Origin of the sequence: Haloarcula japonica DSM 6131 (assembly GCF_000336635.1) — an archaeon.
Taxonomy (GTDB): Archaea; Halobacteriota; Halobacteria; order Halobacteriales; family Haloarculaceae; genus Haloarcula; species Haloarcula japonica.
This window is the reverse complement of sequence record NZ_AOLY01000039.1, coordinates 223,355-447,131: the sequence shown is the minus strand read 5'-3', so window position 1 is coordinate 447,131 and position 223,777 is coordinate 223,355. Positions and strand designations below refer to the sequence as shown.

General features: G+C 62.1%; 231 protein-coding genes, 1 tRNA gene, 1 other RNA gene and 1 pseudogene (2 of these 234 cut by a window edge). 132 read left to right on the top strand and 102 right to left on the bottom strand.

Annotated features, from left to right (window positions below; all coding sequences use genetic code 11):
* Positions 1–13 carry the 5' portion of a TATA-box-binding protein gene (locus C444_RS21350; protein WP_004594181.1) on the bottom strand. The gene continues 536 nt to the left of window position 1, outside the view, so only the first 13 of its 549 coding nucleotides appear in the window; its start codon is at positions 11–13; the stop codon falls past the left edge of the window.
* A gap of 219 nt (positions 14–232) precedes the next feature.
* On the opposite strand from C444_RS21350, the gene pglX reads away from it, so the two are divergent.
* The 4 genes from pglX (at position 233) to brxL (ending at position 9,280) form a co-directional block, all read left to right on the top strand.
* On the top strand, positions 233–3,958 hold the full coding sequence (pglX, locus tag C444_RS16620; RefSeq protein WP_004594180.1) for a BREX-1 system adenine-specific DNA-methyltransferase PglX: 3,726 nt from the start codon (positions 233–235) through the stop codon (positions 3,956–3,958).
* A 66-nt stretch (positions 3,959–4,024) separates the two neighbouring features.
* Positions 4,025–4,573, top strand: coding sequence for a TATA-box-binding protein (locus tag C444_RS21345; RefSeq protein ID WP_004594179.1), 549 nt, complete (start codon positions 4,025–4,027; stop codon positions 4,571–4,573).
* Between the two features lie 131 nt (positions 4,574–4,704).
* Positions 4,705–7,131: a PglZ domain-containing protein gene (locus C444_RS16615; protein ID WP_004594178.1), complete on the top strand. Its 2,427-nt coding sequence runs from the start codon at positions 4,705–4,707 to the stop codon at positions 7,129–7,131.
* Between the two features lie 121 nt (positions 7,132–7,252).
* Positions 7,253–9,280, top strand: a complete 2,028-nt coding sequence (gene brxL / locus C444_RS16610) for a protease Lon-related BREX system protein BrxL (protein ID WP_004594177.1) — start codon at positions 7,253–7,255, stop codon at positions 9,278–9,280.
* Between the two features lie 10 nt (positions 9,281–9,290).
* On the opposite strand, the gene C444_RS16605 is transcribed toward brxL, so the two are convergent.
* Positions 9,291–9,527, bottom strand: a complete 237-nt coding sequence (locus C444_RS16605; protein WP_004594176.1) for a helix-turn-helix domain-containing protein — start codon at positions 9,525–9,527, stop codon at positions 9,291–9,293.
* Positions 9,528–10,216: 689 nt separating this feature from the next.
* On the opposite strand from C444_RS16605, the gene C444_RS16600 reads away from it, so the two are divergent.
* The 5 genes from C444_RS16600 (at position 10,217) to C444_RS16580 (ending at position 15,391) form a co-directional block, all read left to right on the top strand.
* Positions 10,217–11,212 (top strand): hypothetical protein, encoded by a 996-nt coding sequence (locus C444_RS16600; protein WP_004594174.1) that lies wholly within the window; start codon positions 10,217–10,219, stop codon positions 11,210–11,212.
* Positions 11,212–12,078 carry a hypothetical protein gene (locus C444_RS16595; RefSeq protein WP_004594173.1) on the top strand — a complete coding sequence of 289 codons (867 nt, stop codon included), beginning with the start codon at positions 11,212–11,214 and terminating at the stop codon, positions 12,076–12,078. Before C444_RS16600 ends, C444_RS16595 begins: the two co-directional genes overlap by 1 nt.
* 367 nt (positions 12,079–12,445) lie before the next feature.
* On the top strand, positions 12,446–13,474 hold the full coding sequence (locus tag C444_RS16590) for a hypothetical protein (RefSeq protein ID WP_004594172.1): 1,029 nt from the start codon (positions 12,446–12,448) through the stop codon (positions 13,472–13,474).
* Positions 13,474–14,166, top strand: a complete 693-nt coding sequence (locus tag C444_RS16585) for a 3'-5' exonuclease family protein (protein ID WP_004594171.1) — start codon at positions 13,474–13,476, stop codon at positions 14,164–14,166. Before C444_RS16590 ends, C444_RS16585 begins: the two co-directional genes overlap by 1 nt.
* Positions 14,167–14,299: 133 nt before the next feature.
* On the top strand, positions 14,300–15,391 hold the full coding sequence (locus C444_RS16580; RefSeq protein ID WP_004594170.1) for an HNH endonuclease: 1,092 nt from the start codon (positions 14,300–14,302) through the stop codon (positions 15,389–15,391).
* 121 nt (positions 15,392–15,512) lie between these two features.
* Here the strand turns inward: C444_RS16580 and C444_RS16575 are convergent, their stop codons facing one another.
* From C444_RS16575 to C444_RS16565, 4 genes are all read right to left on the bottom strand, one after another.
* Entirely contained in the window at positions 15,513–16,079 is a 567-nt protein-coding gene (locus C444_RS16575; protein WP_004594169.1) for a hypothetical protein, read from the bottom strand.
* Between the two features lie 442 nt (positions 16,080–16,521).
* Positions 16,522–16,656 carry a hypothetical protein gene (locus C444_RS23005; protein ID WP_275039452.1) on the bottom strand — a complete coding sequence of 45 codons (135 nt, stop codon included), beginning with the start codon at positions 16,654–16,656 and terminating at the stop codon, positions 16,522–16,524.
* A gap of 135 nt (positions 16,657–16,791) precedes the next feature.
* Positions 16,792–17,571 carry a CBS domain-containing protein gene (locus C444_RS16570; protein WP_004594166.1) on the bottom strand — a complete coding sequence of 260 codons (780 nt, stop codon included), beginning with the start codon at positions 17,569–17,571 and terminating at the stop codon, positions 16,792–16,794.
* A 611-nt stretch (positions 17,572–18,182) separates the two neighbouring features.
* Positions 18,183–18,563 (bottom strand): hypothetical protein, encoded by a 381-nt coding sequence (locus C444_RS16565; protein WP_004594165.1) that lies wholly within the window; start codon positions 18,561–18,563, stop codon positions 18,183–18,185.
* Positions 18,564–18,870: 307 nt separating this feature from the next.
* On the opposite strand from C444_RS16565, the gene C444_RS16560 reads away from it, so the two are divergent.
* Positions 18,871–19,401, top strand: coding sequence for a hypothetical protein (locus tag C444_RS16560; RefSeq protein ID WP_004594164.1), 531 nt, complete (start codon positions 18,871–18,873; stop codon positions 19,399–19,401).
* Positions 19,402–19,422: 21 nt separating this feature from the next.
* On the opposite strand, the gene C444_RS16555 is transcribed toward C444_RS16560, so the two are convergent.
* Positions 19,423–19,953: a hypothetical protein gene (locus tag C444_RS16555; protein WP_004594163.1), complete on the bottom strand. Its 531-nt coding sequence runs from the start codon at positions 19,951–19,953 to the stop codon at positions 19,423–19,425.
* Between the two features lie 76 nt (positions 19,954–20,029).
* On the opposite strand from C444_RS16555, the gene C444_RS16550 reads away from it, so the two are divergent.
* The 3 genes from C444_RS16550 to C444_RS16540 all read left to right on the top strand — a co-directional run bounded on the left by C444_RS16550 (position 20,030) and on the right by C444_RS16540 (position 23,960).
* On the top strand, positions 20,030–20,374 hold the full coding sequence (locus C444_RS16550; protein WP_004594162.1) for a hypothetical protein: 345 nt from the start codon (positions 20,030–20,032) through the stop codon (positions 20,372–20,374).
* A 109-nt stretch (positions 20,375–20,483) separates the two neighbouring features.
* Positions 20,484–22,787, top strand: coding sequence for a tyrosyl-DNA phosphodiesterase (locus C444_RS16545; RefSeq protein ID WP_239641318.1), 2,304 nt, complete (start codon positions 20,484–20,486; stop codon positions 22,785–22,787).
* Between the two features lie 174 nt (positions 22,788–22,961).
* A complete protein-coding gene (locus C444_RS16540; RefSeq protein WP_004594160.1) occupies positions 22,962–23,960 on the top strand; it encodes a tyrosine-type recombinase/integrase in 999 nt (332 codons plus the stop codon).
* Positions 23,961–23,991: 31 nt separating this feature from the next.
* Here the strand turns inward: C444_RS16540 and C444_RS16535 are convergent, their stop codons facing one another.
* Complete coding sequence (locus tag C444_RS16535) at positions 23,992–24,429, bottom strand: hypothetical protein (RefSeq protein ID WP_004594159.1); 438 nt, start codon at positions 24,427–24,429, stop codon at positions 23,992–23,994.
* The gene (locus C444_RS16530; protein WP_004594158.1) at positions 24,422–24,997 is read right to left on the bottom strand and encodes a DUF7342 family protein; all 576 of its coding nucleotides are present in this window, start codon (positions 24,995–24,997) and stop codon (positions 24,422–24,424) included. Before C444_RS16530 ends, C444_RS16535 begins: the two co-directional genes overlap by 8 nt.
* A gap of 156 nt (positions 24,998–25,153) precedes the next feature.
* Here C444_RS16530 and C444_RS16525 point away from each other — a divergent pair, with 156 nt between their 5' ends.
* On the top strand, positions 25,154–26,104 hold the full coding sequence (locus C444_RS16525; RefSeq protein ID WP_004594157.1) for a helix-turn-helix transcriptional regulator: 951 nt from the start codon (positions 25,154–25,156) through the stop codon (positions 26,102–26,104).
* Entirely contained in the window at positions 26,101–26,937 is an 837-nt protein-coding gene (locus C444_RS16520) for a DUF6036 family nucleotidyltransferase (protein WP_004594156.1), read from the top strand. The genes C444_RS16525 and C444_RS16520 overlap by 4 nt, the downstream gene beginning before the upstream one ends.
* A gap of 2 nt (positions 26,938–26,939) precedes the next feature.
* Here C444_RS16520 and C444_RS16515 read toward each other — a convergent pair whose 3' ends face one another.
* The 5 genes from C444_RS16515 to C444_RS16495 form a co-directional block, all read right to left on the bottom strand.
* Entirely contained in the window at positions 26,940–27,287 is a 348-nt protein-coding gene (locus C444_RS16515; protein WP_004594155.1) for a hypothetical protein, read from the bottom strand.
* 26 nt (positions 27,288–27,313) lie between these two features.
* Positions 27,314–27,931, bottom strand: coding sequence for a tyrosine-type recombinase/integrase (locus tag C444_RS16510; protein ID WP_004594154.1), 618 nt, complete (start codon positions 27,929–27,931; stop codon positions 27,314–27,316).
* A 633-nt stretch (positions 27,932–28,564) separates the two neighbouring features.
* A complete protein-coding gene (locus tag C444_RS16505; RefSeq protein ID WP_161607608.1) occupies positions 28,565–29,407 on the bottom strand; it encodes a GNAT family N-acetyltransferase in 843 nt (280 codons plus the stop codon).
* 212 nt (positions 29,408–29,619) lie between these two features.
* On the bottom strand, positions 29,620–30,363 hold the full coding sequence (locus tag C444_RS21340) for a site-specific integrase (RefSeq protein WP_161607607.1): 744 nt from the start codon (positions 30,361–30,363) through the stop codon (positions 29,620–29,622).
* Positions 30,364–30,410: 47 nt separating this feature from the next.
* Positions 30,411–30,617 carry a hypothetical protein gene (locus C444_RS16495; protein ID WP_004594151.1) on the bottom strand — a complete coding sequence of 69 codons (207 nt, stop codon included), beginning with the start codon at positions 30,615–30,617 and terminating at the stop codon, positions 30,411–30,413.
* Between the two features lie 237 nt (positions 30,618–30,854).
* Here C444_RS16495 and C444_RS21845 point away from each other — a divergent pair, with 237 nt between their 5' ends.
* The 5 genes from C444_RS21845 (at position 30,855) to C444_RS16470 (ending at position 34,534) form a co-directional block, all read left to right on the top strand.
* The gene (locus C444_RS21845; RefSeq protein ID WP_152420816.1) at positions 30,855–31,253 is read left to right on the top strand and encodes a hypothetical protein; all 399 of its coding nucleotides are present in this window, start codon (positions 30,855–30,857) and stop codon (positions 31,251–31,253) included.
* 135 nt (positions 31,254–31,388) lie between these two features.
* Complete coding sequence (locus C444_RS23135) at positions 31,389–32,087, top strand: site-specific integrase (protein ID WP_080509721.1); 699 nt, start codon at positions 31,389–31,391, stop codon at positions 32,085–32,087.
* A gap of 325 nt (positions 32,088–32,412) precedes the next feature.
* Entirely contained in the window at positions 32,413–33,057 is a 645-nt protein-coding gene (locus tag C444_RS16490) for a hypothetical protein (protein WP_004594150.1), read from the top strand.
* A gap of 907 nt (positions 33,058–33,964) precedes the next feature.
* Positions 33,965–34,267, top strand: a complete 303-nt coding sequence (locus tag C444_RS16475; RefSeq protein ID WP_004594148.1) for a hypothetical protein — start codon at positions 33,965–33,967, stop codon at positions 34,265–34,267.
* A 24-nt stretch (positions 34,268–34,291) separates the two neighbouring features.
* A complete protein-coding gene (locus tag C444_RS16470) occupies positions 34,292–34,534 on the top strand; it encodes a hypothetical protein (protein WP_004594147.1) in 243 nt (80 codons plus the stop codon).
* Between the two features lie 6 nt (positions 34,535–34,540).
* On the opposite strand, the gene C444_RS16465 is transcribed toward C444_RS16470, so the two are convergent.
* Positions 34,541–35,845: a tyrosine-type recombinase/integrase gene (locus tag C444_RS16465; protein ID WP_004594146.1), complete on the bottom strand. Its 1,305-nt coding sequence runs from the start codon at positions 35,843–35,845 to the stop codon at positions 34,541–34,543.
* 392 nt (positions 35,846–36,237) lie between these two features.
* On the opposite strand from C444_RS16465, the pseudogene C444_RS23270 reads away from it, so the two are divergent.
* Positions 36,238–36,804: pseudogene (locus C444_RS23270) on the top strand (DUF5305 domain-containing protein); the annotation flags it as partial.
* Positions 36,805–36,853: 49 nt separating this feature from the next.
* On the opposite strand, the gene C444_RS16455 reads toward C444_RS23270, so the two are convergent.
* Positions 36,854–37,267 (bottom strand): hypothetical protein, encoded by a 414-nt coding sequence (locus C444_RS16455; RefSeq protein WP_004594144.1) that lies wholly within the window; start codon positions 37,265–37,267, stop codon positions 36,854–36,856.
* Between the two features lie 79 nt (positions 37,268–37,346).
* On the opposite strand from C444_RS16455, the gene C444_RS16450 reads away from it, so the two are divergent.
* The 4 genes from C444_RS16450 (at position 37,347) to C444_RS16435 (ending at position 39,321) form a co-directional block, all read left to right on the top strand.
* On the top strand, positions 37,347–37,655 hold the full coding sequence (locus C444_RS16450) for a hypothetical protein (RefSeq protein WP_004594143.1): 309 nt from the start codon (positions 37,347–37,349) through the stop codon (positions 37,653–37,655).
* A gap of 111 nt (positions 37,656–37,766) precedes the next feature.
* Positions 37,767–37,946 carry a hypothetical protein gene (locus C444_RS16445; protein WP_004594142.1) on the top strand — a complete coding sequence of 60 codons (180 nt, stop codon included), beginning with the start codon at positions 37,767–37,769 and terminating at the stop codon, positions 37,944–37,946.
* Between the two features lie 61 nt (positions 37,947–38,007).
* Positions 38,008–38,340, top strand: a complete 333-nt coding sequence (locus C444_RS16440; RefSeq protein ID WP_004594141.1) for a hypothetical protein — start codon at positions 38,008–38,010, stop codon at positions 38,338–38,340.
* Between the two features lie 111 nt (positions 38,341–38,451).
* The gene (locus C444_RS16435; RefSeq protein ID WP_004594140.1) at positions 38,452–39,321 is read left to right on the top strand and encodes a hypothetical protein; all 870 of its coding nucleotides are present in this window, start codon (positions 38,452–38,454) and stop codon (positions 39,319–39,321) included.
* Between the two features lie 35 nt (positions 39,322–39,356).
* Here C444_RS16435 and C444_RS16430 read toward each other — a convergent pair whose 3' ends face one another.
* The 4 genes from C444_RS16430 to C444_RS22440 all read right to left on the bottom strand — a co-directional run bounded on the left by C444_RS16430 (position 39,357) and on the right by C444_RS22440 (position 40,879).
* Entirely contained in the window at positions 39,357–39,584 is a 228-nt protein-coding gene (locus tag C444_RS16430; protein ID WP_004594139.1) for a hypothetical protein, read from the bottom strand.
* A 199-nt stretch (positions 39,585–39,783) separates the two neighbouring features.
* Positions 39,784–39,857 (bottom strand) — tRNA-Lys (locus C444_RS16425).
* Positions 39,858–39,891: 34 nt separating this feature from the next.
* Positions 39,892–40,569 carry a DUF7119 family protein gene (locus C444_RS16420; protein ID WP_004594138.1) on the bottom strand — a complete coding sequence of 226 codons (678 nt, stop codon included), beginning with the start codon at positions 40,567–40,569 and terminating at the stop codon, positions 39,892–39,894.
* Positions 40,570–40,696: 127 nt separating this feature from the next.
* Positions 40,697–40,879 (bottom strand): hypothetical protein, encoded by a 183-nt coding sequence (locus C444_RS22440; protein ID WP_004594137.1) that lies wholly within the window; start codon positions 40,877–40,879, stop codon positions 40,697–40,699.
* A gap of 235 nt (positions 40,880–41,114) precedes the next feature.
* Between C444_RS22440 and C444_RS16410 the strand changes: the two genes are divergently transcribed.
* The 4 genes from C444_RS16410 to C444_RS16400 all read left to right on the top strand — a co-directional run bounded on the left by C444_RS16410 (position 41,115) and on the right by C444_RS16400 (position 44,734).
* Positions 41,115–41,456, top strand: a complete 342-nt coding sequence (locus C444_RS16410) for a hypothetical protein (RefSeq protein ID WP_004594136.1) — start codon at positions 41,115–41,117, stop codon at positions 41,454–41,456.
* Between the two features lie 92 nt (positions 41,457–41,548).
* Positions 41,549–43,312, top strand: coding sequence for a nitrite/sulfite reductase (locus C444_RS16405; RefSeq protein ID WP_004594135.1), 1,764 nt, complete (start codon positions 41,549–41,551; stop codon positions 43,310–43,312).
* 325 nt (positions 43,313–43,637) lie between these two features.
* Positions 43,638–44,061: RNase P RNA component (gene rnpB, locus C444_RS16765), an RNA gene on the top strand.
* Between the two features lie 61 nt (positions 44,062–44,122).
* A complete protein-coding gene (locus C444_RS16400) occupies positions 44,123–44,734 on the top strand; it encodes a hypothetical protein (RefSeq protein ID WP_004594134.1) in 612 nt (203 codons plus the stop codon).
* 44 nt (positions 44,735–44,778) lie between these two features.
* On the opposite strand, the gene C444_RS16395 is transcribed toward C444_RS16400, so the two are convergent.
* Positions 44,779–45,372, bottom strand: a complete 594-nt coding sequence (locus C444_RS16395) for a hypothetical protein (RefSeq protein ID WP_004594133.1) — start codon at positions 45,370–45,372, stop codon at positions 44,779–44,781.
* A gap of 205 nt (positions 45,373–45,577) precedes the next feature.
* Here C444_RS16395 and uvrB point away from each other — a divergent pair, with 205 nt between their 5' ends.
* From uvrB to C444_RS16365, 6 genes are all read left to right on the top strand, one after another.
* Positions 45,578–47,638 (top strand): excinuclease ABC subunit UvrB, encoded by a 2,061-nt coding sequence (uvrB, locus tag C444_RS16390; RefSeq protein WP_004594132.1) that lies wholly within the window; start codon positions 45,578–45,580, stop codon positions 47,636–47,638.
* Positions 47,639–47,796: 158 nt separating this feature from the next.
* Positions 47,797–48,402 carry a precorrin-6Y C5,15-methyltransferase (decarboxylating) subunit CbiT gene (gene cbiT, locus C444_RS16385; RefSeq protein ID WP_004594131.1) on the top strand — a complete coding sequence of 202 codons (606 nt, stop codon included), beginning with the start codon at positions 47,797–47,799 and terminating at the stop codon, positions 48,400–48,402.
* On the top strand, positions 48,399–49,190 hold the full coding sequence (locus tag C444_RS16380; protein WP_004594130.1) for a cobalt-factor II C(20)-methyltransferase: 792 nt from the start codon (positions 48,399–48,401) through the stop codon (positions 49,188–49,190). The genes cbiT and C444_RS16380 overlap by 4 nt, the downstream gene beginning before the upstream one ends.
* The gene (locus tag C444_RS16375) at positions 49,183–50,061 is read left to right on the top strand and encodes a cobalt-precorrin-4/precorrin-4 C(11)-methyltransferase (protein WP_004594129.1); all 879 of its coding nucleotides are present in this window, start codon (positions 49,183–49,185) and stop codon (positions 50,059–50,061) included. Before C444_RS16380 ends, C444_RS16375 begins: the two co-directional genes overlap by 8 nt.
* 377 nt (positions 50,062–50,438) lie before the next feature.
* The gene (cbiG, locus tag C444_RS16370; protein ID WP_004594128.1) at positions 50,439–51,410 is read left to right on the top strand and encodes a cobalt-precorrin 5A hydrolase; all 972 of its coding nucleotides are present in this window, start codon (positions 50,439–50,441) and stop codon (positions 51,408–51,410) included.
* Positions 51,411–51,566: 156 nt separating this feature from the next.
* Positions 51,567–52,331, top strand: coding sequence for an SDR family oxidoreductase (locus C444_RS16365; protein WP_004594127.1), 765 nt, complete (start codon positions 51,567–51,569; stop codon positions 52,329–52,331).
* A gap of 211 nt (positions 52,332–52,542) precedes the next feature.
* Here C444_RS16365 and C444_RS16360 read toward each other — a convergent pair whose 3' ends face one another.
* Positions 52,543–53,475 carry a phosphotransferase gene (locus tag C444_RS16360; protein ID WP_004594126.1) on the bottom strand — a complete coding sequence of 311 codons (933 nt, stop codon included), beginning with the start codon at positions 53,473–53,475 and terminating at the stop codon, positions 52,543–52,545.
* A gap of 342 nt (positions 53,476–53,817) precedes the next feature.
* On the opposite strand from C444_RS16360, the gene C444_RS16355 reads away from it, so the two are divergent.
* From C444_RS16355 to C444_RS16320, 8 genes are all read left to right on the top strand, one after another.
* A complete protein-coding gene (locus C444_RS16355; RefSeq protein WP_004594125.1) occupies positions 53,818–54,744 on the top strand; it encodes a precorrin-3B C(17)-methyltransferase in 927 nt (308 codons plus the stop codon).
* Between the two features lie 2 nt (positions 54,745–54,746).
* Positions 54,747–55,838 carry a precorrin-3B C(17)-methyltransferase gene (cobJ, locus tag C444_RS16350; protein ID WP_004594124.1) on the top strand — a complete coding sequence of 364 codons (1,092 nt, stop codon included), beginning with the start codon at positions 54,747–54,749 and terminating at the stop codon, positions 55,836–55,838.
* On the top strand, positions 55,838–56,134 hold the full coding sequence (locus C444_RS16345) for a ferredoxin (RefSeq protein ID WP_004594123.1): 297 nt from the start codon (positions 55,838–55,840) through the stop codon (positions 56,132–56,134). Before cobJ ends, C444_RS16345 begins: the two co-directional genes overlap by 1 nt.
* A complete protein-coding gene (locus C444_RS16340; protein WP_004594122.1) occupies positions 56,131–56,790 on the top strand; it encodes a hypothetical protein in 660 nt (219 codons plus the stop codon). The genes C444_RS16345 and C444_RS16340 overlap by 4 nt, the downstream gene beginning before the upstream one ends.
* Entirely contained in the window at positions 56,787–58,010 is a 1,224-nt protein-coding gene (locus C444_RS16335) for a CbiX/SirB N-terminal domain-containing protein (RefSeq protein ID WP_004594121.1), read from the top strand. Before C444_RS16340 ends, C444_RS16335 begins: the two co-directional genes overlap by 4 nt.
* Positions 58,011–58,036: 26 nt before the next feature.
* Positions 58,037–58,408, top strand: a complete 372-nt coding sequence (locus C444_RS16330; protein ID WP_004594120.1) for a DUF3209 family protein — start codon at positions 58,037–58,039, stop codon at positions 58,406–58,408.
* Complete coding sequence (locus C444_RS16325; RefSeq protein WP_004594119.1) at positions 58,401–59,672, top strand: outer membrane protein assembly factor BamB family protein; 1,272 nt, start codon at positions 58,401–58,403, stop codon at positions 59,670–59,672. The genes C444_RS16330 and C444_RS16325 overlap by 8 nt, the downstream gene beginning before the upstream one ends.
* A gap of 149 nt (positions 59,673–59,821) precedes the next feature.
* The gene (locus tag C444_RS16320) at positions 59,822–60,502 is read left to right on the top strand and encodes an Rnase Y domain-containing protein (protein WP_004594118.1); all 681 of its coding nucleotides are present in this window, start codon (positions 59,822–59,824) and stop codon (positions 60,500–60,502) included.
* Between the two features lie 12 nt (positions 60,503–60,514).
* Here the strand turns inward: C444_RS16320 and C444_RS16315 are convergent, their stop codons facing one another.
* From C444_RS16315 to C444_RS16305, 3 genes are read right to left on the bottom strand one after another with little or no spacing between them, the layout of a single operon-like run.
* On the bottom strand, positions 60,515–61,225 hold the full coding sequence (locus C444_RS16315; RefSeq protein ID WP_004594117.1) for a CbtA family protein: 711 nt from the start codon (positions 61,223–61,225) through the stop codon (positions 60,515–60,517).
* The gene (locus C444_RS16310) at positions 61,225–61,431 is read right to left on the bottom strand and encodes a CbtB domain-containing protein (RefSeq protein ID WP_004594116.1); all 207 of its coding nucleotides are present in this window, start codon (positions 61,429–61,431) and stop codon (positions 61,225–61,227) included. The genes C444_RS16315 and C444_RS16310 overlap by 1 nt, the downstream gene beginning before the upstream one ends.
* Before the next feature lie 53 nt (positions 61,432–61,484).
* Entirely contained in the window at positions 61,485–63,647 is a 2,163-nt protein-coding gene (locus tag C444_RS16305) for a VWA domain-containing protein (RefSeq protein WP_004594115.1), read from the bottom strand.
* Between the two features lie 35 nt (positions 63,648–63,682).
* On the opposite strand from C444_RS16305, the gene cobN reads away from it, so the two are divergent.
* The 3 genes from cobN to C444_RS16290 all read left to right on the top strand — a co-directional run bounded on the left by cobN (position 63,683) and on the right by C444_RS16290 (position 69,125).
* Positions 63,683–67,579, top strand: coding sequence for a cobaltochelatase subunit CobN (gene cobN, locus C444_RS16300; protein ID WP_004594114.1), 3,897 nt, complete (start codon positions 63,683–63,685; stop codon positions 67,577–67,579).
* Complete coding sequence (locus C444_RS16295; protein ID WP_004594113.1) at positions 67,569–68,294, top strand: precorrin-8X methylmutase; 726 nt, start codon at positions 67,569–67,571, stop codon at positions 68,292–68,294. Before cobN ends, C444_RS16295 begins: the two co-directional genes overlap by 11 nt.
* A gap of 66 nt (positions 68,295–68,360) precedes the next feature.
* Positions 68,361–69,125, top strand: a complete 765-nt coding sequence (locus C444_RS16290; RefSeq protein ID WP_004594112.1) for a cobalt-precorrin-7 (C(5))-methyltransferase — start codon at positions 68,361–68,363, stop codon at positions 69,123–69,125.
* 24 nt (positions 69,126–69,149) lie between these two features.
* Here the strand turns inward: C444_RS16290 and C444_RS16285 are convergent, their stop codons facing one another.
* The 3 genes from C444_RS16285 to C444_RS16275 form a co-directional block, all read right to left on the bottom strand.
* A complete protein-coding gene (locus tag C444_RS16285; RefSeq protein WP_004594111.1) occupies positions 69,150–69,617 on the bottom strand; it encodes a DUF2062 domain-containing protein in 468 nt (155 codons plus the stop codon).
* A gap of 78 nt (positions 69,618–69,695) precedes the next feature.
* Positions 69,696–70,469: a CbiX/SirB N-terminal domain-containing protein gene (locus C444_RS16280; RefSeq protein ID WP_004594110.1), complete on the bottom strand. Its 774-nt coding sequence runs from the start codon at positions 70,467–70,469 to the stop codon at positions 69,696–69,698.
* 370 nt (positions 70,470–70,839) lie between these two features.
* On the bottom strand, positions 70,840–71,880 hold the full coding sequence (locus C444_RS16275) for a zinc-binding dehydrogenase (RefSeq protein WP_004594109.1): 1,041 nt from the start codon (positions 71,878–71,880) through the stop codon (positions 70,840–70,842).
* Between the two features lie 468 nt (positions 71,881–72,348).
* Here C444_RS16275 and C444_RS16270 point away from each other — a divergent pair, with 468 nt between their 5' ends.
* Positions 72,349–72,543 carry a XapX domain-containing protein gene (locus tag C444_RS16270; protein ID WP_004594108.1) on the top strand — a complete coding sequence of 65 codons (195 nt, stop codon included), beginning with the start codon at positions 72,349–72,351 and terminating at the stop codon, positions 72,541–72,543.
* Positions 72,544–72,626: 83 nt separating this feature from the next.
* Here the strand turns inward: C444_RS16270 and C444_RS16265 are convergent, their stop codons facing one another.
* Positions 72,627–73,361: a hypothetical protein gene (locus tag C444_RS16265; protein WP_004594107.1), complete on the bottom strand. Its 735-nt coding sequence runs from the start codon at positions 73,359–73,361 to the stop codon at positions 72,627–72,629.
* 3 nt (positions 73,362–73,364) lie between these two features.
* Positions 73,365–76,817: a CehA/McbA family metallohydrolase gene (locus C444_RS16260; protein ID WP_049909561.1), complete on the bottom strand. Its 3,453-nt coding sequence runs from the start codon at positions 76,815–76,817 to the stop codon at positions 73,365–73,367.
* A 364-nt stretch (positions 76,818–77,181) separates the two neighbouring features.
* Between C444_RS16260 and C444_RS16255 the strand changes: the two genes are divergently transcribed.
* Positions 77,182–78,108, top strand: coding sequence for a nucleoside hydrolase (locus C444_RS16255; protein WP_004594105.1), 927 nt, complete (start codon positions 77,182–77,184; stop codon positions 78,106–78,108).
* A 35-nt stretch (positions 78,109–78,143) separates the two neighbouring features.
* Here the strand turns inward: C444_RS16255 and C444_RS16250 are convergent, their stop codons facing one another.
* The 5 genes from C444_RS16250 to C444_RS16230 form a co-directional block, all read right to left on the bottom strand.
* The gene (locus C444_RS16250) at positions 78,144–79,319 is read right to left on the bottom strand and encodes a mandelate racemase family protein (RefSeq protein WP_004594104.1); all 1,176 of its coding nucleotides are present in this window, start codon (positions 79,317–79,319) and stop codon (positions 78,144–78,146) included.
* Positions 79,320–79,448: 129 nt separating this feature from the next.
* A complete protein-coding gene (locus C444_RS16245; protein ID WP_004594103.1) occupies positions 79,449–80,315 on the bottom strand; it encodes an MBL fold metallo-hydrolase in 867 nt (288 codons plus the stop codon).
* A 45-nt stretch (positions 80,316–80,360) separates the two neighbouring features.
* Complete coding sequence (gene gfo6 / locus C444_RS16240; RefSeq protein ID WP_004594102.1) at positions 80,361–81,443, bottom strand: D-xylose 1-dehydrogenase Gfo6; 1,083 nt, start codon at positions 81,441–81,443, stop codon at positions 80,361–80,363.
* Between the two features lie 736 nt (positions 81,444–82,179).
* Positions 82,180–83,631 carry a 2,5-dioxovalerate dehydrogenase gene (xacF, locus tag C444_RS16235; RefSeq protein WP_004594101.1) on the bottom strand — a complete coding sequence of 484 codons (1,452 nt, stop codon included), beginning with the start codon at positions 83,629–83,631 and terminating at the stop codon, positions 82,180–82,182.
* 1,237 nt (positions 83,632–84,868) lie between these two features.
* Entirely contained in the window at positions 84,869–85,798 is a 930-nt protein-coding gene (locus tag C444_RS16230; RefSeq protein ID WP_049909560.1) for a M48 family metallopeptidase, read from the bottom strand.
* A 262-nt stretch (positions 85,799–86,060) separates the two neighbouring features.
* Between C444_RS16230 and C444_RS16225 the strand changes: the two genes are divergently transcribed.
* Positions 86,061–86,777, top strand: a complete 717-nt coding sequence (locus C444_RS16225; protein WP_004594099.1) for a fumarylacetoacetate hydrolase family protein — start codon at positions 86,061–86,063, stop codon at positions 86,775–86,777.
* Positions 86,778–86,884: 107 nt separating this feature from the next.
* Here C444_RS16225 and C444_RS16220 read toward each other — a convergent pair whose 3' ends face one another.
* Together C444_RS16220 and C444_RS16215 are read right to left on the bottom strand one after the other, a co-directional pair.
* The gene (locus C444_RS16220) at positions 86,885–88,630 is read right to left on the bottom strand and encodes an excinuclease ABC subunit C (RefSeq protein WP_004594098.1); all 1,746 of its coding nucleotides are present in this window, start codon (positions 88,628–88,630) and stop codon (positions 86,885–86,887) included.
* A 33-nt stretch (positions 88,631–88,663) separates the two neighbouring features.
* Positions 88,664–89,290: a hypothetical protein gene (locus C444_RS16215; RefSeq protein WP_004594097.1), complete on the bottom strand. Its 627-nt coding sequence runs from the start codon at positions 89,288–89,290 to the stop codon at positions 88,664–88,666.
* Between the two features lie 137 nt (positions 89,291–89,427).
* Here C444_RS16215 and C444_RS16210 point away from each other — a divergent pair, with 137 nt between their 5' ends.
* From C444_RS16210 to C444_RS16190, 5 genes are all read left to right on the top strand, one after another.
* Positions 89,428–89,907, top strand: coding sequence for a hypothetical protein (locus C444_RS16210; protein WP_004594096.1), 480 nt, complete (start codon positions 89,428–89,430; stop codon positions 89,905–89,907).
* 296 nt (positions 89,908–90,203) lie between these two features.
* Positions 90,204–91,307 (top strand): pyridoxal-phosphate-dependent aminotransferase family protein, encoded by a 1,104-nt coding sequence (locus tag C444_RS16205; RefSeq protein ID WP_004594095.1) that lies wholly within the window; start codon positions 90,204–90,206, stop codon positions 91,305–91,307.
* A 186-nt stretch (positions 91,308–91,493) separates the two neighbouring features.
* A complete protein-coding gene (locus C444_RS16200) occupies positions 91,494–91,763 on the top strand; it encodes a HalOD1 output domain-containing protein (protein ID WP_004594094.1) in 270 nt (89 codons plus the stop codon).
* A gap of 144 nt (positions 91,764–91,907) precedes the next feature.
* Complete coding sequence (gene ligA, locus C444_RS16195; RefSeq protein ID WP_004594093.1) at positions 91,908–93,986, top strand: NAD-dependent DNA ligase LigA; 2,079 nt, start codon at positions 91,908–91,910, stop codon at positions 93,984–93,986.
* Positions 93,987–94,144: 158 nt separating this feature from the next.
* Positions 94,145–96,340 (top strand): hybrid sensor histidine kinase/response regulator, encoded by a 2,196-nt coding sequence (locus C444_RS16190; protein WP_004594092.1) that lies wholly within the window; start codon positions 94,145–94,147, stop codon positions 96,338–96,340.
* A gap of 166 nt (positions 96,341–96,506) precedes the next feature.
* On the opposite strand, the gene C444_RS16185 is transcribed toward C444_RS16190, so the two are convergent.
* The 4 genes from C444_RS16185 to C444_RS16170 form a co-directional block, all read right to left on the bottom strand.
* A complete protein-coding gene (locus C444_RS16185) occupies positions 96,507–97,511 on the bottom strand; it encodes an ABC transporter permease (RefSeq protein ID WP_004594091.1) in 1,005 nt (334 codons plus the stop codon).
* Positions 97,508–98,446 carry an ABC transporter ATP-binding protein gene (locus C444_RS16180; protein ID WP_004594090.1) on the bottom strand — a complete coding sequence of 313 codons (939 nt, stop codon included), beginning with the start codon at positions 98,444–98,446 and terminating at the stop codon, positions 97,508–97,510. The genes C444_RS16185 and C444_RS16180 overlap by 4 nt, the downstream gene beginning before the upstream one ends.
* Positions 98,447–98,541: 95 nt before the next feature.
* A complete protein-coding gene (locus C444_RS16175; RefSeq protein WP_004594089.1) occupies positions 98,542–98,817 on the bottom strand; it encodes a hypothetical protein in 276 nt (91 codons plus the stop codon).
* A gap of 57 nt (positions 98,818–98,874) precedes the next feature.
* Positions 98,875–100,140, bottom strand: a complete 1,266-nt coding sequence (locus C444_RS16170) for a NosD domain-containing protein (RefSeq protein WP_004594088.1) — start codon at positions 100,138–100,140, stop codon at positions 98,875–98,877.
* 303 nt (positions 100,141–100,443) lie between these two features.
* Here C444_RS16170 and C444_RS16165 point away from each other — a divergent pair, with 303 nt between their 5' ends.
* From C444_RS16165 to C444_RS16150, 4 genes are read left to right on the top strand one after another with little or no spacing between them, the layout of a single operon-like run.
* Positions 100,444–103,221 (top strand): transglutaminase TgpA family protein, encoded by a 2,778-nt coding sequence (locus tag C444_RS16165; RefSeq protein ID WP_004594087.1) that lies wholly within the window; start codon positions 100,444–100,446, stop codon positions 103,219–103,221.
* The gene (locus C444_RS16160) at positions 103,221–103,808 is read left to right on the top strand and encodes a DUF7269 family protein (protein WP_004594086.1); all 588 of its coding nucleotides are present in this window, start codon (positions 103,221–103,223) and stop codon (positions 103,806–103,808) included. The genes C444_RS16165 and C444_RS16160 overlap by 1 nt, the downstream gene beginning before the upstream one ends.
* A 2-nt stretch (positions 103,809–103,810) precedes the next feature.
* Positions 103,811–105,199: a DUF58 domain-containing protein gene (locus tag C444_RS16155; RefSeq protein ID WP_004594085.1), complete on the top strand. Its 1,389-nt coding sequence runs from the start codon at positions 103,811–103,813 to the stop codon at positions 105,197–105,199.
* 2 nt (positions 105,200–105,201) lie between these two features.
* Positions 105,202–106,815 (top strand): DUF7519 family protein, encoded by a 1,614-nt coding sequence (locus C444_RS16150; protein ID WP_004594084.1) that lies wholly within the window; start codon positions 105,202–105,204, stop codon positions 106,813–106,815.
* A gap of 42 nt (positions 106,816–106,857) precedes the next feature.
* Here the strand turns inward: C444_RS16150 and C444_RS16145 are convergent, their stop codons facing one another.
* Positions 106,858–107,811 (bottom strand): AAA family ATPase, encoded by a 954-nt coding sequence (locus C444_RS16145; RefSeq protein ID WP_004594083.1) that lies wholly within the window; start codon positions 107,809–107,811, stop codon positions 106,858–106,860.
* Positions 107,812–107,954: 143 nt separating this feature from the next.
* Here C444_RS16145 and C444_RS16140 point away from each other — a divergent pair, with 143 nt between their 5' ends.
* The 3 genes from C444_RS16140 to C444_RS16130 all read left to right on the top strand — a co-directional run bounded on the left by C444_RS16140 (position 107,955) and on the right by C444_RS16130 (position 110,867).
* Positions 107,955–109,241, top strand: coding sequence for an O-acetylhomoserine aminocarboxypropyltransferase/cysteine synthase family protein (locus C444_RS16140; RefSeq protein WP_004594082.1), 1,287 nt, complete (start codon positions 107,955–107,957; stop codon positions 109,239–109,241).
* Entirely contained in the window at positions 109,238–110,446 is a 1,209-nt protein-coding gene (gene metX, locus C444_RS16135) for a homoserine O-acetyltransferase MetX (protein ID WP_004594081.1), read from the top strand. Before C444_RS16140 ends, metX begins: the two co-directional genes overlap by 4 nt.
* Before the next feature lie 118 nt (positions 110,447–110,564).
* The gene (locus C444_RS16130; RefSeq protein WP_004594080.1) at positions 110,565–110,867 is read left to right on the top strand and encodes a DUF7130 family rubredoxin-like protein; all 303 of its coding nucleotides are present in this window, start codon (positions 110,565–110,567) and stop codon (positions 110,865–110,867) included.
* 48 nt (positions 110,868–110,915) lie between these two features.
* Here the strand turns inward: C444_RS16130 and C444_RS16125 are convergent, their stop codons facing one another.
* Positions 110,916–111,473 carry a hypothetical protein gene (locus C444_RS16125; RefSeq protein ID WP_004594079.1) on the bottom strand — a complete coding sequence of 186 codons (558 nt, stop codon included), beginning with the start codon at positions 111,471–111,473 and terminating at the stop codon, positions 110,916–110,918.
* Positions 111,474–111,561: 88 nt separating this feature from the next.
* On the opposite strand from C444_RS16125, the gene C444_RS16120 reads away from it, so the two are divergent.
* From C444_RS16120 to C444_RS16110, 3 genes are all read left to right on the top strand, one after another.
* Complete coding sequence (locus C444_RS16120) at positions 111,562–112,446, top strand: ketopantoate reductase family protein (RefSeq protein WP_004594078.1); 885 nt, start codon at positions 111,562–111,564, stop codon at positions 112,444–112,446.
* Positions 112,447–112,639: 193 nt separating this feature from the next.
* Positions 112,640–113,815, top strand: a complete 1,176-nt coding sequence (gene dgoD / locus C444_RS16115; RefSeq protein ID WP_004594077.1) for a galactonate dehydratase — start codon at positions 112,640–112,642, stop codon at positions 113,813–113,815.
* Between the two features lie 103 nt (positions 113,816–113,918).
* On the top strand, positions 113,919–114,578 hold the full coding sequence (locus C444_RS16110; RefSeq protein ID WP_004594076.1) for a DUF502 domain-containing protein: 660 nt from the start codon (positions 113,919–113,921) through the stop codon (positions 114,576–114,578).
* Positions 114,579–114,597: 19 nt separating this feature from the next.
* Here the strand turns inward: C444_RS16110 and C444_RS16105 are convergent, their stop codons facing one another.
* A complete protein-coding gene (locus tag C444_RS16105; protein ID WP_004594075.1) occupies positions 114,598–115,530 on the bottom strand; it encodes a branched-chain amino acid transaminase in 933 nt (310 codons plus the stop codon).
* Positions 115,531–115,743: 213 nt separating this feature from the next.
* Here C444_RS16105 and C444_RS16100 point away from each other — a divergent pair, with 213 nt between their 5' ends.
* Positions 115,744–115,974, top strand: coding sequence for a hypothetical protein (locus C444_RS16100; protein ID WP_004594074.1), 231 nt, complete (start codon positions 115,744–115,746; stop codon positions 115,972–115,974).
* Between the two features lie 138 nt (positions 115,975–116,112).
* Here the strand turns inward: C444_RS16100 and ribB are convergent, their stop codons facing one another.
* The 4 genes from ribB to C444_RS22435 all read right to left on the bottom strand — a co-directional run bounded on the left by ribB (position 116,113) and on the right by C444_RS22435 (position 118,867).
* The gene (gene ribB, locus C444_RS16095) at positions 116,113–116,787 is read right to left on the bottom strand and encodes a 3,4-dihydroxy-2-butanone-4-phosphate synthase (protein WP_004594073.1); all 675 of its coding nucleotides are present in this window, start codon (positions 116,785–116,787) and stop codon (positions 116,113–116,115) included.
* Positions 116,774–117,472, bottom strand: coding sequence for a DUF120 domain-containing protein (locus C444_RS16090; RefSeq protein WP_004594072.1), 699 nt, complete (start codon positions 117,470–117,472; stop codon positions 116,774–116,776). The genes ribB and C444_RS16090 overlap by 14 nt, the downstream gene beginning before the upstream one ends.
* A gap of 197 nt (positions 117,473–117,669) precedes the next feature.
* On the bottom strand, positions 117,670–118,650 hold the full coding sequence (twy1, locus tag C444_RS16085; protein WP_004594071.1) for a 4-demethylwyosine synthase TYW1: 981 nt from the start codon (positions 118,648–118,650) through the stop codon (positions 117,670–117,672).
* A gap of 79 nt (positions 118,651–118,729) precedes the next feature.
* Complete coding sequence (locus C444_RS22435) at positions 118,730–118,867, bottom strand: hypothetical protein (protein WP_004594070.1); 138 nt, start codon at positions 118,865–118,867, stop codon at positions 118,730–118,732.
* Between the two features lie 143 nt (positions 118,868–119,010).
* On the opposite strand from C444_RS22435, the gene C444_RS16080 reads away from it, so the two are divergent.
* Entirely contained in the window at positions 119,011–119,178 is a 168-nt protein-coding gene (locus tag C444_RS16080; RefSeq protein ID WP_004594069.1) for an FmdB family zinc ribbon protein, read from the top strand.
* Positions 119,179–119,202: 24 nt separating this feature from the next.
* On the opposite strand, the gene C444_RS16075 is transcribed toward C444_RS16080, so the two are convergent.
* Positions 119,203–119,775: a peroxidase-related enzyme gene (locus C444_RS16075; protein WP_004594068.1), complete on the bottom strand. Its 573-nt coding sequence runs from the start codon at positions 119,773–119,775 to the stop codon at positions 119,203–119,205.
* A gap of 147 nt (positions 119,776–119,922) precedes the next feature.
* On the opposite strand from C444_RS16075, the gene C444_RS16070 reads away from it, so the two are divergent.
* Positions 119,923–120,396, top strand: coding sequence for a DUF6789 family protein (locus tag C444_RS16070; RefSeq protein ID WP_004594067.1), 474 nt, complete (start codon positions 119,923–119,925; stop codon positions 120,394–120,396).
* Between the two features lie 7 nt (positions 120,397–120,403).
* Here the strand turns inward: C444_RS16070 and C444_RS16065 are convergent, their stop codons facing one another.
* Positions 120,404–120,928, bottom strand: coding sequence for a helix-turn-helix domain-containing protein (locus C444_RS16065; RefSeq protein ID WP_004594066.1), 525 nt, complete (start codon positions 120,926–120,928; stop codon positions 120,404–120,406).
* A gap of 145 nt (positions 120,929–121,073) precedes the next feature.
* Here C444_RS16065 and C444_RS16060 point away from each other — a divergent pair, with 145 nt between their 5' ends.
* From C444_RS16060 to C444_RS16035, 6 genes are all read left to right on the top strand, one after another.
* Positions 121,074–121,448 (top strand): NifU family protein, encoded by a 375-nt coding sequence (locus C444_RS16060; RefSeq protein ID WP_004594065.1) that lies wholly within the window; start codon positions 121,074–121,076, stop codon positions 121,446–121,448.
* A gap of 217 nt (positions 121,449–121,665) precedes the next feature.
* A complete protein-coding gene (locus tag C444_RS16055) occupies positions 121,666–122,211 on the top strand; it encodes a CDP-2,3-bis-(O-geranylgeranyl)-sn-glycerol synthase (RefSeq protein ID WP_004594064.1) in 546 nt (181 codons plus the stop codon).
* 64 nt (positions 122,212–122,275) lie between these two features.
* Positions 122,276–122,548, top strand: coding sequence for a hypothetical protein (locus C444_RS16050; protein WP_004594063.1), 273 nt, complete (start codon positions 122,276–122,278; stop codon positions 122,546–122,548).
* A gap of 56 nt (positions 122,549–122,604) precedes the next feature.
* Positions 122,605–123,759, top strand: coding sequence for a hydroxymethylbilane synthase (gene hemC, locus C444_RS16045; RefSeq protein WP_004594061.1), 1,155 nt, complete (start codon positions 122,605–122,607; stop codon positions 123,757–123,759).
* Positions 123,756–124,517: a uroporphyrinogen-III C-methyltransferase gene (gene cobA / locus C444_RS16040; protein ID WP_004594059.1), complete on the top strand. Its 762-nt coding sequence runs from the start codon at positions 123,756–123,758 to the stop codon at positions 124,515–124,517. The genes hemC and cobA overlap by 4 nt, the downstream gene beginning before the upstream one ends.
* The gene (locus C444_RS16035; RefSeq protein WP_004594057.1) at positions 124,517–125,314 is read left to right on the top strand and encodes a uroporphyrinogen-III synthase; all 798 of its coding nucleotides are present in this window, start codon (positions 124,517–124,519) and stop codon (positions 125,312–125,314) included. Before cobA ends, C444_RS16035 begins: the two co-directional genes overlap by 1 nt.
* 31 nt (positions 125,315–125,345) lie before the next feature.
* Here the strand turns inward: C444_RS16035 and C444_RS16030 are convergent, their stop codons facing one another.
* On the bottom strand, positions 125,346–126,071 hold the full coding sequence (locus C444_RS16030; protein ID WP_004594055.1) for a PspA/IM30 family protein: 726 nt from the start codon (positions 126,069–126,071) through the stop codon (positions 125,346–125,348).
* Between the two features lie 215 nt (positions 126,072–126,286).
* Between C444_RS16030 and C444_RS16025 the strand changes: the two genes are divergently transcribed.
* From C444_RS16025 to C444_RS16005, 5 genes are all read left to right on the top strand, one after another.
* Complete coding sequence (locus C444_RS16025; RefSeq protein WP_004594054.1) at positions 126,287–126,541, top strand: hypothetical protein; 255 nt, start codon at positions 126,287–126,289, stop codon at positions 126,539–126,541.
* Between the two features lie 4 nt (positions 126,542–126,545).
* On the top strand, positions 126,546–127,082 hold the full coding sequence (locus tag C444_RS16020) for a hypothetical protein (RefSeq protein WP_004594053.1): 537 nt from the start codon (positions 126,546–126,548) through the stop codon (positions 127,080–127,082).
* Positions 127,083–127,157: 75 nt separating this feature from the next.
* Positions 127,158–128,621 carry a single-stranded-DNA-specific exonuclease RecJ gene (locus C444_RS16015; RefSeq protein WP_004594052.1) on the top strand — a complete coding sequence of 488 codons (1,464 nt, stop codon included), beginning with the start codon at positions 127,158–127,160 and terminating at the stop codon, positions 128,619–128,621.
* Between the two features lie 96 nt (positions 128,622–128,717).
* Positions 128,718–128,951 (top strand): hypothetical protein, encoded by a 234-nt coding sequence (locus C444_RS16010; protein WP_004594051.1) that lies wholly within the window; start codon positions 128,718–128,720, stop codon positions 128,949–128,951.
* Positions 128,952–128,993: 42 nt separating this feature from the next.
* Entirely contained in the window at positions 128,994–129,311 is a 318-nt protein-coding gene (locus C444_RS16005; RefSeq protein ID WP_004594050.1) for a DUF5783 family protein, read from the top strand.
* Positions 129,312–129,383: 72 nt separating this feature from the next.
* Here C444_RS16005 and C444_RS16000 read toward each other — a convergent pair whose 3' ends face one another.
* Positions 129,384–130,484 (bottom strand): DUF4350 domain-containing protein, encoded by a 1,101-nt coding sequence (locus C444_RS16000; protein WP_004594049.1) that lies wholly within the window; start codon positions 130,482–130,484, stop codon positions 129,384–129,386.
* 1 nt (position 130,485) lies between these two features.
* Positions 130,486–131,412 carry a S49 family peptidase gene (locus C444_RS15995; RefSeq protein ID WP_004594048.1) on the bottom strand — a complete coding sequence of 309 codons (927 nt, stop codon included), beginning with the start codon at positions 131,410–131,412 and terminating at the stop codon, positions 130,486–130,488.
* A gap of 123 nt (positions 131,413–131,535) precedes the next feature.
* Between C444_RS15995 and C444_RS15990 the strand changes: the two genes are divergently transcribed.
* The gene (locus C444_RS15990; RefSeq protein WP_004594047.1) at positions 131,536–133,545 is read left to right on the top strand and encodes a heme-binding protein; all 2,010 of its coding nucleotides are present in this window, start codon (positions 131,536–131,538) and stop codon (positions 133,543–133,545) included.
* Between the two features lie 26 nt (positions 133,546–133,571).
* Here the strand turns inward: C444_RS15990 and C444_RS15985 are convergent, their stop codons facing one another.
* Positions 133,572–134,333: a class I SAM-dependent methyltransferase gene (locus tag C444_RS15985; RefSeq protein ID WP_004594046.1), complete on the bottom strand. Its 762-nt coding sequence runs from the start codon at positions 134,331–134,333 to the stop codon at positions 133,572–133,574.
* An 85-nt stretch (positions 134,334–134,418) separates the two neighbouring features.
* Positions 134,419–134,847: a Fe-S cluster assembly sulfur transfer protein SufU gene (gene sufU / locus C444_RS15980; RefSeq protein ID WP_004594045.1), complete on the bottom strand. Its 429-nt coding sequence runs from the start codon at positions 134,845–134,847 to the stop codon at positions 134,419–134,421.
* Between the two features lie 159 nt (positions 134,848–135,006).
* On the opposite strand from sufU, the gene C444_RS15975 reads away from it, so the two are divergent.
* Positions 135,007–135,483 carry a protein-tyrosine phosphatase family protein gene (locus C444_RS15975; protein WP_004594044.1) on the top strand — a complete coding sequence of 159 codons (477 nt, stop codon included), beginning with the start codon at positions 135,007–135,009 and terminating at the stop codon, positions 135,481–135,483.
* Positions 135,484–135,598: 115 nt separating this feature from the next.
* On the opposite strand, the gene C444_RS15970 is transcribed toward C444_RS15975, so the two are convergent.
* From C444_RS15970 to C444_RS15955, 4 genes are all read right to left on the bottom strand, one after another.
* On the bottom strand, positions 135,599–136,846 hold the full coding sequence (locus tag C444_RS15970) for an aminotransferase class V-fold PLP-dependent enzyme (RefSeq protein ID WP_004594043.1): 1,248 nt from the start codon (positions 136,844–136,846) through the stop codon (positions 135,599–135,601).
* A gap of 69 nt (positions 136,847–136,915) precedes the next feature.
* Complete coding sequence (locus C444_RS15965) at positions 136,916–137,383, bottom strand: hypothetical protein (RefSeq protein ID WP_004594042.1); 468 nt, start codon at positions 137,381–137,383, stop codon at positions 136,916–136,918.
* Positions 137,384–137,446: 63 nt separating this feature from the next.
* Positions 137,447–137,737 (bottom strand): DUF424 domain-containing protein, encoded by a 291-nt coding sequence (locus C444_RS15960; protein ID WP_004594041.1) that lies wholly within the window; start codon positions 137,735–137,737, stop codon positions 137,447–137,449.
* Positions 137,734–138,462 (bottom strand): tetratricopeptide repeat protein, encoded by a 729-nt coding sequence (locus tag C444_RS15955; protein WP_004594040.1) that lies wholly within the window; start codon positions 138,460–138,462, stop codon positions 137,734–137,736. The genes C444_RS15960 and C444_RS15955 overlap by 4 nt, the downstream gene beginning before the upstream one ends.
* Before the next feature lie 84 nt (positions 138,463–138,546).
* On the opposite strand from C444_RS15955, the gene C444_RS15950 reads away from it, so the two are divergent.
* From C444_RS15950 to C444_RS15940, 3 genes are all read left to right on the top strand, one after another.
* On the top strand, positions 138,547–138,945 hold the full coding sequence (locus C444_RS15950; protein WP_004594039.1) for a hypothetical protein: 399 nt from the start codon (positions 138,547–138,549) through the stop codon (positions 138,943–138,945).
* Positions 138,946–138,988: 43 nt separating this feature from the next.
* Positions 138,989–139,552 (top strand): RNA 2',3'-cyclic phosphodiesterase, encoded by a 564-nt coding sequence (gene thpR / locus C444_RS15945; protein WP_004594038.1) that lies wholly within the window; start codon positions 138,989–138,991, stop codon positions 139,550–139,552.
* Between the two features lie 253 nt (positions 139,553–139,805).
* The gene (locus tag C444_RS15940; protein WP_004594037.1) at positions 139,806–140,618 is read left to right on the top strand and encodes a ZIP family metal transporter; all 813 of its coding nucleotides are present in this window, start codon (positions 139,806–139,808) and stop codon (positions 140,616–140,618) included.
* Here the strand turns inward: C444_RS15940 and C444_RS15935 are convergent.
* Positions 140,615–141,067 carry a hypothetical protein gene (locus tag C444_RS15935; RefSeq protein WP_049909570.1) on the bottom strand — a complete coding sequence of 151 codons (453 nt, stop codon included), beginning with the start codon at positions 141,065–141,067 and terminating at the stop codon, positions 140,615–140,617. The two genes, C444_RS15940 and C444_RS15935, sit on opposite strands and share 4 nt — an antisense overlap.
* A 186-nt stretch (positions 141,068–141,253) precedes the next feature.
* On the opposite strand from C444_RS15935, the gene C444_RS15930 reads away from it, so the two are divergent.
* From C444_RS15930 to C444_RS15920, 3 genes are read left to right on the top strand one after another with little or no spacing between them, the layout of a single operon-like run.
* The gene (locus tag C444_RS15930; protein WP_004518346.1) at positions 141,254–141,406 is read left to right on the top strand and encodes a 50S ribosomal protein L39e; all 153 of its coding nucleotides are present in this window, start codon (positions 141,254–141,256) and stop codon (positions 141,404–141,406) included.
* The gene (locus C444_RS15925; RefSeq protein ID WP_004518347.1) at positions 141,406–141,684 is read left to right on the top strand and encodes a 50S ribosomal protein L31e; all 279 of its coding nucleotides are present in this window, start codon (positions 141,406–141,408) and stop codon (positions 141,682–141,684) included. The genes C444_RS15930 and C444_RS15925 overlap by 1 nt, the downstream gene beginning before the upstream one ends.
* Before the next feature lie 2 nt (positions 141,685–141,686).
* Complete coding sequence (locus C444_RS15920; RefSeq protein WP_004594035.1) at positions 141,687–142,352, top strand: translation initiation factor IF-6; 666 nt, start codon at positions 141,687–141,689, stop codon at positions 142,350–142,352.
* Between the two features lie 20 nt (positions 142,353–142,372).
* On the opposite strand, the gene C444_RS22430 is transcribed toward C444_RS15920, so the two are convergent.
* Positions 142,373–142,537, bottom strand: a complete 165-nt coding sequence (locus tag C444_RS22430; RefSeq protein ID WP_004594034.1) for a hypothetical protein — start codon at positions 142,535–142,537, stop codon at positions 142,373–142,375.
* Between the two features lie 383 nt (positions 142,538–142,920).
* Here C444_RS22430 and rpl18a point away from each other — a divergent pair, with 383 nt between their 5' ends.
* From rpl18a to C444_RS15890, 6 genes are all read left to right on the top strand, one after another.
* The gene (gene rpl18a, locus C444_RS15915) at positions 142,921–143,094 is read left to right on the top strand and encodes a 50S ribosomal protein L18Ae (protein WP_004594032.1); all 174 of its coding nucleotides are present in this window, start codon (positions 142,921–142,923) and stop codon (positions 143,092–143,094) included.
* Positions 143,094–143,555, top strand: a complete 462-nt coding sequence (gene pfdA, locus C444_RS15910) for a prefoldin subunit alpha (RefSeq protein ID WP_004594031.1) — start codon at positions 143,094–143,096, stop codon at positions 143,553–143,555. The genes rpl18a and pfdA overlap by 1 nt, the downstream gene beginning before the upstream one ends.
* Before the next feature lie 6 nt (positions 143,556–143,561).
* Entirely contained in the window at positions 143,562–144,848 is a 1,287-nt protein-coding gene (ftsY, locus tag C444_RS15905) for a signal recognition particle-docking protein FtsY (RefSeq protein WP_004594030.1), read from the top strand.
* Between the two features lie 230 nt (positions 144,849–145,078).
* Complete coding sequence (locus C444_RS15900; RefSeq protein ID WP_004594029.1) at positions 145,079–146,818, top strand: nitrite/sulfite reductase; 1,740 nt, start codon at positions 145,079–145,081, stop codon at positions 146,816–146,818.
* A complete protein-coding gene (locus C444_RS15895; RefSeq protein ID WP_193363358.1) occupies positions 146,811–148,409 on the top strand; it encodes a Coenzyme F420 hydrogenase/dehydrogenase, beta subunit C-terminal domain in 1,599 nt (532 codons plus the stop codon). Before C444_RS15900 ends, C444_RS15895 begins: the two co-directional genes overlap by 8 nt.
* A 549-nt stretch (positions 148,410–148,958) precedes the next feature.
* Positions 148,959–149,435, top strand: coding sequence for a hypothetical protein (locus C444_RS15890; RefSeq protein WP_004594027.1), 477 nt, complete (start codon positions 148,959–148,961; stop codon positions 149,433–149,435).
* Positions 149,436–149,486: 51 nt separating this feature from the next.
* On the opposite strand, the gene C444_RS15885 is transcribed toward C444_RS15890, so the two are convergent.
* The 3 genes from C444_RS15885 to C444_RS15875 are packed head-to-tail and all read right to left on the bottom strand — an operon-like array spanning position 149,487 to position 151,524.
* Positions 149,487–150,137 (bottom strand): bifunctional 4-hydroxy-2-oxoglutarate aldolase/2-dehydro-3-deoxy-phosphogluconate aldolase, encoded by a 651-nt coding sequence (locus tag C444_RS15885; protein ID WP_004594026.1) that lies wholly within the window; start codon positions 150,135–150,137, stop codon positions 149,487–149,489.
* Positions 150,138–150,192: 55 nt separating this feature from the next.
* Positions 150,193–150,567: a cupin domain-containing protein gene (locus C444_RS15880; protein WP_004594025.1), complete on the bottom strand. Its 375-nt coding sequence runs from the start codon at positions 150,565–150,567 to the stop codon at positions 150,193–150,195.
* Positions 150,568–150,615: 48 nt separating this feature from the next.
* Positions 150,616–151,524: an AEC family transporter gene (locus C444_RS15875; RefSeq protein ID WP_004594024.1), complete on the bottom strand. Its 909-nt coding sequence runs from the start codon at positions 151,522–151,524 to the stop codon at positions 150,616–150,618.
* 261 nt (positions 151,525–151,785) lie between these two features.
* Between C444_RS15875 and C444_RS15870 the strand changes: the two genes are divergently transcribed.
* The gene (locus C444_RS15870) at positions 151,786–153,198 is read left to right on the top strand and encodes a signal recognition particle protein Srp54 (protein ID WP_004594023.1); all 1,413 of its coding nucleotides are present in this window, start codon (positions 151,786–151,788) and stop codon (positions 153,196–153,198) included.
* 108 nt (positions 153,199–153,306) lie between these two features.
* Positions 153,307–153,705, top strand: coding sequence for a universal stress protein (locus C444_RS15865; protein ID WP_004594022.1), 399 nt, complete (start codon positions 153,307–153,309; stop codon positions 153,703–153,705).
* Between the two features lie 8 nt (positions 153,706–153,713).
* Here C444_RS15865 and C444_RS15860 read toward each other — a convergent pair whose 3' ends face one another.
* The 6 genes from C444_RS15860 to C444_RS15835 all read right to left on the bottom strand — a co-directional run bounded on the left by C444_RS15860 (position 153,714) and on the right by C444_RS15835 (position 159,443).
* Positions 153,714–154,397: a thioredoxin family protein gene (locus tag C444_RS15860; protein WP_004594021.1), complete on the bottom strand. Its 684-nt coding sequence runs from the start codon at positions 154,395–154,397 to the stop codon at positions 153,714–153,716.
* The gene (locus C444_RS15855; RefSeq protein ID WP_004594020.1) at positions 154,398–155,141 is read right to left on the bottom strand and encodes an ABC transporter ATP-binding protein; all 744 of its coding nucleotides are present in this window, start codon (positions 155,139–155,141) and stop codon (positions 154,398–154,400) included.
* Entirely contained in the window at positions 155,138–155,896 is a 759-nt protein-coding gene (locus C444_RS15850; protein ID WP_004594019.1) for an ABC transporter ATP-binding protein, read from the bottom strand. Before C444_RS15850 ends, C444_RS15855 begins: the two co-directional genes overlap by 4 nt.
* On the bottom strand, positions 155,893–156,984 hold the full coding sequence (locus C444_RS15845) for a branched-chain amino acid ABC transporter permease (RefSeq protein WP_004594018.1): 1,092 nt from the start codon (positions 156,982–156,984) through the stop codon (positions 155,893–155,895). The genes C444_RS15850 and C444_RS15845 overlap by 4 nt, the downstream gene beginning before the upstream one ends.
* Positions 156,981–157,919, bottom strand: coding sequence for a branched-chain amino acid ABC transporter permease (locus C444_RS15840; RefSeq protein ID WP_049909568.1), 939 nt, complete (start codon positions 157,917–157,919; stop codon positions 156,981–156,983). The genes C444_RS15845 and C444_RS15840 overlap by 4 nt, the downstream gene beginning before the upstream one ends.
* 132 nt (positions 157,920–158,051) lie before the next feature.
* Entirely contained in the window at positions 158,052–159,443 is a 1,392-nt protein-coding gene (locus C444_RS15835) for a substrate-binding protein (RefSeq protein ID WP_004594016.1), read from the bottom strand.
* A 131-nt stretch (positions 159,444–159,574) separates the two neighbouring features.
* On the opposite strand from C444_RS15835, the gene C444_RS15830 reads away from it, so the two are divergent.
* The 4 genes from C444_RS15830 (at position 159,575) to C444_RS15815 (ending at position 162,794) form a co-directional block, all read left to right on the top strand.
* Complete coding sequence (locus C444_RS15830; protein ID WP_004594015.1) at positions 159,575–160,426, top strand: DUF7537 family lipoprotein; 852 nt, start codon at positions 159,575–159,577, stop codon at positions 160,424–160,426.
* A 55-nt stretch (positions 160,427–160,481) separates the two neighbouring features.
* Positions 160,482–161,060: a magnesium transporter gene (locus C444_RS15825; protein WP_004594014.1), complete on the top strand. Its 579-nt coding sequence runs from the start codon at positions 160,482–160,484 to the stop codon at positions 161,058–161,060.
* On the top strand, positions 161,061–161,627 hold the full coding sequence (locus C444_RS15820; protein WP_004594013.1) for a magnesium transporter: 567 nt from the start codon (positions 161,061–161,063) through the stop codon (positions 161,625–161,627).
* Between the two features lie 120 nt (positions 161,628–161,747).
* Positions 161,748–162,794 carry a hypothetical protein gene (locus C444_RS15815; protein WP_004594012.1) on the top strand — a complete coding sequence of 349 codons (1,047 nt, stop codon included), beginning with the start codon at positions 161,748–161,750 and terminating at the stop codon, positions 162,792–162,794.
* Positions 162,795–162,815: 21 nt separating this feature from the next.
* Here the strand turns inward: C444_RS15815 and C444_RS15810 are convergent, their stop codons facing one another.
* Positions 162,816–163,550, bottom strand: a complete 735-nt coding sequence (locus C444_RS15810) for a GNAT family N-acetyltransferase (protein WP_004594011.1) — start codon at positions 163,548–163,550, stop codon at positions 162,816–162,818.
* A gap of 123 nt (positions 163,551–163,673) precedes the next feature.
* On the bottom strand, positions 163,674–164,567 hold the full coding sequence (locus tag C444_RS15805) for a CBS domain-containing protein (protein WP_049909559.1): 894 nt from the start codon (positions 164,565–164,567) through the stop codon (positions 163,674–163,676).
* A gap of 87 nt (positions 164,568–164,654) precedes the next feature.
* On the opposite strand from C444_RS15805, the gene C444_RS15800 reads away from it, so the two are divergent.
* The 3 genes from C444_RS15800 to C444_RS15790 all read left to right on the top strand — a co-directional run bounded on the left by C444_RS15800 (position 164,655) and on the right by C444_RS15790 (position 167,298).
* Positions 164,655–165,605, top strand: coding sequence for a lamin tail domain-containing protein (locus tag C444_RS15800; RefSeq protein WP_004594009.1), 951 nt, complete (start codon positions 164,655–164,657; stop codon positions 165,603–165,605).
* Between the two features lie 51 nt (positions 165,606–165,656).
* Positions 165,657–166,712: a molybdopterin-dependent oxidoreductase gene (locus tag C444_RS15795; protein ID WP_004594008.1), complete on the top strand. Its 1,056-nt coding sequence runs from the start codon at positions 165,657–165,659 to the stop codon at positions 166,710–166,712.
* Between the two features lie 241 nt (positions 166,713–166,953).
* Positions 166,954–167,298 carry a hypothetical protein gene (locus tag C444_RS15790; RefSeq protein ID WP_004594007.1) on the top strand — a complete coding sequence of 115 codons (345 nt, stop codon included), beginning with the start codon at positions 166,954–166,956 and terminating at the stop codon, positions 167,296–167,298.
* Positions 167,299–167,326: 28 nt separating this feature from the next.
* On the opposite strand, the gene C444_RS15785 is transcribed toward C444_RS15790, so the two are convergent.
* The 8 genes from C444_RS15785 to C444_RS15750 all read right to left on the bottom strand — a co-directional run bounded on the left by C444_RS15785 (position 167,327) and on the right by C444_RS15750 (position 173,862).
* Complete coding sequence (locus C444_RS15785) at positions 167,327–168,241, bottom strand: hypothetical protein (protein ID WP_004594006.1); 915 nt, start codon at positions 168,239–168,241, stop codon at positions 167,327–167,329.
* A gap of 144 nt (positions 168,242–168,385) precedes the next feature.
* Positions 168,386–169,009 (bottom strand): HAD family hydrolase, encoded by a 624-nt coding sequence (locus C444_RS15780; protein WP_004594005.1) that lies wholly within the window; start codon positions 169,007–169,009, stop codon positions 168,386–168,388.
* Positions 169,006–169,428 (bottom strand): RNA-binding domain-containing protein, encoded by a 423-nt coding sequence (locus C444_RS15775; protein WP_004594004.1) that lies wholly within the window; start codon positions 169,426–169,428, stop codon positions 169,006–169,008. The genes C444_RS15780 and C444_RS15775 overlap by 4 nt, the downstream gene beginning before the upstream one ends.
* Positions 169,425–169,988, bottom strand: a complete 564-nt coding sequence (locus C444_RS15770) for an AAA family ATPase (protein ID WP_004594003.1) — start codon at positions 169,986–169,988, stop codon at positions 169,425–169,427. The genes C444_RS15775 and C444_RS15770 overlap by 4 nt, the downstream gene beginning before the upstream one ends.
* A gap of 45 nt (positions 169,989–170,033) precedes the next feature.
* Complete coding sequence (locus C444_RS15765) at positions 170,034–170,876, bottom strand: polyprenyl synthetase family protein (protein WP_004594002.1); 843 nt, start codon at positions 170,874–170,876, stop codon at positions 170,034–170,036.
* A gap of 61 nt (positions 170,877–170,937) precedes the next feature.
* Positions 170,938–171,888, bottom strand: a complete 951-nt coding sequence (locus C444_RS15760) for an electron transfer flavoprotein subunit alpha/FixB family protein (protein ID WP_004594001.1) — start codon at positions 171,886–171,888, stop codon at positions 170,938–170,940.
* Entirely contained in the window at positions 171,888–172,679 is a 792-nt protein-coding gene (locus C444_RS15755) for an electron transfer flavoprotein subunit beta/FixA family protein (protein ID WP_004594000.1), read from the bottom strand. Before C444_RS15755 ends, C444_RS15760 begins: the two co-directional genes overlap by 1 nt.
* Before the next feature lie 85 nt (positions 172,680–172,764).
* On the bottom strand, positions 172,765–173,862 hold the full coding sequence (locus C444_RS15750; protein ID WP_004593999.1) for a helix-turn-helix transcriptional regulator: 1,098 nt from the start codon (positions 173,860–173,862) through the stop codon (positions 172,765–172,767).
* Between the two features lie 154 nt (positions 173,863–174,016).
* Between C444_RS15750 and C444_RS15745 the strand changes: the two genes are divergently transcribed.
* Entirely contained in the window at positions 174,017–175,249 is a 1,233-nt protein-coding gene (locus tag C444_RS15745; RefSeq protein WP_049909558.1) for a DUF7096 domain-containing protein, read from the top strand.
* Positions 175,250–175,430: 181 nt separating this feature from the next.
* On the opposite strand, the gene C444_RS15740 is transcribed toward C444_RS15745, so the two are convergent.
* On the bottom strand, positions 175,431–176,051 hold the full coding sequence (locus C444_RS15740) for a methyltransferase domain-containing protein (RefSeq protein ID WP_004593997.1): 621 nt from the start codon (positions 176,049–176,051) through the stop codon (positions 175,431–175,433).
* 115 nt (positions 176,052–176,166) lie between these two features.
* Here C444_RS15740 and ahaH point away from each other — a divergent pair, with 115 nt between their 5' ends.
* From ahaH to C444_RS15685, 11 genes are all read left to right on the top strand, one after another.
* A complete protein-coding gene (ahaH, locus tag C444_RS15735; protein WP_004593996.1) occupies positions 176,167–176,499 on the top strand; it encodes an ATP synthase archaeal subunit H in 333 nt (110 codons plus the stop codon).
* The gene (locus C444_RS15730; RefSeq protein WP_049909557.1) at positions 176,486–178,711 is read left to right on the top strand and encodes a V-type ATP synthase subunit I; all 2,226 of its coding nucleotides are present in this window, start codon (positions 176,486–176,488) and stop codon (positions 178,709–178,711) included. The genes ahaH and C444_RS15730 overlap by 14 nt, the downstream gene beginning before the upstream one ends.
* A 219-nt stretch (positions 178,712–178,930) precedes the next feature.
* The gene (locus C444_RS15725; protein ID WP_004518385.1) at positions 178,931–179,191 is read left to right on the top strand and encodes a F0F1 ATP synthase subunit C; all 261 of its coding nucleotides are present in this window, start codon (positions 178,931–178,933) and stop codon (positions 179,189–179,191) included.
* A 22-nt stretch (positions 179,192–179,213) separates the two neighbouring features.
* Positions 179,214–179,798: a V-type ATP synthase subunit E gene (locus C444_RS15720; RefSeq protein WP_004593994.1), complete on the top strand. Its 585-nt coding sequence runs from the start codon at positions 179,214–179,216 to the stop codon at positions 179,796–179,798.
* On the top strand, positions 179,795–180,868 hold the full coding sequence (locus C444_RS15715) for a V-type ATP synthase subunit C (protein ID WP_004593992.1): 1,074 nt from the start codon (positions 179,795–179,797) through the stop codon (positions 180,866–180,868). The genes C444_RS15720 and C444_RS15715 overlap by 4 nt, the downstream gene beginning before the upstream one ends.
* A complete protein-coding gene (locus C444_RS15710; RefSeq protein WP_004593990.1) occupies positions 180,865–181,188 on the top strand; it encodes a V-type ATP synthase subunit F in 324 nt (107 codons plus the stop codon). The genes C444_RS15715 and C444_RS15710 overlap by 4 nt, the downstream gene beginning before the upstream one ends.
* A 2-nt stretch (positions 181,189–181,190) precedes the next feature.
* Complete coding sequence (locus C444_RS15705) at positions 181,191–182,951, top strand: ATP synthase subunit A (protein ID WP_004593988.1); 1,761 nt, start codon at positions 181,191–181,193, stop codon at positions 182,949–182,951.
* Positions 182,952–182,953: 2 nt separating this feature from the next.
* Entirely contained in the window at positions 182,954–184,375 is a 1,422-nt protein-coding gene (locus C444_RS15700) for an ATP synthase subunit B (RefSeq protein ID WP_004593986.1), read from the top strand.
* A 93-nt stretch (positions 184,376–184,468) separates the two neighbouring features.
* Positions 184,469–185,221 carry a cruxrhodopsin Cop3 gene (gene cop3 / locus C444_RS15695; RefSeq protein WP_080509720.1) on the top strand — a complete coding sequence of 251 codons (753 nt, stop codon included), beginning with the start codon at positions 184,469–184,471 and terminating at the stop codon, positions 185,219–185,221.
* Positions 185,222–185,332: 111 nt separating this feature from the next.
* Entirely contained in the window at positions 185,333–186,025 is a 693-nt protein-coding gene (locus C444_RS15690; protein WP_004593983.1) for a V-type ATP synthase subunit D, read from the top strand.
* Positions 186,026–186,081: 56 nt separating this feature from the next.
* On the top strand, positions 186,082–186,474 hold the full coding sequence (locus C444_RS15685; RefSeq protein ID WP_004593982.1) for a DUF6276 family protein: 393 nt from the start codon (positions 186,082–186,084) through the stop codon (positions 186,472–186,474).
* Between the two features lie 117 nt (positions 186,475–186,591).
* Here the strand turns inward: C444_RS15685 and prf1 are convergent, their stop codons facing one another.
* Entirely contained in the window at positions 186,592–187,848 is a 1,257-nt protein-coding gene (prf1, locus tag C444_RS15680) for a peptide chain release factor aRF-1 (protein WP_004593981.1), read from the bottom strand.
* A gap of 313 nt (positions 187,849–188,161) precedes the next feature.
* Here prf1 and C444_RS15675 point away from each other — a divergent pair, with 313 nt between their 5' ends.
* Entirely contained in the window at positions 188,162–188,977 is an 816-nt protein-coding gene (locus C444_RS15675) for a MinD/ParA family ATP-binding protein (protein WP_004593980.1), read from the top strand.
* A 52-nt stretch (positions 188,978–189,029) separates the two neighbouring features.
* Here C444_RS15675 and C444_RS15670 read toward each other — a convergent pair whose 3' ends face one another.
* The gene (locus C444_RS15670) at positions 189,030–189,728 is read right to left on the bottom strand and encodes a helix-turn-helix domain-containing protein (protein WP_004593979.1); all 699 of its coding nucleotides are present in this window, start codon (positions 189,726–189,728) and stop codon (positions 189,030–189,032) included.
* Between the two features lie 144 nt (positions 189,729–189,872).
* Here C444_RS15670 and C444_RS15665 point away from each other — a divergent pair, with 144 nt between their 5' ends.
* Positions 189,873–190,664: an alpha/beta fold hydrolase gene (locus C444_RS15665; protein ID WP_004593978.1), complete on the top strand. Its 792-nt coding sequence runs from the start codon at positions 189,873–189,875 to the stop codon at positions 190,662–190,664.
* 63 nt (positions 190,665–190,727) lie between these two features.
* Here the strand turns inward: C444_RS15665 and argS are convergent, their stop codons facing one another.
* Both argS and C444_RS15655 read right to left on the bottom strand, forming a co-directional pair.
* The gene (gene argS / locus C444_RS15660; protein ID WP_004593977.1) at positions 190,728–192,467 is read right to left on the bottom strand and encodes an arginine--tRNA ligase; all 1,740 of its coding nucleotides are present in this window, start codon (positions 192,465–192,467) and stop codon (positions 190,728–190,730) included.
* Positions 192,468–192,515: 48 nt separating this feature from the next.
* A complete protein-coding gene (locus C444_RS15655) occupies positions 192,516–194,282 on the bottom strand; it encodes a site-2 protease family protein (protein ID WP_004593976.1) in 1,767 nt (588 codons plus the stop codon).
* Between the two features lie 196 nt (positions 194,283–194,478).
* Between C444_RS15655 and C444_RS22425 the strand changes: the two genes are divergently transcribed.
* Positions 194,479–194,655, top strand: coding sequence for a hypothetical protein (locus tag C444_RS22425; protein WP_004593975.1), 177 nt, complete (start codon positions 194,479–194,481; stop codon positions 194,653–194,655).
* Positions 194,656–194,706: 51 nt separating this feature from the next.
* On the opposite strand, the gene lysS is transcribed toward C444_RS22425, so the two are convergent.
* On the bottom strand, positions 194,707–196,344 hold the full coding sequence (gene lysS / locus C444_RS15650) for a lysine--tRNA ligase (RefSeq protein WP_004593974.1): 1,638 nt from the start codon (positions 196,342–196,344) through the stop codon (positions 194,707–194,709).
* Positions 196,345–197,031, bottom strand: a complete 687-nt coding sequence (pyrH, locus tag C444_RS15645; protein ID WP_004593973.1) for a UMP kinase — start codon at positions 197,029–197,031, stop codon at positions 196,345–196,347.
* 418 nt (positions 197,032–197,449) lie between these two features.
* Between pyrH and C444_RS15640 the strand changes: the two genes are divergently transcribed.
* Positions 197,450–197,698: a DUF7123 family protein gene (locus C444_RS15640; RefSeq protein ID WP_004518404.1), complete on the top strand. Its 249-nt coding sequence runs from the start codon at positions 197,450–197,452 to the stop codon at positions 197,696–197,698.
* A 95-nt stretch (positions 197,699–197,793) separates the two neighbouring features.
* Complete coding sequence (locus C444_RS15635) at positions 197,794–199,038, top strand: site-2 protease family protein (RefSeq protein WP_004593972.1); 1,245 nt, start codon at positions 197,794–197,796, stop codon at positions 199,036–199,038.
* Between the two features lie 30 nt (positions 199,039–199,068).
* Here C444_RS15635 and thiL read toward each other — a convergent pair whose 3' ends face one another.
* Positions 199,069–199,935: a thiamine-phosphate kinase gene (thiL, locus tag C444_RS15630; RefSeq protein ID WP_004593971.1), complete on the bottom strand. Its 867-nt coding sequence runs from the start codon at positions 199,933–199,935 to the stop codon at positions 199,069–199,071.
* 96 nt (positions 199,936–200,031) lie between these two features.
* On the opposite strand from thiL, the gene C444_RS15625 reads away from it, so the two are divergent.
* The 6 genes from C444_RS15625 to C444_RS15600 all read left to right on the top strand — a co-directional run bounded on the left by C444_RS15625 (position 200,032) and on the right by C444_RS15600 (position 205,597).
* Complete coding sequence (locus C444_RS15625; RefSeq protein ID WP_004593970.1) at positions 200,032–201,066, top strand: lysylphosphatidylglycerol synthase transmembrane domain-containing protein; 1,035 nt, start codon at positions 200,032–200,034, stop codon at positions 201,064–201,066.
* A 115-nt stretch (positions 201,067–201,181) separates the two neighbouring features.
* Positions 201,182–201,643 carry a 30S ribosomal protein S19e gene (locus C444_RS15620; protein WP_004593969.1) on the top strand — a complete coding sequence of 154 codons (462 nt, stop codon included), beginning with the start codon at positions 201,182–201,184 and terminating at the stop codon, positions 201,641–201,643.
* Between the two features lie 87 nt (positions 201,644–201,730).
* The gene (locus C444_RS15615) at positions 201,731–202,075 is read left to right on the top strand and encodes a DNA-binding protein (RefSeq protein ID WP_004593968.1); all 345 of its coding nucleotides are present in this window, start codon (positions 201,731–201,733) and stop codon (positions 202,073–202,075) included.
* Positions 202,076–202,693: a DUF7411 family protein gene (locus C444_RS15610; RefSeq protein ID WP_004593967.1), complete on the top strand. Its 618-nt coding sequence runs from the start codon at positions 202,076–202,078 to the stop codon at positions 202,691–202,693.
* A gap of 159 nt (positions 202,694–202,852) precedes the next feature.
* Complete coding sequence (gene hisS / locus C444_RS15605) at positions 202,853–204,160, top strand: histidine--tRNA ligase (protein WP_004593966.1); 1,308 nt, start codon at positions 202,853–202,855, stop codon at positions 204,158–204,160.
* A 1,014-nt stretch (positions 204,161–205,174) separates the two neighbouring features.
* Positions 205,175–205,597, top strand: a complete 423-nt coding sequence (locus tag C444_RS15600) for an SHOCT domain-containing protein (RefSeq protein ID WP_004593965.1) — start codon at positions 205,175–205,177, stop codon at positions 205,595–205,597.
* 68 nt (positions 205,598–205,665) lie between these two features.
* Here C444_RS15600 and C444_RS15595 read toward each other — a convergent pair whose 3' ends face one another.
* Positions 205,666–206,172, bottom strand: a complete 507-nt coding sequence (locus C444_RS15595) for a GNAT family N-acetyltransferase (protein WP_004593964.1) — start codon at positions 206,170–206,172, stop codon at positions 205,666–205,668.
* 95 nt (positions 206,173–206,267) lie between these two features.
* Between C444_RS15595 and truA the strand changes: the two genes are divergently transcribed.
* The 3 genes from truA (at position 206,268) to pan2 (ending at position 210,300) form a co-directional block, all read left to right on the top strand.
* Positions 206,268–207,095 carry a tRNA pseudouridine(38-40) synthase TruA gene (gene truA, locus C444_RS15590; protein WP_004593963.1) on the top strand — a complete coding sequence of 276 codons (828 nt, stop codon included), beginning with the start codon at positions 206,268–206,270 and terminating at the stop codon, positions 207,093–207,095.
* Between the two features lie 45 nt (positions 207,096–207,140).
* Positions 207,141–208,931: an oligoendopeptidase F gene (pepF, locus tag C444_RS15585; protein WP_004593962.1), complete on the top strand. Its 1,791-nt coding sequence runs from the start codon at positions 207,141–207,143 to the stop codon at positions 208,929–208,931.
* Between the two features lie 148 nt (positions 208,932–209,079).
* Positions 209,080–210,300, top strand: a complete 1,221-nt coding sequence (gene pan2 / locus C444_RS15580; protein ID WP_049909556.1) for a proteasome-activating nucleotidase Pan2 — start codon at positions 209,080–209,082, stop codon at positions 210,298–210,300.
* A 34-nt stretch (positions 210,301–210,334) separates the two neighbouring features.
* On the opposite strand, the gene glpR is transcribed toward pan2, so the two are convergent.
* The 6 genes from glpR to C444_RS15555 all read right to left on the bottom strand — a co-directional run bounded on the left by glpR (position 210,335) and on the right by C444_RS15555 (position 215,841).
* Complete coding sequence (glpR, locus tag C444_RS15575) at positions 210,335–211,108, bottom strand: HTH-type transcriptional regulator GlpR (protein ID WP_004593960.1); 774 nt, start codon at positions 211,106–211,108, stop codon at positions 210,335–210,337.
* A 199-nt stretch (positions 211,109–211,307) separates the two neighbouring features.
* Positions 211,308–211,481, bottom strand: a complete 174-nt coding sequence (locus C444_RS22420) for a hypothetical protein (protein ID WP_004593959.1) — start codon at positions 211,479–211,481, stop codon at positions 211,308–211,310.
* 2 nt (positions 211,482–211,483) lie between these two features.
* A complete protein-coding gene (locus tag C444_RS15570; protein ID WP_004593958.1) occupies positions 211,484–212,614 on the bottom strand; it encodes an ABC transporter ATP-binding protein in 1,131 nt (376 codons plus the stop codon).
* 6 nt (positions 212,615–212,620) lie between these two features.
* Positions 212,621–213,541 (bottom strand): carbohydrate ABC transporter permease, encoded by a 921-nt coding sequence (locus C444_RS15565; protein ID WP_004593957.1) that lies wholly within the window; start codon positions 213,539–213,541, stop codon positions 212,621–212,623.
* Positions 213,538–214,476 carry a carbohydrate ABC transporter permease gene (locus C444_RS15560; RefSeq protein WP_004593956.1) on the bottom strand — a complete coding sequence of 313 codons (939 nt, stop codon included), beginning with the start codon at positions 214,474–214,476 and terminating at the stop codon, positions 213,538–213,540. The genes C444_RS15565 and C444_RS15560 overlap by 4 nt, the downstream gene beginning before the upstream one ends.
* Before the next feature lie 24 nt (positions 214,477–214,500).
* Positions 214,501–215,841 carry an extracellular solute-binding protein gene (locus tag C444_RS15555; RefSeq protein ID WP_004593955.1) on the bottom strand — a complete coding sequence of 447 codons (1,341 nt, stop codon included), beginning with the start codon at positions 215,839–215,841 and terminating at the stop codon, positions 214,501–214,503.
* Positions 215,842–216,204: 363 nt separating this feature from the next.
* Here C444_RS15555 and C444_RS15550 point away from each other — a divergent pair, with 363 nt between their 5' ends.
* The 3 genes from C444_RS15550 (at position 216,205) to C444_RS15540 (ending at position 218,369) form a co-directional block, all read left to right on the top strand.
* Entirely contained in the window at positions 216,205–217,419 is a 1,215-nt protein-coding gene (locus tag C444_RS15550; protein WP_004593954.1) for an outer membrane protein assembly factor BamB family protein, read from the top strand.
* 42 nt (positions 217,420–217,461) lie between these two features.
* Positions 217,462–217,932: a pyruvoyl-dependent arginine decarboxylase gene (locus C444_RS15545; protein ID WP_004593953.1), complete on the top strand. Its 471-nt coding sequence runs from the start codon at positions 217,462–217,464 to the stop codon at positions 217,930–217,932.
* An 83-nt stretch (positions 217,933–218,015) separates the two neighbouring features.
* Complete coding sequence (locus C444_RS15540) at positions 218,016–218,369, top strand: DUF5811 family protein (RefSeq protein ID WP_004593952.1); 354 nt, start codon at positions 218,016–218,018, stop codon at positions 218,367–218,369.
* Positions 218,370–218,425: 56 nt separating this feature from the next.
* Here C444_RS15540 and C444_RS15535 read toward each other — a convergent pair whose 3' ends face one another.
* The 4 genes from C444_RS15535 to C444_RS15520 all read right to left on the bottom strand — a co-directional run bounded on the left by C444_RS15535 (position 218,426) and on the right by C444_RS15520 (position 221,351).
* On the bottom strand, positions 218,426–218,620 hold the full coding sequence (locus C444_RS15535) for a hypothetical protein (protein ID WP_004593951.1): 195 nt from the start codon (positions 218,618–218,620) through the stop codon (positions 218,426–218,428).
* A 61-nt stretch (positions 218,621–218,681) separates the two neighbouring features.
* Positions 218,682–218,861 carry a hypothetical protein gene (locus C444_RS15530; protein WP_049909555.1) on the bottom strand — a complete coding sequence of 60 codons (180 nt, stop codon included), beginning with the start codon at positions 218,859–218,861 and terminating at the stop codon, positions 218,682–218,684.
* Positions 218,862–218,911: 50 nt separating this feature from the next.
* Positions 218,912–220,717, bottom strand: a complete 1,806-nt coding sequence (gene infB / locus C444_RS15525; RefSeq protein ID WP_004593950.1) for a translation initiation factor IF-2 — start codon at positions 220,715–220,717, stop codon at positions 218,912–218,914.
* Positions 220,718–220,811: 94 nt separating this feature from the next.
* Entirely contained in the window at positions 220,812–221,351 is a 540-nt protein-coding gene (locus C444_RS15520) for a plastocyanin/azurin family copper-binding protein (RefSeq protein WP_004593949.1), read from the bottom strand.
* A 205-nt stretch (positions 221,352–221,556) separates the two neighbouring features.
* Here C444_RS15520 and C444_RS15515 point away from each other — a divergent pair, with 205 nt between their 5' ends.
* Positions 221,557–221,796 (top strand): PRC-barrel domain-containing protein, encoded by a 240-nt coding sequence (locus C444_RS15515; RefSeq protein WP_004518435.1) that lies wholly within the window; start codon positions 221,557–221,559, stop codon positions 221,794–221,796.
* Positions 221,797–222,255, top strand: a complete 459-nt coding sequence (locus C444_RS15510; protein WP_004518436.1) for an NOB1 family endonuclease — start codon at positions 221,797–221,799, stop codon at positions 222,253–222,255.
* Here the strand turns inward: C444_RS15510 and C444_RS15505 are convergent.
* The 3 genes in view from C444_RS15505 to C444_RS15495 are tightly spaced (at most 56 nt apart) and all read right to left on the bottom strand, a layout consistent with a single transcriptional unit that may run on beyond the window.
* Positions 222,252–222,398, bottom strand: coding sequence for a CopG family transcriptional regulator (locus C444_RS15505; protein WP_049909554.1), 147 nt, complete (start codon positions 222,396–222,398; stop codon positions 222,252–222,254). The genes C444_RS15510 and C444_RS15505 overlap by 4 nt on opposite strands.
* Positions 222,399–222,454: 56 nt before the next feature.
* Positions 222,455–223,597 (bottom strand): CPBP family intramembrane glutamic endopeptidase, encoded by a 1,143-nt coding sequence (locus tag C444_RS15500; RefSeq protein ID WP_004593947.1) that lies wholly within the window; start codon positions 223,595–223,597, stop codon positions 222,455–222,457.
* Positions 223,598–223,620: 23 nt separating this feature from the next.
* Positions 223,621–223,777: the 3' end of a hypothetical protein gene (locus tag C444_RS15495; protein WP_004593946.1), read on the bottom strand. Its footprint extends 1,154 nt past the window's final position; only the last 157 of its 1,311 coding nucleotides appear in the window; its start codon lies beyond the right edge, outside the window; the stop codon is at positions 223,621–223,623.

Sequence of the window (223,777 nt, the reverse complement as noted above, 5' to 3'; positions counted from 1 at the left end):
TAATTCGAATCATTACTTAGACATATATTCAGGTTCCCTATTACTTACTCCGTTGATCTTGACGTAGTCAATCTCCCGTGATTGGTGTCGATTAACTACGGAACGAACAATAACCCCAACAATATAAGACCTGCCGAGCGCTTGCTGGTTGTATGTCCTCACGGGTGGGATCTATGACAAAGTACGCCGCCATCCCATCCGTTTCGCGGCGGCGTGTCATCCTTTAGAATCCATGTCCACAACACACGGTCAACCCGGTCTTTCGTCGGATCAGCGCTCGAACATTCGAAGTGCGATTCTTAGTACGCGCCATACGCTCGAAGATGAGCTTCGACGCCAGCTCGAAAAGTACGGCATCTACGAGGACAAGAAACTCCCACTTGAGAATCTGACACACCTCTCCGTTGAGGAGATTCACACCCGACGTACTCTTAATGCGGCTATCCAACGAGAGCTCGAATCGACTGAGGGCGACTTGGAGCGGTCGATAACCAACTACGTCCACGAAGCGACGAAGACCTACCTAAATCGATTCGTTGCGCTGAAAATTATCGAAGTTCGTGGCCTCGTCGAGGAAACAATCACCGAGCGACCCGAGTACGGTAACCGATCATATATGCATCACACCGTCGCTGAAATCGCCGGCGAGCTAACTAACGCACCCGACGACGGCTTCGGTGCCACACTCGATCTCGCGTATCAGGAGATCGGTGCAGAGATTCGGATGATTTTCGAGGAATCTGAACACACCGCTATCGACCTTGATGCGCAGGTACGCGAGGAAGTCCTTGATGATCTAGATCTAATCGACGACGAAGCATGGGAGAGCGACGAAGCACTGGGTTGGGTATACCAGTATTTCGGTGAGGAAGAACGCGAAGACATTGATGAGCGTATCGATGAAGAGAACTACAAGATTGCTGGGACGGATATAGCCACGAAGACTCAGTTGTTCACTCCACGGTACATCGTTGAGTGGATGGTTGACAACTCATTGGGTCGAACGTGGCTCGAAATGCAGGGCGAACGAACAAATATTGACGATGAGAAGAATTGCTTCTATCTCTCCCCGCTGCAAGACTCTTTGATTGAACGAGAGACCAAAGCAGTTGAGGACATTACTGTGCTTGACCCTGCTTGTGGCAGCGGTCATATGCTATTCTACGCCTTTGATGTGCTCTACCAGATGTATTTAGAGGAAGGAGAGATCCCCGAAAAATACATTCCACGTGAGATTCTCCGCAACAACCTCTACGGAATCGATATTGACTCTGGTGCAGCACAAATCGCGGCCCTGTCACTATATCTTAAAGCGAAAGCACGGGCTCCAAATATCGATGTTGACCAAATTAATATTGTCTCGGCAGATGCAGTCTTGATAAATGGTGAAAAAAAGCAGGAAGTCCTTAACCGATCACAATCGGAGCTCGAAAAGGAAATTCTGGAACAGATTTGGACTAGTTTTGAACATATTCGTGAGTGGGGGAGTCTTGTCCGAGTAGAAGAGCGTATCGAGGGGATTATCGATGAATACCGGGACGAACTCGAAGCAGCAGGTCAATCCAAGTTTACGCAAAGTGGGGGACTTGAAAAACAGGCTTCCGTTGTTTCGTTCTCGGATAATGAATCGGAATCATGGGACGCTGTGAAAGAGCGGTTACTTGAGAACACCCGTGAAATAGCTCGAATCGCCCTTAACGAGGATAACCCAATTGACGAAATGTTTGCCTCAGAGGTATCGAAGACAGTTGAACTTCTTGACGTTCTAATTCGTGATTACGACGTGGTGGTCGCTAATCCACCTTATATGGGTAGCGCGAAAATGGGGGATAATTTAAAACAATATGTGAAAGACGGATATGTTGGAACCCGCGATTTGTATGCTGCCTTCATTCAGCGATCTTGGGAGTTCGCTAAGGATGATGGATATGCTTCACTAGTCACCCCAGAGAACTATATGTTTTCGTACAGCTATCGGAAGCTTCGTCGGATTCTACTTCAGAATCATCAATTTGTCGAAGGGGTCCATCTCTCCCGTTATGGATTTGATCAACAAAAAGACGCCTACACTATCCCATTCCTTCTTCGAAATAGTGAGCCGGGGGAGCTTACTGAAACACGCTTCTACCGTATGACTCACGAACAAGATCAATACGAGAACTACGAAAAGAAAATACAGGGCTTGAACTACTTAGTCAAACAAATCAGAAAAGGTGATGACCCAGACGACATTTATATAATCAATTCGAATGATTTTCTATCGATTGGTCGACAGCCATTCTTATACTGGTTTGGTGATTCCCTTCTCAACCTCTTCTCCCAATATCCCGCGATAGAAGAGTCAGTAGAAGTGAAACAGGGACTAGCCACCGGGGATGATGACCGATTTGTTAGAAAACATTGGGAAGTACCCTCTGAGGAATTAAAAAGCTATTATGTTCCATATCAGAAAAGTGGATCTTCTTCTCCTTACTATGATACTCAACGTGATTATCTTGACTGGGAAAATGATGGTAAAGAGGTGAAAGAATATAGCGGAAGCCGCCCTCAAAATCCAGATTACTACTTCCGAGAGGGCATCTCATTCCGAGGTTTCGGAAATTATGCAGTTGCTCGCCAAAAGCCAGATGACACTATCTTCTATCACAAATCGCACTTCGTTTACTCACCGGAAATAAGTGACAAGTATCTACTTGGCTATGGTAATTCCACGTTGGTTCGGTTCCTTTTGAACGGAATCAATCCGTCGTTGAATTTCGAAGTCGGTGACGTGAAGCGACTACCAATTGATCCGGAACCGGCGGAACAAGAAAAAGTAGAGGATCTCGTTAACCAGGCATTGGAACGCAGGGAGCGATTAGTATCGCTAGATGAAACTAGTGATCAGTTTGACCCGGAACTCTTCACCGACTGCGTCCAAGGTGGAGTGAGAGAACTACTGTATCATAAAGACCAGCTCAATGCAGAAGTGGGTTTGATCCACGGGCTTATAGACCCAGTTATCTATGACGAATACTCAATCCCAACAGAAGAAAGGGACCGACTATACAATAATTTGCCCAATAATCTCTCAACATATCCTATCGTAGAAAACTTAGAAACGAATTATGGAACCTTCGGTGATGAGGTTCCCAAGAAGACCCTAACACTGGATGAATATGAGAATTTGCTCTCAGACATTTCGGAAGGCCCAGAAGACATTCGTGACGCAGCGGAAGATTTGGAAATATCGCCTCTAACAATCGCAGATGCCCGGTACATTAAGAATCTCTATGATGACGAAAGACTCGAACAATCTGTCGGTTATGTTCTGTCATTCTGTCTAGGGTTACTCTTCGGGCGGTGGGATGTCAATAAAGATATAGAAACTGTTGATGATGGAATAATAAGTTTCAACGAGAGCGCCAATCAAAATGTAAGTGAGCAAATTTCGAGCTGTTTGGAAACGGTTTTTGACGATGGTTCGAGTGTGCAGTCGTCTCTTGAAGATTCCCTAGGAACTTCATTGGAAGATTGGCTACGTGAATCCTTCTTCCGATACCATCATTGCAAGGAATACCGTCGTCGAGGTCAGCGCATTCCGATTTACTGGCAACTCGAAAGTCCGGATGGTGCATTCAGTTGCTTCGTTTACTATCACGCAATAGACTCGAACACACTTCCAAAACTTCGCGGCCAGTATCTTGATCAACGTATTGACGAACTCGAAAACGAACTTGAAACCCTAAATGCCCAGACTAGTGGCAATAACCCAGACAAGGATCTTCTAAACCGGAAAGAGAAAGTCCAAAAAGATCTCAATGATACCAAAGAATTCCGAGATACGATCGACAAAATGATTGACGACGGCGTTACCGTTGATGTGGAGAAAGGGATTTGGGAGAATATCAAAGAATGGGACCAATACGAAATTCTTGAAACTGGACTCCCAAAACTGAAATCAAGCTACTCCAGGTAGATCAGATGCACTTCCCTGAATAGAATAGCCTGTTAAAGATATTGTGACTATGATATGTGAAGTGTAATGAGTGAACTTACTATCCAGAATGTTGTTGGTGGGGGAACCATCGGCACAGAAATTGATCTATATTCGATAGCCAAAACAGAGTTTGAATCGTTTAGAACTCAATATGAGCCAGAATCATTTCCTGGCGTCGTGTTTCGCCATAATAATTTGGAACCCACGGTGATTTTACACCGCTCTGGCAAATTTAATATTGCAGGCGGCAAGTCGATTTCTAACACGAGAGAGCTATTTAACAAATTCTGTTCCAGTCTTACAACTGAAACAGGACTTGAGATACATCCAGAATTGGAAATACGATACTTCGTTACAACTGGCGATCTCGGACGGCAAATCGATCTCTCTGCTGCTGCACTAGCCTTTGGAATTGATGAGACAGAGTACGAACCTGAGCAATTCCCAGGGCTATTTTACCGGCCAGACGATCGGGATTGGTTTTCAATCTTGTTTGCGACTGGTTCAATTATTATTGATGGGACTCCAGACATAGACCTGCTTGAAAATGCTTATCAAAATATAGATGAGAAATTATCTACAACTGGTGTATAGCAATTGACTGAATCATCACGTCCGCTAACGCTGGGGAGTGCTCTTAGAATATATCTTGACCAGCCAGCTATTTCATCTCCCAGCATAACTTCCCAAAACAACAATCAGTCCTCGCTTGAAAGGAGAACATAATGGGAGATCTCGCGGACAGCATCATCACGGAACTTCGACAAAAATTCGACCGACACCCGGTCTGGGTGTGGTACGACGCCCAGGAGAAGTACAAGGGCGTCCTCAACCAGGTCGAAGCTGAACTCGACGATGTCACATTGGCTCGCTACGACGGCAGTTACTTCGAGCTAAAGCTCCGTCTCCGAAACGAGGATCCGGACTACGAGAAGAATTGGTTGTTCTATATCCCCGAGTCTCGAAACGACGCCGAGTGGTTCCGCGATGTCCACGCGCTTGGCCGACAGTACCGCGTCGGCCAGGACATCGACGACACACCGGTAACACAGTTCCTCGTCGAACACGACGAAGAGATCCCGGACGCTTACGAGGACTGGGGACAGAACCGCGAATACCAACGACTGGCGTTCTTTTGCGTGCTCTTCGAGACTGTAGGCCCAGCAATCGACGAGTGGGTCCGTGACTATCTCACTGATCCTGAGGAATACCGCGAAGACATCGAAGATAACGCGATGGCTGATGCCTGGGATGCACAGCTCCGCGAGGAGTACGGCATCGATGCTGGACTGGACCCGAAAGAACTGGCGACCCAACTCCTCTTCGGTGAGGTGACGAGTCGTGCTCCAGCGGCACAGTACGATAATCTCGCCGCGAATGACGCCCAAGCAGCGGCGAAGTTCTGCGACGATTGGCAGCAGTACGCTCCCGCCGATTTCACTCGCTATTCACGGGAGATCGAAGCTGACTACGATCTCACAGAGGCTGTGATCGAATCCGATCAAACCCGATGGAACGCTACTGCGTTCAAGGGTATCGACACTGGTCTGATTCGGCTCGTGATGGATCGACTTGCTGAGGAAACGTATGCCGATCTTCCGGAGATCGCGGCGGAACTCAATCGGACAGTTACGAAACGTCGGGACAGCTTCTGGAGCAACGAGGATCTCGTTGATTGGTCGGTGCCTGCTTTGGCAGTAGAGACGCTTCGTCAGATCGGTACCGTCGATGTCGACGACGCGAAAGCGATGGGTTCGATGGAACTCGCAGGACAGTACACGAGTGACGATGGCTGGTGGCAGGTTGACGCAGCCTATCGGCGTTACATCAACGCGACCCAGAAAGCCACATTCCCGTACCCAAAGGAAGCCACGGTGAAACGCCAGGTCACTAACCACTACATGGCCTTCCTTCAGGGCGTCAACCGGCCTCTGGCAGAGATTTTGAGCGACGATCCGACACTCGGAACGCCACAGACCTCGTTCTACGAGGAATTCGCTGAGGTCGAAGACGGAACGGCGATCATTATCTGTGACGGGCTCCGCTACGAACTTGCTGAAGCCATCCGTGAAAATCTTGGACGAAGAACCGACTTCGAACAGGATCTCTCCGCAGTGAGTGCTGCACTTCCGTCGATCACCGAGGTTGGGATGGCTGCACATCTACCGGGTGAACTCGGACTCTCGCTCGACGACGACGAACTCGTCGTCACCAGCGGTGGTGAGGAAATGGCTGGAAAGGCCGAGCGCGTCGAACGACTCAGTGCTGCGGGCTTCGATGTCGTCGATATGGACGAGGTGGGCGACATTTCACTGGAAGAGCTGACCGAGTCCGACCCCGTTCCGCGTGTCGTCTACTCCGGTACGATAGACAAACTCGGCGAGAGTCTTGACGACGATGCTGCATTCAGCCAGGTTGCGTCTCACGTCGACGATGTTGAACGGACTGTCCAGCGTCTCAAACAGGCCGGCTATACTCGCTTCGTGATCACCAGCGATCACGGGTTCCTGTATACGGACCGGCTGAATGACGATCACAAAGTCGAGGCCCCTGACCTTGCTCCGGTCGTCAAACGCCGGTTCGCTGCTACCGACCGTGAAACGCCACTTGTCGATACTGATGAGTTCGTCGAAATCGGTCACGAGGCACTGTCGAAACTCGGCATTGATGGCTCCGAGATCAAGTTGCTATTCCCCCGTAGTGTCGCGTGCTTCAAGTCACGAGGTGGGAATATGCGCTACTTCCACGGTGGGATTTCGCTTCAAGAACTCCTAGTCCCGTGTCTCACTGTAACCACGGGCGAAATCGAAGAGAGCGCGTCGATCAGCTACGATGTCTCGATCCCTGATCCGATTACAAACTCCATACTCACCGTGGAGATTGAGGCCAAGAGTGGGCAAGTCGCCTTCGACCCCGCACCAATATTAGAGGTTCGTGCAACCATCGATGGTGAGCCAGTCGCAGATCCTGTTACGATGGAGATCTCCCCTGGCGACAATAGCACCCGTGTTCGGCTCAAACAGGGAGCCATCTCGGGTGAAGATATGGTCCAATTCGAAGTCGTCGATACTGACACCAGAGAGACGATCACGAGACAGACTGTGAGCCTAGATTTACTCTTCGGAGATGACGATATGGGATTTGACGTGTGAGTGATCTCGGATACAACAACGGGCTGACGTAGTCGAATCCGAGCAGGACTCATTCACTATCTTGAGTTCTCACTCCTGATGACCGACACCAATATGCCCCCGGCAACATTGCCGTTATATAATGACGACTGAGGACGTAGATCGGAAGGCCCTGGATGTCTTCTCCGGGCGCGTCGTCCGGAAAGACCTTGTTCAGGACATCAAATCCGGGGTAAACGTCCCTACCTACGTTCTCGAATATCTGATTGGACAGTACTGTGCGACTGATGACGAGGAATCTCTGGAAGAGGGCCTCGAAAAGGTCAAAGAGATCCTGTCGAAGCACTACGTTCGTCCCGACGAAGCCGAATTCGTCAAGAGCGAGGTTCGAGAACGAGGACGCTATCGCGTCATTGATAAGGTCACCGTCAGGCTCGATGAGCAACAGGATGCCTACATCGGTTCGTTCGTCAATCTCGGTTTGAGCGATGTCGAGATTAACGAACATCTCGTCAGCAAGCATCCAAAGCTCCTCGGTGGTGGCGTCTGGGCTATCATCGACTTGGAATATCTCCCCGATAATGCGAACAGTCCAAAGAGCCTCTTCGGCATCGACTCGTTCAAACCCATTCAGGTATCGAATCTTGACCTTGACCAACTGAAAGATCGACGTAAAGATTTCACGCGCGACGAATGGATGGACCTTCTCCTTCAGACTGTCGGCTACGACCCCTCTTCATTTAGCGACCGCGAGAAATTCCTCTTCTTGGCTCGGTGTATCCCACTCGTCGAGTCGAATTACAACTACGTCGAATTGGGACCACGTGGGACGGGAAAGAGCTATCTCTACCGCGAAATCAGTCCCCATTCAATCCTCATCTCTGGCGGTAAAACCACCGTAGCAAAGCTCTTCTTGAACCTGAATACGGGACGAATCGGCCTCGTCGGTCGCTGGGATGTCGTTGCATTCGACGAGGTCGGGGGACTCCAGTTCAGCGATTCGGAAGCCGTCCAGATGCTCAAAGACTACATGGAGTCCGGAAGCTTCTCTCGTGGGACTGAAGAGCTGACTGCCCAAGCCTCGATGGTCTACGTCGGAAACATTGACCTCGACGTTGAAGGCGTTCTCAAGAGTTCACACCTCTTTGAACCGTTCCCCGAGGATATGCAGGATCTCGCGCTCATCGACCGATTCCACTACTACCTTCCAGGGTGGGAAGTCCCGAAGATGCGGTCCGAGTTCTTTGGCGACCAGTTTGGATTCATCGTCGACTACTTCGCTGAATTCGTCCGCGAACTTCGCAAGGAGTCGTACGGTGACGCGATTAACGAGGAGTTCGCGTTTGGTGACCATCTGAACCAACGAGACGAAAAGGCAGTACGAAAGACAGTCTCTGGTCTACTCAAGCTACTTCACCCACATGGCCACTACACGAAAGAAGAGCTCCGAGAGTATCTCGAATTCGCTATGGAAGGTCGTCGTCGAGTCAAGGAGCAATTGAAGCGGATTGGCGGTATGGAATATCGCGCCGTCGAATTCTCCTACCTTGACCTGGAGACGAAAGAGGAGATCTATGTCTCAGTACCCGAAGAAGCAGACGAGTCACTCATTCCCCCAGGAACACAGCAGGCAGGAACGGTCTACACAATAGGTGAGAGCGAAGGACGCCACGCACCCTTCCGAATCGAGACACAGACGCTCCCGGGGTCAGGCAAGACGAACATTTCTGGCACACCCGGAAAACGGATGAAAGAGTCGTTCGAAACCGCCTGTGACTATCTCCAGGCGAATATGCGGGAACTCAGTCGTGAAGAGACCCTAGATGAATACGACATCAATGTCCAGGTTCTCAACCCCTCTGATGCAAATGAGGGTGGTGAAACGAGCGTCGGGCTACTCGTAGGTATTGTTTCGGGAATTCTTGACCGGCCAGTTCGGCCACAAACGGTTGTACTGGGATCGATGAGTTTGATGGGCGAATTAGTCTCCGTGAGTTCGTTGATCGATAAACTCCAGCTGTCTGCGGATTCTGGAGCCAAAACGGTGCTCCTTCCAGCGAAGAACAAAGAAGACTTGCCGAAAATCCCCGACGAACTCCTCGACCAGCTCCAACTCGTGTTCTACACTAATCCCCTTGATGCGGCTAGTAAGGCGATTGAACTAGAGTGATTCATACTCCCTAAGATTCGTCCACTAATTCCCACAGCAGAGCGTTTCCGACCTTTCGACTCTCGACATCGCCTTCCTCTTCGAGACTTTGGAGCTTCAGATAAGCAGTTCTTCGGTCGCACCCCACGTGTTCAGCAACGTCGGTCGTCCCGACTGCACCGAGTTCCTCAAGGACCCGGAGAAAATCATCCCGAGGATACTCCTCGCTAAACCGACCACTGTTTTCGTCACGCTTCCGATCGCCCATATCTCCGATATTGACCCCGGTTCACTAATGAGTGCTGGGACGGCATCCATTAGTCGAACGTCCAAAGGTTTATGCCATTAGCGGCATGACTATTGGATGGAAGCTCAGCCATCGGGCGTTAATCAGGAAACGCCCGGGTGTGGTAGCACCCAGGCTGGGTTCAGAATAACCAATCTCGAACCCATGACGAAATCAACACCACCAAATCAAGAAAGTATCGACAGCGAGCTTATTGAAGACATAAACAAACTGAAACTGTCAGATTTGGCGGAAGGGGCCGTTATCTGTCAAGTTTGCAACTCTCGAATTCGTGAAGGCGGACGCATTACTGTGTCCGCTTTTCTATCGGAGTCTAGTTCGAAATTTAAGATTGACGATGTGTTTTGCCGTGGTCACGGAGATGAGTATAGTCGCTCGTGGGATCGGTCACTCCGGGAGCTGGTTGTTCGGGGGCGTGTTGGATCTGTGTCCGATACGGCGACGCAGTCGTCGTGGCCGGTATTGCTTGACCCTGAGCCGGTTGTCGTCAGTCCGGTAAACTCGATAGAGGCGTACACGCCGGATGGTACTGATCTGGATTCCGGTGCCGATGGTGAGGGTGCCGGAGTTGATGTGACTCATTCGGGTGTGGTGACGGAGTCATCTGGCCGTGAGCAGCCGTCGTCGTGGTGTGACGGTGGTGGTTCGCAATGACGGGGGGATCGGAGTCCCCGTCATTCTCGGTGGGGCACCTTGACGGTGAGTTCGAGCTTCCACCTGTCGATGAGTCAACGCTCCCAGATCTCTACTTGGATTTTGAGGTTGATCTGCTTGCGCCGGGTGACGGTGTCGTGACTGATCGGCATCATGCGTCTGCGGATCGGTACGAGGCGGATGATGCGATGAATCAGATTCGCGGGCAGATTTCGCCGTTCACGCTGTCGGGCTGGTTACGGCACGGCTGTGAACGCGTGTTGCAGATTGCTGGGATGACGGCGTGCCATCCGGGTGAACCGAATGCGGATTATATGCGTGCGGATGTGTATGATCGTGACCTGAGCCAGGGGTACCACGAGAAAGGAGCCTGCGTTGAGGCAGGCGATACCGACGCTGGCTGTGTTGTCTACGAGTTGTTCGGTGGATTTGGTGACAAGCCGGGCGAGTTGTTGCGTCGGCCGATTCGGTTCTCGCCGGTTCGCTCCCAAGTTGACGTGCTGCGTGGTGAAGCCGAGGCGCATTTCCGGCAACTGCACACGCAGGTTCGGTCGCGGAACGATGAAGACGGTGGGCAGCCGTTGCGGCACGCGACTCGGGACGTGGTTGGCAACGTCGAAGGGACGTGGCTGTTGTCGCTGCGGTCGTTGAATCCGGAGTTCGTCGGGCTGCTGCTGGAAGCGGTTTCGTTGCTCAATTCGAAGAGTGATACGTTCGAGTTCCAGCTGGGTGGTGCGCGGAATTTCGGTGCAGGGATTGCAGATGTGGGTGTGGTGAATCCGTTGTACACCGAGCGAGAGATCCGTCGCGTGTACAACCGGGCGCAGAACGCGACGACAGCGATGCAGGAGAAAGACGATGAGTGGCGGGAGACGTACCGCGAAGAGTTCACGCGGGCGCTGCAGGAGCGTGTAAGCGGTGCTGATGGTAAGTTGGATGCTCCGATTGATCGGCCAGAGGGTGCCGATGAGGGAGAGCGAGGTGATCTCTGATGGCTGATGCTCGTGAGATGGTGGATGCTGATGCAGTCGGTGAGACAGTTGCTGATCCGATGGTAGCCGTGTATCGCCACGATGTACACAAAATGAATGGTCGGCGGCACGGGTCGGGTGCTGAGGTGTACCACGGTGTGCCGGTGAACGAGGCCGTACCGCGTGGTGCGGATAGTGATGCGGCGTTGCTCAGTCGGCCGTCGGGCGAGCCGGAACAGATGGTGGCAAATCACTCGTCTCCATACCGATTGTCGCTGTTGACGGGTGAGTCTGCGACTGAATCTGACCGGATCGAGGCGGCAGCGGATGGCGGGTTCCGATCGTTGGTGGTATCTGATGATGCGCATCGACTACACGCAACGTGGCTGACGAGCGACGTGGCGGCGGCGTTCAACGAATCCGTGTATTATCCGTACACGTCGCTGAAGTACCACGTGCTGTTGACGGCGGCGCTGTTGTCCGAGTACCGAACAGGCCGGACCTTCGACGAGCTTTATTTGGCGGTGCATCCAGGTGAGTCGTCGGCCGCTGATGCCGGTGTCGAAGCGGCGTTAGAGAGTGATGTGGTGTCGCCGCATCGAACCGTGTTGTGGTCGCCGTTGGTGACGCTGGCTGTGACGAGTGATCCGGGCGATCGGCCGGCGGCGAGGCTCGGGCCGGAACCAGCCCGATCGTTTGCGGATGTCTGGTCACGGTTGTCGCAGGAACCGTTCGATGTGGACGAGGCGCGAGAATGGATGGTGTTGGATGCGCAGCTTCGCCGGCTTCGGTCGTGGTCGACGGCGCTACAGTACATTGAGGAGTTCGTTGCGTGGCGTGGTATGCCTGATGCTGGTGCTGCCGATGTAAACCGGGGGTGGCCGTGACGATGAGACGCTTCGAATCTCTTCGTCGCAGGGTTGTGTCGATGCCGGAATACGACGGTATAGACGGGTCTCCTGCCCGGGGCACTGGAAATGGGGTGTGTGCCTCGTGGTGTAGGTGTTCCTGTGAAGACACTGGAAACGGGGTGTGTGGTTGTCGAGACAGAGGGGCGGCATCACTGCTGCGAGATGCGGTGCCGCTTCGAGATTGGCGGACGATAGGTGTCCCCGTTGACCCCTGTATTGCGCCGGTAGCGGCGCTGTACGGCTCGTGGCACTGGAAACAGGGTGTGTCTGGACCGCAGTCCGTGGCGCTTCAGTCTCGGAGATTACTCGGGATCTGGAGTGGAAACGCAGGGGGTGAGTCAGCGTGACACGAATTCAGCAGGTACTGTTCGAGCTGGAGACAGGGTATCTGGGGCACCCGTACTTCGTGACAGGGAATGCGCTCTATCAGGCACTAGCACAGCGTGTCGATGAGTCGATGCGGCGAGGGCTGTGTGTCAGCAACGGTGTGTTCCTGCCGAAGGCGTACGGGACGCCGCCATCGTGGTACTCTCAGGAATCGTTAGGGAAGGTTGGATTGTCACTACCCCCGGTCGAGGCGTATGATGATCTGTTCTTGCTGCGAAATTCGGCGCAGCGCTGGTTGAAGTCGTCGCGGCCGCGGGACGCGCATAACGCCCATCCTGTCCAGTCGCACGGTGGGCGGCTTGCGTTCGATTCGGTCGCGTGGTTTGGTCGCCCGCCAGAGATGCAGACTTCGAAACGATCGGTTCGGTGGTTCGTCCAGTGTTACCTGTCTACGACTGGTTCGCACTCGAAGTCGGTGCTTCCCGTCGCAGACGAGACGCTGGATGGCCTGCAGGTCGGCGGCGCGCGGAACTACGGGTTCGGTCAGTTGTCGATCGTCGATTCACAACTGATCGATCTTGAGGCGTTGGACTACGACCGGATCGCAGCAGCTGATGAGCACACCATTGAGTTGGTGTCGCCGTTCGTCATAGCGACTGACTACCCCGGTGCTGATGATCAGTCCGTGCCGTGGTGGTGGGATGTGTCCCGCCCAGCTGCGCCGTCGAGTGCGGCTGACTGTGACCGTAACAATGAGGGTGAGGTGAGTGAAGCGAGAGGATCCGGGCTACGGCGACGGACGGAACGGCTCGTCGACGATGGAGACGTGTATGACCTAGCGACGATTGACCACGGACAGATTGTCGGGTACGACGGATCGGACCCGGTCAAGACGGCGAAGAACGGGGTGTCACGGGTTGGAACGCATTCCCGGTTCGGATTCGGTGAGCTTCGAGTCCGCCCGGCGAGCGATGATCGCATCCCGGATCGTGCCGAGCTGATACACGACGTTGAGAAGGCAGATGTCTCAGGGGGTGAAGCGTAGTGGTGCTGGAACTGGTCGCGTTCGATATTGAGACGACTGGGTTCGGTGTCGACGACGAGGTTACTGTAATCGGATTCGCGGTGCCGATGGGCGTCCGCGTGTTCGTCCAGACTGGTAGTCGGGATGCCGACGGTGTGGAGAGACATGTTAGTGATCGCGTGCCTGTACACGTGCAGGTAACGACGCATCCGACGGAGCGAGCGCTGTTTGAAGCAGTGGGATCGTTCACTGCGGACCGGCTCCAGGATGATGACGTGTTGCTGGTGGCGTTCAACGGAGAACGATGGAAGGGCGGGTTCGATCTCCCGTTCCTTCGGACGCGCTTGGCACGGTTGGAGATTGAGTGGCCGTTCCGTGAGCTCCCGTACGCGGATCTTCTGCCGGTCTTAACGCGGCGATTCAATACGACCGTCACATCCTGTGATGGTGGTGACGGTGATGTCGTGTCTGATGATCAGAGTGACTTAGCAGGCGTCTATGACGTGCTGTGTGATGGCCGGTACAGCGACGTGGATCCGTTCGTCGAGAGTGGTGAAGCAGTCACAGCGTTCAATGAGGGACGGTTCGCTGACCTAGTGACTCATAACGTCGCTGATGTGCTTCGGACCCGTGATCTCGGACGGCTTGCTCAGTGGTATTGCTCGAAATCAGAGTTCTCGGTGAAGTCACTGTCACCGACGGTGCAGAGGTGATGCTCGCGTAACTGTGCAACACCGAGTCTGACGGGGAGCGATGGAAGCGGTCGATCTGATTGAAGCGATCATCCATATGCTGGCCGGAACCGCGCGAACCAATCGAGCAAGCGACCGAAGCTAACAGAAACTGATGACACGAGCTGACGGACACCACGAGTTCAGCAACGAACCGAACGAGCAATTGACGACAGGCGAGGCAGACGACGCGGAGACGCGTACGTCTGACTCAGCGGCGAGCCACGACTACGAGCAGAGCCGTGAGAATGAGTCGGTGACTCCCGAGACGCGGGCCGACGTGTTGGCACGAGACGGTCATCGCTGCCAAGTATGCGGGCGAGAAGGTCCGGAGCGAGGTGGTCTGGCGACGTTACACGTCCACCATATCGAGCGTGACCCTGACGAAGTCGGTGAAAACGATCTGGAGAATCTAACGACGCTGTGCCGATCCTGCCACAGTTGGATTCACCAGCAATCGACGCGCGCAGACGCTCCAGTGACACTCACAGAAGCCGATCTCAGTGTGCTGCTTCCGCAGGACATCGAGATCTTACGGTACTTGGCTGACGAGGGGCCAGCGCAGACTGGTAAGATCGCGGACTCGTTAACGGCGGAGTTGTCGCCAACGACGGTCCGTGAACGCCTTGCAGTCCTGATGGGGCTTGACAACCAGGTCGAGACGCGTGACCGGCAGATCGTTGATCAGGATGTCCAGACGGGTGCGTGGGGCTTGACAGGCCAAATCGAGCATTCTGCGCGTGGTCACATCCCGTCGGATCCGCAAGCGTTGATTCAGCGGGTTGAAGACGAGCAGGTCCGGCAAGCCTTAGAACGCGGTTGTAACCGGCAGACGGTTATGGACGTGCTTGACATTTCTAGGCGGACGACGTTCCACAAAGAGAAGCGAGCGTGTGCGTATGATTTCCCCCTGGATGCGTTTCGCCGCGGTGGTCGCGGTGGGCAGCATCCAGGTGGTGACACCACGAGTGAGACAGCCGACGAGGCAGACGTGAATTCGAGTAGTTCCGATGAGCAACAACGGCTGGATTCCGTTGGCCACGGTGTCGGAGACAGTACTCCGTCTGACCCTACAGGACTAGGAGAGTCCGTTCAGGGCGATCAAGAAGATAGGGATGAGTCGACACCGGACGAGGGAAACGCAATGGTCCGCGAGCAGTTACAGACAGCTATTGCGGCGCTACAGCGGATCAACGCAGAGCTGTAGTCGTCTAAGAACGGACGATACGCGGTCAAATTCCTGTTTTCAACGTTGTTTCTATCACCCTGGGATTTGAATCCAATCTTGAGTTCGCTGAAACAGGTTCCACTGGGAGTGCGAATTCCGGTTAGAGTGGTGTTCCGGTGAGTTCGACTTTAGCGCTGTACTCGAAGTCTCCAGGTGATGCGCTTCGGGCAGCGTTGAAGAGTTTCCACTGTATTTCTCGATCAGGAAGTTCTGTTATCGCGGCGATACGGGTGATTAGGTCTTCGAATTCAAACTCCCAGCCGAGAAGTGGTTCTTCCACATCTGTAGAGATGATCTTGTAATCGGCTTTGGATAGGATTCGGTCTCCGCTAAAATCATCCATCCAGTGGCTGACTACTTCATGGCCTTGTTCTTGGTAGTATGTAGCGATGTGCTCAGCTTCTTCGTCTGTGAGCGTGAGGTTGAGTTCTGCGTTGACGAATCTCTTGAGTTCGTCAATATCAACCTCAACTTCACTGATCGTGTAGTCTGTCCCAATCTCTGATGTTTCTACCCAGCGGCTGTCTTTCGTGCCGTGAGTATACACGATCGCTCTAATGATGAGGTTTCGAGCCTCATCAAGGTAATAGTAGCCATATTTATCGAGTTCATCAAGGTCGACTTCGATTTCTGTGCCGTTTGTTTCGATGGTTGTTGTTAGCGTCATAGCTGTTGGGTTGTTGTCTTGTTAGCAACGTGCGAGGGGTGCCCTGTGGGTGTACTGAAACGTGTGCGTATCCAGACAGTCTCACGACTACCTACAAGTGGTAGTCTACTGGCTACGCAGGGTTACTGCGGGCTTCCATCGCCAAAGGGAGCTCTGAAACAATAGTAACTATCGGATCGTGACTTAAATACCCTTGGGGAAAGGGGATAATCCACGGTGGACTGCTTCCGCTTTCGATATTCTATTTCGTCTGCGAAGTCCCCCCGCAGTGAGAAATGAATTATACTTAACATTAACACAGGCCGTCTCACTTAGACTATTACCACTAATGTAAACAGTTTCATCCTCTGCCGCGAGCATTTCTCCGATGCTTTCGAATTCTCTCATTGATTCTAGTAACCGATCGTGTTCGTAGAACCAACTTCGCCTATCAGGGATACTGCTACTCGTCGGCAGAGTCGCCCGACATCTTCGCCGCAGCCTCACGATCCTTGAGAAGCTGCTCTTTGGACTGGCCAGTCGTTTCGACCAGTTCATCAACGGTTGGGATGGCTTTCAGGGCCATTCTTTCACTCATAGATTTGCCGGTCGAACAATTATTTCGCACAGTCGTACGCAGGGGCGCCTCTTCTTAGAGCCAGGCGAAGCCATCGAACAAATGGTTTCTCGTCGACGTAGTCTCCGACGCGGGCCGTGTATGACTCTCGCCGTGTCATTCGTTGTGGGTGGCAAGTAGTTCCTCAATAAGTTGGTACTGGTCGAGGAGATGGGTTATTGTTCGCCCGGATTCTGTGAGGCCGCGGTCTGTGTTCTGTATGACCGGTGTTGAATGGGCGACATCGTTCCGGAGATCCGTGATTGGGTCGAGTTGGCTGCTTGCTTGATGCCCGGCATCGAAGTCGAGTGCTTGTGATGCAGCGTCGCTGTTTCCGATGATAGTCACGAGTGTTGAGAATTGGGCGTAGTGAATCGGGTCAAGTGCGACGCCGGCGTCTTTCGCATCAGCGAGGCGTTCGTCGATGGCGTCCAATATGTCTGGGTGAAGCGGCGTGGTGTCGCGCCAATCTGGCACGTGTTCCTGGATTGTCTTTCGGAAGGCTTGTTCAAGTTGTGAGAGTTTGGTGTAGAGGTGTTGGTAGACTGGCTCGGTGTTGAGGTCTGCACGGGTGAGTATACCCGTGACTTGGTTTCGGTCCGCGAGATAGTAGAACGGGCGGTCATAGAGTGCTTCGAGAACTGTGTCGAGTGGGGAGTCGCTGGCGATGAGGACATCGACTGTGAGCGGTTCTGTAATCTCTGCGAGTGACGTGTCTGGCGAGGCTGTCTCTGCGGCGTCTCGTGTCACGTAGCCAATTGGGCGGCCATCCTCGAACACCGGTGCTGAGTCGTAGTCGCGTTCTGAAAGCCAGTCTGCTGCCGTCGGAACGTCGTCTGCCGGGCATATTTCTGGGTTTGCGGTAGCAATATTGTCCGCGGTGCAACCGTTGGTCATGGTTTGTCGTGTGAGGGGAGTGCTGTAATACCGACGTTAGATTTATTACCTTCAAAAATTAATAGGACTGTATAGATGCGTAACAAGCATCCATACCTCGTATATGATAGTATTCCATACGACGAGGCATCCGATCTGTTTCCCGTCTCTTCACTCCCGACCGATGCAGTTGTCCGTAATGCGAATGCTGAAGAACTGATTGAGGCAACGCCTGACGAGGCGATCGTCGCTGTCGCACCGGTGAGTATGGCAACAGGGTACGCACTGGCCCAAGAACCGCTCACTGCCGTGAAACTCTCTCAGCTATCTGGGACGGGGGCACTGCCAGTGCCGATGGGGGAATATGAGCTGTTGGTACGAGGCCGTCCACAAACGCGCCACAATCACTCACTTAGTGAATACGCCTGATATTCCCGGGATATGTATGATACAGGCGTGCTGTGAGTCTGGCTGCCCGAATGTGACTCTGCTATCGGCCCTTCTGTATTCTCAGATCCTGCGCCGAAATACCCGGGTGTTCGATTCACTTTCCATAGAGAACTCTCCGTTTCGCTATCCAGTTAAACTTCATATGGAAACGGGCACTCGTTTATAATATCCTACCGGTGCAACTACGCTATCGCACCGGTATCCTCAGCGACGAATGTCCCTTCTCCGCAGACCGGGCATTGTTCGTCAACAAGTTCATCGATGGTCTTGACCGCGTTTGATCGACACTCCGGACACGCCTTCTCATCCCGGTCGAGATCTAAATCCACCTGCGCTTCGCAGTGGATACAGAAGCAGTAGGTATTGAACCCGGTGCGACGGTCGATCTCTTCCTGGGACGCGTCCTCGCCGATCACGTCTCGCGCTCGTCCCATCTCTCCAGGGTGTGGACAATGGATGCGTTCGCCGTCGTCAGCGATTGCGTACATATAGTATCCCCAGCCGGACGGCATCTCGAACTCACAGTCCGGGTTCGTACAATGGAACTCGAATATCTGGGGCATCGGGACGAGGTATACTGGGACGACAGTAATCAGTTTCCCTGACACGAGGCGACTTCGGTTAGACTTCGTTCTGTAGAACCGGACACCCGTCTCTATGTGGGATTACTATTTGATGTAGAGCGTCTTGATCCTCAACCCGCGTCTATTAGTGAGCTATATTCGGCTCTGTTGAAAGCCCCACGAACGGATAGAGGTGGTGTGGGAAATACAAGGATATATCCAGCACAGCCAACATCGGCGTGAGCTGCCAATCTCACTCTATCATCACTGCCCAACAATAATGCATCTATGAGAGAGATCAGCAAATATGCTGATTGACGCGCTTACTAGGGTGTTCGGGGCTAATCTCCCGATATTCGCCTTGCTGTTCGTTGGGATCGTGGTCGAGAAATACTACGTGTCCAGAGTAACGACATTCACGAACGTTCTTGCGTTGAATATGTCGTTTCTGGGCTTAGAGACAGCACCAAGATTCCTCGTTTGGTACGGTGACCTCGGATTGATTCTTGGAGTGTACGGGATGCTTGCGTATCTTGTAAATGCTGAGATCGGGAAGCTGTACCGCGTACCGGCGTTCACGATGTACGCGTCGCTCCCGGTCGCGGTCGTTATCCTCGCGGCACCAACGGATTGGTGGCTCGCGTTGCTCGTCGCAGGGACAGTGAACTTCGTCGGGGGAGTAGTGCTCGAATCAGAGCTCGGGATTGATGTCGCTCACTGGGGACCTAGGCACGGCGAAGTAAGTCGGTTCATCGACACCAGGAAAATGGAATTCATCGATCCGTACGGAGTACATCAGCACGTGGATCTCGAACTCGGGAAATTCGAACGACGCTGACCGTCGCGTTCCAACCGGCGTCTACCCCACGATCCCTATGGCTAGTAGCACCTGAACAACCGCGAATAAGATTAGCAGCACCGAAGTGCCGAACATAGCTAACTGCAGCCGCTTCGGCTGCCGGATCGACGCGTCGTAATGCGAATTGTCCCACACGTGGAAACTGTACGCTGGGTCAGCTGATTTTGCACGTCCGGATTTTAATTCTCGGCGGTCGGAACCACTCTTTCCTGACGCCCCACCGGTAGCAATACCGAAAACCCCGTGGCCTTCGTACGCTAGAACTTTCCCACCGACAGTAACCGTCGTTTCCTCTCCACGGCCCAAGGGGCCGAACTCGACTTCGTTGGTATGCACTACTTGCATCGGGTTCGTTTCAATTGTCCATGTGAACGCGCTTTCTTCACTGAAATCGTATTTTGAGTCCTTGTTCCGGATGTGTACGTCGAATTCGGGTTTGTCGCTCGTATAGTAGACCGGGTCCGGTGCTTTGGCGGGTTCGACATAAAATTCTAACCCGTCAAACACGTCGATTGTTTGTGTTGCTGGCATACGAGCCGTGAGGAGAGCAATCGGGTTATATGTACTGTGGCCCGCTCGTTTTGTAGATCAGATGTCTGATAAAGTGATGAACGACCTTGACTCGGAATGGACCGTTGAGTGGGCGACGCCGAAGCCGCACGATGATGGGGTTCTCGATACCTTGGTTTTGAGCCGAGAGAAAGCCAGTGAGTATGGTGACAAGCTTGTCCAATCGTTGCGGGTCGACGGGGAGATACTCCGACGGTGGGGCCTTGATCCGAACGAACCGTTCGCTTGGATGGTTAAGGATGGTGAGATCGTCACGAAGCAGATTTCGCGGCAATTGTTTGAGCGAGTTGCGGAAAGAGAGCGGGATGACGCGTACTATGCCCGCGAGACTCTGAAATATCGGGCGGAACAATGCCTTCGCCAGTCGTCTTCGTACAGGTAGAGGCGGATACCGAGTAGTTCACGGAACCCGGCTTCCTGGATTGAGAGTGTTTTGGCTCCGATCATTTGTTCCACTCTGAGGTGAACGGTTATCAGACCAAGTTGTGTAAGTGGTAACGAACATTATGGCGGAGCAGTTTGATCTCCCGCTGGGCGGCAGGTCTGAAACAACGGGACACGTTGAACTCTTCAGGAGCTACGGGCGGTTCGAAACGTACTTTGAGGACGCTGTCCGGATGCGTGTCGTCACGTACTGTGATTCCCCGGAGTTCATCCTTGAACTGTTTGACCGCGTTGAGTCGCTTGAACAATTGGAAGTAGTCGTGGGTGACGTTGCGGATTATCGGGAGCGACTCATCGATAAACCAGAACTTGCAGATCGGCTTGAACAGCTCAAACGAGACGATAAGTTAGTGATCTATCTTTGCGAGACGAAAGAAGTACACAGCAAACTCTACCTGATCGAATACAGCGCTGAAAGTGACGACTCGGACGGGAGTGACGAGACTGATGCATCCCAGCAAACTTTCGAGTGGACCGATTCGGACTCGACTGCAAGTGGCGGTGGAACTGATATAGACGAGTCAGAGGATGCTGCGGAGACAGAGACGGTGCGGCCAGCGACGGCGATCGTTGGGTCCCCGAACTTGTCGAGTAACGCGTGGACGCGGCAGGCGAATACCGGGGTCGTATTCGAAACGGCGACGGACACATCGCTGTGGGGCGAGCTCGTCGATTTCTATGAAGAGCACCGGTCCTACAATAACGACGGCCCGTTTCTCGATGATCTTACGGAGCGGTTGGAACGGACATCTGATGACCGGGCAGAGGTGGTCTCGCTGTACACTGAGGGGAAGGTGAAGACCCGTGATGAAGTAGGCGAGCTTCACGGACGGCTTGATGAGCGGATTGAGTCAGAGGTGGATGAAGTCGATCTGGTACTGGGCGATGAGACGGAGCTGAGTGAGGGTGCTGAAGAGAAAGTCGACGAGCAGCAACACGAGTCAGATGACGGTGTGAGTGAGGGATCAGCAGAGGATTTAGATCCGGGTGAGGAGAGTGAGACGCGAATCAACCTCTCATTGCTGGGGCATAGCGAGGATGCGATTGAGGCGTTGTCTCGAATGACTGATTACGACGCGTCTCTCTCCGGTGATTCACTGACGACGACGCCACAGGCGGTCCAGCAGTACAAGCGCGATGTCTATGAGGTGCCGACAATGCGTGTCCAGCGTGCGCAAACAGGTGATAATGCTCCGGTTGAATTCGGGCGTGCACTGAGCTTCCATACTGATGGGCGGGTCTACCGGGTAGGACAGCCGCTGCCTGACGATCCAGATGTCGTTGATACCGCCCTGTCCGATTTAGAGGGGTATTTTGAGACGGTCGACAAGTACGGGAATTGCAACGATGAAGACGCCGTGAAAGCGCACATGACCGAGGCGTTGCTGTGGATGTTTTGGGCTCCGTTTGCGAACCGTGATGCAGCATTCTACGATCAGTACGGGATTGACCTTGACAAGGCGCTTCCGAACCTCTACATCTACGGTGAGTCGGACGCCGGGAAAGGAACATTCGCACAGTTCGTGCTGTCGATGATTAGCGGGGGGCGAGTCGTGAATCCGGTTGATGCCGACGAGGTCGGGAAGCGGAAAGTACGGGGAATGCGGTCTGCGAATACTGCGTTCCCTGTCGTCGTCGACGACATCACGAAAGATACCGTGAACCGGTTGGATACGTTCCGAAACTACTGGGGGAACTGGACGCCGGAAGCGAGCTTCCCGCTGTTCGCATTCATTAGTAACGACAAACGGCCGGATGAGTGGTTCCGAAATCGCTCGAAGATTTTGCATTTCAACGTGAATTTCGACACAAGCTACAAGGGTGAGGCCGAGGTCAACCGGCTGATCGAGCAGGATAATCCGCTGTTCCTCTGGTTCACCCACGAAATGCTGACCCGAGAGCTGACGCTTTCGAATGATGACGATGCGTTACGGACGGCACGTGCCGTGATGCTGGAGTTCTACGAGTATGCTGGTCGTGACGTACCGGAGTGGTTCCCACGACGCCCCGCCGAACAAGAGCATGATGCGGGTCGTGACCGCTGGTTCGATCTGCTTAAGCGAGAGGATATTACGACGGAAGACCAAGGCGATCGGCTTCGTGTATCGTTCCCTGAAGAGATGTCGACGGATACCTACACGTATGCGCGGGATCCGCCCACCGTTGCGCGTGTTGAACGCCGTGGACGCGATCTGCTGATCAAATCACCTGCCGAGTTCCTCGACTGGTTGGGAGAGCCGCCAGCTGGCGCTGAATTGGATGGACGGGTGAGTGAAGAAACAGGAGCGGAAACAAGTGAGTCAGAGAGTAGTGGCGGGGTGATTGGCCGCGTCCGAGGATTGTTCAGCTGATACTCCTACAATGACGGATTGCTCCCTCTTTGAGACGGTTATCGCTGTAGGTCGACGTTGAGAATCAGTTTCGCCTATATCTGGGGAAGAATTCGATTGTAGCGCCCTGAACTGTCGAACACGAGAAAGGTATTCACCGCGCGCGTTATCTCCATAGATACCTTCACGAGCGGTATGCCTACGATGGATTATGAGGCAGCGGTGAATCGAACATTAGCGTATATCGAGTCGGCCACCCACATCCACCCCGAAAATAAGCAGCTCATAGCCGAGTATCACCGGGATATGGTTCTTGCAGATATTAGTTCGGCGCAACAGCAGAAGGTGCTTGCCCATTTCAAGATCATCACAGATCACGTGGGGCAAACACGGTTCGTGGATCTGGACAAAGAGGCGATCGTTGATTTAGTCGCGTGGTTGTACACACGCGGAACGTCTTCCTCTACTGTCGTTGATTACAAGCAAGCGATCAAGCAGTTCTGGAAGTGGTTGAATGATGGAGAAGACCCTGAGGAGACGAAGTGGATTCGACGGGGCCCCGTAGAACAAAAACGGATTTTACCCCAGAGTCTGCTCACTCCAGCAGATGTTCAAGCCCTATTGGAAGCGTGTCATAACGACCGTGATCGTGCATTTGTAGCCGTCTTATGGGAAACCGGAGCGCGGATCGGAGAACTCATCGACCTAGAAGTTGGGCATATCGAACAGACGGCACTCGGAAAACAGATGGTTGTCTCGGGGAAAACCGGGTCGCGCCGACTCTTGCTCCTCGAATCTGAATCGTATCTTGAGTCATGGCTAACAGCACACCCGAACCAACGCCCTGACGCACCACTCTGGTGTAAAATCGACACGAAGCAAGGGTCTCCAGATGAGACAATCAGTTACCAGTACATTCGTTTGCGGATTTTAGATCGTGCTAGCGAACAAGCCGGGATTCAGAAACCGGTGAATCCGCATCACTTCAGACATAGCCGAGCGACGTACCTGGCGAATTACCTCACTGAAGCGCAGATGTGCGCGTGGTTCGGATGGGTTCCAGGCTCCCGAGTCCCAGGACGATATGTACACCTGTCTGGCCGGGATATTGACCAGGCGTATGTATCGATGCTTGAGAACCCTGGCTATACGCGTCTCCCAGAAGCAGACGGGTCAATAGCGCCGAGTGCTTGATGCGCTGTAGGCGTTTTCCCCCGTCGGATCGTCACTCGTCCCAGAAGGCTTTGATTCGGTCATCGAGATCGGTAAGAACGGTTGCGAGTATGTCTCGCCAGTCGTCGGGATAGTCGGCATCCTCTCCGGGTGTCGACGCATCTGGGGGTTGATGGAAGTGCTCGCGGGTGTTATGGTCATTGGGGTGCCGATCCCATCGGCACTCCCACTCGTTACCGGTCTGGTATTGCTCCGAATAATGGATGCTGAAGTCGTCGGTCTCGAACCAGCGGATCCGTAGATACGCACGGGTGACGCCGCCTGGAAAGTATCCGAGATCGTAGTCAGCGACGACTGCGTTCGGCGCGTATTCCGGTCGTGTCTGGATGTCGTCGAACCGATCACTACGGGCGAGGTGGGCAGCAATCCGATCGAGGATTTCTGCATCGATGGGGCCGCGACTGGGTGGGTCTGCCGTGTCCTCAGGCATCGACTGGACCGGGCTTGCTACCGGCGACTGGATTGTTTCCGCGTGCTTCGTCGAGGAGCGCGGCTCGCTGTTCGAGTGTCTCCCACTCGGAGAGCGCTTCCCAAGCTGCTTCGGTGGATAGATTCTGCTCCTGGGTGGCGTCCACGAGGGACACATCGTCCGGGTGCGTTGCATCGAACTGCGCTCTGTAGTCTTCGATCTGGGTGAGCGTGTCGTCGAGGGCGTCAACGATCTCCTGCTCGGAGTATTCCTCGCGGATCCGGTCGATGCGTCGCCACTGGAAGTACGCGTCGTTGCGTTCGTACCGGACTGGACGACCGTCGTGTCGCTGTACCATCCCCATCTCGTCGAACCACTCTAGGTAGTCCCGGGCTGTCTCGGTGTCACAATCGGCACGATCGGCGATCGTCGAGACCTTCGTCGGCGTCCGCAGTCCGATGACAACGTCGAGGAGCCGCTCTCGGATTGATCCACCTTTGAGGAGCGAGTCAGGCGATTCTAATGCGTCGAGATCAGGCGGTGACTCCTCGCCGTCGTATGCATCACCGGGGATGTCTGTGAGATCCATGTGTGGGGGTCCGTTGCTGTAGCTACTTGCTCTGACGATATATATCTATGGGGCGCTGAATTATTTCTGCTTTAGCTGGGTTCACGACATCGCTGGATAGACTGTATCTCAAAACAAGCAAGATATTTATATATAAGTTGCGTTATTTGAGACAAGATGATCTCTGAACCGGAACTCACCGTCCTCTCATACCTCAGTACCGAGGGAGTGGATGGCGTGGTACAGCGGGAGTTAGCTGATGCGCTTGAGTGGGATCCGAGTCACACGTCTCGCGTGGTCTCGACCCTTGCCGAGCTCGGGCTGATTACCAGAGAGCAGCAACACGGTCGATACCGCGTTTCGTTGTCGAACGCTGAACCGGCTGAACGGTTTGCAGACCTCGCACGTGAATTCCCGCACGTCGATTTCGCTGGCCTGATTGCTGGGTCGACCATCCAACTCCTGTACCATTTGGATACTGAACGAACGGCTGCGGAACTCACGGATTGGACTGATGTGAGTCGTGCAACGGTCTACCGGCGACTCAAACAGTTACGAAACGTCGGTATTGTCACGAAACGCGATAGCCGATTTGCACTGACGAGTCAGTTCCAGGGATTGGCTGCGTTTGCACGGTCGCTGGTACGCCATATGCATCGACAGGAAGCACGCGACCACGCTACTGGCGTCCGTCTCATCTGGATGGGTGTTGATGAGTACCTGTTCAGTTGCCGGACGGATGTGACTGCGTCACTCTTTCATCGGACTGGTCCGGATGTACTCGAACAATACGGGATACCGCTGTTAACGCGTGAAGAGCAGTACTATTTCCGCTCCAAGGATCGAACTGAACTCACTCCAGAAGACCTCGTGTGCCACTTGCTCCTCATCGATGATGGCGCACGGTACCGATCGTACTGTCTATTACTGATCACAGCCTGTGAGATTGGTGCAGAGGCACTCACGGAGACTGCAGGCCGGTACGATCAAGAATCCGACCTCAACCTCACTGAAACCGTTCAGGCTCTCTGTACGTACCTCGAAACCAGCGGTGATGTGGCTGGGGAGAAGCTTCCTGAATGGGACACGTTCAAATCGACCGCGGCTGATTACGACATATCTGTATGACGCCTCGCCCCCAGTTCGATGCCGCGTATATCGAGGCCGAACTGCAGGAACTTGGAGCGGCGCTGAACACCGAGGTTACAGCCTTTCTCATCGGTGGCGGGGCGATGGCATTCCGAGGACTGAAGGACACGACCAAGGACATCGACTTGGTCGTCACGACCGAGGTGGAGTTCGACCGATTACTCGCCGCATTAGATAACCAGGGATACGAGGAAGTCTCAGACCTTGACGAGACGTACCAGCAGTTGGGGGCGAGGTTATGTGTCGAGAACGACGATGGGTGTCGGATAGATGTGTTCAATCGGCAGGTTGCCAACAAACTCATCTTTAGCGATGGGATGCAACACCGGAGTGAGGACCATCTCTCATCTGGGCAGTTGTCCGTCCGGTTAACGGCGCTGGAAGACATCATCCTATTCAAAGCAGTCGCAAAGCGCCCTGACGACATCGATGACATGAATACACTGGTACAAACGAATCTCGACTTCGACGCCATCGAGCATGAAACCGCAGCACAGATCGAGTTGCTGAATGGGAAGCAATTTACGACCCACATCCGAGAATCGCTGGATGAATTATACGACCAGTACGAGGTTCAAACACCGCTTGAAGAGGTCATTGATGAGTACTACGCGCAGTATATGGATGAGTTAGAAGTCAGACTCGTGTTGAGTGAAGACGAGCCGATGTCCGTTGAGGCGATTGCAGAGGAACGTGGCCTCGATCTGGAGCACGTCGTCGAGCAGTTGGATCAACTCGAAGCGTACGGGTATGTCGAGCAGAGTGATTCAGGCTTTGTTGATACGGGCAAGCGAGATGCGTTCACCGAATGACGTTATGAATTGTCAGATGACCCTTTCTCTTGGTGGAGTTCTCTGAGATAGGCGATTGCGGCGACACCGACGTTGATCCCCCAGACATAGTCATCCTCACCGAAGGCGGCCGTCCCGGCCATGCGGTGCGTGTAGCCGTCGACGAGGGTATGCCGGATACAGCTCGCCACGTCGTCCTCTCCGAATTGGGTGATGGCGTTGGAGATGTACTGGTCGAAATGAGCGTCTGGATGGTTGCGGGGCCGTGGATCAGCAGCTCGTTCGACCGCGAGGTCGATGACTGCGTCAATCGATGGATGCGATGTCTTTCCGGTGTTTTCTCGAACCCGGTATTCCCCGTCTGTACACATATGTCTACGTTGATTTCGCAGGTGAATCAGACTTTCAGTAGGTGGTCGTAGATTCGCTCAGTCGTTTGAATGCTTCCGTGGCGCAGTCGGTTCCGAACATCATAGAGCGTGTTCCCCTTTTCCTCGTTCATCATTCGATATGCCACGCTGTGTCGCAGAGCGTGTGGGGTTACGTCACTGGCGTCGCCCCGACTACCATCGACCTTGTAGGGTTGGACACCGGCCTCGTCAGCAATCTTGTGTAGCATATTCCGCACGCCTTGCTCGGAGATCCGATCTGCAGAACGAGACGGGAAGAGTGCCGGTGAATCCTTCCACCGAGTATTGAGGTACGCTGAGAGGAGTCTCGTGGTATCGTTTGAGAGGGTGAGTGTTACTGGTGGGGGCGAGTTCTCGTTCGGGTAGTCTTTCTGAATCTCCGTAGGAAGATAGAGATCCGTATTTCCGTTCCGTAGCAGGCTCACGTCGACTTGAACGAGTTCCCCGACCCGCAGCCCAGTATCGTACATAAACGCGATGATGGCTTCGTTCCGTTGCTGTAGGTATTCTGTTCCAGTCCGATAGGATGCCGAGCGGAGTGTCTCGACTTGATCTGGTGTCATCCAGACTTTCGCCCGAACTTTGGAGTTTGCAGATTCACTCATTCTGGTAGCACCTCTTTATATACTGTTATGCGTCTCGACCACCTTAACTTTGGAGTCCATAAATAAACTCCAAAGTTGATATGACTGGTGTGAACTGAACGGTGTCTCCCACCCTTTACGAATGACTATTTCACCGGTCGACTGTGGAATTGACCGGCCGTCCATCCAGCGCAATCCGTAGCGCTTTGGACGATTCGGAATAGATAATCAGCACTCAATCTATCTGCTGGTGGCCTATCATTAGACCAATAAACTATACAAAACCCTTCTTCGAATATATGTTGGTTATTTTATTCATCCCGTGTTGTCTACAAGAGAGAAAAATGAATAATTTGGGAGATAGCGCCCCTATTGTTGTTTATAATTCGATAATATAGGAGAATACAAAACTGATTTGGGTCGGCCTCTTCGGGCAGTTTTTGCATTTCTCTATATTATGAGTGACCACGTAAACACGTCATTCGGCCGGTTGCAATATATGACAGAATGTCCTAATGTATTCTTATTTTAACTTCCGCTAATCCATTCGTATTAAACTCTGAGCGTTCCTGATGATGACCCACTTTCTCTGCTACTGGACAGCCTGATGGTGAGGGTGCCATAGAGATCTTTCAACGGTTTGGGTTCAATAGTTCAGTCTGTACTAGGTGACTGATTTTTCCATTCATCAGGCACATCAAACCAGTGGCCTGTAATGTCGCATCTATGGAACTCCATTCCTTCCTCGGTGACCTCAATTGCGCCGATGCTTCGTAGCAGCCGGAACATATTGGCATTCGGATTATTGACGTTGAACCGTGCATCCGAATTGGCGATGTCGTCCAGCCACGCTTCAACGAATGCAGATCCGATACCCTGTCCACGGAACTCCGGTAAGATGTATAACTGCCCGAGTTCCGGTTGGTCGCTATCGTAGTTCCATGTGATGTAGCCGATACAGTATTCCCCATTGAAACACAAATGTGCGTTTGTCTCCCCAGGGACGTAGGCGTGAAAGCTGGAATCGTTCGCCTTCGCTTCGGCATTCAGGACTTTCGTTGCAAATTCCTCTCGTGCAGTTCGGGGGCGCGTCATCCACACCCCGTAGGTGACATCTGTTCCTGGATCATCCGGCAGCTGGCCAGTCAACACCCAGTCTGTTTGTAATAATTTCTCTGGTGGCTGTGGCCCGTTGTCGGTGTCGATGGCGATGTTTTTCGTACAGTGGTGGCAATGATACGCGTCCCACTCGCCAATGGTGCATCGATGTTCTTGGATAAACGAGATTACTTCCCCGCAATCTGCACACTCTACCGCTGAGCACGTTTCCGAACGATGATCGGTGGCATAGAACGCGGCGTCACAGGCATCGCACGTCACATCGCCGACCGTTTGCGCAAAGACGGTTTCGCCACAGTTTGAGCAGGTGACGGCAGCATCCTGAACAGTTGTCGGTTCGCCAGAGCCCCAGCGCGTCGCTCCTTCCAGTATAGTCATCATTCTAGAGGCCTGCGGGACCGGCGGTAAACCTTCCGCCCACACGGTTTCTAACGCCAGATCGCGGTGTTGAGTAGTTCCTAACCTGGTAACAAGATCCGGTCGTTCTGTTCCCACTTCTGTGCGGTCATTCTGAGTTTGATCTACGGAGACAAGTCTGTCGGGGTTTTGTTGGGAGTAGATTCCCGGTGACGTTACTCAGGAAAAGGACATCAGAGGAACTCTTCCAACGAGTGGTCCCCATCGCTTTCTTCCGTCTCCAGCTCTTCAGATCCGACCTCTATAGTGTCTGCTGCTAAGGTTCGGTCAAGAGTATCAATTCGATTTTCCAGCTCGTTCATCTTGCTGAGTACTTTTTCGAAGTCAGACTGATGGTCAGTCTCGATGTCGAGCACTCCTTTCTGGGCCAGGTGTCGTTCGATAACGTCATCGAAGTAGGGGTCCAGATACTCTTCTTTCATATAATCTGGATCTTCCCACCCGCCGAGTGCTGCGATGAATTCGATATTGATCCCCTTTCTGTAGAAAAGGTTGGTTGCAAAGTATCGCCGGAAGTCATGGAACGTCACTTCGAGGAAATCATCATCACCGGTTTTGTTGGCTGCCAGTTCCCGTGCATCCACCATATCGTTTTGAAGAGTTCCTTTGGAGTTCGGATAGAGAGGAGATGACGGTCTAATGTTTTTCCGTTTGCTGTACCGTTCGATGTCCCCACGTAATGAGTTGGGGACCCAGGGTTTCCGTGGCTTCTTGCTATTTTCTTTCCGTGTTTCCTTTCCCCATACGCGCATAAAGAAAATCTCTACACCGGGGCTTCGGGATTTCTGAATCTTATCAAGCGTTACCTCAAGAACCTCTTTCTTTCTCAGGGAGCATTCTCCACCTAGTCGAAAGGCGATCTCCGCTCGATCACGGGATGCGCATTCGATGATTGTCTCATATTCATGCGGCTCCATAAAGACTCGATAGCCGTCTGAGTTGGAGTGGGGGGCCAACCTCATCTTTACTGAACCTCTTCCAACTCTTTGATTCGCTCCAAATCTTTCGTGATGGACTCTACTGATGCATCCTCTCCGTATTCGACGAATGCCGCTATCGCTAACGCCCGAACGAAATCGTTGTTACTGTGTTTGATCAACCGTTCGAGTTGTTCTTTGTTTTCTCGTACGTATTCACCCGGTGAGAGGCTGCTGTCCTCGTATTCGGTCATACTCTAATTAGGAGAGGTGTAGTATTCTGAGTTATCAGAAAGAAGTGACTTCACCAAAGTAATGTATTTATGTTTGAGATAAAAACATGACAGAGAACCTCTCTAACCACAGAATATGCCCCGGTGAATTTATGATATTCCCAAGTATTTCTAGGGGCCGTACAGGATCGTCTTCGGACTCACCAATCCCACATCTGGCTAGCTTATTTACGTATAGACTTGATAAATTGAATTATAATGGACAATAGTGGGTTCGAGAAAGTAATGGAGTACAAATACGCACAGGTCGTGCTGAAAGTATTGCTGAATGCAGAAGATCACAGTTGCGCGTTTAATCAACTACGAGACGAAGTCAATGCGATCACTGCAGATGACTCATACGGTGCCGAGGAAATAATTGAAGGCGGAGAGTATTCTACTGCATCCTTGAGTTCGCTACTTTCAGCAGCAGAAGATGCAGGCATCGTTAATCACAAACTCGATAATGAGGGAAATAAACGATGGGAACTGTGTACTTCATCGCTGTCTCAATTTCAGAAAAATAGAATCCGAGACAGAAACAGTCCAGATGTATCACATGCCGATACAGCAAATGTTGACCATTACGTGCCAAATACCGATTCTAAGTCCTCATAATGTCCATTACCTGGCGAATGACTCGTATATTGATGCTTTTTATCACTGAAAGATGACACGGCGACCCGTGTGTTTTTAAATGTTTTGTTGCTGAAGTGATTTCACTCACGAATTGGGAATTATCCCCCGGGTCGAATGATAGGGTGCGTTATGACAGAACCGAATGACGACCAGGGGACTATGGTCCGCTGGGAAGACCACATCGCACCGATCCTCGAACATCCGGACATCCACATCCGGAATAAAGCGCTCGTAGCAGTCGCGTGGGAGTCGCACGCACGACCATCTGAGCTTCACCGGCTCACCTTCGGTGACGTGGAAGACAGAGGCGACCACGTTGCCATATTGATTACTCGTCGAGATGGTCAGAAACGATTACTCACTCTCGACGAATCGATGCCGTACTTCAAACAGTGGGTACAAGCAGAACATCCAGTAACTGAATGGCTTGCTCCGGATGCCGACCCACTAGAGGATGCTTCCTCGGAGATGCCAATCTGGACACAAATCGATTCAAACAAACGTATTCCCTATATGATGTTATATGACATTACGAATCGTGCCTGTGAACGCTCTGATGTCCCGACAAAGTTCACGTTGCATGATATTCGTCGATCACGAGCGAAACTGCTGATCGCCCAATCGGGTCTGAGAGCTCACCGCCTTCGGGAGCTATTCGGATGGGGACTCCAGGTGCCAAAGGAGTTCATAGAAACAGCCGAAGATGGTGACCTCGATGAAGACAGTAGACCCCAACTCTGTATCAGGTGTCCAAATTGTGGAGTATGGACTCTACGAAACCGACCCTGTATCTGGTGTGGGCTTAGTCGCTGATAAGCCGTTTTCTGCAGCGAACTGGCGAACCAAGTTTCATTTTCTCTATATTTCGATGCCTAACAGCAAGCAGTAGTCAATCGCGTTCCGGACCAGAGTGATCGTTGTTGATTACTCAGTCGCTTCTACAACAGGGCCAATTTCTCCAAGACCCTCGAATCACAAGCATCTGTGATAGAGTAGATGATTAACAGCCCTTCTGCAGTCCTGAAGTCCTTGCAAGGTAGCTAACCGGTTGAAGCACTCAAATATACCATTTATATAATAGCTATGGCCAAAATTAAGCTGACTGCCTTAGTTCCCAACAGAAAGTACGGAAATTCCGATGACTCGTGAACGTGTACAGGCTAATGAACAGACGAGCGAGACTGACCAAGAGATCGATGAAAAACCGGAGATGGTTCCGTCAGCACAGCAACTGCGTGACCATCAACCCGATGCCTACACGACTGGATATGACCCCTTTGGTGAAACACGAGTCGGGATCGGAACAGCGAACGGGAATATTGAACGCCTCGTCAGACTGAACGAGGGTCGACACCACAGTGACGGTGACCACAGTGCGCGTGAAGCCGCACGCGATAAGAAACGCATTACTGAGTCGTTCTGTTCGACCCTTGATGTTCCGAGTTATCAGAAACGTCGGGCTGTCTCTGCGATGAGCCAGATGAATCTTGACCGCTTCGGCCAGCAGAAGCAGATTGAGAAGGTGGCCCTCTGTACAATTGGGATCGTCGTTGATCGTGAGCGAAGGCGCTACTTCTTGCAAGGAAACGACCCAACCGAAGTCGATCTCTCCAAGGTGGACCAGCAGGAGTTTCCGAAAAGATTCAGCCAGGAGAAAGACTTCCAAGACCTTTGCACACAGTACGGGGTCTCCGGTGACGACCACTACAGTGTGACCCAACTTGTGAAAGCGGAACTCAAGCGAATCGGGTATTTCGACCGGGAGAACCAGCCCCTTCGGTAGTTCTCATATGATTGTTCGACCTGTCCTTTTCGAGGGGGTGTTGGTATTTCTTTAAGTATTTCTTGCGACAATATGCGTGATTGAGGCGGTTCGGTCAGAGTGGTTCCCCGATAGGGGAAGTCTCTGGCCGGCCTTTATCGCGGCCGAAATGGCCAACCCCTTTGAAGCCTTACGGCTTCAAGAAATTCACCTTTTGAGTCTACCACTTAACACGGTTGAATACGCCCGCACGAAAGTCCTGTTCAAGGGGGTTCGGCGAGTCAGCAACTATCCGCGAATTGTACTTGTGAACACGCGCGCCTGATTCCCGCGCGATGTACCCCGTAAGTGTTCAACAGTCGGTACTCAGCACCGTCCTCATCCCGAAGAGCCGTGACTAAGCTGACGACCAACAGTCGTCGATAGCGATTGTTCTCTCCGACTTTAGTCTTCACGCCCAGTGGCGACGCTGTCCAGCGATCCCGTGATAACTGGCTGAGTGCCCCCGTTGAAGCACAGGGAATCTTCATCCACCGATGTTTGACCCAAACCACTACGTACACGATCAGTCGTACGTACCGCCTATCAATCGCCCGCACGCCATCGACCAGTGGAACGACCGTACGCCCGCTGAGCTCCCGTTCGTGGAAGCCTGGAAGTCGGCTGTCCCGGTCCATGCTCCCGAGTGCGACGCCGATAGCACACGTCTGTATGTCCCTTACGATGCGCTCCTCGTTGAACGAGCAGGTGTCCTTCGAACAGTACTGCACAATGACGGCCGTATCGATCGGAACGGCCTCTCGACCTGCCCAAGCTGTGAGGGACTCTACGACCCGCTCCGTTCAGACGGCACCTGCCGATGGTGCGACGCACCGCTCCCAACCCGACAGACAACGAGCGGGGTGACGCTGGTGAGAGGTGGAGAGCGATGAGCGGGCCACCTTTCGTAGAACTCGGAGATCTCGATGGCACGAACGGGTGGGTGACGACGAAAGGGTTCGTCAACTGGGTCGAAGATGTCGCGTCCCATCAGCCGCGCCAGCGTGTGAGGCTTAGTGACGACACAACACGGGAACCTGTTGTCTGCACGGTCTGGACTGCAGACATCGAGCTTGAGAAGGGTGTCGGCTACTACCTCGGTGGGGTTGACGGGACCTACGAGAAGCGTGAGGAGATCCAGCTCAAACTGGTCGAAAAGTCTTGGGCGAACGAGTTTTGGCGGCCAGAGTAAGCGACCAACATCAACTTAGACACTATGCATCACGACAACACGGACGCGAACGGCTGGGGATACCGAGGCGGCGACGGACATATCATCGGTGAGTCGATGCCCGGAACGTTCGGGGATGCCGAACGGGCCTTGCACGACCGACAGGGGCAGACACCTGTCGTGAACGAAGATGTCGAGGTTCCGGGAACAGAAAGAGAAGAAGGGACTGAGTCGGTCGACGCCGGCGATGTTGAGGTGGGGGACCTCGTGAAGCGACTGAAAGAGTAGATTGACTTAGCTTCCCTCAGTTGCTTCGACGAATTGTCTGGCAGTATCGATGACTTGTGCATCTCCGCCTAAGGATTCTATCAGGGGCTCAAGCTCCTCTACTGCCTCTAACAGCTCAGGGTTCTCCTTGGCAATTCGGAGTAACTCACGGCGTTGCTCGGATTCTTCCTTTTCGAGTTCATCTACGGCCTCGGGTTCCATCGCTTGGTGGCACCAGACGCAGAACGGCTCATCGCGGGGAGTCTCCTTGTCGCACCGGGGGCAGGTGATCGGTGTCCGGTCTTCCGTCTTTTCCGTCTCGACATCAAGCCCTTGGAGCTCCGCGTACTGGTTGTTCTCGTTTTCGGGGCCGAACTCTGCAATGTATCGTCGCGCGTGGTCTGAGGTCGGCTTCCTGCCCTGGCGCTCGTTGATGAACGACTCGTTCGCTCCTTGCTTGGCGAGCCAATACGTATTCGACTTCCGGAAGTTTGTGGGGGTGACAGGTTTGTCTATGTCCGCCCGTCGTCCCGCTTCTTTGAACCGTTCCAGAAACGTCTGATAACTCGCGTTATCGTGCGGATCGTTGAGGTTGCACCAGAGGTAGGCTTCGTCGTCATCTGGAGCAGGATGATCGTTGAGCCACTGTTGCAGGTAGGGGACGCTGTTGATTAGGGTAACCGAGTGTTCACCTTGTTTCCCGTTGAGACTGATTTGTATCCCATGGTCGGCATCGGTCACTTGCCCAATCCGGACCCCGTGCATCTCTTCCCCTCTGGGGCCGAGTTCGTGGGAAACCGTTATGAGTGCCTTGTCCCGCGAGTTCTCTGTGCCCTCAATAGACATCTCCTTTGCTTCATCCCAGTCAAGCATATCCGCTCGACTGGGTGATGGATCGTACGAACTGCTCGTGCCTGTCGGGACCCACCCTAACGAGTCCGGTACCTCGTCGTCGGCCATCTTGAGGGTTCGCTTCCCGAAGATCCGTAGTGCGACACGGTAATCTTGATTTGTCTCTTCGCTGTATTCCGGAACCCCTCGTTCTGTGTTGATCCACACGACGATGTCTTCGGCAGCGTCTCGACTTTCTAATGCGTCTGCCAGTCCGCCCACTTGTTCCGCCATAATGACGCTGTGGCGGAGAAGTTTGAGGTGTCTGTAATCACCGTACTTCGAACTGAGTAGGTCAAGCTGGCGGCTGAACTCAAGAAGTGCTTCTGCATCGTCTTCGGAGATTGTTGGTGCATCCTCGTCTTCCGGCGGCTCATCAGTCAGACTTGACCGTTTCTTGACTCGTTCTTTCAGATTCTCGATTTGGTCTCTTGTTCCCATCTGTGCTTATATGTTTTATACGCAGGGCTTTAGGGCTTAGCCTTAAAGCCGGCCCTTGGCTTCTTAGCCTCTTAACCCTCCAAGAAGTGCCGGTAAGTGACTGCTACCTGCCCTTCTTTGTAGGCTCAGCGTTGTGAACTGTTGCTCGAAAGCGGCTGAGCACAGGACAAGACTCTATCGAAGAATACAGTACGATCAGGCCGCTCATGAAATCCGTTTCCAACGGGGCAACGACTGCTGTAGCGGGATCGCACGAACTAATGATACGGTCACAAACTGGTTCCCGGGACATTCGAAGTTGGAGTTAGCGGAGATGGGGCGGCGAAGAAAGATGGATGCCGCCGCTAACCCGGTATCAAATCTCATCTGTCGGCACTAGTATTACAGTTGCAATGGGGTTGTTGGGACGGGAAACACGACGAAAAGTCGTCGACAACTACGAACTGCTACTTATTTGTCTAGTCGCCATCGTTGCGGTTGGCGGATATCTCAGGTATAGAGGCCACGTTGCCCGGGGAACGGACACAACTACGCGGCAGGTGTCGTCGTGGCAGTCGTCCGGATCACTCTCCCACAATGCGACAGTGCGCAACGGACCTCAGCGTTTTCAGAGGGGAAAGACTCGAACACCAACCTGTGTATCTCCGGAAGGTCGCCCCCGTATTGGACGGTGCGTTCACGTATACGTACACCACCAGCAACGAAAGCGATCTTACTGCCTCGGCTGACGTGTTCGTTCAGTACCGGTCCGTCGAATCAACCCAGAACGGAGAGCTCGTCTGCTGGGAGGTCAAGCGACCACTGACACAAGGCACTGTGCAGTCGCTGCAGGTGAGCGTCTGACCGTTCCGTTCTCGCTGAATGTCAGTCGCGCAGCCGAAACCGTTCGACGTATCGATTCGGAACACGGCCAGACGTCCGGTCGACTTGAGATGGCAGTGGTCTCTCAGGTGTGTGTCGACCACGCGGCAGGCCAGTTCTGGTCGGTTATCCCACTGACCGTCTCGATTACTCTGTTTCGACAGATATCGTATGGACCTGTCGGAGCGGTTCGATGTGTGTTTTCGCCGCCTCGTCCAGCGGAAAGGTCCCGTGGATGTCGGCCGGAACCTGGCCGTGGACGAGACGCCCGAACGGCGCAGCGGCGGTTGGATACACCTGCTCGGCCAATCGGGCGACAGGGGCCGAGATATCGAGTCCTTCCAGCGCTTCCTTCACAGCCGCTTCGCCGACGTGGACGGACTCACCTTCGATCAGCATGAACGCGAACGGTGGGTCGTCGAACTGCGCCCGGAGAAACGCCTGAATCGCGTCGGATTCCCAGGGGACTGGCGTGATATCCCTGGCACAGCGGGTAATCGTCTCGGCAGCGCGCCGGAACAGGTCGGTACTGCCGTCGTAGACGAGAAGCGACTGAGTCACATCTACTGTACGGGTTTGGGCCGTTTGAACGTTGTGTCGTGTCATAACTGCTTATACCTCTCCGCTTCGACGGTTCTGTATGGGCGCACAGGACGAACCGATGGCCAGACTCGCCCGACGACTCGAAACGGCACTGGAAAGCACGCTCGCTGATACCGTGTCGTGGACGGTTGCCACTGATGGCCCGGTCGTCGCTCGACTACCCGACCGCGAGTTCGTGTTCGAACAGCGCGATGACCCGGATGGATGCCGATGGACAGTCGTGTTACGCGCGGATGGTGCGGTCGTCAGCAAGTTCGGGCAGTTCGAGACCATCGATAGCGCTGTCGAGAGGGCCGAATCGCTTGTCCGGACTGACGTTCGGTATACGGTCTGCTGTGACGGCTAACTGTCCCAGCGCCGGGGCCACCCTCAACCGAATTCAGTGACTCAGTTTCAACTAACGGATACACCGCCCGTGGGTAATCTCTATACGAATCCCACACCAACAATGAATCGTATGAGTCTGCTCAAGAACAAGCACCTCCTCAACGGAATTGTCTCGCTGGTCGTCAGTGTTGCTATTACTGTCTGGCTGGCTGATGACGAAGACGCGCCCTGGAGCCTGACTGATATGGCAATGGCCGTCGCTGTTTCGTCGTTCCTCTCCGGCTTTTTCACCAGCTACTTCGCCGACTGACGGTCAGGCGAGGCTGTGAATGGGGGGAACACCGATACCAGTCCGCCCCGTCCTACTTGACATGGACAAACCAGAACCCGTCGAAGACTGGCCACACCGGCCGTTCTCGCCGGCCGAAGCCAGTGCCCTGCTGGATGACATTGACGGCGCTGTCGCGGTCTGGGTGATGCACCACGACAACGACGTTCGGTCGGCTGTTGTTCTCGACGACGCCCCCGAGGACGCAGTCATCGACATCGTCGTCGAGACCGACGCCGGCTTCGAGATGTACAGTTACACGAGCGGCGTGTGGATGGATTACGGTACACAGCGGAAAGACGATCCGGATGCCCCGTCGATGGCAGGAACGCTCGACAGCTACGACGTCCTCGCTGGCGAGTCTGAGACAGCCTGACCGATGCGATACATCGACACCGCCGTTGCCGGGACAAGAGGCCCGTGCCACCAGCGTACCGATACACTCGAAAAGTAATCATTAAACGGCGCGGCGACTGACCCTCCTGATATGCAACGACGAGCCGCGGCGGCGTACTTCGCGTTCTTCCTCGTTATCAGTGTTGCTGCGTACGCCTACATCGGCGTCGCGGAGAGTCAGCGGCCGGCGGTGTCGCTCGACGCTGACGCCGAACTGACCAACGAGAGTACGTTCACTGTCGACGGAACGGAATACACAGCCACAAACATCCACATGTCCGGCGGCGGCGGTGGCGGCCACGGCGGTGGTGGCGGTGGCAGTATGGCAGCTGACCTCTCGTGGACAAACGAATCGTCACAGTATACTGCGACGTTAGAGCACAACGCCACGACGACCTACCAGAACGACACCTACCGCGTGCACACTGACAGCAACGAGAGTTCGGTGACCCTCGAAGAAGAAATCAATGTCAGTGCGCTCCTCGCCGAGGACTCTTCGGTCAAGAACACGCTGGCAACCCAGAACGGGACTGAGTACGTGGTCTACCGGTCGAACAACACGCAAGTCCCGCTAAGTGAGTGGCTCCCAGAGCCGGAGACAGTGTCGTTCACCACCGGCGATACCTACCCGTACGCGACCGACAGCGGCACCCAGGAGACCACGGTCTCTGAAGTGACCGACAGCGGCGCGACGCTCGAATGGTTTGCCGCGCGCGAAAACACGGTCGAACTTTCGGAGGGTGGGAACGTCACGCTGAACGAGCGGCGGTTCTTCACTCACTTCCCCGACCACCACACCGTCCAGATCGTCCCGATTCAGCAGTACGGTCAGTACCAGGAGACACTCGACCAGCAGGACTACTTCCACGAGCGCAAGAACGGCATCTGGGGCATCTCGATCCTTTCAGGCATCGCTGCCGTACTGATGCTAGGGATGGCGTATATGCCCGTTCGCGGATAACAACGGCGTCTGTTTTCGGCTTTTTGACAACCGGATTACGCGTCAGCTGCCCAGGTGATGTACGCCAGTCCGATACCGATTACACTCATCAGGACCGCCGCAACCATCTGTACAATCGCCGCTGCCATTGAGGCGTGTGTCTGCCACGGCGTGCCGGCAACCGCTGCGAGTGTTGCGACGACGAGCAATACACCGACAGTGACACCTAGCGGGCGCAACGGCTGCGTAAGTACGCGCTGAACCGTACCGGTAGTTCCGTCCATACTGGTGACATTCGCTGTCTCGGTGGTAAATTAACCGGTCTCGGGCTATGCACTGTCGCGCCGCTTTTATCGATAAAACAGCAGGCTCGGAGGGAGTTGAACCGGAGGAAGACATGCTCACTCACATTCGTTCATTGCGCGCGACTGGCAGGGTTCAATTCCTTCCTGCCCGATTCGCGTCGCTCATCGGTTCACTGTACGGGCCGGGAGGGAGTTGAACCCCCGACCATCTGGTTAAAAGCCAGACGCTCTGCCTAACTGAGCTACCGGCCCTCGCTATTCGCTCGGGGGAGCGGCGATTAAGACCTTACGGTCCGTCGTCGAAGTACGATTCGATAGCCTCGCTGATGACTTCCCCTGGGGACGCCCCATCGAGTGCAGCCTGCCGGCGGAGTCGGCAGTAGGCGTCGCGGTCGAGTTGTGTCCGCAACTCGCCCAGCGCGTACCCGTTTCTGGCGAGTGCCGCATCTACGGACGCGCCGTCGTTGACACTGCTGGCAACGGATCGGATCTGACGGACGGTGAGATCGTGATCGAGGGCAGCCCACGCTAGGAGGAGGCGGGATTCGCCGGAGACTCTGGCTATGTGTTTGGCCGCTGTCGGCGCGATTTCTCCCTTGGCGACGTGAATACGGACGGATCGCGGGAGATCGTGCACGCGGGACCACTTGCGGATGAACGAGACCGACGCCTCCCCGCCGGCCCGTTCGGCAGCGGCCTTGTAGGACCCCTCACCACGGACTAGGGCTGCACACGCGGCCGCGCCGCGCAGAATAAACACATTGTCGTCGGCGCCGGCGGTGTTCTCGGAGAACTTCTCGACCGTTCTGGCGGCGAGCTCGAGGCTCTCGGGGTCGTCGGGATCGAACTCGATAGCCTCCTCGGGTCGCTGGCCAGTGAGTGCCGGGTCCCCGCGGATGACCGGTTTACCGACCGGTGATTCACGGTCGGTCGATGGAACGTAATTGTCGGGCCCCTCAGGCATCGGTACGTGTTTGGGGAGCGCCGCACAAAAGTATCCCGTACAGGGATGTCATACAGGCTATTGTAAGTCATGCCGGGATTTCGCCGACCCGGGCCGGCGCATTAATACGCAGTCACAACAGTCTGTATCAGTCGTCAGAGGCGCTCTCGCGCTCTTCGCTCATGTGCTCCCAGATTTCTGTGCAACCGCAGCCATCCTCGACGTTGTCGAGGTGGTCTGTGGTCGGCTCTTCGCGTTCGGCGTCGTCGTCGTGGGTCTGTTGTGCGTTCGTCATCGTTTCTGTCACAGCAGCGACCTGCGTGGCCGCCACGTGGTGTCGTACTCCTTTGTAACAGCCCCACTATCTTAAACACGGACTCTCCTGTAAGCTTGGCCCGCACTGCGACTTACAGGCAACATATGTTTGTATCTCGTACAGAACCCAACAAATGGTGGGTCATTAAGATCTGACGTACTCACCGCATGAATGTGGCGAATTCGACCCGACCCGGTGATACTTGCGACCGCCGATGCCCTCAGGTGTCTCTGGAATCTAATGAGATGTAATGACGACCGACGTTCACCAGCTCGACGACGGGGCCTGGATTTCCGTCAACGACTCGCGGGAAGTGAACGTCTCAGACCTGTGGTTGTTAGCTCGAAGCGACTTCTGTGGGTGTGAGACGACGGATTTCCTTGCTGAAGGGTTCGTGAAAGTGGGTGTGGATTACCCGGATATTCAGGCGCGAATAGCCGGACAGTGCATCGCCTGCGGTGAAAGCGGCGTTACCGACTGGCTAACCGTCGGGCGTGTCGTAGACCCCGATTCCGGCGAGTTCTACGGTGTTGTCCACGAGAGCGTCCATTTTCCGGAGAAGCGAACCCGGCTTTCCCATTCTCGGGAATAGGCAACAATTTCTTGTTTCGGGGAGTGGGGGAGACGGTTGACGGCAAAGTGTGGTGTATAAGTCTGTAAGACTTGTTGAAGAATACATTAGCTATGCCCAGTAAAGTCGAAGGATGGAAAGACGAGGTTTACGGCAACGAGATACGGGAGCATCTGATGGAGTTCGCGGAGCAGGGCTGGGAGTCCATTCCGGAGGACGAACAGGACGCCTGGTTCGAGCGCTTCAAGTGGTGGGGCCTGTACCACCAGCGCTCCGGCCAGGAGTCGTATTTCATGATGCGTATCGGGACGCCGAACGGCGTCATCAAGCCCGGTCAGCTCGAAGTCATCGGCGAAGTCGCGAAGGAGTACGCGACCGGTCCCGTCGACAACCCCGAGTTCGGCGAGGCCTACTGTGACTGGACGACTCGCCAAAGCATCCAGCTCCACTGGATCAAGATTGAGGACATCCCGGAGATCTTCGAGAAGCTCGAAGCCGTCGGTCTGGGCACCCAGCAGGCCTGTGGTGACTCCTGGCGAAACATCGTCGGCTGTCCCGTCGCCGGCAAGGACAAACACGAGCACGTCGACGCCTGGTCCGTCGCCGAGGACCTCCACGAGACGTTCAAGGGCAACGACGACTACGCGAACCTCCCGCGCAAGTGGAAGGTCGCCATCGCCGGCTGTGACGAGGGCTGTGGCCAGGGCGACATCAACGACCTCGCCTTCGAGCCGGCCGAGAAGGACGGCGAAATCGGTTTCAACGTCCGTATCGGCGGCGGCCTCTCCCGTAAGGAACCGCGCCTCGCTCGCGATATCGACGTGTGGGTCCCGCCGGAGCAGGCCGCCGACGTCGCTCACGGCATGTCCGCGCTCTTCCGCGACCACGGCGACCGCGAGGACCGCTTCAACGCCCGCATCAAGTTCCTCATGGACGAGTGGGGCCCGGAAAAGATGCGCTCGGTCCTTCAAGAGGACTACGTCGACTTCGAGCTGGCGACTGCCGGCGAGGACATGCGCGACCAGTACAGCTACAACACCGGCTCTCAGGACGGGCACAACGACCACGTCGGGATCCACGAGCAGAAGGACGGCAACTACTACGTCGGCCTGAACGTGCTGGTCGGCCGTATGGGTGCCGACGACGTGCTCGAACTCGCCGAACTCGCCGATGAGTACGGCTCCGGCGAGGTCCGACTGACCCAGCGCCAGAACATCATCGTCACCGACGTGCCCGAGGAGAACCTCGACGAGTTCACCAGCGAACCACTGCTCGAGAACTACTCCCCCGAGCCGTCGCCGTTCATGCGCGGCTCCATCGCCTGTACGGGCACGGAGTACTGCTCGCTCTCTATCGTCGAGACGAAGAACCGTCAGGTCCGCTACGCCCGCTGGCTCAAGGACAACGTCGAACTGCCCGAAGACCACGAGGACTTCCACATCCACCTCTCGGGCTGTACGGCCTCCTGCGCCCAGCCCCAGATCGCCGACGTGTCCCTGCGCGGGATGAAGACCCGCAAGGACGGCGAACCAGTCGAGGCGCTCGACATCGGTCTCGGCGGCGGCCTCGGCGACGACCCACGCTTCGCCGACTGGGTGGAGATGCGCGTCCCGGCCGACGAAGTCCCCGGCGCGATCAAGAACCTCGTCAACAACTTCAAGGACGCCCGTGAGGGCGGCGAGACCTTCCGTGACTTCGTCGAGGACCGCGACGAGGAGACGCTGGCTGAGATGGTCGAACCCGAAGAGACGGACTACGACGATCCGTACATGCACAACACGAAGATGACGTGGTACCCGTACGCAGAGGACGACGACATGCAGTCCTCGCCCGCGCCGACCAACGCTGCCGGCGAGTCGCTGCCGTCCGACGACTGAGCCGCACTGCTGGGATCTCGTCTAGATCTTCGACGAATCGTGCGGTCGTCCGCGTTTTGATTCAGTTTCGTATCTGCCTGTGGCCGGGAGTGCGCTCCGTCGCACGACTCGGGGAAGGGCAGGTCTGTCCGAGAATCAGACACAAGTTTTGTAGTCGCCGTCGCTGAGCATACCGCGAGCGCAGCGAGCGGTTTCACGCGAATCGCGTTGCGATTCGCGCTTTTTTCATCGACGTTTTTCAAGGAGCGGTTCGCGCAAAGCGCGAACCCGACGCCGAAAAAGGTCGTTGGTAAGCCTTATTCGCCGCACTAGTGTAGGGTTGAGTGGCAGCGGGAGGCCGGCTCCCGTGGCGCAAGCCATGAGGAAAGTCCCCCCACCTGTCGGACAGGTGACCGGGCGCAAGCCCGGGGCGGGAGACCGTCGGCGCTGGAACAGCAACGACACGTCGTCGCCGGACCGATGAGGTGTGCGAATCCCGAGCGAGGTGACCCGTGCTCCACCAGACGGTGTGGCACGCCGCCAAAGCGAGGGAGAGGTAACCCACCGAGGGCAGTCGCGACCCGGTGACTCCGGGGCGCTTTGTGGGCCATCTTCGATGCCCCACGCCTCCGGCGACGGACCGATGGAACGGCGAAACCTCACCGGTGCAAGGCCGCGTCGACAGGTAGTCCGACGCCGCGCGCAAGCGCTGGACGTGGCCGCTCAGCCGAATGCTGGCCCGAACAGAAGGGGGCTTACTCCCCGCAGCCACATGTGCCTTCTAGCGGCGGGTCCGATGGTTACAAGCCCGCGCCGGCCACAGGCCAGAGTATGACCGCAGCCGACCTTATCGACGCAGTTCGTGACGACCAGCAGACGGAACTCTCTCGACTGGGCTCCTCGAAGACGCTCTATGCCGACACCCGCGGCGAGATGGAACCGGACGTAGTGCTGGCGGCAGCGGCCGCCCGCGAGCAGGCGGCCCACGAAACCTTCGATGCCTGGAGCGCCGACGCGAACGACGACGCGGCCGCGCTGTTTGCCGACGCGGCGGCCGAAACGGCCGAGCGGCGTGACAGCATCGACGCCGACCCCGCCGACCGGACACCGGCGATGCACGACGTGCTTGACGACCTTGACGGGACGGTCGAGCGACTCGGTGGCTTCGTCGGCTGGACGCTCGTCGATAAGAAGGTCAAAGAGCAGTACACTGGCTTCTTCACCGGTCAGGCGGACCCACAGACTGCGAGTACGTTCCGCAGCGCCGGCAGCGACGTGGTGGACCTCCGCGACGAAGCCGCCGAACTGCTCGATGCCGTGTGCGAGAGCGACGACGACTGGGACGCCGCGGAGGCAGCCGCTATCGACGTCATCTCGACGGCCTACGATGAGTACTTCGAGACGCTTGAGGACCTCGGCGTGAACCCGAAGCCGGTCTGTTGACCCCGCTTTCCACTCATGTATCCAGAACCCGATATGACGGCGCGTCAGTCGTTCCTGCCGACGGATTCACCGGAGTCCGGTCGCTGATCCGTGGACCCACTGCCGGTCTCGCGTGACGATGTCCACGCCTCTCTGTTCGGGTGCCGGCCGAGCAGGCGGTCGGCCAGTCCGCCGAGCCACTCGTACGCGACATTGACGTAGAGTCCGACGAGGAACGGAATCCCAGTGGCCAACTGCGTCGATTCCAGTGCTGACGAGCCGATTGCGAGACTCCCGAACTGATACACCCCGGCGGCCAGAAGCCACGCCGCGGGAATCCGCATCCCCATCTCGGCGAGGTTCTCGAAATCGCTCCATTTGTCGTACTCCTGCAGCGACGTCATCAGCTTGGTGAACACGTAGCCCAGCGCACCGAGGGTCGCGTACAGGAAGACGGCCAGCGGAACGATGACATCTGGCCCGTCCCCGCCAACTGCTTCCGTCGTGAGGCTCCGGCCGAACAAGCCGGCAGTCATTGCGACGCCGACGACGGTGAGGAGAAAGAACACGCCGATAACTGCCCAGTTCCCGACCGACCAGCGGCCAGTGTTGAGTACGGCCTCTCTCCCAGTCGAGGATTCGGTGTCTGTCTTACCCATACCAGATATCTAATCATAAAACAGAATAAAACAGGCTGACCGTTCACTTACTTCCCGGCCCGAATGATTTGCTTACTTTCGGTCCTGTTCGGCTGAAACAGACCCCGTTTTCGGGAGCGTTTTATCAGCTTTACAATGTATGATTGTGGGACTCACTGCCACGTGAACCACGCGGCTCAAGTCCGTCCAGCCCGATGTGTGGGTAATGAGCGACACCGGCGGCCCCCTCTCTATCGACCGACCAGATGTCGACCGCGCGTTCCGTGTCGACGCCCCGTTCGACCCCGCGGGCGACCAGCCCGAGGCTATCGAACAACTCGCATCGGGCTATCGCCAGGGGATGGACCGACAGACCCTGCTCGGTGTGACTGGCTCCGGGAAGACAAACACCGTCTCGTGGGTCGTCGAGGAGATCCAGCGACCCACGCTCGTCATCGCCCACAACAAGACGCTCGCGGCCCAGTTGTACGAAGAGTTCCGCGAGCTGTTCCCGGACAACGCCGTCGAGTACTTCGTCTCGTACTACGACTACTACCAGCCCGAGGCCTACGTCGAGCAGACGGACACGTTCATCGACAAGGACGCCTCGATTAACGACGAGATCGACCGGTTGCGCCACTCCGCGACGCGCTCGCTACTCACCCGCGACGACGTGATCGTCGTCGCGTCGGTGTCGGCCATCTACGGCCTCGGTGACCCGCGCAACTACATCGACATGTCCCTCTCGCTTGAGGTGGGGCAAGAGATCGAACGCGACGAACTGCTCGGCCGACTGGTCGACCTGAACTACGAGCGCAACGACGTGGACTTCACGCAGGGGACCTTCCGCGTGCGAGGGGATACACTGGAAATATACCCGATGTACGCCCGCTACGCCCTCCGCGTGGAGTTCTGGGGCGACGAGATCGACCGGATGCTGAAGGTCGACCCGCTGGAGGGCGAGGTCAAAAGCGAGGAGCCAGCCGCGCTGTTGCACCCGGCGGAGCACTACTCGATTCCGGAACAGCGCCTCCAGCGAGCTATTGACGAGATCGAGAAACTGCTGGACCAGCGAATCAGCTACTTCGAGCGGCAGGGTGACCACGTCGCCGCCCAGCGCATCGAGGAGCGGACCACGTTCGACATCGAAATGATGCAGGAGACGGGCTACTGCTCGGGCATCGAGAACTACTCGGTCCACCTCTCGGACCGCGAGACGGGCGAGGCCCCCTACACGCTGCTGGATTACTTCCCCGATGACTTCCTCACCGTCGTCGACGAGTCCCACCAGACGCTCCCCCAGATCCGCGGCCAGTTCGAGGGCGACAAGAGCCGCAAGGAGAGCCTCGTCGAGAACGGCTTCCGCCTGCCGACGGCGTTCGACAACCGCCCGCTCACCTTCGAGGAGTTCGAGGAGAAAACCGACCAGACGCTGTACGTGAGCGCCACGCCGGGCGACTACGAGCGCGAACACAGCGACCAAGTCGTCGAGCAGATCGTTCGACCGACCCATCTCGTAGACCCGGCCGTCGAAATCGCGTCGGCGACAGGGCAGGTCGAGGACCTGCTCGGACGGATCGACGACCGCGTCGAGCGCGACGAGCGCGTGCTGGTCACCACACTCACGAAACGGATGGCCGAGGACCTCACGGAGTACCTGGAGGAGTCCGGCGTGAACGTCGCCTACATGCACGACGAGACGGACACGCTGGAACGGCACGAACTCATCCGCTCGCTCCGACTGGGCGATATTGACGTTCTAGTCGGCATCAATCTCCTCAGAGAGGGGCTCGACATTCCGGAGGTATCGCTCGTGGCAATTCTCGACGCCGATCAGGAGGGGTTCCTGCGGTCGGAGACGACGCTCGTCCAGACGATGGGGCGGGCTGCTCGGAACGTCAACGGCGAAGTGGTGCTGTACGCCGACGAGCGGAGCAACGCCATGCAGTCGGCCATCCAAGAGACCCAGCGCCGCCGGCGCATCCAGCAGCAGTACAACGAGGAACACGGCTTCGAGCCGACCACTATCGAGAAGGAGGTCGGTGAGACGAACCTGCCCGGCAGCAAGACCGACACCGGCGGCATCTCCAGTGACGGCGCGAGCGACGCCGACGAGGCCGCCCGGCAGATCGAGCAACTGGAGGAGCGGATGCAGGAAGCCGCGGATAACCTGGAGTTCGAACTGGCCGCGGACATCCGTGACCGCATCCGCGAACTGCGCGAGGAGTTCGACTTAGACGGTGGCGACGACGGCGACGGCGTGCCGGCTCCCGGGCCGGAGTTCTGACCCGGCTCCTGGTTCTCGTTCCGTACTATTTCTTGTTCACTTTGCCGTCCAGTCAGCCCGCCGACTCGCTTCTGCACCTGTCTCCAACCCCGTTGTAATCTCGACTTGGACTAATACAACCAAAATTGTTTTACGCGCTACTGTAGTTGTATAGCGTGATGACACGCGTCTCGCTCCCACACGACGCGAAGGCCGGTCCCACCAAGCCGGAGGTCCGGGCCGTCCTCGCCAGCAAACTCGCTCTCACCGGGGCCGACCACTTCGCGGAGGTCGGGTCCTGTACCGGTGCCGTCACCATCACGGCGGCGCGCCGGGCCGGGCGGGTCACTGCGCTCGAACGGAAAGCCAGTCGACTCGACGTGACTCGCAAGAACCTCGCCGCCAACGACATCAACGCCGATGTCGAACTGCGCGAGGCCGAGGCCCCGGAGGGCTTGCCTGATGACGCCGATGCCCTCTTCCTCGGTGGGTCGCGAAACTACGAGGCTATCCTCGACCACGCGGTCGAGACCGGCGTCGACCGAATCGTGATGAACGTCTCGCGGCTCGAAGTCGCCGGCGCGGCGACGGAGGCCTTCCGCGACCGCGATATTCTGGAGGAGGTCGTCCAGTTCCAGGTGAGCCACGGCTACGAACTCGCCGGCGCGACGAGCTTCAATTCGGAGAACCCCGTCTACATGCTCGTCGGCAGCGCCAGCGAGGACGTTGCCGCCGACGGCGGGTCGCCGACCGAGACTGAGTCGACGAACGGAGGTGACCGATGACGCTCTACGGCATCGGTCTCGGTCCCGGGCAGCCCGATCTGGTGACTGTCCGCGGGAAGCGCGCACTCGAATCGGCCGATGTGGTGTACTCGCCGGGGCGGCTCTCGCGGTCGGTCGCGACTGAGCATGTCCCCGAGGAGCGCATCGGCGACCTCGACTTCCCGATGACACGTGACGAGGAGAAGCTCCGGACGGCCTGGAAAGAAGCCGCCGCCGAAATCGCGCCGACCGCCCGCGACGGCGACGCCGCTTTCGTCACGCTCGGGGACCCGAACGTCTACTCGACCTTCGGCCACCTCCGGCGGACCCTCGCCGCGTTCCACCCTGAAGTCGACCTCGAAGTGGTGCCCGGTGTCAGCGCCATGTCCGCGTTCGCGACGGCGCTGGGCGTCGAAATCACTGCGGGGTCGAGCCTGGCCCTGCGAGAGGCCGACCGCGGCGCGTCGCCGACCGGCCCCGACCGGATGATCCTGTTCAAGGTGACCGACGCGCCGGCCACCCACGAGGGACTGGTCGAGGCCGGCTACGATGTGGTGTACGGCCGCCGGCTGTTCATGGAACAGGGCGAGACGGTCGTGACCCTGTCTCTTATACACATCNGAGACTACTACACGCTGGCCTACGCCGAGAAGCCCGAGACACGCGTCGAGCAGGCGACCGATGCCTTCCTCGAAGCGGCCGACGAGAGCGGCGTCGTGACCGACGGCGGCGAGCAGTCTATCGGTGAACTGGCGAGACAAGAACGCTCCGAAGCCGCCCTCTGCGGCGACGAGGTGAAGCATGACTGAGCAACCGAGCGAGACGGACCCACAGACGGCCATCGACTCCGTTGCCGGGAACCGAGACGACCGCGTGTACGAGTACAGCGCCGGCGACGAGCAGGAGGGCATTCCCTTCGTCGGAGCCGGGCCGGGCAACCCCCGGCTGCTGACCGTCGCTGGCCGGGAATTGCTGGCTGACGCCGACCTCGTGGTCCACGCCGGGTCGCTCGTCAACAGCGAGCTCTTAGACGAGTACTGCGCCGACGCCGAGACGGTCTCTTCTATCGGCAAGGACCTGGAAGAGCTGATTCCGCTGATGCGGGATGTATACGAGGCCGGCGACACAGTCGTCCGACTTCACAGCGGCGACCCCGCCATCTACGGCGCGGCCTTGGAGCAGATGGACGCGCTCGAACACGAGGGCGTCCCGACCTACATCGTCCCCGGCGTCACCTCCGCGTTCGCCGCCAGCGCGACGATGCGGACCCAACTGACGCTGAACGAAGTCGCCAATCACGTTGCCTTCACTCGCCCGCAGGGCAAGACGCTGGACGAGGACGAGGACCACATCTCCGAGTTCGTCGGCATGGGCGACGTGACGACCTGTATCTACCTCGGGACCCACGCCGTGAGCGAGACGATGGATCGGCTACTCGAAGACGGCCACGACCCCGAAACCCCAGTAGCGGCTATCTACCACGCGTCCTGGCCCGACGAGGACGTCATCGAGGGAACGATTGCGACCATCGGTGAGAAACTGGAAGACGCGGGCTACCGCGCCTCCGCGATGGTCGTGATTGGGGATGCTGTTGGTGGTGAGGACTATGAGCGCTCGTTCCTCTACGGTGACTGGGCGAACCGGGGAAGTTCCGATGAGACGCAGGAAGCCGACGACTAGGATGAATCGCCTATTTTGCCGAGTACAACTCGAAAGCCCCCGGATGCTCCGGTCGAGGACCTCGCTGCGCGCGCTCGCTTCACTCGCGTGCTTGCGTCGGTCGTCGTCCCGGAGCGCCCGGCCCCTTTCAGTCCACCCGACAGCACCGCACGCCACCACGAGCCACAGGCCTCCCCAACCGACTGCGCTACTCGCTCGTTTCACTCGCTGTGCTGCTCATCCCTCGCACAGATTTGGCGCGCCATCGGAGCGCGCCAGCGCGCGCCGACAGCAGGTAAGCGTCGTCTCGCGGTCGAGCATCGACTTACAGACACCACCCACGCGGCTGCCCGGCCGGTCGCATGGGGCAGTTCAGTTTCACCGGCCGGAGCTAACTCATGAGTACTGACACCGACAACGAATCCAGTTCGAACAGTTGCAAAGCGCCCGACTCGGACGGCGAAGTAGCCGAGGACATCGCCATCGTGGCCTTCGAGCGGAAGATGGACACGGCTGAGGACATCGTCGACGGTATCGGCGACCGCTACGAATCCATCGACATCCTCGAATACCACGGCGACGTGTTCGAGGAGTACTGGGGCGAATACGACTGCTTCATCGGGCTGATGGCGAGTGGCATCGCGATGCGCAAGACCGCCCACCTGCTCGACGACAAATGGGACGACCCCGCTATCTGTGTCGTCGACGAGGAACTCACGTGGGCCATCCCAATCACCGGCGGCCACCACGGCGCGAATCAGGTCGCCGATGACCTCGCAAGCATGGGTGCGGTGCCGGCGATGACCACAGCCTCGGAGGCCGCGGACAAGCAGGGCGTCGAGAAGCAGGCCAAGGCGCTGGACGCCCACGTCGTCAACGGCGACTCGACCGTGGCGACGAACCTCGCCGTGCTGGACGATGAACTCGGCCCCATCGAGCGCCTCGATGGCCCGAAGGCCGTGCTGGTAGACGACGACGTAACGGTGCTCAAACGCAACACGGACGACGGCGTCGTGCTCGGTTGTGGAAGCGTCGCCGGCGCGGATGTCGAGCAGTTCCACGCGGCTTGGGACCAAGCGCTGGACGAGGCCGACCGTGATCGCGACGACGTGGAGTTCATCGCGACGGGTACCCGGAAAGCCGACGAGGAAGGGATGCTCGCCGCCGCCGAAGAGTGGGGACTGGGCGTCATCGCCTTCGAGAAGGAAACCTTGGAAGAGTTCGAGGGACCGACCCCCTCGCGGTCGAAGGAACTCATCGGCTGGCCGGGCATCGCCGAGGCGTCAGCCATCGCCGCCGGCAGCGAGCACGACCTGCTGGCCGAGAAGACCCGCTACGACGAGGCCGTGACCGTCGCTATTGGACGTTAACCTCGCTTTTTGCCAGCCATTGGGTTTTCGTTCCGTCTTTTCGTCACTGAGCAACTGCTGAATTATTCTTTACAGCGTTGGATAACTGTCTTGAGTTCATATCACTGTACAACTCTGAACTTATTTATTATGTGAGCTTATGGTGACAAATGGCGCATGACAACACTACTCGAAGACAAGGTGGCGGTCGTTACGGGCGGCGCGAGCGGGTTCGGCCGGGCCATCTGCCGGCGGTACGCGGAGCACGGCGCAGACGTTATCGTTGCGGACCGACAGCAGGACCCTCGCGAGGGCGGCGAACCGACCCACGAACTGGTCGAAGCTGAGACCGACCGGACGGCACATTTCGTCGAGTGTGACGTGACCAACCCCGACGATCTGGAGGTGGCCGTCACCGCGGCCGAGGAACTGGGCGGTATCGACATCATGGTCAACAACGCCGGCATCTCCGAGATAGCGGACTTCTACGAGACCACAGAGGAAGACTACGACCGGCTGATGGACGTGAACACGAAGGGCGTGTTCTTCGGTGCGCAGGTCGCGACCGAGGCGATGCGGGAGAACGGCGGCGGCACCGTCATTAACATGTCCAGTTCCGGTGGCATCCGCGGGACTGGCCTGCTGGTCAACTACTGCACCTCGAAAGGCGCAGTCCGGTTGTTCACCTACGCGCTCGCAGACCGCCTGAGCAACTACGATATCCGGGTCAACGCCATCCACCCGGGATACAGCAAGACCCAGATGTTCGAGGACGAGCGCATCGATGACACGACCAAGATGATGCTGAAAGAACTCATCCCCTCGGGCCGCTTCGGCGAACCCGAGGAGATCGCCGACGTGGCGACGTTCCTCGCCAGCGATATGGCTTCCTACGTCAACGGCGAGAGCGTTGTGGTCGACGGCGGGCTGACGAACACCTGACCAGCAGAGCAGGTACAGACGACTTCAGCTACGTGATTACGCGGCAGAGTAGGCTAACTACCGCGTATAAAGAGAAACTATTAGCTCATACGATCTCTCTGCGCGTCCTTTGTCTAACTCGCTGAGCCGACGGTCTGGAGCCTTCGTTGCCCAGGCCACCCCGAAGCTTGCGGAACGGTCGGGTCAGAGACGGCGAAGCCATCGAAAATACCTATTCGACTATTCTTTCCACCTCGCTAAGCGTCTCTGCCGCGTGCTCTCGTATCCGTTCGCCCACCTGTTCGCGCTTTTCTGGTTCGACTCGTTGCTGGAGATAGAGTGATTCTAAGAACGCAATATCGTTCATGAGTTGGTAAAGCGGCCGTCGCTCTTCGAAATCACCGGGAAGTGGCTTGACAGATTCGTATCCAGCTTGGAATGCCCGTGGTACGGCTTCACCGATATCATCATTGGCTTCAAAATACGGCATCACGGTCCGCCAGTAGTCGTATTCCGCTGGAGCAACGAGTGCGTGTTCGAAATCAATGGCGGTAATGCCCCCGTGACTGGTCTGAACGTGGTGTTCGGGGTGCACATCACCGTGGCAGAGAACCGGCTCACCAACCCCATCGAACACGGCTGGATTGTCCTTGAAGAAGGCCTCAACCGTGTCTGTGATACCGGTGTACCCATACCCTGCGAGAAGCGACCGGTGGTATCCCACACGCTCGATTACGCCGTCGACCCAGCGCTTGTGGCTCGTGAGTTCGAGGGTTCCGTCTTGACTTCGGGGCTTTCCGAACCCGTCGAATGCTCCTCTGGTATCAGCATGGAGCGTGCCCAGCCAGACGCCTGCAGCGCGGGCCCACGTTCTATCGACCTGTGGTGACGCCTCCGCAATCTCGCCGTCCCATGTCGTAATATAGTAGTCAGTCCCAACAGCGAGTACGTCGGGCACTCTGGCCGTGGTTTCTGTAGCGATATACTCGTGAACTCGCCCTTCGTCGGCTGCATGCCCCCGCCGGTGGTCATCAATTTTCAAGACGGCGCGTTGGCTACCGAACTGAATCTCGTACACCCGGTAGGGAGGGACGTTGTGTAGTTCACCGATAATTCGACTCTCAACGCTATGCTCTTCTATCGCTTGTTTGACTGCTTCTTTCATAGTTGAAAACCGCTGGCGGGCGGCGACCGACCGGAAGCACAGTGCTGTAGCTCCGGCCAGAAAAGTACATTCAACGCGTAGTATAGGTTACACTAAAAACATTCGAACCTTGATAGAGGTCGTCCAGTAAGCCCGTACCAGTTTGGGCCCCTTTGACAATTTCGCTGGAACAGGACTGGTAGCAGCTCGGTCCGAGCGTTGGAGCGGACGCAGTTCCCTGCTGCTAACATTCTGCGCCTTCGCTTGGACTAGTACAAGCACAATTGTTTTATGCGAAAGCGGCGTTGTACTCACCATGCGCCACAGTATCGAGATTCGACCGGCGGCTCTCGGAGACCCAGGATGAGCAGCGACGGACGCCAGTCGACAGCGGCCGCGGCCGAGGCGACGCGTCCAGCCGACTATGGGACGCTATACGTGGTCGGCATCGGCCCGGGGCTGCCCCACGACATGACCCAGCGGGCCAAAGACGTCATCCAGACCGCCGACTGCATCATCGCCTCGAACCTCTATCAGGAGTTCCTCCGGAAAGACGGGACGCTCCCGCCCCAGTCGGCTGAACTCGACGGCGAGACCGACGACGGCGAAATCGCCGACGAGGAAGGGGCTGTGCTGGAACGACCCGACGGCAGCCGGCAGACCCTCATCCGCTCGTCGATGGGCAAGCAGGTCGAACTGGCCCGCGAGGCCTTCGAGCGCGTGCGGGCCGGCGAAGACATCGCCCACGTCTCCGGCGGCGACCCGAACGTCTACGGGAAGTCCGACCTGCTGTTCACGATGGCCGACGCCGACGACGCCGACGACGTCCCCATCGAGATCGTCCCGGGTGTGACCGCGGCGCTGTCGGGCGCGGCGAACCTCGGCGCGCCGTTGTCGAACGATTTCTGTACGATTTCGCTGTCTGACAAGTGGCGCGGCTGGGACGAGATCGAGGAGAAGCTCCGGGCGGCCGCGATCAGCGGCTTCGTCGTCGTCCTCTACAACTGCTGGCGCGACTACGAGCGGGCGGTCGACGTGTTGCGGGAGGAGCGGGCCGACGACGTGCCCGCCGCCATCGTCAACGACTCCGGCCGCGGGGAAGCCGGCCGGAACCTCGACGACGAGACGGAGACCATCACGACGCTCGGTGAACTGCCCGAGCACGACGACAAGGTCGGCGGCATGGGCTCGTCCATCGTCGTCGGCACCCACGAGACCGAAGTCTGGCGCAACGACTACCAGGAGTTCCTCGTCACCCCGCGCGGCGGGCGTGACGTCGACGATTTCTGACAATGAGCACTGACAACACTACCGACGCAAGTACCGAGACAGAATCGAAGTGCGGCGCGAGCGAGGCGCGTAGCGCCTCGGAAAGCGCGAGCGGCACCGCCGCGAGCGAAGCAGAGACCGATACCGCCTCCAAGTGCGGTGCGAGTTCTGCGAGTTCGTCGACGGAAACAACGCCGGACACAGGTGACGACAGCGCCTCGAAGTGTGGCGCGTCATCATCGTCCTCGTCGTCTTCGTCCAGCAGTAGCTCCTGTGGGGCGTCCTCATCTAGTGAATCGGACGAGGAGGAGGTCGGCTCGACCGTCGACGACTTCGACGCCGAACCGGGCCGGCTCATCGCCGTCGGCCTCGGTCCCGGGCAGCCGGAGGGAATGACCGCCCGCGCCCGCTCCGCGCTGCTGGACGCCGAACACATCGTGGGCTACACGACCTACGTCGAACTGCTCCCCGACGAGATCACCGACGGAGCCGACGATATCTACAACACGCCGATGTGCGGTGAAGTGTCCCGAACCGAGGAGGCTATCGACCGCGCGCTGGCGGGCAACGACGTGGCCATCATCGGCAGCGGCGACCCGAACGTGTACGCGCTGGCCGGCCTCGCACTGGAAATCATAGAGTCGAAGGGCGCAACGGCGACGATGCTCGACTTCGACGTCGTTCCGGGCGTCCCGGCGGCCCAGTCCTGTGCGGCCCGCGTCGGCGCGCCGCTGGTCAACGACACCGTCTCCATCTCGCTGTCGGACCACCTCACCGACATGCCGACCATCGAGTCCCGACTCCACGCCGCCGCCAAGGAGGGCTTTACCATCACTATCTACAACCCGTGGAGCCGCAAGCGCCGGGACAACTACGAGAAGTGCTGTGAGATCCTGCTGGAACACCGCGACCCCGAGACGCCCGTCGGCGTCGTCCACGCCGCCGGCCGCGAGGACGAACAGGTCGAGATCGTCGAACTCGGCGAACTGCCCGAACTCGGCGAGACAGACCTCGTCGACATGACCACCACCCTGCTCGTGGGCAACGAGGACACCTACGTCTGGGACGACCGGATGGTGACCCCGCGGGGCTACGAGACCAAGTACGACTACTAATGTACCGAATCACTATCGACCGCGACGCCTGCGACGGGGTCTTCGCCTGTCTCGTCCGCGACGGGCGGTTCGCCGAGGACGGCGAGGGGCTGGCGACGCTCGACACAGAGGGGCCGACCGAACTGGAAGTCGACAACGCCCACGCCGTCGCGGCGGCGTTCGACGACGACCGGCGGGACGACGCCGAGCAGGCCGCCGCGGCCTGTCCGCTGGACGCGATTCACGTCGAATCCGTCGAGGATGACGCGGGAGCCGTCGACGCGCCGGCGAGTGACACTGAGGAGGTCCAGCCATGAGCGTCGAGACCGGCGCGCCGACGGACATGCTCGCGGCCCACCCCGAGACGGCGTACTTCTGGGGGCGGGTCGCCGGCGACGGCGAGTGCGAGGACGGCTGTGTCACCGTCCGGACCAACGACGAAACGGCCGCCCGGCGGCTCGCGTCCGTCGCCGGGGCGGAGCGGGCCGACCGCCGCATCGTCGAGCGAGCCTACGCCCACGACACCTCGATTACGCGCACAGAAGAGGAGTTCACGGTGCAGGTAGTCGGCGGCCTCGCCGACCGCGCCAGCGCCGCGCTCGGCCTGCCGTTCGACGGCGATTCGGGCGGCTACCGATTCGACGCGCTGGCCGATTACGACCGCCAGCTCCTCCGCGGGCTACTTGAAGGCTGTGGCACGGTGTGTTTCAAGTCCGACGACGAGGCGGTCGGCATCTCCTTCGTCCACAGCGACGAGCGACTCCTCCGGACGATCCAGACGCTGCTCGACCGCTGCCCGGTCGACGCGCCCTACGACGACCTCTCGGAGACGTCTTCGGGCTACTGGTTCGGCGTGGACGACGACGCGGCACCTGTCCTCGGCGACTGGCTATACGAGGGCAGCGAGGAGACGGGGCTGTTCGCCCCGAGCCGCCGGCGCAAGCTTCGGAAAAGCATCGAACGAGTCCGATGAGCGAAGCCATTTCCGCACCCGAGACGCTGGACGACGAAGCGGTGCTGCTGGTCGGCCACGGCTCCCGGCGCGAGAAGTCCAACGAACAGGTCCGCGACCTTGCGGTCGAACTGGAGGGCCGACTCGGCATCCCGGTTGACGCGGCCTTTCTCGAACTGGCTGAGCCGGCCATCGACGAGGCCATCTCCGGGCTAGCCAGAGCCGTTTCGGAGGTGTCGGTGGTTCACCTCTCCCTGTTTGCCGCCAGTCACGTCAAAAACGACGTACCGCTGGCTGTTGAGCAGGCCCGCGAGGCCCACCCTGAACTGACCATCAACAACGGCGCGCACCTCGGCGTCCACCCGGCGCTGCTGGACCTGCTGGATGACCGCGCGGCGGCCGTTGAGACCGAACTCGGCGTCGACCGGGAGGAGGATGAAGTAGCCGCCGTCGTCTGCGCCCGCGGGTCCAGCGACCCGGACGCCAACGCCGACGTGCACAAGCTCGCCCGGCTGCTGTACGAGGGGCGCGAGTTCTCGCGGGTCGAGGCGTCGTTCATCGGCGTCACCGAGCCGCTGCTTGACGATACGCTGCACGATATCGCCAAGACGCGACCCGATGCCGTCGTCGTCATCCCGTACATGCTCGGGGACGGCGTGTTGACCGGCCGCATCAAGGACGGCGCACGCGAGTTCGACGAGGAGTACCCCTACGTCGACGCCGCACCGGGCGAACCGCTCGGGACCGACACGCGCCTGCTGGACGTGCTGGGCGACCGCTGGCAAGAAGCACGGACCGGGAGCGTCGAGATGTCCTGTGATACCTGCAAGTACAAGGTCGAGCTCGACGGCTACGAGGAGGACCAGGGCGGCGCTCGCGCCATGCTGCGAGCGTTGACCCACCAGGCCGAACACGCCGACCGTGAGAACGTCGACGACGACCCGCACGTCCACGACGCCCCAGAGAAACACGTCGCGGTCTGTACGAACCAGACCTGCGCCCAGGACGGCGCGCCGGCGGTCCTCGAACGACTGCGTCAGGCCGCCCGCGACAGCGACCAGTGTGACGCCCGCATCACGCGGTCGTCGTGTCTCGGCCGCTGTGGCGAGGGCCCGATGGTCGCCGTCTACCCCGACGGCGTCTGGTACGGCGGCGTCGAAGACGAGGACGCCGCCGAAATCGTCTCCACACATCTGGACCGTGACCGCATCGTAAGCGAACTCGTCGATCAGACCCTTTGAAAATACACACCCGATTTAATACACACATGAGCTGCTACGAAATCGAGGCCCTCCGACTGGGCCTCATGAACGTTCTCGGTACCGAAGACGACCACGCGCGCCAGCACGCGGAACAGGAGCTGGAGGGCCACATGACCGGCCCGATAGAGGCCCTCGCCGGCGCGGAAACCCTCGCCGCCATCGAGCGCCACCTCGATGCCGCGCTCGTAGATCTCGAAGAGGAGATCGCCGCAACCCCCGAAGACGATCCGGAGTATGACTACCTCCGGGGGCGACTTGTCGCGGTCCGCGACGCCGAGCGGGCGGTATCGCGCATCACCATGCAGGGCGAGGATGTCCTCGCCGGACTCGGTGAGGCCCACAACGTGCTCCACGAGGCCTTCCCGGTCGATGAGTAGCCAGTGCGCTCCGACCGCCGACCTCGGGGATGTAGCGCCGGCCCGCTCGCGCCATCAGGGCCGCCGCTCGGCGGTCACGCTGACCGACGGGCTCGCGGTCGTCGGCACTGCTGACGGGGATCTACAGGCGTTCGACGTGTCGGCTGACTCCGGCCCGCCACACCGACGCTGGCAGTACGACACGGACGGCGAGCCGAGCGTCGTTGTGGCGGTGTCCTTCGACGGCGGCGTCGTCGTTGGCGAACGCAGTGCTCGCGGCGAAATTCGCTGCCACGATGCCGATGGCGACCTGCGATGGCGGTACGAAACAAGGACGGATCTGGGCGAGGCTCAGCAGGATACCAGATTTCTGCTTCCCTTCGTCGCCAGCCTCGCCACCGACGGTGACCGCTGCTACGCCGCCGCCCGGCGGTACGAACGTCGGACAGACGAGGCTGGGACCGACCTCCGCCACTTCGAGAGCGTCGTCTACGCCTTCGGACCTGACGGCACTGTCGACTGGACCTATCAGACCGACGGCTCGCCGATCTCGCTCGACGCTGACGAAAACCGCGTCGCAGTCGCGTACAACCGGTGTCCCGGCGACCACCAGCACGGCCTCGTCGTCCTCGACGCCGACGGCGGCGACCCGCGCTGGATGTGGGACCCAGGGACCGACGGCCAGCGGCGCGTCGGCGACGTGGCCCTGCTGGCCGACGGCGCTGTCGCCTCCAGCCACGGCGACTACTGCGGCTACCGGCTCGACAGCGGCGGCCGGGAGCGCTGGCGGGTCCCGCTGGCGACCCCGACCGACGTGGACGGGGATACCGTCTACGCGTACCCGAATCACGTCCACGCGACCGAGGCGGGTGCGGTGTTCGTCACCGGGAATACGTATCCAGAGGAGGGCCGCGAGACCGACGCTCGCCACCCGGACGAGCATACCGCAATCGGCGTCTCGCTCGATGGCGACTGCCGCTGGGACGCGCCTGTGGGCGGCTTCGCTAGCGGGCTGGGCACCGACGGCTCGCTGCTTGCCGTTCCCGGCGCACAGAACTTCCGGGACCGCGACGCCGACGACCACGCCCTGCGGTTGTTCGACGTCGCAGACGGGCCCGTCGACACGCTGGACACCGACGGCGTCGTGACGGCGGCCGCAGTCGACGACGGAACCGCTGTTGCCGTCGAAGAACCGGTCGTCTACCACGACGAGGGCCACGAGCGTGGCGCGTACCGGTTGCATCGAGTCGGGACAAGAAGTAGCACGACCCAGTCCCGTCGTTGACGCATTGATATGGCGATCTGGACCGGTAGGGGTCCGAAATGCCGATTTTTCACTCGGACATAGTGCCCTCAGTTTGGCTCTGGTTACTGTGTTATGTGGTGTCAAACTAACCGTCCGTTAGCCGTAGCGTCCCGGTATGGGTGCCTACTATGGCCAATGACACAGATGTGGACCATGAGGAGGAACCAGCGGACGCTGACTCTGTGGCCGACGACGAGAGCGCCGTCGACGACCATCCGACCGAGCGCGAGCGGGAGTTCGCACAGATGCAGCGCCGACTCGACGAGCGGGAGATGGGCCTCGACCAGCGGAGCGCGGAACTCGACCGCCGCGGGGAGCAGATTGACGCCCGCGAGGAGGAGCTCGACCGGCGAGAGACGGAACTGGACGAGCGGGAGTACCGGCTCGACGAACGCGAAGCTGCCCTCGATGACCGGGAGACCGATCTCGACGAGCGCGAGGCCGAACTGACGGAGTACGACGCGCAACTGTCCGAGCGCGCCGAGGAACTCGACGAGCACGAGGAGACGCTGAACACCTATCTCTCGGGACAGATGTCGGACCTGGAGGAGTCGATCACTGGGACGATGCACGACGCGCTGGACCGGTACGAGGCGGACCGAGCCGGTCGGTTCGGCCCGACTGGCACGATGCTCGTCGGACTGGCCGGCGTGGCGCTCGTCGTCGCCGGCATCGGATTCGGCGCGCTGGCATCGGCCGGCACGGCCCCGTTCAGCGTCGGCGGGACGACGGCGAACCTCGTTCTCGCCGCTGTTGTCGGTATCGTCGGGCTGGCGCTGAATCTCGGGACGGTCGCCGGAAAAATCTGAGCCGCGTCGTCGTCAGTCTGCTGTCGCGGGATAGTCCAAGTCGTCCGTGGCTGGGACATCACTGCCCCCGAGCCACGCGTGAACCCCTGCGATGGTGGCCCACAGCACTAGCTGGCCGAACACGACCGTCCAGCGGTAGGCCGCGACGAGCGCGGCGGGCACGTCGCCGTGGACCGGGTTTGCGGGTGCGAGCGCGACTGGAACCGCAAGCAGTGCGAGCGGTAGCGCTGTCGCCCCGAGCCGAACGGCGGTGTGGTGATGCTCCGTCCGCTGATACGCAAGCCCGGCGAGCACTGCGACCAGCGCGCCCAGCGCCATCAGGCCGGCGTACCAGGCGAGGCGCGTCTCTGTCCCGAGCGCCTGCTCGACGCCCGGCGGCTGTGGCGGCAGGACGAGCCACGGCGCGCCGGAGACGGTGAGAAACCCGGCTCCCGCGAGCGCCAGCCGCTTCGTCGCCCCCGAGCCGGGGATCGCCGGTTCGAGGAAGAAGTATGCCAGCCCGAAGGCCGCGATGCCGAACAGCAGGCCCCAGAGGACGCCGCCGCCGATGCTCGCGACGGTCGTCGTGAGTTCGGAGACGACGGGGCCGCCCCCGCCGTGGCTGTGTTCGAACGTCTCTAGCCCGGCGGTGAAGGCGTTCCCGACCGTCGCGACGAACAGGCCGTAGACAAGCCCGCCCGCCACGCCGGCCACCGCGCCGCGTTCGAGGTAATCAGTCGCCATCAGTGGCAGGTGATGCCTGCGCTGTGCCGGAAGTTGTGCAGCGAGTCGTGCAACATCGGGTCCTGCACGAACAGTAGCGTGAAGCCAAGCGCAGCCACTAGCGCGACGGCGATGGCGATCTGCGGTCCGGTCAGCGACGCTCTAGCGCGCTCGATACGGTCGTACACGCTGTCCGTGGCGCGTGCGGTGTCTGTGTCGTCCTGCATTGAAATCTCATTTGTCTTAAGAACAAGTAAGATTGTAAAACTTCCGCCTCACACTATCGTTCGCCCGCCACCGCGTCGACGCGTTCGGCGGTCAGCGCGTCCAGCGGGACGACCGACGCGTCCGTTTCGTCTGCGACGAGGTCGAGTAATCCGGCACGACTCCCCTCCCCGGCGTCCACGACGACGGTCCTGTCGACCGCTTCGCCGAGCGTTCGCGCCGCGCTTCTGGTCGCCGCGACCGGGCTCCCGTCGGCGGTGTTTGCCCGGCCGTCAGTCACGACAACGACGACGCCGGCGTCCGGGTTGGCCCGGTCGAGCACTTCGGAGGCGGCTGTCAGCCCGTCCGGCAGCGGCGTCCGGTCGCCGGTCGGGAGGTCCTTCAGATGGCGTGCCGCAAGCGAAACGCTGTCGGTCGGCGGCAAGACTACGTCCGCGCCCTCGCCGGCGAAGGTGACGAAGGCGACCTGATCGCGGGCCTGATAGGCGTCTTTCAGCAGCTCCAGTACGGTACCCTTCGCGGCTTTCATCGCCGGGCGCATCGACGCGCTCGCGTCGACGGCGAACACTACCAGCGTCTCCGCGTCGCCTGCACGAACGGACTTCCGGAGATCCCGTGATTCGACGCGACCGCTCCCGCGACTAGCCGCCGCTCGGACCGACGCCGCGGCGTCAACCTCGTCGCCGCGGCCGGCGCGCTCGGTGCGGACCGTTGCGCCGCGTTTCGTCCCCGTCGCGCTCGCGCGGCCGCTCGCCGTTCTGCCGTCCGTGTCGACCGTCGGGGCGTCCACGTCAGGTGCGCCGCTGTCGCCGACTGCGGCGCGGGATTGGCCCGGTAGCAGCGGGGTGGCGCTTTCGGGGTCCTCGGACTGGTCGGTGTCCCCCTCCTCACCGCCGTCTTCAGCCGCTCCCTCGTCGTCGCCGGCTTCGGCCTCCTGCCGCTCGCCGTCGCTGTCGGCCGATGCGGGCGTCGGCTGGTCGCCGTGCTCGCCCGCCTCGTCGTCGCCATCCTCGCCGGATTGTTCCCCGTCGTCCGGCCGCTGCTCTTGCTGGTCGTCCCCCTCGCTGGCCTCTCCGTCACTGCCGTCGTCCGCCGACTCGCCGCCAGTCTCGTCCCCGCCGTCGCCGTCCGCTTCGCTTTCCTCATCACTGCTCTCCCCGTCTTCGGCGGACTCCTCCTCCGACTCGTCCTCCTCATCCTCGAAGTGGTCGTCGAGCACGTCGTCCACATCCGGTGCGTCCTCGAACGGCTGAGAGGTAAGCCGGTGGGGGAGCGCGAACTCGGCGGCGCGCTCGATGTCCGATTCGAGGACTGTCGTCCGCCCGTCCAGCGCGGCAAACGTCCGGGCCGCCCGCGCCGTGGCGATGTCGCCACGGTGGCCGTCGAGGCCGGCGTCCCGGCAGAGTTCGGCGATCTGCTCGCGGAACTCGCGGGCGAGGTCCACTTCCGGAAAGAGTTCGCGGGCGGTCCGCAGTCGCTCGCCCGGGTCGCGCTTGTCGGACTCGGGGTCGGTCTGTGTCTCCGCGTCGCCCTCCCCGAGCGCCTGGTCGATGATGGCGACGCGGTCGTCTATGTCTTCACAGGCGCTGACCTCGGTCTGGAGGGCGAAGCGGTCACGCAACTGCGGGCGCAGGTCGCCCTCCTCGGGGTTCATCGTCCCGACGAGCGTGAACTCGGCGGGGTGGGTGACAGTGACGCCGTCGCGCTCGACGCGGTTCCGGCCGCTCGCGGCGGCGTCGAGTAGTACGTCCACGAGGTGGTCGTCCAGCAGATTCACCTCGTCCACGTAGAGAATACCGCGGTTCGCACGGGCGAGCAGGCCGGGATCGAACTCGTGGTCGCCGTCGAGCGCGTCGGCCACCGACAGCGTGCCGACGACGCGGTCCCGGGTCGCGCCGAGCGGGAGCGTCACGAGCGGAACCGAACGGGTTTCGACCGGCGGGTCTGAGCGTGTCCGGCAGTCCTCGCACTGCTCGTCGGGGCGGTCGGGCAGACAGCCGTAGGGGCAGTCCGCGACGGCGCGCTGCTGGGGGAGCAGGTCGGCGAGGCCGCGCACGGCCGTCGATTTCGCCGTCCCCTTTTCGCCGCGGACCAGCAGGCCGTCGAGGTCATCGTCCGTCGCGACCGCCAGCAGGCCGTCCTTGAGGTCGCGCTGGCCCACCACGGCCGTGAACGAGGCCCCCTGCGAAGCTTTTTTGCCCGCGCCGAATACAACCATACTTGTATTAGTGCAAACGGAGATTTAATAACGTTATGCCACAGCTAGGACTCTACACCGCGACGGAGAACGAACTCGGGGCCGTCCAGCGGGCCGCGGGCGAGGTCGACGCCGACCTCGTCGTGCGCTCGGAGAGCGACCTCGACGACGAGCCAGCGGTCGAGGCGTTCGTCGATGAACTGACCGACGCCGACGCCGTCATCCTCTGGCTCCACGGGGCCGAGGACAGCATGCCCGGCTACGACCTCGCCGTCGAGCGGCTGCGCGAGGCCGGCGTCCCGCTCGTGGTGAAAGCGACGGGTGACGCCTTCGCCTTCGAGGACACGTCGGTCCCAGACGAGCACCGCGACACCGTCTACGACTACCTCGACAAGGGCGGGGCGAGCAACGTCGCCAACTGCGTCCGCTACCTCGTCGCGCAGTACGGCGACGCCGACCCCTCGTACGACGACCCGGTGACACTGCCGACAGAGGGCGTCTACCATCCTGCTCATCCCGGCGCGAGCATAGAGGACCTGCGGGCGACGTTCGACTCGACGAAACCGACGGTCGCCGTGTGGTTCTACGAATCGCACTGGACCCACGAGAACACCCGGTACGTCGACGCGCAGGTCCGCGCCATCGAGGCGCAGGGCGCGAACGCGCTCCCGATTTTCTGTGAGCCAGCAACCGACGCCGAGGGCCAGTGGAACGCCGAGCAGGTCACAGAGGAGTGGTTGCTGGATGCTGAGGGCAATCCACTCGTCGATGCGGTCTGCTCGTCGTTCATGTTCTCGCTGTCGATGGACGAACGCGGCCGCAGCGCCGACGACGAGGGCCAGGACGCGGAGGACGTGTTCCTCGATAAACTCGGTGTTCCAGTCATCCAGACCGTGACGACAATGCGCTCGCGCTCGCGCTACGACAGCAGCGACACCGGCGTGATGGGCTTCGAACTCGCGCTCTCGGTCGCGCTACCGGAGTTCGACGGCAACGTCATCACCCACCCCATCTCTGGCAAGGAGCGTACCGACGACGACGCCGGCATCGGAAGCGCACCGAAGCAGCACTTCCCCATAGACGACCGCATCGACCACGTCGCGCGCCTCGCTGTCAACTGGGCCGAACTGCGCCACACACCGAACGACGAGAAGCAGGTCGCCGTCGTCCTGCACAACTATCCGCCCAGCGACGACGGCATCGGGACGGCGTTCGGGCTGGACTCGCCCGAGAGCACGGTGAATCTCTTGGAGGAACTTGACGCTCGTGGCTACGACCTCGGTGACACGATGCCCGATAGCGGCCAGTCGCTCGTCGAACGCCTCACTGCTCAGCTAACACTGGACGACCGCTGGGTCGCCCCCGAGGACGTGCGCGAGCTGAGCGCCGACACTGTCTCACCGGATCAATACGGCGATTGGTTCGAGACGCTCGACGCGGACTTCCGCGAGAACGTCGTCGAGGAGTGGGGCGACCCACCTGACCGCCCGTTTGCGATTCCCGGTGTGGAGTTCGGCAACGTCCTCGTGACGGTCCAGCCCCCGCGCGGGTTCGGCATGGACCCATCGAAGGTGTACCACGACTCGGACCTCCAGCCGCCCCACGACTACGTCGCGTTCTACCGCTGGCTCCGCAACAGCTACGAGACGGATGCCGTCGTCCACCTCGGGACTCACGGCAGTCTGGAGTGGCTTCCGGGCAAGACCGTCGGGCTGGACGGCGAGAGCGCGCCGGACCAGCTCATCGACGACATCCCGAACGTCTACCCCTACATCGTCAACAACCCCGGCGAAGGGACCCAGGCGAAACGCCGCTCCTACGCCGCCATCGTCGACTACCTGACGCCGGTGATGGCCAACGCCGGGACCTACGACGACCTCGCCGACCTGGAGGAACTGGCCGACCGCTACCGCGAGGCCGGCATGGAGGACGCCCGGACCGACGACGGCGAACACCTCGCCGAGCAGATCCGCCAGACCGTTGATGAACTCGACCTCGCCGTGGAACTCGGCATCGCTGGCGAGATCGACGAGAAAGCCGACGTACGCGGTCCCGACGAGGCCGGGTCGACGCTCGCGGAGGGCGACGTGGACGGCGACGACCTCGACATCGACGCCCTCGTCGAGCGCGTCCACGAGTACCTCACCGACGTGAAGACGACCCAGATCCGCAAGGGCCTGCACACGATGGGCGAACCGCCGGCCGACGACCGGCTTATCGACTACCTGGTCGCGCTGACTCGGCTCGAAAACCCCGGCGCGCCCTCGCTCCGCGAGAGCGTCGCGGGCGTGCTCGGCGTCGACTACGACAAACTCCGGAACGCCCCCGGCGAGTACGACGAGACGCTGGGGATGACCTACGCCGAGGCCGCCGACCACGTCCACGAGACCAGCAAAGACCTCGTCCGGACGCTGGCCGAGCACGACTTCGACGTGCCCGAGAGCGAACTCGAAGACAGCAGTTCGGAGGTGAACATGAATCTCCTCGTCGTGGATATCGAACCGCTCGGCGATGCGCGCGTGCGGTCGGGCGCACACGACGACCTCCGCGAGGCGCTGGCCTACATCTGCGAGGAGGCCGCTCCGCGGGTAGCCGGCGCGGCCGACGAAATCCCGCGGACCGCTGACGCGCTGGCCGGCGAGTACGTCCCGCCGGGCGGCTCCGGCGCGCCGACCCGCGGCGGCGTCGACCTGCTCCCCACAGCCAGGAACTTCTACACGCTGGACCCGCGGAAGGTCCCGGCCAAGACGGCCTGGGACGTGGGCAGCGAGGTCGCCGACGGCGTGCTGGAGCGTCACGAAACCGACGAGGGCGAGTACCCCGAGGAGATCGGCGTCGTCGTCTGGGGCACGCCGACAGTCCGGACCCGCGGTGAGACCATCGCGCAGGTGCTCGCGCTGATGGGCGTCGAACCGGTCTGGTCTGACGCCGGCCGCGTTGAGGACGTGGAACCGATTCCGCTGGACGAACTCGGTCGCCCGCGCATCGACGTGACGACCCGAGTCTCCGGGCTGTTCCGCGACGCCTTCCCGGCGGCCGCGGGGGTCGTCCACGACGCGGTCGACGCCGTTGTCGACCTCGACGAACCCCACGAGATGAACTACGTGAAGAAACACGTCGAGGAGGAGACCGAGGACCTCGTCGCCGACGGGATGGACGAGGGTGACGCCGAGAGTGCGGCAAAACACCGCGTCTTTACCACTCGCCCCGGCGGGTACGGGGCTGGGACGAACAAAGCCGTCGACGAGGGCAACTGGGACGACCGTTCGGACCTCGCCGACGTGTATGTCCAGTGGGGCGGCTACGCAATGGGCTCGCGGGGCCGCGTCAGCGATGCTCACGACGCCTTCGAGCGCCGCCTCTCCTCCGTCGACGCGACGGTCAAAATCGAGGACACCGCCGAGCAGGACGAGTTCGACTCCTCGGACTGGTACGCCTTCCACGGCGGCTTCATCTCCGCGGTCACGGAAATCGCCGGCGAGGAGCCGAATTCCTACGTAGGTGATTCATCGGACCCGGACAACGTCGACGTGTACACCAACGAGGAGAAGGTCCGGAAGGCGATGCGTGCCCGCGTCCTCAACCCTTCGTGGCTCGACTCGATGGAGGAACACGGCTACAAGGGTGCTGGCGACCTCTCGACGACGGTCGACGTGGTGCTTGGCTGGGACGCGACGACCGACGTGGTCAGCGACACCCTCTGGGACGACGTGGCCGAGCGCTACGCCTTCGATGAGGACCGACAGGACTGGCTCCGGGACGTGAACCCCTGGGCGCTGGATTCGATCACCGACACGCTGCTGGAAGCTATCGACCGCGGGCTCTGGGACGCCGACGACGAGACCCGCGACCGCCTGCGAGACCTGAACCTGGAGGTCGACGGTGACCTGGAAGCCCGCGCCGGTACTGGTCCCGGCAGCGACTCGACGGAGGTGACCTCAGATGACGACTAACACAGACGATGCGACAGACGGCAAGGCGAACAGCGAGGACGACTTCGAGGAGTACGCCGACCTCGGCGCGACCACCTCGAACGCGATGGACATCGCGGAGACGTCGATGGACCGCGTGCGCAAACTCGTGCCGGACGAGACGCTTGCCGACCGGATTCGCCAGAAGTCCGTCCACGCGACCGGCGACCCCGAGTTCCAATATCTGATGCGGTTTACTGGGGCGGACGATGATGAACCGATTCGTGCGGGGGCGCGGGCCGTCCTCGACGAACAGCCCATCGTCACCGACATCACGATGGTCAAGGCCGGCATCACCGGCCGCGGCCACGACTGTCCGGTCCAGAAGGCCATCGGCAACGGCGCGGAGCTGGCCGCCGAAACCGGGATGACCCGAACGGCTGCATCGGTGCTCGAACTCGACAAGCAGGGCGTCTACGACGGCGCTATCGCAGTCGTCGGGAACGCACCAACGGCCGCACTCGCTCTGGCAGACTGTATCGAGGACGGGACACGTCCGGCGGTCGTCGTCGCCACGCCGGTCGGCTTCGTCAAGGCCGCTGAGAGCCGAAAGCGGCTCCGGGGGGTAGCCGCCGAGCACGGCGTTCCGACCATCACGAACGTCGGCCGCCGCGGCGGGAGCGGGCTGGCCGCCGGGCTGACGAACGAACTGGTGCACGTTGCGTCGGACGTGCGCGAGGGTGTGGTCGATCTATGACCACACCCTCGGAACGAGCGAGCGGGGAGGAACGACCCGCGAGCCGCGAGGGAGGAGTTTCGCTGGATGGCTGAAGGCGACGACTACGACCTCGATTCCGGACCGGACCCAGCCGATATTGCGGCGAGTACGCCCGAGGACCCCGACGCAGACCGGCCGGTCCACGCCGTCGGGATCGGACCGGGGAACCTCGATTTCCTGACGCCCCGGGGCGAGCAGGCGATCCGCGAAGCCGACGTGGTCGTCGGTTTCGAGACGGTCGTCGATTTCGTCGCCGACCGGACCGATGCGGACCTGCTGACTTGTGGCTACCGGGACGAACTCGACACGCTGGACGCCTTCGCCGAGCGCGTGGCTGCGGGCGAGCGCGGGACTGCGGTCGCGATGGGCGACCCGAACCACTCGGGCTATCAGTTCGTGGGGAAGGTCCAGCGTGCCGTCGACCGTCCGGTTCGTATCGTACCGGGCATCTCCTCGCTTCAGATCGCTGCCAGTCGCGCCCGGACACCGATGGAGGACACGACCTTTGTCACGTTGCACAAGAGCGGCGACCTCTCATCCGATCTCGACCGGCTTCGGAGCGATGTCGGCGACCGTCACCTGCTCGTCCTCCCGCGCCCGTTCGACCTGATGCCCGAGGACATCGCGGCCGAGCTGTTGGCTGCTGGTGGCGACCCCGACCTGCCGGCACTGGCCTACGAGCGGCTCACCCACGACGATGAGGCCCGGACCGCGACGACGCTTGGTGACCTCGCAGAAGATGCCGGCGGTGACAGCAAGGACGACACGCGGTTCTCGGACCTGTCGGTGTTCGTCGTGCGACGAGAGTGACGCGAGTCCCTGCTCCAGTCTTGTTTAGCTAACTCCGGCCGTCTGTCCCTGCCGTCGCCTGTACTCGTTGATCAACCGGAACGCGAGCACGTACCCGATAGCGGCAAACACGACGGCCAGGATGATGTTCCCCGCCCACAGTCGGACCAGCACGTCACCGCCCATCGACATTGACACACCGTCGAAGGACAGCCCGGGTACCGGCCCCAGAATCCGGTTGCCGAGCCAGAAGCTCGTCGCGTACACGCCCCACTTGACCGGCGGATTGAGTATCAGCACCGAGGCAAACAGCGCGACCTTGCTGAGTTGTCTAAACAGGTACGCGAGGACGAGGAAGGCGAGAAACCCAGTGCCAAGCGTCGGTAGTGCGGTGAGAAATACGCCCACGCTGAAGCTCATAGCAACCTCTCGCGGAGAGTGGTCTTCTATCAGCGCGGCCACTAGCTTCTCTTTGATCTGGTCCCGCGTCTGCGCTACTCGTCGGCGAACCATCTACGTGCCAGAATGTACCGTGGGTACAAATCGCTTCCTCTCGTCCGGCAGGTGGTCGGCACTGACGCTGCGACAGCCCTAATCGCCTTCGCCGTCGGTCGCCATCGGTCGGTTTGTCGCGGCCAGCGTCTCCTCGAAGGTCTGCGGTGTGCGTGTGTCGGCCATCGTCCGTGCCGTCTCGACGGCGGTTGCGACGGCTTCGGTGACGAGCGGGTGGTCGTCCAGCGTGTCGGTGTAGGCGAGCCCGCCCCTGTCGAGATCGAGTTTGGTGGGAATCTGTGTCTCGGTCGCGTCGCACGGCGCGAGAAAGAGCGGTACGGCGACGGCGTGGTCGTGGGTGAGGTTGTACCTGACACATTCGACGGCGGGGTTCTGGAGCAGATAGCACGGTTCGACCTCGCCGAAGGCCGAGCGCTCGCGCAGGCGCTCGGCGTGGTATTCCGTCACCTGGCGCTGATACGGCTTGCCGCTGGAGCCGAAGGCGACGAGTGCGACGGAGGAATCGGCGGCCTCCGGGACCGAAGCGGCGGCGCGGTCCCGGAGCGCTTCGGTCAGCAGCGGGCTTCGCCCGACTGGTTCACAGTAGTGCGTCTCGGCGTCGATTTCGTCGAGTGCCGCCGGCACGTCGGTCACCGTGGTGTGGTCGTGTGCGACGGTCATCGGCAGCGCGAACACGCGGTCGGCATCGATGGCTACCAGTTCGTCGCGTAACTCCCGACGGGGTTCGTGGTCGTAGGTCAGGACCGCCACGTCGGTGGCTACTCCGCGCTCGCGCAGACGGCGAGCGTGTGTCTCGTAGGGCGTAGCGCGTGACGTGTCCCGACCGATGAGCAGGAGTGTGTCGTGTGGCATTGGTAGCTCCCAACGCTAAAACAAGCTGAATTGTTTTAGCGAAAGTTGGCTTGCCTGAAGGTTGGCAGGAACCCACTAATACCTTTGGGTCCCCCGTCGTATCGGCTATCGACGACCGTCTGTCAGCGGATTGAAAATCGGATCGTAACGCCGCTCGACTGCAATCCCAGTCGCTCTACGTCGGTCGATGTGTGTCGGCCTCGTAGCCCGTCTCCTCACGGCGAGTTCGATCTAATTATCGCCGGCGTTACCCTGACCGGTGCAGTCGTGATACTTCTCGGAACAATGCTGCGGTAGCACTCGTCTCTCTTCGACCGGTTCGCAACGGCTCTGTTCGGGGCGGAGTAACAACAAAAACGCGAGGGTAGACCTACAGCTCGCTGTCGGGAACGACCACGACCTTCCCGAAGCCCTCGCGATCCTCGATTATTTCGTGTGCCCGCGCGATTTCGCTCATCGGCAGCGTCTCGCGGACTCGTGGCTCCAGCTCCCCTTGCCAGACCAGGTCCAGAACCTCGTCGGCCTGCCCCGGGGTAGCCATCGTCGAGCCGATGACCTGCAACTGGTTCCAGAAGATGCGGTTGATGTCCGTCTCCGGGTTGCCACCGGTCGTCGCACCGCAAGTGACGACGCGGCCGCCCTTGACGAGGCTCTTCAGCGAGTCCTGCCAGGTCTGTGCGCCGATGTGGTCGACGACCATGTCGACCCCGCGGCCGTCGGTCAGGTCCCGAATCTCGTTCGCGAAGTCCGCCTCCTCGTAGTTGATGGTGTGGTCCGCGCCCAGTTCTTCGGCGTAGTCGAGCTTCTCCTGGCTGCTGGCGGTGGCGAACACCTCAGCACCGGCGTGATCGGCGATCTGGACGGCCGCGTGGCCGACGCCGCCGGACGCACCGAGCACCAGTACCGATTCGCCGGCCTTCAGGTCGCCGCGGTCGCGGAGCATCCGCCAGGCGGTCTGGAACACCAGCGGTGACGCGGCGGCCGTCTCCCAGTCGACGCCCTCAGGAACCGGTGTGAGGTTCTCGGCCGGCACGGCGGCGTACTCGCTGTGGACGCCCCGGACGTGCTCGCCGATGATGTGGTAGTCCGGCGCGAGCGTCGGGTCGCCCTTTCGCGTGAACTCGTCGCCCCCGCCGCTCTTGCCGGCGAGGACGGCTACCCGATCGCCCGGTTCGAACCGCGAGACGCCGTCGCCGACCTCGTCGACGACGCCGGCGGCGTCGCTCCCTGGGATGTGTGGCATATCGAGGTCGACGCCGGGGAGGCCGCGCCGGGTCCAGATGTCGAGGTGGTTCAGCGCGGCCGCCTTCACGTCGATGACTACTTCGTCGCGGCCCGGTTCGGGATCGGGAAACTCGCCATACTCGAGCACGTCACGGTCTCCGTGGCTGTCGAACTGAACGGCTTGCATCGTCATCACTTGCCGTGGCTCGGTTATAAACGCCAGCCTCCCGGAGGCTATTCTGGTCGTGATTGATTCAATGAGGGCATTCAATCTGCGCGTGGATTTTCTATACTCTCTCTATCCATCAGATATCCACCTTTATAATATTCGAAATGCACACACTTGGTGAATATATGATTACACTCGCATTTTATGTGCCTAGACATACTGAGTCTGGATATAGAATACGAAAATATCAATATAAAACAGAGATAAACCTCTCATATGGGTGTACTTCTCGGTATTATAGGCTCGTCCGGGGTTGGCGTGTGCTACTCTCAACCATTGCTGGCCCGATGAGGAGCATACTTACCGCTTGAATCCGTTCTCTATGCCACCAATGGCACACACCTCAAACACACCAATCGGCCGCTCTCGGGTCGCTCCGACACGGGACTGTGTGGGTCTTCGCTGCAGGGCAGTGGTGACCGACCGATGAATCTCTCACTTGTTATCGTCGCGACGATGACCGGCATCGCGACCGGCGTCGTGTTCGGACTGCTCGATGTCCCCATTCCGGCCCCGCCGAACCTCGCCGGTGTCATGGGAATCCTCGGAATCCTCGTCGGTTATCGCCTCATCGAGTACTTCGACGTTGGCGTCAGCCTGCTGTCGCTGCTGAAGGTCTGAGCAACAACACGGTCCTTTTCTACCGAATCGCAACACTTCCCGTTCCCAAAACGACGGCGACGGCAGTGACGACACCGCCGCCGTCAGTGGTCTGTGTGCTCGGTCCCGTTGTGGTGGTGAGTGCTTTCGTTCCCGCTGTGGTCGGTCTCGGCTCCCCCGTGGTCGTGGTCACGAGTACGGCGCCCGTGGTACGTGTCGAGCGTCCGTTCGAGCAGCGCGGTTCGCGTCTCGTGGCCCTCGACGACCGGTTCGACCCACCGCGATTCGGTTCGCCAGTAGCCCATCACGTCGCCGGACGGCTCGATTACTTCCGCATCGAGGCCCTCGACCTCCCAGTCGTCCGTGTACGCCTGGATGAACGAGACGACGACCGTCTCGATGCCGGCCGCGAGTTCGTGACTACGCGTGCTCTTCGTGACATATGTCAGCCTGACGCGGCTGTCTTCGACGGTGAGCGAGTCGATATCGACGAACCATTCGCGCAGGTGGGACTCGAATGCGGCGAGTTCGGTGTCGGCAGCACCGCCGGCTTCGTCGTCGCTACCTGCGTGTTCGCCGTCGTGGCTATGTCCCTCGCCGTGGTCGTGACCGTCGTCTGCATGCGTGTGGCCATCCGCCTCGTCGTGATGTGCTCCATCGTCTGCCTCTGCGGGGGTGTCACTTGCCTCGGGTGTTGCCGTCGAGCCGCCGGCTCCGGTGTCGCCTGACTGGCTGTTCTGGGTCCCGCTGAGACTGCTACAGCCGGCGCTGGTCACCGCAGCCAGCGCGAGGGTTCCGAGGAACCCACGCCGACTCCGTCGCTGGCTGGTGCCTGACATGACTCAGGACCTCCGTCGCGTTGCGAGCAGCGCTGCACCGATGAGTGCAAGCAGCGTGACAACGGCAGTGAACCCGGGTCCGGACGCGGCGGTCGTCTCCGACTCCGCGGTTGCAGTGTCATCTGCCGCCGTTGCCGCTGACTCGTCCTCGGTGTCTGGCGCGGCAGTCGCCGTGGCATCGCCGGATTCGCCGTTGCCGTCAGTCCCAGATTCGGCTTGCTGGGCGGCCGAAATCCAGACCGGGCTGGTCAGCGCTCGGTCGCCGTCCTCGTCGACGACGCGGAAGGCGACCCAGGCGTTCCCGTCGATGTCCACGTTGGTGCTCATGGTGTCGTTCGTGCCGTCGAGCGTGACGTTCGAGACGGTCGTGCCGTTCCGGATGACCTCGGCGTAGGCCAGTTCGTCGAGGTTCCGGACTGTTGCCGACGCCTCCACGGACGACCCGGCGGTCGTGTTCACGGTCTCGCCGGGCATCCTATCGTCGACGGTGAACTCGACGGCCGGACCGTACGTCGCGTACGTGTGCCCGTCTTTCACGGACTGGGCCCACTTCTCGGGCGTGACGGGTCCCTCGACGTATGCCCGGGTGCGGGCGCTCCCGTATTTCGCCGGGAAGCACTGCGAACAGTGATCGTCGCTGACACCGGTCGCCGTTATCTCGTAGCCGTTGTTCCAGAGCGTAAACAGCCCCTGAACGCTGGCGGCGTCGGACTCGCCGTACGGGCCGTTGTACGCCTCGATGGCGTCGACCATCGGGAGGTACTCCTCGTGCTGGCCGGGCGCGCTGTCGAGGCTGACAAAGCGGTCACCCGGATGGTTGATCTGGAACACCGTCGCGTTGTGTCGGCTGCGGGACTCCTCGATGAACTCCACGAGAGTCCCGTCGGAATCGACCATCTCCTCGCCGTGCATCGGATAGGGGTTGAAGTGCCCGAGGTCACCGGTGGTGATCTCCTCGCTCCGGACGAACATGATGTCGCGCTCTTGGGCCTGTGACTCCATCGACCCCCAGCCGCCGATAGCGTTGTGGTCAGAAATAAACACCGCGTCGACGCCAGCTGATTTCTGGATAGCGACGAAGTTGTCGATGGGCGTCTTGCCATCGAAGCTGACGCTGCTGTGGGCGTGGGGGTCGATGCCGACCCAGTTGCGTTCGCTGGGATCCAGTTCCTCGGTGAACGTCGCGGTGACGCTGACTGCCTCGCCGGGCGTCACCGAGATGTTCTTCTCGACCGGTTCGGCGATGTAGCCGGTCCCGTGGTTGAACACCAGCGTGTAGTTACCGGGCGGGAGCTGGAACGAGGCCGTGCCGGCCGGCGTTGTTCGGGTGTAGACGGTCTGGACTGCGGTGCCGCCGTCGAGCACCGTAATCCGGGCGTCGGCGGGCTTGACCTCGCCCTCGTCGTCTATCGTCGCGGTGACGTTGACGGGGGCCGGCCCCTCCAGCGAGTCGAAATCGGCGGTGACCGTTTCGCCGCTGCTTACGGTGACGGATTTAGGATTTGACGCCGCGAACCCGCTGGCATCGGCCGTCAGCGTGTACTCGCCGGCGGGGAGTTCGAGTTCGTACGTTCCGGTCTCCGACCCGACAGTGTAGGTGAACGCACGGTCGCCTTTCGAGGCGGTGATTGTGGCCTGTGAGACGGACTCGTCGTCCGTGCTTTCGATGCTGCCGGTCACCGTCCCCGTCTCGGTTCCCTGCTGCTTGTTGTAGTACTCGCTGGTTCCGCTACTTGCGCCGTCCTCGCCGACGAAGAAGGCGAACTCTGCTGACCGCGTTTCGCCGGAATCGAGGCGGTGTTCGAGCCACGGATCAATCCAGGTTGTGGAACCCGTGTACGAGGTAAAGGAGCCGTTCCCGCCCCAGACGCCGTAGCTCACGCGGTCCCCGGTGAGCGCAGCCCAGGGCTGGTCAAGTGTGTCGGCACTCACTGGTGGCGAGCGTGTCTCCTCGATTGCCCCCGAGCCGGGAAGCCAAGTTGACTGCCCCTCGGAACTCAGTGCGGCCCCGCTCTGGAGCCGCTCGGAATCGTTGACCGGGAGGCGCTGGTCACCGCCGTTCTCCATCGTGGTGTTGATCCAGATGTGGCTGGAGTTGGCCGGCAGCGTGTACGTCGTCGTGATAGAGACGTTCGGATTCGTACTGACGTGACCGGTCGCGGTGACGACTGCTGCGCCGCTCGGCCCGGTTGCGTTCTGGCGCTCGAAGGACTCGTAAACGGGCCACGTCCCGAAGTTGTTGAACGCGAACTCGGCGACGCCGATCTGGTCGGTCGTCAGCCCATACGCGTTAGCGTCGTAGATACCGCCCGGCAAGGTACCGAAGGGACCGTTCGTTTCGGTGCCGATGGCGGCGGCGACTTCGCTGTTTTTCAGGACGATCGTCTCGTTCGCCGGCGTCTCACCGCCCTTGACTCGCTCGCCGGTGACGGCGACCGGCCTGTCCGGTCGCTCGACGTGGCCCGACGAGGCCAGCCACTTCACCGTCCGGAAGAGGAACGGCCGCGTATCGGTCTGTTGGTGCTCGGCCTGCCACTCATCGGTGAGATACGTCGTGAGCGACTTCTGACTGCCGAAGGCGACGACGCGGCCGTTGTCACCGATATCCCACGTCGCGGCTGCACCGACGATGCGCTCGCCACGAGGGTACTCTTTCTCTGTCGTGGAGTAGGTGTACTCGTAGGTGTCGCTGTCACCGTACAGCAACGGGGCCTGCGTCCCGTTTTCGGTATCGGTCACGTTGAGACTGACGCCGTCGTACTCAACGGTGTCCACGTTGTTCATTATCGGATGCTGGCCCGTGTTGTGGAGCACAACTCGCCACTCGTAGTCTTCGACTGTCTTGTTGGTCGGGTCCTGAATGTTCCGGAGCCACGTGTCGCTCTCGCCGTTGAAGTGGAGCCCGTACGGGTCGGTGATGTCGTTGAGCTTGCCGGCGTGACCCTGCAGCGGCGAGGTCCAGTCCCCGACGACGAACAGGCTGCCGCCGTTTCTGACGTAGTCGTCGATTGCCTCCTGTTCGGCCTCGCTATAGGCCGTCTGGGGAACGGGAATAACGACAACGTCGTAGTCCGACAGCCCGTTCGCGGCTGAACCGTTCCACGAAGTCAGCCCGCCGGTCGTCGACCGTTTTGTATCGACGTCGTACCCGCGTTCGCTGAGTCGGTTTGCGAACTTCGTAAACGTCGAGCCCTGATGGCTCCCGTCGATCAACACGTCGACGCCGGCACCACTGTTGTTGAGATCGACCGAATCGTCAGGAACTGGACAACTACTGTCCAGCTGACAGGTCGCCCCACCAGCCGAGGCCGTCTGTGTTGCTGTCTGACTGTTCGTCGTTGCCAGCTCGTTTCGCTCGTTCGGTGCAGCAGCGGCGCTTCCGAGGAAGCCGGTACTGACAACCGACAAAACGAGTAGTACGCTGAGTAGTACTGGTCGTATATGATTTCTACCCATCACTTTCTGGACGGTATTGTGACTATATAGTTAACATTTATGATGGACACACTGTGTCCGGATACTGACTGTTGTCTGTAACGAATGCCCGACTTCGCCCCGTCTCTGCGAACCGTGGCCCGACCCTCGACTCTGGGGCTGGGCCTACTCTTAGCTGTCCCCTGCAATCATACCACTTGGCCGGTATAAGACGACGCTGACGGACACACCTGATCTGTCGGCCACACATTCCGACACACTGATTGTGATTGGATGATGTCCCGACAGATTGCCCACAGAACACTGCCGGTCTGTCTACAGCGATGTTCGTGTCACAACCGGTACGTACCAGCTTTTAAGACCCGATGGGCGGAACTTCGGAGGTATGTCACGCAAAGTCTTCTTCGATACGGATCCTGGCTGCGACGATGCGGTCATGCTGGCGATGGCGCTCGGTCACGATACGGTCGACGTTGTCGGTCTCTCGACTGTCTGCGGGAACACGACTATCGAGAACACGACGCGAAACGCCCACGCGATACTGGGTCTCGGTGGCTACGACGTTCCGGTGTTCCGGGGCTGTGGTCGCCCGCTCGTCGACGATCTCACCACCGCCGAGTGGATCCACGGCGAGAACGGGCTCCACGGCGACATCCCCGACGCCGACGGCGACACGCGGGACATCCACGGGGCCGACGCAATCGTCGAAGCCGCCCACGAGTACGGGGACGAACTGACGATTGCGGCCGTCGGTCCGCTTCCGAACTTGGCACTCGCACTGGCAAAGGAACCCCGTCTGCCCGATCTCGTTGACGATATCTATCTCATGGGTGGTGCGGCGATGACGACTGGGAACGTGACGCCGATGGCCGAGGCCAACTTCCACAACGACCCTGCGGCGGCCAGCCGCGTCCTGCAGGACGCCAGCACGCGGATGGTCGGTCTGGATGTGACCAACCGCGCCACCGTTTCCAGTGAGTTCATCGAGGAATTTCGCACAGCTGGTGGCGCCCGTGGGACCGTCGCCGAGTGGCTCGACTACCGGCCCGACTCCGGAACCTACCCGCTGGCCGACGCGCCAGCTATCCACGACGCTGCTGTCGTCGCCGATATCATCGACGACTCGGTGCTCACCTTCGAGGAGTACTACCTCGAGGTCGACACGACCGGCGGCCCCTGCCACGGGGCCGTCATCTGCGACGAGCACGGCACGACCGACAACGAGCCAAACAGCGAGGTGGCCGTCGATATCGACGTGGACCGCTACCGCGAGGTTCTCGAAACCGGCGTCAGAGCGTACGTGGCAGAATGATTCGAACCCTCACTCTTTGACAGGTACTTGCGGCGCTATTCGTAGACGTGGACGCTCCCGGTAGTGTTGTCCTCGATGTAGTCCCAGTCGTACTCCACACCCAGGCCGGGACCGTCGGGAACGCCGACCGTTCCATCGTCATCGACCGCGTCCATCAGATCGGAGTAGCCGCCCTCGTACACTGGCGGCTGGGTGTTCTGGCAGTCCGGGTGGACCAGCGCCATCTCGTAGTAGTTGGAGTTGCGGCAGGCGGCGATACAGTGCCGCTGAGCGGGACCGGGCGCGTGGAACTCTACGTCCAGTCCGAACGCCTCGGCCATGCGGGCCACCTTGATCGCGCCGGTGATGCCCGCGTCGTACTCGGGGTCGGCCCGCAGGAAGTCGGTTGCCTCGCTGGCGGCGAAGTCTGACTTGATTTCCAGTCCGCGGATGTGCTCGGTCTGGAGAATCGGCGTGTCGAGCTTCTGTGCCAGCTTCTTGTGGGCGTGCTGTGAGATACCGCCGTCGCGGAACGGGTCCTCGTACCAGAAGAAGCCCTGCTCGTCGAGCGCTCGGCCCAGTTCCAGCGCGTCAGCGAACGTCTCCAGTTCGCAGGCCGGATCGTGCATCAGGTCCATCTCGTCGCCGACTGCTTCGCCGACAGCGTGGACTGCCTCGACCTCGCGGTCGAGACTCCGGGCGTCGTCGCCGCCGCCCCAGCCGTGAATCTTGAAGCCGCCGAAGCCTTCATCGCGGCACTCCTCGGCGAAGTCGGCGAAGGCCTCGGGCGAGTCCAGCCCGCCCGCGTCGTCGCCGTGATAGGTCGACGCATAGGCGGGGATGCGCTCGCGATAGGTCCCCAGTAGTTCGTGAATCGGCGCGTCGTAGTACTTGCCGGCGAAGTCCCACAGCGCGATGTCGATGGGGCCGATGCCCATCCGGTCGTACTTCCGGAGCGCACGCTTGCATTCGGACCAGTGCTTCTCGCGTTTCAGCGGGTCCTTGCCGATGAGGTACTGTGAGACGATGTTGTACTGTGCGGCTGCCGGCGAGTTGCCGCCCACGTACTCGCCCGTGATTCCCTCGTCAGTATGGATCTGGACGCCGAATAGTTTCCGCGTGGTTGTCTCGCCCGGCGCATAGACCAGATTGAAGCCGTGCTTGTCGGTCCCCACGTCCTCTAAGGGATATTCGAACTCCCGGCTTTCGATCTTTGTTATCGTTGGCGACATTTGTCTGACGTTCTGAGGTTGGGATATTAAAGCTATCCCGCGGCAAACGAACGACAGCAAACGCCGGGTGGCTGTTTGAACCCCTATCCGCTTCATCAAACAAAAGGCAGGGCGGAAACGGCGACGGTATCAGCCGTCGCCGAGCGCGCCGATACGCCGAACCCCAGGTTCGCCCAGCCGAACCGAACAGCCGATATACAGCGGTTCGATTACTCGCGGATACTCGAAAGACACCGCGTGCTCGTGAAGCACCTTCGGGTCGCCGGCTTCGCCCTGCCACATGTCGTGATGCGAGGGGAGCAACCGGGATAGCTGGAGCTGGTTCGCGGCCTCGATGATCTCGTTTTCGTCCATATACCACTTCGTTCTGACACCGGAGTCGGGGTCTGGCTCGTAGATGGAGCCGACGGTGCCGAACGCTAGCGCGCCTACATCGATGTCGAACCGTTCGCCGACATCGACAAACGCGTCGGCGGGCCGGCTGTCGCCGGCGTGGAAGAACGTCCCGGCGTCGTGCTCGATGACGTACCCAACCGGTTCGATAGCGTCGGGGTCGTTCGTCCCAGTAACGTGGACGGTGAAATCGCCGACAGTGAACTCGTCACCGACAGCGATTTGATTGCGCTGCCCGTCGGGCACCCGTATCTCACCGTCGTAGTCCGGGGAGTCATACGATGCTGACGGGGCATACAGGTCCGCGCCGAGGTCCTCGACCAGCGGGCCGTACGACGGCGGATGCATATGGTCGATGTGCTCGTGTGTGACGAGCGTGGCATCGCACTCGGTCGCGTCGGCGGGGTCCATCGGTACCGGAATCATCCGGATGAGGTTCGGCGGGTCGCCAGTCCCGAAGTACGGGTCGATGTACAGCGTCGTCGACTGCGAGCGGAGCACGAAACCGTTACAGCCGAGATACCAGATGACGACCCCGTCACCAGGGTCTGTCGCTTCTATCTCGTCGCGGACGAACCAGTCGTCCCATGTTGATTGAACCATGCGCCGAACTACGTCCGGCCCGATCAAAAAGGCCCGTGGCGACACTCACTCTAGCGTGACCGTCGACTCCGTCTCGGAGGCCTCGTAGACGGCCTTGATCGTCTTGATGTCGACCAGGCCGTGTTCGCCGTCGGCGTAGAGCTCAGTGTCGGTCAGCAGGCAGTGGGCGAAGTACTCGAACTCCTCTTCCATCTGGTCGATCTGTTCGAAGTCGATGTCGACCGTCGTCCCCTCGTGAGACAGCTGGAGTGCGCGGTCGTCCCAGGGGTAGAAAGCCGGTTCGACGCGGACCTTGCCCTCCGTTCCGAGTACGGATATGTGGCTGTCGAGATGCGCGTTCTGGCTGGCAGTACACACTGCGTACATGTGCCCGGGGAAATCTAGCTGGAACGCGCCGTGTTCGTCGGGCACGTCGGCGAACTCCTCCTGCACCGATGCGACGGTTCCACGCACGGCCACGGGGTCGGCATCCAGCAGGAATCGGCTCGTGTTCAGCGGATAGATACCGATATCCATGACGGCACACCCGCCGGACAGCTCCCCGTCCAGCCGCCACTGGTCGGGGTCGGGAACGAGTTCGAGGATGGGTTCGGTCATGTTGCCGTGGACGAACAGCGGCTCGCCGATGTACCCCTCCTCGATGAGGTCCTTCGCTCGCCGGACGGCTGGCTCGGTGTGCATCCGGTAGGCGATCATCAACGTCGCGTCGTGCTCGTCACAGACCTCGACCATCCGCTCGGCGCGCTCGATGGTGGCCTCCATCGGTTTCTCACAGAGGATCGCCTTGTCCAGCTCCGCTGCCGTCTCGACGTACGGGAGGTGGCGCGCGTTCGGGGTAACGATGTAGACGGCGTCGTACGCGTCGCCTGCGACCCCGTCGTGGAACTCCTCGTACGTAATCGCGTGTTCGACTGTCTCCGAACCAGCTGCCACGTCCGCCGCTTTCTCGCGATCGCTACTGACCAGCACAGTCGTTTCACAGAGGTCCCCCGCGTCGACGGCGGGCATCGCCTGTTCGGTGGTCCACCAGCCGACGCCGATCATCGCGAACCGAACTGGGTCATCGGTCTCTGTCTGTTCCTGCCAGTCTCGACGGTCGAATCCTCCAGTGAGCGCGTCAACGTTCATGCCGCTGTCATCGACTGGCTGAATGTTATTTTTTGTGTTGGAACGCCCGTGTCGGCCTGTACTGTTCCAGTGGAGCGAATGGTAGTTCAACCGCTAAGCAAGCTAGTCCCGGAAGAAGAGATAGACGTTTTGTATTGTGGAATGACTTGACAGTCTCACCTGCAGATATCGTACACCGATCGGTCGACAATTCGAGTGGGAAATGCTGTTACACGGGCCGTCTGTGGTCTGTCTTCGTTTCCGATCTCCGGTTTCCGTACCGAGAATAACGACAGTACAATCGTTACGATAGCTGTTCCATCATTATGAACGGGCGGTCGTGAGTGGGGTGCCACGGTTCGTTTGCCAGCGGATCGATTCGAATCGCTGTTCCACTCGTTGTGTTCAGACGGGGTGTCTGCAATGACTGCTACCGATAGAACGGCGATGAGTCCAATCGAACACTGGTCTCGATCTCGTTTCTCGCCGTACTCAGATCGACCCGGTTAGTGACATTTCGCGGTAGTGAAGCTTGCACTGGATGCTGGTGCGCTAATAACGAGAGTGGAACGTCTGTACGGGACAGACAGTGTCGGTGCTGGGACCGTTCCACCATCGTCGGTCGGTTGGGCTACGACCATGACTTTGCACGCTCGCTCTTGCGGTGGACAAGAGCACCAGAATATAAAGAATAATAGTATATAAAATTTTTGCAACAGAAAATAAACTCCGTAGTCGACGACGGTGGCCGCCTCGATTAGCTGTTGCGGTACACCGTCTTGATGTAGCTGAAGAACTCCAGTCCAGCGTCACCCTGCTCGCGGTAGGTATTGGTCGAGGAGCGCTTGAGGCCGCCGAAGGGCACGTGCAGCTCCAGCCCGGTGGTCTTCTCGTTGACCTTGACCACGCCGGACTCGGAGCGCTCGATGAACTCGTTTTCCTCCTCGATCCGGTCGGTCACGACGCTGGCCGAGAGGCCGTAGTCGATGTCGTTGGCGACCTCGACGCCCTCGTCGAAGTCGGAGACCGGAATCACGGCCAGCACCGGGCCGAACACCTCTTCCTGTGCGATGCGCATGTCCGGCTCGACGTCGGAGAAGACGGCCGGCGAAATGAAGTTCCCGGCGTCGTACTGGCCGCCGGTGAGCTCCTCGCCGCCGGTCTCCAGCGTCGCTCCTTCCGACTGTGCGATGTCGATATACTCCAGGCTCCCTGCGAGTTCGTCCTCGCTGACGTGGGGGCCCATGTCGGCCCGGTCGAGACCGTCGCCGATCTCGAGGGACTCGGCGTAGTCGACGATTGCGTCGAGGAACTCGTCGTACACGTCTTCGTGGACGATAGCTCGGGAGGTCGCCGTACAGGCCTGGCCCGTACCGCCGAAGGCCCCTGCTCCGACGATGTCGGCCGCCTTGTCCACGTCGGCGCTCGGCATGACGACGGTCGGGTTCTTCCCGCCCATCTCCGCCTGCGCGCGCTTCCCGTTGTTCGTCGCCTGGTCGTAGACGTGCTCGCCGACCGAGGCACTGCCGGTGAACGACACCACGTCCACGTCGTCGTGGGTGGTCAGCCGCTCACCGACCTCGCTACCGGGGCCACAGACTAGGTTGATAGCGCCGTCCGGAATGCCGGCCTCGTCCAGCGCCTCGACGATCATTGTGCCGACGGTCGGCGCCTGCATCGCGGGCTTGATGACGACGGTGTTGCCGACCGCAAGCGCCGGCGCGATCTTCCAGGCCGGGATCGCGATGGGGTAGTTCCACGGCGTGATGAGCGCCGCGACGCCCATCGGCTCCTTCTTCGTCTGCAGACCGGCGCGGCCGCCGCTTGGCTGTTTGACGGTCCCGCCGAAGTCGCGGGCCTTCTCCGCGTAGTAATAGAAGATATCAATCGCACGCTGTACCTCGCCTTCGGCTTCGCCGAGCGGTTTCCCCTCTTCTCGGGTCAGCGTCTCCGCAAGCTCGTCTTTCCGGGACTTCAGGATTTCACCGGTCTCACGCAGGATCGCACCGCGCTCCGGGCCAGGCATCCCGCTCCATTCGTCCGTTGCTTCTGCCGCGGCTGCGACTGCTTCGTCCGTCTCCTCGGTCGAGGACACCGGAACCGTGCTGACGACATCGCTCTCGTCCGCCGGGTTCGCGATATCCTGTGTCTCCCCGGAATTGCTTCCGGTCCACTCGCCACCGATATAGTTCTCGTACGTCTGCGTCATACGTTTGATTCATCTCATTCCCAATACTTACGCGTTTCCCATCCTTCGCTGTACCCGTCGTTCGACGGTGTGGAACGACCGGCTGGTGCCGGTGGGTCACGGCAATGCTGGATAACCGGCACCGTAGCCAGTGTACCCAGTATCGACGGTCCAACACCGAATTCGCGATGACAGACTTACAGCTGAATCGCAATTGCAGACCACTAAAATAGCTACCGCTGTCAAACAGCACGACAACACGGAATCTGTGTGTTGCCAGATCTGTCACAACATGGGTTTGGCCGCGTTCGGTATTTGCGTTGCTACGACTGATCGCTGCTGCGCCCTCTCCTAGTATATAACTCTATTTCATAGCATAACACGTGTATGTATGTTATCGATCCACACCGGTAGTTGCTGGATTGGCTGTTGTTGGTGAGCCGAACTCCCACTATTTAATATAGCGATATTTGATTGATAGCGATAAACAGTACCGACGACAAAATACCAATCAATGCGCTGTAGTACGGCCCAATTCTCTCGAACTAGGTCGGATCTACCATGTAACTGTTGCAGCGATATCCCTCGATCTCAGAGTATGGGTTACAAGCCGACAAGCACGAGTACAAATACTATATTAATAGTTCCAAAACCCACTATTTGGTACTATAAGGTGATACTGCTGCCCGTATCGAAATCAAACCCGGGATAAATCGTCGCTATCCACTCTTTCGAGAAGGGCGTCAGCAAGTGCGCTCTTCCGGTGTGAAACCAGCAGATGGCAGTAAATGTCCTCTTCACTGTCCGCACCACAGTTACACAGCGGGCATCCATATGTGTGGCTTTTTGCCCCCTCGGTCGCTCGCTGTGGGATGCTGGCTTGCATATGCGGATGTAGCGCCTTGCCGAACATAGCGGTTTCTAGGACCGCTATGTTGCTCTCAATGTGTATATAGAGACTTTCACCACGTCGGCCTCGGATGCAAAGTATCCGGCTACTTATGTCGTCCAGCGTCGCGACAAACCACACAGTCGTGTTCTATTCTCGCCTCAACAAGACGTTCGCCGGTCAGACAAGCTTGCTGAAACCGACGTATTACGAGTAGTCCCTATCACGGACTTGGCCGATTTTTGACTATATCCCTCCAATGTGGTTGTCGAATCTGGTTGTACATACCTGAAGGCGCTGATTGAATATGTTACTACGTTTTCGCCATCACTGAACGACGCAGCTACCGACGGCTCCCCGATGATTTGCTCACCCTCGCGGAACTACCGTGCGCGCTCGCTCCTGTAACCGCTGTATTCGTTCGTCCATCGGCGGATGCGTCGACAAGAGGCGTGAAAGCTCGCTGTCCGCTTCGCTGTGTACGTATAATTGCCGCAGGTGACCGGGGTCTGGCTTCGACGCCCGCTCGATTTTCGCGAGGGCACGTGCAAGCCCAACTGGATTCCCTGTTATCTCGATTGCGCGGTCGTCGGCTGCCAACTCGCGACGTCTGGAGTAGCCGAGTATCAGCAGTGTTACCGCGAATCCGAGACCGGCAACGACCTGTAGCGCGTACCGCTGTGCCCGCCCAAGCCAGGAGCGCGACCACGACGACGGGTCGCCACGTAGCAACGCGAGCGAACGGGCGATACCGCCGGTTAGCACTACGATGGGGAATACCACGAGACTGATGAGCCCGATAACCGTCTGGACGAGACTATACGCGACAGTCTGAATGAGCGCATCACGGGTCTCCAGATGCGCGAGTTCGTGGGCCAGCAGCGCCTCGAACTCCGACACGGACAGCAGTCGGAACAGCTGTCGGTCGACGACGATAACCCCAGCGCCGCCGCCGATGGCGAACGCGTTCGGGACTGGCAACTCTGCCAGTAGCAACGTCGGCGTCTCGACGTCCATCTGATCGACAAGCGTGTCGAGGCGGCGGTAGACCTCCGGCACACGCGCCCGTGAGAGTTCGACTGCATCGAGAGACCGCTTGAGCTGCGCCGTTGCAGCCCAGTAGTTCAGGATGCCAAGAGCAATCGCCGTCCCGATAATGACCAGAGCGGCTGTCAGTGGCGACGGACGGCTGTCCCACACTGGCAGAAGCAGCATATACCCGACGTATGCCGCCGCGAGATAGACCAGCAGCGATAGCAGTCCGACGACGGCCATGAGTAGCCGTCGGGTCACAGACATGTCTGCCGGTACGCCGTTGTACGAAAAAATCGCTTCGGTGGTGTCACCGCCGTTCCGTTGTTCGAATGCTTTGATGCCAGTTTCGCGGTCGTTGGACTATTTGATATAGCGGTAGTGGGTTTACTCCGGATACAGAAAAGGAACAACTACTTCGACGGACCGGCGACAGAACAGCGTTTCAGGCCTTGCTGCGGGTGATAGATTCGGAGCGGCGCACACCGTAGTCGACACGCCTTTTTCACCGCCGCACAGACCATTCAGTATGCGAACTGCACGCCTTCTGACCGAGGATGGACCAGTAACCGGCGAATATGTTGACGGCGTCATCGACGCTGATGACGGCCAGTACGTGGTTGGCCGCGATGGCCGACTGCTTCCGCCGTGTGAACCGACCGCGCTGTACTGCGTCGGTCGGAACTACGCCGCTACGAACGACCAGATGGATTACGACCGGCCCGAGGAGCCGGATTTCTTCATCAAGCCCCCGACGGCGCTGCTCGCACACGAGCAGGACATTCCCTACCCGACGTTCACCGACGAACTCACCTACGCCGGTGAGTTAGCTGCGGTCATCGGTGAGCGGTGTCACGACCTCGACCCGGCTGACGTCCAGGACGTTGTTCGGGGGTACACGATACTGAACGACGTCGACGCGCTGGACCAGCAGGGCCGAACCGCACGCAAGGCCTTCGACGGCTCCGGACCCCTGGGGCCATGGATCGAGACTGACGTCGACCCCACCGGGATCGATATGTACACCGACATCAACGACGAGCGCCGACAGTCTGCCAATACCAGCGAGATGCTGTTCGGACCGCACGAGGTAGTCGCGTACCTCTCGGAGCGGTTCACGTTCCGGCCCGGCGATGTCATCGCGTTCGGTAGCCCGGCCAACCCGGGTACGGTCGTGCCCGGTGACACAATCGAGATCACCTACGAGGGCGTCGGAACACTCCGCAACTCGGTTGTTGAATCGTAACGTAGCGGATAGCTGAAATCGTGACGTAGCGGCTTTTACGACGGCGATACGGCAGAGCAGCGGGTTTGGACAGCTCGCGGTGATAAACTGCTATCTGCTATATGAAATCACTGTAGCCGGGTCCGAATCGTCTCCGCGGTTTGCTCACCGATACCGTCGATAGCCGTCAGTTCCTCGTCGGAGGCCGCTCTGACGCTGTCCACGCTACCGAAGCGCCGGAGCAGTCGCTTCCGCGTTTCGGGGCCGACGCCGGGCACGTCATCGAGCGTCGTCGACACTTCGTCCCGTAGCGTCTGGTGGTACTGCACGGCAAAGCGGTGGGCCTCGTCGCGAATCCGCTGGAGCAGGTGGAGCTGTGGGGCGTCGTCGTCCCAGTCGTACACGCGGTCGGGCGTGATGACCAGCTCCTCGTCCTTCGCCAACGCGATGGCCGGCACGTCCCAGCCGGTCTCGGCGAGGGCGTCGCGGGCCGCGCCGAGCTGGCCGTCGCCGCCGTCGATCAGCAGCAGGTCCGGGTCCGGCCGGTCATCCCGTCCCTCGACGGCGCGCGTGGCCCGCCAGCGAAGGAGTTCCCGCATGTTCGCGTAGTCGTCGTTTTGCTCGGTGAGCTTCTTCCGCCGGTAGTCGCTCTTCTCCGGCGTCTCGTCGACGAAGGTGACGTTCGAGCCGACGGCCGACCGGCCCTGGGCGTGGCTCACGTCGAACCCCTCGATGCGGCTCGGGCGGTCGATGCCCAGCGCGTCGGCCAGACGGCCGCTCTCGTCGTCGGTCCCGCCGCGCTGGCGGGCGTTTTTCAGTGCAAGGTCGACCAGCGTCGCCTCCCGTCCGGCCCCGGGCACGCCGAGGGTGACGCCCTCGCTCTCCAGCCAGGCCTCGATGTCCGGGTCGGCGGGGTCCTCGGCACAGAGAATCCGGTCGGGTAGCTCCCGCTCGGCGTAGTACTGCGGGATGAACGCCCGGTACACGCCGGCAGTCCCCTCGCCGTCCGGGGCCTCCAGCGTGTGCCGGTCCCGTTCGACGAGCTTGCCGCCCTCGGCGTGGAGCCGGGCGACGATGGCGCGCTCGCCTTCGACGGCGGCCCCGAGTACGTCCGTCGTCTGGTAGCCCGCGGAGTCGCTGACGGCGGTGTCGCCCTCGCCGTGGAGCGCCTCGACGGCTCCGAGCTTGTCCCGGAGGTTCGCCGCGCGCTCGAACTCCTGGTTCTGTGCGGCGGCTTCCATCTCGCGGCGTAGCGGATCGGCGAGAACGCCCGTTTCGCCTTCGAAGTACCGCGTGACCGATTCCACGTCCTCGGCGTAGTTGGCTTCGCCGATTTCGCCGGTACAGGGCGCGGTACAGATGCCCATCTCGTAGTCGAGACAGGGCCGGTCCCGGTTGCTGTACTTGTGGTCGGAACAGCCCCGCAGGCCGTACGTCTCCCGCAGTGCCTTCACCACCGTCTCGACCCGCCCCTTGTCGGTGAACGGGCCGTAGACGGTCGCGCCGTCCTCGGGGTCGCGCGTCACCTCGATTCGGGGGACAGGATGGTCGGTCAACTGGACCAGTGGGTAGGACTTGTCGTCTTTCAGCCGGACGTTGTACGGCGGCCGGTGGCGCTTGATGAGGTTCGCTTCCAGTAGCAGCGCCTGCGTCTCGGTGTCGGTGACGGCGAAGTCGATGGTCTCGGCTCGCTCGACCATTTTGGCGATGCGCTCGCTCCGCGGGTCAGCATACGAGCGCACGCGGTCGCGCAGGTCGACGGCCTTTCCGACGTAGAGGACCCGGCGTTTGTCGTCCCGGTCCTGCTCGAACAGGTACACGCCGGGTTCCCGCGGCAGCGACCCCGCGCGCTCTCGAACCTCGTCGGCGTCCATTACTCTAGGGTTGGCGCTCGGCGGGGTTGAACGTCACGGGAGCGGGTCGTCGGGCGATGGCTGGTCCGCGCTCCCGGCGTCGTCGGGTGCCGAACCCGGAACGATGGCGGCCTCGATTCGCTCGACGATGCTCTCGTCGTCCGGTGCGGTCAGTTCGATGTCGTCGTCGCCGGCGACGCGCACGATGAGCAGTCGGTCGCGGCTCCAGAGATAGACCCCGAGGACGACGGCGGCAAAGGCCAGTGTGAGGCCACCGAACAGGCGCATGAGGTCGTCGAGTTGCGCCATCAGTGTCAGCATCGTCTGAAGCATTCCAAGCATTCCGCCGATGCCGACGGCGCTGGCTGCACCGCCGCTGTCGAGCGAGACGTTGCCGACGAGGCCGTCGAGGCTAACTGTCATTCCGGCCCCAACCAGCACAATACCGACGACCAGTGCCTTCACACCGAGTTCGAGAAACGACCAGTCGCCGCTCGTGGTGACGCCGATGCCCTCGACGTTCGGCCGGTCGACCTGCCGGTAGTTCGACCCCTCGCGGTCCGGTGTGAACACGAGCACGCGATGGCTCGTCACAACGACGCCGCCGCGGTCCAGCCGAACGTCCGCTTCGATCACCTCGCCGTCGTACAGGAGGCTCTCGGCCCGTGCGACCCAATCCATACACCCCGTTTACTGCGGAGACGTGTATATTCTCCCCCCGTAACCGCTAACTGTGCGCCCTCGAACATGACAGTATGACCGCCGATCCCCGCTGCCCCCACTGCTCGGAGAAAGTCAGCGCGACCGCGACGTGGTGTATGCACTGCGGCCGGGACTTCGATAGCCCGGTCGACGCCGGGACCGGATCAACGATCCTCGACGCCGGCGGCGGCAGTCAAACCACCTCGGACCTCGAAGCGGCGCTCAACGCCGGCGATCTGGACGGGATCCAGAACGCGCTTACCCAGAGCGACAGCGGACCGCGACTCGTCGGCTTTGCCCTCGGTGCAGTCGCGCTGTTTACGCTTCCCATCGTCTCACCGCCGGGCGTCCCGCTGTCGTATATCCTCGTTGTCGCCGGCGTTGCAGGGATTGGGGCCACACAGTCGACGGTCGACGCGGCGCTCAGAACCGGCGGGAAGGCCCTCGCGCTCGCTCCCTTTCTTCTGGTCTTTATCGACGTGTTCCTCAGCTACTTGTTCAGCGGACTGGTAACGACTAGTGCCACAACTCTGGTTGGCCCGGCAATCTATGCCGGACTGGTCATGTACGGTATCCGCTGGTATCGTCGTCGCTGAGCGGTTTGCATTGAGCTGATTGCGAGCCGGCATGCATCTCGACCAGCGTGTCAGCGACTTGCTTGACCGCTCTATCGGCGACGGCTGCTCGCTGGGCGTCTGTGAGCGGGGTGTGGCAACCCATGGTTGAAGATTATTGTTCAATTGATAAATACTTCGTGGAGGCTATAACTGCCATCTGTGTCTTCTCCCCGTGAGCGATCCGCGCTCTTCAGGCCGCGCGCCGGTTCGCTTCGCCCGGTATCAAAACTACCATGGCCCCTGGATTCGAGCACTCACCTACTACAGGTGGTTCTGTGACCGAAAAACGCGAATACAAAGACGATTATCAGGACAAGACGCTGTATCTCCCGGGGCCGACAGAGGTGCGTGAGGACGTTATCGAGGCGATGGCCGAACCGATGTTCGGCCACCGGATGGACCGGATGACCGACCTCTATACCACCATCGTCGAGGATACGAAGGAGTTCCTCGGGACCGACAACGACGTCATCGTGCTCACGGCGTCGGGCACGGAGTTCTGGGAGTCGACGACGCTCAATCTGGTCGAGGATAGCATGCTCGTACCGACATCCGGCGCGTTTAGCGAGCGCCAGGCCAACGTCGCCGAGCGGCTCGGCAAGGACGTCGACCGCATCGAGTACGACTGGGGTACGGCGGTCAAGTCCGACGACATCCGCGACGCGCTCGAAGCCGGCGACTACGACGCCGTCGGGGCCGTGATGAACGAGACCTCGACCGGCGTCCGGAACCCTATCGAGGAGATCGGCGACGTGGTCGCGGAGTACCCGGACACCTACTTCATCGTCGACGCCATCTCCTGTCTCGGCGGCGACCAGATCGACATCGAAGCACACGGCATCGACGCTATCTTCACGTCCACGCAGAAGGCCTTCGCCATGCCACCGGGGCTTGCGGTCTGTGCCGTCAGCGACGCGGCCTACGAGCGGGAACTGGAGAAAGAGTCGGCGTCTTGGTACGGCGGCTTCCAGCGCACGCTCGACTACTACGACCGGAAGGGCCAGACCCACTCGACGCCGGCGATTCCGCTCATGCTCGCCTACCGCAAGCAGATGAAGCACATGCTCGATGAGGGCCACGACGCCCGCGATCAGCGCCATCAGGAGATGGCCGAGTACACACGCGAGTGGGCCCGCGAGCACTTCGACCTCTATCCCGAGGACGGCTACGAATCCCAGACGGTGACCTGCATCGAGAACACGCGGGACATCAACGTCGCCGAGACGGTCGAGCAGGTCTCCGAGGAGTACGACATGGTGTTCTCCAGCGGCTACGGCGACATCAGCGAGGAGAGTTTCCGCATCGGGCACATGGGCGAACACACCGTCGAGAGTATCAAGGAACTAACTGACGCAATCGAAGACGTCGCCGATCTGTAGACAGACGATAACCGACGAAGACCGGAGCTATGGATGGATTTGGAGGGTTTCGATGCAACCACTTGGCGTTTTCACAGTTTGATAATGCTGGGAAGACTATATTACTGCTTGCTACTTTGATGTAGATAGACAAACCGTATGAGTAAAAGTAACAGGCGGAGTACGGACAGCGATTCTTCAACACAAATGAACGTGACCAGAAAACAGTTCGACTGGACCGAGACGCGACCGAGCGCGGCAGTGACTGAGTACATCTCTGCCATGACCGGCCGAGAACAGACTGACTTCGCACCGCTGTACGAGACTGTCGACCCCGAAGCGCTCGACTCACTCATCGGCTCCTCGAAGCGCTCGACACCCGTCAGTATCTCGTTTGAATATGCCGGTCACTCGGTCACTGTCCGAAGCGACGGGGAACTCGTAATCAAGGCACCAAGTGCTAGTATCGGCCGATAACTTCGTCGCTGCACTATCTCTGCCTACCGTCTAACGGACGGCAGCGAGGTGGGTAAACCTATTCTCCGTTTCTGACTGTTTCTTCCATGATCCGAGGGCCGGAGCAGAGCCGTTTTTGTATCCGAGACGCAACACTCCGTCAGCATGACCACTGCCGAGGACGTCGCCGGGAACCCCTATCTCTCCGATCCGCGGACTGAGTTCGAGCCCGTCGAGGACGTCGACGCTGAGACCGCCCGCGAGCAAGCCGATCAGTTGCGCGAGGCTATCCGCTATCACGACTACCGGTACTACGTCGAGAACGACCCGGTCATCGGCGACCGGGCCTACGATGCGCTGTTTGCCCGGCTGCAGACGCTCGAATCGGCGTTCGACCTCGACACCGACGGCAGTCCGACCCAGCGCGTCGGCGGCGAACCGCTGGACGAACTCCCCGACGTCGAACACGTCGCGCGGATGGGCTCTATCGACCAGGGCGGCGAGGAGGCGGACGTGCGGGAGTTCGACGAGCGGGTCCGGAACGGACTCGACACCGACGACGTGCAGTACTTCTGCGAGCCGAAGTTCGACGGCCTCTCCGTTGAGGTCGTCTACGAAGACGGCATCTACCAGCGGGCCGCGACGCGTGGTGACGGCGAGGTCGGCGAGGACGTGACCGAGAACGTCCGGACTATCGCCAGCGTCCCCCAGCGGCTGCGCGGTGACTACCCCGACTTTCTGGCTGTCCGTGGCGAGGTGTACATCCCGCGGGACGCCTTCACTGCGTTCAACCGCGAGCGCGTCGAGCGCGGCGAGGACCCCTTCGCGAACCCGCGCAATGCCGCTGCCGGGACGCTCCGCCAGCTCGACCCGTCGGTGACCGCCGAGCGCCCCCTCTCTGTCTTCTTCTTCGGCGTCCTCGACGCCTCGGTCAGCTTCGAGAGCCACAGTGAAATGCACGAGCGGTTCCCCGAGTGGGGACTTCGGGTCTGTGATCGAACCGCTGTCGTCAACGATATCGACGCCGCCATCGACTACCGGAACGACCAGCAGCAGGCCCGTGACGACCTCGATTACGAGATCGACGGTGTCGTCATCAAGGTCGACGACATGGACGCCTGCGACGAACTCGGCTCGACCTCGCGCGCCCCGCGCTGGGCGTTCGCCTACAAGTTCCCGGCCCGCAAGGAGGAGACGACGGTGCGGGACATCGTGGTACAGGTCGGCCGGACCGGGCGGCTCACTCCCGTCGCACTCATGGACCCCGTCGAGGTCGGCGGCGTCACCGTCTCCCGCGCCTCGCTACATAATCCGTCGCTCATCGCCGACCTCGGTGTTGACGTTGGTGATCGCGTCCGTATCAAGCGAGCCGGCGATGTCATCCCGGACGTCGTCGAAGTGCTGGACGACGACGGCGACGGCCACTTCGAGTTCCCGGAGACCTGCCCGGCCTGTGACAGCCCAGTTGAACGTGACGGCCCGATGGCGTTCTGTACCGGCGGGCTGACCTGCCCTGCCCAACGCGAGCGCAGCGTCGAGCACTACGCCAGCCGCGACGCGCTGGATATCGAGGGTGTCGGCGAGAAGGCCGTCCAGCAACTCCTCGGTGCTGACCTCGTCTCGGACCCTGCAGACCTGTACGACCTCACCGTCGAGGATCTCACCGACTTGGAGGGCTGGGGCGAGACCAGCGCCCGGAACCTCGTCGAAGGGATGGACGGCGCTCGGGAGCCACCGCTCGCGGACTTCCTCGTCGCGCTGGGTATCCCCGAAGTCGGGACTGTCACGGCGCGAAACCTCGCTCAGGAGTTCGGCACGTTCGAGGCGATACTCGACGCGGCCGACGACGGGGATACCGACGCGTTCGAGGCCGTCCCCGACGTGGGGCCGACCGTCGCCCGCTCCATCGTGGAGTTCTTCGAGGGCGAGGGGAACCGGGCTGTCATCGACCGCCTACTTGAGTACGTCGAGCCACAGGCCGCCGAGGAGACAGGCGGCGACGCGCTGGCGGGGCAGACGTTCGTCTTCACTGGTTCCCTCGACGGCTACACCCGCAGTGACGCCCAGGAACTGGTCGAACGACACGGCGGGTCAGCGACCAGCAGCGTCTCCGGTAACACGGACTATCTGGTGCTCGGCGACAACCCCGGCCAGCGGAAACAGGACGACGCTGCAGAAAACGACGTGACGACGCTTACCGAAGCAGAGTTCGAAGACCTGCTGGACGACGCGGGTGTGCTGTGAGAGGCGGGTCGAACGGTCCCGAGTGAGCCGCCCTCGGCGGTAGCGATAGTGGTCGGACACGCTCGAACCAACCGGTCACGCTATCATCCGTTTCGTGTCTATGTCTGTTCTTGACCCTACCTATTTTGTTCGCGTATGCCTATAGTAATTGGAAGACTATGGACTTCGCCGGTGAGACAGTCCGCGTTCTTCATGTCGACGACAATTCGGACCTCGTGGACGTGACGGCGACGGTACTCGAACACGAGGACGACCGATTGTGTATCGAGACCGCGACGAGTGTCGATTCGGCGATAGAGCGACTCTCCGTGGAGCGATTCGACTGTATCGTCTCGGACTACGACATGCCGGGCCAGAACGGAATCGAGTTCCTCGAAACCGTTCGTGAGGACCACGGTGACCTCCCATTCATCCTCTACACCGGGAAAGGCTCCGAGGAGATCGCGAGCGACGCGATCTCTGCTGGCGTGACCGACTACCTCCAGAAGGGCTCGGGCACCGAGCAGTACAAACTGCTCGCGAACCGGATCTGCAACGCCGTCGGCGCACGCAGGTCCCGGCGAGAACTCGACGAGCGAACCCGGCGATTGGAGTCGCTCATCAGCAGCCTTCCGGGGATGGTCTATCGCCGCCTCAACGCACCTGATTGGCCGATGGAAACCGTCGAGGGCGAGATCGAACCGCTCACCGGCTACACGGCTGCAGACTTCGAAACCGGGGAGGTTGCCTGGGGTGACGTGCTCCATCCGGAGGAGCGCGACCGGATCTGGGAGACAGTCCAGGACGCGCTCGCGGCTCAGGACGAGTTCGAGGTGACCTATCGGATTATCACTAACAATGGCACCGAGAAGTGGATGTGGGAACACGGACACCGAGTACCGGGGGAAGCGGACGAACCGGACGCACTAGAGGGCTTCATCATGGATATCACCGACCTCCGGGAGCGAGAGCGTAAACTGGAGCGATACAAGCGGATGGTAAACACGATGCCGGAATCGGCCTGCATCTACGACACGGAGGGGCGGTTCGACCTCGTCAATGAGTATCTAGCGTCGTTCTACGGATCGACGAGAGAGGAACTGGAAGGGGAACCGAGCAGCCTCCTGCCGAAAATCCGGAGCGAGTACGAAGGAGACCCCTACCAGGACCTAATCGACGGTGAACGCGACGAACTCCGCGGGGAGGTGAGCGGCGAGTTCCCCGGACACGGATACGAGGTGCTGGAGTACCGGCTCACGCCGCTTGTGATCGATGGGACGGTCGAGGGCGTGGTCGGTGTCACCCGCGAAGTGACCGAGCAGCGGGAACACGAGATGGAAATCGCCAGGCAGCGGTCGGTTCTCAAAGCACAGCAGGAGGCGGTGATCGACGGGATACTCGTCGTCGACGAAGACGATACCATCGTCTCTTACAACGAACGGTTCGTCGATATGTGGGACATCCCGCGGGACATTGTCGAACGTGGCGACGAGGAAGTCGCTCTGGGGTGGGCAATGGAGCAAGTCGCCGAACCGGAGGCGTTTCGCGTGGATGTCGAGGCACTGTATGAACACCCCGAGATGACTGCCAGAGACGAACTCGAACTCGCCGACGGTCGCGTGTTCGACCGCTATACGGCACCCGTCATTGCCGAGGACGGGACGCGGTTCGGTCGGCTGTGGACCTTTCGAGACATCACGGACCTGACGGAGCAAAAACGGGAGTTGGCCCGGCAAAACGAGCGCCTCGAAGAGTTTGCTGGTGTCGTCTCTCATGATCTTCAAAATCCGCTACAGGTGGCTCGCAGCCGACTAATGCTCGCTCGCGAGGAGTGTGACAGTGTGCATCTGGACTCGCTCGATAACGCGCTCCAGCGGATGAACGACATCGCCGACAATGTCCTCAGGCTGGCCCGCGAGGGAGTCGATATCGAGGTGACAGAGCCCGTCGATTTCCGGGAGACGACCGACGCCGCCTGGAAGATCGTCGCGGACGGCGACGAAGCCGCCGAGCTACGGTATGCGGCCGACGGGAACCGGGAGTGGATCGTCGAGGCCGACAGCGACCGACTGTCGGGCCTGTTCGAGAACCTCTTCGGGAATGCGATTGAACACGGCGGCCCGGGGGTAACCGTTACGGTCGGCCTCCTCGACGACGGGACGGGGTTCTACGTGTCCGACGACGGCCCGGGTATCCCCGCCGACGAGCGCGAGAAGGTGTTCGAGGCGGGCTACTCGACCGCCGAGGACGGGACCGGCTTCGGGCTCCGGATCGCCAGACAGATCGCCGAAATCCACGGCTGGGAGATCCGCGTCACCGACAGCGAGGACGGGGGCGCTCGGTTCGAAATCACCGGTGTCGAGTTTCCCGAGTGACGCATCCGTTGTGACGCTATGGCACTCCCTGTCGGAACCGTTGTGAACCAACACGCGTCCGGTCGCCGTCGGCAGGCAATCGGTTTGGTACCCGTTCCGACTGTTGCTATCGCCGTTTGTTCCGGCTGCAAAGCGTCGCCAGAACGAGGCAGCCGACAGCGACGCGTTACAGGTCCTTGTTCTCGAAGACGTAGTAGCCGGCGACCAGCGGGACGACCAGCCATAGCAGGAGGTAGCCGATAACTGCGACAGTGCTGTACTGGGGCGGCAAGGCGGCGTTGGTACACTCGGCACCGGTCTGTGTCACCTCGAGTGTTCCACCCAGCATCTCCTCACACGTCACCTGCGGACTCGACGTGAGCAGGAGTCGCGACCGGATCGGCGTCCCCTGCAAGACCTCCTGAACGAGTGTGCGGTACGCTGCGATAGGGCTCAGGAGCGAAACGAACAGTTCGACGTGGAGCTGGGTCACTTCACCGATGTTCGCGTGGTCCGATAGCAGATTTCCGAGGCCTGCCCCGAGGTTCGACCAGAACACTTGCAGGTAGACGTAAATCCCGAGCGACGCTGCCATCGCCCGGCGTGCGGTTTTCAGCGCCGCCGAGAGGCCGATTGCGAACGCCGTGAACACGACCCCATATACCATCGTCGCGAGTGCGAACAGCAGGAACGACTCCCACGCGATTTCGATCTCCGAGGGGAGTATCACTAGTAGCGTCGTCAGGAGCCCGACTGTGACCGGAATGAGCGTGATCGCGCTCCGGCCGACAAACTTGCCGGCGAGCAGTTCGCCGCGCGTGTACGGGAGCGACAGCAGTATCTTCAGTGAGCCGCGCTCGCTCTCCCGGGCGATTGCGGCGTAGCCGATGACGATGGCGACCGCGGGGAGCAGCGGCGCTGCGATCGGGAGTGCGAACCGGACGTAGGCATCCGTCGTCAGCGATGCGCCGGCCTCAGCGAACTGTTGGCCGATGTTGAAATACAGGCCCAGCAGTGCCGGGAGCGCGAAGAGGACGATGAAAATAAACGAGAGCACCCAGATCCACGGCGAACGGACCGTGTCGCGGAACTCCTTTTTGGAGATCGGGTACCAGTCGGCGAACTCGGAGTTCTTGATACTCGTATCTACGTCGCCGAGGAACCGCTTGATGGGGTTCTGTTCGGCGCTCATGCGTCGACCTCCGCCTGTTCTTGTTCCTGTTGCTCGGTGTAGGCGGCGAACACTTCATCGAGCGAGGTCTCCTCGGTCTCGAAGTTGGCGACCTCGCTCCCGCTTTCCTCGACAGCGTTGAGCACGGCCATCTTCGCGTCGCTGTCACAGCCGACGGTGAGCGTCGTTCCGTCTGCGGTCACCGTCGACACCTCGTCGAGCCCCTCGATAGCCGCGACCGCGGCGTCGGTGCCGTCGCCGTCGGCAAGCGTCACGCGGAGGACGGTGTCCCCGGCGGCGGCCTCGCGCAGCCCGGCGACGCTGTCTTTCGCGATGAGGCGGCCGTCCTGGAGGATGCCGACCGTGTCACAGACGGCCTCGACCTGGCCGAGGATGTGACTGGAGAAGAAGACGGTCGCGCCGCGCTCGTTCTCCTCGCGGATGAGTTCCCGCATCAGGCGGGCTCCGTTGGGGTCCAGCCCGGTCGTTGGCTCGTCGAGGATGAGTAGGTCGGGCTCGCCAACGAGCGCCATTGCCAAGACGAGGCGCTGTTGCATCCCCTTGGAGTAGCCGCCGGCCTTGCGGTCGATAGCGTCGGCGATGCCGACTCGTTCAGCCAGTTCGTCGGCGTCCTCGTCGGCGTCTTTCGACTCGATGACAAAGGAGAGGTGCTGCCGACCGGTGAGCCGGTCGTACACGTCGTAGCCTTCGGGGAGGACTCCAGTGCGGGCACGGATTCGCTTCGGTTCTTCGTGGATGTCGTGGCCGAGCACCGTCGCCGACCCGTCGGTCGCGCGGACGAAATCCAGGAGGATGTTGATCGTCGTCGACTTCCCGGCCCCGTTCGGGCCGAGGAAGCCGAAGATTTCGCCCTCCTCGACGGTGAGGTCGACCCCTTGCAGCGCGGTGAGGCTTCCGAACTGCTTGGTGACGCCATCCAGTTCTATCGCTGCCATACCGCGCGTTTGTGACGGCCGCGTGTATAGTCTTTCGTGTTCCAGTTATCAATCAAAAAACTCGATAGACGGGCCGTAGCTGTCGAAACGCTCGCTTACACTTCGGCGTCGGGGTCGTGGCGCTCGGCCATCCGCTGGGCCTCTGTGGCGTATCGTTCCCGCGTCTCCTCGTCGTTGACGGGTTCGAGCCGCTCGGGTTCGACGTCGGTGGCTGCCGTGATCCGCTTGCGCCTGAGCAGGTTCGGCGAGAGTTGCTTGGTCAGGTGGCGGTCGCCCTCCGGGGGCGCGTAGATGAGCGTCACCATCCGCTCGTCGCCGAAACTGGAGCGTTCGACCAGCCAGCACTGGACCGTCTCCTCGTCGTCAGTCATTGCTGTGTCGTTTGCGTGCCGGCGGTTTATATCTTACAACCCCCGCTCGAACCGCCGTTACCGGGTTACGTTCAACCCTTGCTCAATGCTTGCGGTGAACTCCTCGTCGATGTCGACTGCAGTCCCGGCGTTCCGAACCGTGTTCGTCGCCACTACGCCCGCGTCGCCCGACCGGAGCCGGATGCCGGCCGCCGACGCGTCGCTGACGGTGTTGCCAGTAATCGTGAAACTGAACGGTCGCTCCTCGGCCCGTGCGTCAGTGTTGTCCGCATCTGCCGGTACTGTTCGAGCGAGGATGCCGACCGGGCAGTTGTCGACCTGATTGCCCGAGATGGTGATGTCGGACGACCGGGCTTCGGGGGTCCCGGCCACCTCGTCTCGGAGGTGGGTCTCCTTGTACTCGATTTCGATGCCCGCCTCGCCGCCGGGGTCGGGTGCGAACTCGGTCAGGTCCCGACAGACGTTTCCGACGATAGTTCCGCGCTGGGCCGGCGAGCAGGCGATGAGGCTGTGGCCGCCGTCGACGGCGACGTTGCCCACGACGGCGAAGTTCGAGACGTTGTACGGGGCGATGTTGTTGAACTTCACGCCGACGACGCGGTTTCCGGCGATGACAACGTCGCTGGACTGCCGGAGGTCCCGGTCGCTGCCGGTCGGGGCGGCCCGGCTGGTGATGCCGTACCAGTTCGGGTTGATGACCTCGTTGTGCTCGACCGTCACGCCGGTACACCGCGTGAACGACAGCGCCATCTGGAAGCCGTTCACCGTTCGGTTGCGGGCGATGTAAACGCCGTCGCACTCGTCAGCCTGAACGGCCTGGTTGTCCAGTTGCGTTCCGTTGGCGTCGAATTCGATGCCAGTGACGGCAGTATTGTCACCACGCACGCGAACGATGTCGTGGCCGGCCGGCAGCGGGTTCGACTGGGACTCCGACGGCGCGGGGTCCTCGCCCGTTCCCGTCTGTGACGCGACGAAGCGGGTCCCCTGCTGGCCGGTCAGCGCGGTGTTGTCGCCCATCGTCGCTGGCCCACCAAAGCGGAAGGTGTCGGCGCTAGCGATAACGGCCCCGCCGCTGTCCGGGACGTTGTCGAAGGCATACTGGAATGCCTCATCGGCAGTACCGCCGGTCGAGAACGCGACGCTGCCGCCGGCAGCAAGGACACGATACTCCGTCCCGTTTCCGCTGCCGTTCCCGTTTGATTGGCCCGCTCCCGTCGTGACGAGGTACAGCGCTCCCGCCCCTGACAGTCCAGCCCCCGTCTGTGCCTGCCCGTCGCCGCTGAATAGTCCGATACCTGCTGCAGCACCGATACTCGACAGCACGGACCGACGTGACGCCTGCCAGCCCGACTGTCGTGACCCAGTACCGGTGCCGCTCCTGTCAATGGTCATGCATGCATGGCTGCCCGGTCGCTCGCAATAACCGCTTATAATAGCTGTCTGAACCGTACGTATTCGTCAATACCTGAACTGTACGGCCTAGCTAACGCCGATTAGTGAATCTCTGGATGTCTATTTGCTGTCGATGTGGCGCTCCAGACGATAGAACGAGACGCCAGGTCTCACCGTCCCCGCCGCTGACAGCAGATTTATGCCGACAGCGCCGGGACGATACGGTAATCCGACGTGGGCTCCGACGACTCGCCGTTCGACGACGTATCGGCAGACCGGGATTACCTCCGTGTCCTCCTCACCGCCGTGTGTGTCGTGGCCGTGGTGCTGGCAGCGGCGACGCTCCCGATTCTGGCACCTGGTGGGACACAGAGCCCGCTAGAGTCTCTTGTCCCGCTCCCGCAGGAGAACCCGTTCGGGGAGGCTGGCGGGACCGCAGCCGGCGGCAGCGGCGGCCAACTCGGCGCGCTGAACCCGGGGAGCCAGACCGATGTCGGGGGCTCGATTGGCGGCGACGGCAGCCCGTATCAGTCACAGGAGACAGACCCGCATTTCACCGTCACGAGTTCTGAGCCGGCGTATTGGCGGACCGGCGCGTACGAGACGTACACCGGTACGGGGTGGGACGGACGCGCGGACCCGCAGGCCTACGAGGGGCCGATGGCGGTCGACGGGATGGCCGACACGACGGTCGACTACGAGGTGCGACTGGCCAAGTCCGCCACGTCACTGCCGACCGTCTGGCGGCCGAAATCGGTGTCCCGTGACGACGTAATGGTCACCGAGTACGGCGCGGTCACGTCCGAGCGACCGCTCCCTGCCGGAACGACATACAGCGCGACAAGCGTGACACCTCCCGACGACCCGGAAGTGCTGCGGACGAGCGGCCGGGACTACCCCGATACCGTGGAATCGCGATACACGGGCGTCCCGGCGTCGACCTCGGCACAGGTGGGGCCGTTCACCGACCGGCTGACCGAGGACAGCGACTCGCCGTACGAGACGGCGGCGACCATCGAGCGGTGGCTAGAGGCGAACAAGAACTACTCGCTGAACGTCAGTCAGCCGCCCGAGGACGACGTGGCCTCGGAGTTCATTTTCCAGATGGACGAGGGGTACTGCGAGTACTTCGCTACGTCGATGGTGGTGATGCTGCGGAGTCAGGACATCCCGGCGCGCTACGTCGTCGGCTACTCGACCGGCGAGCGGACCGGCCAGAACCAGTACACCGTTCGCGGCATGAACGCCCACGCGTGGGTCGAGGTGTACTTCGAGGATGTCGGCTGGGTGAAGTTTGACCCGACGCCGGGGCAGGAGCGCCTGGCGTCCGAACAGCAGGCGATGCAAAACAGTAGCCAGGACTACAGCGCTGCCGAGTCCGGAAGCCCTGACGAGGAGTTCGCCGTCGGGACGCCGACGGACGAGCCACAGACCGAAGCCCCGACTGGCGGGGCTGGGCAGGAATCTGACAGCGGCGGAACCGAGGGCACTGAGACGGGTACAGACGGGACCGGTGAGAACGACGGCACCGGCGACTCGGGCGACGGACAGACGGTCTCGCAGTCCGGCGAGTTCGTCATCGAACTCAACCGGACGGCGACGCCGGGCGCGGCGGTTGCTGCGACGGTGACCCGTGACGGCGCACCGGTCGAGGGAGCCAACGTGTACTTCAACGGTGAGCGGGTGGGCACGACGGGGCCGGACGGCACCGTTTCCGGGACGGTTCCCTACGAAGCCGAACTGACGATCACTGTCGATGCATCCGGTGACACGGATTCGCTCGTCGCTCCGTCGGTCCCGCGTGACAGCACTCGCGCCTTCGCTGTGACCGGCCCGCAGGCCCAGCAGTCGACGAATGCGAGCTACGAACTGAACACGACCGCGTCGGTGAGCATCACCGGCGAACAGGTCACCGGCGGCGAGGTAACTGTCACCGCGACCGTCGACGGTGTGCCGGTGCGGGACGGCGATGTCTTGCTCAATGGCGAGCAGACGGCGACGACGGACCGGCAGGGGCGGGCAACGGTCGTACTCCCGACCGAACCCGGCAACGTCTCGGTTGCCGTCGAGCGCGACGCCGTCAGCGGTAACACGACTGTCGTACTCGAACGGCTTTCCGTAGCAACGTCGCCGTCGCTCCCACTGGCCTTCCCCGTCGCTGGCCAGACGGTGAACGCGACGATGGGCGGGGACCCGGTCACGAACGCCACAGTTACACTCGGCGGCGAGCCGACGGCACGGACCGGCGCGGCCGGTCAGGTGACGGTCAGGATGCCGCTCGCGGCCAGTGCCACGATTACGGTCTCGAAGTACGGCCAGACGGCCACGACGACCGTCAGCGGCCTGTTCGTCAACGCCGCGGGCGTCGTGCTGGGTTTCGGCGTTCTCCTCGCCGGGACGGTTGTCGGCGCTCGACGGCAGAACGTCACGCCGGGGACGATATGGGAATGGATACGGGCCGCACGCGAACTCGCCGTCGGGGCGCTTGTCGGCGTTGCGGTGGTTACCGATGATCTGCTGGGTCGTTTCCGAACGCGACTCGGACTCACTGCCACGGCGCTCCGTGACCTGCTTACCGGGCACCGGTCGCCGGCGGCGCTGCTCGAAGCGTTGCGAGCGTGGCTCACTGACCGCCTTGCAGCAGCCGAAGACGCAGCCAGCGATGCGGCAGCAGCGGTCTCCACAACTGAATCAAACGGTGGCAACGGAACGCCTGCGGCTCGCGTCACCATCCGCGAGGCGTGGACGCGCTTCCTGACCCACGTTTCCCTTCGGCGGTACTGGACGCGGACGCCCGGCGAAATCGCGACCCACGCCATCGAACGCGACGGCCTCCCGCCGGCCGCGGTTCGGACGGTCCGGGACGCCTTCCGGGCGGTCGAGTACGGCCAGCGGGACCCACAGGAGCACGTCGCGGCCGTTGAGGACGCCATCCGGCACATCGAGGCGGCCGCCGGGCAACAGTCCAGCGCGACCAACGATACTGACGATGCGACGGAGAGGCGGGCCTGATGCGCCTACGAACGGTCGTTTTCGGGACTGTGGGGCTGCTGGCAACCGCGGTCGCGGCCTCCCTTGTTTTCGCACCGACGGCCGCTGGCGAGTCGCTGGTCGCCGTGTTCGGTAACGTTGCCCCGACGACCGCCCTCCTCGCCGGAAGTCTGACCGTTGGGCTCTATGCGGTCCTCGCCGGCTGGCTCGGTGGTGGCTCATCGACCGCCTTCGACGTGGCCGTCGACAGTCCGCCGGAAGACGTGACAGCGACGGAGAGACGGATATTCGCTGCTGACATCGATACGGCCATCGACGACGCCGTCGCTGGCGACGACGCGGCGATGGACACGGTTACCGAACGCCTCACCGCGGCAGCGACGACGGCCTATGCTATCGGAGCCGGTGTCTCGCAGGCGTCCGCCCACCAGGCAGTGCGTGCTGGGACGTGGACCGACGACGCCGTCGCGGCGGCGCTGCTCGCTCCGGACGAACCGCAGTCGCTGCTGGCCCGGCTCCGTCTATGGCTTGACCCGGAGAGCGAGCGCCGCCGCCGCATCCGCCGGACGGTCGATGCTATCGAGCAGGTGTCCGGAGGTGAGCGCTGACGATGCACCGCCGCGTGCGGCGCTGGAGCGGCGGCCTCGCGGCCGCGCTGTTTCTCGTTAGCGTCTCGCTGTTGACTGCCGAGCCGCTGTTGCTCGCGGCGACCGCAATCCCGCTCATATACGTGGCTTACGGTGCGCTCTCGCGGCTACCGGCGGGAACCGACTTGCAAGCAGCTCGGTCCGTTTCTGACGCACAGCCGACGCCGGGCGAGCCGGTCGCGGTTGAACTCACCCTCACAAACACTGGTAGCAGTTCGCTGACCGATGTACGGGTCATCGACGGCGTGCCCGAGGAACTGGCCGTCGTTGAGGGGTCGCCGCGGCTCTGTACGTCGCTACGGCCCGACGAGAGCGCGACGCTATCTTACGCCGTGATGGCAAAGCGCGGGACCTACACGTTCGACACCGCCGCGGTGCGGGTGCGGACGCTGTCGGCCAGCGACGAGGTGACCGTCGACCTGCCCGTGGCCGGCGACGGGTCCCTGACCTGCTCGAACACCGTCTCCGAGGTGCCGATGGCCGACGCGACGCTCCCGCGGGCGGGCACACTTCCGACCGACACCGGCGGAAGCGGGCTTGAGTTCCACTCGACGCGGAGCTACCAGCCCGGTGACCCGGTCAACCGCATCGATTGGCGGCGCTACGCCAAGACCGACGAACTGACGACTATCGACTATCGGGAGGAACAGGCCGTCAGAACGGTGTTGGTCGTGGATGCGCGGCCGCCGGCCCACGTGACGCCGGAGCCGGGATTCCCGACTGGAGCCGAACTATCGGCTTACGCCGCCGAGCGTCTGTTCGATGCGCTCTCCCGGACCAGCGTCGTCGCGAGCGTCTGTGCCGTCGGATTGGCCGAAGCGGATGTCCCCGGCGGCCTCGGTCCCGACGGGCTGGCGTGGGTCGACGCTTCGGGCGGTCACGCGGCCGCCCACGCGAGGCAGGTGTTCGACAGCGTGGGCCGCGCCGCGGCCCGGCAGTCAGACACCGACACGGCCGATGACGCTGATGCGTCTGAGGACGAGTCCCCACAGCAGCCTCGGGGCGAAGCTGCGAGGGTGACGACGGCCGACGGCGGCACCATCGAGGACCCGGACCTGCTCGCCGTGCTCGCTCGGCTCCCGCCGACCGCGCAGGTAGTCGTGTTCTCGCCGGCCGCCGACGACTGGCCCGTCTCGCTGGTGTCGTCACTCGCGGTCCGCGATTACCCGACGACGCTCGTGAGTCCGTCGCTGGCCCGCGGGGATTCGCTCGGTGCGGCTGTCGCGAGCACCGAACGCGCCGCTCGCCTCCAGCGGGCCGAACTGTCCGGCGCGACCGTCATCGACTGGGACCTCGACAGCCCCATCGACGTGGCGCTGCGGGCCTCGCTCGCGGACCTGTTCAGCGTGTAACCATGGACGACCACACCACACTCTCGACCCGGATGCCCCGGACCAGCCTCGCTATCGTCGTCGGCGTGACAGCGCTGCTGGTCGCGGGACTGCTGGGAACCGTCTCCGCCAACCGGGCAGCCCTCGTCGGTACGGCGACCGGCGTCGTGCTGGCGCTATCGCTGTGGCTGAGCGGCTGGGACCGCTGGCAGGCGGTCGGGACCGTACTGGCCAGTGTCCTCGCACTCCCAGTCGCCGTCGGGCTTTCCGTCGCCACCGGTGGGACGGTCGTCTCGCTCGGTGCCGAACTGTTCCCTGCAGCCTCGCAGGCCGCCATCCGACCGGCGGTCGTCACGCTGCTGTCGCAGGTGTTCGTCGTCCTGGGCTGTTTGACCGCTGTCTTCGGCGCGACCGCGGCCACCCGCGGCGTCGTCGACACTGAGCGGGTCGAGACCTACGGCGGCGTCGTCGTGCGGACGACCGTTGTTCCGTTCGCCGTTGCCCTCGTGCTGTTCACGCGGGGTGCCGTCGACTTCTTGCAGTCAAACGCCGGGACTCCGGGTGTCCAGCAACTGACCGGCGAGGCCCTCACTCGGGTGCTGGGGCCGGTGTTCGACCCGGTCCCTGGGCGAACGCATATCGCTATCTTCAGCCTGTTGCTCGCCCTCGCCGCCGCGGCGCTGGCCCGGGGCGTCGATTCTCTACCGCTGGCCGAACTCGTCCCGGAGACGAGCGACGCGCCCGACCTCGGCGGGACCGTCGACGCCGTCGAGCGGACGCTGCGGTGGACGGGGCGGCTCGCCCTGCTGGTCGCTCCGGTCGCCGGCCTGTTCGAACTCGGCCTCGGCCAGGAGTCTATGGCCGCGTTGCTCCCGCGTGTCCTGTACGACTTCATCGTCGCAGTCACGGCCGCCCCGGGCCTCCGTGGCCTCCTCTGGTGGCTGTTCCTCAGCGGGACGGCCGTTTCGGTCGCTGTCTGGTTCCTCCGGCGGACGGTTCAGAGTTCGGCCGACCGTGTCGGGACCGTCCTCGCGCCCTACGTTGGCGGCGGTGTCATCACGCTCGGCGTGGTTGCAGTCGCGGGGCCGGCAGTCGATGCCATCGAGACGGCGCTTCGGACGACGCCGGCCGCCGCGGCCGTCGAACAGCTCTTCGTTCCGATACTGGACGTGTACGGCCCAGAGACAGTCACGCTGGCACTGGCCGTCGTAGCGCTGTTTTTCGTCGTCGGCGCAGTTGGACAGCTCTGGGTGGCGCTGGCGACAAGCTACCTCCGCGAACGGACGGCGGGCGTCACGCTCGCCGCCGCCGGGTTGTTCGGTGCGAGCGCTTTTGCTGCGACGCTCGACCCTCCGACGTGGCTGGTGCTCGTGGGGCTGATCGGTGCGGTCGTCGTCTGGGACGCCGGTTCCTTCGGGATGACGCTGGGACACGAAGTCGGTACCGGGGCCGCGACGCGCCGCACCGAGATCGTCCACACCGGTGGAACCGTCGCGGTCGGCGGCGTCGGCGCGGCGGCGACACTGGGCTTCTCCAGCGTCGCTCGTGGTTCTATTGCTGTCGAGCCGTCAGTCGCCGTGGCAGGCCTCGTAGTCTGTATCGTCGCCGTGCTGGCGCTGGTGGCTGCGATACGGTAGCGACCGCTGGAGCGCCTGTGCCACCGGGCGGCCCCGAAACGCTCAGGGGCTGACGGCCGGCACCTCGACGCGGTCCAGCACGTCGTCGACGACGGTCACCGGGTCGACGCCGCGGACGCCCGCGTCGGCGGTCAGCACGAGTCGGTGGGCGAACGCCTCCTCGACGACGCTCTTCACGTCGTCCGGGACGGCGTAGTCGCGGCCGTCGAGGACCGCGGCGGCGCGGGTCGCCTCGAACAGCCGCTGGATGCCACGGGGCGAGACGCCGACGTCCACGCGGTCGTCCTCGCGGGTGGCGCGGCCGAGTTCGACGACGTAGTCCCGCAGCGTGCCGTCGACGGTAACCGATTCGACGGTCCGCTGCAGCGCCGGCAGCCGCTCTCCGTCGATGACGTTGGTGACGCTCGGGGCCTGGGCCGTACGGTCGGCCCGCCGGTCGATGAGTTCGCGCTCGCCGCCGAAGTCGGGGTAGCCCATCGACGTTTTGACGATGAAGCGGTCCCGCTGGGCCTCGGGCAGGCCGAAGGTACCCTCCTGCTCAACGGGGTTCTGTGTGGCGATGACGAAGAACGGTTCGGGCAGGTCGTGGGTCACGCCGTCGACGGTCACCTGTTTCTCGCCCATCGCCTCCAGCAGCGCGGCCTGGGTCTTGGGTGGGGCGCGGTTGATCTCATCGGCCAGCACGACGTTGGCGAAGACGGGGCCGGGCTGGAAGTCGAACTCGCCGGTGGCCTCGTTGAACACGTTCGAGCCGGTGATGTCGGACGGGAGCAGATCCGGCGTGAACTGCACCCGCTTGAACGAGAGGTCGAGCGCCGTCGCGAACGACTGGGCGGTGAGCGTCTTGCCCGTGCCCGGCACGTCCTCCAGCAGGACGTGCCCCCGAGCGAGGATCCCGGTCATAACGGTTTCGAGGAAGTGGTCGTCAGCGATGACGGCACTGCCGACGGCGTCGAGGATCTGTCGGCTGGTTCGTCCGGCAGTGTCGTGGTCCATACCGGCGTGTAGACAGCCACCGACAAATACCCTCTCCCTCGGTTCCGCCGGCAGGCGAACTGATTCCGTGTCATACCACCACAATAAGAGAGTATTGCCGTAACTCTGAGTTATAGATAGCTAGAGATATATGCATACCACACATGACTGACGACTACGGATTCGGGACGCGCTGTGTCCACGCCGGCCAGGAGGAGCCGGACCCGGCGACGGGGGCACGCGCGCCGCCCATCTATCAGACCTCGTCGTACGTCTTCGAGGACGCCGACACCGCGGCCGACCGGTACGCCCTAGATGACGACGGCAACGTCTACTCGCGGTTCGACAACCCGACAGTGCGGATGCTCGAAAACCGCATCGCGTCGCTGGAAAACGCCGTCGACGCCGTCGCGACGGGGTCGGGGATGGCTGCGCTCGACGCCGGGACGTTCGTCCTCGCGGCCAACGGCGACAACATCGTGACGGCCTCCTCTATCTACGGCGGAACGCACTCGTACTTCTCGAAGACCGCCAGCCGGCGGGGCATCGAGACGCGGTTCGTCGACACGCTCGACCCGGACGCCTACGCCGAGGCCATCGACGAGGACACGGCCTACGTCCACTTCGAGACCATCGGCAACCCCTCGCTGGTCACCCCGCCGATGGAGGAAATCGCAGAGGTGGCCCACGACCACGGCGTGCCCGTCTTCGTCGACAATACGTTCGGAACGCCGGCGCTCTGTAACCCGCTGGACCACGGTGTCGACCTCCTCTGGGAGTCGACGACGAAGTGGATCCACGGCTCCGGGACGACCGTCGGCGGCGTCCTCGTCGACGGCGGCTCCTTCCCCTGGGACGAGTATCCCAAGAAGTTCCCGGAGCTGGGCGGCGAGAACGAGGCCTTCGGCAAGAACTTCACCGATGCCTTCGGGGACCGCGCCTTCTCCGTCGCCGCCCGCCAGCGCGCGCTCCGCTCGCTTGGCGATGGTCAGAAGCCCTTCGACGCCTGGGCAACCCTCCAAGGTGCCGAGACGCTCTCCCTGCGGATGGACCGCCACTGCGAGAATGCGATGACCGTCGCACGGCACCTCGAAGACCACCCCGAGGTCGCCTGGGTCACCTATCCCGGACTGGAGAGCCACGAGACCCACGACCTGGCACAGCAGTACCTCTCCGGCGGATTTGGCGGCATCGTTACGTTCGGACTGGAAGCCGGCTACGACGCCGGCCGACGGTTCTGCGAGGAGACGGAGCTCGCCCAGTTCCTCGCCAACATCGGCGACGCCAAGACGCTGGTCATCCATCCGGCCTCGACCACTCACGCCCAACTCAGCGAGGAAGAACAGCGCGCCAGCGGCGTCACGCCGGACCTCCTCAGATTCAGCGTCGGCATCGAGGACCCCGAGGACATCATCGCAGACATCGACGCTACAATCGACCGCGTGACATGAACGTCGACCACGACACCGTCTCGCTCGGTGAGTTCGAGTTCGACTGCGGGGAGACGATTCCGGATCTGGAAATTACCTATGAGGCCTACGGGGAGTTCGACGGCGACAACGCGGTGCTGGTCTGTCACGCCCTGACCGGCAGCGCCCACGTCGCCGGCCGCGACCGGGTCGACAGTGCCGATCAGGCCCGCGCCTGGTGGGACGACATCGTCGGGCCGGGCAAGGCCATCGACACCACGGAGTACTACGTCGTCTGTGCGAACGTCCCGGGCTCCTGTTACGGCTCGACGGGACCGAAAAGCGAGAACCCGGAGACGGGTGAGCCCTACGGCACTGACTTCCCGCCGGTCACCGTCACAGACTGGACTGAAGCCCAGCGAGCACTCCTTGACGAACTCGGGATTCCGCACCTCCACGCCGTCGTCGGCGGCAGCGTCGGCGGCATGAACGTCTTGGAGTGGGCTAAGCGCCACCCGGACCACGTCGACCGTATCGTTCCCATCGCCGCGGCCGCGCGACTGGACACACAGTGCCTCTCGCTCGATGCCATCGCCCGGCGAGCCATCACGACCGACCCGAACTGGAACCAGGGCCACTACTACGGCGAGGACCAGGACCCGCCCAGCGACGGCCTGGCGCTGGCCCGCCAACTGGGCCACGTGATGTACCTCTCGAAGGCGTCGATGGAGCGGCGGTTCGGCCGCCGCGCCGCCGGCCGGGATGCCGTTCGCACGTTCCCGACTGACGCCGCGGGCGCGTTCTTCCCGTACCGCGACGTGGAGTCGTACCTCGATTACAACGCCGAGAAGTTCACCGAGCGCTTCGACGCCAACAGCTACCTCTACCTGACCCGTGCGATGGACAACTACGACCTCGCCGCCGGGTTCGAGTCCGACGCGAACGCACTGGCGGCCTTCGATGGCGACGCGCTGGTGATGTCCTTTACCGCCGACTGGCACTTCACCACCCAGCAGGCCGAGGCACTGGCCGACTCGCTTCGGGAGGCTGAGGCGAACGTCGCCCACCACGTCATCGACTCCGACCACGGCCACGACGCGTTTCTGGTCGAACCGGACAACGTCGGGCCACCGCTCGCGGACTTCCTCGATGCCGGCGTCGACGGCAACGCCGTCACCGACTCGGTTGTCGAGGACTCCCAGGAGAGCGACTTCGCGCCGGTCCACAACAGCCTGTTCTCGCGGTAGCGACGCAGGCGTCTCAGGGGCTGACTGGGCGATCTTCTCTCCCTCGGTCGGCTCGTTGATCATGCAATTCTCGGCTCACGCTAGCATTTAACACATCTCGGACCGACTAGCTCTATGTATGGCTGACATGACAACGAACATCGAAAGCGAGGAGTATTCGTTCGGACAGACGGTGTACGACGAGGACGGTAACGAACTCGGAACCATCCGCGGGTTCGACGAACACGGGTTCTACGTCACGGTCGAGGACGGCATCGAAGCGATGTCGAGCGAGCATCTCAGCGCCGGGGCCGCGGGCGAGGCCGAACTGATGTGGCGCTGCTGGGAATGCGGCGAAATGGGACAGATAGAGGACATCCCCGACGAATGCCCGTCCTGCAACGCGCCAAAAGAGGACATCTACTACTGGCAGGAAGATTGAGACGGCTCGGTGGCTGTCTGGAACCACCGACCGTATACGTGGCAGTGATTACGTCTGCTCGAATCGCTCTGCGACGGCCAGTCCGACTGTCTCCTGTACTGTCTCGGCGGCCGACGGCGGGAGCGAGAACCGGAGCGTCGTCCAGTCGAGTTCGAGAATCGCCCGTCCGTCCTCGTCACCGATGACGACGTACACCAGTGTCCCCCCATAGACTCGCGCCAGCGCGTCGAACGTCTCTGCCGTCATCGGCACCGTCCCAGTCGTGTGTGTATCGGTAGCCGAAACGTCGGTGTGGCCCGCGAGTGTCTCGACAGCAAACCGTTCGTGCTGGGGGGTGTCTCGCCGTCCGACACCGAGGTGGACGAACGCTTTTGCGGGGGATCGCGGTGACGCGTCCAGCACCGCTGCGAGCACGTCCAGCCCGACCGCCTCGTCGGGGTCGGCCAGTTCGAACCCACGCCTGGTTTCGTCTTCCGGCCAGGTCGGCCCCGGTTTGACGCCGCCACCGATGCCCTCCCACGCCGTGACGATTGTCTCGGTCAGTCGGTCGATACCGATTTCGTCGATGGCCCGAACTACTGCCTCGGCGTCGTCGGAGTCGCCCATACTCGTTGGTTCACCACTCACAGCCAAGTGCGTGCTGATTTCGCCTGCCGGTGATGGGTTTTTGTCCGGGCCGTCCCTGCTCGTCGGTATGGATATCGCCGTCGTCGGAGCCGGGAGCCTCGGCAGCCTCGTCGGTGGCCTGCTCGCCCGCGAACACGACGTGACGCTCGTGGGCCGCGAGCCACACGTGAGCGCCGTTACCGAGCGTGGCCTTTCCGTCGTCGGGACCGAGGAGTTTCGGGTCCACCCGAACGCACAGACGGTGGTGCCGGACCGTGCCGACCTCGCACTGGTGACGGTCAAGGCCTACGACACCGCCGCCGTTGCGACGGACCTCGCGGACTGCGCCCTCGACGCCTGTCTCTCGCTGCAGAACGGAATGGGCAACGAGTCGCAGTTGGCCGCCGAACTCGACTGTCCGGTGCTGGCAGGGACGTGCTCCTACGGCGCGCGACTTCGAGAGCCGGGTACCGTCGCGTTCACCGGCCGCGGCGAAATCGTGCTGGGGGACCGCAACGGCGGCCGGTCCGCAGTCGCCGACGATGTCGGAGCGGCGTTCCGTGCAGCGGGCATCGAGACGACCGTCGCGGCGGACATGCCGACCCGCCTTTGGGAGAAACTCGCGGTCAATGCCGGCATCAACGCGGTGACGGCGCTCGCCCGGGTGGAGAACGGCGCGCTGGCCGACCCGCCGGCCGACGCTATCGCCGCGGACGCCGCCCGTGAGACAGCTGCTGTTGCCCGCGAACAGGACATCGACCTCCCCGACGAGCGTGCGGTGTCGCTCGTCGAGCGTGTCGTCGATGACACCGCCGCCAATCACTCGTCGATGTATCAGGATATCTCGGCCGGTCAGCAAACCGAGATAGACGCCATCAACGGCTACGTCGTCGATACCGCGACGGAACCGGTGCCCGTGAACGAGACGCTTGCCGGGCTCGTCCGCACGTGGGAGCGCCATCGTGAGCGGTAGGGTCATCGGCACTCAATTCGAGGGCTGAGCGGGATATTGGCGGCTGAGGACGCTTTGGGAATGACACAACGACTAAATAAGTGTCACCTATGGTCTGTCACATGAGCGGAAAAATCGCCGTAGAGCGTCTTGAACCGCCACGTAGCGCTTTCCGTGAGACTAAGTCACATGACACAGTCTGGGGGACGTTGAAATGACAGCCGAGGACGCGAGCGGCAACCGCATCGTCGACTACGAACTGTTCGAGGTGCCGCCCCGCTGGCTCTTCCTCCGACTGGAGACGGCCGACGGCACCGTCGGCTGGGGCGAGCCCGTTGTTGAGGGACGGGCGCATACGGTGCGTGCGGGCGTCGAGGAACTGCTGGACAGCTATCTCGTTGGGAAGAACCCTGAGAACATTCAGGACCACTGGCAGGCGATGTATCGCGGTGGCTTCTACCGCGGCGGCCCGGTCTTGATGTCCGCTATCGCCGGCATCGACCAGGCGCTGTGGGACATCAAGGGCAAGCAACTCGGCGCGCCGGTCCACCAGCTACTTGGCGGCCAGGCCCGGGACCGGATTCGGGTGTACCAGTGGATCGGCGGCGACGAGCCATCCGACGTGGCCAGCGCCGCACAGGAGCAGGTCGACGCCGGGTTCACGGCGCTGAAGATGAACGCGACGCCCGAAATCGAGCGCGTCGACAACCCGGCGGCGGTCGAGGCCGCCGCGACTCGCCTCCGGGAGGTCAGAGAGGCCGTCGGTCCCGAGGTCGACATCGGCGTCGACTTCCACGGCCGCGTCACGAAGCCGATGGTCAAGCGCCTGGCGTCCGCGCTAGAGCCCCACGAGCCGATGTTCATCGAGGAGCCGGTGCTGCCAGAGCACAACGACGCGCTGCCGGCGCTCGCGGCCCACACCGACATTCCCATCGCGACCGGCGAGCGGATGTACTCGCGGTGGGACTACAAGGAGGTGTTCGAGGACGGCGCCGTCGACGTGATCCAGCCGGACCTCTCCCACGCCGGCGGCATCACCGAGGTGTACAAGATCGCGTCGATGGCCGAGGCCTACGACGTAGCGATGGCCCCCCATTGTCCGCTCGGTCCGGTCGCGCTGGCCTCGTGTGTGCAGGTCGATGCCTGCTCGCCCAACGCACTCATCCAGGAGCAGAGCATCAACATCCACTACAACGAGACGACGGACGTGCTGGACTACCTCGAAGACCCGTCCGTGTTCGACTACGAGGACGGGTTCGTCACCGTGCCCACCGACCCTGGCCTCGGAATCGACATCGACGAGGCGTTCCTCCGGGAACAGTCCCAACAGGAGGTCGACTGGCACAACCCGGTCTGGCGACACGACGACGGCAGCGTCGCCGAGTGGTAGCCGCAGCGGTGGTTCCCGTCACACTCCTCCGTCAGAAACCGTGTGAGTAGTAGTTCACACAGTAAAGGAAAGCGCTCATATCCCGCGCCCGATAGATATCTGTATGGCCTCCTCAACGTCGTGGAAGCGCGATTTCGCGAGCGGCCTTATTATCCTGTTGCCGCTTCTGGTGACAGCGTACGTCATTCTCTATCTCTACTCGATTCTCGCGTCCGCAGCGGTCATCGACGCCATCGACAGCCAGTTGCTGTCGGCGCTTGGACTCCCTTCGGGAGAGCCGTCTGTCGAACTCGCACGGGTGTTCACGACGCTGATCATTTTCGTCCTCATCGTGTTCTCCATCGGCTATCTGATGCGGACGGCCTTCGGGGACATCGTCGAACGGGCCATCGACGACGCGATGAACCACGTCCCCGGGCTCCGGGTGGTGTACAACGCCTCGAAGATGGCGGTCGAGACGGCTGTCGGGGGAACCGAAGACCTCCAAGCGCCGGTGAAACTCGAAGTGTGGGACGGGATGCGGATGACGGCGTTCAAAACGGGGCAGACGACTGACGACGGCCGTGACGTGCTCTTCCTGCCAACAGCGCCGAACATCACGACCGGCTACGTCGTTGAGGTCGAACCGCACCGCTACGAGGAAATCGATGAACGCGTCGAGGAAGCCCTGACACGCATCCTCAGTGCCGGCTTCGGCGACACCGACCGCAGCAACGCCACGCCGATACCGGTCGCGGACGAGGAAGAGATCGCGGACGATTAACAGCGCCGCTCAGCGACCGTCAGACGTAGTGGAACCATTCTTCGCGGTCGCCGCTCTCGATCACGTCGAAGAAGGCCGACTGGAGTTCGTCGGTGACCGGCCCCTTCGTCCCTTCGCCGATCTCGTTGTCGTCGACGCTCCGGATGGGCGTGACCTCCGCCGCTGTCCCGGTGAAGAACAGTTCGTCAGCGGTGTATAGCTCACCGCGGGAGATAGTCGCCTCCTCGTGGACGGTGTACCCCATCTCTTCGGCAAGCGTGATTGCGGTGTTGCGGGTGATGCCTTCGAGGATACTCTCGGCCAATCCGGGGGTGTAGATCTCGCCGTCCCGGACCATGAAGATGTTCTCGCCCGGGCCTTCGGCGACGTTACCCTCCTTGTTCAGGACGATGGCCTCGGTGTAGCCGTTGCGGCGGGCCTCCTCGCCGGCGAGCATGCTGTTGACGTACAGCCCCGTGGTCTTGATGTTGGTCGGAATCTGGCTGGAGGCGTGCTTACGCCACGACGACACCATCACGTCGACGCCCTCCTCCAGCGCTTCCTCGCCTAGATACGCGCCCCACGGCCACGCTGCGATGGTGGTCTTCGTCGGACAGTCTTTCGGGCTCACGCCGAGCGAGTCGAAGCCGTAGTAGACGATGGGGCGGATGTAACACGACTCGAACCCTTCCGACGCGATGAGTTCTGTCGTCGCCTCAGTGAGTTCGTCCTTGGTGAACTCGATGTCGAGGTCGTAGGGCTTTGCGGACTTGTACAGGCGGTCGAGGTGTTCTTCCCAGCGGAAGATGGCCGGCCCCTGTTCAGTGTCGTAACAGCGGACACCCTCGAAGACGCCGGTGCCGTAGTGCAGCGCGTGCGTGAGAACGTGGGTCTGTGCGTCCTCGAAGTCGACGAACTCGCCGTCCATCCAGATACGCTCGGTCCCCTCGAACATCTCCGGACGGTCGCTCATCGCACGACCCCTCCGGTACGTCGACAGTCTCGATGCCAGCGAGTGATGCCTCCTGCTGTCTCGTCGTGTGTCATATCTACCCCATTGATTCCCGTGGTTAAGAGTGTTGACGATACCCCGTGGGTCAGGATCGCATTGCCTCGGATGTCCAGTATAGGGGACTGCCCCGCCGACCACAAACGCTTTAGTGAAATCTGGCCCTCCGCACTGTACATGTCCTCGCTGAAGCGGTCGCTCCACCGTAGCGTCGCTGTCCTGTTGCTGCCGCTGGGCCTGCTCCTGATTCAGGCCGAGGTCATCACGCGCAATCTCTCCGGTGTCGTCGAATCACCGGTCCCCGGGCTCTCTCGGGCCATGGGTATCGCGTTGCTCACTGGAGCGGCGCTGTACCTCGTCGCCAGCGGTCTCAGACAACTTGCAGCGGCGGCGGATACACCCTTCTGACTTGCAACCTCGGTCCGGTTCCGTGACTATCGGCGATAAACAGTAGCTGCCCACTTCTCATACTGTTGGATGCCGGTCTCTCAACAATCCTGGCGCTACGGAGTGGCGACTATTATGTCTCAGCTACAGCCGCCAGTTTCAGTCGAACCGTTCTAGCAGGCTTGCGCCTTCGACGTACACCAGTCCCTCACGCTCGGCGTAGGCCCGCGCCGCCGCCGGGGGCAGCGCCGCGCCGGTCTCGTCGTCCAGCATCTCACAGACGACGGCGGCCTCGGGCAGGTCGGCCGCGGCCGCGAGCGCGAGCGCGAGTTCAGTGTGACCTTCGCGGTCGGAAAGGCCGTCCGGGGCCGCCCGGAGGAGGTGGACGTGGCCTGGCGACCGGAAGGCGTCGCTGAACACGTCCGGGTCCGGGTCCGCCGCGACGGCAGCCAGTTCCCGAATCGTCAGCGAGCGGTCGTCGTCGGTGATGCCGGTGAACGTGTCGCGGTGGTTCACCGTCAGCGAGAACGAGGAGCGCTCGTCGTAGGCGAGGTCGTGGTCGGCCGCCGTCGGGTGGTCGAGGACCTCTTGCATGAACGGTAGCTCCAGCGCCTCGGCAACGCGGTCCGAGAGCGCAACGCAGATGAGGCCGCCGGCGTCGTTGCGCATCCGGGCGACGGCTTCGGAGGAGACAGCGCCGGCCGGATAGATAAGGTCGGTCTCGCCTTCGCGGTCGGCGGCGTCGTGGATCAGCACCGGTTCGCCGCGGGCGAAGGCGGCGACGGCGTCGGCCACACTGTCGGCATCAACGGCGGTTTCCTCACTCCGAGACATGCACGATCACCTCGTCACCGTCGGCCAGTTCCAGCACGCCACGGAGCTTCTCGGGTGCGATCACTTCGAGTTGCTCCTCGCCGTGGTGGGTCCGTTCGGGCGCGATAACGTGGGCCGGCTCGTACTCGCCGTCGCTGCCCTCTATCGAGGCGGGGTAGCAGTACGCGGGGCCGTACGTCCGCTCGTCGTCCTCCCAGCCCTCGATGGTGACCGGCTCGATGGCGCTCATCCGCGCTCGCTTGCGGACGCTCTCGGCCGTGAGTTCGAGGTTGAGCGTGCCCGCGAACGGCTCGTACCCCAGCCGCTCGATGAACTGTTCCATGTAGCCCGGTAGCGTGATGTAGTGGCGACCCTCGCCCATCCCCGAGGTAACGACGCCGGTCAGATCGACGCTGGCGTCAGATTCGAAGATGCGCCGGTAGTCGGCGTACTCAGACTGGAGGCGGCGCTCACCGTCGCCAGTTAGCTCCACCTCCTGCCCGTCGCTGACGATGTCCCGGGCCAGCAATCCAGCGTCTTCGAGCCGCTGGAGCCGCCGTGAGGCGGTCTGGTTCGAGGCGTCCAACCGTTCGGCGAGGTCGGCACAGGACACTTTCGTCGATTCGTCGAGCGCACCGTCGAGGGCGAGCAGTTTCAGCGTCGCCAGTTCGTCCCGACCGACGCCCTGTCCCGTTGATTCAGCCATGCACTGCAATAGGGATTCCCGCCGGATAAGCATACCGAAGGTGGAATGCATTCCACTTTTGGAACGGAGAAAAACTGGTACGGGGTTGGTAGCAGAAGCGCGTCTTTCCGTTCATGCTGGATACAATTTAAACCGCCGCCTAACACGTTCGACTCCGTCACACTGCTGTGATGGTGGTCTCTTGTCGCACGATACCGTCAGTATTCCACGAGCGAATCCTGCTCCCAGAACTCGCTCGACTTCTCCAGTTTCGGGACCCACGTGTTCTCGTCCTCGGCGAGCATCGCCACGCGGGAATCTTCGACCTCCTTCAGCACGTCGTGGTCGGGCAGGTACTCGCCCATCTCCTGTGTGAACTCGCGGACCTCGCTGTGGTCGGGCATCGAATCCCGGTCGAGACGGCCCCGCGAGTGGCCGACGTGCATGTACGCCTTCATCTCGACGAAGTCCGCGTCGGCCCGGTCACACATCGCCGCGTACCACTCGGGGTGGTGCATGTTGTGGCCCTTGACCAGCGTCGTCCGGATGACGGTGCGGGTGTCGTGTTTCTCGGCCAGCACGTCCAGCGTGTCGATGAGTGAGTCCCAGGCGTCGTTTTCCATCGCTTGCACCGTCGAATCGAACGTCTGGCGGTCGGCGGCGTCGACGGAGACGTACAGCTGGGTCGGGTCACACCGCTCCAGCATCTCTGTGTTAGTTCCGTTGGAGACGAGGAACGTGGTGATGTCGCGGTCGTGGAACTCCTCGATGAGTTCCGGCAGGTGCGGGTAGAGCGTGGGTTCGCCGTCCAGCGAGATAGCGACGTGCCGGGGCTCCATCGCCTGGTCGAACACCTCGCGTGGGACTTCGTCGTTGCCGCCGAAGCCGGAGAGGAGTTTCCGCTGGAGTTCCACGGAGGCGTCGGCGACCGCCGCGGGGTCGTCCCATTCCACGTCGCCGAGTTCGTACGCGTGGCCGGCGTGGTCGCGCCAGCAGAAGACGCAGCGCTCGTTGCATTTCACGACCGGCGTCATCTGGATGCAGCGGTGGGACTCGATGCCGTAGAAAATGTACTTGTAACACTTCCCCTCCCCGCGCAGGGCGTTTTTCGTCCAGCCGCAGGTCTGGGCGGCCGTGTGGTTCTCGCTGTGGTAGGCCGGGTCCGAGACCTGCTTCGGACCGCCGTCGGCGTCACTCATTGCAGTCGGCTTCGACAGCCAGCGGCAAAAACTCCCGGATGTTGTGCGTCAGCAGCGATGACTCGGAACTGCGTCGAGCTTACGTCAGTTTGACGATGGGGTTGCTCATGTGGTGGCCGACGACGTTGCCGTTCTCCATGATCCGGTCGTAGCCGTCGGTGTCGACCTCGATCCGCGTTTCGCTGTCTTTCTGCATCAGGTAGAGTGTTTCGCTCATACATCTGTGGATGCCCCTGATAGGCAAGACCAGAACTACTAGGTGTATAGATATGCGCTGTGACGTATGCTATATGTATCAAACCCCGTCGAAGATGTATCTCAGCCGGAAGATTTTGGGGCTTCGACGCTGAGTGTACTAGTATGGGTGTGCTTGACACGGTCTCCGAGCTGTTCGGCTCCGGAGAGCGACAGTACAGGTTCCGCTGTGGCGACTGCGGGACTGAGTTCGCACAGCGCGCGGCGACGGTCGAGGGCCTGACCTGTCCGGAGTGTGGCGCTGGCTCGGTGCAGCCCGCCGAGGCGGCGTGAGAGCGCAGCCAGCCGCCGGCCGCATCACCGGCCCAGGTCGTAGAACTCGTCGTTCGGGCGGATGTCGGCGAGCTGTGCGAGGCGATTCGAGAGGTTGAAGAAGGCAGCGACGCTGCCGATGTCCCAGATAGCGCGGCGGCTGTAGCCGTGGTCCTCCAGCCGTTCGAGGTCCGCGTCCTCGATACGGGCGGGCGATTCGGTCAGTTTCACCGCGAAATCGAGCATCGCCGTGTGTGTCTCGTTGATCTCGGCTGTCCGATGGTTCGCGGCGACCTGCTCGGCGAGCTTGGGTGCGTCGGCGTAGATACGCAGCAGCGCGCCGTGGGCGACGACGCAGTAGAGGCAGTCGTTGACGCCGCTGACGGCGACGATTATCATCTCGACCTCTTCACGTTCGAGCGCCGTCTCCTCGACCAGGGCGTCGTGGTACGCGAAAAACGCCCGGAAATGCGAGGGTCGATACGCCATCGCCGGGAAGATGTTCGGCGTGAAGCCGGCGCGCTCGGTTTCCTCCGCGATGCGCTCCTGCAGGTCCTCTGGGAGGTCGTCGATGTCCGGGGTATCGAACCGAGCCATCACCGTGTCGGAGTCTGCCATACCACCTGTCCGTCCGGCCCCGGCTTGAAAGTTGGTTGCCTGTCTGGCCATGCCGGCCAGAGTCGGTGTAAAGTTCTTGCGGGGTCGTGGCACGTTGCTGAACAGCCACGCCGGCTCTTTTGCTAGACAGCGTGACCGTTCACCTGCATGTCAATAACGACAGAAACGACGCAGACGTACGATCTCGGTACCGGCAACTGGAAGGCCGGCGTCTTCGGCGGCATCGCCGGGAGTGCCGTTATGGGTGCGCTGATACTGGTGATGAATCCGCCGACGCTCGCCGTCGCAATCCCGTCCCTGTACGGGCTCGCACCGCCGCCGAGTCCAGGGGCCGGCCTCGTCGTCCACCTCTCGCACGGGGCCGTGATGGGCGTGATGTTCGCCGGATTGGCGAGTCTGCTGCACACGGATTCGTCCGGGAAACTGCTCGGTCTCGGCGTCGGCTGGGGCGTCGTCACGTGGGCCGTCTTCGCCGCGCTCGTGATGCCAGTCTGGCTCGGCGCGGTCGGCTCGCCAGCCTCGCCGCCGTTCCCGAACTTCGCGCCGCCATCGCTGCTGTGGCACGTCGTCTACGGCTCCGTTCTCGGCGGCGTCTACGCCGTGACAGCGGACCGGCTGTGACGCTCCGCTACTGCTCCTGAAACACAGTCCACTGGCGCTCGTCGGTCTCGGCGTCGGCTATCGCCTCGACCTTCTCGCGTTGCAGGTCGTCCAGCTGCGCAGTTGCCAGCCGCACCCACGACAGGAACTCCCCGCGGAGCCGCTCTCGAACCACTTCGGGTGGCTGTGGCGTGTAGACGTAGACGTGGCCCCCCTCCGGCCTGATCCGTCGGCGCTTTTCGACGACGCCGAGGTCGGCGAGGTGGTTGAGATGCCGCGCGACGACGCTCCGTTCGTAGCCGATCTGCTCGGCCAGTGCTGTCACCGTCAGCTCACCCCCTTCCATCACGCAGAGACAGACGTCCAGTTCGGTGCCGGACATGTCGAAGACGGTCTGCAGCAGGGTTTCGAGGGACGGCTTACTGACTGCCGTCTCCGTCGTCCCGACTCCGGTCATCGAGTCGCCACAGCAGGTCGGGCGGTTGTGCCCGATGCCGACGCCGCCGCAGGTCTCACACTCGAACAGCCGTGTCTCGTCAGCGGCGGGTGTCATACGACGGGATACTCGCCCCGCCCGTAGAAGCTTCAGGTATGGTCGGGGTAACTACGAGCGGGTGCCGGTGGGTCGCGGTTTCTCGCCCGTCATATAGATGTTAGTCCAAAGGTCTAAGCCCTCCCGGGACGGAATACAATTCACTATGAGCACTGAGACAGAGGACGCCAACGACCTGCGCGAGCGAATCACGAACTTCCTGCGCCGTAACTTCCCCCAGATCCAGATGCACGGCGGGAGCGCGGCCATCGAGGAGATCGACCGCGAGGAAGGCAGCGTCACGATCCGCCTCGGCGGCGCCTGTTCCGGTTGTGGCATCTCGCCAATGACCATCCAGGCCATCAAGACGCGCATGACCAAGGAGATCCCGGAGATCAACGAGGTCACCGCGCGCACCGGGATGGACCAGCAGGAAGGGATGTCCGGCGGCAGCGGCGGCATGAGCCCGTCCTTCCCCGGCGAGTCCCGCGGCGGCGACGTCGGCGGCGACGAAGACGAAGGCCCCGAAGCGCCGTTCTGAAGCCAGTTTTCGACCTTTTTAGATTCGTGACTAGCCACAGGTGTGGACGCGTCTGTGTGGGTCGCCGTCTCTGTGTTCAACAGCCGGAACGGGTGGACTGAAAGGGGCCGAGTCCATGGCTCTGGGGCTTTCTGGCTCTACGTATTCACAGACATGCAGACACATACTGCAACGGCGAGCCACACAGATTAAGACGACGCGGGCAGACGGCGGGGATATGGAGACGGTCGAGACTGTCGTCTGGGCGCTGTGGGCGATGTTGCCGGCGTACATTCCGAACAACGCCGCGGTACTCGCTGGCGGCGGCAGACCGATAGACGGTGGCCGGACGTGGGGCGGGCGGCGAGTGCTGGGCGACGGCAAGACTTGGCGCGGGACGCTCATCGGCACCGCCGCCGGGACGGCACTCGCGCTCGCATTGACACAGGTCGAACCCAGCGTGAGCGCTGCACTGGGAGCCGACCTCCCGACGTTTTCGCTCCGTGCGGGACTCGGACTCGCCTTCGGCGCGATGCTCGGTGACATCGGCGCGTCCTTCCTCAAACGCCGGACGGGCCGTGAGCGCGGGGCCGCGTTCCCGGGGCTGGACCAGCTGGACTTCGTCGTCGGAGCGTTGCTCTGTGCGCTCATGGCCGCGCCGTCGTGGTTCACCGAGACGTTCACGCTCCCGGTGCTGGTCGTCGTTGTCGTCGCGACGCCGGTGTTACACGTCGTGACCAACGGCATCGCCTACCTGCTTGGCCTGAAAAACGAGCCGTGGTAAGGCGCCGTGGCGACTCACGGGCTACACCACAGAACTATGTGTATTCTCTACAAAACCGCATTCGATGGCCCTGACCAGTTCCCTCCCGGTCGTTAGACGTGCTCCGCCGGTCATTCGACGTGCGACGGCTGCCGGCGTGCTCTGTACGGCGGTCTTTCTGCCGACCATGTATGTGCTCCTGCACGCGTACGTAGTCCTCACAATCAGCGTCGGTCCCATCGACATGCTCAACAGACTGATCGACTTTGCCCTCGTTGCCGGCGGCGTGACGGCATTTGTTGGGGGATTCCTTTCGCAGTGCGTGCTCGGAACTGTGTTCGCTGAGACGACTGCGTAGCGACATCGAATCGGCGAAGAAGTGCGTTTTTACGCGCTGACCGAGGACTGTCGTGTATGACAACACGCGGGGAGACACTGCAACTGGCGACCCGGGGATCGGACCTCGCGTTGCGCCAGGCGGCGACGGTTCGGGATTCGCTGAGCAGTCGCCGACTGTCGGTTGAACTTGTTGAAGTGGAGACGACGGGCGACCAGATACGGGATGAACTCATCCACCGACTGGGCAAGACCGGCGCGTTCGTTCGCAGCCTCGACGAGAAGGTGCTCGACGGCGAACTCGATGCGGCGGTCCACTCGATGAAGGACATGCCGACCGAACGGCCCGACCGACTCGTCGTCGCGGCGGTTCCCGAGCGGGCCGCCGCCGAGGACGTGCTGGTGACGCCCGACGGCCGTTCGCTCGATGAACTGCCGGACGGCGCGACCGTCGGCACGTCTAGCCTGCGACGCAAGGCGCAGTTGCTTGCCGAGCGCGACGATCTCACCGTGGAACCGCTCCGGGGCAACGTCGACACGCGCATCGCGAAGCTGCTGGCCCCGTCGCTCCAGCAGGAACACCAGGAGCGCCACGAGGCCGAACAGGAGCGGAAGGGCAACGCCGGCGACCCCGACACCGACGAAGAAGAAGAACACCCCTACGACCGCACGGTCGAGGAGTGGTTCGACGACCTCACCGAATTCGAGCGGCGGGCGATGGAGCGGGACCCGGACGTAGAATACGACGCTATCGTGCTGGCGAAGGCGGGACTCCACCGGGCTGGCCTCACGCGCTACGTCGGCATGGCCGACCTCGACCCAGACCAGTTCGTGCCGGCTCCGGGCCAGGGCGCGCTGGCGGTGACCGCCGTCGATGGCGACCTCGCGCTGGATATCAAGGACCGGCTAGACGACCCTCAAACGCGTGTCGAGACGACCGTCGAGCGGACGATTCTCGAAGATCTCGGTGGCGGCTGCGTCGCGCCAATCGGCGTCCACGCCCACCTGGAAGGCGGGGTCGTCCACACGCGAGTGCGCGTCCTCTCACAGGACGGCACAGAGGAAGTCTCAGTTGGCCGCGACATCCCGGCCGAGTACCACATCGACGCGGCACAGGACCTCGCGGCGGAACTCGCCGAGCAGGGTGCTGATGACCTCATCGCCGAGGCCAAGCGAGACTCGACGGGGGCGGACGACGACGCTTCAACGGCGCGGGAGGAGGACGAGGAATGACGGACGCCGCCCCTGGAAAGGTGTATCTGGTCGGTTCCGGCCCCGGCGACCCGGACCTGTTGACGGTCAAGGCAAAGCGCCTGCTGGAGGAGGCCGACGTGGTGTTACACGACAAGCTCCCCGGCCCGGAAATCATCGGGATGATCCCCGAGGAGAAACGCGAGGACGTGGGCAAACGCGCCGGTGGCGAGTGGACGCCACAGGAGTACACCAACGCCCGGCTGGTCGAACTAGCCGAAGAGGGCAACACCGTCGTCCGGCTGAAAGGCGGCGACCCGACGGTCTTTGGCCGCGGTGGCGAGGAACTGGCCCATCTCGCGGACAACGGGATTCCGGTCGAAATCGTCCCCGGCATCACGAGCGCAATCGCCGGCGCGGAAGCCGCCGGAATTCCGGTCACGCACCGCGATTACACGTCCTCGGTCTCATTCGTCACGGGCCACGAGGACCCTACGAAGGACGAGTCCGCTGTCGACTGGGACGCGCTCGCGGCGACCGGCGGCACGCTCGTCGTCCTGATGGGCGTCGGCAAACTGCCCCAGTACACCGAGGCCCTGCGTGACGCGGGCATGGACCCCGACACGCCAGTCGCGCTCATTGAGCGGGCGACCTGGCCCGACCAGCAGGTCGCCACCGGCACGCTCGACACTATCGTCTCGGTCCGCGACGAGGCCGGTATCGAACCGCCCGCTATCACCGTCATCGGCGAGGTAGCCGGCGAGCGCGAACGGGTGGTAGAGTTTCTGGAGGGGTACTGATGCGCGAGGAACCGCGCCTGCGCGTGGCTGCCTTCCGCCCCGACGACGAGCGTCTCGACGACGCGGTCGAACTGCTGGAATCGCTCGGTGCCGACCCGGTTCCGGACCCGATGCTGGCCGTCGAACCGGCGACGGCGGCCGAGGACAGTGATACAGCCGATGGCGATGACGACGACCGAGTCACACCCCGCACCGACGCCGACTTCGTCGTCTTGACGAGCAAGACCGGTGTCGAACTCGCCGCCGAAGCCGGCTGGGACCCCGGCAAGGCGACGGTGTGTGCCATCGGCGAGTCGACCGCCGAGGCGCTCCACGAGGCCGGCTACGGCGTCGACGTCATCCCCGCGGAGTACTCCTCGTCGGGGTTGGTCGACGCCCTGGCCGACGCAGTCGACGGCACGAAGGTCGAAGTCGCCCGGTCGGACCACGGCTCCGCGGTGCTGACCGACGGACTGGAGGCCGCCGGCGCGTATGTCCACGAAACCGTGCTGTACCGGCTGGTCCGGCCAGAAGGGTCGGGCGAATCAGCGGACCTGGCGGCCGACGGCGACCTCGACGCGGCGCTGTTTACCTCCTCACTCACGGTCGAGCACTTCCTCGATGCGGCCGCCGAGCGCGGGGTCCGCGAGGCCGCTATCGATGGACTGAACGAAGCGACCGTCGGCGCTATCGGCGAGCCGACGCAGGAGACGGCCGAAGCCGCCGGCATCGACGTCGATGTCGTTCCCGACCAGGCCGACTTCGAGGCATTGGCTTGCGAGGCCGTCGAAGCTGCCGCTCCGACACACCACGAATAACGGCTCTGTATAGTTTCGACGCCTGCCCGAGCTATTCTGCGGCTTCTTCCACGGCCTCACGCTCGTCCATCTCTGCCCGTAGCGTCGCTAGCTCGTTTTCGACCGCCCGCTCGCTGGAGAGGCGGTCGAGTTCCTGATCGATAGAGTCGCCCTCGTCGAGCACGGATTCGAGCTGGCCGCTCTCTTCGAGTTCTTCCAGCGCGGCCGCGCGCGCCTCCATCTGCTCCGTGCGCTCCGTCGCGCGCTCGATGGAGCGGTGCACGTCGGCCATCGTATCGCCAGCGCCGGTAAACGCTTCCGAGACCCGCGCCGATGCCTCGGCGGCCTGATAGCGGGCTTTCATCGTCTCTTTTTTCGTCCGGAACTGTTCTATCTGGCTGCTGAGTTCGGCCCGCTTGCCGACCAGCCGGTCCTGTGTCTCCTGTAAGTCGTCAATCTGGCCCGTCAGCTCCGTTATCTGGCTGACGTTCACCTGCTTCTTTTCCAGCGCCCGGCGTGCGAGGTCATCACGCCCTTCCTGCAGGGCGGCCCGGGCCTGCGTGTCGTGTTTCTCGACGTTCGACCGCAACCGAGTTCGGTGGATCTCTAAGCGTTTCTTCTGGGTCGTCACGTCGGCGATACCGCGGGTCACGTCCTGCAGTTCGTCCCGCATCTGTTCGTATGAGTAGTCAAGCTCCGCCGCCGGGTCCGAAGTCCGACTGAGAAGGGCGTTGAGCTTGGCGCGGATTGCGAACGCGAACCGTCGGAGCAGACTCATCGAGACTGCTCCGGTCGGACAGGAACTCGAAGCGATTCCGACTGCGGCTCGGTCGTGACAACACTCATGTCACTTCGTATGACTGTAGGCATTATAATAACAGGGTACTACTCGATTTAATACGGGGTTAATCGGTCACAACAACGGAAACCCGTGGCTATTCGATTTTACCGTCTGACTACTTGATGGATGCCGGAAGCAACCAATAGGCGTTGATGACACGGACCACACTGCGCACGGTCGGTACGCTAGTGCTGGCGTTGACTCTCCTCACCGGCGCTGACACGACCCTACCCACAGCAAGCGGGGCCGACGCGCGGAACGCCGTCGGCCCGCCAGGCGGCTTCCCGGATCAGGTTCCTGATTTTGTGACACCGATTATCGAAGCGATTCAGGAGTTCCTCGCTGGTGGGAGCGACGACAGCCCCGGCCGGGACGTGAGCGGGGCGGCGACAGGGGCCGGGACGTAGACTGATGAACGGAAGGCTACTCGCCATCGGCGGCGCTGTCGTGCTCCTGCTCGCGGGTGTCAGCGGCGCGTTCGTCGCCGGCCTCGGCCCGTTCCAGGCGGAAAGCAGTGGCGAGGACCTGTCGGAGTTCCCGACGGAGACCACCGAAGCCACCTCAAACACTGACAATACTGATTCTGACGGTGGCGCGGCAAGCACCCCGCCGTTCGCGTTCAGTGTCGACTCCATCGAGGAGTGTGGCCGGACCTGTCGAGACGTGAACTCGACGCTGACAAACCAGCAGAACAGCCCGGCGGCGGATGTCACCGTCTACACGCGTATTTACGCGGGGAATTCGACCGATGGCGACGTGGTCTGGGAGGGTTCCGAGGACGTGGGTTCACTTGAATCGGAGGGGTCCTACACCACGACTCGGCGCGTCGACCTGTCGTTCGGCGACGCGTACGCTATCGAACAGGCGGACGGCTGGATAACCATTCGAACGACCGTCGAGGCAGCCGACCGGACGGTCACGCTCAGCGATCAGCGGGAGGTCGCCTGACGGGGTCGGTCGATCTGGTACGACTGCCAGCGCGTCTGAACGTTTTTATGCCGGAGCGCACCTATCACCGGTACGATGACTACGACCGGGCCCGTTCCAGCGCTCGCCGACCGCGCGGCCGCCTGTGCCGACCGACTCCGGGCGGCCGACCGCGTGTTGCTGGCCTCCCACATCGACGCCGACGGGCTGACCAGCGCCGCCATCGCTACCGCGGCGCTGTCGCGGGCCGGTATTCCCGTCGAGACCGTGTTCAAGAAGCAACTCGATGCCACCGAAATCCAGAGCATCGCGACCCGCGAGTACGACACCGTGCTGTTCACGGATTTCGGGTCGGGCCAGCTAGACGTTATCTCCGAGCACGTCGCCGCCGGCGATTTCGAGGCAATCATCGCTGACCACCACCAGCCGTCGGACCCGGACGACTGCCACCCCGATGCGGTCGTCGACACTGACGGTTACGCCGACTTCGAGACGCATCTCAATCCGCTCCCCGAAGGCATCAACGGGGCGTCGGAGCTTTCGGGTGCGGGCGCGGCGTACGTCCTCGCCCGCGCGCTCTCGACCGAAGGGACGGACAACCGCGACCTCGCCGCGCTGGCAGTCGTCGGCGCTGTGGGTGACATGCAGGCCGTCGGCGGCGAACTCGTCGGGGCCAACGCCGGCCTTGTCGAGGAGGGCATCGACGCTGACGTGCTGGAGGAGGGGACCGATCTCTCGCTGTACGGCAAACAGACCCGACCGTTACCGAAACTGCTTGAGTACGCGACCGAAGTCCCGATACCTGGCATCTCGAACGATCAGGCCGGCGCGACGCGGTTCCTCGAAGGCCTCGGGCTGGACCTGAAAGCTGACGCTGACTGGCGTACGTGGGCGGACCTTTCCGACGACGAGCGCCAGACTGTCGCCAGCGGGCTGGTCCAGCGCGCCGTCAAGCGTGGCGTCCCGGCGGACAAGATAGAGACACTCATCGGCACGACCTACACGCTGACCGCGGAACCGCGCGGGACGGAACTCAGGGACGCGAGCGAGTTCTCGACGCTGTTGAACGCCACGGCCCGCTACGAGCGGGCGGACGTGGGACTAGCGGTCTGTCTCGGCGAGCGCGACGCGCCGCTTGAACGGGCGCGGACACTGCTGTCGAACCACCGCCGGAACCTCTCGGAGGGACTCACGCTCGTCAAGGAGCGCGGCGTCACACAGGCCGGGACCGTCCAGTGGTTCGACGCCGGCGACGCCATCCGCGAGACCATCGTCGGTATCGTCGCCGGGATGGCCCTAGGGACCGACGGCGTCGATTCGGACAAACCCATCATCGCGTTCGCCACCACTGACGAAGACGAGACGAAGGTGTCCTCGCGGGCGACCGGCCCGCTCGTCGGCCGAGGCGTGGACCTCTCGGTCGTGATGCGCGACGCCGCACAGTCCGTCGGCGGTGACGGCGGCGGCCACGACATTGCGGCGGGCGCGACCATCCCAGCCGGCGAGGAGTCGGCGTTCATCGAGGCGGCCGACGAGATTATCAGCAAACAAGTATCATAGTCGAAACGTAGCAAACTAAGCGGCAGGCCGACCGACGACAGTGACTGTCAGTATCAGCAATAAAAGCTATACGTCCGCTTCTCCGAACACTCCACGATGGACTCTCGGGGCCTGTTCGATATCGCACTCGTTGTCGTCGCCGGCCTGCTAGCCTACACTGAGACGTTTGGCTTCGCGAACCCACGGACGACACTACAGGAGATTATCGCAGCTATCGCCGGGCTAGACATCCGCGTCTTTCTCGTCCTGGGTGGCATCTTCGGCATCTGCTTCGTCGCGTACCTCACCATGTATCTCCCGCAAAAGGACGCACGCACGATACAACGCTGAATATCGGGCCATCTTTATCCCCGGCCCCGTACCGTTCTGGCAATGACAGAGTTCGATCCCGAGAAGTTCGAGGACAAGTACGCGAACTACTTCCCGGAACTGCAGAAGGCCTACAAGAACGCCTTCGAGCGGATGAACGACACGTACGACTCCGAGCTGGTCCACGCTATCGACCAGCAGATCCTCAACGAGTCGGAGCCGTTCTACGAGGACGGTGAGTTTAGTGTCGAACTGCCGGAGAACCCGACCGAGCGGCTCTCGGCTGTCATCGTCGACGACGAGAAACTCGACGCTGTGCTCTCCGAATACATCGACGAGATCGAGCGTGAACTGCGCCGCGTGTTCGATCTCGACGACTGACTGCACTCGCCGCGGTTCGGCAATTGCTGCGTTATTCTGTCGGTATCCTCGACGAAAGCGGGCGGTGATGCCCTACTGGTCGGATCTCATGGTCTCGTTCGGTTCGGGAGTTGGGGTTGAATCCGGCCCTGGAGTTGGGGTTGAACCCGGTTCGGACGGCAACGCGCCGCCACCGACCGCTCCGGTACCGGGGAGCGATCCGCCAGGTCTAGACTGGCCGGAGTCCGCGGTCTGTGGTGCGTCTTCGGGGGATTTCTCGCCCGTGACGAGGAAGTCAAGCAGGTTCCCGACCAGTTGCTCGTTGTCGGCCCGGTAGAGGAACTCCTGCGTGAAAACGTTCGTGTCACCGACGGTGACGACGTTCCCCGAGCGGGCAACGACGCCGTACGTGTCCTGTCGCCGGGTCTTCGAGAGCGTCGTCTGTTCCGTCGTCGTGAGCGCGGTGTCACCGCCATGAACGGGTATCGCAGCGTAGAAGACCGTTCGGTCGACGCCCGCTGTGAGTTCCGTATCGCCCGTCGGCGTGGCGTAGACGTTCTGGTAGTTGGTGTCGTACTCGTGCATGTTGTACAGGTAGCCGTTCCCGTACGAGAGACCGTACTGGCTCGCCAGTGGGGCCATCGGCATGGTCACGCTCTCAGTGGCGGCCGGCCTGAGCAGTCCCAATCCCGCGGTACTCGCCTGCGAGGGCTCATTCACCAAGAGCACGCGACCGCCTGCGTCGCTGAACGCCGAGAGGCCGTTCAGTTCACTCTGGGTGTAGCGCTGTTCCGCACCGAGAACGATGAGGGCGTCAGCCGAACGCAGTGACTCGTTGAGCGGGCTCCCGCTCTGTCGCTCACCGACGTGGTAGCGCACTGTCGCTCCGTTCTCAGTCAGGGTCGACACAAGCGGTGTGAGCGCTTCGCGGTCGATGTCGCCGGCGTGAGCGACGTCGATAACGACGACCTTCCCGGACGCGTCGGCCGACATCGAGAGGTCACCGCTCTCGTCTGCCGGAGTCGCAACGGACTCACCGCTGTTGAACGACGGGGCGTTCGCCTGGCTTACATCGGGAGCTGATTGTGTGCCGCCACCGATTGCGACGGTACCGACAATCACCGAGAGGACGAGTATCCCGACGAAGAACCCTGCTCGGATGACTGGACTCGAACTTACGCTATCAGCTGACATTTCAGGCACCTCCCTGTGCGGTGCTGTTGTAGACGACCTGTTGATTCTCCGGCGTGCCGTATATCATGAGGAAGTGGACTGTGTCGACGCCCTGGAACGTGTACGGTGTGCCTTCGGCGGCGATGGTTGCGTTCCCACTGGCTCCACTTCCGCCGCTGAGGAGTAACAGCCCCTGTGAGTCCGCGGGGTTGTGGTACACGACCTGATACTCCGAGAGGTCAGCGGCTTCGGCCGCGCCGGCTATTGCGGCTTCGAGTCCACCGACTTCGTCCGCATAGCCGGTCTGGACTGCGCGACCGCCCTGATAGGCTGACGCTTCAGCGACAGTCTCACGGGACACGTTGAGTCTGTCACCGCGTTCAGTCATGACCGCACCGACGAAGGCCCGCTTCATGGATTCGAGGCTGGCGTAGTATTCGTCGCGCGTCATCCCTCGATGGGCCTTGTCTGGGCCAGTGGTGGCGGCGGAACTCAGGCCATCACTCGGCGCGGTTCCGATGACGCCGACGTGGCCAACGAGGCTGGCCGGCGTCACGTAGATGCGGTCGCTCGGGACCGCGGTGTAGTACGCGCCGGAGGCGGCATACTGGTCGACGCTCGTGTACACCGGCTTCTCCGCTGAGAGTCGCTTGACGGCCAGATACATCGACTCACTGGAGGCGGCGCTCCCACCGGGACTCGATATCCGGAGGACGACCGCTTCGACTGACTCGTTGCTGCGGAGTTCGCGGAGCTTCTGTACCGTGTCCTGTGAGCTAGAACTGGAAATCGTTTCGTCGATATTCACTACAGCGACGTACTGTTCATCACCCTCGGCGACCGACGCCGCATACGGTACGACGGCGGCACCAATGAGAATGGCAATAACCGCAAGTACCGTGTACGACTGGAGGGCAGTTGCGACCCGTCTATCGATGGGGTTATTCATGCGACAACGTCGATTCGCTGTCACGTCTGAATAATAAAAACATAGCCTGAACTGCTGGCCCAGAAGTCGCCCTCCCGGAACGACATGAGAAGTTTCCTTACTGTCGACCTGCAATCGATATCTATGGATCAACGCAAGCCGCCAGCCACCGAAGAGGGCTGGTACGCGCTGCACGATTGCCGGAGTATCGACTGGGACGCCTGGCGCGAGGCTCCCCAGCGGGTCCGCGATCGTGCGCTCTCGGAGGGGATCGGCTTCCTCGACGCCTACGAAGCCGTTGAAGACGCCGAGGCGGGCCAGACGGCGGTGTACACCGTCATGGGCCACAAGGCCGACATCATGATCCTCCACCTGCGGCCGACGATGGGCGACCTCGATGCGGCCGAGCGCCATTTCGAGCAGACGGAGTTCGCTGCCTTCACCGAGCAGGAGTTCTCCTACGTCTCCGTGACGGAGGCCTCGGGCTACACCGAGAAGTCCCGCGAGTACTTCGAGGGCGAGGTCGACGACGACTCCGGGCTGGCCCAGTACATTCAGGCCCGGCTCCACCCCGACGTGCCCGACGAGGAGTTCGTCTGCTTCTACCCGATGAGCAAGCGCCGCCAGCCCGACCAGAACTGGTACGACACGTCTTTCGAGGAGCGGGCGGCCCACATCAAGCGCCACGGCGACATCGGCCGCACCTACGGCGGCGACGTCAACCAGATGATCGCCGGCTCCATCGGCTTCGACGACTGGGAGTGGGGCATCACGCTCTGGAGCGACGACATGCGCCACATCAAGGAGCTGCTGACCGAGATGCGATTCGACCCCTCGACCTCGCAGTTCGCCGAGTTCGGCCCCTTCTACGTCGGCCGGAAGTTCGACCCGTCGGAGCTACCGGCCGTCCTGGCCGGCCAGCGGGTCCCGACCGACGAGGGAGCGGTTCCGGAGACGCCGGCAGACGTTGCGGAACACGAGCACGCTTCGGCCGGTGCCGGCGCGAGCCACAGCCACACCGAAGAGTCGACTGCGAGCGACGCACAGGCAGAGACACACGCCGGTGGCGACACCGGCAGCCACGGTGGGACCCATCCCGGGAGTGCCAGCGAAGGCGACCATCCGCATTCCGAGGAGTCGGCCGACGAAGACGACTCGGGTTCCTCTAGTAGCTCGGGCGGTCGGCCTGACGTTTCGGCCGACTTCGAAGAGGTCGACGACGCCGCACAGAGACTCGGTCGGCTGGGGCTGCACGAGGGCGACGCGTACGACGCCGGTGACTACGCGCTGGTGTTCCACTCCTCGGCCGACGCGGAGGACATCGTCGACGACGTCTCGGAACTGGGCGAGAGCTTCGACCACTACGACCGCCACGTCCGGACGGCAGTGCGTGCCGACAGCGGCCAGACGTACGTCGTCAGCATCTGGACGGCGAAAGACGCCGCCGAGACAGCAGCCGGGTTCCTGAAGGACATTGACGGCATCGAAGAACAGCTCGGTGGCTCCCTCGGCGAGAGTACAGAGAGTGACGAGACCGTGGACAATAGCGACGCCCAGACCGCTGAATCGTCCCAGTCGATCCGCGAGACGCTCGAATCCGCGGGCGTCTACGCCGGACAACCGCACGGCGAGGACGTGTACGCCCTCGTGGTGTACTCCGAAGCTGACGCGGAGACCCTCGACGAGGAGGTCGCGGACCTCCGGAGTGCGTTCGACCGCTACGACACGCACGTCCAGACCACGGTGTACGGCGACGCCGACGGCGATGTCTCGGCCGTCGCATCGCTGTGGGACACTGAAGACGCCGCCCAGACCGCCAGCGACTACCTCACCGACCTCCCCGGCGTCGTCGGCCGCCACGGCGAGGGCGACGGCTTCGGGACGATGGGGATGTTCTACACGGTCAAGCCCGAGTATCATGAGGACTTCATCGAGAAGTTCGACACCGTCGGCGGCCTGCTTGAAGAGATGGACGGCCACCGTGAGACCTCGCTGCTATTCAATCACGACGACGAGAACGACATGTTCATCGCGAGCCAGTGGGACTCACAGGAGGACGCGATGGCCTTCTTCCGCTCTGACGACTTCTCGGAGACGGTCGACTGGGGGCGGGACGTGCTGGCCGACCGACCGCGCCACGTCTTCCTCGCGTAGCTGCCTCCGGGCCGGCCGCGATATTCTCACCGCTTGGCGACGAACCGGAGTCGCCGGTAGTCAGCGGTCCACGTCTCGGTCTCAGCATCGTACAGGTCTGGCCGCAGGCGCTCCTCGATCCCGTCAAGAATGGCCTTGTGCTCGTGTCCCGCAACAGGGGCTAACACCGTATCGCCGAACATCTCGATCCACTCGCGCAGGCCCGCTGTCCCGCCCTCAAGCGCGGTCGGCCGGTCGAACAGCCACGCCGCAGTGACCTCTAGACCGTGTGCTTCGAGACGCGACGCATACTCGCCGAGACGTGGGAAGTACCACGGGTTCTCAGCTTCATAGCCCCGGTCAGCGAGTTCGGCCCGTACAGCTGCTTCGATCTGCGAGACGTTTCCCTGACCGCCAAGCTCCGCAACGAAGCGGCCGTCCGCAGTCAGCGCATCGGCGACCATTGACAGGACGGCGTCATGGTCCTCGCTGGGAATCCAGTGTAGAGCGGCGTTCGAGAAGACGGCGTCGAACGCGCCGGGGTCGTATTCGCGGGCGTCGGCCACTTCGAACGTCAGGTCGGGATAGTTCTCGCGAGCCTGGGAGACCATCTCTTCGGCGGTGTCGATGCCGACCACATCGGAGCCACAGTCGGCGATTTCGGCGGACAGGTGCCCGGTTCCACAGCCGATGTCGAGGACGCGTTCGCCCGGCTGGGCGTCCAGCAGTTCGACCACATCCGTTCCGTACTCGGCGACAAAGCCGTGGCCACCGTCGTAGTCGTCGGGGTCCCACTCGTTGTCTGGCATAGACCGAGCGGTGGACAGCGTAGTGTGAAAAGAATACTGGCGGTATGTGGCTGCGTCTCACACAATTGGCTTACAGCCGACAGTATCAGTCGTCGTCTTCAGTCGTCGTCCGGTCGATATCCTTCTCGCCGAAGTAAATCTCCGCGCCGTCCTGTGCCACCTTCTCGGCGAGGACGGCACACTTGACGCGCATCGGTGAGATGTCGACGCCGAGCATCTCTGTGATATCGTCGCGGTCCATCGCTTCTAGGTCCTCGACCGCCATCCCTGCCAGCTCCTGTGAGAGCATCGACGCGGAGGCCTGGGAGATGGCACAACCGTCGCCCTGGAAGGCGACCTGCTCGATGGTCTCCTCGTTCTCGTCGAGGACGACATCCATCCGTATCTCGTCGCCGCACATCGGGTTCTCGCCGATGTGGGTAAACGTCGGGTCCTCGATCTCCCCGTAGTTCCGGGGGTTCTTGTAGTGATCGAGGATCTGCTGCCGGTACATGTCCGAGCCACCGATACCCATAATTGAACTATGATACGGCTGTCAGTCGGAAAAGCGTTCCGAGGTATCGGTTCGCACGTCTGCTGTCTCGCGGACGAGTGCCCTGACTGCCTGAGAGAATCGGTAGATTCCCCTCTGCCAGTAGACAGTATTTACTGTCGCTGTTCGGTCTGTCAATCTGTGGGAGAGAACAACGCTCCGTCTCTGACCGACCACGCCGTTCGACCCGTGGGGTTCGTCAGCGACGAGCCGGTGATCCGCCAGATCGGCGACCGGGCGCTGTATCTCGGCAACAAACACGCAGCACGGCCCGAGGTACACGACCAGTCCTTCGAACACGTGCTTTCGGCAACGAGCGGGGCCTACCCCCTCACGACTGCCCACCATCCGCTTATTGATGGCTCGGGCAACGAATGGGCGGCGTTCGAGGCGGCCGTCGATACCGCCCGGCGCTTCGTCAGAGCGGACGGCCCGGCGCTGATCCACTGCAAAGCCGGCGTCTCCCGGAGTTCGACGCTGATTGCAACGGCGCTCGCTGCCGAAGAGGAGCGGCCGCTTTTCGATGCTCTGGCGAGCGTACGGACGGCTCGGCCGATTGCGACTCCGAACCCCGCACTCTACGAGCTAGCCGTCATCTATCTCGCTGCAGACCGGTGACTCCAGCTATCTCGTATCAAGTTATAGACAGTGACACGATACGGCGATTCTATGTCGCTCCGAAACTCGATAGGCGAACTCCGGGTGATATACGTCTGAAAACCTGAGCGTGCGATTACGCGAACAGCTGTCGGGCGTCGTCGATGGCCGACACGAGCTTGTCCACTTCCTCGCGCGTGTTGTAGATGTAGAAGGAAGCACGCGCAGATGCCGGGACGCCCATCTTGTCGTGGAGGGGCTGGGTGCAGTGGTCGCCGGCGCGGATGGCGACGGCGGAGTCGTTGAGAATCGAGGAGAGGTCGTGGGCGTGGACCGAATCGAGGTTGAACGCGACCAGACCGCCCCGTTCCGTCCCCGCGGCTGGGCCGTACGTCTCCACGTCGCCCTCGTCCCGGAGTTGTTCCAGCGCGTACTGGGCGAGCTGTTCCTCGTGGCGCTGGATCCGTTCCATCCCGATGTCGTCGAGGTAGTCACAGGCCTCAGCCAGCGCGATACCCTGGCAGATGACGGGCGTGCCGGCCTCGAACTTCCAGGGGAGGTCGTTCCAGGTGGCGTCCTCGAAGGTGACTTTCTTTATCATCTCGCCGCCGTAGAGGTACGGCTCCATCTCCTCCAGCAGGTGCTTCTTGCCGTAGAGGACGCCGATGCCGGTCGGGCCGGCCATCTTGTGCCCGGAGAAGGCCAGGAAGTCGGCGTCGATGGCCTCCACGTCGACCGGGCGGTTCGGAACTGACTGTGCGCCGTCGACGAAGATGTAGGAATCGTGGTCGTGGGCGATGTCCGCCAGTTCCGAGACGGGGTTGACCGTGCCGAGCGTGTTCGAGACGTGGACGACACTGACCATCGCTGTGTCGTCGGTGATGACCTCGCGGGCGTGGTCCATATCGAGCGTGCCGTCCTCGTCGACGCTGATGTAGCGACAGGTCGCGCCGGTCTTCTTGGCGATCTGCTGCCAGGTGACCAGCGAGGCGTGGTGTTCCATCTCCGTGAGCACCACTTCGTCCTCGGGACCGAGTTCGTTCAGGCCCCAGGCGTAGGCGACGAGGTTCTCGCTTTCGGTGGTGTTCTTGGTGAAGATGATCTCCTCGCGCTCGCCGGAGGCCCCGATGAACTCGGCGACGCGGTCGTGGGCGTCCTCGTAGGCGACGCTGGCCTCCTGACTGAGCTGGTGGAGGCCGCGGTGAACGTTGGCGTTGGTCGTCCGGTAGTAGTCCGCGATGGTCTCGACGACCGGCTCGGGCGTCTGTGTGGTGGCCGCGTTGTCGAGATACACCACCTGCTCGCCGTCGAACTCGCGCTGGAGGATGGGGAAATCCTCACGGATACGCTCCACGTCCAGTAGGTCAGATTCAGCGTGTCCCATTGGTTCTATGCAGTGGCTCAACAGGCAACATTCCTTCGGTTCACCTAGAACTCCGTCCGATAGCGGCGGTCATTCGGCCGGTTCCGAGTCGTCGTCGGACACGGATTCGGCGGCCCTGGCGTGCTGTTCCCGATAAGTCTCGAGCAGGTAGTTGTCCCAGACGAGGTCCCCGAGGACGTGGGCGTAGAGGACGAGGGCGGTAAACAGCGCCAGCGGCTCGGAGACGAGCCAGAGGCCGAACACGACCACGCCGCCGATGAGGTGATGGCTGAGAAGCCGCTGGAGCGGCCAGAGGTCCTGCGGGTCGAAGATATCTTCCTGGTCGAGCACCGCGATCTTCGGGTTTCGGAGGCAGCGCCGAAGCGCGGCCCAGTCGCCAGTTTCCAGTCGGGCCACGGCGAAGTGGTCGAAATCGATAGCGACGCCGACGACGACCGCGTAGCCGACGGCGGCCCACCAGGGGAGGGGAATCGGCAGAACGACGACGCCGGTAGCCCCGACGACTGCAGAGACAATAGCGTGGTCTCGGGAATACATACGTATCTCTCGATGGGCGTACGCAAAGACTGTCGGGGTCGGGGCTTCCAGTAGTGACCGCAGTTACATCCAGAGCAGTTGTGCGTGGCGCGTCTCGCCCAGATCGAGGACGTTCTCCTCGTCGACGAAGCCGTGTTCGACGGCAACATTGACGGCGTCGTCGCCGACGATGTTGGCGACCGAACAGCGCGCGAGACTGTCAACGATTTCGTCTTCGGTAGCCGTTTCGCCGCCGTAGAACTCCTCGTTGACGGTGAGTGATACGGGGCCGTTCTCGAACGTTTCGCCCATGATGTCGGGGTCACAGACGGAGACGAGCAACCCCTCGTCGGTGTCGCGTTCGTTGAGGATCATTCAAGCAGTTGCTGTTCGGCCTCCTCGCGCATCTCGTCGACTTCCTCGGCCAACTCCTCGGCGCGGTCGAACTCGCCGACTTCTTCGAGCGCGCGGGCCTTCTCTTCGAGCACGTCGGCGTTGCGGAAGCCGAGGCGGACGGCGTTGTCGAACGCGTCGATGGCCTCGTCGGCCAGCCCGCGTTCCAGCAGGAAGAAGCCGCGGTTGTACCAGCCCTCGCCGAAGCGGGGATCGATTTCGACAGCGCGCTCGGCGTGTTCGAGCGCCTGCTCGGAGCGGCCGGACTTCCAGAGCGCGTACGCGAGGTTCGTCTCCGCCGTGGCGGCGTGGTCGGACTCCTCGTCGAAGTTGAGGGCTTCCTTGTACGCGCCGATAGCGGCGTCCCACTCTTCGAGTTCCGCGTGGGCCGCGCCCTTGTTCGTCCAAGCCTCCTGTGTGAGCCGGTCTTCGTCCGTGTACTGGGCGACGCGTTCGAATGTCTCTGCGGCCTGTTCGTGGCGGTTGATGTGCATGTACTCCAGGCCGACATCGAGTAGTTGCCCGGGATCGACGGCGTCAGAGGAGATGTTCCGCTGGTCCAGTAGGTCAGTGACGACTCGGGAGTCGACTGGGTCGACCTTGTCCGGGTCGACCTCGAACTCCGGCGGTTCGAGGTCGAACCCCTCATAGGGGTCGTCGAACCCTTGCCCCTCGGAGAAGGCGTGATCGTCGTCGTTGTCTGTCATACCTTCTGATTGACGGCCAATCCGGTTAAGGGCTACGTCCACGGCTCGTGAAGATTTAGGTGTCCTGCGGTCGGATTCGCAGCTATGCGAGACCCGCTGGCAGTAGACGCGTTGCTCGTCTTTTTCGGGGGTGTGTTCGCGGTCGTTAGCTGGGCCGCTATCACCTCGAACGAGGCCCCGCTGTCACTGCCCGCCGCTGGAGTGGGCGTTGCTGGAACGGTCGTTCTGGCGGCTCTCGCTGGCCACTACTACCCTCAGCTCTCGGCGTTATGGCGCTGGGTCTCCAGTCCGGCAGAGACGACCCGTGAACGAGCGCGGGTGGCTCTCCTGATTGTGGCGGCAATCCTCGCCCGGCTATCCCTCGGTCTACTTCCCGACACCGCCATCCCCGCTCTCTTCGGCGTCGCGCTCGCACTGGTCGCGCTCGGGCTCGGACACGGCATCTGGCGGTGGTGTACAGCTCCAGACCACAGCAGTCACTGATCCCGTCGTAGCTTTCTTGCGGACCCAATCGGAACCGCTAGCCATGGCAAAGCGCCTGTTCGTCAGCATCGACCTGGACGGCCTCGAAGACGCTATCGAGAGCGTACAGGACCGCTTCGACGGCGTCTCCGGCCTTCGGCTGACCGACCCCGAGCAAGCCCACGTCACGCTGCAGTTCCTGGGAGACACTGACCCGGACCGAGTTACCGATATCGTCGCCGCCCTCGAAACAGCGGTCGAAGACAGCGGCGTTGCGCCGTTCGAAGTCGAGTTCGGTGGCCTCGGCGTCTTTCCGTCGCTGTCCTACATCAGCGTCGTCTGGGTGGGTGTCCGCGATGGGCACGGTGATGCGGAACTGACCGCGCTGCAGGAAGCTGTCGAAAATCGGACCGTCGCGACGGGATTCGATCCGGAGGACCACGAGTTCACGCCGCACGCGACCATCGCCAGGATGGACCACGCTGGCGGCAAGGAAACGGTACAGGACGCTGTCCAGGATGATGATCCCGATGTGGGATGCCTGCAGGTCGAGGAAATCAGGCTGAAAGAGAGTGAACTGGGGCCCGACGGACCGACGTATCGGACTGTCGACTCGGTGTCGCTGTGAGTGTGTCCCGTCACAGCCAGACGACTGTACCGGTGTGAGTTATATTTGGACAGTGCCGATGGGTATTTATTATCATATGTCTGTTAGAAGTCGTACAACGGCGCTGGGACTGCTGTAGCATGGCCGGTAACCGCGTTAAGGCCGGCAATTAGGCACCTGAGTAGCTATGTACAGCGTACTGGTAGCCGTTTAGGTCAGCCAAAACAATCAGGTTAGTGACAATTTTTATCGGTCCGAGCGGTGTAGTACCGATATGGTCGCCGTCGAGAACGTTGCTTTCGTGTTCGTCGCTGGGTTGCTCACGGCACTCGCCACCGGACTCGGTGCGATCCCGTTCTTTCTGGTCGACGAGTTCTCCGACCGATGGAACGTCCTGCTGTGGGGGCTTGCCTCGGGGATCATGGTTGCTGCCTCGCTGTTCGGACTTGTCCGGGAGGGGCTGGCCTACGGGTCGCCAGTGCTGATGGTCCCCGGTGTTCTGGCTGGGGTCGCGCTCGTCGCTGTAGCACACGAACTGTTAGACGATTTCGACCAGTCGCCCAAGCAGTTCGAACAGGCGGATTTCACCAAGCTCCTGTTGATTCTGGGTATCTTGACCGTCCATAGCTTCCCGGAGGGCGTCGCTGTCGGCGTCTCCTTCGCGGAACTCGGGCTGGAGTCGGCCACGCCCGAATCCGCTGTCGGCATCATCGGCGTGTCTGTCCCGCTGCTTGCGGTGTTCATGACGGTCGCCATTTCCATCCACAATATTCCGGAAGGCACTGCTATCGCTATCCCACTCCGTTCACTGGGTGTCAGCGAGTGGAAGATGGTCTGGTGGGCGGTGTTCTCCTCACTACCACAGCCGGTCGGGGCCGTTATCGCGTACTACTTCGTCACGTTGGCGAAGGCATTCCTCCCGTTTGGCTTCGGCTTCGCCGCCGGAGCGATGGTGTATCTCGTGCTCACGGAGTTCGTCCCCGAAGCGCTGGAGTACGGGGACGGCTTGCCGGGTGGGGGCAAACGCGAACTACTCACTGGCGTCGCTGTCGGCGTATTGGCGATGGTGCCGCTGGCGTTCGTCTAGAAGGGGAGCTTGTTCCGGATGACGGTGAGGTCGACAAAGGCCTTCAGCGGGTCATCGTAGTCATCGACGCGTGTTTCCATCCGGTAGTTCGAGTGGTCGACGGCGAAGAAGTACGGCCCGGGCTCGTCCAGTGACTCCCGTGCGCCGCCGTCATCCGTGGACGCTTTATAAATATCCGACCCCTCCGGCTGGACCGCTGTCTGGCTGAACTCGGGGTTTCCCGGCGGTGTCTCGTCGGGCTCCCGACCCTTGATGAACGTGTCGTACTGCCCGAACTGCTCGCGGTCAGTGAAAAAGTACACGCTGAACGGGGTGTCCGATTTGACGATATACTGTAGTTCTCCGCCGGGGTCGGATACGTCCGGGATCTCCTCTCTGATCCACGCTTCGTGCGGATTGACTCTGACGTCCTGCTGTACGCTGACGACGACCTCACCGCCGCCGCCCATGCAACCCGAGCCGACGGCTGTTGCACCGACACCGATCGTCTGGAGGAATCTCCGGCGCTCCATCCTTTGATAATCAGGGATATTCTCTACTTAGTTCTACGTCCGCAGTTACAGCCGCTGATAACGGGCTGTGACTGGTTCGAAAAGGAAGGAATTTAAACCACGGCACGGAACAAGCACCATACCATGGGTAAGAAATCGAAGGCTACCAAGAAGCGACTGGCCAAACTCGACAACCAGAACAGTCGAGTCCCGGCCTGGGTCATGCTCAAGACGGACCGCGAGGTCCAGCGCAACCACAAACGACGCCACTGGCGGCGCAACGACACTGACGAATAATGAGCGCCAGTGACTTCGAGGAGCGTGTCGTCACCGTACCGCTCCGAGACGCGCGAGCCGAACCGAACCACAAGCGCGCAGACAAGGCGATGATCCTCATCCGCGAGCATCTCGCCAAACACTTCTCTGTCGACGAGGACGCCGTTCGTCTGGACCCCTCCATCAACGAGGCGGCCTGGGCCCGCGGCCGCGCCAACACGCCGAGCAAGATCCGTGTTCGCGCCGCCCGCTTCGAGGAAGAGGGCGAAGCCATCGTCGAAGCAGAGACCGCAGAGTAACGTTGCTCCGCGCGGCTTTCTCCGGGTCGTCGTACGTGGGTGTGTTCGCCCGTGCGACCGACGACTGCGTGCTGGTTCGCCCAGACTTAGACGAATCGCTGCTCGACGACCTGAGCGACGAACTCGGCGTTCCGGCCGTGCCGACCACCGTCGGCCGCTCCGGGACCGTCGGCGCGCTCGCGACCGGTAACGAGAACGGGCTGGTCGTCTCCGAGCGCGTCCGCGAGACCGAGATCGAACGGATTCAGGACGTCGTCGACGTGCCCGTGACGCGGCTCCCCGGCCGGATCAACGCCGCCGGCAACGTCGTCTGCTGTAACGACTACGGCGCATACGTCCACCCTGACCTCCCCAGAGACGCCGTGCAGGCGATCAGGGACGGGCTGGACGTGCCCGTCGAACGCGGCGTCATCGCCGGCGTCACGACCGTCGGGACCGCAGCCGTCGCCACCAACAAGGGCGTGCTCTGCCATCCGAAGGCCACCGACGGCGAACTCGACGCCCTTGAAGATATCCTCGACGTTCCGGCCGACATCGGGACCATCAACTACGGTGGGCCGCTCGTCGGCTCCGGGCTGCTCGCCAACGACCACGGCTACGTCTGCGGTTCGGACACCTCCGGCCCGGAACTGGGCCGTATCGATCAGGCGCTCGGCTACATCGACTGACGCGATTTCTCTTTCACCGCTCAGGACGGATGCTGGTGGCTGAGCTTCTCCGCCACCACGCCCGGAACGGGCAGTCCGCAGTCACCACACGCCCAGGACCGGCTGGTCACGCCACGGTCCAGCGTCAGGTCCTGCCTGAACCGCAGCGTCGCACCGCACTGGCACCGGTAGGTGGTCTCGCTCATGGCCCCATGTTGGGACTGCCCCGACAAACCCGTCGGGGTTACCGACCATGATACTTCGTGTCAAAGAATAATATGGTGTGTTCCCAAATGTCATACATGGTCCAGCGAACACCATCCGCGGAAGACCAGAACAGTCTCGTCTGCCGGAAGTGCGACTACTCGACAGGTGTACTCCGCCCGTCCTGTCCGGAGTGTGGCGGTGATATGGTGTACGCACCAGAACCCAGTGAATAGGAGCTGGAACGTCTGTTTCTGGGTGGTTCGGATGCCGCCGGATCGGACCGAATAGCGGTGAGTGTTTCTCGGCTCTGTTGCGGGTAGCTGCGATACTCGAAAAAGGCGGAAGGGGAAGATACTTCCCTGCCCTGCCCGCATCTGCGTGTATGAGCACGTACACTGTTCGCGGTAGTTTCCCGGCCCGAGACGGCCCACAGCAGTTCGAGAAGGAGGTCGACGCGCCAAACGAGAACGTCGCTGAGGAGCGCGTTTACAGCGACTTCGGCTCCCAGCACAACCTCAAGCGTACGCAGATCACGATCGAGGAGGTGGCAGCATGATGGGCGGTGGCGGCGGTGGCGGCGGTGGCGGTCAGATGCAGCAGGTCGCACAGGAGATCGAGCAGATGGAGCAGGAAGTCGATGCCATCGATGAGGAGATCGAACGCCTCCGCGAGAAGCAGACTGACATCGACGAGGCTATCGAGGCCATCGAGACGCTGGACTCCGGTTCCACGGTGCAGGTCCCGCTCGGCGGGGACGCCTACATCCGCGCGACTATCGAGGACATCGACGAGGTCGTCGTCTCCCTCGGCGGCGGCTACTCCGCGGAGCGCGAGCAGGACGGCGCTGTCAGCACGCTGGAAACCAAGAAGGAAACGCTGGACGACCACATCAGCGACCTGCAGGAAGAGAAGGCCGAAGTCGAGACCGAGATGGAGGAGCTCGAACAGCAGGCCCAGCAGATGCAACAGCAGCAGATGCAGCAGATGATGCAACAGCAAGAGCAGGAAGACGAGTAAGGCCGCATGTTCGACGGACTGAAGGACAAACTCAGCGGGTTCACGAGTGACGTCGAGGAAGACGTCGACGACGATGCGCTCGAAGCCGAGGATGAACCGGACGCCGACGAGGCGGACGGGGAAGCGCCTGCCGATCAGCCGACTGAATCCGAGCCCGCGACGGACGTGCAGCCGTCCGACGGCGACACGGCGGAACCGGCAGCCGAAACCGAGCAGCCACAGGCTGACGCTGAACCGCCGTCGGCGGACTCCGAGGCGATAGGTGAGCCAGCCACAGCGTCGGCTCCGGCAGCCGAAGACGGGGATGCGGTCCCCGACGAAGATTCGCAGTCTGACGACGCCACGGAGACCGAGGCGGACTCGGCGTCTGAAGCCGATTCGTCGTCCGAAGAGGGGGACGACGGCGGCCGCGGCCTCGCTGCGAAGGCGAAGCTCATGGCCACCGGGAAGACGGTTATCGAGGAGGAAGACCTGCAGAGCCACCTCGACGACCTCGAACTGGCGCTGCTGTCGAGCGACGTGGAGATGAGCGTCGCCAACGAGATTCTCGACGGCGTCAAGGAGAACCTCACGGGCCAGACCCGACGACGGCTCTCCAGCACGGGGAACCTCGTCCGGGACGCGCTCCGGGAGTCGCTGTACGACGTCATCAACGTCGGCCAGTTCGACTTCGACGAGCGCGTCCAGCAGGCAGAGAAGCCCGTCACCATCGTGTTCACCGGCGTCAACGGCGTCGGCAAGACGACCTCGATCGCGAAACTCGCCCGGTACTTCGAGGAGCGCGGGCTCTCGACGGTGCTCGCCAACGGCGACACCTACCGCGCCGGCGCGAACGAGCAACTCGAAAAGCACGCCGAGAACCTCGGCAAGAAGATCATCACCCACGAGCAGGGGTCGGACCCGACGGCGGTCGTCTACGACGCCGTCGAGTACGCCAAGGCCAACGACATCGACGTGGTACTCGGCGATACGGCCGGCCGACTCCACACTTCCGACGACCTGATGGCCCAACTGGAGAAGATCGACCGCAACATCGACCCGGACATGACGCTGTTCGTCGACGAGGCGGTCGCGGGCCAGGACGCCGTCAACCGGGCGCGCGAGTTCAACGACGCGGCCGAGATCGACGGGGCGATTCTGACGAAGGCCGACGCCGACCCGCAGGGCGGCGCGGCGATCTCCGTCGCCCACGTCACCGGGAAGCCGATTCTCTTCCTGGGGACCGGGCAGGACTACGACGACCTCGAACCGTTCGACCCCGAGGAAATCGTGGACAGCCTCATCGGCGAGTAGGCCTCGGACTTCGCGGTTATTTTTGCTGCTACCTCCGTGGCATGAGCGGCTCCTGTCGGCCCTGATTGTGTCAAATCAAGAGAGTCCGCGCTAGTCCGACGAGACAGCACCGCGAATAAGGCGGTGAATATTGCCTAATAAAGGGAGGTGTGGTCGTTTTCGCCGGCAGGGGCGCGTTGAAGTCGTCCGTTATTCATTATCAATACACACTAAATTGTGGTGTGCCACCGATGAACACAGTTGAACGATGGAAACAGGAGAAGCACCCGCTGGACGTCATCGAGGACGTCGAGCGGTACGCGGCCGAGGAGCTGAGTTTCGAAGAGATCGAGGCCCGGGCCGGTGACGGCGAGTGGGAGCGGCTGAAGTGGGCCGGGCTGTACGCCCACGGCCGCCAGGACGGCTACTTCATGATGCGGACCAAGGTCCCGGGGGGCTATCTCTCGCCGGAGCAGGCCGAAGTCATCGGCGAGGTGGCCGATGAGTACGCCACCGCGCCCGAGGAATTCGGCGGCGAGGAGCAGAACGACATCTGGGGTGACGCCTTTCTCGACATCACGACCCGGCAGGACGTCCAGATGCACTGGATCGAGATCGAGGACGTGCCCGAGATCTGGCAGCGCTACGACGAGGTCGGGTTGACGACGGTCCAGGGCTGTGGCGACTCCGCCCGGAACGTGCTCGGCTGTCCCGCCGCCGGCCTGGACGGCCACGAGTGCTTCGACGCCCAGCCGGTGGTCGACGCCGTCTCGGAGTTCTTCACGAAGAACCGGGAGTACGCGAACCTCCCACGGAAATTCAAGCTGACGATCACCGGCTGCCGACAGGACTGCGCCCAGTCCCAGATCAACGACGTGGGGCTGACGCCTGCTCGTCGCGAAATCGACGGGGAGCAGTACTACGGCTTCCACGTCAGGGTCGGCGGCGGCCTCTCGGACGGGCCGCGGATGGCCTCGGACCTCGACGTGTTCGTGCCGCCGGAGGACACCGTCGAATTCTGTCGGGCCGTCGCCCAGACGTTCAAGGAACTGGGCGACCGCAACAACCGCGGCGTCTGCCGGATGCGCTATCTGGTCCAGCAGATGGGCGCGGAGAAATTCGAGGAAGCAGTCCGGGACCGTTGTGCCGTCGACCTTCCGACCCGCGGCACCGACCTCACGGAGGGGTACCGCGGCGACCACGTCGGCGTCCACGACCAGCGCGAGGACGGCCTGAAGTACGTCGGCTTCAACGTCATCGCCGGCCGGATGGGCGGCGACGAGTTCCGGCGGGCGGCCCACGCAGCGAGGGAGTACGGCACCGAAGACGCCTCAGTCAGGCTAGCAACTGACCAGAACTTCCTCGTCACGCACGTTCCCGAGCAAAACCTCGGCGATCTGTTGAACACGCCGTTCGCCCGGAAGTACCAGCCCGACCCCGGCCCGTTCTCGCGTGGAGCCGTCGGCTGCACCGGTTCGGAGTTCTGCAACTACGGTATCATCGAGACGAAAAACCGCGTCCGCCGGTGGGCGAAGGCGCTCGACCGCCGCATCGACGTGCCCGAGGAAATCAACGTGGTCCGGATGCACATGTCCGGCTGCTCGGCCTCCTGTGCCCAGCCACAGATCGCCGACATCGGCTTCCGGGGCGAGACGGTGCAGGTCGACGATCCCGAAGGGACCACCAACGAAGAAGGTGACAATATCGTCGAGGGGATGGACTTTGGCCTGGGCGGGAGCCTCGGCGCGGATAACGAGTTCCTCGACTGGGTCGAACACGCCGTCCCGGCGGACGCCGTCATTCCGGCGCTGGAGGAGCTGTTCGAGGCCTACGCCGACGACAGGGACAACGGCGAGCGGTTCTACGAGTGGTGCCGTCGCGTCGGCAACGACCGGCTCCGCGCGGTGATGCAGCGGGCCGACGCCAACGTCGTCGGTGGCGTCGCACACGGGGATGGCAGCGGTCGCGGGGAGGTGGCCGACGATGACTGACCGGCGTTTCTGGCGGCAGGTCGCGCCGGCCGACGTTGCGCCCGAGTTCGCCGAGTCGACGCCTGATCCTCCTGCGGACCGCACCGATACCGACCCGCCGCTGGTGACCGACGGCGGCCGGCCCATGCCCGGCGTGCCGGACGACGGGCAAGACGACGACTGTGGCTGCGGGACCAGTTGCGGATGTAGCGGTGGCGACAGCGGTCACGGCCACACCGAGGAGCGCCGGGTCCGCCCGGACGGTGGGACCGGCGCGGCGAACGTCGAACCGGACGGCAAACTCAAGCCCATCCGGTTCACCGAACCGGCGACGGGGTCCAGTCAGAACGTCGACGACGGCCGGCCCGACGAGCGGGTCGACGTCCCCGACGGCGTCGACCTCGACACGCCCGGCTACGGTATCCGTTCGGAGATGAGCGATATCGAGGAGCCCGAGGGCAAGACGTGGTTCATGGAACTCGACGAGGCCGTCATCCAGGACGACCGCTGTATCCAGTGCGGGACCTGCGTCGCGGCCTGTCCCAGCGACTCCATCGGCATCGGCGACGACGACCTGCCGAAACTCGTGAAGATGTGCACCGGCTGCTCGCTGTGCTGGGACATGTGCCCCCGCGGCGGCCTCCGCTACGAGCGCCAGTGGAAGATCACCGGCGGCGACGACAACGTCAAAGGCGCTGGCGACCCCATCACGGAGTTCTCCGCGAAGGTCGAGGACCACTGGCGCGAGAACGCACAGGACGGCGGCCTCGTGACCTCGGTGCTGTGTCACCTGCTCGAAGCCGGTGAAATCGACGGCGCGCTCATCGCCACCGAGAGCGACGACGCCGAGTGGAAAGCCGAATCGTTCCTCGCAACGACGCCCGAGGAGTGTATCGAGAACGCCGGGAGCTTCTACAACCAGACGCTCGCGCTGGGCAACCTCGACCTCACGCAATGGGAGCACAAACTCGACGTGCCGCTGCCTGAGGCCTCGCTCGCGCTGGTCGGCACGCCCTGTGAAATCGAGGGGATCCGCGCCCTGCAGGACTTCGACTGGGACTACGCCGCCCAGGAGGACGGCGTCCGCGCCATCGACTACACCATCGCGCTGATGTGCACGAAGAACTTCAACTACTACTCGCTCATCGGCGAACTCATCGAAGAGGAGCGCGGCATTGACCGCGCGGACATCGGCAAGATGGACGTGCTCCACGGGAAGATGATGGTGTACGGCGAGGACGGCGAGATGCTCCTGGAAGAGGATGTGGAGAACTTCCACGACGCCGCGCTCAAGGGCTGTGACGAGTGCGCCGACTTCACGGGCTACTGCGCCGACCTCACAGTCGGTTCCGTCGGATCCAGCGACGAGTACTCCTCGGTCATCGTCCGGACCGAAACCGGCCTGCGGGCCTGGGAGCTGACCGAGCCCGACCTGGACTACCACGACCTCGAAGACCGCTCCGCCGTCGGCAAGCTACAGGGTTGGGACAAGAAGAAGGCCTTCGACGCGCTGCAACGACCCTTCGACCCCGACGCCCCCCGGTTCATCGACTACGCCGACCACGCCGCGAACTACGGAACCGAACTCCATCCACACGAGAGCGACCACTGACTGGAACGAGAGGCGGTTCTCCCGTACGTTCCAGTGACGTTATACCGTAGCTAAGCTGCGGTCGAGCGGATTTTGACCGTGAAGCCGATGGTAAGGCGACCCTGTCCGGACCCGCTGTGTGTGAACTGTCGACGCCGGTGGTCGCAGATGGCCGGCCCGGCTGCCTTTCCCGTGGAACCAACCGCGGAAACAACCCTCACGAGACGGAGAGCGAAGCGATTGTCCCGTTCGCCGACTCCGGCAATGGCGTGAACTATGCGTCGGATAAGAATCTCCCGGCAGTGTGAGCCGGATGGTTACTGCTCGTTTGCAGTCCCCTTGCGTTGCACACCGAACTCCGCTTCGTTACGAGCCGTATTCCCCCGCGAGACCCGCCGAGCAGCTCAATCTGATACTGCCGCTCGACCAATCATGGCCTGAGTGGGACAGTTTATGCCTGCCCCGAGGTCCGGCCCTGACTTCGGGTGTGGCTAACCAGTTCTGTCAGCTCTCCGTCAGACGCTTAGCAGGTAATTCATAAACTGCCCCGATGGTCTTGGGTGAAACGCTATGGAACGACCGATCAAATCTCGGCGGAACGTACTCAAACTCGCGGGCGGCACACTCGTGGCCCTCGCTGGCTGTGGCGGTTCCGACGGCAGCGGGACGGAGACGCCCGGTGGCGGCGCGGAGGGGCCGGGCACGCCCACGGAAGAAGAGACCGACATGATGACCGAAGAAGAGACAGAGGCCGAGACTGAGATCCAGACCGAGGAAGAAACCGGAATGGAGACCGAGACGGAACTCGGCGAAAGCGAGACTGACACCCTCGGAAACGAGACCGACATACCCGAAAACGATACCGAGGTCCCGGGCAACGAAACAGAAATGCCTGGTAACGAGACGGATATTCCGGGCAACGAAACGGACATACCCAGTAACGAAACCGAAATACCTAGCAACGAAACTGAACTGCCCGGCAATGAGACCGGTACGACCGGGAACGAGACAGGCAACGAAACGACCGCGAACGAAACCGAAGAGTAAGCCGGCCGCGCCGTACCGGATCTTTTTCTCACCGGCTAGGTGAGATTGTTGCTACTCTCGGGCGGCCTCGACGGCGTCGACGAACGCCGCGGCCTGTTCGCGGACCCCGTCCATGTCGTCGTTCTCGATGGCTTCGTAGTTGACTAGCGCCGAGCCCGCGCCGACGGCGACCGCGCCGGCATCGAAGAACTCGTCGACGTTGTCGGTCGAGACGCCGCCGGTCGGCATAATCGGGACGTCACCGAGCGGCCCCTGGAGCGCGCCGATGTGGTCCGGTCCGACCGTTTTTGCCGGGAACATCTTCAGGATGTCCGCGCCCGCTTCCATCGCGTCGGCGGCCTCCGTCGGCGTCATGACGCCCGGGATAGCGAGGACTCCCTCGCGATTACACACGTCGATGACCTCTTCGTTGAGGTTCGGTGCGAGGACGAACTCCGCCCCGGCCTCAATGACGTTTCGGGCGGCGGCGGCGTCCATGACCGTGCCGGCCCCGATGATGGCATCGGTGTCGTCGAGCGCCTTGTCGACGGCAGCGATCATGTCCGAGCAGCGCTTCGCGTCGGCCGTCAGTTCCAGCGCCGTGACGCCGCCCTCGTGGACGGCTGTCGCCACGTCGACCATCTTGTCCTCGGGAATTCCACGCAGGACCGCCGTCACGCCGCTGTCGACCAGTTCCTGTTGTACCGCTTGTTTGCTCGTCATGGGCGCAACTGTGATGGGGTGGCTGAAAAGCGTGTCTGAACCGCCGGACCACTCGCTACGCGTCCGGGTCGTACGGCCGCGCGATGTCGGTCGGTGGCGCGCCGACACCCAGGACGGTTACCGACTCGTCGGCGTCGGCCGGGTTGTGCGCGCGGTGTGGGCTTTCCGGTTCGGCGACGAACGCTTCGTCGGACGAGACCACGTACTCTCCCTCGGGCGTTTCGACGTGGAGCGTGCCGTCGAGCACGTAGAACAGTTCCTCGCGCGTCTCATGGTAGTGGTAGGCCCGCGAGAGGTCCTCGCCGGGTGCCATCTCGTAGGTGGCCGCGTGCACCGCGTGGAGTTCGGCGGCGTCGGAGATACCGCGCCGGTCACAGGGGTAGTCCTCGGCTTCCGGCAGGTCCTGTGGGTCGATCTGATGATAGCCCATATCGTCGGTGGGGGCGTCGGCGGGCAAAAGCGTGGCCACGGCGGGGCGTCAGCCGAACAGCCAGATCAGCACGGAGAGCGTTCCGATGGAGGCCACCGTCGAGGTGAAGACGTTCAGTGAGGCAAACGCCGCGTCCCCGCCCAGCTCCGTCGTGTAGACGTACGTCGAGACGGCGGTGGGTGCGCCGAACATCACGACCGCCGCGCCGAGCGCCGTCGCGTCCATCGATAGCGAAGAGTAGACCAGCCACGCCAGCGCCGGCATCCACAGCACCTTCAGCCCGACCACGCTGGCAGTCTCCTGTACGTCCGACAGCGGGAGGTCCGTATCCAGCGTCGCGCCGATACACAGCAACGCGACGGGCAGCGCTAGTTCCGCCGGCAGCGCGAGCGCCCGGACGAGTGTCTCCGGGACCGACACCGACAGGACTGACGCCGCGATACCGGCCCCGAGCGCGATGAGTACCGGGTTTGTGAGGAGCTTCTTGCACTCGCCCAGCAGCGAGGCGTCGCTGCCGTTGATGCGGACCAGCAGAAACACCGTCACCGGGACGTGTGTGAGTGCGCCGATCCCGAGGATGACGCTGGCAACGGCCGTCGCGTCGCTACCCATCGTTTCCGCCACCAGCGGGAGGCCGAGAAACCCCATGTTGCTGTGGTACGACTGGACGACCGACACGCTCCGGCGACTCGCCGATTCCAGTCGTCGGTGGACGAGCCAGCCCAGGAGGACCGTCAGCACGATGACGGTCCAGAACCCCCCGAGCAGCGCCGGCGAAATGATCTCCCGTAGCGGGCGGTCATACGTGGACCGGAATATGAGTGCCGGCAGCGCGACAGTAAAGACGAGTGTGGTGAGGATATCCGTCCGTCGCTCGGTCAACAGCCCGAGGTGGCCGGCGGCGACGCCCACCGAAAGAAAGGTGATCATGAATCCGAGCTGCCCGAGAACGCCCATATTGTCGACCAGTCGGTTCGACCTTTTGACCCTTTCGCCACCGGTAGGCGTGGAATTAATCATGCAGATGCTGTCCACACAGATACCACGTCCCGCCCGAAGATGGTCGGAAAAGTGGGCTGGACCTGGCATGCTGCCTCGCTCCGATAGCAGTGAGCGAATCAACCCCAACCGAACGGATACGGCAGCCATCCCAGCGGTTAGCGGGCGACAGCATGACAACAAGCCTTTACCCGCGCCGTCGCGTATCTCGCGCTAACAATGGTACTCGACGATCTTGGGAGTTCGCTCCGGGGGACACTTGATGACCTCCGGGGGAAGTCCCGGCTCTCCGAGGAGGACATCGAGGACATCGTCAAGGAGATTCAGCGGTCGCTGCTGCAGGCCGACGTGGACGTCGGGCTCGTTCAGGATCTCTCCGACAGTATTGAGACGCGGGCGCTGGAGGAGGAACCCCCGGCGGGCACGACGCCGCGGGACTGGGTCCTGCGAATCGTCTACGAGGAACTGGTCGACCTCGTCGGCGAGTCGACCGAACTTCCGCTGGAAGAGCAGACCATCATGCTCGCCGGCCTGTACGGCTCAGGGAAGACGACGACGGCCGCGAAGATGGCGTGGTGGTTCTCGACGAAAGGGCTCCGGCCGGCCATCATCCAGACCGACACGGACCGACCCGGCGCGTACGACCAGTCCAAGGAGATGGCCGAGCGCGCCGAGGTGGACTTCTACGGCGACCCCGACGAGGACGACCCGGTGAAGATCGCCCGCGACGGGCTGGAAGCGACGGAGAACGCGGACGTTCGCATCGTAGACACGGCGGGCCGTGACGGCCTGAACGAGGAGCTTATCGAACAGATCGAGCGCATCGAGCAAGAGGTCCAGCCGGACCGGGACCTGCTCGTGCTGGACGCGGCGATGGGCCAGAGCGCAAAGAGCCAGGCCGCCGACTTCGAGGCCGCTATCGGCATCGACGGCGTCGTCATCACGAAGCTCGACGGGACGGCGAAAGGTGGGGGCGCGCTCGCCGCCGTCAACGAGACGGACTCAACCATCGCCTTCCTCGGCTCCGGGGAGACCGTCAAGGATATCGAGCGGTTCGAGCCCTCCGGGTTCATCTCCCGACTGCTCGGCATGGGCGACCTCAAACAGCTCACCGAACGGGTCGAGCGTGCGATGGAGGAAACCCAGGAAGGCGACGAGGAGGACTGGGACCCCGAGGACATGCTGGAGGGGCAGTTCACTCTCAAGGACATGCGCAAGCAGATGCAGACGATGAACAACATGGGGCCGCTCGACCAGGTGATGGACATGATCCCCGGTCTGGGCGGCGGACTGATGGACCAGCTCCCGGACGACGCGATGGATGTGACCCAGGAGCGGATGCGGGACTTCGACGTCATCATGGACTCGATGACAGAAGAGGAACTGGAGAACCCCCGCGTCGTCGGCCAGTCCCGGACCAGGCGTATCTGCCGTGGGTCCGGCAAGCCCGAGGAGCGGGTGCGTGAACTCCTCCAGCAGCACAAGCAGATGGAGCAGATGCTCAAGCAGTTCCAGGGCATGGGCGACGGCGACATGGAGCGGATGATGAAACAGATGCAGCAGGGCGGTGGCGGCGGTGGCGGCGGTATGGGCGGCATGGGTGGCGGCGGTATGGGGCCGTTCGGCGACTGACGCCGCCGCGCCGACCTGCGAGCTGTGATACCCGGCGTGATTTTGATGATTTATATTCGAAATCCGGGCCAGAACTAAGGGTTGGCCCGTCCTACGGATGAAGCGAGCATGTACGAAATTGTCGCTGGGATAGACAAAAGTGAGGCTCGTGGGACTGCCATCGCGGAAGCGATAACCGAAGTTCCGATGGACGCAAGCCAGGTCCGTGTCACGCTGCTACACGACTTCGAGGAGAACCCCGAAGGCGCGTCCGTCGATCAGGTGGCCTCCGTGCGCCGGGCACGAGAAGTCCTCGAGGACGCTGGCGTCGAGGTGGCTCTGGAAGAGTCAAGCGGCGAGCCGGCCGACGCGATCCTTCGACTGGCCGACGAGCAGGACGCCGACATGATCGTCGTCGCCGGCCGCAAGCGGACGCCGACGGGCAAGGTGCTGTTCGGCAGCGTCACACAGAGCGTGATTCTGGGCACGGACCGGTCCGTGCTGGTCTGCAGCGGCGAAGAAGAGTAACGCCGCAGTTAGTTGCCGTACACTTCTTCGACCCGCGCGGCGAGCGCCGACGGGTCAGTCCGGCCGGTGATCCGCTCGACGGGTTCGCCGTCCTCGAACAGCACGAACGCGGGCGCCGCGTTGACCCCGGCCGACTGACAGAACTCCGGGGACCGCTCACCGGCGACGCCGCCGACCGGGACGCCGTCCGGGAACGCGGCCAGCACGTCGTCTAACTGCTCTTTCATCGCTTCGCAGGGGTCACAGAACAGTTTCCACACGGTAACGACACACCGGTCGTGGGCGTCGACGAAGGCCTCGTAGCTGTCGTCGTCCAGATGTTCGACGCCGTCGGGGACCGGCGTCTCCGGCCCCAGTTCGGTCGCCATCTGTGCCATCGTCGTCAGTTCCGCGGTGGTGTAGGAGTCCTCGACGTTCGACCGCAGGGTCAGGAACGTGGCGAACTCCTCGCGCGACACGTCGAGTTCGTCGACACGCTCGGCCGCTTCGGCGGCTGAACCGAGGCCGAATACCTCGGCGACAGACTCGTGGAACTCCGCGTCGCCCATCGTCACGTAGGTGTCGTAGTACACCTCGCGGTCGGCCTCGAACGCTTTCGTCGTGCTGACTTCGTCCGTTTCCGCGTCGATGACGACGACATCTTCCGACTCCAGTGCGTCGAGTAGCGCTTCGGCAGATTGTGTTTCCGACATTCAGACACCCAGATATTTGTCCCGCGTTTCTTGATCCTGCTGTAGTTCCTCGGCGGGCCCTTCGAAGACCACTTCTCCGCGGTCCAGCACGTAACACCGGTCGGCGATTTTCATCGCCGCCACGGCGTTTTGCTCGACCAGCAGTATGGTCGTGCCGTCCTCACTGATGCGTTCGATGGCGTTTTCGACGGATTCGATGATCTGCGGGGCCAGTCCCTCGTACGGTTCGTCGAGCATCAACAGGTCGGTGCTCTGGTGGAGCGCGCGGGCGATGGCGAGCATCTGCTGTTCGCCGCCCGAGAGCGTGCCGGCCTTCTGGGAGCGTCGCTCGTCGAGTCTCGGGAAGTACTCGTAGATCTCCGCCGTCGACATCCCTTCGTCGCGGAAATCGAGCTTCCGCCGCCAGGTGTTCGACTTGTTGCGGACGGTGTCCGCGAGGTGGAGGTTCTCGGCGACAGTCAGGTCAGTGAACACGCGCCGTTCCTCCGGGACCAGCGAAATGCCGCGGACGGCGATATCCTCCGGCGGCTCGTTTGTGATATTCGTCCCGTCGAACTGGATCGTGCCGCTCCGGACGTCCGGGGGCGTCGCCCCGGAGATACACCGGAGCGTCGAGGTTTTCCCCGCCCCGTTACGGCCCAGTAAGGCCGTGATCTCGCCATCGTCGACGTTCATCGACACGTCCTGAATGATGTGGCTCTCGCCGTAGTAGCCGTTGATGTTGTCCACGTCGAGCAGCGTCATTCCTCGACACCTCCCAGGTACGCTTCCTGCACAGCGGGGTCGTTCTGTACCTCCGTCGGCGTCCCCTCCGCGATAACCGATCCGCGGTTGAGGACGACGATGCGGTCGGAGATGTCGAAGACGATCTCCATGTCGTGTTCGACAAGCAGGAACGTCAGGTCGAGTTCCTCCTTGACCCGCTTGATGAGGTCGACGGTCGATTTCGTCTCGTCGGGCGACATTCCCGCCGTCGGCTCGTCCATCAGCAGCATGTCCGGCTCGGCGGCCAGTGCGATGCCGAGTTCGAGCCGGCGCTTGTTCCCGTAGTCGAGGCTATCAGCCTGGTTCTCCCGCTCGCCGTACAGACCGACCGATTCGAGGACCTCGTTCGCCAGTTCATCGACCGCCGGGTAGCTGTTCTGATTCCGGAAGAAGTTGAACCGGAACGAGCCGTGCTCGGCCGCCAGCGCCGCGATGGTTGCGTTCTCCTTGACGGTTAGCTCGGGGAAGATAGAGGCTGTCTGGAAGGACTTGCTCATCCCTCGCTGGACGACCTCGTGTGGGTCCATCCCGATGATGGAATCACCTTGGAACGCGATCTCGCCGTAGCTCGGTTCGAGCCGCCTGGTGACGAGGTTGATGAACGTCGATTTCCCCGCGCCGTTGGGGCCGATGAGGCTTACCCCCTCGCCCTGTTCTATCTCCAGATCTACCTCGTCGACGGCCGTGAGGCCGCCGAACTGCTTGGTGAGTTGCTCGGTTTTGAGGACAGTCATTCGTCTTCACCTCCGACGACCATGTCACGAACGTAGTCGATACCGCCCCAGATACCGTTCGGGAAGAGGACGACAGCGACGACGAACACGATGCCGAGAATGAGGTGCCAGAACGGGCCGATCGTCTCGAACCCGCTGACGATGTTTTCGATGTACAGGTACAGGCCAGCGCCGAACAGCGGCCCGAACAGCGAACCGACNCCGCCGAGCACGGTCATGATGACGATACGACCGGACTCGGTCCAGTACAGCGACTGCAGGGGCACGTAGTTTCCTTCGATGGTGAACAGGCTTCCGGCGATGCCAGCGAAGGCCGCCGAGATGATAAACGCCATCAGCTTGTACCGCCAGACGTCCAGCCCGACGAACTCCGCCCGCCGCTCGTTCTCCCGAATCGCACGGAACACGGTTCCGTACGGCGAGTGCAGGATACGGTTCGCCATCGCGACTGACAGCACCGTCATGACGGCGACGAACACGTACAGCATGTTGTCGACCAGCATCGTTAGCGGGAACGGGACCCCGCCGTGGATGTCGATAACGCCCAGCAGGTGGCCGATGTCAACAGAGGTGAAGCCGTTCTCACCATTGGTGAGGAAGGCCAGCGGCGAGGCCGCCAGGTAGAACGACATCTGGCCGAACGTCAACGTCAGGATCGCGAAGTAAATCCCGCCACGGCGCAGCGACAGGAAGCCGACGACCCACGCCATCAGTACTGCAAACGCCGTACCGGCGAACAATACGAGCAGCGGCGAGCTACTGACACTCGCGCTGAAGATGCCGGCGGCGTACGCTGCGCCGCCGAAGAAGACGGCGTGACCGAACGACAGCAGGCCGGTGTAGCCAAGCAGGATGTCGAACCCGACGGCGAAGATGCCGTAGATGAGCATTAGCGTCGCCAGCTGCGTGTAGCCGTCGAGGAAATTGTTGAACAGGAATGGGAAGACAGCCACACCAATGACGGTGAGCAGGACTGTCGATATCTCCCGGTCGCGGAAGCTAGCCCAGCGGTCGCCGAGACCGCCGGTCACCTCCGCGTCGGCGTCGGCCGCCGCCGTGGCGGTCGCGTCGCGCGGTTCGTCGCTCATGAGACATCCACCTCCGAGCCCAGCAGCCCCTGCGGACGCACCAGCAGGATTATGGCCGCGAGCGCGTAGATTCCGACCTGGCTCCAGGCGGCGTAGCCGGTCTGGATGAGGAGTACCTGCAGCGTGCCCAGCATCAGTCCAGCTACCACGGCCCCTTCTATCTTCCCGACGCCACCGATGACGACGGTCAGGAACGCCGGCACTAACTGTTCAGTCCCGATATTGGGGTTGACGTTCGCGAGCGGGCCGCCGACGACGCCGGCCACGCCGGCGAGTGCGGCACCAATGCCGAACACGACGAGGTACGGCCGGCTCAGTTTAATTCCCAGGAGGCGAACCATCTCGCCGTCGAGGGTACCAGCCTGGACGATGAGGCCGAAGTCAGTGTACTCGACGAGGGCGTACACGCCTAGGACGAGGACTGCCGTAATCGCGATGACGCCGAGTCGCCAGCGCGGGAAGTTCCCGACCACGGGCAGCGCGATGGGGCCGGATGCCCACGAGGGCTGTGGGAATGGCTGGCTGTTCCCGCCGAGCATCGCCCGGAGCAGTTCCTGGACGATGATTGCGAGCCCAAAGGTCACGAGAATCTGGTCGGTGTCGGGCCGGTCGTAGAACGCCTGTGCGATGAACCGCTCCATCAGCAGTCCGATAATGAACACGACAATCGGCACGATGACCAGCGCGGCGATGAATCCCAGGCCGATGCCGTAGGACTGGATGCCCCACTCCGCTAACTGGCCGTCGTTCAGGGGGACCTGCGCCGTGATGAACAGCCCCAGATACGCGCCGACGAGGTACAGCGCCCCGTGGGCGAAGTTCACGAACTTCAATGTCCCGAGGATAATCGACAGTCCAACCGCGAGCAGGACGTAAATCGCACCCTGTTGTAACCCGTTCAGTAAGATGGTGAGGATATCCGCGAGTAGCGTCACGCCGGAATCACCCCACTGCACTCCGCTCGTACTATCTGCGTATTCCTAATCATGCTAGTTTTTGTGTATCAAGTAAGGCAACCTCATGCACTATAAATCATGAGGGGTACGGTCCCCTGTCCGGATTATGACCTATTCGTCGCCGTATTCGCCGAGTTCGCACTCCGCGGCTGGCCCGGAATCGCACCCGTATCCGACGTCGTCTCGAGAGGTGATCTCGACAATCTCGATGAAGTTACCGTCGCCCTGTTCGCTCTCAGGCAGCCCCTGGGCAACCGGAATGTCCCGCTGGGCCTGGTGGTCGCAGGCACGCATCGTCTCCTGGCCCATGCCGATGTTGCTGTACTCGTAATCCTCCAGTTGGCGGATGACCTCCGGCGGGTAGAACGTGCCCGCTCGTTCGGCGGCGGCCGCGTACTGGAGCGTCTGGGCGTAGGCGAGCTGTGCCGGTCCGGATGGGATGCGGTCGTACTCGTCCTGGAACGCTTGCGTGAACGCGTTCGACGCCTCGTTGTCGATCTGGGAGTCCCAGGCAATCGTCCCGTAGATGCCTTCGATGGACCCACCGGCGGCCTGTGCCATTGGGCGGTTGTACAGCGGGACGACGAGCTCCATATCCTCGTCGATACCGGCATCAACGGCCTGCGAGACGGAGTTCGCGCCGTCCAGCCCGTAGTGGTTCAGGACGAGCACGTCCGCGCCGCTGTTTGCGGCCTCCGAGAGATACGATGAGAAGTCGCTGGTCCCGAGCGGCGTCGGTACGCTGTCGACTTCTTCCCAGCCGATATCCGAGAGGAACTGGTTCATCGAGTCCTGCTGGGTCTGGCCCCAGGAGTAGTCGGCGTACAGCTGGTAGAAGGAGTTGTCCGAGCCGTACTCGCTTTCGAGCACCGGCGCGAGCGCCTGTCCGGTCATGTACGCGTTGAACATCTCCCGGAACCCGTAGCGGGCGCAGTCTTTCCCGGTCGTGTCGTTCGAGTGGGTCAGGCAGGCCATGAACATGACGTTCTGCTCCTGACAGAGGCCCTGGACGGCGATGGCCACCGCGCTGGAGGAGCCGCCGGAAATCATCACTACGTCATCCCGGTTTATCATCCGTGAAGCGGCTTGTCGGGCGGTATCGGCATCGGTCGCCGTGTCGCCGTTCACCGAGTCGACCGTGTACCCGAGGACGCCGTCGCCGCTGAGGTCCTCGAAGCTGCCCACCCAGCCACCACCGTTATTGAGATGCTTCTGTGCGAGTTCGTACGCCCGGAGTTCATCCTGCCCCTCAGAGGAGTAGGGTCCGGATTGTGGAACGTTGAACCCGAACGTGACTGTATCACCCTCAACGGGGAAGTTACCGAGCGACGGATAGTCGTCGCCGCCATCGCCGCCGTCACCGCCTCCGTCGCCACCGTCGCCACCACCATCGCCACCGTCGCCACCGGAACAACCGGCCAGCCCCGTCAGCCCTGCCACACCTGCGACGCCCGTACTCTTCAGCAACTGTCGTCGGTTGACCGAACTGCCATTAGTTGGCATGTTCCATACGGTGGTTCAATCTATCATAATAGTTTCGGTAGGTTAATCAGCTATTTCACATGTGAGAACTGATATGTTCCGGCAAACCGACGATCCGTACCCTTATTGCCCACTGTGTGGTTTGATATAACATGACGGGGAATGAGGGCCGCCAGATACTCGTCCTCGTCGTCGTCGTTACCGCGGGCTGTGGGGGGTTCGGGTTCAGCGGCGGCGATGAATCGTCGGCGTCGGTGACGCCCGCTCCGGTACCAACCGATGCTGCGACTACGTACCCGGCCGGTGTCGGACCGACGGGCGTCACCAGCCCATCCCTCCTCGGGTCCGCACATGGGGACCGTCTCAACGGAACCGGGTACACACTGACGATGAACCGGACCGTCAGATATGCAAACGGGTCGTTGCGGTCCCACCTCCGAATCCAGGTCGCGCTGGACGCGAACCGGACGTACCTCACGGACATCTCCGTCCGCGGGCACGCAGCCCCGGTACTCCTCGGCCGGCCGCCGGCGACCGCGTCGTTCTGGTCCGACGGCGACACGTATCTCCGCCGACTCGTGCGCGACAACCAGACGGTCTACAACGAGTACGACCCGCCGGACAGCTACGCCGGAACGTGGCGATACTGGGTCCACGCCGCCGCGCTGAACGGTCGTCCCGCCGTTGACGTCACTCGGACTGTTGCTCCGTTCCATACCCGGACCCTGCAGTCCCAGCAGTCAGACGGGACCGTCTACGTCGTCAGGGGCGACCGACTGCGGGAAAACACCTCGTCGACAGCGTGGACATCTCGGGAGAACGCGACGCTCGTCGCCCACGTCACACAGTCAGGACTTGTCCGCGACTACCGGACCGAATACACGACAGTCACGGACACCGGCGAACCAGTCACCGTCACCAGAACGGTCCGGTTTACAGCGGTCGGGAACACGACGGTCGGGCCGCCGCCGTGGTACGACAGGGCGCGGTCGACTCCCGGCTGAGGCGTCGCCAGCGCTATCAGGGGGCTTTTTTTCGCTCGCCGTCCTTCGCCCTGCAATGACTGTCCGCGAGGTGGCACTCGAAGCCTACCGGGAAGCGCTCCCGGTGCTGGCGCTCAGTGCGGTCGGTGGCCTCTTCGCGGGCGTTGTTCTCGGCGGCATGGACGCGGAGCTACAGGACGTCGCCGGACTGCTCGTGCTCGTGCCGGCGTTGCTCGCCACTCGGGGGAACGTCTACGGCTCGCTCGGCGCACGTCTGGGGTCGGCACTCCATCAGGGACTTATCGACCCGCGGTTCTCTTTCGACGACGACCGCATCAACGCCGCCGTCGCAGCGGCACTGGCAAACGGCGTGCTCATCAGCGGGGTTGCCGCGGTGATGGCTGTCGCCCTGCTCGCGATGGTCGGGCGACCATCGGCTCCGCTCGCGACTCTTGTCGCCATTGCGCTCATCGCGGGCTTCGTCTCCGGGCTGTTGTTGACCATCGCTGTCGTTTCGGTCGTGTTCGTCGGCTACCGCCGCGGGCTCAATCCAGATACGCTGGCCGGTCCGGTCGTGACGACGACGGGCGACGTGGTCGGCATCGCGACGCTGCTGGGCGCGACCCGCCTCGTCCTCGCGCTGGGAGGTGGCTGAATGACGGAGTTCGCCTCCCAGTGGTCGGTGCCGGGCATCGTCCGAACGATGTTCCCCATTCTGATCGTGCTCACCGCTATCGAACTCGGGAGCGGCCTCGTGCTCGATACCTTCGAGGGAACACTGTTACAGTATCCGTCGTTGCTCGTACTCGTCCCGGTGACAATCGGGATGGCGGGCAACCTCGGCAGCATCCTCGCGGCGCGGTTCTCGACGGCGTTTCACCTCGGCCTCCTATCGTTCACAGCGACTGACGACCGGTTGGCCGGTAACGCCATCGCGACGCTTGCGCTCGCGGTGACACTGTTCCCGCTTGTCGGTGCCGGTGCGTGGCTCCTCCAGGCCGTCATCGGCGGCACTGCACTCCCGCTCCGGACGGTCGTTCTCGTCGCACTCGTCAGCGGGAGCCTGCTGGCGGTGCTGGCTATCCTCGTAACGACGGTGACGACATACGCGGCCTACCGATTCGAACTGGACCCTGATGACGTAGTCATCCCCGTCGTTACGAACGTCTGTGACGTGCTGGGCGTGGTGGTGCTGTTCGGTGCTGTTCGCGTGCTTGTGTGAAGGGTCGGTGTCGGTACTGCGGTAGCCGTCGCCCCACATGGCCACTGCCCGGCAGCCATTTCGCCGAAAGCGACTGACGCTATCGATGGGCATTTGCGGACCAGAGTCGTACGTCTCAGTGTGCAGTCGTTCGTTGTCGCAGTGCTCGGCCACCCGGCGGTCGCTGTCCTCGGAGAGGTCGCTGTCCGGGTTCTCCGTATCACGTTCTTCCTCTCGTTTGGCGTGTTCCTCGCGGAACTGGCGGTCGCGTTCGGGCTGGTCGAGAAAATCGCCGTGGTTTCGCGCTATCTCACGTCGCCGGCAAACCTCCCGGACGAGGTCGGGACCGCGATCCTGACGACGACGGCGTCGACGACCGCCGGCTACGGGATGCTCGCCGACTTCCGGGAGTCCGGGGTACTGTCCGACCGCGCGACGATAATCGCCGTCACCATCAACACGTTCTTCGGCTTCGCACAGCACATCATCACGTTCTACGCGCCGATTCTCATCCCCATACTGGGCTTTCGCGTCGGGGTGCTGTACGTCGCCACGCGGGGACTCATCGCGCTCGCGATTACGCTGACCGGCATCGCCGCCGGCGCGGTGCTGCTGGACGCGTCCAACGTCGGTCGGACGACCGCCGGTGCGGGCCCGGCTCCGGATGGCGGGACGGCCGACGACGCGGCCGACGTGTTCGATGAACCTCCGTCCAGCCGTAGAGCGGCCATCAGAACGGCGTTCGACGCGACGGCCGAGAAAGTCCGGGACATCCTGCCCCGACTGGCAGCCATCTATGCCGTCGTCTCGCTACTACTTGCCTACAGCGATGAAATCCTCGCTCTCGCTGGCAGCGACGGGGCCTCCGTGACCGCCGCTGCCGACGGGTTCGCGGGGCTGCTGGGGCTGCCCGGCGCGGCCATCCCCGTCATCGCTGCGTATGCGCTCGATACGACCTCGGGGGCGACGGTCATCGCGCCGCTCATCCGGAACGGGACCTTTTCAGCCCGGACCGCCGTGGCGACGATGCTCGTCGGTGGTATCATCTCGTTTGCCGTCTCGACGTTCAAGCGCTCGATCCCGTTCCAGTACGGCATCTGGGGCCGGGAGTTCGGCTCGAAAGTAATCGTGGTGAACACGGGACTGAAAATCGTCTGGATCGCGCTGGCGCTCGTGGTGTTGCTGTAGCGGGAGACTGGTGGCCCGTCGCTACTCGAAGGTGTAGGCCATCATCACCTCGTCGACCTGCTCGCCGTCGACGGTGTAGTGGTTCCGGCGGATACCCTCGGTGTGCCAGCCGTGATCTTCGAGGAACACCATCGCGTTCTCCGTGATCGCCGGCACGCTGTTGTACAGCTTCCGGTAGCCGTTGGCCTTCGCCCAGTCCAGCCCGCGTTCCATGAGCTGGCTGCCGATGCCCTGGCCACGCTGCTCCTCCTTGACGCCGACGGTGAGTTGGGCCGTCTCGCGGAGCTTGTCCAGTTGCGGGATGTCGAGGTGGCACCAGCCGATGACCTCTCCATCGACTGTGGCGACGAAGAACACTCTCGATTCGACCGTATTGTGCCGCGTGACGGCGTCCTCGTACAGCAACTGCTCGGCGACGCTCTCGGCGACGACGTACGTCCCGTCGCTTGAGACGTTCCGAATGGTCTGGACGAGTCCTTCGAAGTCATCGTTGTGGGCTGGCCGAATCGTGTACGTCAGCCCGTCCGTGGTGTGTTGCTCGACCGAACCGACATCGAGCGCCAGCGTCAGGGTCCCACCGTCGTCTTCGATGTACCCCTTGGACAGAAGATGTGTTAGGGCCTTCTCGAATGCTTCCGGAGAGAGGTCCACCATCTCACGGACCCTGTGCCGTGCCGCCGTCCCGTGTCGTTCGACGTACTGGTACACCTCCATCGCCGCGCTCGTTTCGAATGTCGGCCGTTCGACAGCGTCCATATCGAGTGTATATACTAGCAGATTATTAACAATTGTTATTTGGTAACACAAAACAGGAACTGTGGTGAGAGTTCTGTGTAAGCAGTTCCGGTCGAACGTGACGAGACGGGCTTAACTGGTAGTTCAGGCCGTATCTGGGATCGGGTCGGAGATGACGACGGCGTCGCCCTCGATGACGCAGTTCCCCTCGGAGTCGTCGACGGCCGTGGCCAGGCGGAACCGGTTGTCCTTGATGCGCTCGACGACCTCACAGCGGGCCGTGACCTCTTCGCCGATATCGACGGGTCCCTGATAGCTCAGCTCCTGTGAAAGGTAGATTGTCAGTCCGGGGAGGCGAGCTAGGGCGGCGCTGATGATGCCGGAAACGAGCGTTCCGTGGGCGATCCGGCGGCCAAAGCGCGTTCCGTCCGCGAATTCCGCGTCGAGGTGGAGGCGGTTCGTGTCGCCGCTGGCCTCGGCGAAGGCCTCCACATCGGCCTCGGATATCGTCTTGCTGAACCGGACGTGGTCACCGACATCGATACCGTCGGCGGTCCCGTAGCTCTCGAACGCCCAGTCCTCGTTCTCGTACAGCGTGTCTGGCCGGGTGAACCGCTTTCGCTGGGACTGGGCATCGAACGCTCCCCTTGCCCGTGAGAGGTGTGGGATGTAGTCCGAGAGGTCGGTCGTCGTGACGATGCCGACGAGAGACCCGTCCTCGACGACGGGTAGTTTCTTGATGTTGTTCGTCCGCAGCCGATCCACGGCCGTTTCGATGTCTACGTCGGGCGTGACCGTCACCAGCATCTCGGCCATTACGTCGCTGACCGACAGCGCTCTGGTATCCCCCTCGGCTGCGGTGACGGCGACGATATCGCTCTCCGTGATGATGCCGACGCAGCCGCCGTCATCCTCGACAACGAGCGAGCCGATGTCCTCGTCGCGGAGGCGCTGGGCCGCCTCGATGACCGGAGCGTCGGGACTGATTGTTTTGACCGGCGTCCGCATAATATCTCTAACTGGTAGCGGGACGAGCATCGTACCGGAACCCAGACATGGCAGACGTATAACAGTCCGCCCGACAACACCGGCACCCTTGTGTCGCCGGCCACCGATATTTCGACAATGCGTCGGCTCACGTTCGGATTCGTCGTCGTTCTCGTGGTTGCTGCCGGCTGTAGCGGCTTTACCGGGGAACCGTCCGGGTCGGCAGGGACCGCCGTCGACGGCCAGTCGGCAGTCGACGTTCCGGAGTCCGCTGTCACCGTGACCGTCACCGCTGTCGTCGACGGCGATACGATACAGGTCGCCTACGAGAACGGGACCGGCGACACGGTCCGACTCGTCGGCGTCGATACACCCGAAGTCCACGCCGAGAACGACCCAGCGGAGTTCGAGGGCGTCCCCGAAACCGACGCTGGGGCATCTTGCCTCCGTGGCGCTGGCACGAACGCGTCGTCGCTCGCCAAGCAGCGACTCCTCGGTGAGACAGTCGGGCTCGCCTTTGATCCGAATCTGAACCGGCGCGGCTACTACGACCGACTGCTGGCCTACGTTGTTCACGACGAGGCGCTGTTCAATTACCGGCTCGTCGAGACTGGCCACGCACGCGTCTACGACAGCGAATTCACACGCGCCGAGCGATTCTACGCGGCCGAGGACGCAGCCCGATCAGACCGGCGCGGGCTCTGGCGCTGTACGGACCAGAGTGCAGGGACTCGAACGGCTATCGCCGACGGCGGGACCGCCAGTGCCGTGGCAGTCGCAGATGTCCACGCTGATGCGGAAGACAACGACAACGAGAACCTGAATGACGAGTACATCACGCTCACGAACGCCGGCGATGCGCCGGTCGACCTTTCCGGGTGGACAGTCAGCGATGCTGCGGGCCACCAGTACACGTTCGCGAACCTGACTCTCGACCCGAACGCGTCGGTAACTCTCTACACTGGTAGCGGTACTGACACCGGCACGGAACGGTACTGGGGTCGGGACGGGGCGGTCTGGAACAACGACGGCGACACCGTTATCGTCCGGAATGCCAGCGGTGAGACGATCCTCCGGCAGTCGTACTGACGCTGCCGCGCCGCCACGACAGTATAAGCTGCTCCAGTGCTAACTGATAGCATGGCCATCCGCCGGCTGACACCAACGCCACGGGCGGTCGACTGGGGGCTGTTCGCGGCGGTGGCGACGCTGCTTGCCACCGGTGTCGCCACCATCTTTGCAGGCATCCCCAGCAGCGCGTGGATTATCGACCTCCACGCGCTCTCCGGCGTGTTGCTGACGCTCCTGTTGCCGGTGAAGCTCCGCCGTGTCGCCCATCGCGTCTCGCCGTCGCGGCTCACCGGGGCCCGGGTCCTCTCGGTCGGTCTGGCCACTATCACACTGGGCGCGCTCAGCACCGGTGTCTGGTGGATATTCGGCGGCACGCTCGACCTCGGCCCGTGGGGGCTGTTTCACCTGCACATCGCGCTCGGCCTGCTGGTGCCGCCGCTGTTGCTGGTGCATCTCCGTGCCCGGTTTTACTCCCCGACACAGGCCACCCGCGGCGGCCGCCGGGACGTCCTCCGGTACGCCGGGCTGGTGACCGCGGGGGCACTCCTCTGGCGAGTCCAGGGACCAGTCAACGATGCCCTCGACACGGCCGGTACGGACCGCCGCTATACCGGCTCTCGCGAGGAGGGGACTGACGACGGCAACCGTTTCCCTGTCACCAGCTGGGTCGCGGACGACCCGGACCCGGTCGACACGGCCGACTGGTCGCTCTCGGTCGCCGGCCGAGCCGCCAGCGAAACCAGCTACACTGCCGACGAACTCTCGCCGGACGCGACCGAATCGGCGGTACTCGACTGCACTAGCGGCTGGTACTCCGGCCACGAGTGGCGGGGCGTCCGCGTCGGAGACCTCCTCGATACCGCCGACCCCGACGACGCGGCGGCGTGGGTCCAGTTCCGGTCGGTGACCGGCTATCGGTGGAGCCTCCCGCTGTCGGAGGCCCGCAGTGCCATGCTGGCTACCCACGTCGATGGCGAGCGCCTGGCCCACGGTCACGGTTACCCGCTCCGACTCGTCGCACCGGGTCGCCGGGGCTTCCAGTGGGTGAAGTGGGTCGAGTCGGTCCGGGTCAGCAAGCGCCGTGAACTCGGGGAGTGGCTCGCGATATTCGTGAGCGGGCTTTGAGTTCGCCACAGTCTTCCAGCGCCAGCGCGGTCGCCGTTCTTTCGGGGTAGTCTCGCTCGGAAAGCGGTGGTTACCTGCAGTATATACTCGCTTCGAACGCGTTCACTCGGCTGAACTGTCGGTCCTCGCTGAATCGCACCCAGTACAACACTGCGCTTTCAACGCTCGAAAGAGCAGCTTACCGTTGTAGGTGTCATTGAAGCTACCACTAACGAAGTATCGATGTACGGTAGCAAGCGGTATGAACTGGCGGCACCCCATCCGACTCACCGGTCCGTCGAACACCGCCGTCGCCCTGTGGGCGGTCGCCGTCGCCTTCTTCGGTGTCGGCGACCTCGTCACGACGCTCGTCGGCTACAGCATTACCGGCGTGACGGAACTCAGCCCAGTCGTCAAACTACTGCTGGAACGGCATGCGCTGCTGGTGCTGACTGGGCTCAAAGCCGTCGTGTTCGTGGGCTTTTTCGCCATCTGGAAGTACGTCTCCTGGCCATACTCTATCGGTGTCCCGCTCGGACTGGCGCTGCTCGGTGTCACGGTGACGGCGTGGAACACCGGTATCATCCTCGTCGCCGTAATCGGCTGATGAGCGGCCGGTTTCTACTGTGCGTGAGTCACCCGTTTAGACTGATCTCCAGCTTCGTCGAGTCACCCTCGCTGAGTTCCACCGTTTCGTGGTCGCGGTACTCCTGTTCTTCGAGCGTCTTCGGGTTGAATTTCGTCTCGCCCTCGGGAAGCAGGTAGCCGGCTAGCGTGACCGTGCAGGATTCCGACGATGCTGACTCGAGCGTCACGTCGACATCCGCCGTGTTGTCGGATTCATCGAAGCCAAGTCCCACCCAGCTAAGCTCACAGCCATCCACCGACTGGCCGTCGTTGCTGGATTCAAGCCCCTCGAGGTTGCTCCCGTCCTCACAGACGCTGAAGTCCTCGAACTTCCGGTCGCCGTACGGTCCCTCCTTCTCGAAGTCCTTGATGACATCGCCCGAGACGAGGTCGATCTGGTAACACTCCAGTTCGTCGTCTCCGGTTCCACAGAACGAGACGTTGCTGATTGCCGCCTGCTGGCCGCCGGGGTTCGTCGGTGCACACAGTTCCTCCTTCTCCGCCGGGTTGTCGTCGTACGTCTTCGTGTCCGGCCCGCCCTTCACGCACACCTGCTCGACCACGTCGTCGGTGCTGAACGAGAAACACGTGACCTCGCCTCCGTCTTTCTCGGTCACGCTCTCGATTGTCACGCTGAAACTGTCTCCGTCTGACTCGAAGGTGTAGGTCTCACCCTCTTCGGGCGCGCCCTCGATTTTTCCGCAGAACGTCCCTTCAGGGCAGCCGTCACAGGTACACGGACCGACACCGTTGTTGCCGTTCCCGTGGTTGCCATTATTCCCACTTTTCCCGTTCTCGTGGCCTGGTTTCGCAGCACCAACTCCTGTCCCGAGCAACGCGGTTGTGGCTCCACCACCGATGACGCTCAGAAGGTGCCGGCGGTTGATAGACTCTGCATAGCCTGTTTCTTCAGCCTCTTTCATGTCACCCCTTCCCAGTCAGGGGCTATTAGTTAGTTGATAACTATCATGCTCACAAGGTACCGCCGGAGGAGTACCATCGGCTTACTTCAAACTGTGACCAGCGCCGAATCGGGCGTCCGCTGTGGGACAGCCGACTCGACTCGGCTACACCAGCGCGTCGATAGAATCCCAGAGGTCCGGCCCGCCGGTATCGCCCGATTCGTAGTGAATCGGCACGAAGCCCGCGTTGCGTGCGCCCTCGACATCGGTATCGTACTCGTTGCCGACCATCACGTACTCATCGGCCGGCAGTTCCTCTCGGACCTGGTCGAACGGCGCGCTGTCAGGCTTGTGTGCCCCGACCTCGTAGGAAGCAACACAGAGGTCGAACAGGTCGGTCAGTCCGTGGTGGTCGAGCTTGGCGACTTGCCGCTCCCGGACCCCGTTGGTGACAATCGCGAGCTGATTGTCGGTGGCAAGTGCGGTCAGGCTGTCCCGGGCGGCATCGGGCACGGTCGTCGACGCGAACTCGGTCTCCTTGAGCGTCTCGACCAGCGCGTCGAGGTCAACGTCCGCCCCGGTCGCTTCGACGACGGCGGCCATCGACTGACGGTACGGCTCCGGCTCCAGTGCCTCGAAGGCTATGTAGAACGTCTCCTTGCTAACGGCCCGGAGCTCGTCCGTGTATTCGATACCGTGGGATTCGACTGTGCTTCGGATGATGTTCTTGTACGGCTCCGGATAGTGGACGACCGTGTCATCGAGGTCGAAACAGATGGTCGTCGTCATGTGTCGTCGTCGTAGACCGGCTGGCCGTCCTCGGTCGGCGGCGCGACGTAATCGATGTACTCCTCGGCCGTCGGTTCGTTGACGGTCACGTTCACGTGGATGTCCCCCAGTTCCGAAGGGTCACCGACTGCGAAGTTGATCCGCCCCTCGAACGCCGCTTGCTTCTTCACGTCGAACGCGAAGGTGTCGCCCTCCAGATTGTCGAAGAAGACCGACCGGGCTGTGTCCAGAATTTCCCGTCGGTGGAGCAGCTCTGAGAACCCGTCCATCGTGTGCACCTCCGCGACGAGTACGCCCTGCTGGTGGGTCGGGTCGGCTTCCGGGAAGAGATTTCGGACTGCATCTGCGACTCGGTCGGTTACTTCGGTGTCGTTGACGGGCGCTTCGATTCGGATGTCGACGGAGTAGACGGCGCTCATTGGTCGAGTGCCTCCGGGCCATTTCGAATGAGTGTGCGGACGGTCCGCTGGAACGCGGCCAGCGTCTCCGTGTTCTCGATAGTCAGGTCGGCCATGTCCATGGCCTCGCCCATCCCGAAGCCACGCTCGCGAGCGTCGCGGTCCTCCAGCGACTCGCCGCCGTCTTCCACCGAGCTGTCCCGCCCACGGATATCGAGTCGCTCGGCCCGCAGCTCGAACGGGGCATCAATCTCGACGAGCAGGAACCCGTCGCCAAAGGCCGATTCGAACGTCTCGACTTCTACATCCGACCGGATACCGTCGACGAGAACGGTGTCGTTCGATTCGAGTTCCGCCTCGATCATCGGTAGCGAGCGCTCGGCGATGGCGGCGGGGCCGTTCTCCGCTCGGAGCGCCTTCGCAACCGTCCCGTGGTCTGTTGCGGGGTCAAGCCCGCGGTCACGGCACTCCTCGCGGATCACGTCGCCCATCGTCACGACCGGCACGTCCATCTCAGCGGCGACGTTTGCTGCCTCGCTTTTCCCGCTGCCCGGCAGCCCGACGATACCGATAACTGTCATTGTCGGGCGTAATCGAGCAGCGGGCAAAAGCCCTCCCGTTCGGCCTCACCGTTCGCGGACGACGACGAACTCCGCGAGGTCCCGCAGGTACTCCATCGACTGGGACTCCGGGGCATCGATGGTTGATAGCGACTCAAGCGCGGCGTCGGACTCGGCCCGCGCCCGCTCGTTCGCTTCCTCTGTGGTTAGCTCCGTCACTTCCACCAGCGACGGTCGCTCCATCTCCGCGTCGGTCCCGGCCGGCTTGCCCAGCGTTTCGGCGTCGGCCGTCGCATCGAGTACGTCGTCACGCATCTGGAAGGCGACGCCGACCCGTTCGGCGTACTGGCCGACCGCCTCGACCGTGTACGGGTCCGAATCGGCGGCGATGGCTCCCAGTTCCGCCGCAGCGCGGAACAGCGCCCCGGTTTTCCGGCGAGCCAGTTCCATGTACTCCTTCTCGTTGGAGGGCTCAGCGACCAGTTCCATCGCCTCGCCCTCGCCCAGCTCGACCATCGACTCGGAGACGGTCTGCATGGCGCGTTCGTCCGTCGAAAAGAGATTGAACGCTTCGCCGAGCAGGCCGTCGGAGGCGATGATCGCCGGGCCGTGGCCGAAGGCTTCCCAGGCAGCCGGAGAACCCCGCCGGAGTTCTGACTCGTCGATGATGTCGTCGATGACCAGCGAGGCGTTGTGGACGAGTTCGATGCCGACCGCGAAATCGACGGCATCGGCCGGCTCCCCGCCCAGTGCTTCACACACCAGCACGGTCACGGTCGGCCGTACCCGCTTTCCCCCGGAGAGTGCGACGTGGCGGACTTCATCTGCGAGTTCGTCCGGCTCCACGCTGTCGAGGACAGCCTCCAACCGCTCCTCGACCCGGTCCCGCCGGCGCTCGAGATACTCCATTACCGCTCCCTTAGGACTACCATAAAAAGTACCTTGTCACCCGCGATTCAGTGTGAGGTGGCTACTGGAACTGTTCGATGAGTGCCGGGACGACCTCGAACAGGTCGTCCTGGATGCCGTAGTCGGCGATATCGAAGATCGGCGCGTTTGGGTCGGTGTTGATAGCGACAATCGTGTCCGAGCCCTTCATCCCGGCGACGTGCTGGACGGCCCCGGAGATACCGATAGCAATGTACACGTCCGGTGTGACGACTTTGCCGCTCTGGCCGACCTGACGGTCCTTCGCCAGCCAGCCGTTGTCGATGAGTGGTCGCGAACCCGACACCGTCGCGTCCAGCGCGTCGGCGAGGTCGTGGATGATATCGAGGTTCTCCTCCTCTTCGATACCGCGGCCGACGGACACCAGGACGTCGGCGTCAGTGATGTCGATGTCGCCACCACCGACCTCTTCGAAGCCCTTCACGGTGGACCTGACGGCACTCTCGTCGATGTTCGCGTCGAATGCCTCGTTTGCGGCGTCACCGTCCGCTTCGACTGTCGGCCACTCGGCCGGGCGGATGGTCACGGCCGCTTGGTCGGCGTGGACGTCGATTGTCGTTTCGACCTTCGAGCCGTACAGCTCTCTGGTGGCGGTGAGGTCGCCCTCGGCGTCGATGTCGACCACATCGGTCACGAGCGGCCGGTCCAGCCGGTTAGCGACTGCCGGCGCGTAATCGAGACCGTTGACGCTGTTTGGCATCAGGAGGACGGTCGGGTCCAGCTCCGTGGCCAGCTGGGTGACGACCTGCGTGTACACGTCGTGATTGAATTCCTCGCCGATATCGACGGTGTGGACGGTGTCGACGCCCTCACGGTTCAGCTCTGCCCCGAAGGTCTCGACATCGCCGCCGATGACGGCGGTGTGTAGCTCGCCGCCGAGTTCGTCGGCGAGCTCGCGACCGGCTGCTAACTGTTCCAAGCTCACCGGTCGGAGCTCCCCACGCCGGTGTTCGGCGATAGCGAGGACCGACATTAGCTGGTCACCCCCTTCTCCGCGAGCAGTTCAGCCAACTCGGCCGCTGTCTCCTCGGGACTCCCTTCGAACACCGTCGCCTCGCCCTCGGTTTCAGGCTCGTACAGCGAGGTCTGTTCCAGCGGGCTCTCGATCCCGGCCGCGTCGAGGCCGATATCCGTCAGGCTGTACTCCGCGAGTTCCTTGCTCTGGGCCTGCCGGATGCCCCGGAGACTCGCGTAGCGTGGATCGTTGATCCCGGTCTGTATCGTCAGTACGGCAGGAATCTCGATGTCGGTGAGTTCTTCGACGCCGCCTTCCAGTTCCCGATGGACGCTTGCGACACCTGCTTCCGGATCGAGGTCGAGGTCGTTGACGACAGCGCCCCACTCCATGTCGAGCTTATCGGCCAGCGTGACGCCGGTCGCCCCGAACCCGTCGTCGGCAGACTGGACACCGGTCAGCACCAGATCGGGGTCTTCTTCGGCGGCGACGGCGGCCAGCACCTCGGCCTTCGTTTCTGGGTCCAGTAGGCCGGCGTCGTCGAGTGCGTCGTCCCAGACACGGATTGCGCGGTCGGCCCCCTTCGCCAGCGCTTGCCGGATCGTTTCGTCCGTCTCGGATGGGCCGATAGTGGCGGTAACGACCTCGACGTCGTCGTGGGCCTCCTTTATCTGGACGGCCGCTTCAACAGCGTACTCGTCCCATTCGTTGAGGTCGGCTGTGACGTACCGGTCGTCGATAGCGAGTCCGTCGATCTCGAACTCGTCGTCGACGGCTGCCACCTCCTTCACCGTGACAAGGATTTTCATGCTGAGACGTCCGACCGGACAGCGAATAAACGTTTTCGAATCAGAAACCACGCCCGGCTCGTTTACAATCAAATAGTCCGGACCGTTACTCGTCGAAGTCGGTGATATCTTCGTCCGGGAACGAAATGAGGTTCTCCCGACCGATACGGAGTTTGTCGATGCGGCCCTCCTCGTCCATCGCTGAGAGCAACTGCGACACCTTTGCGTTCGACCAGCCGGTCTCGGAGACGATACGGGCCTGTTTCATCCGTCCGCCGTTTTCTTCGAGGAGCCGTTCGACGCGTTCCTCGTCGCTCAGCAGTTCGACGTCGACGTCGTCCGAGGCTGCGGTGTCGCTCACTGGGGCTGCCGTCCCGGCACTGTCGTCTCCGTCGTCGTCGGTCCCGGTTGTGACCGATGGCAGCGCATCAGTGTATCCGGTCTTGAACATGTAACCGACGGCCCCGACGAGCAGCACCATCAGCACAACCCCACCGATCCAGGTCGAGTCGACGCCGCTGAACATCGACTCCGGGGCTTCTGTCGGTGTCTGGGTGGTCGGCTGTTCGCCAGTGTACACCACGGACAGGTACCCCGGCTCGAACGTCCGTCGCCCCTCGAAAATCAGCTTTCCGTCGTCGACGGCGCTCGGGGCGCTCTCCACCCCGTACTCAGGCGGTGGCGAGATAACGAGTCGCTGGTCCGCAGTTAGCGTCCCGAACCACGTACCGTCTGTGGAATTGAACGCGTCCCCGACGACGATGTTCTCCCCGGTGACCACTGCGAAGTTCGTCCATGTGAACTCGAGTATCAGTTGCCCCTTTCGGTCTGACACCTCATACCGACGGTCGACATCGGTAATCTCCATCTCGCGACCGGTAACCGCACTGGCCTCGTCTTTTGCCTCCCGGAACGCTGGCAGCCACGCTGCCTTGTCGTCCCCCTCCGCGAACTGCTCACCGGTGTCTCTAAACGACTCAGTATCGCTCTCCTCAAGCGCGTAGGTGTCTGTTATCGTCCACTTGGCGTCGCCGTTCGATTGTATCTGGAGGGCGAACGTCGTATTCTCCGCGACCGGTGCCGGCGTCCCGGTCGTCTGCTGGGCGGGAGGAGTATCAATCGCCGCCGCTGTCGCAAGCGGCGGGGTCGCCAACAGGGCAAACAGGACAAGGAGGAGGAGGGCACCTGATACCCGCGGGGTCATTCTCGTTCATCGATGGACGTTCTGGGGGCAAAACCCTTTCCATCCGAGAATAAAACGTCAGCGGACGCTTTGAAAGGTCTAGTACACTCTCAGGCGATTATTGTGGTATGGAGAATGGGGAGATTTTTGTACGGCGGGTGAGTACTTATCGCTAATGCGTCCCCTCCCCGCAGTCGGTGTGATCCTCCTCATGCTCGTTTCCGTGGCTGCTCCGGTGACTGGGTTCGCCTCGCCGGCTCAGACCGCTGACGGCAGCGACCAGTTACCACAGATCACGGTCGTCGAGAACACGACGAACCATCTCGCTATCCCGGCCAGCGACGTCAGGTCGACGACGTACAACCGGTCCTCGATCGATGTGGGCGTCGCGGTTGCGGCCGGATCCAGTGATCTTCGGAGCGATTATGCGACGACGACCTTCGAACAGCAGTTCTTCCAGCGGGACAGCGAGACCGCTCGCGACCGCCTCGTTGATGAGACCCTGACCGATATCGAAAGCCGGCGAACGAATCTGGAACAGCGGAACCAGGCCGCAATCCAGCAGTACGCCAGCGGTGCGATAACCGCCACGGAGTTCCTGCGACAGCGGGCACTGACCGACGCTGAGTCCCGACAACTGACCGACCGGCTTGAACGGGTTCGGACGGCTGCTGGCACTGCACCGGACTACTCGCTATCACCGAACCAGCGCTTCCGACTGGAAAACAACAGGGGCGTACTCAAGACGTACCGCGGTCCGATAAGCCAGCGTATCAGTGTCGAAACCGCCGGTGAGACTGAGCCGAACGCGGTGTATGTCGAGGTATCATCGGAAGGCTATATGTTGTCGACAGTCTCGGACGGCCAGTACATGCGTGAGACGTATCTCGGACAGGACCGCGAACAGACAGCGATCGACCAGTTCGCCCGGACCAACGACTCCCTCGGTGCGGTCAACACGCGGGCAGAGAACCTCTACCCGTGGCTCTACAGCGAGCAATACCCGTCTGTTCAGGCATACGGTCGGAGTGGGATCTACCAGATTCAGGCTGACCACTCGAACGGACAACTGACTGCGTATCTCGACGGTGGCACAACGAACGTCTTCTACGAAACCCAGCACCTCGAACTGACGACGGTCGACCGGTCGGAAGTGGCGACGAACGTGAACCAGTCAGTTCGCGTCCGGGTCCAGCAGTCCTTCGAGTCTGGACCGTTGCTCGTAACGGTCACCGACAACAGTACGGGTTCCAGGGCGGATGCAACTGTCAGGATAAACGGTAAACGGATCGGAACGACCGGTACAGACGGCTCCCTCTGGACTGTCGAACCCCGTGGGGAGTACACGGTTACCGCCACCACACAGGACGGCGTCCGAGTACGGGTTCCCGTCAGCGGGTCGGTGTAGCACGGAAAAAGAACGGGTCGATAGTCGCTGTTAGTCTGGCACTTCTACGATCATCGTAATTGCTCGTGGACTTCCCTGGTCGGGACTGCCAAACCACCTTTTGCCGGTTCGGGTGATCTTCGGTCACTACTCACCGCAAAACGTGGGGAAAAACGGCGACTCGATCCGCTCGTGGCCGGGATTACTCCGGAACAGTCGCAATTGTCGTAATCGCACGCGGACTCCCCGGCCGGGACTGCTGGATGTGGTGTTCGAACTCTTCGAACCCGGCCTCAGTGAACATCCGGTCGGCCTCCTCTTCGTCGTAAAACAGCATGATGGCGTCGGCCATCTTCTGGAAGACCGTCGAGTTCGGGTAGTCGGGGCCGACGATGAGTACCTTGCCACCGGGTTTGGTCAGTCGGCGACACTCCGCAAGCGCGTCCACGGGGTTGGGCCAGTACTCGATGGACCCCGAGGACCACACCGCGTCGAAACTGTCGTCCTTGAACGGGAGTCGTTCGGCGTCACCGAGATGGTAGCGTACGTCGCCGAACTTGCCGAACTTCTCGAACGCTTTCGAGAGCTGGTGGGGGCTCTGGTCGAGCCCGTACACCGTATCGACGTGTTCGAGCAGCCCCTCAGTGGCGAAGCCGGTACCACAGCCGACATCGAGGACCTTGTCGTCGGGCGAAAGGTCGAGCATCGCGATCGCCTCGTCGCGCATCCGTTCGTCCCAGATGAAGGGGTTGATCTGGTCGTACACCTTCGAGAGATACTTGTAGAACGTCCGCGCGCGAGCCTTGTTCTCGAGGACACCCATTACTGCCAGCTTAGGACTTGGCGGTCATAATTCCCCGGATTTTGGCCGCTGTATCAGACGGGGAAACTTCGCAACTACCAAATAGCCGCTCTGGCAACGCTCACATGATTAGAGAATGCCACGGCCAGAAGTTCTTGACAGGATACAGGAGGCCGAGCAGGAGGCCGACGAGATCGTCGCAGAGGCCGAACAAGACCGCGAAGACCGCATCGCGGAGGCTCGCGAGGAGGCCGAGGAGATACGCGAATCCGCGCGGGAGGAGGCCGAGGCGGCCGCCGAGGATCGTCTCGAAGCGGCTCGCGAAGAGATCGAGGCCGAACGCGAGCAGATCATCGAAGACGGTGAGACCGCTCGCGACGACCTCGAACAGCAGGCCAGTGAACAGATCGACGAGGTAGTCGAATACGTCACAGACCTGTTCGAGGAGGCGGTGCATGCTCAGACCTGAGAAGATGTGCCGCGTCTCGGTGACGGGGTCGAAACGCGCGATGGAGCAGACTATTGAGGCCGTCCACGACCTCGATATGCTCCACGTCACCGAGTACGACGGCTCCTGGGACGGATTCGAACCCGGGAACTCGCTCGACGGAACCAACGAGGTCTCGGACAAGCTCGTCACGGTCCGCTCGCTGCAATCCATTCTGGCTGTCAGCGAGGAGGACGCCGGTCCGACGCGGGTCGTCACAGACGACGCAATCGAGGACCAACTCGAAACAGTCCGAACCGAGGTCAACGAACTCGACGACCGGCGCGACGAGGTCCGTGACGAACTCCGGGCCGTCGAGGACCGGATCAACACGATGGCGCCGTTCGTCACGCTCGGTATCGATCTCGACCTGCTCCGTGGCTACGACTCGCTGTCCGTCGTCGTCGGCGAGGGTGACAGCGACGAGATTGAGGCTGTCCTCGCAGATAGCGACATCGAGACGTTCGAGCTGTTCACCGAGGACGGCGTCGTCGCCGTGTTCGCACAGGCCGAAGAAGACGCCCTGCAGGATGCGCTCGTCGGAGCGACGTTCTCCCGACTCGAAGTCCCCGAAGGTGACGGCGACCCGACGGCGTATCTCGAAGAGTTGGAACACGAGAAACAACAGCTCGAATCGAAGCTCTCGACTGTCGAGGACGAACTCAACGAACTCCGCCTCGACCACGCCGGGTTCCTCCTCGCGGCCGAGGAGAAACTGGCTATCGAGGCCCAGAAGGGCGAAGCGCCGCTCACCTTCGCGACGACGGAAAACGCCTTCATCGCTGAGGGCTGGATTCCGAACGAACGCTATGAGGAGTTCGAGCGTGCGCTTTCGAGTGCTGTCGGCGACGCTGTCGACATCGACCGAATCGAGATCGCCGAGTACAATAACGAGGGTCACGCGGAGTCCCACGAAGAAGTCGAGCGTGAAGGTGGCAACGGCGGCGAACCCGTCGGCAGTTCCGTCGATGCCCCCGAGCCGGAAAGCGAACGCCAACCGCAGGAAACCGTCGCTGACGGCGGCGTCATCACGATGGGCAGCGACGACCCGCCGGTCATTCAGGACAACCCGAGCGGCGTCCGACCCTTCGAGGACCTCGTCGAGGTCGTCAACCGGCCGAAATACGGCGAGTTCGACCCGACAGTCGCCTTCTTCCTGACGTTCCCGGCCTTCTTCGGGTTCATGATCGGTGACCTCGGTTACGGGCTGCTGTACCTGGCGCTGGGCTATGGGCTGTACTCGAAGGTCGACAGTGACGTGCTGAAGAGTCTCGGTGGCGTCGGCATGTGGGCCGGCGGATTCACCGCGCTGTTCGGTGTGCTGTACGGCGAAGTCTTCGGGCTCCACCAGCTCGGAGAGATTGTCTGGAACGGCCATCCGCCGATGCACAAGGGTCTCCAGCCTCACTACGGCGACTACGCGCTGGCGTGGCTGACAGTGAGCCTGCTTGCCGGAATGGTCCACCTCGCCGCGGGCTGGATCTTCGACTTCATCGAGAACCTGAGTCACGGCCTCTGGGACGCGATAACCGAGAGCGGGTCCTGGCTGCTGATGCTGTTCGGGCTCTGGGCGTGGGTGTTCTCCGGCGCGAACGGCGCGGCACCCGACTTCCTCTACGGCTCAGAGGGCGTCTTTGCCGGGAACCCGCTGTCGTTCGGGTTTGCGGGTGTTCCGGCGTTTAACCTGTTCACGATTCCGGGACTGGGTGCGCCGTTCTCGGCGTGGCTCGTCCTCTTCTTCGCCGGTCTCGTGTTGCTGGCACTCGCCGACCCCATCGAGGTCGTCGAGTTCCTCAACGTGCTGGTGAACGTCCTGTCGTACACTCGACTGGCCGCCGTGTTGCTGGCCAAGGCGGGGATGGCCTTCGTGGTCAACCTCCTGTTCTTCGGGGCCTACTCGCACGACGGCGAGTTCCACTTCCTCATCGGGCACGGGCCCGAGTGGGCGATCTCCGAATACGGCGCGGAAGCGATCATGTTCCCCGGTCTCATCCACTCCGGCATCGCTGCCGCGCTGGTCGGCGTCCTCATCCTGGTCATCGGCCACCTGCTCGTGCTGGTGCTTGGTGTCACCAGCGCCGGACTGCAGGGCGTCCGACTCGAGTACGTGGAGTTCTTCGGGAAGTTCTTCGAAGGCGGCGGGAAGCGGTACAACCCGTTCGGCTACGAGCGAAACTACACGACCGAGGACTGACCGCGCGCTTCCTCTCTTTTCGGCCTAATCGTTGCCTGTTTACTGCTGGTTTTGCCAATGTCGCCGCGGGCGTCGACTGCGACACCCTCACAACCGACTACAGCTGAGCCCCTAAACCGCCCGAACAGCACGCTGACGAACCGCTTTGGGAAGCTTTATGAACTACGTGGATTCACATACGCCTGTTCGGACACGAGCAATTCCAGAGACTACACATCCATGATCGAAACCATCGCACTCCTTGTCAACGCAGTACTGCAGGAAGGTACCGCCAGTGCTCCAGCTATTCCGGCTTCAGCCGGCGCAGCGCTCGCAGTCGGACTCGCCGCGCTCGGTTCGGGGTATGCGGAACGTGGGATCGGGGCCGCCGCCGTCGGCGCAATCGCAGAAGACGAGAGCATGTTCGGCCGCGGACTCATCCTGACAGTCCTGCCGGAAACGCTCGTCATTCTCGCGCTTGTCGTCGTCTTCGTCGTCTAACAACACTCCGTCTTTTCCAATAATGAGCCTTCAAACAGTCGTAGAGGATATCCGCGACGAGGCCCGCGCGCGTGCTCAGGAGATTAGCGACGCGGCCGACGAACGTGCCGAGGAGATTATTGCCGACGCCGAGGCTGACGCCGAGCAGATCCACGAGGAACGCGAGGCCGAGGTCGAGCGGACCATCGAGCAGGAGCGAGAGCAGCGACTCTCCTCCGCGAAGCTCGAGGCCAAACAGGCTCGACTCAATGCCCGGCGTGACATCCTCGAAGACGTTCGTGGCGACGTTGAGGACGCGCTCGCGGCCCTCGAAGGGGACCGACGAGAGGAACTGACACGCGCACTGCTTGACGCCGCCGTCGATGAATTCGACGACAGCGACGAGCTGTCGGTGTACGGCCGTGCGTCAGACCAGTCGCTTCTCGAGGATGTACTCGATGACTACGACGGCGCGACGTACGCCGGTGAGCGGGACTGCCTCGGCGGTGTCGTCGTCGAGAGCGGCGAGTCACGAGTCCGTGTGAACAACACGTTCGATTCCATCCTGGAGGACGTCTGGGAGGACAACCTGAAAGCAATCAGCGACCGCCTGTTCGAAGACCAATGAGTTCGCGAACGGGAACGAGCGGCCAGGGAAGCAACTACGAGTACGTCATCGCACGGGTTCGTGCCCGCAGCGCGTCCCTGTTCGACGATGACGACTACCGGAAGCTGGTCCGCATGGGGACGGGCGAAATCGCCCGCTTCATGGAGGAAACGGAGTACGAGACCGAAATGAACGCGCTCGGCTCCCGGTACGACGGCGTCGACCTCGTCGAGTACGCGCTGAACCGCAACCTCGCGAAACACTTCGACGACCTGCTTCGCTGGTCCGAGGGGGCGCTGTACGACTACATTGCCCGGTACCTGCGGAAGTTCGACGTGTGGAACGTCAAGACCGTCATCCGCGGGCTCTACTCCGACGCCGAACGGACCGAGGTCGAAGACGACCTCATCCGGGCCGGTGAGTTCACTGACCGGCGCGTCGAGGACCTGCTGAACGCCGGTTCTATCGAGGAAGTCGTCGAGCAACTCGACGACACCATCTTCGGCGAATCGCTGGCCGAAGCGTTCGACGTGTACGAGGAAAGCGGCGTTCTCGTGCCGCTGGAGAACGCGCTCGACCGCGCCTTCTACGAAACACTGCTGTCCGGCTTGCCGGACAATCCGGAGATTGACAGCCCGACCGGGCTGTACGTCGAGTTCCTGGAGACGGAAGTCGACTTCCGCAACCTCCGGAACGCACTCCGTCTGGCCCGCAGCGGCGCGGACATCGACCCCTCCGAGTACTTCATCGAGGGCGGCCAGCTGTTCGACGCACAGGAGGTCGCACAGCTGTCGACGAATCTCGATCAGCTGGTCAGCGCTGTTCGCGAGAGTAAGTACGGCGACGACCTCGATCAGGCCCTGTCGGCGCTTGAAGAGGCCGACAACCTCATCGACTTCGAGCGGGCGCTGGACGCGGCGCTACTCGAATACGCCGACCGGCTCTCGAACCGCTATCCGCTGTCGGTCTGTCCCGTGTTGTCCTACGTTCTCAAAAAGGAACGCGAGGTCGACAACATCAGGGCCATCGCCCGCGGTCGCGAGGCCGGCCTCGGCCCCGACGAAATCGAACAGGAGCTGGTGATACTATGAGCCAGGAGATAGCTGTCATCGGAAGCCCGGAGTTCACGACGGGCTTTCGGCTAGCTGGCGTCCGCAAGTTCGCGGACGTGCCTTCCGACGAGAAAGACGAGCAGCTCGACGACGCCGTCGAGGAGATGCTCAACGACGACGACGTCGGTATCGTCGTGATGCACGACGACGACCTGTCGCATCTCTCACGCGGTGTCAGGCAGGACGCGGAGACGAGTGTCGAACCGGTGATGGTCACGCTCGGCGGCGGCACTGGGAGCGGCGGACTGCGTGAACAGATCAAGCGAGCCATCGGTATCGACCTGATGGACGAGGACTAACCATGAGTCAAGCAACAGACACAGACGTCCGCGAGGACGGCATTATCGAAAGCGTCTCGGGACCGGTCGTAACGGCTCGGGACCTCGACGCCCGGATGAACGACGTCGTTTACGTCGGCTCGGAAGGGCTGATGGGCGAGGTCATCGAGATCGAAGGAAACATCACCACGATTCAGGTGTACGAGGAGACCTCCGGTGTCTCCCCCGGCGAACCCGTCGAAGGGACGGGCTCGCCGCTCTCCGTAGACCTCGGGCCGGGTATGCTCGACGCCATCTACGATGGTGTCCAGCGCCCGCTCGACGTGCTCGAAGAGAAGATGGGGTCGGCGTTCCTCGACCGCGGTGTCGACGCGCCGGGAATCGACCTGGAGAAGACCTGGGAGTTCACCCCTGAAGTCGAGGAAGGCGACGCGGTCGAGGCCGGCGACATCGTCGGCACCGTCCCCGAGACACCGAGTATCGACCACAAAGTGATGGTCCCGCCCGACTCCGAGGGTGGCGAGGTCGTCGCCATCGAATCGGGCAACTTCAACGTCGAGGAGACGGTCGTCGAACTGGACAGCGGCGAGGAGATCCAGATGCACCAGGAGTGGCCGGTGCGCCAGCAGCGACCGACCGTCGAGAAGGAAACCCCGACGGAACCGCTCATCTCGGGCCAGCGCGTTCTCGACGGCCTGTTCCCGATTGCGAAAGGCGGGACGGCCGCTATTCCCGGCCCGTTCGGGTCCGGGAAGACGGTCACGCAGCACCAGCTCGCCAAGTGGGCCGACGCGGACATCGTCGTCTACGTCGGCTGTGGCGAGCGTGGCAACGAGATGACCGAGGTCATCGAGGACTTCCCGGAGCTTGAGGACCCGACCACCGGCAACGCGCTGATGGACCGGACCTGCCTCATTGCGAACACGTCGAACATGCCCGTCGCGGCGCGTGAGTCCTGTGTGTACACGGGGATCACCATCGCGGAGTACTTCCGCGACATGGGGTACGACGTCGCGCTGATGGCCGACTCCACCTCCCGGTGGGCCGAGGCCATGCGTGAGATTTCGTCCCGACTCGAAGAGATGCCTGGCGAGGAGGGGTACCCCGCATACCTCTCCGCTCGGCTGAGCGAGTTCTACGAGCGTGCCGGCTACTTCGAGAACATCAACGGCACAGAGGGGTCCGTCTCGGTCATCGGGGCCGTCTCGCCGCCTGGCGGGGACTTCTCGGAGCCAGTCACCCAGAACACGCTGCGTATTGTCAAGACGTTCTGGGCGCTGGACGCGGACCTTGCCGAACGCCGGCACTTCCCCTCTATCAACTGGAACGAGTCGTACTCGCTGTACCGCGACCAGCTCGACCCGTGGTTCGAGGACAACGTCCGCGCCGACTGGCCGGAGACGCGCCAGTGGGCTATCGACACGCTGGACGAGGAAGCGGAACTGCAGGAGATTGTCCAGCTCGTCGGGAAGGACGCGCTGCCGGAAGACCAGCAGCTGACGCTCGAGATCGCCCGCTACCTGCGCGAGGCGTGGCTCCAGCAGAACGCCTTCCACGACGTGGATACGTTCTGTGAGCCCGAGAAGACCTACCGCATCATGGATGCCGCCAAGACGTACAACGATGCGGCCTTCGAGGCACTGGATGCCGGTGTCCCCGTCGAGGAGATCACCGACATCGACGCCGCACCGCGGCTCAACCGTATCGGTGTCCAAGAGGACTGGAACGAGTACATCGACGACCTCGAAGACGAAATCGAGTCTCAACTGCGGGAGCTGTACTAACAATGAAAGAGTATCAGACAATCACGGAGATCAGCGGACCGCTGGTGTTCGTCGAGACCGACGAACCGGTCGGCTACGACGACATCGTCGAAATCGAGCTCAGCGACGGCGAGACCCGCCGTGGCCAGGTGCTCGAATCCGCGAGCGACTACGTCGCCATTCAGGTGTTCGAGGGCACCGAAGGTATCGACCGCGATGCCTCGGTTCGCTTCCTCGGCGAGACGATGAAGATGCCCGTCACCGAGGACCTCCTCGGGCGGGTCATGGACGGGACCGGCCAGCCCATCGACGGTGGCCCCGAGATCGTCCCCGACGAACGCCGCGACATCGTCGGCGAGGCAATCAACCCGTTCTCCCGGGAGTACCCTGAAGAGTTCATCCAGACGGGTGTCTCAGCCATCGACGGCATGAACACGCTCGTCCGAGGCCAGAAGCTGCCGATCTTCTCCGCCTCCGGCCTGCCACACAACGACCTGGCGCTCCAGATCGCGCGACAGGCAACGGTGCCGGAAGAGGAGGAGGAAGGCGACGACGACGAAGGGTCCGAGTTCGCCGTCATCTTCGGTGCGATGGGTATCACGGCCGAAGAGGCAAACGAGTTCATGGACGACTTCGAGCGTACCGGTGCGCTGGAACGCTCCGTTGTCTTCATGAACCTCGCAGACGACCCGGCCGTCGAACGGACGATCACGCCGCGGCTGGCGCTGACGACCGCCGAGTACCTCGCCTTCGAGAAGGATTACCACGTGCTGGTGATCCTGACGGACATGACCAACTACTGTGAGGCGCTGCGCGAGATCGGTGCCGCACGTGAGGAGGTCCCGGGTCGCCGTGGCTACCCCGGATACATGTACACCGACCTGGCACAGCTCTACGAGCGTGCCGGTCGGATCGAGGGCCGCGAGGGCTCCGTGACCCAGCTCCCGATTCTGACGATGCCGGGCGACGACGACACGCACCCGATTCCGGACCTGACCGGCTACATTACCGAGGGTCAGATCTACATCGATCGGGACCTCAACAGCCAGGGCATCCAGCCGCCAATCAACGTCCTGCCGAGCCTGTCACGGCTGATGGACGACGGTATCGGCGAGGGGCTGACCCGCGCCGACCACGCCGATGTGAAAGACCAGATCTTCGCCGCGTACGCGGAAGGTGAAGACCTGCGCGACCTCGTGAACATCGTCGGTCGCGAAGCGCTGTCGGAACTGGACAACAAGTACCTGGACTTCGCCGACCGCTTCGAGGAAGAATTCGTCGATCAGGGCACCGACACGGCCCGCAGTATCGACGAGACGCTCGAACTCGGCTGGGACCTGCTCTCGATGCTCCCGAAAGATGCGCTGAACCGCATCGACGAGGACCTCATCGAGGAGCACTACCGCGAGGACGAGACCGCCGAAGCCGTCGAAGCCGAAGCCTGACAACGGGCCTACATTCTACGGCTGGCCGAAATTTTTACCTCATATTTTGGGTATGCGACTGTTTACTGTTGACTACCTAGGATAAAGTGCACTATGCCAGAACCAGGGAGTGAAGCAATATGGCTGTGGTTAGGTACAGCGGGCATGTTCCTCGGCATGCTATACTTCATCGGGCGCGGCTGGGGTGAAACCGACAGCCGGCGGCAAAAGTTCTACATCGCGACAATACTGATCACGGCAATCGCGTTCGTGAATTACCTCGCGATGGCGCTTGGCTTCGGGTTGACGATCGTCGAGTTCGCCGGCGAGGAGCACCCCATCTACTGGGCGCGATACAGTGACTGGTTGTTCACCACGCCGTTGCTGTTGTACGACCTCGGGTTGCTTGCGGGGGCAGACCGCAACACCATCGCCTCGCTCGTCAGCCTCGACGTGCTGATGATCGGGACCGGACTGGTCGCGACGCTGAGCGCAGGCAGTGGTGTGCTGTCGGCCGGCGCGGAACGGCTGGTCTGGTGGGGTATCAGTACCGCCTTCCTGCTGGTCCTGCTGTACTTCCTGTTCAGTTCGCTGTCCGGTCGGGTCGCAGACCTGCCCAGTGACACGCGTAGCACCTTCAAGACGCTACGGAACCTCGTAACCGTCGTGTGGTTGGTGTACCCGGTGTGGTGGCTCATCGGGACTGAGGGTCTCGGCCTCGTCGGTATCGGGATCGAGACGGCCGGCTTCATGGTCATCGACCTGACCGCCAAGGTCGGCTTCGGTATCATCCTGCTCCGGAGCCACGGCGTGCTCGATGGCGCGGCCGAGACGACTGGTGCCGGCGCGACGGCCACGGCCGACTAACAACCGACTGCTGTTCGACGACCTCGTTTTTTGTTGCCAGCCCGATAGCGGCGGTGCGCGGACCGTAATAACTGGAAACCGTTAACTGCCTACGTCGAAAAAGGACCCGTAATGGCTAAGGACGTCAAACCCACGCGAAAGAATCTGATGCAGATCGAGGACCGCATCGAGCTGTCCGAGCGTGGGCACGACACGCTGGAGAAGAAGCGTGACGGCCTCATCATGGAGTTCATGGACATCTTGGACCAGGCACAGGACGTCCGTGAAGACCTCGACGGTTCCTACGAACGGGCCCAGCGCGCGATCAACATGGCCCGGGCGATGGAGGGCGACGTGGCTGTCCGCGGGGCCGCCGCGGCACTGAAAGAACACCCGGAACTGACGACCCAGTCCAAGAACATCATGGGCGTCGTCGTCCCGCAGATCGAGTCCAGCAAGGTCCGGAAATCACTGGACGAGCGTGGGTACGGTGTCATGGGGACCTCGGCCCGCATCGACGAAGCAGCCGAGGCCTACGAGGAACTGCTCGAAAATATCATCCTCGCCGCCGAAGTCGAGACGGCGATGAAGAAGATGCTCGAAGAGATCGAGACCACGAAGCGCCGTGTCAACGCCCTCGAATTCAAACTCCTGCCCGACCTTTACGACAACCAGGAGTACATCGAGCAGAAACTCGAAGAGCAGGAGCGCGAAGAGATCTTCCGCATGAAGAAGATCAAAGCCAAGAAGGAAGAAGAAGAGGACGCGCTCGCGGCTGAAGAGGAAGCACAAGAAGAGCCCGAAGCAGTCACTGCTGACGACTGAACAGGAAGCCCGTCCTGACCGGTATCGTTTTTGCGCTTTCCCGTTCGTGCTTGAGTATGTCCTGTCCCGACTGCGGTGGTGACTTCGTTTCGTTCCCAGTTCCGTCTGACCTCCAGCAATTTCTCCCCGGAGACGCACCGGGGGCTAGCGTCTGCCGAGCCTGTCTGGCGCTTCACCCGGAGACGGAGCCGCCCGCTGCTGTGCCTGATCTCACGGAACTCGACGGTGCAATTCCCGATGCCGATGGCGCAGCGGTCCCGCTGGTGTTGCTCGTCGGATTGCTCGATTCGCTTGCGATGCACCGTGAAGAGATCACTGCGCTGCTGGAGCGAATCGAGCGCGAGGGCGTTGACCCGCTGTTGGCTCTGGACCGACTCGACGCCAGCTACGGTGAGGCAGCCCACGTTGACCTCGGCCGTCGCCGTCAGCAACTCGAACAGTTGCTTTGAGTCGGCAAATCGCCAGTTTCTCGAGTTACAGCAGACGGCAATGGTCTAGCGTGCTTCGTGGCATCGATCATGACACCGTCTTCACGAAGACGGACCAGCAGTAAGAGAACGGTCGCGTTAGACACCAGTCGAGTAGCGCAGCAGACCAGCGACACCGCCGAACGCGGTCAGTAGCTGTTCACCTTTTTCGAAGTCAGTCGAGATAAACACCGTCTCGGTGCCGCGCTGCTCGGCCAGTTGCATCAGGTGGTCGATGGCGTCTTCGCGCTCGCCGTCCTCGGCGTCGACGGTGGCCCCACAGCGGGAGCACTCATGGTCGTCAGTCCCGGCGCTGCTGTTGATGAGATCATACTCGTCGTGGCCGTTCTCGCAGGTGTAGGCGACCACGTCTTTCCGGAGGTCCTCGGAGATGAGCAGCTGTTCGACCGCGCCCATGTTGAGGTTCTGGCGCGTCTGGTCGAAGCCGTAGGTGGCTTTGTCACCGTTGTGAAGCTGCTTGAAGAAGTCCTCCATGAGCTCCTTGTCCCGGAGCATCTCGTGTTCGGCCAGCACGTCGTCGGCCGCGTCAACGAGGTCGTACAGCCCTGACTCGTCGGTGTAGGCCACGTCGAACTTCCCCAGAACCATGTCCTGTAGCTCGTGGTGGAGGTAGTCGCCGTCGAGGAACTCGTCTTTCGTCGGTGAGGGACCGCCGACGAGGATGCCGTCCAGTTCGTGCCGGTCGGCGACGAACAGGTCGTTGGCCATCCCCGCGACCTCCTGATAGAAGTTGTCGATGGCTTCCAGTCGGAGGCGGGCGAAACGCTGTGCGGACTGGCCACCTTTCCGCTGTTTGCCCGGGACCAGTGAGGAGGCGGACTTGACGGGCTCGACGCGTTTGCCCTTCAGCCAGCCGACGTTGGCCTCGCGCCGATCGAGCACGACGAGGCCGAACAGGCCTTTGTCGGCCAGCATGTGCTCTAGCGGCTCGGTCAGGAACTCCGAGTCACAGTGATAGCGGAACGACTCGATGGGGTCCGGCGGGGATTCGAGGACCTTCGTCACCATGTCGGTCCGGCCGCCGCCGGTGTCGAACGCGCCCGAGAACACGACCAGTCCGTTGTCGGGTGGCCGTACGTCGTAGTACCGGAGCCGGTCCTTGATGGAAGTGAGTGCGTCCTGCACCGCTGTCCGCGTGTCCTTCGATTTGATGTTCGAGGCTTCGGAGTGCTCCTGGGTGACATGGGCGACGACGTCGCTGATCAGCTTGTCCTCGGGGATGTAGATAGAGACGAGTTGGGTTCCCGAGCCCTGGTACCCCTTGAGTTCCTCTATGACCTTCCGGAACTCGTATTTCTGCTTGTCAGATTGTTCCTGTTCCTGCTGCTCGCTCATTACTCTATGTTGGCCGAGGTGGCGTAAGAACCTGTTGACAGGGAGCGAAGGGCGCGCGAGCAGCGAGAGCCCGAGCGGAGCGAGGGGTCTCGAACCGGAACGGCGACCAACGGGAGTCGTGACGGACGGGAGCGAAACGAAGAGTTCCGGCACAACTGCGCGGCGAAGTGGGACGGTCGATATAGCAGACGTGACCGTCTGATGATCTGAGTGGCTGTGTTCCTGACTCATCCGGGGGGTCCGTCACGTAGCGGTTCGACAAATGACAGTCGCATTTATATGACTGCCTGCATTGTACCCAAGCAATCAGACTATGGCGGGGTACGTGTGTACGATTGCGGGCGGCAAGGGCGGCGTCGGAAAGACGACGACCGCGGTCAATCTCGGGGCCGTCCTGCAGGAGATGGACTACGACGTGGCCGTCGTCGACGCCGATCTGGGGATGGCGAATCTCGGTTCGATGCTCTCTGTAGAGCCCGATAAGAGCCTCCATGAGATTCTGGCTGGCGAGGCTGCCGTGAGTGAGGCTTTGACTGATGCGCCAGGAGGGCTCACGGTGATTCCGGGCGAACAGTCGCTTGAGGCGTTCGCGGACGCTGATCCCGCAAAGCTCAGGAAAGTCATCAAGACGCTCCGAAATGCCTACGACGTGGTGTTGATCGACACCGGGGCTGGACTGAGCCACGAAGTCGCCGTGCCCCTCGGGCTGGCCGATGGAATCGTCCTCGTCACGACCCCCGACGACGTTGCGGTGGGTGATACGGTCAAAACGGCCCAGCTAGCGAACCGAATCGACGGGACCGTCCTCGGTTCGATCATCAACCGCGCGACCCGCCACACTGATGTCGCGGCCATCGCCGAGCAGATGGAGTTCCCGCTCCTTGCGGTCATTCCGGACGACCCGCAGGCGACGACCGAGGAACCGCTCGTACTCAACGCCCCCGATAGTACGGCTGCAGACGCCTACCAGCGGTTGACCGAGGCGCTGGAGGGTGTGTTCTTCCGTGGCGAGAGCCCCGAAGCGGATATCGAGACGATACTCGACGATGAGTGGTTCCTTGAAGACACCGACGACCACTCCGATGCCGACGACGAGGACTCCGGCGGCGTGTTTGGCCTCTTTAACTGACATTTCCGCGCCCGCCTGCTGTTCCAGTTGCAGCCCGCTGTTCCGACCGTTTTCACTGCTTCTGGGTTTCCGGAAGCGGCGGCCACAGCGTTGCGACCGTTTCCTGAATCAGTTGGGTCTGTGCCCGGCGCAGTCGTTCTGAGAGTGACGACGCAGAGATGTCCAGTTCTCCGGCCACGGTGTCCAGCGATGTACGTCGTGGAATTTCGAAATACCCCATTTCGTATGCCGTCCGTAGCGCTTCCAGTTGCCTGTCAGTGAGCCCGTTTCCGGGCGACTTCGGCTCCGCATCCCGAGTCAGCCGCTCCAGTCCGAACTCCGCGTTCCGTTGCCAGAACGAGGAAAATTCGGTGAACGCCGCTCTGTCGGCGAACCAGCCCATTTGCTCCCACCCATCCGCGGTCACGGTTATCCGTTCGATTATGGCGTCTGCCGTGGCAAGTGCTTCGAGTCCGTCTAAGTCGTTGATTTGGCCGCCGAGTTGCTCCTCGAAGCTCAGCGCCGGCATCGCCTGATACCGTCGGGTGTCACCGGCCGTACCGATGCACGTCCACTCCTGAACGTCGTAGGCATCAGTGAACGCCCGCTCGATGGTCTGCTTGGACCCGCCCGTCACGGTTACAATAAACAGCGGACGACGCCCATGGTTGTACTGGAGGGAAAGGGTAACTGACGCTTTGGGGACCGTCTCTGCAACCGACACGAGCGGCAACGCATCGCAGTCTATCTGAAATTCTGCAATGAGCCCCATACGGCATCGCTCGTTGCCGATGCTGAAGCGCCTGTCGAAACAGCGCATCGGCATGGTTGCCCGGCCTGCTTTCGACGCCCCCATTTAAACGGCCCAATCACTGAGAGAACGGCTTAGCCCGACGGCGCTCGACCGTATTGTTGTATGCAACCAACACAATCGACAGATGAGATCGACGTCGAGTTCGAGCGCTACGGCGACGGCCAGCCACTCCTGCTCCTGCACGGCGGGATGGCTCCCATTGAGTACTGGGGACCGGTCGTACCGGCGTTCGAGGGATACGGCGCTGTCGTCCCCCAGCGACCGGGGTTCGGGACCTGTCTCGACTCCGCTGCGGAAACGAGTGCCGACGAGGTACTGGACCGCGAGAGCAGGTATGTTCAGGCCCTTGTCGAAGCCGTCGACGGAGACCCGATCCTGTTCGGCCACTCGTACGGTGCACTCACTGCTATCGAAGCCGCGACGACTATGTCAGTCGAAGCGGTCGTCGCATACGAACCGGCAGTACTGCCCGGCGAATACCGGGCTGACGCCGACCTCGCCGACCGAATGGCGTCGCTCATACAGGGCGGAAAACGGGAGGAAGCGGTGAAACGCTACATCGAACAGGTTCTGCACCCCGACGGTATCGAGGACCTCGACGCCTGGCTTGCGGAGTGGCCCGTCTGGCCCGACTGTGTGGCCCTCGCCGAGGAGGTAGTCCGGATGAACCGCTCTGTCGAACAGTACCGACTCCCAGACCGTCTCGACGTTGGCGCACCCACTCTCGTTCTATCCGGCACCGACGGTCCGGATTTCCTCCGGCAGAGTGCCCGAAACGTACACGATGCACTGCCCCGTAGTCGATTCGTCGAGTTCGATGGTGTCAGCCACAGTGGCCCGGCTGAGGCACCTGAACTGATCGCAGCTGAAGTCGACGCGTTCCTCGAAAAATAGCCAGCCAGCCGGACTGATTCTCTGCGTTCGCTTGTCATACTGGATACCCGACGTGGGCCGGACCTACATCGAAGTCGGCGCTTCGACGCCTAGTGCGTCGAGCGCGTTCGCTATGGCCGTCCGGGTCCCGTCGACGAGCGCCAGCCGCGCGGCGCGGGTCTCGGGGTCGGCGTCGAGAACCGGACACTCCCGGTAGAATGCGTTGAACGTCTCGGCGAGGTCGCGGGTGTAGGTGGCGACGGTGTGGGGCGTCAGGTCATCCGCCGCCGCCTCGATGACGGCGGGGAATCGGGCCAGTTCGCGGAGCAGGTCGCGCTCCTCCGGTTCCGACAGCGGGTCGAGGTCGGGCTCGTCGGGGATGTCGGTCTCCACGTCGCCCAGGATGCCACAGCAACGTGCGTGGACGTACTGAACGTAGGGCGCGGACTGGGCCTCGAAGTCCAGCGCGCGGTCCCACTCGAAGGTGATGCCCTTCGTCGGCTGTTTCGAGACGATGTCGTAGCGCACCGCCCCGATACCGACCTGGCGGGCGATTCGGTCGATGTCGTCCTCGTCGAGGTCGCCGCGGGTCCGGTCGTCCAGCCGGGACTCGACCTCTTCGCGCGCGCGGTCGATAGCCTCATCGAGCAGGTCGTCGAGGTCGATACCGGTCCCCTCGCGCGTGCTCATTCCGCCTTCCGGGAGGTTCACCCAGGAGTAAAACACCTGCCGGAGCTGGTCGGTATCGTTGCCGAGCAGTTCTAGGGCTGCCGAGAGCTGGTCGGCCTGCAGCTTGTGGTCCTCGCCCAGGACCGTGACGGCGCGGTCGTAGTTCTCGAACTTCCACTCGTGGTGGGCCAGGTCCCGAGTGGTGTACAGCGACGTGCCGTCCGAGCGCAGGAACACGAGGTTCTTTTCGAAGTCAGGCAGGTCCAGCTGCCAGGCGTCCTCCTCGTAGACGGCGCAGTCGAGTTCCTGCAGCCGGTCGACCAGGTCGTCCGTATCGCCGTTGCGCATGAACCGCGTCTCCTTGACGAATTCGTCGAACTCCGCCGGGAGGCGGCCGAGCGTGGTCTGCATCCCGCCCAACACGGTGTCGACGACCTCGGCGACGCGCTCGTAGGTCTCCTCGTCGCCGTCTTCCAGGCCCTGCAGAATAGATTGGATCTCGGACTCAGCCGCCTCGACTTCGTCGGGGTCTCCGTCTTCGAGGACAGTGTTGCCCTTGCGGTAGTACCGGACCATCTCGTACTCGGGGGACTCCCGTTCGGGCTCGGGCAGGTCGTCCTCGTCGAAGGTCTCGTAGGCCCAGGTGAACACCGCGATCTGCCGGCCCGCGTCGTTGACGTAGTAGTGGCGGTCGACCTCGTAGCCGGCGTAATCGAGTACACGGGCGACGGCGTCGCCGATGATGGGGTTTCGCGCTCGCCCGACGTGGACCGGGCCGGTCGGGTTCGCAGAGGTGTGTTCGACGACGACGCTGGTGTCGCGGTCGGGAAGCCGGCCGAACCCGCTCTCCGTGACCGATTGCAGGGTCTCAGCGAAGTACGCTTCGCTCGGGAGGAAATTGACGTACGGCCCCTGTGTCGTCACGTCGCTGACGTAGGTGAGGTCGTCATGGTCAATCGCCTCGGCGATGTCGCTGGCGACGTTTGGTGGTGCGGTACCGACCTCGCCAGCCAGCCGGAAGGCAACGCTCGACGCCAGCACGGCGTCGACGTCCTCCGGGGGTTCCTCGATACCGAGGTCCTCGGCCGGCAGGTCGAGGGCTGTGAGTGCGTCGGCGAGGGCGTCCTCGACCTCCGCACGGAGCTGCAGGAACATACGCCCGGCTTTCGCGGCGGGGAGTAAATGGCTAACGAAACCCCGTTCTCAGGTCAGCAGCCGCGGGCCGAACACCATCAACAGGAGGCCGCTGATCATCGACACCGTGATCGCGATGGAGACGGCCGTCGTCACCCGTCGCCCGTCAGAGACGGGGAGCCGCGAGACGAACGACTCAGTCGCGGCCCTGAGGATGTGGCCGCCGTCGAGCGGGAACGTCGGAATGAGGTTGAACTGGCCGATGACGAGGTTGATCCAGCCTGTCCAGAACAGGACGTTCGCGAGCAGGAACACCGGCGTCGTTCCGAGCGCCCCGAGCGGTCCCTGGACCGTGTAGAAGTTCGTCGCGATCCCGGTGAAGCCGGCGAAGTTGTAGCCGAAGCCGCCGGCGACGCCGATGAAGGGGAGCAAGAGCGTACTGAAGATCCGCTGGGCGAACGAGAACTCGGAGACAGACGTGGGGGTGTCCGGCGACCCGCCGAGGAATTCGAGGAACGCGGCGGCGGGGTAGGCGTCGATGCCGAAGTCGCTGACCTGGATGCCGCTGATGCCCTGCTGGATGCTGACGCCGATGATCCCGTTGTCCACCTGGTCGCTCTCGGCCATCGTGACCTCGTAGGTTTCACGTTCTCCATCGACGTAGCCGGTGATCGTCACCTGGTCACCGGGTTCACCGCCCTCGAGGGCCTGCATCAGCGCCGCCCCGCTGTGTGTTCGTTCCCCGTTGACTTCGGTGATGATCATGCCCTCGCCGCTCGGGGCCCCATCTCCGGCGAGCGGGCCGTTCTCGGCGACCAGCACGTACGCACCCAGAGGAGTCGTGACAGTCTCTCCAGACTCGGTTTCGAGTGTCGCAACGGGGTGGTCCCGGGCCGCCTGCTCGAACTCGCTGCCGGTCGCCACGGCGGTCCCGTTGACCGAGACAATCGTCTCACCGGTCCCGATCGGCGCGCTCTGAAGGGCCGCCGAGACGACGACGGACCGCTCCACGGTGACGGTTTCGGCGTCTTTACGGGCTACCTCGACGGTCTGTGCATCGCTTTCGGCTAACACCGATTCGAGCTTCTGCTGGTTCTCGACCGACTGGCCGTCGACTGCCGTGATGACGTCGCCCGACTCGATGCCCGCATCGGCAGCAGGGGTTCCGTTGATCGGGCTCCCGACCGGTACACCGTCAACGACAGCAACAGCACCGGCGACTGGTCCAAACAGCAACAGGAGCGTGATGATCGCGAGCGCGAAGTTGTTGGTCACACCGGCCGTGTACATCCGGGTCTGGGAGCCGCGGTCGGTGCGGAGGAGTTCGTCCTCGTCGGGTTCGACAAACGCGCCGATGGGGATAATAGCCAGTAGGGCAAGCCCCATCGACTCGATATCGATGTCTTCGACACGGCAGAACAATCCGTGGCCACCCTCGTGGACGACGAGGCCGAGCAACAATCCGAGCACGATCTCGGGCGCGACCGACAGCGGGAGGAAGTCGTTCACGCCGGGAATCGCCAGCGCGTTCCGGGGTTCGTTCAGCGCGGAGGGCTGTGGGTTGACGAGCGCCTGGTAGGCCCCGAGGGCGACGAGGAGGAAGGAGCCGACCATCACAACGAGTCCGAACCCGACGCCGAGGTTCCCCCAGGCCCGCCAGAACCGCTTGGGACGCGCGAGCCAGTCGAGCACGGCCTTGCCCTTCTGTGTGTGAATTGTCGTAATCGGGCCGCTAAAACGAATATATTCGGGGACAACGCCGCGGGTCCGCAGCGCCATCGCGAGGAGGGTGTAAGCGACAAGGCCCGCGAGGACCCACGTCAGCGTACTCACCATTTACCCGGAACTAGGCGTAGCCAAGCAAGAGGGTTTGGTTTGTGCCACGGCGCTGTGATTTCGTTTCGATACCGCCGTCTGTCGCCTGTTCTGCCCTGCCGCTGGGCGGGATCATGGTCCAGTTTGCGACGACACGGGGTTGTACTATCCTCTCCTTCTATGTTCCATGAGGACGTATGACAGTTCGGTGTGACCAATGCCAGAAACCTGTGGTATCTGCGGTGAGACGGTCCCGTTCGATGCGACAGTCCATACCGTGATTCATATCCACAGCGAGGCCGGCGTGCTCGATGTGTACGTTTGTCGGCCATGCTACGAGGAGCGACTCGGCCCGATGTTCGAGCGGGTCGACACGCAGGAACAGTCGCCCTGAAAATGACCTTCAACAGGGCGATACGGACTGGTAGGACTCGCCTACTCCGACCTATTCGTTCCGGCGGAAGCGTTCCACGACGAACTCCCGGTCCAGTTTCGCGATGAACGTCCCGAGCTGTGGACCTTCGGTATCGTCGAACAGCAGCCGGTAGCCGGCGGAAAAGAACTCACTGATGTCGATGTCGTTTCGCTTCGCCGTCTCGTAGATTTCAGACTGGATCGCCTCGCCGTCGTGGCCCTCGGCGATGAAGTCGGCCAGTTCGTCCAGCGCGGCTGCCGTCGCGTCGTCGAAGGACACGTCGGGCATCTCAGCTCGCTTGAGCTCATAGTTGAACTCGTTGTTCGTCAGGCTGGCCCACTCCTGGGCGCGTTCGACGCGGGCGAGCGCTTGCTCGACGGCCCAATCCGGCGCGTCGTCCGGGATGTGGCCCTCCTTCCGGGCGATCTGCTCCCGCTGTTCCGGGTCGTCGGTCATCCCGAGTACGGCCGCGAAGGTGTAGGGGATACGGACCTGCTCCTCGCTTGGCTCGTCGACGACCATCGGATAGGCTCGCTCGGCGAGTTCCACCTCATCCTCGCTCCCATCCGCGTCACCGAAGTACCGCCGCTCGAAGCGGTCGAACTCGTCGACGAGCTGGTCGACGTTCTCGACGGAGAAATCCCGCTGCTTCCGCGGGTCCTTCACGAAGAAGTACTTGAACACTTCCGGTTCGAGGATGTCGAGCACTTCGTCGACGGTGATGACGTTGCCCGAGGAGGAGGAGAGCGGCTCCCCGTCGAGCGTGAACCATTCGTACACCATCGGGACCGGCGGCTGGATGTCAAGCACGTTCTCGGCGACGTCTTCGCCGGAGGGCCAGGACCCCTCCGCGTGGTCCTTGCCGAACGGCTCGAAGTCGACGCCCAGGATCTCCCACTGGGCGGGCCACTCGAAGCGCCACGGGAGCTTTCCGTCCCGGAGCGTTGCTGTGCCCTCGTGCCCACAGCCCTCGATGGTCTGGTCGCCGGCCTCGACGTCTTCACAGACGTACTCGACTTCGCCGGCGTCGAGATCGACCGCCGTGACGCCCTCGGTGATCTTCCCGCAGTCGGCACACTGGGGGAGGAAGGGCACGTAGTCGTCGTCGACTTTGTTCTGGTATTCCGCGAGCACGTCGCGGGCCCGGTCGGCGCGTTCGAGCACGCGGCGGGTCACGGGTTCGAACTCGCCGTCGGCGTACAGCTCGGTGTTCGAGACGAACTCCACGTCGACGCCGACCAGTTCGGCGCTTTTCCGCAGGAGCGTCGTGAAGTGTGCGCCATAGGAGTCACAGCAGCCGAAGGGGTCCGGGATGTCGGTGTATGGTTTCCCGAGGTTCCGCCCGAGCGCGCCGGCGTCGACCTCGCCGAGACCGACGACGTTCCAGTCGAGGTCGGCGAGCTGGCGGGGAACCGCCCGCAGACGGTCCTTGTCGTCAGCGGTAAACACCTGCCGGACCTCGTGACCGCGGTCACGCAGGGCCTCAGCGACGTAGTAGCCCCGCATAATCTCGTTGAAGTGACCAATGTGGGGGACGCCCGACGGGGAGACGCCGCCCTTGATGACGATTGGTTCGTCGGGGTCCCGTGCCTCGATGGCGTCGGCGACGGAGTCGGCCCAGAACGCCCGGGAACCGCCGCGGCCGACCTCGTAGGGGTCTTCCGCCATCTATGCCTCCGGGAGTATCTCGGACCCTTCGTACTCGCCGTCTTCGACCGCGCGCACGACGCGTTCGGGGTCAGTGCCGTCGAGCACTATCGTCCGGATACCGGACCGCTGGATGATTTTCGCGGCCAGCAGGTCGACCGGCGCGCTGCTGCCGGCGTCCATCTCGATGTCGGCAATCACGTCGACGAGTTCGTCCGCGCCGAGTTCGTCGAACCGCGTCGCGTCGTCGTCCTCGTTCGGGTCGGCGTCGTAGACGCCCGGAACCGATGTCGCGTAGACGAGCAGATCAGCGCCGACGTACTCCGCGAACGCAGCCGCCACGGCATCGGTGGTCTGTGCGGCGACGATGCCCCCGAGAACGGGGATGTCTCCGCGACGGATGGCCTCCCGGCCCTCGTCGTAGCTCTCCGCGGGCGTCGGCGCGGCGCGGTCATCCAGAGCCGCGATGAGTAGCCGGCCGTTCAGCCGCGTGACGGCGATGCCGAGCTGGTCGAGTTCGATCTCGTTCGCGCCGAGGTCGCGGGCAGAGCCGATGTAATCGCGTGCGGTCGGGCCGCCACCGACGACGGTCCCGAGCGTGTGCCCCTGTGCATCGAGCGACTGGATGGCGTCGGCGTAGTCGGCGACCCGGTCCGCGTCGAGATCCGGGGCCAGTACGCTTCCGCCAATGGAGACGACGACTTTCATTAGCCCGCCGTAACCGCGATGCACTCTTAAGGGTTGTCAAGCCCACTGGCTGCCGTCTATATACTCGGTTCCTTCTGGTCCCCACAGCGACCGCTGTCGGCTGCACACGGCTGGAATCTCCGTATGACGTGTGCCGGACGTGCTGACGCACGTCTGACGGATCTGCTGTTCTACCAGTGAATTATGCTGTTTGTTGGGGCTACAGAGGGTGATATCTCTCTTTCACAGACCGTTCAAACCACCACGAGACCAGTACTCATTTATGGCCTTAGAAGGCTTTGTAAAACGTCTAAAAGAATCTGAAACGGTCGTAAAAAATGCGTTTTAGCTCGATTTGTCCTGAAAGTGACCGAAGTGACCTGAAGGTTCCTTCCTTTATATACTCCCGGCGGGGTTACGAAGAAGTGAGGTGACAAAGATGAGCGCTACCGCAACGCCCTCCGGCGAGGAAGAGCCCTCCAAAGAAGAGCGACTGAAGTCGTTCCTCGCAGAGAAGGCAAGTGACGGCGAGATGTATTTCAAGAGCAAGTTCATCGCTGACGAAGTCGGTCTCTCCCCGAAAGAGATCGGTGCCCTGATGGTCAAGCTCAAGGACAGCGCGTCCGAGATCAATGTCGAAAAGTGGTCGTACACGAGCGCGACCACCTGGCGTATTGAGCCGGCGTAGGCGACCGGTCCCCGTGAACAGTTTTCGGACGGAGTATCTGCTACCCATGTGATCGTTCGCGGAGTATTTGTGCCCGCATCGTTTACAGATAGTCGATGAGTGGCTCCGCCGCCGACCCGCCGTCGACTGACCGACTGGCCGGCGTGTTCTCCGTCTCGTCAGTGCGGCGGATGGACGGAACTGTCAAATATATTGGCGACCCGCTAGTGCCACCGGCCGCCGTTGCTGAGCAACTCAGGCCGGTGTTCCGACAGCAGGGCTACGACGTTCGGCTCGAAGAACTCGATCCCGAATCCGGCGATGCAGCAACCACTACGAGCAATGGCGGCACTCCTGTCGTCGGCGATCCGGACGCCGATGATCCAATTACTCCCAATGGTCCGTTGAACGCACGCCAGAACCAGTACGCGTTGATTGCGGAACCCATGGATACGGACTCCGGCGTCCCGTGGCTCAATATCGGGCTCCTGCTTGCGACTATCGCGTCGACGCTGTACGTCGGCGCGACCGCCTGGTACTATATTCCGGTTGCCGAGGACCCCCTTCGGATTTTCGAGGCCTGGCCGTTCGTGGTCGCGATGCTGGGCGTGCTCGGCATCCACGAACTGGGTCACTACGCCGCGGCCCGCTACCACGGCGTCGACGTGACGCTTCCGTATTTTATCCCGTTCCCGTCGTATCTCGGTACGATGGGGGCGGTCATCAACATCCGGGGCCGTATCCCCGACCGGACAGCGCTGTTCGACATCGGCGTCGCCGGTCCGCTGGCCGGCCTCGTCGCGACGACAATCGTCACCGTCATCGGCCTCTCGATAGACCCGATTACGGTTCCAGAACGTGTGGCAAACAGCGACACCGGCGTCATCATCACGTTCAACTATCCGCTCCTGTTTCAGGCGCTTGAGGCTCTGGTTAACGCACTGGGGCTCGGGACCGAGATCGGCCCCGGCGAGTCGGTTCACCCCATCGTGTTCGCTGGCTGGGCCGGGATGTTCTTCACGTTCTTGAACCTGCTCCCGGTTGGCCAACTCGACGGCGGCCACATCGTTCGGTCTATCGTCGGACAGCGTCAGGAGACCGTCGCCGCTGCGGTGCCCGGCGCACTGTTCGCACTCGCCGGGTACCTGTATTTCACCCGCGACCCGCCGCCGGTCGGCTTCGGCGTCTGGGGCCTGTGGGTGTTCTGGGGCCTGTTCGCCACCGGGCTCGCCTACGCCGGTCCAGCCCGCCCAACCGTGGACACGACGCTGGACCGACGGCGGGCGTTGCTTGGCCTGTTTACGTTCCTGCTTGGGCTGGCCTGTTTCACGCCGGTTCCGTTCGAGATCAGCGCGATTTGACCGGTAGCTCGCGTCGCGGACGGAACGCTCTCAGTGAGAGTAGCCCCGGTCTGGAAGCGCCTCGCCGTCGAGCGTCACGCCGTTCCCGGTGGCTGTGCCGATCCGATAGAGCGAGCACGGTACTGCCGCTCTGGCTTCGGGCACGTCGGATTCGGGCAGCGTACACACCAGCTCGAAGTCCTCGCCGAAGAACACACCCAGTTCTCTGCGTTCCTGTGGCGTCTCCGCGAGCGTGTCGACTTGCGCGTCTATCGGCAGTGGCTCCTCGATAGCGAAGCCACAGCCGCTGGCCTCGGCCAACTGGTGCAGCGAGCGGGCCAACCCGTCGCTCGAATCCATCATCGCTGTCGCATGCGGTCGCAGCGCGACGCCCGCACGAACACGAGGCTCGAACTGGAATAGCTCGTTCGCCTGGTTGGTATCGCCCCGGTCGAACAGTTCGAGGGCGGCAGCTGACCGGCCGAGCGTTCCGGTGACACAGACCGCGTCACCGGGCGAAGCGCCCGACCGCCGGACCGGGTCAGGTGTGGAGCCGATTGCTGTCGTCGCGACGGTGAACTCGTCGTGGCTATCCAGATCGCCACCGACGTACTCCGCACCGACCGCGTGACACACGTCCTGTGCACCGTCGACAAACGCTGCGAGTTCCTCCGCATCGAACGACGGCGCGCCGTAGGCAGCTACCGCCGCCGTTGCCTCGCCCCCCATCGCCGCAACGTCCGACAGCGAGGCCGCGACAGCACGCCAGCCGGCCGTGTAGCGGGTCGTCCCCGTCGGGAAGTCCGTCCGCTCGTGGAGCATGTCTGTCGTGATGACTTGCCCGTCCACGACAGCGCAGTCGTCGCCCGCGTCGGGAAGCCGGTCGGCGAGGTCGGCGAGTGCAGCCCGCTCGTCCATACCCCGTCGTCGGTGTCCCGGGGCAAAACCCTCGGGGGTATCGGTCGGCGGGACAGGGTCGGTGGGTTGAAACCGGAGACTGCCAATCCCATCCACATGGATGGGAACCGGATGGCGACGGTCGTCGGGTTCGCGGCGACGCTCGTCGTCCTCGCGGGGCTGGTGTGGCTCGTCGGCATCGACGAGACGCTGGACGCGCTCGCGACGGCGGACTTGTGGGCGCTTCTCGCCGTCGCAGGCATCGCCATACTATGGCTCGTTTCCTGGGGGCTGGCGCTGTGGACGGTCCTGCAGGCTCTCGGTGCACCAGTAGCCCCACACACAGCCGTGCTCGTGTTCGTCGCCGCCGTGTTCTCGAACAACGTTACGCCCTTCGGCCAGGCCGGCGGCGAGCCGCTGAGCGCGCTGTTGATATCGACGGCCGCCGACACCGAGTACGAGACCGGGCTGGCGGCTATCGCCACCGTCGACACAGTCCACTTCCTTCCGTCGGTCGGGTACGCCATCGTCGGCTTCACGTTCGTCGCCGCCGGTGCCGTCCAGTTGACCCGAAACCTGGCGTTTGCCGCCGTCGCCGTGGCGGTGCTCGCGGTCGGTATCCCCATCGCCGCCGTCCTCGGCTGGCGACACCGGTACCGAGTCCAGGCAGCCGTCATCCGCGGCGTGGCACCGACCCTCGCCGCGGTGTCGAAAGTCGTGCCCCGGTGGTCGCCACCGTCCGCGGCCAACCTGGAGTCACGAATCGCGGGGTTCTTCTCGGCCATCGAACGCATCGCGACCGACCGTCGGACAGTCCTCCAGACCTTCGGGCTCTCGGCCTTTGGCTGGGCCTGCCTGTCGGCGTCGCTGTGGACGTCGCTGTACGCCGTTGGAACGCCGGTGTCGGCCGAAGTCGTCCTGCTCGTCGTCCCCGTCGCGAGTATCGCCAGCATCGTGCCGCTTCCCGGCGGATCGGGCGCTATCGAGACGGTACTCGTGACGCTGCTTGTCTCGACGGCACCGATCTCGGCCGCCGTCGCCACGTCGGCAGTGCTGATCCACCGCGTCGGGAGCTACCTGCTGCCGACAGTTATCGGCGGTGGCGTCGCCGCAGCCCTCGGTGTGGACCGGGCCGCCTCGCCTGAAGGGTGACGTCTAGGATTCACAATGGGAGTGAAGACATCGCTGCCCTATGGGCGAGTGAACGGTTCACGCCCGCCGACTGCGAACGACGCGTTTAAATGACGGCGACGGAAAGAAATCTGCAATGGCTACACTCTACGACGTTCCCCCCGAGGAACTCATTGAGGCACTCACGGAGACGCTCGCAGACGAAGACGACATCGAAGCGCCGGACTGGATCGAGTTCACCAAGACCGGTGTCGACCGCGAACTCCCACCTGAGCAGGAGGACTTCTGGACGCGACGCGCTGCCAGCCTCCTCCGGAAGGTCGCCGTCGACGGTCCCGTCGGCGTCAACGCCCTCCGCTCCGAGTACGGGACCTCGAAGCAGGGCACGACCCGCTACCGCGTCCGCCCCCACCACAAGACCAAGGGCTCGGGCAACATCATCCGGACCGCGCTCCAGCAGCTCGAGGACGCCGGCTACATCGAGACCAGCGAGAACGATGGCCGCCGCGTCACCGGCGAGGGCCGCAGCCTTCTCGACGACACTGCGGGCGACCTCCTGACGGAACTCGACCGTCCGGAGCTCGAACGCTACGCGTAACTGACGGCTTTCTCGCTGTTTTTCAGCTGGCTCACAGCCCCCGCTCCGAAATCGTTTTCCGACCGACTCCAGTACTTTGAGACAACTATGAGTGGCGACCCCAGCGAGGAGGAACTCGAAGAACTCCGGAAGAAGAAGATGGAACAGCTCAAGGAACAGCAGGGCGATGACGGCGAGGCACAGGAGGCGGCCAAACAGCAGGCCGACGCCCAGAAGCAGGCGGTTCTCAAGCAGAACCTGACCGACGGGGCGCGAAAGCGGCTCAACACGGTCAAGATGTCGAAACCGCAGGTCGGCGAACAGATCGAACAGCAGGTCGTCGCACTGGCCCAGAGCGGCCGCGTGCAGGGCCAGATCGACGAGGATCAGATGAAGGAACTCCTCTCGGAGCTGACCCCCGACTCCAAGAGCTTCGACATCAAGCGCCGGTAGATGGACTGTGCCTTGTTGTACAGCGGCGGAAAAGACTCGACGCTGGCGGCGCTCTTGCTCGACCCCTTTTACGACGTGACGCTCGTCAGCGGCTCATTCGGCGTCCGTGACACCGAGCCCGCTCGGGAGAGCGCGTCGGCCGTCGGCTTCGATCACGTGACGGTCGACCTTGACCCGGACGTGGCCCACGAGGCTGTCGAGGAGATGCACGACGACGGCTACCCCCGCAACGGCATCCAGCGGGTCCACGAACACGCCGTCGAAACCGTCGCCCGCGGTGACTGGGTCACCGAGACCGACGGCATAGGCTCGCTTGCGGCCGTCGCCGACGGCACCCGCCGCGATGACCGGGTGCCGACCATCGAGCGCCCGCTCGCCCAGAGCGTCGAGGACCGTTTCGACGTGGACTACCTCGCGCCGCTGGCCGGCATCGGCCGCGGCGCTGTCGACGCGATGGCCGCTGACCGGCTCGTCGTCGAGAGTGGCCCCAGTGCCGAGATTCCGAAGGCCGACTACGAGGTCGAACTGCGTGCGATACTGCGGGACCGCTACGGCGAGGAGGCTGTGGCCGATGTGTTCCCCGAGCATACGCAGTCTCGCGTGTGTGGGCTTCAGTAGGCAGGCGACACAGCCGAACCGGATCTGTGGGTGACACGACCGACTAGGTGGGACTTTCTGACTGTTCGATTCTGTTCCGATGGCTGTTGTTCCTCGGTCTCCTTCTGATGCTAGCCGTGAACGAACAGGTTCAAGCGCGCGCTCGCTGTAGGCGCGGGTATGTACGACTCCGTCAAGGGCTTTCGCGATTTCTACCCCGAGGAGATGCAGGCTCGGCGGTGGGCCATGGACACGCTGGAAGACGTCGCACAGCGCTACGGCTTCCGGGAGATCGGCACGCCGGCGCTCGAACCGACCGAGATGTACGTCGACAAGAGCGGTGAGGAGATCGTCGAGGAACTGTACAGCTTCGAGGACAAGGGCGGCCGCGAGGTCGCGCTCACGCCCGAGCTGACGCCGACCGTCGCGCGGATGTTCGTCGCCAAGCAGCAGGAGCTCTCGAAACCCATCAAGTGGGTCTCGACGCGGCCGTTCTGGCGCTACGAGGAGCCCCAACAGGGCCGGTTCCGGGAGTTCTACCAGACCAACGTCGACATCTTCGGGTCGGCGGAGCCGACGGCCGACGCCGAGATCCTGGCCGTCGCCGTGGACATGCTCACCGACCTCGGGCTGACGGGTGAGGACTTCGAAATCCGTGTCTCCCACCGTGACATCCTCGCGGGCGTGCTGGAGTCCTTCGGGGCGGACGTGGACGTGCCCGAGGCGATTCGTGCGGTCGACAAGCGGGCGAAAGTCGACCACGACGACTACCTCGACGCGCTCGTCGAGGCGGGGCTCAACTACGGGCAGGCCGACACGTTCGACGAGATGCTGCAGATCGATGCCGAGGAAATCGAAACGCTCGCGGACCTTACCGGCTCCGAGGACGTCCGCGCGGCGACCGACAACCTCCGGGCGGTACTCGACGCTGCCGAGGACTTCGGCGTCCGCGAGCACCTCACCGTCTCGCTGACGACTGCGCGCGGGCTGGATTACTACACCGGCGTCGTCTTCGAGTGCTTCGACTCGACGGGCGAGGTGTCACGCTCGGTGTTCGGCGGCGGTCGCTACGACGATCTCATCGAGGGGTTCGGCGGTCAGCCGACGCCGGCCGTTGGGTTCGCGCCCGGCCACGCCACGCTCCAACTCCTCTGCCAGCGCGCCGGCGTCTGGCCTGCCGAGGAGCTGTCGACTGACTACTACGTCCTGCAGGTCGGCGACACGCGCCCGACCGCGGCCCGCATCGCCCGCGACCTGCGCGAGCGGGGTCACATTGTCGAGAGCGACGTTGCTGACCGGTCCTTCGGGGCACAGATGGGGTACGCCGACGGTATCAATGCCGAGACGGTCGTCATTGTGGGCGAGCAGGATCTCGAAAACGACGAGGTGACGCTCAAAGAAATGGATGACGGCGAGCAGATCAGCGTCCCGCTCTCCGAGTTCCCCGGCGACCACGACCGGCCGACGTTCGAGGACTTCGCGGAGTAGCGTCAACCGAGTCGGTTGGCGGTGTTCATTTTATTAGGCACCACCGGTTTTACCCACCACCATTGCACGGGAAGTATGGATTGTCTTCCGTCTACAAACGACACGTTCTGCCCTGAAAGTAACGGTGAAGCCAGCTACGATGACTTAGTTGCCTACCAATCACGTCTAACTATGGTAAGAGCAGACCTGCGAACTCAACAGGGTTTAATTTTATCACCGGACAGTCTCTCCGTCCGAGTTTTATTCAGGAAGTAGCGTGCATGAGTCGCCGTATCAGTGACCGCCCTGCCTTTTGATGTGGAATATGGGCGCTTGACTTTGAGTATAACTCCCTGCTCTGTTTGGTCTAAGACTGTTGTACTGGGTCCACCGGCGAATGAATTTATATCCCAGTTATCGAGACAACTGGCATTTTGGAGACGGGACTTCACGTGATTTGTCTCTGCGTTTAATGCACGGTCCTTTGCTTTAGATAGATTGAATTGTCTCTCAGGAGTCGAAATTTCCTCAGTGGACATCTCCGATGTCGTCGATGCCTGACCACCAGAGGGCACAGTACAGCCCGCAAGGGCTACACTACAAACAATCACAACAAGGACCACCTCTGTGTGACGCATATTCAATTATTCTCAAAGACTGATACGTACCTTTTGGATGCTTTCTTTTGTCTAATCAGCAGACTCAATCTGGTTTGTATTACGGCAGTAATGGAGACTGAAAAGAGCCAGAAAACCCTGGCTGTCATCGGACGCAAAGCGTCCGATTGCCGCGAAGCTCTTCTCTCGCTCTGGCTAAACTCGGGGGACTCGCTGCGGTCTCTGCTTACGGGCGTGAAGCGTCCGTTCGCATGGCTCAAGCGACCGGCTGTCCCTCGTCTTGCTGAGCGGTGAAACCGCGAACCAAAGCTGAGAACGCGAGGGCTTTCTGGCTATTCGCGACTTCCTTTCACTTACTAAATACTATCAGTCGGATTGTGACAGTAATTTTTTGCGACTGCCGTGTTGAGTAGTCGACATGCAGCTCCCCTCCATCGCCCTCCCGAGGTGGAAGCTCGTCGCGACTATCGTGATCGTTTCGACGGGCGTCGCCATGCTCGGAGGGGCGGCCGGCCTCGGAAACGTGCTCACACCGCTGTCGATCATCCTCGGCTGGTTCATCCTGGCACCCCTCGTCGCCCTGTTGGGATCGGAACTGCCGATGATCGAACCCCCGGAAGGCGAGTCGGAGATGGACGGAACCGATGCGACCACCGCAGCGGAACCGACGGTGGACCCGGTCAATCAGCTCCGGGAGCGGTACGCCCGCGGTGAACTGACGGACAGCGAGTTCGAGCGGCGACTGGATCGATTGCTGGAAACCGAATCGCTCTCGGCGAACAGCGGAACTGAAAACGAGCTCCGTGAAACCAACAGAGAAGTCAGCCTCGAAACTGAATGAGATCGAGTCCGAACACTACTTTCGTCTGACCACTATCCCTGCCTGAGGCCGTTCCTGAGCCAGTCCGGTCAGAGCGCCCGTTCCATCTCCATCTCAACGCGTTCTTTGGCAATCGTCTCGAAGCCGACCGACTCGTACAGTGCTCGGGCGACGTGGTTCGTGTTCGAGACGGAAAGCCAGGCGCGTTCGAGCCCGTTTTCCTGCCCGTAGCCGAGTAAAACGCGGATGAGCTGTGAACCGATACCGGCGTGCTGGTAGTCCGGATGGACGAAAATCGCCAGTTCCGAGGTGTCCTGATACGGGACGAGGACGGCGTGGCCGACAGCTCGCTCCTCGTGCCAGACAACGACGTTCAGGCCGTCGTCGACAAGGTTCGGCAGCCAGTCGCGGATGTCCGCTTCGGTCCGTGGTGGGACGCCCTGTGATCGGGAGTCGTTCCCGAAGTCAGCATACATCTCCACCAGTGGGTCAATGTCGCCGTCGTAGGCCTCGATTGTCACCGTCCGCCCGTCGTGGTCGGTGAACGTTTCGGGCGGGCGAGGGAAGTCGTGATCCGCCGCGGCGGCGTTGGACATGCTCCTGTCTTTGTCCTCAGGATGCCTAAGTTCGTCTATCCTTCCCAGCGACTGAGATTCGGGTGAGACAAGTGGCTCGCAGTCGATAAATCGGTATGCGCGCCTATCGCGTGGCCTACGATGGCCGACCGTATCACGGGTTCCAGCGCCAGCCCGACGTCGACACCGTTGAGGGGCGACTGCGCTCGGCGCTCGTCCGCCTCGGTGTCTGCGAGCGCGGCGAGGGGCTACCCGAACGGTACGCGGCTGCTGGTCGGACTGATGCCGGCGTCTCCGCGCGGGCACAGACCATCGCCTTCGACGCGCCAGCGTGGCTCTCACCGGCGGTGTTCAACGGCCAACTCCCGGACGACGTTCGGGTGTGGGCAAGCGCCGATGTCACCGAGGGTTTCCACGCGACCTACGACGCCACGCAACGCACCTACACCTACTACCTGTACGCGCCGACGGACGTCGACCGGTTCGTGTCCGGACCGGTCGACGACCAGCGGTGGGCTGACGCTGTCGATGCGCTCGCTGGGACACATGACTTCCACAACCTCACGTCCGACGATACTGGAACTGAGCGGACCGTCGGTATCGATTGGACACGGGACGGTCAATTCCTCGTCGTCCGGTTCACGGCCGGTGGGTTCTGTCGCCAATTGGTCCGGCGACTCGTCTCGCTCGCGGCGGCCGTTGCGGACGGGTCAGCCCCGCTGTCGAAAGTCGACCGCGTCCTTTCGCCGGAACCTATCAGCGGCCCCGACGGGGTTCCGCCGGCCCCACCCGAGCCGCTGGTGCTGACCGATGTATCCTACCCGGATGTGAGCTTTACTCGGGACGAGGACGCCGCCGAAGATGCGCGGGCGGTCTTCACAGGCCGTCGCGCGAACGCCCGCGCGACTGCGCGGGTCGCCGACCACATCACCGACGGGCTGTAGCTCCCGAAACGAAGGCTTACTTCGGCCCCGTCCCAAGAGCGGGCTATGAGTTCGGTACCCGCACGGAGCGACATCGACGAGGCGTACAAGTGGGACCTCGCCTCCCTCTACGCCAGCGACGAGGACTGGGAAGCCGCCTACGAGGAGGCGGAGGCGCTAATCGAGGACCTGTCCGCCTACGAGGGACGGGCCACCGAGGACGCCGCCACCCTGCTTGAGACCCTGGAGACCTACGAGGAACTGATGCGGATGGTGTCGAACGTCGCCGCCTACGCCCGGATGCGCCGGGACGAGGACACGACGGACGATACGTATCAGGCGCTGACTGCCCGCTCGCAGTCGCTTTCGTCGGAGGCCAGTTCGGCGGCCTCGTTCCTCGACCCCGAACTGCAGGACCTGGACTACGACGATATCGAGGCGATGATCGATGAGGAGCCGGCGCTGGAACCGTACGAGCACTACTTCGACGACGTGCTCCGGATGAAAGACCACACCCGCTCGGCCGAGGTCGAGAACCTGCTCGCCGAACTCGGCGAGGTCACCGGCGCGCCCGGCGAGGTGTACAACATGCTGGCCAACGCTGACATGGAGTTCCCGACCGTCGAGGACCCGGACGGCGACCAGCAGCCGATCACGCTCAACAACTTCACCACGCTTCAGAAGCACCCTGACCGCGACTTCCGCCAGCGCGTGTATGAAGCGTTCTACGACGAGTGGGAGACCGTCCGCAACGCTGTCGGGACGGCCTACAAGAACGCCGTCAAGACGGACGTGAAGATGGCCAGCGCCCGCAACTACGACACCGCCCGCGAAGCCGCGCTGGACGGGCCGAACGTTCCCGTCGAGGTGTACGACACGCTGGTCGACACCGTCCACGACAACCTCGATACGCTCCACCGCCACGCCGACCTCAAACGCCAGTCAATCGGGGCTGACGAACTCCGGATGTGGGACCTTTACACCCCACTCGTGCAGGAGGAATCGCCCGAAATCGAGTACGAACAGGCCTGCGAGTACGTCACCGAGTCCGTCGCGCCGCTGGGCGAGGACTACCAGTCCCGGCTCGCCGAGGGGCTGGACTCGCGCTGGGTCGACGTCTACGAGACCGAACACAAGCAGTCAGGCGCGTACTCCGGGGGCACCTACGACTCCCAGCCGTTCATCCTGATGAACTATCAGGACGACGTGGAGTCGATGTACACGCTGGCCCACGAACTCGGCCACTCGATGCACTCCGAGTACACCAGCGAGGAGCAGCCCTTCGTCTACTCCGGCTACGAGATATTCGTCGCCGAGGTCGCGTCGACAGTCAACGAGACGCTGTTGACCCACCATCTGCTTGATACCGTCGAGGACGAGCGCCTGCGCCGGCACATCCTCAACGAGTACCTCGAACGGTTCCGGTCGACGCTGTACCGCCAGACGATGTTCGCCGAATTCGAGCACCGCACGCACGAGATGTCCGAGGCCGGCGAGCCGCTGACTCCCGACCGGCTGGACGAACTCTACCGGGACCTCAAGGGCGACTACTACGAGCCGGCGGTGCTCGACGACCGGATCGCCCGCGAGTGGATGCGCATCCCGCACTTCTACCGTGCGTTCTACGTCTATCAGTACGCGACCGGTATCTCGGCGGCCGTCGCGCTCGTCGACGGGATTCTGAAAGAGGGCGAGCCCGCCGCCCAGCGGTATATCGACTTCCTCCGGAGCGGCTCCCGGCAGTACCCGCTAGAACTGCTGCGTGATGCTGGCGTCGACATGGCCAGTCCGGACCCCGTCGAGTCCGCGCTCTCGACGTACGGCGACTACCTCGACGAGTTCGCCGAGCTGCTGTAGGGCGGCCACCAGCGATTCGCTGTCCGTCCGGCTGTTCGAGCCGCCGGCCTACCCCAACGCTACAGCCCCGTCTCGACACGGATAACTGTTTCACCCCCCGTGACCCGAAGGCACTTTGTGTCTCAACCGTATAGTACCGACCATCCAAATGTCGCGCAGTCCCTCGCTTCCGGAACGACCACGGTTGGAACTTGATCCCGATATGACGCCTGACGAGCGTCTGGAGGCACTCCGGGAACATTTCAAAGAGATAGTACAGGTCAACGAACAGCTGACTGAGCAGCTTGACGCTGCCCGTGACCGGCAACACGACCTCACGGACGAGGTCGACCAGCTCGAACGGGAAAACGAGACGCTCAAGACCTCCTCGCTGTACATCGCGACGGCTGAGGAGCTGACCGATGACGGCGTCGTCGTCAAACAGCACGGTAACAATCAGGAAGTGCTGACGGAAGTCTCGCCGTCCATCCGTGACAGCCTTGAGGCCGGTGACCGCGTCGCGATCAACGACTCCTTCGGCGTCAAGCAGATCCTCGACCCCGAGACCGATGCCCGTGCGCAGGCCATGCAGGTCGACGGCTCGCCCGACGTGAGCTACTCGGACATCGGCGGCCTCGAAGAGCAGATCCGCGAGGTCCGGGAAGCCGTCGAGGAGCCGCTCGTCAACGCCGACCAGTTCCGCGAGGTCGGTATCGAACCGCCGAGCGGCGTCTTGCTGCACGGCCCGCCCGGCACGGGGAAGACGATGCTGGCGAAGGCTGTCGCCAACGAAACCGACGCGACGTTCATCAAAATGGCCGGCTCCGAACTGGTCCGGAAGTTCATCGGCGAGGGCGCGCGACTGGTCCGGGACCTGTTCGAACTCGCCGCCGAGCGCGAACCGGCAATCATCTTCATCGACGAGATCGACGCCATCGCTGCCAAGCGAACAGAGTCGAAGACCTCCGGCGACGCCGAGGTCCAGCGGACGATGATGCAACTGCTCTCGGAGATGGACGGCTTCGACGAACGCGGTGAAATCCGCATCATCGCCGCGACGAACCGCTTCGACATGCTCGACCGCGCCATCCTCCGCCCCGGCCGCTTCGACCGCCTCATCGAAGTCCCGAACCCCGATGTCGAGGGCCGCGAGCGCATCCTCGAAATCCACACGCAGGAGATGAACCTCGACGACGACGTGGACCTGGGCGCGTTTGCCACCGAAACTGATGGTCTCTCCGGCGCGGAACTGGCCTCACTGGCGACCGAGGCCGGGATGTTCGCCATCCGTGACGGCCGGACGACGGTCCAGCAGTCTGACCTCTACGACGCCCTCGGAAAGATCGAAGCCGACGACGACGCCAGCAGCGTCCCAGTCGCGTTCGCGTAACTCGCAGAAAACAGTTTTCCAGTGTCTTGCGGGCTTACGGAACGGCCAGTAAATTGTCGACCACCGTGACGTTCGCCCGCTCGAACACTGTCCGCATCTCGTCGCCCAACGATACGTCCGTGATGAACATGTCTATGTTGTCGACTGTCGCGAACTCACGGAAGCTCCGGTTGTCCAGCTTGCTCCCGTCGGCCACGAGGATGACGTGTCGTCCGCCTTCACAGAGCAGTGTTTTGATGCGCGCTTCGTCTTCGTTCGAGACGGAGAGGCCGCCATCGCTCTGGACTGCGTCGGTTTCGAGAAACACGATGTCGAAGTTCGTCTTCCGGAGGTATGACTCGGCGCTGGGTCCGACAAGTGCGTCCGATGTCTGTCGCAGTGAGTCACCGACAACCTTGACTTCGCCGCAGGTCTCGCGGAGTTCGAACGCGCTTTCCGGTGAGTTCGTCGCGGCGAGCAGCGACAGCTGCTCCGGAATGGCTTTTGCCACTTCGCGCGCCGTCGGCCCCGTGTCGAAGAAGACGGCGTCGCCGTCGCTCAGTTCGTCGACGGCCCGCTCGGCGATTGCCTGCTTGCCGCTCGGGTTGTCGATGCTATCGGCCGTACTGGACCCGTTGGTATCCTCCTTCGACGCCGGGAGGGCACCGCCGTGAAATCGTTCGATAAGCCCGTCTTCCGCGAGTGACGAGAGGTCTCGTCGGATCGTCGCCTCGGAGACACCGAATTCTTCGGTGAGTTCTTCGACTGTGACCCGATCCGATCTGTTTACTTGTCGAACGATTTCCTTCCGTCGTTCATCAGGTATCATGTTCTAGTACAGCGGGCCCGGACTCTGCGGGTGAGGGTGGCCTCCGACTGATGTATGTGTTAGTTTGTATCATCTCTCAATAGAATCGGCCCCGCTCTCAGGGCCGGCAACACGGTCTAGTGATTTGCGAGATTGCTCGATGGCGTTCAGGGGTATATCATTCAGTATGTAGACGTTCATGAAAAAATCTCTCCCGGTACTAATCGGTGAAAACACCAAACAGCGTCGCGACGACCGTCCCGACACTGCTGACGATTGCACCACCGTACACGCCGGTCGCGTAATTGACCACCGCGAGGCCTGCCAGTCCGAATGCTGCTCCGAACGCGAGCAGGCCAGCAGGTGTCATCCTATCGGTGAGTTCCGTGGCCATCGTCAGATCGTCGCTTGTTGTTCGATCTTCGTATCGTACGTTAGCGATTTGCCCGTGGTCGGGTCGAAGTACTGGAGCGAGTCCCTGTCGAACCGGAGGTTCACCGCATCGCCCATCTCAACCGTCGTATCGGGGTCGACTGCAGCCTTGATGCTTTGGCCGGTGGCGAGTTCGAGTTCGAGCACGGTCTTCTCGCCCTGCGGTTCGACGACCTCCACCGTCGCCGGGTGGACGTTCGCCGGGACGCCGTCCTGGTTGAGCGCGATGTTCTCCGGGCGGATGCCCAGCGTCACGCGGTCGCCGAGGTACGGTTCGAGCGCGTCGGTGAACTCGTCGGGGACGTTGTGGATCGCGCCGCCGAGGTCCAGTTCGAACTTGCCGGCGTCGGACTCCTCGAGCGTGCCTTCGAGGAAGTTCATGCTCGGTGAGCCGAGGAAGCCGGCGACGAACATGTTCCGCGGGTTCGAGTACACGTGCGTCGGTTCCCCGACCTGCTGTATCTGCCCGTTGTCCATGACCGCGATCTGGTCGGCCAGCGTCATCGCCTCGACCTGGTCGTGGGTGACGTAGACGGTCGTTGTCGACAGCTCCTCGTGGAGCTTGTTCAGTTCGGCGCGCATCTGGACGCGGAGCTTCGCATCTAAGTTCGACAGCGGCTCGTCCATCAGGAACACTGCCGGGTCGCGAACGATTGCGCGGCCCAGCGCCACCCGCTGTTGCTGACCGCCGGACAGTTCCGACGGTCGGCGGTCCAGCAGCTCTTCGATCTGCAGCAACTCCGCGGTCTCCTGGACCCGCTCGGTGATGATCCCCTCGTCCGTGTCGTGTTGCTCCAGCCCGAACCGCATGTTGTCCCGCACCGTCTTGTGCGGATACAGCGCGTAGTTCTGGAACACCATCGCGATGTCGCGCTCGTATGCGCGAGCGTCGTTGACGATGTCCTCGCCGATTCGGATTTCACCGTCGGTCGCCCGTTCGAGCCCTGCGATGAGGCGCAGGGTCGTGGTCTTGCCACACCCTGACGGGCCGACGAGGACGGTGAAGCTTTCGTCGGGGATATCCAGCGAGATGCCGTCGACTGCGGTAACGTCGTCGAATTCCTTTACGAGATCGGTGAGTTCTACGTGTGCCATAGTTAGTTACTCCTTGACTGCTCCTTGTGTGAGTCCGCTCACGATGTACTGCTGGAAGAACAGGCCGAACAGGATGCCGGGTAACGCGGCGATCATTCCGCCGGCTGCGAGGTGCGCCCAGTCCACGAAGTCGTCAGCTACGAACAGCGAGACGGCGATCGGCAGCGTCTGGGCCTGTTCCGAGGACGTGAGAACGAGCGCGAAGACGAACTCGTTCCACGAGAAGATAAACGCGAGGATAGCGGTGGCCGCGATGCCCGGCTTCGCCATCGGCAGGATTATTTTGACGAACGCTTCCCAGCGGGAACAGCCATCAATCTGGGCCTGTTCGTCCAACGATTCGGGGATGCCGTCGAAGTAGTTCTTCATGATCCAGACGGCGAAGGGGAGATTGAAGAACGTGTACGTGAGGATGAGCGCGAGCCGGGTGTCGTACAGGCTCCCGGTGAGTCCGCCGATGAGCGGCGGGTTCGACATGATCTGGAAGAACGGGACAATGAGCGCGATAGGGGGTATCATCCGCGCGCCGACAATCGACAGCAGTAGCGATTTGTTCCCCAGGAAGTCATACCGGGAGAAACTGTAGCCGGTGACCGTCCCCAGGGTGATACAGATGAGCGTCGTCGTCGTCGCGACGATCATGCTGTTGATCGTGTAGTTGTCGAACGGTCGGTTGGTGAAGATATCCACGTAGTTCTGTGCCGTCGGGTTCTGTGGGAGGAACGTGATCGGCAGCGACAGCACTTCGCTCGACGGCTTGATACTCGTGATGAAGATGTAGTAGATCGGGAACCAGATGACCAGGACGTACACGGCGAGCAGTCCGTAGGCCAGCAGCCGCTCGCGGGCGACGGACGGCCACTCGTTCTGTGTATCCAGTCCCAGCGACCGACGCAGTCGGTTGAGTGGTGATTTCTTCGTGCTCATGCTTCGTAGGGTGACTCGCCGAATATCTTGTACAGACTGGCCACGATGGCGAATGTCACGGCCAGCAGGACGACTCCGAGTGCAGCGCCGGTCCCGGGTTCGTTGAATACCTGTGCGGTCCGGTACAGCCAGGAGGCCCACACCTCAGTCGACTTCCCGGGACCGCCCTGGGTCATCACCCAGACCAGGTCCAGCGCCCGGATGTCGAAGATGATACGGATGGTCAGTGCGACCAGTATCGACGGTTTCAGGAACGGGTACGTGACGTTCCAGAACCGGGACCACCGACTCGCGCCGTCGACTTCGGCGGCGTCGTACAGTTGCTCGGGGACGTTCTGCAGGCCCGCGAGCAGGATGATGATGATAAACGGTGTGAACACCCAGACGTCGGCGATGATGAGCGCCATCATGGCAAGTGCGCCGTCCGAGAGGAACGGGATGTTCCCCGAGATGATGCCGAGTCGCTGGAGCGCGCCGTTGATCGCGCCGAAGTCGGACTGGAACATCCAGCGCCACATCAGCCCGCTCATCACGTACGGGAGAATCCATGGGACGATGACTGCCGTTCGGAACCAGCCTCGCCCTTTCAGGTCCTTATCGAGCAACAGCGCGATACCGAGGCCGAGCAGGAACGAAATGGAGACGCTGAATCCGACGTAGATGACTGTGTTCGTCGTGATCGAAACGAAACTGGGACTGAACACGCCGAGGGCCGCATCGCCCCCTTCGCGTGCGAAGATCAGCCGCTGGAAGTTCCGCAGGCCGACGAACTCCATCTCGTTTGTCACCGGGTTGCGGAACTGGAGGCTACTGAGAAGTAGCTTCGCAGTCGGATAGATGATTATTGCGGCAATCCACAGGAGCGTCGGCCCGACGGTTAACGGGACGAACAGCTTGTCGAGTTTGCGACGCAGCGGGCTCTTTTCAATTGACATAATATATAAATCTTGGAGCGCCGATCAGAGCAGGCCGATGTCCTGGTAGAGGCGCTCGATGTTGTTGTAGGCGTCGTTGAGGGCTGCCTCGGGGTCTTTGTTACCGAGCAGCGCCGGCGTGAGCTGTTCGTTCAGATAGTCGTCGACCTGTGGCTGTGCCATGTAGGTCTCGCTCTGTGCGTTTTCGAGGTTGAACCGCATGTCCTCGAGCAGCCAGGAGGGGTATTCGCTTTGGACCTCCTCGTCTTCGTACACTTCCGGAACGACAGCCGGGTTCCCCTCGACGAGCATGTTGTTCTTCGACGACGCCCGGGTCGTCATGAAGCGGGCGAACTCCTTGGCCGCGTCCTTGCGCTCGGAGAACGCGGAGACGCTGATACCGTTCGTGTCCTGGAAGGTCGCGCGGCTCTCCGGCCCTTTCGGCGGCTTGGCGCTGCCGATTCGGCCCTCGTCCCATTCGTCGATGGCGCGGGCTCCGAGCGGCGTCCAGGATTCGACGGTCGCGTACTGACCGGCGATGAAGTTGTCACCGATGCCGCCCTCGCCGAGGCTGGACATCCCGTCGGGGGTGATGCCGCGCTCCCGGAGTTGGTTGAAGAAGTCGAGCACTTCCTTCCCTTCCTCGACGAACACCGGCTCGTAGCTGTCGTTGAACAGCTGGCCGCCGGCCTGGTAGAGGAACTGCTTGAAGCTGAACACGGATTTGCCGGACCAGGTGAACGCGAACCCGGACTTGTCGCCCTGTGAGAGCTGCTCGCCCTGGTTCAGCACCTCGTCCCAGGTGTCCGGCGGCGCGTCGAAGCCCTGGTCGTTCAGGTACTGCTGGTCGTAGAGGTAACTCCCCCACTTTCCGAACTCGGGGGCCATGTACGTCTGGCCGTCGAACTGGACGAGTTCGTTCAGCGAGTCGGGGAACTTGCTCATGTGGTCGTCCCCGAGGCCGATCGGTTCGAGCCAGTCGGAGCTGACGAAGTCGGCCAGCCACCAGGTCGGGCCGTTGAACGCGTCGACGGTGCTATCCTGGTTCCGCCAGATCGTCGTTAGACTGGTCTTGAGGTTGCTCCACGGGACCTCGTTGACTTCCACAGAGATGCCTGTCTCCTCCTCGAACCGCTCGATGTTGGCTTCGGTTCCGGGGTCGAACTCCAGCGACCCGGCGTTGTAGAACACGATTTCGTCCGCCATCGTCTCCGATCCGGTGCCGGTTGTGGCACCGTCGGAGCTCTCACCGTCGGAACCGTCGCCACCGGAGCCGTCTTCGGTGCTCGAATCGGAGCCGCCGCTACAGCCAGCGAGTGCCGCTGTCCCGATGACACCGGCACTTTTGATGAACGTTCGACGAGTGCGTTTTGAATTCTTCTGCATGCAATCGCTCACGAAACAGCCATGGATTATAAATTATGGGGGTAATAAAATATGAAGATAAATCTCATAATTTATACTATGGGCACGTTTACAGGCTTTTCAGCATCTATAATGGGTTTTGATATCCGCATGCCGTTGTTATTGGAATGCTTATATATCTAAGGCTACTATTTCGAGTGATTGATTTCGCTCACAAACCTGAACCTGGGTGTGTTTTGAACGGACCGTTCACCGAATCGTGCAAGTCCAGCAACTGGGCTGAGTCGAACTGCTGTCACTCGATTTTGTGCCGAGCAGTTCGAAGGGTGCCTGTGTTCGGGTGACCCCGCGCGATTTAAGCCACCCCGCCCGGTATCGGTGTCCGTGACAGAGCGCGAACGGACGCGGCGGGCGTTCCTGGGGACGCTTGCAGCGACGACGGTCGGGTCAGTCGCGGGGTGTCAGTCACAGTTCAATCCGCTCGCATCGACGGCGCTCGACGAACACGCTGCCACGCAGTTCCGGCAGGGGCTCCTGAACAAGGGATATCAGGACGTATCAGTTCCGGATGCTGTCGAGCGGGCCTGGGAACTGCCGGCGAACCGCGGGGACCACACAGCGGCGAAAGGCAGTCCCGCGCTGGCACCGACTGGTGATCTGATTCTGGCCGACGATACCGGCCGCGTGCGGGCTATCGCACCCGATGGCGAGGTCCAGTGGTCGACGACGATTACGCAGGCGACGCGTGGGAGCCACGGCACGCCGGCCATCGCCAACGACACCGTCTATATCGGGACCTACGACGGCGCGCTGTCGGCACTGGATCTCGAAACCGGCCGGCGGCACTGGCGGACGGAACTGGGCGACGCCATCGGCGCGAGTCCGACGTACTACAACGGGTCGCTGTACGTCGCTGTCGAGCACGCGGCACCGAGCGGCAGCGTCGTCGCTGTCAACGCCGCGACCGGCGACGTGCAGTGGCGCGACAGCCGACCGACCGACCACCCCCACTCGACGGTGGCACTGGACCGCGAACACGGCCGATTGTTGTTTGGCTCCAACGACGGCTACTGCTACGCGTGGTCGTTTCCGGATCTCGAACGCGTCTGGCGGTACGACACCGGCGGCGACGTGAAAGCCCCCATCGCCGTTGCCGACGGGACCGCTATCGTGCCGTCGTGGGCCGAGACAGTCACCGCTGTCGACGTGACCGACGGCTCGGAACGGTGGACCTTCGAGACCGACGCCGACGTGATGTGTGCGCCGGCGGTCCACGACGGCACCGTCTACGTCGGCAGCCATGACGACCGGGTGTACGGGATCGCCCTCGAAAGCGGCGAGGAGCAGTGGCGCTACGACACCGGCGGGTGGATTATCGGGAGCGTCGCCGCCACCCGTGACCACGTACTCGTCGGGTCCTACGACGGGCGGCTGTACGCACTGGAGCGGGACTCGGGTGCGGTGGCCTGGACCACCGAGAACCGCGGTCATGTGACAAGTGCGCCGCTGGTGACCGCCGACGGGATCTACTACGCTGAGCGCGCGGCAGAGGGCGACCCGGACCGCCCGGGAATGTGCTACAAACTCGTTCCGACGTAGCGAAACGAAACCCCTTACCCCACGGACCGTCGACTCTCGCCTATGAGTACTATCCGGGTCGTATGGGGGACTGCGACCGGCCCGACCGCGCTGGCCGCGTACGACGCGGCACTCGCCGAGGCAGGCGTCCACAACTATAACCTCATCTCGCTCTCGTCGGTCATCCCTGCCGAGCCGACTATCGAGGTGGTGGAGACGGCACCGGATCTAGGGCCGCCCGGCGAAGCCCTGGAGGTCGTCCAGTCCTCGGCGACCGCCCAGCCCGACGAGAGTGTGGCCGCGGGCATCGGCTGGGCCCGCAGCGAGGAGGGGCCGGGCATCTTCTACGAGGTCGACGGCACCAGCGAAGACGCGGTCCGGATGGAAATCCGTGAGGGGCTGGCCGCCGGCCGGGACCTCCGGGACTGGGAGTTCATCGAGGAGAACGTGTACGTCGAGTCGGCCTCCGACGACGCCGAGTACGCTAGCGCCGTCGTTCTCGCCACCTACGGCGAGAGCCACCCCGTCCTGTGAGCCGCGCGTGCCGACGGTGCCGGTCAGAACTGTGCTCGACACTGGGTTTTTAGTGCTCCCCCCCATAGAGACAGAGAACGTTTATGTACGGTAATACGTCGTTTGGTGGGGAGACTGAGGAAGTGACCCTGACCGCGGAACAGCGCGAGAACCTCCGCCGGGACCTCTCGAGCGTCGCCGCCCGGACCCGCGAACTCCTGCCCGGCGAGTTCGTCGTCGGTTCGGAAATCAGCAACAGCACGACTGGTCCGCGGGCCACAATCGCAGTCCAGCCCCCGGTCGGGTCGGTCGTCAGCGCAGACTATACGCCCGAGGACCCGGAGAGCGCGAGCATCTCCGACGCCGAGCGCGACGACCTCGCGCAGGGCATCGCCGCCTCCGCCGCGCTGCAGGTCAAGCAGGTGATGGGCGACGACACGTCACCGACAGCACAGTAACAGCCGCCGCTCTCAGTTTTCTGCAGAACGGTCACGGTGACGCGTAGTCGCCGACATCAGGCGCGGCCGCCGCTGGCGACCGGCGGATTGTAGAACAGCGCGTAGCCGATAGAGCCGGTCGCCGGGAGACTGCCGGCACTCAGCGCAGTCACGAAGCTGATTGAGGTGACGATTGCGCCGAGCGACGCCAGCAGCATCGAGAGCGCGATGCTGGCAAGCACGAGGTCGGGCATCGACGGGGACCCGGTCATTCGTGTCTGTACGGAGACACGCCTCCTAATTAAATATTATTACTCGGTGCTGTGGCACTCGTCATGCAGTCCCTGTTCTGTCAAGGTAGTTAGTCACAACCATCGGCGCGATGACACCGACACCAAGGAGTATTGCGAGCGTTACCGTCGAGGTGACATCCGCCAGCACCGTGCTCGCATACCCGAGGATGAGGGCTGCGATGACGAACCCGCCGACGATCTTGTTCTCGCGGGAGACCATACGCCCAGTCTACACCGAGCCACCACAAAATCCTGTCGGGAAAATAACCGTTACTTCCCCCAGAAGGGGTCGCGGTTCCGGTGTTTCTCCAGATACATCGACAGCGCCTCGCGCTCGTCGACGGAGATGTCTTCCTTGAGTTCCTGTTCCAGGATCTTCGCGTGTTTCTCTGGGATTTCGACCCAGAGGTCGTCGCCCTCCTCGATCTGGCGGCCGACGGTCGGTCCCTGGATCGAAACGGCCATGCGCTCGCCGGCGCGGGCCGAGTCGACGTCTTCGCCCTCGTCCTGAATCGTCTTGAGGGTCCCGACGCGGTTCGCTTCGCCGCCGTCCCACCTGACGACGTTGACGTTCCGGCGGAGCTCACCGGAGAGGATTTCCACGCCGACGACGGCCGGGTCGGACTGGCGGAAGGTGTGGTCCTGCAGAATCCGGAACTTCGCGGGGCGGGTGATGTTCTCCAGAATCTGCTCCTGCTGGGCCTCCTCGATGGTGGTAACGTGGTCGTCGTAGGACTCGACGAGCTGGTAGATAACGTCGTCCTCGAACAGCTCCACGTCCTCCTGCTCGGCGAGGTCGCGCGCGTCGTCGAGCACCTCGACGCTGAAGGCCAGAATCGCCTGATTGGTTGGCTCACCGGCCGTTTCTGCGACCCGGACGTCGCGGGGTGCGACCGCGCCGACCTCGGCGCGCATGACCGGGATCTCCTCCTCTTCGAGCGTACTGGAGAGGGCCTCCAGCGACCCGAGCGTGTCGGCCTTGATGACGACCCCCTCTTCCTGGGTCGTCACCTCGATTTCGGCGAGTTCCTCCTCCACCTCGGCGATGACCTCGCTGCGGTCGCGGTCGCGGATGACGCGGATCGGCGCGCCGGCCATCGCGTCGCCGAGGTCCGGCGCGGCGATCTTGACGCCGTCGGCGGCCGCGACCTGGTCGACCTGCTCGAACTCCTGTTCGGTCCGGATCTCTTCGAGCGGACGTGGTCGGAGCAGCGCGCGCACGTCGGTGATGATTGGCCCCTGCAGCCCGCCGACGACGATGGTATCGTCGCTGCGGATCGTCCCGTCGTAGATGATGGCGTCGAGCGTCGTTCCGAAGCCCTGGGTGTCTTTCACTTCGAGAACGGTTCCGACACCGGGACCGCTGGTGTCGATCTCCATCTCCTCTTTCATGTACCGCTGGGACAGCCCCATCATCACCGTCAGCAGGTCGGGGATGCCCTCGCTGGTTTCGGCCGAGACCGGCACGACACCGATGTTGGCCTGGAAGTTCTGAACACGCCAGTACATATCCGCGGAGAAGCCGTTGTCCGAGAGTTCGCCGATGATCTCGTAGAGCTTCTCATTGAGGTCGGACTGCACGCGGTCGGACTGGGCGTCCATCGTCTGCTGGACCGGTTGTCCCTCATTGGGGTTCCAGCCGGGGACGGTGTCGATCTTGTTCGCGGCGACGATGAACGGCGTCTGCGTTCGCTTGAGGATGTCGATGGCCTCCAGCGTCTGGGGCTGGAAGCCGTCGTTGACGTCGACGACGAGGATGGCGATGTCCGCGAGCGCGCCGCCCCGCGAGCGGAGCGTCGAGAAGGAGTGGTGGCCCGGCGTGTCGATAAATAGCAGGCCGGGCAGGTCGAAGTCCGTCGGGTCCACGAGGTCGCCGGCGATCTCCGAAATCACGTCCAGCGGGACGGCGGTCGCGCCGATGTGCTGAGTAATCGCGCCCGATTCGCCGGCAGTGACGGCCGAACCGCGGATCTTGTCGAGCAGGCTCGTCTTCCCGTGGTCGACGTGGCCCAGAACGGCGACGATGGGCGTCCGCAGGGTGTCGTCGGTGGCTGTGGTGGGGTCCGTGTCAGACATAGATGGCTCCAGAAGTTGTCAGAACCGAGTCGTCGGTGGCAGTTAAGTTCGTCGTCATCAGACGCGCGCGACCGAACGTGGGGCTAATCGGGCGTCACTCGGTTACAGTGAACGACCCCGTCATGCCGAGGCTCTGGTGGGGGACACAGTGGTACTCGTACTCTCCAGGAACCTCGAACGTGTAGGCGTACTCGTAGCCGGAACTGTACGTCGTCCCATCGTCTCCAGGTGTCCCCGACCAGTCGCTGTCTTCCGGTGTCGCGGTCGGCTTGACGTTGTGGCCGCCGGCCTCCCACACCCACAGGACGGTGCTGCCGACCGGGACCTCGAATGATTCGGGCTCGAAGACGAAATCGCCCGGCGCGACGGCGACTTCTTGGTCGGCGTCGACTGGCGTTCCCGTCGGCGTGGGCGTCGGTGTCTCAGTGGCTGTGGCAGTCGGCGTCTCGGTCGGCGTGGCCGTCTCAGTCGCCGTCGCTGTTTCAGTTGCCGCCGGTGTCCCGGTTTCGGTCGGTGCTCGTGTGGCTGTGTCCGTCGGGGACGACGCGTCGCCGCCGTCGCCACTGCAACCTGCAACGGTTCCCATGACAGCGGCCGTGAGGACTCCGAGGAATTGCCGCCTGTTTCGGTCCATGCGTCCCTGTCGAATGCCTCCTGCTTAGGGCTGCTGCCCACTGAGTTTGGTCCTTCTGTGCTCCGAGACACAGCAGGAACCCGCGTGGCCGACGTCGCCGATGGTAGCGTAGCGGTCGCTCCTTCGTGACAGTCACTGGGAAACGGCGAGTCGCTCGTCAGACATCCCCGTGGCGTTTATGTAACCTCGTTCGGAACAAGGGGGTATGGCTGCAATACTCGCAGAAAACCTGTCGGGGAAGGACGTGATGGGGACTGATGGAGCGGAGATCGGCAGTCTCTACAACATCACGATGGACTTCTCTTCGGGCGCGTTGCACAACCTCGTCATCGACCCCGCGGAGTCGCTCCGCAACACGAACTTCGAGTATAGCGACCAGGGCCGCCTGCTTGTCCCGGTTGAGCGGGTCAAGGCGGTGAAAGACCACATGATCGTCAAACGCTAGATGTACGTTCTTGATTCCTCGGCATTTATCAACGAGTATCACACCGACGAGCAGATAGCGACGATTCCGCTCGTCAGAGAGGAACTGGAGGACGAGGCCGCCTATCGCTTCGACGCCCTCGAAGGTTCGGGGATGCACCTTCATATTCCCGAGGACAACACCGTCGAGCGCATCGAGCGCGCCGCCAGCGAAACTGGTGACCTCGCCGAACTCTCGGAAACTGACATCCGGCTGATCGCGGCCGCGTTCGAACTCGACAGTCGACTCGTCACCGACGACTACGCGATGCAAAACGTCGCGGAGAAACTCGACGTGGCGGTCGAAGTCATCGCCCGCGAGGGAATCTCCGAACAGCGCGAGTGGCTGTTCCAGTGTGCCGGCTGTGGCCGCGAGTTCGACGAGAACCGCGACCGCTGTCCCATCTGTGGTAGCTCGCTCTCGCGGAAGAATCCGGCTTAGACGGTCTGTTCGTCCCGGGCTTCGAGTCCGAGTTCGACCAACTGCGACAGCACTTCCTCCTCTGTGATGCCGTAGCGCCGCGAAAGCGTTTCGATAATCCGCGCTTGGTCGTCATCACAGACGATGGTGAACCGCCGAGCCATGTCATCGCCTACAACGGTCGTTTGCATAAACACCCGTCAGACAGCAGTCAGACGGCTCAGATTGCCGGATTTCCTGTAATCTCGATGTACAATGTGAGGAACTGAATTGCGTTGAACGCCCCGTGAATAATGATGGGCACGAGCAGGTTCTCGGTCTTGAGATAGCTCAGGCCGAGCAGCGTCGACAGGACGAACACTAACAGCAGCGAGAGGACTGTCTGTGTCGGCGTACCGGCGGCGTACTGTCCGAAGTGGACGACGCCGAAGACGGCGCTGGTGAGTATAATCGCCTGGAGGTCACCGAAATCGTCGTAGAGGTACTTCTGGATGAGGTTCCGGTAGATGAACTCCTCGCTCGGCGCGATAGTCAGAAACGCCAGTGGTACCATCACGAGCAGGAACGACGGGTCTTCGCGGGCGAGTTCCTCGACGCTGCTCCGAGCGGCTTCCAGGCCGAGCGACTGAATGAGGTAACTGAAGCCAAACAGCGCGACCATGAGGACGACGACGCCGCCGACGCTGTAGCCGATGTCACGGAGACCGGGTAGTTCTAGATCCAGATCGGCCCAGGTCCGGTCCAGCCGGCTGGCGACGGCCGCCCCGAAACCGACGAAGCCGATGCCGATGCCGATAGTGAGCGTAACGTACGCGGGACCGGTGACAGTCCCACCTTCCAGCGCCGCGGCGCTGACCAGCCCTCCCGCCGCGGCCCCGAGAACGACGAACTGGGCGAACACTGTGCCCACGAGGAAGCCGGCCAGCCCGATTCCTGTTGCGACCGAGAGCGCTCTGGCAACCGTGTACAGCCGGTCGTTCGGTACGCCGGTCGACAGCGCCCAGCCCAGCGCAACCGTCACGCCGCCGGCCAGCACTGTGAGATAGACCGCGATTCCGACGGTCGCCTCGACCCCAGTACGGAACTCCGGCCCGAAGAAGGCGACGAGCGTCGCAAGCGTTGCGATGCCGGCCGCGCCTGTCGCGCCTAGGCCCGCCTGTCTGCGGTCGAGTACACCGTGACGGACAAGTGAGAAGATAAGGGCGGCGACGACGAAGCCAGCGGCGGCGACCTGACGGGTGGTGACCGGGCCGACCGTCGTTCCCGGTGTCATCCAGCCGGCGACGCCGGTTTCCGTGGCAACGAGTACGACGAGACCGAGGCCAGCGGCGAGGACACCCCAGTTCGCGGCAGTGTCGTCCATTATCGGCAGTCCGTTGCGCCGGCCTAAAGGGACTCCGTTTCGCCGATCCGCAGCCGCTCGCGGTCGTCGATTGCTGCCGTCTCCTCTGTCGCCTCGCCACGGATGAGCGCCCGCGTGGCGTTTTTGCCCCACTCGACAGCCGGCTGGGTGAACGTCTCTACGTCCGCGAGTTCGCCGACG

Excerpts from the sequence above, each read along its gene's own strand:
- pglX (WP_004594180.1), top strand. The coding sequence starts at position 233 with ATGTCCACAACACACGGTCAACCCGGTCTTTCGTCGGATCAGCGCTCG.
- C444_RS21345 (WP_004594179.1), top strand. The coding sequence starts at position 4,025 with ATGAGTGAACTTACTATCCAGAATGTTGTTGGTGGGGGAACCATCGGC.
- C444_RS16615 (WP_004594178.1), top strand. The coding sequence starts at position 4,705 with ATGGGAGATCTCGCGGACAGCATCATCACGGAACTTCGACAAAAATTC.
- brxL (WP_004594177.1), top strand. The coding sequence starts at position 7,253 with ATGACGACTGAGGACGTAGATCGGAAGGCCCTGGATGTCTTCTCCGGG.
- C444_RS16605 (WP_004594176.1), bottom strand. The coding sequence starts at position 9,527 with ATGGGCGATCGGAAGCGTGACGAAAACAGTGGTCGGTTTAGCGAGGAG.
- C444_RS16600 (WP_004594174.1), top strand. The coding sequence starts at position 10,217 with ATGACGGGGGGATCGGAGTCCCCGTCATTCTCGGTGGGGCACCTTGAC.
- C444_RS16595 (WP_004594173.1), top strand. The coding sequence starts at position 11,212 with ATGGCTGATGCTCGTGAGATGGTGGATGCTGATGCAGTCGGTGAGACA.
- C444_RS16580 (WP_004594170.1), top strand. The coding sequence starts at position 14,300 with ATGACACGAGCTGACGGACACCACGAGTTCAGCAACGAACCGAACGAG.
- C444_RS16575 (WP_004594169.1), bottom strand. The coding sequence starts at position 16,079 with ATGACGCTAACAACAACCATCGAAACAAACGGCACAGAAATCGAAGTC.
- C444_RS23005 (WP_275039452.1), bottom strand. The coding sequence starts at position 16,656 with ATGAGTGAAAGAATGGCCCTGAAAGCCATCCCAACCGTTGATGAACTG.
- C444_RS16570 (WP_004594166.1), bottom strand. The coding sequence starts at position 17,571 with ATGACCAACGGTTGCACCGCGGACAATATTGCTACCGCAAACCCAGAA.
- C444_RS16565 (WP_004594165.1), bottom strand. The coding sequence starts at position 18,563 with ATGCCCCAGATATTCGAGTTCCATTGTACGAACCCGGACTGTGAGTTC.
- C444_RS16560 (WP_004594164.1), top strand. The coding sequence starts at position 18,871 with ATGCTGATTGACGCGCTTACTAGGGTGTTCGGGGCTAATCTCCCGATA.
- C444_RS16555 (WP_004594163.1), bottom strand. The coding sequence starts at position 19,953 with ATGCCAGCAACACAAACAATCGACGTGTTTGACGGGTTAGAATTTTAT.
- C444_RS16550 (WP_004594162.1), top strand. The coding sequence starts at position 20,030 with ATGAACGACCTTGACTCGGAATGGACCGTTGAGTGGGCGACGCCGAAG.
- C444_RS16540 (WP_004594160.1), top strand. The coding sequence starts at position 22,962 with ATGCCTACGATGGATTATGAGGCAGCGGTGAATCGAACATTAGCGTAT.
- C444_RS16535 (WP_004594159.1), bottom strand. The coding sequence starts at position 24,429 with ATGCCTGAGGACACGGCAGACCCACCCAGTCGCGGCCCCATCGATGCA.
- C444_RS16530 (WP_004594158.1), bottom strand. The coding sequence starts at position 24,997 with ATGGATCTCACAGACATCCCCGGTGATGCATACGACGGCGAGGAGTCA.
- C444_RS16525 (WP_004594157.1), top strand. The coding sequence starts at position 25,154 with ATGATCTCTGAACCGGAACTCACCGTCCTCTCATACCTCAGTACCGAG.
- C444_RS16520 (WP_004594156.1), top strand. The coding sequence starts at position 26,101 with ATGACGCCTCGCCCCCAGTTCGATGCCGCGTATATCGAGGCCGAACTG.
- C444_RS16515 (WP_004594155.1), bottom strand. The coding sequence starts at position 27,287 with ATGTGTACAGACGGGGAATACCGGGTTCGAGAAAACACCGGAAAGACA.
- C444_RS16510 (WP_004594154.1), bottom strand. The coding sequence starts at position 27,931 with ATGAGTGAATCTGCAAACTCCAAAGTTCGGGCGAAAGTCTGGATGACA.
- C444_RS16505 (WP_161607608.1), bottom strand. The coding sequence starts at position 29,407 with ATGACTATACTGGAAGGAGCGACGCGCTGGGGCTCTGGCGAACCGACA.
- C444_RS21340 (WP_161607607.1), bottom strand. The coding sequence starts at position 30,363 with ATGGAGCCGCATGAATATGAGACAATCATCGAATGCGCATCCCGTGAT.
- C444_RS16495 (WP_004594151.1), bottom strand. The coding sequence starts at position 30,617 with ATGACCGAATACGAGGACAGCAGCCTCTCACCGGGTGAATACGTACGA.
- C444_RS21845 (WP_152420816.1), top strand. The coding sequence starts at position 30,855 with ATGGACAATAGTGGGTTCGAGAAAGTAATGGAGTACAAATACGCACAG.
- C444_RS23135 (WP_080509721.1), top strand. The coding sequence starts at position 31,389 with ATGATAGGGTGCGTTATGACAGAACCGAATGACGACCAGGGGACTATG.
- C444_RS16490 (WP_004594150.1), top strand. The coding sequence starts at position 32,413 with ATGACTCGTGAACGTGTACAGGCTAATGAACAGACGAGCGAGACTGAC.
- C444_RS16475 (WP_004594148.1), top strand. The coding sequence starts at position 33,965 with ATGAGCGGGCCACCTTTCGTAGAACTCGGAGATCTCGATGGCACGAAC.
- C444_RS16470 (WP_004594147.1), top strand. The coding sequence starts at position 34,292 with ATGCATCACGACAACACGGACGCGAACGGCTGGGGATACCGAGGCGGC.
- C444_RS16465 (WP_004594146.1), bottom strand. The coding sequence starts at position 35,845 with ATGGGAACAAGAGACCAAATCGAGAATCTGAAAGAACGAGTCAAGAAA.
- C444_RS16450 (WP_004594143.1), top strand. The coding sequence starts at position 37,347 with ATGGGCGCACAGGACGAACCGATGGCCAGACTCGCCCGACGACTCGAA.
- C444_RS16445 (WP_004594142.1), top strand. The coding sequence starts at position 37,767 with ATGAGTCTGCTCAAGAACAAGCACCTCCTCAACGGAATTGTCTCGCTG.
- C444_RS16440 (WP_004594141.1), top strand. The coding sequence starts at position 38,008 with ATGGACAAACCAGAACCCGTCGAAGACTGGCCACACCGGCCGTTCTCG.
- C444_RS16435 (WP_004594140.1), top strand. The coding sequence starts at position 38,452 with ATGCAACGACGAGCCGCGGCGGCGTACTTCGCGTTCTTCCTCGTTATC.
- C444_RS16430 (WP_004594139.1), bottom strand. The coding sequence starts at position 39,584 with ATGGACGGAACTACCGGTACGGTTCAGCGCGTACTTACGCAGCCGTTG.
- C444_RS16420 (WP_004594138.1), bottom strand. The coding sequence starts at position 40,569 with ATGCCTGAGGGGCCCGACAATTACGTTCCATCGACCGACCGTGAATCA.
- C444_RS16410 (WP_004594136.1), top strand. The coding sequence starts at position 41,115 with ATGACGACCGACGTTCACCAGCTCGACGACGGGGCCTGGATTTCCGTC.
- C444_RS16405 (WP_004594135.1), top strand. The coding sequence starts at position 41,549 with ATGCCCAGTAAAGTCGAAGGATGGAAAGACGAGGTTTACGGCAACGAG.
- C444_RS16400 (WP_004594134.1), top strand. The coding sequence starts at position 44,123 with ATGACCGCAGCCGACCTTATCGACGCAGTTCGTGACGACCAGCAGACG.
- C444_RS16395 (WP_004594133.1), bottom strand. The coding sequence starts at position 45,372 with ATGGGTAAGACAGACACCGAATCCTCGACTGGGAGAGAGGCCGTACTC.
- uvrB (WP_004594132.1), top strand. The coding sequence starts at position 45,578 with ATGAGCGACACCGGCGGCCCCCTCTCTATCGACCGACCAGATGTCGAC.
- cbiT (WP_004594131.1), top strand. The coding sequence starts at position 47,797 with ATGACACGCGTCTCGCTCCCACACGACGCGAAGGCCGGTCCCACCAAG.
- C444_RS16375 (WP_004594129.1), top strand. The coding sequence starts at position 49,183 with ATGACTGAGCAACCGAGCGAGACGGACCCACAGACGGCCATCGACTCC.
- cbiG (WP_004594128.1), top strand. The coding sequence starts at position 50,439 with ATGAGTACTGACACCGACAACGAATCCAGTTCGAACAGTTGCAAAGCG.
- C444_RS16365 (WP_004594127.1), top strand. The coding sequence starts at position 51,567 with ATGACAACACTACTCGAAGACAAGGTGGCGGTCGTTACGGGCGGCGCG.
- C444_RS16360 (WP_004594126.1), bottom strand. The coding sequence starts at position 53,475 with ATGAAAGAAGCAGTCAAACAAGCGATAGAAGAGCATAGCGTTGAGAGT.
- C444_RS16355 (WP_004594125.1), top strand. The coding sequence starts at position 53,818 with ATGAGCAGCGACGGACGCCAGTCGACAGCGGCCGCGGCCGAGGCGACG.
- cobJ (WP_004594124.1), top strand. The coding sequence starts at position 54,747 with ATGAGCACTGACAACACTACCGACGCAAGTACCGAGACAGAATCGAAG.
- C444_RS16345 (WP_004594123.1), top strand. The coding sequence starts at position 55,838 with ATGTACCGAATCACTATCGACCGCGACGCCTGCGACGGGGTCTTCGCC.
- C444_RS16340 (WP_004594122.1), top strand. The coding sequence starts at position 56,131 with ATGAGCGTCGAGACCGGCGCGCCGACGGACATGCTCGCGGCCCACCCC.
- C444_RS16335 (WP_004594121.1), top strand. The coding sequence starts at position 56,787 with ATGAGCGAAGCCATTTCCGCACCCGAGACGCTGGACGACGAAGCGGTG.
- C444_RS16330 (WP_004594120.1), top strand. The coding sequence starts at position 58,037 with ATGAGCTGCTACGAAATCGAGGCCCTCCGACTGGGCCTCATGAACGTT.
- C444_RS16325 (WP_004594119.1), top strand. The coding sequence starts at position 58,401 with ATGAGTAGCCAGTGCGCTCCGACCGCCGACCTCGGGGATGTAGCGCCG.
- C444_RS16320 (WP_004594118.1), top strand. The coding sequence starts at position 59,822 with ATGGCCAATGACACAGATGTGGACCATGAGGAGGAACCAGCGGACGCT.
- C444_RS16315 (WP_004594117.1), bottom strand. The coding sequence starts at position 61,225 with ATGGCGACTGATTACCTCGAACGCGGCGCGGTGGCCGGCGTGGCGGGC.
- C444_RS16310 (WP_004594116.1), bottom strand. The coding sequence starts at position 61,431 with ATGCAGGACGACACAGACACCGCACGCGCCACGGACAGCGTGTACGAC.
- C444_RS16305 (WP_004594115.1), bottom strand. The coding sequence starts at position 63,647 with ATGGTTGTATTCGGCGCGGGCAAAAAAGCTTCGCAGGGGGCCTCGTTC.
- cobN (WP_004594114.1), top strand. The coding sequence starts at position 63,683 with ATGCCACAGCTAGGACTCTACACCGCGACGGAGAACGAACTCGGGGCC.
- C444_RS16295 (WP_004594113.1), top strand. The coding sequence starts at position 67,569 with ATGACGACTAACACAGACGATGCGACAGACGGCAAGGCGAACAGCGAG.
- C444_RS16290 (WP_004594112.1), top strand. The coding sequence starts at position 68,361 with ATGGCTGAAGGCGACGACTACGACCTCGATTCCGGACCGGACCCAGCC.
- C444_RS16285 (WP_004594111.1), bottom strand. The coding sequence starts at position 69,617 with ATGGTTCGCCGACGAGTAGCGCAGACGCGGGACCAGATCAAAGAGAAG.
- C444_RS16280 (WP_004594110.1), bottom strand. The coding sequence starts at position 70,469 with ATGCCACACGACACACTCCTGCTCATCGGTCGGGACACGTCACGCGCT.
- C444_RS16275 (WP_004594109.1), bottom strand. The coding sequence starts at position 71,880 with ATGCAAGCCGTTCAGTTCGACAGCCACGGAGACCGTGACGTGCTCGAG.
- C444_RS16270 (WP_004594108.1), top strand. The coding sequence starts at position 72,349 with ATGAATCTCTCACTTGTTATCGTCGCGACGATGACCGGCATCGCGACC.
- C444_RS16265 (WP_004594107.1), bottom strand. The coding sequence starts at position 73,361 with ATGTCAGGCACCAGCCAGCGACGGAGTCGGCGTGGGTTCCTCGGAACC.
- C444_RS16260 (WP_049909561.1), bottom strand. The coding sequence starts at position 76,817 with ATGGGTAGAAATCATATACGACCAGTACTACTCAGCGTACTACTCGTT.
- C444_RS16255 (WP_004594105.1), top strand. The coding sequence starts at position 77,182 with ATGTCACGCAAAGTCTTCTTCGATACGGATCCTGGCTGCGACGATGCG.
- C444_RS16250 (WP_004594104.1), bottom strand. The coding sequence starts at position 79,319 with ATGTCGCCAACGATAACAAAGATCGAAAGCCGGGAGTTCGAATATCCC.
- C444_RS16245 (WP_004594103.1), bottom strand. The coding sequence starts at position 80,315 with ATGGTTCAATCAACATGGGACGACTGGTTCGTCCGCGACGAGATAGAA.
- gfo6 (WP_004594102.1), bottom strand. The coding sequence starts at position 81,443 with ATGAACGTTGACGCGCTCACTGGAGGATTCGACCGTCGAGACTGGCAG.
- xacF (WP_004594101.1), bottom strand. The coding sequence starts at position 83,631 with ATGACGCAGACGTACGAGAACTATATCGGTGGCGAGTGGACCGGAAGC.
- C444_RS16230 (WP_049909560.1), bottom strand. The coding sequence starts at position 85,798 with ATGTCTGTGACCCGACGGCTACTCATGGCCGTCGTCGGACTGCTATCG.
- C444_RS16225 (WP_004594099.1), top strand. The coding sequence starts at position 86,061 with ATGCGAACTGCACGCCTTCTGACCGAGGATGGACCAGTAACCGGCGAA.
- C444_RS16220 (WP_004594098.1), bottom strand. The coding sequence starts at position 88,630 with ATGGACGCCGACGAGGTTCGAGAGCGCGCGGGGTCGCTGCCGCGGGAA.
- C444_RS16215 (WP_004594097.1), bottom strand. The coding sequence starts at position 89,290 with ATGGATTGGGTCGCACGGGCCGAGAGCCTCCTGTACGACGGCGAGGTG.
- C444_RS16210 (WP_004594096.1), top strand. The coding sequence starts at position 89,428 with ATGCACTGCGGCCGGGACTTCGATAGCCCGGTCGACGCCGGGACCGGA.
- C444_RS16200 (WP_004594094.1), top strand. The coding sequence starts at position 91,494 with ATGAACGTGACCAGAAAACAGTTCGACTGGACCGAGACGCGACCGAGC.
- ligA (WP_004594093.1), top strand. The coding sequence starts at position 91,908 with ATGACCACTGCCGAGGACGTCGCCGGGAACCCCTATCTCTCCGATCCG.
- C444_RS16190 (WP_004594092.1), top strand. The coding sequence starts at position 94,145 with ATGGACTTCGCCGGTGAGACAGTCCGCGTTCTTCATGTCGACGACAAT.
- C444_RS16185 (WP_004594091.1), bottom strand. The coding sequence starts at position 97,511 with ATGAGCGCCGAACAGAACCCCATCAAGCGGTTCCTCGGCGACGTAGAT.
- C444_RS16180 (WP_004594090.1), bottom strand. The coding sequence starts at position 98,446 with ATGGCAGCGATAGAACTGGATGGCGTCACCAAGCAGTTCGGAAGCCTC.
- C444_RS16175 (WP_004594089.1), bottom strand. The coding sequence starts at position 98,817 with ATGACTGACGACGAGGAGACGGTCCAGTGCTGGCTGGTCGAACGCTCC.
- C444_RS16160 (WP_004594086.1), top strand. The coding sequence starts at position 103,221 with ATGCGCCTACGAACGGTCGTTTTCGGGACTGTGGGGCTGCTGGCAACC.
- C444_RS16155 (WP_004594085.1), top strand. The coding sequence starts at position 103,811 with ATGCACCGCCGCGTGCGGCGCTGGAGCGGCGGCCTCGCGGCCGCGCTG.
- C444_RS16150 (WP_004594084.1), top strand. The coding sequence starts at position 105,202 with ATGGACGACCACACCACACTCTCGACCCGGATGCCCCGGACCAGCCTC.
- C444_RS16145 (WP_004594083.1), bottom strand. The coding sequence starts at position 107,811 with ATGGACCACGACACTGCCGGACGAACCAGCCGACAGATCCTCGACGCC.
- C444_RS16140 (WP_004594082.1), top strand. The coding sequence starts at position 107,955 with ATGACTGACGACTACGGATTCGGGACGCGCTGTGTCCACGCCGGCCAG.
- metX (WP_004594081.1), top strand. The coding sequence starts at position 109,238 with ATGAACGTCGACCACGACACCGTCTCGCTCGGTGAGTTCGAGTTCGAC.
- C444_RS16130 (WP_004594080.1), top strand. The coding sequence starts at position 110,565 with ATGGCTGACATGACAACGAACATCGAAAGCGAGGAGTATTCGTTCGGA.
- C444_RS16125 (WP_004594079.1), bottom strand. The coding sequence starts at position 111,473 with ATGGGCGACTCCGACGACGCCGAGGCAGTAGTTCGGGCCATCGACGAA.
- C444_RS16120 (WP_004594078.1), top strand. The coding sequence starts at position 111,562 with ATGGATATCGCCGTCGTCGGAGCCGGGAGCCTCGGCAGCCTCGTCGGT.
- dgoD (WP_004594077.1), top strand. The coding sequence starts at position 112,640 with ATGACAGCCGAGGACGCGAGCGGCAACCGCATCGTCGACTACGAACTG.
- C444_RS16110 (WP_004594076.1), top strand. The coding sequence starts at position 113,919 with ATGGCCTCCTCAACGTCGTGGAAGCGCGATTTCGCGAGCGGCCTTATT.
- C444_RS16105 (WP_004594075.1), bottom strand. The coding sequence starts at position 115,530 with ATGAGCGACCGTCCGGAGATGTTCGAGGGGACCGAGCGTATCTGGATG.
- C444_RS16100 (WP_004594074.1), top strand. The coding sequence starts at position 115,744 with ATGTCCTCGCTGAAGCGGTCGCTCCACCGTAGCGTCGCTGTCCTGTTG.
- ribB (WP_004594073.1), bottom strand. The coding sequence starts at position 116,787 with ATGTCTCGGAGTGAGGAAACCGCCGTTGATGCCGACAGTGTGGCCGAC.
- C444_RS16090 (WP_004594072.1), bottom strand. The coding sequence starts at position 117,472 with ATGGCTGAATCAACGGGACAGGGCGTCGGTCGGGACGAACTGGCGACG.
- twy1 (WP_004594071.1), bottom strand. The coding sequence starts at position 118,650 with ATGAGTGACGCCGACGGCGGTCCGAAGCAGGTCTCGGACCCGGCCTAC.
- C444_RS22435 (WP_004594070.1), bottom strand. The coding sequence starts at position 118,867 with ATGAGCGAAACACTCTACCTGATGCAGAAAGACAGCGAAACGCGGATC.
- C444_RS16080 (WP_004594069.1), top strand. The coding sequence starts at position 119,011 with ATGGGTGTGCTTGACACGGTCTCCGAGCTGTTCGGCTCCGGAGAGCGA.
- C444_RS16075 (WP_004594068.1), bottom strand. The coding sequence starts at position 119,775 with ATGGCAGACTCCGACACGGTGATGGCTCGGTTCGATACCCCGGACATC.
- C444_RS16070 (WP_004594067.1), top strand. The coding sequence starts at position 119,923 with ATGTCAATAACGACAGAAACGACGCAGACGTACGATCTCGGTACCGGC.
- C444_RS16065 (WP_004594066.1), bottom strand. The coding sequence starts at position 120,928 with ATGACACCCGCCGCTGACGAGACACGGCTGTTCGAGTGTGAGACCTGC.
- C444_RS16060 (WP_004594065.1), top strand. The coding sequence starts at position 121,074 with ATGAGCACTGAGACAGAGGACGCCAACGACCTGCGCGAGCGAATCACG.
- C444_RS16055 (WP_004594064.1), top strand. The coding sequence starts at position 121,666 with ATGGAGACGGTCGAGACTGTCGTCTGGGCGCTGTGGGCGATGTTGCCG.
- C444_RS16050 (WP_004594063.1), top strand. The coding sequence starts at position 122,276 with ATGGCCCTGACCAGTTCCCTCCCGGTCGTTAGACGTGCTCCGCCGGTC.
- hemC (WP_004594061.1), top strand. The coding sequence starts at position 122,605 with ATGACAACACGCGGGGAGACACTGCAACTGGCGACCCGGGGATCGGAC.
- cobA (WP_004594059.1), top strand. The coding sequence starts at position 123,756 with ATGACGGACGCCGCCCCTGGAAAGGTGTATCTGGTCGGTTCCGGCCCC.
- C444_RS16035 (WP_004594057.1), top strand. The coding sequence starts at position 124,517 with ATGCGCGAGGAACCGCGCCTGCGCGTGGCTGCCTTCCGCCCCGACGAC.
- C444_RS16030 (WP_004594055.1), bottom strand. The coding sequence starts at position 126,071 with ATGAGTCTGCTCCGACGGTTCGCGTTCGCAATCCGCGCCAAGCTCAAC.
- C444_RS16025 (WP_004594054.1), top strand. The coding sequence starts at position 126,287 with ATGACACGGACCACACTGCGCACGGTCGGTACGCTAGTGCTGGCGTTG.
- C444_RS16020 (WP_004594053.1), top strand. The coding sequence starts at position 126,546 with ATGAACGGAAGGCTACTCGCCATCGGCGGCGCTGTCGTGCTCCTGCTC.
- C444_RS16015 (WP_004594052.1), top strand. The coding sequence starts at position 127,158 with ATGACTACGACCGGGCCCGTTCCAGCGCTCGCCGACCGCGCGGCCGCC.
- C444_RS16010 (WP_004594051.1), top strand. The coding sequence starts at position 128,718 with ATGGACTCTCGGGGCCTGTTCGATATCGCACTCGTTGTCGTCGCCGGC.
- C444_RS16005 (WP_004594050.1), top strand. The coding sequence starts at position 128,994 with ATGACAGAGTTCGATCCCGAGAAGTTCGAGGACAAGTACGCGAACTAC.
- C444_RS16000 (WP_004594049.1), bottom strand. The coding sequence starts at position 130,484 with ATGTCAGCTGATAGCGTAAGTTCGAGTCCAGTCATCCGAGCAGGGTTC.
- C444_RS15995 (WP_004594048.1), bottom strand. The coding sequence starts at position 131,412 with ATGAATAACCCCATCGATAGACGGGTCGCAACTGCCCTCCAGTCGTAC.
- C444_RS15990 (WP_004594047.1), top strand. The coding sequence starts at position 131,536 with ATGGATCAACGCAAGCCGCCAGCCACCGAAGAGGGCTGGTACGCGCTG.
- C444_RS15985 (WP_004594046.1), bottom strand. The coding sequence starts at position 134,333 with ATGCCAGACAACGAGTGGGACCCCGACGACTACGACGGTGGCCACGGC.
- sufU (WP_004594045.1), bottom strand. The coding sequence starts at position 134,847 with ATGGGTATCGGTGGCTCGGACATGTACCGGCAGCAGATCCTCGATCAC.
- C444_RS15970 (WP_004594043.1), bottom strand. The coding sequence starts at position 136,846 with ATGGGACACGCTGAATCTGACCTACTGGACGTGGAGCGTATCCGTGAG.
- C444_RS15965 (WP_004594042.1), bottom strand. The coding sequence starts at position 137,383 with ATGTATTCCCGAGACCACGCTATTGTCTCTGCAGTCGTCGGGGCTACC.
- C444_RS15960 (WP_004594041.1), bottom strand. The coding sequence starts at position 137,737 with ATGATCCTCAACGAACGCGACACCGACGAGGGGTTGCTCGTCTCCGTC.
- C444_RS15955 (WP_004594040.1), bottom strand. The coding sequence starts at position 138,462 with ATGACAGACAACGACGACGATCACGCCTTCTCCGAGGGGCAAGGGTTC.
- C444_RS15950 (WP_004594039.1), top strand. The coding sequence starts at position 138,547 with ATGCGAGACCCGCTGGCAGTAGACGCGTTGCTCGTCTTTTTCGGGGGT.
- thpR (WP_004594038.1), top strand. The coding sequence starts at position 138,989 with ATGGCAAAGCGCCTGTTCGTCAGCATCGACCTGGACGGCCTCGAAGAC.
- C444_RS15940 (WP_004594037.1), top strand. The coding sequence starts at position 139,806 with ATGGTCGCCGTCGAGAACGTTGCTTTCGTGTTCGTCGCTGGGTTGCTC.
- C444_RS15935 (WP_049909570.1), bottom strand. The coding sequence starts at position 141,067 with ATGGGCGGCGGCGGTGAGGTCGTCGTCAGCGTACAGCAGGACGTCAGA.
- C444_RS15930 (WP_004518346.1), top strand. The coding sequence starts at position 141,254 with ATGGGTAAGAAATCGAAGGCTACCAAGAAGCGACTGGCCAAACTCGAC.
- C444_RS15925 (WP_004518347.1), top strand. The coding sequence starts at position 141,406 with ATGAGCGCCAGTGACTTCGAGGAGCGTGTCGTCACCGTACCGCTCCGA.
- C444_RS22430 (WP_004594034.1), bottom strand. The coding sequence starts at position 142,537 with ATGAGCGAGACCACCTACCGGTGCCAGTGCGGTGCGACGCTGCGGTTC.
- rpl18a (WP_004594032.1), top strand. The coding sequence starts at position 142,921 with ATGAGCACGTACACTGTTCGCGGTAGTTTCCCGGCCCGAGACGGCCCA.
- pfdA (WP_004594031.1), top strand. The coding sequence starts at position 143,094 with ATGGGCGGTGGCGGCGGTGGCGGCGGTGGCGGTCAGATGCAGCAGGTC.
- ftsY (WP_004594030.1), top strand. The coding sequence starts at position 143,562 with ATGTTCGACGGACTGAAGGACAAACTCAGCGGGTTCACGAGTGACGTC.
- C444_RS15900 (WP_004594029.1), top strand. The coding sequence starts at position 145,079 with ATGAACACAGTTGAACGATGGAAACAGGAGAAGCACCCGCTGGACGTC.
- C444_RS15895 (WP_193363358.1), top strand. The coding sequence starts at position 146,811 with ATGACTGACCGGCGTTTCTGGCGGCAGGTCGCGCCGGCCGACGTTGCG.
- C444_RS15890 (WP_004594027.1), top strand. The coding sequence starts at position 148,959 with ATGGAACGACCGATCAAATCTCGGCGGAACGTACTCAAACTCGCGGGC.
- C444_RS15885 (WP_004594026.1), bottom strand. The coding sequence starts at position 150,137 with ATGACGAGCAAACAAGCGGTACAACAGGAACTGGTCGACAGCGGCGTG.
- C444_RS15880 (WP_004594025.1), bottom strand. The coding sequence starts at position 150,567 with ATGGGCTATCATCAGATCGACCCACAGGACCTGCCGGAAGCCGAGGAC.
- C444_RS15875 (WP_004594024.1), bottom strand. The coding sequence starts at position 151,524 with ATGGGCGTTCTCGGGCAGCTCGGATTCATGATCACCTTTCTTTCGGTG.
- C444_RS15870 (WP_004594023.1), top strand. The coding sequence starts at position 151,786 with ATGGTACTCGACGATCTTGGGAGTTCGCTCCGGGGGACACTTGATGAC.
- C444_RS15865 (WP_004594022.1), top strand. The coding sequence starts at position 153,307 with ATGTACGAAATTGTCGCTGGGATAGACAAAAGTGAGGCTCGTGGGACT.
- C444_RS15860 (WP_004594021.1), bottom strand. The coding sequence starts at position 154,397 with ATGTCGGAAACACAATCTGCCGAAGCGCTACTCGACGCACTGGAGTCG.
- C444_RS15855 (WP_004594020.1), bottom strand. The coding sequence starts at position 155,141 with ATGACGCTGCTCGACGTGGACAACATCAACGGCTACTACGGCGAGAGC.
- C444_RS15850 (WP_004594019.1), bottom strand. The coding sequence starts at position 155,896 with ATGACTGTCCTCAAAACCGAGCAACTCACCAAGCAGTTCGGCGGCCTC.
- C444_RS15835 (WP_004594016.1), bottom strand. The coding sequence starts at position 159,443 with ATGCCAACTAATGGCAGTTCGGTCAACCGACGACAGTTGCTGAAGAGT.
- C444_RS15830 (WP_004594015.1), top strand. The coding sequence starts at position 159,575 with ATGACGGGGAATGAGGGCCGCCAGATACTCGTCCTCGTCGTCGTCGTT.
- C444_RS15825 (WP_004594014.1), top strand. The coding sequence starts at position 160,482 with ATGACTGTCCGCGAGGTGGCACTCGAAGCCTACCGGGAAGCGCTCCCG.
- C444_RS15820 (WP_004594013.1), top strand. The coding sequence starts at position 161,061 with ATGACGGAGTTCGCCTCCCAGTGGTCGGTGCCGGGCATCGTCCGAACG.
- C444_RS15810 (WP_004594011.1), bottom strand. The coding sequence starts at position 163,550 with ATGGACGCTGTCGAACGGCCGACATTCGAAACGAGCGCGGCGATGGAG.
- C444_RS15805 (WP_049909559.1), bottom strand. The coding sequence starts at position 164,567 with ATGCTCGTCCCGCTACCAGTTAGAGATATTATGCGGACGCCGGTCAAA.
- C444_RS15800 (WP_004594009.1), top strand. The coding sequence starts at position 164,655 with ATGCGTCGGCTCACGTTCGGATTCGTCGTCGTTCTCGTGGTTGCTGCC.
- C444_RS15795 (WP_004594008.1), top strand. The coding sequence starts at position 165,657 with ATGGCCATCCGCCGGCTGACACCAACGCCACGGGCGGTCGACTGGGGG.
- C444_RS15790 (WP_004594007.1), top strand. The coding sequence starts at position 166,954 with ATGAACTGGCGGCACCCCATCCGACTCACCGGTCCGTCGAACACCGCC.
- C444_RS15785 (WP_004594006.1), bottom strand. The coding sequence starts at position 168,241 with ATGAAAGAGGCTGAAGAAACAGGCTATGCAGAGTCTATCAACCGCCGG.
- C444_RS15780 (WP_004594005.1), bottom strand. The coding sequence starts at position 169,009 with ATGACGACGACCATCTGTTTCGACCTCGATGACACGGTCGTCCACTAT.
- C444_RS15775 (WP_004594004.1), bottom strand. The coding sequence starts at position 169,428 with ATGAGCGCCGTCTACTCCGTCGACATCCGAATCGAAGCGCCCGTCAAC.
- C444_RS15770 (WP_004594003.1), bottom strand. The coding sequence starts at position 169,988 with ATGACAGTTATCGGTATCGTCGGGCTGCCGGGCAGCGGGAAAAGCGAG.
- C444_RS15765 (WP_004594002.1), bottom strand. The coding sequence starts at position 170,876 with ATGGAGTATCTCGAGCGCCGGCGGGACCGGGTCGAGGAGCGGTTGGAG.
- C444_RS15760 (WP_004594001.1), bottom strand. The coding sequence starts at position 171,888 with ATGTCGGTCCTCGCTATCGCCGAACACCGGCGTGGGGAGCTCCGACCG.
- C444_RS15755 (WP_004594000.1), bottom strand. The coding sequence starts at position 172,679 with ATGAAAATCCTTGTCACGGTGAAGGAGGTGGCAGCCGTCGACGACGAG.
- C444_RS15750 (WP_004593999.1), bottom strand. The coding sequence starts at position 173,862 with ATGACCCCGCGGGTATCAGGTGCCCTCCTCCTCCTTGTCCTGTTTGCC.
- C444_RS15745 (WP_049909558.1), top strand. The coding sequence starts at position 174,017 with ATGCGTCCCCTCCCCGCAGTCGGTGTGATCCTCCTCATGCTCGTTTCC.
- C444_RS15740 (WP_004593997.1), bottom strand. The coding sequence starts at position 176,051 with ATGGGTGTCCTCGAGAACAAGGCTCGCGCGCGGACGTTCTACAAGTAT.
- ahaH (WP_004593996.1), top strand. The coding sequence starts at position 176,167 with ATGCCACGGCCAGAAGTTCTTGACAGGATACAGGAGGCCGAGCAGGAG.
- C444_RS15730 (WP_049909557.1), top strand. The coding sequence starts at position 176,486 with ATGCTCAGACCTGAGAAGATGTGCCGCGTCTCGGTGACGGGGTCGAAA.
- C444_RS15725 (WP_004518385.1), top strand. The coding sequence starts at position 178,931 with ATGATCGAAACCATCGCACTCCTTGTCAACGCAGTACTGCAGGAAGGT.
- C444_RS15720 (WP_004593994.1), top strand. The coding sequence starts at position 179,214 with ATGAGCCTTCAAACAGTCGTAGAGGATATCCGCGACGAGGCCCGCGCG.
- C444_RS15715 (WP_004593992.1), top strand. The coding sequence starts at position 179,795 with ATGAGTTCGCGAACGGGAACGAGCGGCCAGGGAAGCAACTACGAGTAC.
- C444_RS15710 (WP_004593990.1), top strand. The coding sequence starts at position 180,865 with ATGAGCCAGGAGATAGCTGTCATCGGAAGCCCGGAGTTCACGACGGGC.
- C444_RS15705 (WP_004593988.1), top strand. The coding sequence starts at position 181,191 with ATGAGTCAAGCAACAGACACAGACGTCCGCGAGGACGGCATTATCGAA.
- C444_RS15700 (WP_004593986.1), top strand. The coding sequence starts at position 182,954 with ATGAAAGAGTATCAGACAATCACGGAGATCAGCGGACCGCTGGTGTTC.
- cop3 (WP_080509720.1), top strand. The coding sequence starts at position 184,469 with ATGCCAGAACCAGGGAGTGAAGCAATATGGCTGTGGTTAGGTACAGCG.
- C444_RS15690 (WP_004593983.1), top strand. The coding sequence starts at position 185,333 with ATGGCTAAGGACGTCAAACCCACGCGAAAGAATCTGATGCAGATCGAG.
- C444_RS15685 (WP_004593982.1), top strand. The coding sequence starts at position 186,082 with ATGTCCTGTCCCGACTGCGGTGGTGACTTCGTTTCGTTCCCAGTTCCG.
- prf1 (WP_004593981.1), bottom strand. The coding sequence starts at position 187,848 with ATGAGCGAGCAGCAGGAACAGGAACAATCTGACAAGCAGAAATACGAG.
- C444_RS15675 (WP_004593980.1), top strand. The coding sequence starts at position 188,162 with ATGGCGGGGTACGTGTGTACGATTGCGGGCGGCAAGGGCGGCGTCGGA.
- C444_RS15670 (WP_004593979.1), bottom strand. The coding sequence starts at position 189,728 with ATGGGGCTCATTGCAGAATTTCAGATAGACTGCGATGCGTTGCCGCTC.
- C444_RS15665 (WP_004593978.1), top strand. The coding sequence starts at position 189,873 with ATGCAACCAACACAATCGACAGATGAGATCGACGTCGAGTTCGAGCGC.
- argS (WP_004593977.1), bottom strand. The coding sequence starts at position 192,467 with ATGTTCCTGCAGCTCCGTGCGGAGGTCGAGGACGCCCTCGCCGACGCA.
- C444_RS15655 (WP_004593976.1), bottom strand. The coding sequence starts at position 194,282 with ATGGTGAGTACGCTGACGTGGGTCCTCGCGGGCCTTGTCGCTTACACC.
- C444_RS22425 (WP_004593975.1), top strand. The coding sequence starts at position 194,479 with ATGCCAGAAACCTGTGGTATCTGCGGTGAGACGGTCCCGTTCGATGCG.
- lysS (WP_004593974.1), bottom strand. The coding sequence starts at position 196,344 with ATGGCGGAAGACCCCTACGAGGTCGGCCGCGGCGGTTCCCGGGCGTTC.
- pyrH (WP_004593973.1), bottom strand. The coding sequence starts at position 197,031 with ATGAAAGTCGTCGTCTCCATTGGCGGAAGCGTACTGGCCCCGGATCTC.
- C444_RS15640 (WP_004518404.1), top strand. The coding sequence starts at position 197,450 with ATGAGCGCTACCGCAACGCCCTCCGGCGAGGAAGAGCCCTCCAAAGAA.
- C444_RS15635 (WP_004593972.1), top strand. The coding sequence starts at position 197,794 with ATGAGTGGCTCCGCCGCCGACCCGCCGTCGACTGACCGACTGGCCGGC.
- thiL (WP_004593971.1), bottom strand. The coding sequence starts at position 199,935 with ATGGACGAGCGGGCTGCACTCGCCGACCTCGCCGACCGGCTTCCCGAC.
- C444_RS15625 (WP_004593970.1), top strand. The coding sequence starts at position 200,032 with ATGGATGGGAACCGGATGGCGACGGTCGTCGGGTTCGCGGCGACGCTC.
- C444_RS15620 (WP_004593969.1), top strand. The coding sequence starts at position 201,182 with ATGGCTACACTCTACGACGTTCCCCCCGAGGAACTCATTGAGGCACTC.
- C444_RS15615 (WP_004593968.1), top strand. The coding sequence starts at position 201,731 with ATGAGTGGCGACCCCAGCGAGGAGGAACTCGAAGAACTCCGGAAGAAG.
- C444_RS15610 (WP_004593967.1), top strand. The coding sequence starts at position 202,076 with ATGGACTGTGCCTTGTTGTACAGCGGCGGAAAAGACTCGACGCTGGCG.
- hisS (WP_004593966.1), top strand. The coding sequence starts at position 202,853 with ATGTACGACTCCGTCAAGGGCTTTCGCGATTTCTACCCCGAGGAGATG.
- C444_RS15600 (WP_004593965.1), top strand. The coding sequence starts at position 205,175 with ATGCAGCTCCCCTCCATCGCCCTCCCGAGGTGGAAGCTCGTCGCGACT.
- C444_RS15595 (WP_004593964.1), bottom strand. The coding sequence starts at position 206,172 with ATGTCCAACGCCGCCGCGGCGGATCACGACTTCCCTCGCCCGCCCGAA.
- truA (WP_004593963.1), top strand. The coding sequence starts at position 206,268 with ATGCGCGCCTATCGCGTGGCCTACGATGGCCGACCGTATCACGGGTTC.
- pepF (WP_004593962.1), top strand. The coding sequence starts at position 207,141 with ATGAGTTCGGTACCCGCACGGAGCGACATCGACGAGGCGTACAAGTGG.
- pan2 (WP_049909556.1), top strand. The coding sequence starts at position 209,080 with ATGTCGCGCAGTCCCTCGCTTCCGGAACGACCACGGTTGGAACTTGAT.
- glpR (WP_004593960.1), bottom strand. The coding sequence starts at position 211,108 with ATGATACCTGATGAACGACGGAAGGAAATCGTTCGACAAGTAAACAGA.
- C444_RS22420 (WP_004593959.1), bottom strand. The coding sequence starts at position 211,481 with ATGGCCACGGAACTCACCGATAGGATGACACCTGCTGGCCTGCTCGCG.
- C444_RS15570 (WP_004593958.1), bottom strand. The coding sequence starts at position 212,614 with ATGGCACACGTAGAACTCACCGATCTCGTAAAGGAATTCGACGACGTT.
- C444_RS15565 (WP_004593957.1), bottom strand. The coding sequence starts at position 213,541 with ATGAGCACGAAGAAATCACCACTCAACCGACTGCGTCGGTCGCTGGGA.
- C444_RS15560 (WP_004593956.1), bottom strand. The coding sequence starts at position 214,476 with ATGTCAATTGAAAAGAGCCCGCTGCGTCGCAAACTCGACAAGCTGTTC.
- C444_RS15555 (WP_004593955.1), bottom strand. The coding sequence starts at position 215,841 with ATGCAGAAGAATTCAAAACGCACTCGTCGAACGTTCATCAAAAGTGCC.
- C444_RS15545 (WP_004593953.1), top strand. The coding sequence starts at position 217,462 with ATGAGTACTATCCGGGTCGTATGGGGGACTGCGACCGGCCCGACCGCG.
- C444_RS15540 (WP_004593952.1), top strand. The coding sequence starts at position 218,016 with ATGTACGGTAATACGTCGTTTGGTGGGGAGACTGAGGAAGTGACCCTG.
- C444_RS15535 (WP_004593951.1), bottom strand. The coding sequence starts at position 218,620 with ATGACCGGGTCCCCGTCGATGCCCGACCTCGTGCTTGCCAGCATCGCG.
- C444_RS15530 (WP_049909555.1), bottom strand. The coding sequence starts at position 218,861 with ATGGTCTCCCGCGAGAACAAGATCGTCGGCGGGTTCGTCATCGCAGCC.
- infB (WP_004593950.1), bottom strand. The coding sequence starts at position 220,717 with ATGTCTGACACGGACCCCACCACAGCCACCGACGACACCCTGCGGACG.
- C444_RS15520 (WP_004593949.1), bottom strand. The coding sequence starts at position 221,351 with ATGGACCGAAACAGGCGGCAATTCCTCGGAGTCCTCACGGCCGCTGTC.
- C444_RS15515 (WP_004518435.1), top strand. The coding sequence starts at position 221,557 with ATGGCTGCAATACTCGCAGAAAACCTGTCGGGGAAGGACGTGATGGGG.
- C444_RS15510 (WP_004518436.1), top strand. The coding sequence starts at position 221,797 with ATGTACGTTCTTGATTCCTCGGCATTTATCAACGAGTATCACACCGAC.
- C444_RS15505 (WP_049909554.1), bottom strand. The coding sequence starts at position 222,398 with ATGGCTCGGCGGTTCACCATCGTCTGTGATGACGACCAAGCGCGGATT.
- C444_RS15500 (WP_004593947.1), bottom strand. The coding sequence starts at position 223,597 with ATGGACGACACTGCCGCGAACTGGGGTGTCCTCGCCGCTGGCCTCGGT.